Raw genomic sequence first — 229335 nt, 5'->3', positions numbered from 1 at the left:
GGGTCCGAGCACAATTCAGTTGGCGGTGAACCTCGTCGGCAGGGCCTCCAGGCCACGAATGACCACATTCGGCTTATAGGGCGGTTGGTCCGAAAGCAGTTCGATATCACGCACTTTGCGCAACAGCACGTCCAGCAGTACCTCCATCTCCAGCAATGCCAGGGGTGCGCCGAGGCAGTAGTGGATGCCGAGACTGAACCCGAGGTGCTTCTTGGCCGGATACATCGGATCGGAATACCTGGCCACGTCGACCCGGTCGGGATCCGGGAACACCGTATCGTCGCGATTGGCCGAATTGATCAGCACCACAACTCCTTCCCCGGTGTCGAACTCATGGCCCGCGACGGTGATCGGCCGCGTCGCGGCGCGGGTGGTGATCTGCACCGACGGCTCCAGCCGCAGCAGTTCGTCCGGCGCGGACGCGGTCAGCTCGGGACGTGCGCGCAGGGCGGCGATTTCACCCGGATTGCGCATCAGCTGCAGCATGCCGGTACCGATCAGATTGGCGGTGGTCTCGTGTCCAGCGACGAAGGTGGTGATGCACGTGGCCAGCAGTTCCTGTTCGGTGAGCACGTCGCCGCGGTCCTCGACCTGCGACAGCACACTCAGCAGGTCGTCCTTCGGATCGTGGCGCCGCTCGTTCAGCAACTCACGGAAATAGCCCATGAAGCCGCGCGAACCGGCGCTGCGAGCCTTCAGCGCCTGCTCGGGCAGCGTGTAGTCGTGATCGAAGCCGCGGGCCAGGTCCTGGGACCACCGGTGCACCTGCTCGTATGCCTCCGGCGGTACACCGATCAATTCGCAGGCAATGATCAACGGAAGCGGATAGGCGATCATCTCGACAAGATCGAATTCGCCTGCGGCCAGAGCATTGTCGACGAGCTCCTCGGTCAGCTCCTCGATGCGCGGGCGCAGCCTGGTCACCATGCGCGGGGTGAACCCCTTGGTCACAAGATTGCGCAGCCGCGTGTGGTCCGGCGGCTCCATCCAGAGAAATGAGGTGGGCAGTTCCTCGGGTGCGTCCTCCGGTGACACGGTGGGGTGCATCATCGCGGCTTCTTCCGCATGACTCCACGCGGTGGTCGACAGCACTGCCGTGCAGTCCTCATAGCGGGTCAGCAGATGGTGGCCGAGTGGAGTCTGATGCAGCGGGCCCGCTTCGCGCAGGACCCGTGCCGGCGTGTACGGGTCGGGTCTGCCTTCCGGGCCGAATAGCTGAGCGATGGCGGTCTGGATGGCGGAATCCTGGCCCGCCACCGCCGTATTCGCATGCGACATATCAGGGTGGTCCCTTCTGTGCGGTGCACCGCCGAACTGGCGGCGCGGCCGGTCGGAATGTGGCGGTGCGGGGCGCGGCATTGCGGACCCGTCACCTCGTCGGTTCGATAGGGATCGGTGTACGGTCGGGGACCGCGGCGGACTGCGCGTTGCCGCGCAGCAGGATTCGGGCCGCCATCAACGGTCGCACCAGCGCCGCGGGCGGTTCGACGAGATTGGCGACCCGCAGAAAGGTTCGCGCGACCTGCGGATCGACATGTGCGGCACGGTGTGCTCTGGCGACATAGGCATTGGTGAGGTGCGTACGGGTCGTGCGCGGGCCGATGACGCCGGTATGGCTGAGGTCGGCACCCGCAGCGAGCTGCCACGCGACATCGATCACTTTGCCAGCGGCGCAGTAGTATCGGGCAGGCAGTTTGGCCTGGTCGGATTCCGCGCGCAGACATTCGCGTAAGGCAAGAGCCTGCTGTGCGGCCACGGCCATGCCCTGCGCGTACAGCGGATTGAAGCTGCACAGCGCGTCACCGAGAACCACAAAGCCTTGCGGCACGGCGGAAGGCCGCTCGAAGCGGCGGCGCACGGGCGATCGGAACCGGTGCGGCACAGCGTCGTCGAGCGATTCGGAGGTGGTGATGAGTTCGTGGATATCCGGTGCGGCAATGGTGGCGGCGAATTCGGCGAAGCCGTCCGGATCGGTCGGTGGATGATCGCCGAGCATTCCGGCCAGTGTTATGTGCCAGCGTTCGCCCTCGACCCGAATCGCACCGCCGCCACGGCCATTCGGCCCGGTTGAGATGATCACCGATGAGTGGCCGCCCAATTGGCCCGGCCGCCAACGGAAGAGCCTGGAGGTGTAGCCGAGATCGACCTCGAGGCGTTCCTCCCGCGGTATCCGCGCTCCGAGAGCGGCCAGCCAGACGCTCGCGCGGGAGCCGCGGCCGGTCGCGTCGACGACGAGGTCCGTGGCATGCGCCTCTGCCCCGTATCCGCCGGAGACCGACACCGCCCGGACCCGTGTGGCGTCGCCGATGAGGCCGCGCGCCGTGCCCTCGCACAGGCGCACACCCGGTACCGCGAGTGTTCGCTGTCGCAGTACCTCTTCCAGTAGCGGTCTGGTCGCCATTACCGAGGTGAGGCCGGTTGATGTGGGTGCGACCCGCAAACCGCCTACATACCAGCGGGTTCCGACCAATGGCTCCGCCGTGGTCGCGCCCCGGTCGGCCATTTCGGAGGTGAAACCCGGATACAGCTGTTCGATGATGGTCCGGCCGCGATCCAGCAGTCCGTGCAGGTGCCGTGCCTGTGGTACGCCGCGTCGCATGGCGGTGCCAGCGACCATGTCGCGCTCGAAAATGGTGACCCTGGCGTAGTGCTCGGAAAGCACCCGAGCGGCGAGCAATCCGGCGATGCCCGCGCCGAGCACCACCGCGTGCCGCCGCTCATTCATGCCTGCGCCTGCCCGGCGCTCAGCTCCGACACGACCGAGAAGATCGGAGATTCTCGGTACATCGTCGAGTCGACTCGGCACCGGTGCCGCCGAATCCGGTGGCCGAATCGCTTGCGGCACATCCCAGCGCGGTCGGCTGTGTTGATTGTTCGCTCGTTCACAGCGCCACCGGCAGCGACACAATGCCGCGGTGAATCAGACTCGGCCGATATTCCACGGTGTCGGTGGCGAGTTCGAGTTCGGAGGCCCGGTCCAGCAGGGTGCCGAGCGCGGCCTCCGCCTCGATTCGCGCGAGCGGCGCACCGACGCAGTAATGAATGCCGAGGCTGAAGCCGAGATGCTTGCGTGCCGGCCGGTTTCCGGCGTAGCGGGTGACATCGAAGGTGTCCGCCTCCGGGTATACCCGGTCGTCCCGGCTGGCCGAGGCGGTGAGTACGACCACGCCGTCGCCGCGACGGAATTCGTGCTCGCCGACGGTGGTGTCGGCCAGAGCGACTCGGATGGTGAACTGGGTCGGGGCGTCGTAGCGCAGCATCTCGTCCAGCGACGGACCGATCAGCTCCGGATTGTCCCGCAACAGTTGCAGCTGAACCGGATTGCGCAGCAGTGCGAGCATGCCGTTGCCGATCAGGTTGATCGAGGTTTCCATGCCCGCGACCAGCGTCAGCAGCGCAATCCCGATCACCTCGGGCTCGGTCAGCTGCGCACGGCTCACGGACACCAGCGCGCTCAGCAGATCCGGTGTCGGATGCGCCTTCTTCTGCTGGATCAGCCGGGCGAAGTAGCCCATGCACTCCATTGCCGCGGTTCCGCGGGCGGCCACGTCGTCGGGGCCGAGCAGCGAATCCGGATCGCTGCCGCGTGCGATCGCCAGCTGCCACTCGCGAAACAGCGCACCATCGGCCGGATCGGCGCCGAGCAGCCGGACCGGCACCATCGCCACCGCAAGGGGTACCGCGAGATCATTGAGCACATCGAGTTCGCCACGCCGCACCGCCGCGTCGACCAGATCGCGGACAACCTGACCGGCGACCGGAACCATCTCCGCCATCAACCGTGGCGTGAACGCTTTCGCCACCAGCTTGCGATAACGGCCGTGTTCGGGCGGATCCATTCGGACGAACGAACCGGGAATCGCCGCGGTGGTGTCCCGGAACGGGCTGATGCCGGCGGCATAGCCGTGCCCCCAGTCCGATCCGGTGAGGATGGCGGCGCATTCCTCGTACCGGGTGATCAAAGTGACCGGGACATCGCCGAATTCGTACGGAAAAAGCGCGGCGGCATCGCGCACCCGACGGTATGCCGGATACGGGTCCGCTCGCGCACTCGGATCGAAGGCGTCGAAGGCGTCGAAGGTGATCGGATCGGCTGTATGCCCACCCGTCGCCCGACCGCCGCCCCTCATCGAATCGCTCCGCGATACTGCGTTCATTTTCCCTCCAGCCGCACATGAAGTTCGGACATGCCGCGCACGACCACATTCGGTCGATACGGCGGCTCCTCGAGCAAGGTCATGGACGCGACGCGATCGGCAATGGCACGCAGCACGACCTGCATCTCCAGCCGGGCCAGCGGTGCACCGAGGCAGTAGTGCAGGCCGAGGCCGAAGGACAAGTGCCGCTCGGCCTTTCGGCCCCTGGCATACCGCGCGATATCGAACCTGTCGGCGTCCGGGAAGGCGCGTGAGTCGCGATTGGCCGAGGCCAGCAGGACGATCACCGCATCACCGGGTGCGAAGGTCCGGCCGGAGACGGTGATCACGTCGTGCGCGGTGCGCGTGGTGAGGTGCACCGGCGCGTCGTAGCGCAGCACCTCGTCGACGGCCGATTCGCACAGCTCCGGGAATTCGCGCAGCCGCTCGAACTCCTCGGGATTGCGGATCAGCGCGAGCACGCCGTTGCCGATCAGATTGACGGTCGTCTCGTGCCCGGCGACGATGAGAATCAACAATGTGCCGAGCAATTCGGTGCGGGTCAGCCGAGCGCCCGCGTCATCGGCCTGCACGAGCGCCGTGATCAGGTCCTCGCGCGGAGATTTGCGCCGCTGCTCGACCAGATCGCCGAAGAACTCCAGGAAAGCGTGTACCGCAGCGGTGCGCGCGGCCAATTCCTCTGGCGAGAGCAGCAGATCCGGGTCGAGGCCGCGAGCGATGCCGGTCGAGATCTGGCGCACGTGCTCATATGCCTCGACCGGAACGCCCAGCAGCTCACAGACCATGGTGAGCGGCAGCGGGTAGGCCAGCGCATCCAGCAGATCGACCTCCCCCGCGGCGAGCATCTTCGCGAGCAGACCCTCGACCAACTGTTCGGCCCTGCCCCGCATGCCGCTGACGGTGCGCGCGGTGAATGCCTTGCTGACCAGTCCGCGCAACCGGGTGTGCTCCGGCGGCTCCATCCAAAGGAACGATCCCGGTAGCTCGACATCGCTATCGCCGTGCAGCAGTTGCGGTTCCTCGGCGTGGCTCCAGCGCGGATCCTGCATGATGGTCTGCGCCTCGTGGTGGCGGGTCACCACATGCATATCGTGCGGTCCGGGCACAAACGGCCCCGCATCACGCAGCACCCCATAACTGTCATACGGATTGTGCCGCATATGCGGTGCGACGCTCTCGACGACCGCCACCTGAACCGGGGTCAATTCCTCGACCGCGGAATGGTCGGAATTCACCGGCAACTCCTGAATGAAAAGCGAAATGGACACCGGGCGAAAACAATTCCGGTCCATCGTGGTACCGGCGCACCCGGCGGTACAGCGACGATCACTCGTTCCTATCGCGCTATAGCCGGAATACCTCATCGCGCAACACGATTGAATGATCGCGGATGTTTATCGCAGACCGCAATTCACAATGCGTTCAAGGCGCTGTCACAATTCGCTGTTGTCGTGGCAGACATGAATTCTGCGGAATCGGTCGAGACGCTGCCGGGTCGACTGGCCCGGATCGCGATCGAGCACCCCGAGGTGGCCGCCACGTTCTGGTCGGTTTCGGAAACACTGAGCTACGCCGAGCTCGACCGGCTCTCCCGTTGCGCTGCCGCGGCGCTGGTCCGCCGTGGCATACGACGGGGCGAGCCGGTGGGCATACTGTGCCCGAACGCGCCCGAATTCCTGATCGGTCTGTTCGGAGTCGCGGCGGCGGGCGGTGCCGCGACTCCCCTTCCCCTGCCCGTCGGTTCCGCGCAGCTGAGCCGATACCCGCACAAACTCGCGACCATCGCGGCGGCCGCCGGGATGCGCACCGTCTTGGTATCGCACCGATTCGCCGATTTGGCCGCTCTACTCGAAACCACGACGGACGTCGAATTGGTGGAAACCGCAACGCTATTCACCGAGGACAGTATCGCGCTGCCTGCGATCGATGCCGACGACCTTGCCATCGTGCAGTTCACCTCCGGCAGCACCGCCACCCCTAAAGGCGTTCGGCTGACCCACCACAACACCCTCAGCGGCCTGGCCTCGATCCGAACCGGCATCGCGCTCGACCTGACCGATCAGGGCGGTTTCTGGCTGCCGCTGTTCCACGATATGGGCCTGTTCGGCACGTTGTCCGCGATCCTGCGCGGAATTCCCGCGCACATCTGGTCGCCGCTGGCATTCGTCAAGGATCCGGCCCGCTGGCTGGCCGAATTCGCGACCAGCGGCAGCACGATCACCGCCATGCCGAATTTCGGCTACGAGGCACTTCTCAACGCCATCCCCGCGGACGAGGTCACCGACTACGACCTGCGGCATTGGCGCATCGCCTTCAATGGCTCCGAACCGATTTCCCGCGATGTGGTCGATTCGTTCTGCCAGCATTTCGCGCCCGCCGGTTTCGCGCGCTCGACCATGTTCGGGGTCTACGGCATGGCTGAGGCGACCCTCGCCGTCGCCTTCCCGCCGCTGGGCCGGGAACCGCTGTTCGAATGGGTGGACCGCGCGGCACTCGCGGATGACGCTCGGGCACAGCTCGTTTCGCCGGACACCCTGGGCGCGCGTGCCGTGGCAGGTGTCGGCTCCGCCGTGGCCGATCTGCGGCTGCGCGTCGTGGATCTCGGTACCGGCGAGACACTGCCGGATGGCGCTGTCGGCGAAATCCATATCCAGGGCCCCTCGGTCACCGACGGCTACCTGACAGCCGACCCGTCCAGCGTGGCCGGACTGCACACCGAAGGTTGGCTGCGCACAGGCGATCTCGGCTACCAGCGCGAGAGTGAACTCTTCGTCACGGGCCGGTGCAAGGACATGATCACCGTGCGCGGCGTCAACTACTACGCCCAGGATGTCGAGGCCGCCGTGCGTGACCTCGATGGCATCTACAAGGGCCGCTGCACCGCCGCGACCGATCCCAACGGCGCCGATGTCATCGCGCTCATAGCCGAATCCGACTGCACCGGCGCGGCAGCAGACGCGCTCGCCGATCAGATCCGCGGCCGCATCCGCACCGAGCTCGGACTGGCGGCCGTAGCGGTGCATCTCGTTGCGCCACGCAGCATTCCACGCACCAGCAGCGGCAAACTGCAGCGCCTTGCCGCCCTCGACCTCATCTCCCCACGGCAATGATCTTCGACCGAACTGGAGCCTCCTGTGCACAGCTATGAAGTCTTCCGTCACTACGAGCGCCTGCATTGGCGGCTGGCCGATCTGGACCTCGACGCCGTCGACCACGCACTGGTCCGCCCCGAATACGTGACGCTGGCCAAGAGCGCGACGATGGGCGAATCCAATGTCATCGCCGCGGTCCACGGCTTCATGAACGAATTCGTCGACGACTACGACTTCTCCACCTTCGCCGTGGTGTGGGGCTACCAGGAAGTGCAGCACCACTATGCCTTTCGCTCCTGGCTCGGTGCGGTCGGCGAGAGTGTGGACGAGAAGGCCGTCGATTCCATGCGCGAGCCGTACGCACCCGGAACCACCCCCTCGGCCACCCTGGCCACCAATATCATCTCCGAACTCACGGTGAACCACATCTACCGCGCCGTCGCGAGCTGGGTGCAGGAGCCGGTGCTGAAGGGCCTGCTGCTCAACGCGAGTCGCGATGAGGCCGGACACGCCCGCGAGTTCATCCACTACGCCACCAAGCGGCTGGAGCGGCGCCCCGAGGAGTTGCCCTCGGTGCTGGAAACCCTGTACGTCTACAGCTCCGAGGCCAAAATCAAGCATCCGGTGAGCACCTTCAAGGCCGGTATCAGCGAACTCGGCGACCACGAGACCATCGACACCGGATTCGATCTGTTCCTCGAACAGGTAGCCGCCGAGGGTGAACTGGATGTGCTGCACGACAAGGTGCGTCGCACCTTCGCCACTATGACGGGCCTCGACCTGTCCTCCAACGCGAAGGTCCGCCGCGCCCTCGCCGACGCGATCGCCTAGCTCATGGAGCGATCTAGCTCGGTTCAGGTGCCGTGGTCGGTGCTTCCGGATTATCACTGCTTCGGCTGTTCCCCGCACAACGCATCCGGGCTGCGGCTCGAGTTCGAACCGCATCCGGACGGCCTGCAGGCCCGGTTCCGGCTCGGACGCGGCTTCGAGTCCTACCCGGGCGTGGTGCACGGCGGACTCATCGGCGTTATCTGCGATGAGGTGATGGGCAATCTCGTCGTGCTGGCCCGCCACCATCCCGCATTCACGGTCTCCCAACGCACCCGATTCATCTCGCCGCTGCTGATCGACCACGAATACCACTGTGTGGCAACGCTATCCGAGTCGCACCACCCCATTCAGGCGGCTGCCGAGATCCTGGACGCCGACGGCACCGTCTGCGCCACCTCCAGCGCGGCCTATCAGCCGTTCGAACTCGACGCGGTCCGCCATCAACTCACCCTCCGCGACGACGAGGTCGCCCTGCTCTCGCACGCATTGACCACCGCGAATGCCCTCTCTTCGAATGGAGTTCAGCAATGACCAACACCGCCGACGACATCCTGCGCACCGTCACCGATATCGCCGCCACCGAGACCGGCATCGCCGAGGCCGAACTACGACCAGACGTCGACCTGCGCGGTATGGCGGGCGTCGATTCGGTGCGCGTGCTGCGCATGGTCGCCAAGATCGAACGCACCTACGACATCGAGCTGGAGGACCAGGACGTCTTCGGTCTCTCCACGCTCGCCGATGTCGTCAAGGTGGTCGATCGAGCCCTGCACGAGGCCGCGGCATGACCGTCACGGCCGATACCAACCAGCACTATGACCTGAATCCGGATATCTTCGGCCAGTTCCTCGACCCGCTGCGCAAATACAGCTCGGCGCTGTACAACTCGCCGACCGACACCCTCGAGCAGGCACAGCGGCAGAAGCTGCACTTCGTCGCCGATCGGCTCGGCCTGCGCGGCGAGGAGCGACTGCTCGATGTGGGATGCGGCTGGGGTTCGCTGATCCTGTTCATGGCCGAGGAATTCGGTTGCGACACAATGGGAGTCAGTCCGGCACCGCGCCAGCACGAGTACATCGCCGAACAGGCCATCGCGCGTGGTATCACCGAACGGGTGCGCACCGAGGTCGGACACTTCGAAGAGCTCGATCTGCCGGTGCGCAGCTTCGATGCGGTGACTCTGCTCGGCTCGATCGTGCATATGCCCGACCTCGGCGCGGTTTTCCGGCGCGCACGGTCGGTGCTGCGACGTGGTGGCGCACTCTATGTTTCGGAGAGCTGTTTTCGAAACGCCTCCGCTCGCACGGCGTTCGACACTCGCGTCGGCACCGAATTCGTCCGCGAGGACATTTTCGGCTGGGGTGATCTGCGCCCACTGTCGGAGTTGCTGACCGCCGCCGAGGACGCCGGATTCTCGATCATCGCGGTGGACGATCTCACCGAGCACTACCGCCGCACCATCGATGACTGGATCGTCAATGTCGACGCGGCCGCCGGACGCATCGATGCGCACGGCCCGGGGCTGGCCGCGAAGCTGCGGCACTATCTGGAGATCGCCAATGCCGGATGGGGTTATACGACCAAGCATTATGCGCTGACCTGTCGCAATGCCCGGTAGGAGAGGCAGATGAATATGGAGTCGGCACTGATTCCGGTCGATGAGGTGGCGGCCGCGGTCGACGGCTTCCTCGCCGCCTCCCCGGCCGCGCGGGCCTGGGATGTGGAGACCGCCTTCGACTGGTCGCTCGCCGATGCGGGTCGGCTCACCGATGGGCAGCGTTCGGCGGTGCAGTTCGTCACTCTCATCGAGGATCATCTGCCCGGCTATTTCGATGTATACCACCGGCATTTCCCGGTGGACGACACCGTGGATCGTGCCACCTTCATGCACAATCGCGAGCTCTACCACTTCACCGTGCGGTGGGCGCTGGAAGAGGATACCCACGCACGGGCTCTCACTCGATACCAGCAAGCATCTGGAATCGCCGAACGTGACTCGCTGCGTGCGGAATTGGCGATCGAAGGACAGCAGCCATTCGACCTGCCCTACGACCATCCGGTGCAGTTCTTCGCCTACGCGCTGGTACAGGAGAAGGCGACGCAGATGTACTACCAGCACCTGCGCGAGGTGGTCGACGAGCCCGTTCTAGCAGCGGTTCTGGGGCGGTTATCTCGTGATGAGGCAAGGCATTTCAGCTTCATGGCCGACGTAGTCGGGCGGTATCTGCGGGTGCAGGGCGATGCGACCGTGGAACCGATCCGCGATGTCATCGCCAACTTCCGGATGCCACTGGCCGACACCATGCGCGGCTACTGGCGGTGGGCGCTGAAGATCGCCGATGTCGCCTCCTACGACCACACCGAGGCCTATGAGCATCTGGTGAAGGTGATCGACCGGACGGTGGATGCCAGATCCGACCGGCTCGATGAGTTGGTTCGCTTCATCGGCGAGTGCAACACGCTGACCTGACGAATAGCCCTGCCTCCCCATGCTCGGAGGCAGGGCTATTTGTTTCACTACTCCGGATTCAGCACCAGAATCGTGGTCGAACCATGCGCGATCAACTTGCCGTTCGCATCCACGATCCGCCCCTCCGCCGTCGCGGTGCGGCGCCCGACGTGAATCGCAGTGGCCTCACAGGTGAGTCGCGATCCGTCCAATGTCACCGACCGAATGAAATTCACCTTCAACTCCAACGTCGTATAGGCCACGCCGTCATCGAGTTTCGTGAATACCGCACTGCCCATCGCGGTATCCATCAGTGTCGCGATCACTCCGCCGTGCACCGTGAACATGGCGTTGATGGTGGCCGGATTCGGATCCAGGTAATACCGCGTGTACCCGTCCCCCGCGGACTCCAGCCGAATCCCCAGCGACGCGCCGACCCCCAGATTCTCCTGCAGCCCCCGCTCGAATACGGTCGTCAATTCCTCGACGCGGTTGGCGACGGTGTGAGTATCGATGCTGGTCATGGCCTCTTCCTCCCTGGCGAACAATGCCAGCCCATTCGACCAGCGCCCGGTGAACTCCACCTGGCCACCACCCGCTGCATACCGAGCTTCGATCGGCTGATCGAAATCAGAGGTCGGCGACCGCGTCCACCAATTCGGAGATCCGCTCGAAGTCCTCGTCGATGAAAGGGCCGGGACGGCCGAGTACGACGTGCTGAATGCCGACCTCGGCGAAGCGAGCGAATGAATCCGCCTGCTCGGCGACCGATTTATCCGGATACCAGAAGGCGACCATGGTCTTTTCGATGTCCTCGTATGGACGACCTATGGCTTCGCAATGTCGGTGCAGGACTTGGAGTTTGGCTGCGACGGTGTCGACCGATTCGCCGAAGAGGTTGCAGGCATCGGCGTATTGGGCGACCAGGCGCAGTGTCTTTCGTTCGCCTTGGCCGCCGATCATGATGGGCGGGTGCGGGCGGGTCAGCGCGTTGGGGACGTTGAGCGGGCGTTCGAGGGTGTAATGCTTTCCGTGGAAAGGCTTTTCGGAGCCCGCCCACATCTGCTTCGCGATCCGCAGGGTTTCCTCCAAACGTTCGTATCGCTCGGAGGTCGGCGGAAAGAACAGACCCAGCCCCGTGGCTTCATCGCCATTCCAGGCCGCACCGATGCCGAGCCAGGCGCGGCCACCGGAGAGCACGTCGAGGGTAGTGACGCTCTTGATCAGCAGCCCCGGATCCCGGTAGCTGACAGCGGTAACCAAAGCACCGAACCGGACGCGCTCGGTCCGCGCCGCGATATATCCCAGCGCGGCGTAGGCCTCGAGCATGTCGTTTTCCGGCGGGCCGTTCGAACCGATCTGGAATAGGTGATCCATGACGAATACCGAGTCGAGCCCGGATTGATCGGCGGCGCGCACAATCCGGTCGACCCGCGCACCGATCGCGTCCGGTGAATCCGGCCAGGTGAAGTCGGCGAGGCAAATACTCAGTCGCATGCGTCGAGCGTGGCACGATCAGGGCGCGCCGGGCAGGCACGGCCGATCCTAGGACAGCAATGGAGGTGACGGCGGGAAGGTGATCGGGAGTGCGGTGAGCGCGCGGTGGAATGGTCCCGGCCGCCACGTCAGCTGATCGGGCGGCACCGCGAGTCGGATCTCGGGCAGTGCATCGAGTAGTTGGTCGATGGCGTCCTGCGCGATCAGGTAGGCCATCGAATTCGCCGGGCACACGTGTGGTCCGGCGCCCCAGGACAGATGGGAGCGATTGCCCGCGTACTGATTCGCGACGATCGCCGGGTCGGTATTGCAGGCGGCGATGCTGATGACGACCGGCTGATGGGCGGGTAGCCAGACATCGTCGATCAGGATCGGCTGGCGCGGAAAGCTGAAGCAGAAATTCGCCATCGGCGGATCGTTGAACAACACCTCGTCGAGCGCGTCGCGGGTGGACAACGTTCCGCCGAGCACACTCCCGCCGAACCGCTCGTCGGTGAGGATCAGCAGCAGGGTATTGATGATCAGATTCTGTTGCGGCTCAATACCCGCGCCGTACAGCGTGCCGAGCTGATGCACCATTTCGATATCGCTGAGTAGCGCCGGGTGCCGCAGCATCCGCGTGGTGATGTCGTCGCGGGGCTCGGCACGCTTGAGCTGGGTCAACTCCAGCATTGCCCCGGCCAGTAACTGATTGCCGTGCTCGGCATCGATGCCCTCGAAGATCGCGGCCATACCGGTGGCGGCCTGCTGTGCGATATCGGCCGGACAGCCGAGCATGGCGTTGAGTACCGCGAAGGCGAGCGGAAACGCGTACTGGCGCACCAGGTCCGCCGACCCGTCGGCGCAGAACGAATTGATCAGCGGAATAGCGAGTTTCGCCACCGTCTCGTGCAGTCGGTACTGATCGACCTTCTCCAGGCCCGCGACGTTGGCCTGCCGATACCTGGCATGCGCTTCACCGGCATTGCGTAAGGCATTCGGTCGCCACTGCATCATCGGCAGCACCGGGCAGTCGGCGGCCACACTCCGCTGCCAGGTGCGCGGATCGGCCGGAAAATGATCCGGGTCGTTGAGGATCCGCAGTGCGGAGTAGTAGCTGACCACCAGTGTGGCGGGCACCCCCGGCGCCAGATCCACCGGCACCAGCGCCCCATACCGCTCCCGCATCTCCCGATACGCCCGATGCGGATCCGTCGCGAACTCCGGCGTATACAACGCCACCCGCGGCCCATCGGTGTCGATCGGCGAAGTGAACGGTGCACGGCCGTGCGCCGAAGACGGCATCGTCATCGAGAAACTCCAGGCATTCGAACATACAAACTCCGTGAGCCTATGCACCCACCCCGCCCCACCGCACCTCGAACGCAAATAAATGGCCATGCGCTGGTGGTGGCATCATCCGAGAGACCACCTACACCACCGCATGGTGGTCATAGGTCCAGATCAGCCCTGGTTCGCATGGCGGCGACGATGGTGTGGCCCAAGGGGGTGAGGGATGCGGCGGCCTCCAACTGGGTAATCCCTTCGACGGTGAGCGTGTGGGCCTCGACGTAGCGACGCTCGGCGTCCTCCGCGGCGGCTCCGGTCGCGATGGTGCGCTGGACGCGCCGGAAGTCGGTGATGGCGAGGTGAGCGTAGGTGCTGTGCAGCAGGCCTTCGATCGGTCGTGGATGCGAAAAGCACGGTGGGTGGTAGCGCGGGTCGATATCGGCGCGGTCGTACAGTTCGAAGGCATCCATCATCGCGCCGAGCTTCACGTGCTGGAATTCGTGTACCAGCAGTTCGGCGAGTGATTGCGGATCCAGATGTCGGGCCGCGATACCTACCGCACCGAATGCCAGTCTGGCCGAGGCGCTTCGGTCGGTCGGGCCATCCGGTTGCAGCGGCAATATCGTGCACAGACCCACCCGCAAGCCGGGCATATAGGCAGGCAGATGCGCTTCGAGGAATTCGACAGCGCCCCCGAATGCCTGCTGCCAGCGCTCGGCCTCCGCATCGCTCAACCGCCCGGTCGGGTGAATTTCGCTGTCGAGATACGGCAGCGCCCGATAGGGATCCGTGTCCTCCAATGTCACGGTCAGCTCGCCGTAGGTCAGTGTGCGCACCGCCTCGGCCAACTCGAGCTCCCGACCGGTATCTATCCACACCCGCTCGGAGGCCCGCAACGCACCGAACATCGGCAATGGCGCCATACCGTCGCGCACCGGCACCGGAAGTCGCAGATCCGCACCGGCCAGCAGCGCGGCGCTGGCCGCAATCGACTCCAGGTGATAGACATCCGCGGCGACGAACTCCCCGCGACTGATATTTTCGAGCAGTGCCGTCGCCCACACCCGGGTGTAGGGGTGTGCGAGCACGGCCGCCACCGCATCCGGTGCCGATGCGTCCAAGCCCACCAACACATCCCACGCGGCAGCGAAGCGCGGATCGTCGTGCGGGCCGAACCCGCCTACCGCCGCCAACAATTCACGTTGCACCGACGCTTGGGCCTGCACCAGCCAACTGACCGTTGCTGTATCACCGAAACCCGATGCCAACTGCGCGAATTGATCCTCCGATAGACTATGCGCCTCAATCGCGGTCACGGCTGACCTTCATGCGCTCATCGAATGCGGCGCGGTGCGCTCGGGCGGCACGCACGGCAGTAGTTTCCGCGGCTGGATCGACCGATTCGGCGAGCCATGGCTGCACCGTCGCACTCATACCCGCGACGAACCGCTCCCCCAGCGGGGTCAGTGATCCGGATTCCTGAAGTTGGCGAATGGCTTCCGCGGTCATCATGCGCCACCGCACGAATTCCCGCTCCGACTCCTGGCGCTGCGTTCCCTCGGCCTGTGCACGATGCACCCGCCAGAAGTCGGTCACGCCGATATGCGCATAGGTGCCCTGCAACAGCCCCTCGATCGGACGCGGATCCGGCCGCCACGGTGCGTAATACCGCAGCGCCGTATCGGAGCGGTCGAACAATTCGAACATGTCGAGGATGGCGCCCATCTTCACGTGCTGGAATTCGTGGATCAACGGCAGTGCCGCGGATACCAGCGCCCGTCGCAACCCGATGCCCACAGCGCCGAAAGCCAGTCGCATGGAAGCACTTCGGTCGTATTTCTCGTCCGGCTCCATCGGCATGACCGCGCGTAAGCCGACGCGCAGGCCGGGCGCGTATATGGGCAGATGTGCGTCGATGAAGTCGATGCCCTCGGCGAAGGCGAGCTGCCACCGGTGCGCCTCGGCATCGCTGAGCCGATCGGCGGCGTAGCTGTGGCCGACGCGGTAAGGGTCGGTGTCCTCCAGCGGGACGGTCAGGTCGGTGGCCGTCAGCCTACGCAATGGGTGTAGCAGATCCAGTTCCTCGACCGAACTGGAGTCGATCCAAACCTCTTTGTCGGCACCAGCTTTCAGTGCGCCGAAGGTCGGTAGGGGTGCGACGCCGTCGCGCACCGGCACCGGCAGCCGCAAGTCCCTACCCGCGTGCAGCGCCGCACTCGCGGCAATCGCTTGCAGGTGATGGACATCCTCGGCCACCGTCTCGCCCTTGCTCACCCCCTCCAGCAGGGCGATGGCCCACACCCGGGTGTACGGATGGGCGAGCACCGCGGCCACCGCGTCGGGAGCCGAAGCGTCCAGCGAGACGAGCACATCCCAAGCGGCCGTGAATCTTTCGTCATCCTGTGGTCCGAATCGGCCCACCGCGGCCAACAATTCGCGTTGCAGCGAAGATTGCGCCTGCGCCAGCCAGCGCACCGTGGCCGCATCACCGAAACCGGCTGCCAGTTGGTCGAATTCGTCATCGGACAAGCTGTGCGCCGCGGCAACGGCGTCATGTGCGGAGGTTTGCGCGCCGCCTCTACCCGCTGCGGCTTCGGACTCGGCCACGTGATCGATCATCTCCTTCAGATCGGCGCAATAGACCGACGGGTTGTCGAAGTCCGTGCCCGGGCGGTATCGATGCGGATAGAAGCCACCACCGCAGACCTGAACCACGTCACAGGACCGACACGTGGCGCTGACGCCATCGATGCCGTCGCGACGCACGGTGATTCCAGGGAGTAGGGCGGCCTCGTCGAGGCTGTTGTCCCATACGTTCAGTCCGGTCGCCGCGGCGCCTTCGAAGGCGGTTTTGAGCGAATCGACCTGCTCTAGCGTGCCATCGGTTTCGATCACCAGCAGATCCACCGGATCCAGTCCGATGGCCTCGGCGGTACTCGGACGGCCGTACATGGCCGCCACCACCGATTCGAAGGTGCGCAGCGGCACCGGTCGCCCGTCGGCATTCCATGCGTCGAACATGGCGATGAGCCATTGCGCGTACTCGCCACCACCCCGCTTCGGATTGTCCGCGTCGCGTGGTATCCGCAAGCCCGGCGGCTGATGCTCCCAATTCGAATGCGGCAGGAGGAGATCCATGCGTGGCGGCTCCTGCTCCAGCAGCCCGCGATAAACGGCGATCGGATCGTTGGCGATATCCACCGTGCACAGCAGACCGGAATACAGCGGGCGGTACTGCGGCTTACGCAACAGCTCGAGGCTCGCGATCACCTGGTCATAACTACTGCGTCCGTTGCGATACAGCCGATGCCGGTCGTTGGCGGCGCGATCGCCGTCCAGCGAAACACCAACCCGCACATGGTATTCGGTGAACAGGTCGAGGTATGCCTCGCTGAGCAGGATCGCGTTGGTATGGATATGCAGATTCAGGCGGGCCACCGGAGCGATGGCCGCGTGCAACTCAGCCAGGAATTGCGTGGTCCGGTCCACACCGAGCAACAGCGGTTCGCCGCCGTGCAGCACGATGGCGACCTCGGGCAGCCCATGGGCCGCCGCATGTTCGGCGATACGGAACGCAATCCTGGCGGCCGTCTCCGGGGCGAGCCCCATCGGCCGGCCACGCCAGGATTGGTCGACGTGCTCATACATATAGCAGTGATCGCACGCCAAATCGCACCGGCTGTGCACCTTGATCACAAACTGACGAAAGGGAAGCGGTTTACGGTTCACGGGCCAGCCGGTATCGACGGTGAATTCCTGATCAGATCAGATCAGAGCGGAGCTGAACGAAATGCCGGTGGTCGAGGAGTTGGCCAGATTCGCCAGCAGGTCCGTCAGGCTCTGCCCCGAAAGCTGCCCGAGCGGAGTGCCCCGCAGATCGGACACAGCGGACACCACGGTGCGGTTGGTTGACTTCATCAGTAATTCTCCTAACGAGCGAAATCGTTTGTCGCTCACGGCAAATGATACGAAATAGCTGTTGCGGCCCTTCCCAGTTCTGAGAGTCCAGTCAGGCGCTGGTGGCGTCGCCCGAGATAGCAACGCCACCAGCGCATGCGGTCCGAGCGCGGCCGTACCGACCGATGTTCACCCGCCTTCAGCGGAACGGGCGAACCGAAGAGTGACGAGTTGGAAAGGCCGCAGCCGCAAGCGAACTCCCGCCCCGTCGGGCACAGCGGCGGCATCCGTTCGCAGCGGGCGTTCCAGTAGATCGCAGGTGTGGAACCCAGCGACACCGAAACCTGCGGTGACCAGCGCTGAGGCCCGGCCGCCGTGCGCCTCGTAGACGCGGAGCACGACATCGCCACTGCCGTCGTCGGCGAGTTTGACAGCGCTGGTCACCACCGCGTCATTGTCGATAATGAATAGTGGCTCAACAGGTTCGGCGACGCCGGGGCGCGAGGTCGCTAGATTGATGCGATAGCCAGCACGCACCGCATCCGCGATCGAAGCGCCGGGGAGCAGTGCGTGCCGGAAGTGGTGCGTACCGTGGTCGGTCTCCGGATCCGGAAATCGCGGTGCCCGCAGCAGTGAAAACCGGAACATTGTCGTCGTTGCGCCATCGGCTCGAACGGTGCGGGTGACGTCGTGGCCGTAGGTCGAGTCATTGACGAGCGCTACGCCCCAGCCGGGCTCGGCGAAGTGGACGAAGCGGTGATTGCAGGCCTCGAACTTGGCGAACTCCCAACTGGTGTTGGTATGGGTGGGCCGGAAAGTGTGCCCGAACTGGGTCTCGGACGCATAGCGGTCGGCGTGAATATCCAGCGGGAAGGCAAGTTTGAGGAATTTTTCGGTCTCGTGCCAGTCGACGGTGGTGTCGATATCCAGTTCGCGCGTGCCCGCCCGCAGTGTCAGGGTCTGCTCGACCTCGGAAGACCCGAATGAGCGGCCGATCCGCACCACGGCCGCACCCGTCGAATCCTTGTCTACTGCAACGAATTCAGCTTCGGTCAGGTCCGTGACTCGGTTCCGATAGAACAGATCGACATCCCAAGCATCCCAAGAATTCGGGAAATCCGGGTGCAGTTGCAATAGATTCGCGGCCGAACCCGATGGCAGCGTCTCGCGCTGATGTTCGAGCTCGAACACCGATACGACGAGCCCGCGCACATCCACTTCGACCCGCAGCAGACCGTTGTCGAGGACGAAGCCGCCACCCGCACGCTGGACCACCGAGCACGGGTCACCCGAATCCATCGCACCCGCCGCACCGGCCGGAACCGATCGCCACGTGTGCGGCGTCGGGTTGAACACATTCGCCCCCACCCGCTCACCGCCGAGCACCCATTGCGCCCGCTCGATGATCGTCGTCAATTCCTCGGCCACCGCCGCATACGTCTGCTCCGCCTCATGGTGCACCCATGCGATCGACGAGCCCGGCAGAATATCGTGAAACTGATTGAGCAGCACGGCTTTCCAGATCCGGTCCAATGCCGCATACGGATACTCGAAATTTTTCCGCACCACCGCGGTGGCGGCCCATAGCTCGGCCTCCCGCAGCAGATGCTCGCTGCGGCGGTTGCCCTGCTTGGTCTTCGCCTGACTTGTCAACGTGCCGCGGTGCAACTCGAGATACAGCTCCCCCACCCACACCGGCGGGTTCTCGTATTCGGCCTCGGCCTTGGCGAAGAAGCCGGATGGCGAGTCCCACAGCACTTTCGGCGAACCCTCGAGGTCGGCCATCCTGGCGGCCTTCGCGATCATCTCCCGTGTCGTACCGCCACCGCCGTCACCCCAGCCGGTCGGGGCGAGTGATCTCGATGCATGGCCCTTTTCCTTGAAATTTCTTGCAGCATGGGCGATCTCGCGCCCGTGCATCGAACAGTTGTAGGTATCGACCGGGGGAAAATGGGTGAAGATACGGGTGCCGTCGATCCCCTCCCACAGGAATGTATGGTGCGGAAACTGATTGATCTGACTCCACGCAATCTTTTGTGTCAGTAGCCATTTCGATCCAGCCGCCTTGATGATCTGCGGTAGCCCCGCGGCGAATCCGAAGGTGTCGGGCAGCCAGACCTCTTCGTTCTCGACATCGAATTCCGCCAGGAAGAACCGCTTACCGTGCACGAACTGCCGCGCCATCGCCTCCGAACCCGGCATATTCGTATCCGCCTCGACCCACATCCCGCCGGTCGGCACGAACCGTCCCTCCGATACCGCCTGCTCGACCCGCTCGTAGACCTCGGGACGGTGCCGTTTGATGAAGTCGTACTGCGCGGCTTGAGACATCGCATAGATGAAGTCGGGCTCATCAGCCAGCAATGCGGTCATATTCGCGGTCGTACGCGCGACCTTGCGTACCGTCTCGCGCAGCGGCCACAGCCACGCCGTGTCGATATGCGCGTGCCCGACCGCGGAAATCGTATGCGCGGACGGTGCCGCAGGCGTGGCCAGCACATCGACCAGGCATTCGCGCGCCGCGGCGGCGGTGGCGTTCACGTCCTGCAGATCGATGGCATCGAGTGCGCGCTCGATCGCCCGCACGATGTCATAGCGGCGAGCAGGCTCTTCGGGCATCTCGTGCATCAGCTCGCCGAGGACCTCCAAATCCTGTACCAGCTGCCAGACCTCGTTGTCGAAAATCGCGAGATCCATTCGGCCCAGCCGGTATTGCGGCTCGTTACCAGCGGTGGACTTGTCACCGAGCCCCATCGGCGGAAAGAAGGGGATGATCGGGTTCGAAGCCGCCTCGACGTGCAACAGCACCTGCTCACCACCGACCGCCGGGGACGCCACGCGCACCCACTGGTTCCGCGGATGCAACCCCTTCACCGGTGATCCGTCCGCGCGATAGACCAAGCCCTCGCACTGGAATCCCGTCATATTTCGGTCGAAACCGAGATCGATGATCGCCTCGACGGTTTTGCCCGCCCACTCGGCAGGAACCGTGCCTTCGACCGTCAACCAACTCGTCCCCCAGGGTGCGCCCCACCTCGCGCCGGATTCGACAGGCGCCCGTGGCGCCGCCAAGCCCTCCGCGACCGGCACCGGCTCATCCGGCGCGACCCAGATCGATGTCCGCAGCGGCACCGACTCCGGATAGATCGCCGGGACGATCCGCTCGTCGAGAATCCGCCCGAGGCGGCCTTCGATCAACCGACGGTCATCGTGCACGGCGCTGGCTCCCATCGGACCGGAGGAATGATCACCAACCGCCCTATTGTCCGCCAGCACAGTGAATTCTGGGCGATAACCACACGTCCCAGCAGCGCGGCTTCGCCCGAGATGAGCAAGACTCGAACCCATGGCCACCATCCGCACCGAAATCGTCATAGACGCTTCTCCACAACATATCTGGGATGTCGTCCGTGATGTCGGCGCCGTGCACACACGCCTGCTGCCTGGCCGAGTCGCCAACACCCGCATCCATGGCGTCGAACGCTTCCTCACCTTCCCCGACGGCCACGTCATCCAGGAACTGATCGTCTCCATCGACGACCGAATCCACCGACTGGCCTACTCCGTCGTAGCCGGGGCCAGACCCTCGCTGGACTATCACCACGCATCCTTCGAGGTTCACAGTGAGGGTGAGCGCGGCCGCCTGATCTGGACAACCGACGTCCTGCCCGACACCATCGCCCCCGATATCCGAATCCGCACCGAATACGGCATCAAGGAAATGAAACAGGCGATAGAAGCATCGGCACCGGACGGCATCGCTGGAACATGATCTCGTCGGCCGCCTGGACGAGGCAGCGGAATCTTCCGAGAACCATCGCTCGCGACGCCCTCTTCGTGGATCCGGCGATATTCGCGTCGGCATAAGCACTGCCACTCAGCGCACAGTGACACACGTCACATAGACGTGGGTGTTACGGGACCGCGGTCACGAGCGTCTTGTGCTCGTACGGCGCGCCGACTTCGCCGGACGCACCGCGGTCGCGCTCGAGGAATTGGCCACCCACAGCGCGTTCGCTTCCGCCCGCGCGGGCGTTTCCAGTTTCTGGTCAAAGGAGAATCATGAGAATCGGCATCATCATCGGCAGCACCCGCCCCGGCCGCAACGGCGACCGTGTGGCCCGATGGGTCCGGGACCGGACAGTCGAATACGCAGGCGACACCGCGGAATTCGATCTCGTAGACCTGCAGGACTACCAGCTGCCCCTGCTCGACGAGCCCGTCCCCGCGCTCCGGGCGCCGGGCCAACAGCCGCACACCCGGCGATGGGCCGAGTGCATCGGTTCCTATGACGCCTTCATCTTCGTGACGCCCGAGTACAACACCGCCCCGCCCGCTTCCCTGACCAACGCCATCAATTTCCTGCACAGGGAATGGGGTGGCAAGCCGGTCGCCTACGTCGGCTACGGCATCTACGGCGCGGTCATGGCGGTGCAGAAGCTGCGCGCGCAGGCGGGCGTGCTGCGGATGGCCGATATCGGGCCGCAGGTGGCGCTGACACTGAGCGAGGACTTCGTGAATTTCACTGACTTCCAACCACGTGAACCGCACACTGCGGCGGTACACGGGCTGGTCGACGAGCTGCTGGCGTGGGCGCGGGCGCTGGCCCCGCTGCGCCCGGCTCTGGTGTCGTGAGTCTTCATGCGCATCACAGTCTTCGGAGCGAACGGTCCCACCGGCCGCCTGCTCACCGGCCAGGCGCTCGCCGCCGGGCATGAGGTCGCCGCGGTCACTCGGCAGCCGGATTCGTTTCCGCTGCACGACGATCGGCTCGAGGTGGTCGGTGCCGACGTGCTCGATCCAGGTGCCGTCGACGCTGTCGTGGCGGGACGGGATGCGGTGCTCTCCACGCTCGGGGTTCCCGCCGGGAAGGAACCGATCACCACCTATTCGCGCGGTGTGGCCAATATCGTCGCCGCCATGGAACGGCATCGGGTGCGTCGGCTCGCCGTCGTCAGCTCGACCGGGGTCGACCCGCACCCGTACAGCGACGGCGGGTTCCTCTTCAACCGTGTACTACTGCCATACGTGACGCGGGTGCTCGGTAAGACCCTGTACGACGATATGCGGCGAATGGAATCCCTGATCCAATCCACCGATCTGGACTGGACGATCGTGCGCCCGAGCGGGCTCTACCATCTGCCGTCGGTCACCGACTACACCGTCGTCGAGGGCCACGCCGATGGCAGGTTCACCGCCCGCGAGGATTTGGCCGCGAGCATGTTGGCCCTGCTGGATGACGACCGCTATGTCCGCACCACGATCGCCGTCATCACTACGACCGACAACCCGACCTTGTTCGAGTGGATCCGTGGCGAAGCACTAGCGAAGAGTTGAGCCGACCAGGTTCGGCGTCGAAAGCCGCTGCTGCGACGCCGAACCAGCCCGCACATGGCACCGCGCGGAGGCCCACGTCATCGACACCACCAGTTTGCGGCCAGGTGAAGTCGCGACCCGCATCGCCGCCGACGCAGGCTCAACGGTGGTTTCGATCCGGTCTTAGGGCTCGGAAGCACCGTCATCGACGGCCGGGTCCTCCGCACCGTTGTCCTCATCCGCGGCGCAACCGCCGTCCACGGCGCATGTGCTGCCTGTTGCGACTTCCGGTTCCGGGTCGCAAATCGTCGGTCGGTACACCTCTTGGCGGCGGGTCCACGCCGCAGCGGCGGCGTGCTCCGCCACATGTTTGCTCCACTCCCACATAGCCAATCCCCCTCAGAATCGAATCACTTGCGCACATCGGTTTACAGATTTCCGCCCCGCCCTGATGCGTCGTGATCACGATATGAGCGCGCTCCTTCTCGATCGAGAAGCCGCACCGGCCCGCACGCCGAACCCCCTGGTCCACCCGCCGGACAGGAATTCCGGACCGGACCCCGGAGATTCCGGACCGGAACGCAAAGATCGGCTGACCTGGGACTACGATCGCAGGACCGTCATCACACGCGGACAACGCCAAGCCAGGAGTCCCATGTGTCGTTTGTTCGGTTTGTCGGCCGCGCCGCAGCGGGTGCGGGCCACATTCTGGTTGCTGGATGCGCCGGACAGTCTGTCGATACAGAGCAGACGTGAACCCGACGGCGTCGGCCTCGGCACCTTCCCCGCCGACAAGGCCCCACTGGTGGAAAAACAACCCATCGCCGCATACGAGGACGTCCAATTCGCCCGGGAGGCGCGCGAACGAGAATCGATGACGTTCGTCGCACACATCCGCTACGCCACCACAGGCGACCTGCAACCCCGCAACACCCACCCGTTCGAACAACGAGGCCGCCTGTTCGCCCACAACGGCGTCCTGCACGGCCTCGACGAACTCGACTCCGAACTCGGCGACTACCTCGACCTGGTACACGGTGACACCGATTCCGAACGATTCTTCGCCCTGATCACCAAGCGCACCGACAAACACGACGGCGACGTCACCGCAGGAATCACCGACGCGGTCAGGTGGATCGCGGACCGCCTACCGGTCTACGCCCTCAACCTGGTGCTCACCACCGCGACGAACCTGTGGGCACTCCGATACCCCGATACGCACGACCTGTTCGTCCTGGAACGCGCCGCCGGCGGCCCCCGGGGCGATCGGCACCTGGACCAGGCCGGACGAGCCGGAATCCGAACCCGCAGTGGACACCTGCGCGACTTCCCAGCGGTCGTCGTCGCCAGCGAGCGCACCGACGAAGACCCACGCTGGCGAGCACTCTCCCCCGGCGAACTACTTCATGTCGACGACCATCTCCGCGTCCGCTCGACCACCATCCTGGACTATGGACCGCGCCATCAACTGTCGCTGGCACAGCTCGACACTCGTGCGGCGGCAGCACAATCCGGGCGGTGACCAGGCGGCGCGCGGGCAGCTTCCGCACCAACACCGTCATCCCGCTCGACGACGGAATCACCGGATGCGCCTAGATCCCCGACGGCCGACTCCGCTACCGCGGGGATGTCTGTGCTCGGTGCGAGACTCAGCGACGTGAGATGGGCAGTGGCGGAAACGGGCGACGGAGGTGCGCGTCTGTGTCCACTCGATCAGGACGGTCGGCCCGCGGGACCAGTGGTACACGAACCCTCACTCGCCGAGGCGGTGCGCGCACGTCCTGAGGTCGAGCGGTGGGTGTGGCGGTCCACGGCCGAGATCTACCGGTCGTTGTCGGCGGCGGGGGTGCGGGTCGAGCGGTGCTATGACGTGCAGGCCGCGGAGGCGCTGCTGATCGGACATGAGCAGGGACAGTCGGGGCAGGCTCGGTCGTTGGCGGCCGCTTGGGCGCGACTGCATAACCTGCCTGTCCCCCCGGATGCGCCCGCACGTGCCGCCGAGACTCAGCCGTCGCTGTTCGAATCGGGTCCGGTACCGCTACCGCCGGGCACGGATGAGTTCGACGCTCTGTTGGAGGTCTACGCCGGTCAGTTGGCCCGTACGGCGAAGACCGAACATCCGGACCGGATGCGGCTGCTTCTTGCCGCTGAATCGGCGGGCATGCTGGTTGCCACGGAGTTGTCCCGGAACGGGATCCCCTGGCGCGCCGACGTCCACCGCGAGTTGCTGGACAAGCTGCTGGGCGAGCGGTTTCCCGGCGGGATGGAACCGCGCCGGATGGCGGAGCTGGCCGACGAAGTGTCGCGGGCCTTCGGGGAAGGTGTGCGGGTTCGGCCAGACCTGCCCAACGACATCATCAGAGCCTTCGCCCGCGTCGGAATCTTATTGTCCTCCACTCGAAAATGGGAGCTCCAGCGCATCGATCACCCGGCGGTAGCGCCACTGCTGGCCTATAAATCGCTGTACCGCTTGTACACCGCGCACGGCTGGTCCTGGCTCGACCAGTGGGTGCACGGCGGCCGCTTTCATCCCGAGTACCTGCCCGGCGGCACGGTTTCGGGCCGATGGACCACCAATGGCGGCGGCGCCCTGCAGATCCCCAAGGTGATCCGGCAAGCGATACGGGCGGACCCGGGATGGCGTCTGGTGGTCGCCGACGCCGACCAAATGGAGCCACGAGTACTGGCGGCGATCTCACGCGACCCGGGATTGATGGAGGTGGCCGGTCGCGGCGAAGACTTATACGCCGGTGTCTTCGGCGGCGACCGCGCCCAGGCCAAAATCGCCCTGCTCGGCGCCATGTACGGCCAGACCTCCGGCGATGCCCTGACCCACATGGCCGAACTGCGTCGACGTTATCCGGCCGCGGTGGCGTATGTCGACGACGCGGCCCGCGCCGGTGAAGAGGGCCGCTTGGTGCGCACGTGGTTGGGTCGCACCTGTCCGCCAGCGTCGGTCGGATCCCCCGAGGCGCAGGGATATGGCAACACCTCCGCGGCGCGCGCTCGCGGCCGCTTCACGCGCAACTTCGTCGTGCAGGGCAGCGCCGCCGACTGGGCGCTGCTGGTGCTGGCGGGTGTGCGTCATGCGATGACGCACGCCGGACTTCGCGCCGAACTGGTCTTCTTCCAACACGACGAGGTAATCGTGCACTGCCCGGCCGAGGAAGCCTCGACGGTCGCCGAAATGATCGCGACCGCGGCCGAGGCCGCGGGCCGGATCGCCTTCGGGTCGACACCGGTGCGGTTCCCGTTCACGACAGCGGTGGTGGAGTGCTACTGGGACGCCAAGTGAGATTCCCACGCGAACCCGTCCGGATCGGTGAAGACTCCCGCACTGCCACCGATGACGATCCGATGCGACCCGGTTCCCTCCTGGGGCACGCCCGCATCCTTGGCCGCGGCACGTCGCCCGTAGAGCGCCAGCTTGATCGAGGACGCCGGGGTGTCGAACTCGACATACTTGCTGCCGAAGCTCTTTGCCACGGAAAAGCCGTGATCGACGTAGAACTGCTTGGTCGCCTTGACATCGTCGACCCCGAGCAGAACCACGAAATCGTCGACCGCGCGGGTAGCCGGACCGGTGTCCTTCTTCGACGACGTCGCGATCTTCCAAATCGCCCCATCAGGAGCCTGGACGACGCCGCCGTAGCCCCAGAAGCTCTTCTTGGCAGGCTTCAATATCGTCGCGCCGGCGTCGACAGCGGTGCCGATGAGACTGTCGACGGTGCTCGGCTGCGACACCACGAGCGAGAGGATGAAGCCACGGAAACCTGTCGTCGGCGCCTCCGAAGCGCGGACGCGCAGCTTGTCGCCGAGACCGAACGCGGCGGTGTAGAAGGCCTCTGCGGCCGCGGTGTCGGGCACCTCGAGGATGACGGATTCGATAGCGGCTTGGTTAACGGTGATGTTCATGTCAGCAACGCTATTTTCTACCCCCCAACCGGCGCTTCTCGATTCCTGATCGCTTCCGGCCCGCGGTCTGGATCAGATCGTCGTGGATGTGCCAACTCCGCGTCCAACTCGGAAATCCAGCCGTCTTCGTCAACCTGGCTCAGCCAGCCATCGGACAAGCCCTCATAGATCGGAGTGCTGTCAGTAGGCGCGAGCGCGAGCTTGTGGTGAGTGTCCTCATGGAAGACGGCGAGCAATGCCCGCACGGATGGCGCGATTTCGCTTCGATGGGACGGATCTATCTCCACCATCTGACCTACGCCTCCAACGGGTTCGGCAGATCCGTCAGGTTGATCAGCGCTGTCCAGTAGTCGTCACGAAGCGCGTCCCACAGGTCGCCGTGCTTGGGAAGCAACTCTCGAGCAGCGGCCAGATCCGGGTACGGCTCGAATATGACTGTTCCCGGTTGCACGTCCGGAAGCGGTGTGCGCGAAGGCAAGCGGTACGCGGTGAAAGATTCGGAAACGAATTGCACGCGCACGATGCGCGCGGCTTTCCCCGCCAACTGCCACACCGCAACCTTGCGACCATCGCGAGTTCGACTGGTGCGCATCCTATCTCGGCGCATCAGGCCCCTTTCTGGTTGGTGCGCCCGATGCCGGAGGAATCGACACCCCGGCACCGAGACGACTGTGCGGACGCAGACCGCTCGGCCCACTCACGAACCGCATCCGCGAACATCTCGACCACATCCGCAGCCGCGCCGCTATACCCCGCTACCGGCCCGATTAACGGAACACGTTGCGGCAGATTTGCATTCGTCATGGTTTCCTCCCGCCGATGTTGTGATCGCGGTACCCAACGTCGAGAGATGTACGCCATGATCGCGGGCTCGGATCAGCCGATGACATCGGAGAGACGGCCGAGTGACGCGCGGAACGGCTGGCACTGCGGTCCACCTCCGGTATGAGTAGTGACGATGGACGGGGCTTGCTCCCGGTCGATGTCCTCGGTGAGAGCTGCGCACCACAGTCGCGAGTCGTCAGTTCTGCGATGTCCAATCGCGTCGGCATCCTGTCCCCTCTTGGCAAATCGATGCAGCCCCGGCAGTAGCGTCCAACCGCGTGCCTAGAACTTGGACATCTCGCGCATTGGATGGAAAAGCCTGCGACCTGCGTCAGGTGTTGAAATGAGCCTGCAGCAAAGGAATCGGTCCATAACAGTGCGGAACCGGCGCGAGAATGGTTAAGAACGGGTAATTTGCTGTTCGGCACTGGTCTACGCAGGGGGAGCGAACCGTACGGTGAATATCGAGTGGACGCCCGCAGAGATCCGCGCCCTCCGCGAAGCGATGCGGCGCAGCCCATTGGAGTTCGCGCGCATCGTCGGCGTCACCAAACGGACCCTCAGCCTCTGGGAGTCCGGGCAGACGTCGAACATGCACGAGTCGAGTAAGCGCTTGCTGTACCAGGTTCTGGAGGATGCCACCGACGATGCGCAACAACGGTTTCGGACCTTCGCCGCAAACAATTCCCGCTCCGAGACCGCGCATGCGCCGAGCGACGGGGACCTTCTACTCGCGACGGCCGATGAATCAGCGTCATTACTGGCATGGGCGGAAGCGACAAACGTGGGTCCGCTGACGATCAAAGACCTGCGGGACAACCTGCGCTGGGTGACACGTGAATACCTGAAATCACCGACGCTGCCGCTGTTTCGGCGGGTGGTCCAGACTCGAGATCGGGCGATCGAATTGCTCCAGGGACGGCAACGCCCCAGACAGAGCGCCGAACTCTACGGAATCGCCGGATGGTCCATGACGATCCTGGGCTGGATCACTACCGACCTCGGGAATCCGGAGATCGCAGAGCGACATCTGCGCGCCGCGTGGGCCCTTGCCGAGAACACCGAAGACAACGAGCTGCGCGCCTGGATCCGGGCCGCGCAGAACACCGCGGCGGCGTGGCGCGGGCAATACGATGAGGCCGCCAGTGCCGCAGCAGACGGTCTCACCTATGCCAACGCTGGAACAGCACCGCTTATCCTGGCAAGCGCCAGGGCGATCGACCTGGCCCACCTCGACCGCAGGCAGGAATCAGCAGCTGCGATTCAACAAGCGCTCGATATCGCAGTGCAGCTGCAAGACGAACCACAGAGCGACCAATTTGCTGGCCCCTTCTCATGCCCCGTCGAACGCGCTGGTGGCTACTGGTCTGATGCCGCGCTCGTCAACGATGACCCAGCGAAATCGATCGAGTTCGCTACCAGTGCTCTCGAGCAGTTCCGCAGCGCCGCACCGGCATTGCGCAACCTCGGCTCCGAACGCATGGTGCGCTGCCAGCAGATCAAGGGATACATCGTGCTCGGCGACCTCGATGTCGCGGCTACCGAACTGGCCGAGGTTGCGGCGACAACACCGGTAGAACACCGTGTCGGGCCGTTGATCCAACGGATCGATGAAATCGCCCAACTGGCCTGCGGGACAACGGGATGCGCAAGCCGTACCACCGAAATCATTGATGTCGCGTCGGCATTTCGACAACTCGCCGATCTCGGGCCCTTGCCAGCGCTTGCAGCCGGGACGAACGGAAACTGACTCACATGGCTGAAGATTCAACGCATGATCATTGGTGGTGGCGTCCAGGTTGGAGAGTAGGCCGGTCGTTCTACACCTGGCACGTGACCTTCACCGACAACTCCCCGGTTCGACGTCTCGTCGACCTGTTCGAACCAATGCTGGCGCAAATTCCGACGATGGACCCTGTTGGCAAAGAGGGTCTGCACATCACGATCCAGGGCATCGGGTTCACCGATGAGGTCTTGGCGCGAGACGCCGAGCGAATCGCTGATGGCGCCGCCGAACACCTTTCCCGGCGTCAACCATTCGACGCGCGGATCGGGCCGCCCACCGTGGATGCAGAAACCGTCGGGATGCCGATTTCGAACACCGAAAGCTTCCAGCAAGTGCGCCACGCATTACAACAAGCCATCGCGGACGTGTGGGGCATCGATAACGTGCCCGAACGCCACGACCGGTTTCAACCCCACCTCACCCTCGCCTACTCCACCGGCGTGGCACCGATGGCCGTCATGCGTGACCTACTGACCCGAAATCAGTTGAGCGACATCGAGGTTGTCGAGCAGGTGAAAGCCGTATCACTGATCGAGCTGAATCGGGACAACCACCGATATGAATGGCGCGAGATCGCCGAGGTGCCGCTGGGCACTGCCAACTCAGCCGGAATCCAGTAACAGTTCGACGCTGTCGACTATCACTGGTACTCCAAGAACACACCGAGATCGAACGGACGACTAGTACCGATACGCTCGAACCGACGGTCACTGCGGGGGGGCGATTGCGATGTCAGAACACCGCGAGGCGCAGGTCAGGTTGCGGCTCGCGGACGCTCGCGCTCGTCTGCTGTCGACCAGCGAGACGTTCGCACGCGCCGAGGGCGGTCGCGAACCAGAGCGCTCGGAAGTATTCCGAGCCGCTCAGAACGAGATCCACGCGGCAGAGCAAGCCCGCAACCGTCTGCTCGTCGAGCTGGTCGGCGACGCTGAAACAGTGCCGATCGAGCTGGCAAAGCGACTCGGGCTGACCGGGCGCGAGGCCGCGCACATCATCGACACCGCGCGAGCGGGTTCGCAGCGGATGAAGGCTCACGTGTTGGGAGAAGCATCAAACTCCGAGACCCGGCCCGTCTGGACTAGCGAGACGGACTCGAAGCAGTAGGCGCTTCTCCCTTTTCGCTTCCCAAGCCGTGGGCACCGCGCCCGGTCCGATCTCTGACACGATGGGCAACCGATGAACGCCACCACCGAAATCATCGCCCGCGCTGTCATCGGTGACGACGTCGGATACTCGTGGCACGCGAACGCGGCAAAACCTGGTTCTTCCTCCCCGGCGGGCATGTCGAGCCCGGCGAACCGGTCGAATCCGCACTGATTCGCGAACTCACCGAAGAACTCGGAGCCGCCAGCAGGATTGTCGGCTTCGCCGGTGTAGTCGAGCACGGGTACAGAGACCGTGGCACTGCACACCACGAAGTCGATCTCATCTTCGATACGGAACTCGACGGCACACCGGTCAGCCAGGAAGACCATCTCGAATTCGATTGGCTACCAATCGATCAGATCGACAGGACCGACCTGCGCCCAGCAGCTGTGAAAACCGTTATCGCACGGGGCACGCAGTCGTTCTCGCACGGCTGGAAGGCTGACGAATAGCACGGCTGCAAATGCGGCAAATCAGGCCAGCATTCGTGATTCGTCCAGCGCTGGCGGCGACCGAGCTACCCTGAATTGATGCGATCCCGGTTCCGTCGGTACGTCCTGGCCGCGCTCGCCGCCGCCGCGTCGACCTTGTTGCTCTGCACGAACTCCTCCGCCGTCCCGCCGATCCGCTCGAACGCCCTACCGGTACTCGACTCGGACTTCCTCTGGGGTGTCGCCTCCTCCGGATTCCAGTCCGAAGGCCATGCGCCGGATAGCAATTGGACGCGTTACAGCGCGAATTCCGGTGCCGACGCACTGCAGGATTCGGTCGACTTCTACGACCGATATGCCTCCGATATCGACCTGGCAGCCGCGCTGGGTGTGAAGGTGTTCCGGATCGGAATCGAATGGGCTCGTGTGCAACCCACGCCGGGCACCTGGGATGCGGGCGCGTTCGGTTTCTACGACGCGGTGATCGCGAAGATCGTGGCTTCCGGGATGCGACCGATGATCACCCTGGACCACTGGGTCTACCCCGGCTGGGCCGCCGACCGCGGCGGCTGGCGTAACCCGGGCATGGTCGGGGATTGGCTGGCCAATATGCGTACGGTCGTCGACCGCTACGCATCGCGAAATCCATTGTGGGTCACCGTGAACGAGCCGGTCGCCTACATCGTGCACGAGACCAGTCGAGGCGCGGCGAGCGGGCCCGAGATGCTCGACCGCCTCGCGCAGGCCCACAACGCCATCTACGACTACATCCACGAGGTCCAGCCCGGTGCTCAGGTGACCAGCAACGTCGGTTACGTCGCGGGATCGGAGGCGCAGGTCAACGGCGAGTTCGTCGATCGCATCGCGAACCGGCTCGACTACGTGGGCGTCGACTACTACTTCGCCTACGATCCGGTGCAGTCGCTGCTGAGTTCCATCACCAGGGCCATCGGATCGGCGATGCCGCAGCTGCCCGGACAACGCATCTGGGAGCTGCCCGTGCGCACCGAGGGCATTTACTATGCGCTGCAATACTATTCGCGCCGCTTCCCGAACAAACCGCTCTACATCGTGGAGAACGGCATGCCCACCGAAAACGGCATCCCCCGCGGCGACGGCTATACCCGCAGCGATCACCTCCGCGACACCGTCTACTGGATCCAACGCGCCAAAGCCGACGGCATGAACGTCATCGGATACAACTACTGGAGCCTCACCGACAACTACGAATGGGGCAGCTACACACCACGTTTCGGCCTCTACACCGTCGACGTGCGCACCGACCCTTCCCTCACCCGCCGCCCCACCGACGGCGTCGGCACCTACACCCAGCTCATCGCAGCAGGCGGCCTCCCCGCCGACTACCGCCCCACCCGTCCCCCATCGTTCTGCGTCCTCGTCGACCCACCGGCCAGCTGCCTGAGCCCGGTCGCAAACCCATAGCGTGCGGCACCGGCTGCATATAGAAACCGCCGCACGCGGTCGCTGTCAGGCGCCGAATCGCCGCTCGGTTCGTCGAACGCGCCCACGGCGACACCGCTGTCACTGGGTAGCGACGAGTCGGAATGCTTGTGCTGACAATCGGGGTTGTACGGGTAGGTGCGAGTTCCGCGGAGATTGCCGATGACTTTCATAGATTTGCCGAGTGTCGCGTCGTGGCGGCACGTAGGAGCTCGGACGGGTTTCGAGGTCGCTTACTTCACCGCTGACCAGGGCGGACAGCGGGTCGAGGGCGTCACAACGGCCACCGAGGGCAGTCAATCCTGGATTGTGGACTATGTGATCGAGGTGGACCGGTCGTGGTTGACCAGGTCCGCGCGGATCACCGGCCGGAGTGCGGACCTGGCCCGCACCATCGTTATCGAGGCAGATGGCATGGGCCACTGGCAGATCGATGGCGTCCCGGCACCGCATCTGCGTGGGTGCCTGGATCTGGACCTGGAAGCGTCAGCGGTGACCAACACCTTTCCCCTGCACCGGCTGAGTCTGCCGATCGGACGAAAAGCGGCCGCACCGGCCGCATACGTTCGAGCGGTCGGACTTGCGGTGGACCGCTTGGAGCAGACGTATTCGCTTGTCAGCGAACAGGTTTACGACTATGCCGCTCCCGCATTCGACTTCGCCTGCAGCCTCACCTACGACCGACACGGCCTGATCCTCGACTATCCAGGCATCGCGACGCGAGTCCAATGACGACATATTTCGATTGCGTGCTGCGTGATCACGGGTTCGAACCGCTGTAGGTGGAGGTCCTTCAGCTGGCGGGTGTCTGCACGGCTATTTCGCCACCCAGTTCATAGCCACCACTGAGCTCCAGTCCGTCGCCACTCCAAAACCGGCCGGGGTCATACCAATTGGGGCTGCGCTGTTGCGATAACAGTCCCATCGACTGGTAGGTCGCGGCCACGATCTCCGCGCAGTACGCGCTTTCCAACTCCCGCGCGACTGCTCGGCTCGACCGGCGGCGCGGGAGCCGCACCCGACCGCGTAACCAGCGTCCGGCGAGACCGGCAGTGGAGGGAAAAGGAGTTCCATCGAGTCGAGCGATGGTACGCAGCACGCTGTCTTCCATCTCTTTGGTTGCCGGACGGTTCAATTGGCGCAACCACGCCTGCTGACCGTAGCGGTGTGTCCACACCGAAACCGCATCACGCAGGTTGTGCAGCTGCACGCCACGATGCGCGACACCCGACCACATATCGGTCAGTGATCGACCGAGCTCCGCATGCCAGATCAACGCGGGCAGGTCATCGAGCACAACCGACATTCCCACATGGTTCACCGGACTGTTCGTGGTCATCCGAATCGCACGGTCGGCCGCCGAATGCCCACGGAACAACCAGATATCGCCAGTTCTGGTGAGCTCGAGCGCCCGATCGAGACTGATGCTCGTCCCCGTCATGGACGTAGCCTATGCGGTATGAGGTGGTGGAAGGCAGTGGGATTGGCAGGTGCCGCCGGTGTAGTCGCAACCGGCGTAGTGATCGTGCGGGCTGAACGCCGCCGCCGCGCCTACACTCCGGACCAGGTCCGCGAACAACTACATGTGCGATTCGCCCAAGCAACCTCCGCCGAGCAACCCGCTCCCCTCGCTGAGGACATCCCGGGCATCCGAAGCCGAATTCGCCGCCTGTTTCACCGCCGACAAGCCGGTCGGCAAGGGTGAAAAAGAAATTTCGGCGGCGCGTCGATCTTCGGCCTTCCCCGTTCGACTAAGGGGTGAGAGGGTCCGAGAGGGGCCCGAGGAGTCGAGGAGATAAACATGAAGTACATGCTGATCTGGCGCGCCACCGACGAGGCCTATGCGGGGATGGCGAATAGCGACTTCGACAAGTTGCTCGAGACCGTCGGTCGGTACAACGAGGAGATGATCCGAGCGGGCGTGCTGCTCGCCGCGGAAGGTCTCGCGGATGCCGCCGACAGCGTGGTCGTCGACTATTCCACGGAAACGCCGGTGGTCACGGACGGACCGTACGGCGAGACCAAGGAGCTGTTCGGCGGGTTCTACATTCTCAACGTGGCATCGAAGGAGGAAGCGGTGGAGTGGGCCAAGCGGTCGCCGATCACCGGCCCCGGTTTCAAGACCGAGATCCGCCGGGTTACCACGATCGATGAGTTCCCACAGGACAACGAGTGGATCCAGAAAGAGCGGAAGTGGCGGGAAGCGACCGGTCAGCTCTGAGCGGATCGAACGGCGATGGCTGATCACACCGGCCGTGCGGCCGTCGCCGCCATCTGGCGGATCGAGTCGGCGCGGATCGTCGGTGCGCTCGCACGGTACACCGGCGATTTCGCGCTGGCCGAGGACCTCGCCCAGGAAGCGTTGGCCGAGGCGCTGGTGACTTGGCCACGTGACGGCGCGCCCCGTAACCCCGCGGGGTGGTTGCTCACCGTCGGGCGGCGTCGTGCGATCGACGCGTTCCGTCGGCGCGCCGCTCTCGATGAGAGATATGCCGCCCTCGGCCGTGAACTGAGCGAAGGCGGCGTGGCCTCCGGGGGCGAACCCACTCGCGAGGCCGAGGACCTGCTCTGGGATCCGGACCGGATCGATGACGATGTGCTCGCGTTGATGTTCATCTCCTGTCATCCGGTGCTGTCGCGGGAGGCGAGGGGGGCGCTCACCCTGCGGGTGGTCGGCGGTCTTACCAGCGATGAGATCGCGAAGGCGTTCCTCGTGCCGACCGCCACCGTGCAGGCCAGGATCACCCGCGCGAAGAAGACCTTGACGGCGGCGCGGACGCGGTTCGAGGTGCCCTCGGCCCGGGAGCGGGCCGAGCGCCTCGGCTCGGTGCTCAGCGTGATCTATCTGATCTTCACCGAAGGTTCCTCGGCCAGCTCCGGCGGCGAGCTGATCCGATTCGAGCTAGCAAGCGAGGCACAGCGTCTCGCGCGGGTGTTGGCCAGGCTGGTGCCGAACGAACCCGAGGTCCACGGTCTGCTCGGACTGCTCGAACTGACCGCCGCGCGTTTCCCGGCGCGTACCGGGCCGGACGGCGAGCCGGTTTTATTGGAACAGCAGGACCGTCGCCGCTGGGACCGCGCCGCGATCCGCCGGGGACGGGCCGCCCTAGCCCGCGCGGAGCAAGTCGGTCGCGGCCTCGGGGCCTACGGCTTGCAGGCGGCGATCGCCGAATGTCATGCCGTCGCAGCCTCGGTCGAGACTACGAACTGGGAGCGCATCGTGGTTCTTTACGAGGCGCTCGGCAGACTGGCTCCGTCGCCGGTGGTCGACCTCAACCGAGCGGTGGCAGTCTCCATGGCGCAGGGACCGGCCGCGGCGCTGCCGATCGTCGACAGGTTGGCGGGGGCGCTGTCGAATTCGCATCTGCTGTGGAGCGTTCGCGGTGAGCTGCTCACCCGCCTGGGACGCACCGATGAGGCGCGCGCCGAACTCGAGCGCGCGGCAAAGCTGTGCGGCAACGAGCGCGAGCGGACGGTGCTGCGGCGCAAACTCGCCGAGCTCGGCTGAACCGCATACCACCGCCTATTTCTGCATTTTTGCAGACCGTACCTGCGCATTTCTCTCTTGCTGGACGCAAGGGAGGACATCGATACTCGCCAAGCGAGCCTTGTGTGGTGCGTCACATGCATCGCACAGCCTCGTGCGGAGAGAAAGGTGAGGACCACGAGATGACGTCCACCAGTACGGAAACCGGGGCCGAAAAGGCTGAAGCAACCAGCCGTGAGAAGGGTCTTGCGCGGGTTGCGCAGTCGCTCGCCAGGTGGACAGAGAAGTGGTTCCCGGACGCATACGTTGTCGCGCTGGCGGGTGTGTTCATCGTGGCCGTCGCCGCGCTGGCCAATGGCTCGTCGCCGCGAACAGTCGCGAACGCGTTCGGCGACGGCTTCTGGGATCTGACCGCATTCACCCTCCAGATGGCCATGGTGGTGCTCACCGGATACGTCATCGCCACCTCCCCTCCCGTCGCCCGGCTGATCGACCGACTGGCCACCGTGCCGCAAACTGCCAGCAGCGCAGTGAGTTTCGTGGCCTTCCTGTCTATGTCGATATCATTTCTGAACTGGGGACTCAGCCTGGTTTTCGGCGGTCTGCTGGCCCGTGCGATTGCCCGTCGGACCGATCTGCGTGTGGACTATCGCGCGCTGGGCGCGGCGGCATTCATGGGGTTGGGCGCGGTGTGGGCGCTGGGAATATCCTCCTCGGCCGCGCAGCTTCAGGCCACGGCCACCTCGCTGCCTCCGGCCCTGCTGAAAATCACCGGTGTCCTGGACTTCGGGCACACGATCTTCACGTGGCAGTCCCTGCTCATGTGCGCCATCATCATGGCGCTGACGGTGCTGATCGCGCACTTCTCGGCGCCGAAGGACGCGGCGATCAAGACCGCACAGGACCTCGACGTCGATCTGGACGACCAGCCCGACGAAGTGGCACCACGCTCGCGTCCCGGGGAATGGCTCGAGTACAGCCGTGTCCTGCCGATCCTCGCCGGGGTGATGACGGTGGGCTGGTTGATTTCCCAGCTCACCAGCAAACCGGTACTCACCGTGGTCAGCAGCTTGAATGGTTATCTGCTCGTATTCCTCATGCTCGGCTTGGCGCTGCACGGGACCCCGCGCAAATTCCTGCAGGCCATCTCCCTCGCCGTACCCGCGACGGCCGGAATTCTCGTCCAATTCCCGCTGTACGCCGCCATGGCCGCGATCCTCACCAAAGCCAAAGGCAGGGGCGGACTCACCATCTCCGAACACCTCGCGCACTTCTTCACCAGCATCGGCGGTGGGGGAAGCTTCGCCATCGTCATCGCCGTCTATACCGTGATACTCGGCATCTTCGTCCCGTCCGGCGGCGGAAAATGGCTGGTCGAAGCCCCTTACGTCATGCAGGCATCGACCGATGTCCACATGAACCTGGGCTGGACGGTGCAGATCTACAACGTGGCCGAGGCACTGCCGAACCTGATCAACCCGTTCTTCATGCTGCCGCTACTGGCAGTGCTCAAATTGCGGGCACGCGACCTCGTCGGATTCACGTTCTTGCAGTTCTTATTCCACTTGCCGGTGGTACTGCTTCTCGTATGGTTGCTCGGAATGACATTCGAGTACGTCCCCCCGATCCTGCCCGCCGCGCCGTGATCCCATCGGCATCGCGGAGCCAGGTCCAGCGGGCACTTTCGCGAGCATGGACCTCGAGCCCTCCTACCGCGCGAGAAAGTGCCACCCGACCCATGCCCATATGAGCACAGCGGCAATCCTCGCCACCCGAGTGCGCGTCAGGTATGCAATCGTTTCCCCAACGGGCGCGACCAGATCCCGGCGCATATGGGTAAACACGACCACGCCGAGCGTGACCACCAGCACCAGCACGAACCCGACGATGACGATCACCCGATCACTCATCTCGACACCAGCCACCAGCCGACACCCAGCCACACCAGCCATCCGGCGAATCGCAGCGGTCCCTGCTCGAGTGCCGGATCCAGCAGGGTCGACAAAGTCGGGTACAGCTCGCTCGGATGCATCCAATCCGGTTGCCGCACAAAGGCATACATCTCCCATGCCGACGCAACGACCAACAACGTCGACCAAACAGCCACGCCGCGCCGCAGCCGGGGGGTGCGTGGAATCTGCTCGGGTCGCGCGCGGAACGCCAGCACCAACACCACGACCACCGGCACCACGATCAGGACGGTCGCCGACCAACTGAACGTTCGGGTAGCTGCCCCACTCGCCGCCAGCACAGCACCGACGGCCAGCAGCAGCATCGACTGCCGAAGTGGTCGCACTGAGCGCGCCGGATCCCCTGTCACGTGCGCAGAATAAGCCCCTGAGCACCGGATTCGGGCGTATATCGGTGGCATCTCGGCATCGAGTCGATGACGAGAAATGCAGCCGCGTCTGCCCCAGACACCGCATGCATCGAATACGCATCGATTGGTGAGTGTCGTACAACAGGCTGACGCCGAGGATTCGGGGCAGGGGCTGATGGATCGGTCCAGGTGGACCCGACACGGAAATCAGGTGAATTGCACGACGGCGGCGTCGAGACTGTCGAGTGTGCGAACCCGCGCCGGCAGCCGCACCGCTTCCCACCCCGGGCCACCGACGAATACGTCCGCGCCGGCATCGACACAGGTGCGGACGGCGGAGACGAGCGCAGTCGATTCCTGGTGGGACCACAGCAGTACGGGGGTCGGTCGCGGCCGCCGGGTCAATGTGTCCGCCAGAGCGCCGGCCGGTACGTCGGCGCCCAGCATCAGTGCGCCGACACCGCGTTCGGCCAGGGCGGCGCGCAACGCCTCCAGCGGCAGCGTGTGCGCTTCACCGCTGGTGCAAGCGAGCACCGCCGCGGCCGGTTCCGGCGGCACCAGCGGCGGATAGTTGCGCTGCAGCACCGCGGTGACGCACCAGGACAGCAGGTGTTCGACGTCGATACAGCCGACGCCGCGCTGCTGTTCGGCGACGATCTCGGCGAATGCGGGGCGACACAGTTCGTTCCAGGTTTCGAGCACGCCGTAGTCGCGGAAATGCGTGGCCAGCTGCCCGGACACCGCGGCCGAGTCGAGGGCGAAGGCCGCTGCCAGCAAGGTTTTCCGGTCGCCCGCCGCGACGGCCGGACCCCGCACCGCGGCGGCGGCACCGGCCGGGCTGGCACCGGAGCGCATGAGCGCGATCATGCGTTCCAGCGCCGCGATGTCCGCCTCGGTGTAAAGCCGGTGCTGCCCCGGGCGACGGCGAGTCGGTCCGATGTCATACCGCTGGTTCCAGCTGCGCAGGGTAGCGATCGGGACGCCGAGCCGGTCGGCGACCGCACGCACGGTGTACCCCGCCACGGAATCAGGGGTGGCACCGGCACTCATGGGCTCATTCTGCCTGCCCGCCACCGGATGTCGTGGTGCGGCACCACGTGTCCAGGCGGTTCGCGTCGGGTTCTCCTGCGATTCCTGGGCATGGGGCCGGAGTCCAGCCGGTTCAGACATGCATCGATTATGCATCGATAGATGGTAGGGTGGGAATTCCATAGACCCCGAGGAGAACAGTGATCGCGACTCGTCTACGTCCGCTCCGTCGGCTCGCCGCCGTTGCCGCGCCGATAGCCGCGGCACTATCCCTTGCCGCGCCGGCGGCCTTGGCCGGCCCGGCGCCGGTACCCCACCTGGATCTGAACCGCTATCTCGGCACCTGGTATCAGCTCGCGGCGGTGCCTCAGTTCTTCAATCTCAACTGTGCCCGCGACACGCACGCCGAGTACGCGCTGGACCCGCAGGGCAACGTTTCGGTACACAACAGCTGCACCACCTGGGCCGGCGCCCCGAACGGGATCACCGGCACCGCCACCGTCTCCGATCCCGCCACCGACGCCCAACTGCACGTGAGTTTTCCGGGCGTGCCAACGCAGGACGGGCTCTACGGCCAGCCGAACTACATCGTGACCGCACTCGGACCGGACTATTCCTGGGCGCTGGTCACCGACCCGTACCGGATCTCCGGGTTCGTCCTGGCGCGGACACGGGCGCTCGATGCCGACCAATGGCGCAGCGTACGCGCGGCGATCGGCACGGCCGGGGAAAACGACTGCCTCTACCTGACCTCGCCCACGACGGGCGGAATCGAGACGATCGCGCCACTGTGCACGGTCCGAGCGAGGTTGTAGCAAGGGAGATCCGATGACCGTGACCATCGCACTGTTCACCCGCGACCTGCGGGTGCGCGACAATCCGATGCTCACCGCCGCGGTCCGGGAAGGCGCCGCGGTAGTGCCGCTGTTCGTCGTCGACGAGCAGATCGTCGCCGGTCGCTCGTCGCCGAATCAGGCCCGATTCCTGGCGGCTGCGCTGGCCGAACTGGACACCGCGTTGCACGCTGCCGGCGGCTGGCTGGTGGTGCGGTACGGCGACGTTGTCGATGCAGTGGATCGGGTCGCGCGGGAGGTGCACGCCGACAGCGTGCACGTCGCCCGCGATGTCAGCTGGTACAGCCGCAAACGCGAGGCCGCGCTGCGTGAGCGACTGGCCCGACGCAGTTGCCTGCTGCACGCCCATCCCGCCTCGATCACCGCTGTCGATCCAGCGGAGCTGTCCCCATCCACCGGCCGGGATCATTTCGCTGTGTTCGCCCCGTACTACCGCCGGTGGCTGGACACGCCGCTGCGCCGCCCGCTGCATGCGCCACGGGAACTCATCGTTCCGGTGCCGGTGACCGGCGAGCCGCTGCCGGACTACGCCGCCCACGGCCGTACCGGGTCGCCGCGGCTCGCGGTCGGCGGCGCGATCACCGGCCGAAAGTTGTTGGCCGAGTGGCTGTCCGGGGCGGTGCTCGACTACGCGAACCACAGCGATGATCTTGCCGCCGACGCCACCTCACGGTTGTCCCCGTACCTGCATTTCGGCTGTCTGTCGCCGACCGAGGTGCGCACTCGGACGGATCTGTCGAGCGCGGGCGGTCAGGCGTTCGCCCGCCAGCTAGCGTGGCGGGACTTCAACCACCAATTGCTGGCCGCTCGGCCCGATGCCGGATGGCACGACTACCGGACGCGGCGGACGGCCTGGCGGGAGGATCCGGCGGCGGTCGCGGCCTGGCGCGGCGGCCGAACCGGCTATCCCGTCGTCGATGCCGGGCTCCGCCAGCTACTGGAGGAGGGTTGGATGCCCGGACGAGCCCGGTTGATCGCCGCCAGCTTCCTGACCAAGACACTCGGAATCGACTGGCGCATCGGCGCCGACCACTTCCGGGAGTGGTTGGTCGACGCCGATGTCGCCAACAACCAGCTCAACTGGCAGTGGGTGGCCGGCACTGGCACCGATACCCGGCCGAATCGGGTGCTGAACCCGCTTCGGCAGGCCGAGCGGCATGACCCGGATGGCGAGTACGTCCGGCGCTGGATTCCGGAGCTGGCTCATCTGCCGGGCGCGGCGGTGCACCGGCCATGGCGGGCCGCAGTGTCGCCGGATATCTATCCCGCGCCGTTGGTGGAATTTCCCGGAATGTGATCGGGGTCGTCGCTCTTGCTCTTCGGCCGCACTCGCCAGGTCTGATCGAGCAGGGCGAGGTAGACGTCGAGCTGAGCCGCGCCCGCGAGCAGGTTGCGGCTGCGCGTCGTGATCCGGTCCTGCCAGGAGTCGAGGAAGGCACTCAACGCTTCCGTACCGCCTGCCTCGCGCAGCGAGTCGAGGAACTGCGCGACCTGGCGCAGGCGGTACCCGCCTCGGCGCAGCTGCCGTACGATCTCGGCGTCACGCACGCAGTCCGGTCCGTATTCGCGATAGCCCGTTGCCCGGTCGCGTTCGGGGCGCAGGATGCCCTCGGTCTCCCAGGTGCGCAGCGTTGCCGGGTGCACGCCGAGCCTGCGCGCGAGTTCGCCCACGGTCAGGGGGCGACCGCTGATCCGGGTGGGAGCAGACAGGGCGGTGAGAGCGGTGGCGACCTCGGTGCGGGTATCGCGCTCGGCCAGTATCGCGACGTGGGCGGCATCGATGAGACGGTAGGCGGACTCGATGTCGCCTCCATTGATCGCGCACATGATCGCCATTGCCCGCTGGTGCCCATGGCCGCAACGCAACGCGAGGAAGGTACGTAGGGCCTGTGCGTGCAGGGGCGTGTAGCGCCGGTAGCCGGTCTCGCTGCGCTCGGTGGCCGGAAGGATGCCCGCGGCGTCGTAATTGCGGATCGCCTGGGCCGACAATCCGTGTTCTCGGGCGAGGTCGATGGGTCGCAGTTCGGACCTCCGATTGAGGCTTTGACCTATGGATTCCAGGTAGAAGTCATCGAAGTCTCACCCGATTCTTCAACGATAGCGTTGAGGGTAGATCCTTCGGAAAGGGGTGTTCATGTCTACTGCCGCGTCACTACATGGCATCGGCCGCCAACTCGACGATGAGGCCAGCCTCGGCCGCGCCCTCGACGAACTGCTTGCCGCACGCAGCGAGCCACCGGCGCTGCTCGCCTTGGGCGAGCCAACACACGGGATCGAGGCATTCCCGTTGCTGCGCAACGAAATCCTCCCTCACCTCGTCGAACGGGGATACCGGTCGATCGTGCTGGAGAGCGATTTCTTCGCCGCATCGGTCGTCGACGACTACGTGGACGGGTCCACAACCGAGATCGACGAGGTGCTCGCGACCGGGTTCAGCCACGGATTCGGCTCCGTGCCGGGCAACCGCGAACTCCTCGAATGGCTCCGCACGCACAACGCTGGGCGCGCGCCGTCGGACCGGGTTCGCTTCTACGGCTTCGAAGCGCCGGTGGAGTACGCCGGTGCGCAGGGGCCGAGACGCGCACTGTCCACGGTGAACGACTACCTGCCCGCGGCGCTGCGGCCCGAATCGGCCCGCGACCTCGATGCCCTGTTCGGCGAGGACACGGACTGGACGAACCCGGCAGCCATGTTCGACCCGGCAGCGTCCATCGGCGACTCCGACCGCGCCCGCGCCCTGCGCATCATCGCCGATGACCTCGCGAGCGCGCTGCGCCGCGCGGCACCCGATCTGCACGCCGCCGACCCGTCCGGTTTCGCCCACGCCGTCGCGCACGCGCGCACCGCCCAGGGGCTGCTGCGCTATCACGCGGCCATGGCCAGCAGCGCGACCGATCGCATCGCGCTATTGCTCAGCGTGCGCGCCGAGATGATGGCCGAGAACCTGCTCGCGATCGTCACCCAGGAGCGGCAACGCGGGCCGAGCCTGGTGTTCGCGCACAACTCCCACCTGCAACGCACGCATGGCGAGGGCGAGATGAGCTGGGGAAGCGCCGGAGCGCTCGTCGGACTCGCCCTCGGCGAGCGCTACGCAGTCCTCGCAACCGACGCCAACCCCGACAGCGATCCGGACACCCTCCAGGGCGTGCTGTCCGAGGCGACGGCCCATCGTGCCCTGTTCCCGACACCGGCTCTGCGTGCCGCGCTTCCGCCAGCGATCGGCACAGGCAAACCGATTGTGCGCGGCCACATCCCACTGAACCCGGCGGAGTTGGACGGCTCCGACGCGGTCATCTTCATCGCCGACACCGACGGAAAGCAACACCAGTACTGGTAACGCCCACGTCCCGACTCCTCCCCGACCACGGAATGTCCACTCAGCTCGAACGGGAACGGCGGCCCCGCGTGCGGATGCCGGTCAGGATCAGGTCGATGCCGTCAAGGAACTGCTCGCGATCATCATGTTCACGTAGCTGCCCGGCAACGTCGCGACATCCATGACCACAACGGGCAGTTCGCCCTGAAGGACGCTATACCGAGCGACCACCGGTGGGACCGATTCTCTGGCGTCACCCTGCTCGGCGACGCCGCCCACCTGACGGCCCCCTCCGGCAAAGGCCCCAACCTCGCCATGTTCGACGGCGCCGAACTCGACAAGGCCATCGCCGCGCACCCCGACGACATCGAGGCCGCGCTCACCGAATTACGAGAGTGCCCTGTTCTCCCGCAGCGCCGAAGCCGCCGCCGATGCCGCGCAACTCCCCCCGCTCTACCTCGACAGCAACGCCCCACACAGCCTATCGACATGTTCACCGGCTCCGAGCCTGTCGAGCGCTGACCGCACGCCGGCAACCCTCCCATCGCCGAAGATGATCATTACCGGTGCTCGCGACAGCCCTTCAACAACGCGGGACGACCGCCATCGAACCGTCATCGCCCGCGTTGGCCCCATCCCGGCACCTGGGGCGCGGCGGCCCATCGGGCTTCGGACAGATGAGCCGTGGCCCGGCGAACGGCGTCGCGTCGCCGTTGAAGGTGAGGGTCTGTCGACGATGCCAACCAGACCGACGACGGAGTATCGATGACACCATCAGTCCGTCATCCACTCACCCTGAGGAGAACCATGCTCGCTGTAACTGCCGACGTGACCATCAAGCCCGGGGCTGGCCCGGAGTTCGAATCCGTCGTCGCCGATCTCGTCGCCCAGGTCCGGGCCAACGAGCCCGGCAATCACACCTACCAGCTGACCCGCTCCCAGGCCGATCCCCACAATTACCGCTTCTTCGAAATCTATGCCGACAGGGCAGCTTTCGAGGCACACGCCGGATCCGATCACTTCCGCGCCGCAGGCAAGCTCATGACTCCGCTGCTGGCCTCACCCCCGAGGCTCGAGTTCTTCGACACGCTCTGAACCCGACCCTCTGCGGGCCGAACAGTCCGCAGAGGGAAATCCAGCGGGCGCGCCCCGGCCTCATGGCCGCGTCGTCGTAACTGGGCGTATCACGCCGGGTAGGTGTGGACTTCGGTGGCCTTGACCGCGGCCCATAAGGACGCACCGGTCCGCAGACGCAAATCGGCGACGGTCGCGGGAGTGACATCGGCGAGCACGGACGGGCTGCCATCGAGACGAACCCGAGTGGTATTGGCGTGCTGTTCGAGACCGACCACGGTGACCGGCCAGGTGTTTCGCGGGCTGCCCGTCGGTTGCGCAGGGTGCAGGCTCACCGCGCTGGGCGCGAAAGCGACATGCACAGCACCCTCGGCAGGTTCGGCCACCGTGAGAGTGCCGCCGTCGTCGAGGTCGATGGCATTGCCGTGGGCCGTGCCGCGATAGAGGTTGAGACCCACGAGGTTTGCGACATAGTCCGAACGTGGTCTGCGGGCGACTTCGCTGGGCGGCCCTTCCTGGATGATGCTGCCGTTTTCGACGATGACGAGGCGGTCGGCCAGCACCATGGCATCGAGCGGGTCATGGGTCACCAGCACGGTGTGTCCGCTGTAGTCGGCGAGATGGTGGGCCAGATCCGAGCGGACCTGCAAACGGGTGCTGGCGTCGAGCGCCGCCAACGGTTCATCCAGCAGCAGCAGCCGCGGATCGGTGGCCAGCGCGCGGGCCAGCGCGACACGTTGAGCTTGACCACCGGACAGCGCACGCGGTTTGGCATCCAAATACTCGGCGAGGCCGACTCGATCGAGCCAATACTTCGCCCGATCGCGCGCGGCCCGGCGTTGGTGCCCGCGAGCGCGCAGCCCGAAGGCGACGTTGTCCTGGGCGGACATGTGCGCGAACAGCAGGTAGTCCTGGAATACGACGCCGATCGCGCGCCGATCGGCCGGGATGAACAGCTTCGGCGGTGCGTCCCAGGTGTTGTCGTCGAGACGAATGCTGCCTTCCGTGAGCGGGGTGAGTCCGGCCAGTGCCCGTAGCGCGGTCGTCTTGCCCGCACCGTTGGGGCCCAGCAGTGCGACGACTTCACCCGGTGCCACGCTCACGGCGATATCGAGTTCGAATTCGTCTCGGGTGATGCGTATTTCGGCGTCCAGTGTCATATCGCCCCCCGCGTCCACCGATCCCGCAACGCCGCCAGTACGACCACCGACACCGTGAGCAGCACCAGGCTGAGCACGATCGCGTCCTCGGGATCTGTTTCCAATGCCAGATAGACCGCCAACGGCATTGTCGTCGTCTTACCCGGAAAGTTGCCCGCGAAGGTGATCGTGGCGCCGAACTCACCGAGCGCACGCGCCCAGCACAGCACCGCACCCGCGATCACCCCCGGCATCACCGACGGCAACGTGACCCGCCGGAAAGTCAGCCAACGCGACGCACCCAAGGTGGCCGCGGCTTCTTCATAGCGGGGGTCGACTCCCCGCAGCGCACCCTCGACCGAAATCACCAGAAACGGCATCGCCACGAATGCCTCGGCGACGACAACCCCGGCGGTGGTGAAAGGCAGTGAGACATCGAACCACTCGTACAGATAGCGGCCGACAATCCCGCGCCTGCCCAATACCAACAGCAGTGCGACACCACCGACCACCGGCGGCAGCACCAGCGGCACCGTCACCAGCGCCCGCAGGAACCCGATTCCCGGGACCTCACCGCGAGCGAGCAGCCACGCCAGCGGAATCCCGAAAACAAGGCAGACGACTGTCGCCGAGCTCGCACACACCAGTGAAAGACGTAGCGCCTGGCCGACTTCGGCACTGAACAACCGGTCGGGCAGACCGCGCCACGGCGCGCGCAGCAGCAATCCGGCCAGCGGCAACAGCAGAAACGCCAAACCGCAGATGGCGGGCAGCACGAGAACGAGCGGTCGCCGCCCGCGCGCTGCCCGCCGCCGCGCCGACATTCGGATCACGGGTGATCGAATCCCGCCCTGGTGAACACCTCGCGTACTCGATTGGATCGAACGAAATCGACGTACGCCCTGGCCGCCACCGAGTTGGGCGACTTGGCCAGCGGCGCGATGGGATAGTCGTTGATCGCCTTGTCCGCCTCGGGGAAGTCGATACCCTCCACTTTGTCACCGGCAGCCCTGACATCGGTGCGGTAAACGAGCGCCGCATCGACCTCACCGAGGGTGACCTTCGTTAGCACTGCCTTGACGTCGGCCTCCCGGGTGTCCGGCCGCGGGTGCACTCCGGCGACCTCGAATACGGTCTTCGCTGCGGCACCACAGGGCACCTGCTCGGCGCACAGCGCGATCTTGGGTTCGGTCTTGCCGAAGTCCGCGAGTCCGGCGATATGACCGGGATTGCCCTTGGGGACGGCGATTTCGAGACGATTGCGCACGAACGTCACCGGTGTGGCCGTGATATCGCCCGCGTCGAGGACCTGTTGCATATTCTTCGGCGCCGCCGAGGCGAATACATCGACCGGGGCGCCCTGTTCGATCTGCTCGGCCAACGCCGAACTCGCACCGAAGCTGTAAACAATCTTGACGCCGGGGTGGGCGGCCTCGAACTGCTTGCCCAACTCGGTGAACGTCTCGGTCAACGATGCCGCCGCGAATACCGTCACCGTTCCGGAGATCTTGTCGGTCGGGGCCGGATCGGAGGACTCCTCCGCTCCACAGCCGACCAATGTCGATGCGACTGCTCCGGTCAGAGCAACGGTACTCAGCGAACGAATCATCCTCGTCAACTTTCCGGGATTTCTACAACAACATGGGTGGACTTGACCGACGCGACCGCGACGCTGCCGACCTCGAGGCCGAGTTCGTCGACCGAGTCCCGACTCAGCAGCGACACCAACTTGAACGGCCCGGCCTGCATCTCGACCTGAGCCATCACCGTGTCCTTCACGATGCGTGTCACGATCCCGCGCATCCGATTACGCGCCGAGATCGCGACAGCGGCACCCGGCTCCGGTGCCTCCGAGTTGGCCCGCAGAAATTCCGCCAACTCGCGGCCGCTCACACCCATGCGCCCGTTATCCAGCTGAATAGCGTCGAGTCGGCCCTGATCGATATACCGCCGCACGGTGTCATCGCTGACACCCATCAACGCGGCAACCTCACTGATCCGCAGATTCGACACGATTGGCAGCATATTGCCGTATCCACGGAATGCCTAGTCGAATACACACGCACATTCGCTTCGGCCGCGCTGGCGACCCGAGCAAACTGTCCTCGACGCAAGCGGCAAATCCCGTGGGCTCACTCGACGGAGCTGCGGATCTGGCGTGCCACGACATCGGCCCAGCCGAGGTGAAGCAGCCGTCTTCAATCCCGCAACAGCGTCCGTGGCATGCGGCAACCGACTGATGCGACGCAAGCGGGCAGCACGGCCAGCAGCACCGCCGCGACCTGGAGCGTTCGACTCCCTCGTCCTCAGTCGAGGAAGCGCTGGAGTTCCTCCGTGACGAACTGGAGATTCTCCTCGACGAGCCAGTGTCCCGCGCGTGGCACGTCCGCGGCCAGCGATGCCACCGCGGCCGCTACCAGGCTCACCCGTACCGCCGGGCTGAACGGCCGGCATGAGGTCACCAGCCCAGCCGCCGCCGGCGCCTCGGCTGCGGGTTCCGGATCAGCGTTGTGTTGCGGCCACCCTGATCAGTCAGACCGTGAGGACCATGCGGTATCGGGCCCGGCCCTGTTCCATTGCGGTGTAGGCCTCGGCGGCTTGATCCAACGGCCGTTGCTCGATTCGTGTGCGCACGCCCGATTGGACCGCGAATCGCATTGTTTCCTCGATATCGCGGGCGGTGCCCGAAGCATGGCCGGTGACGCTGAGTCCGCGGGTGATCAGCTGCATCGGGCTGATCGGCAGTGGTTCGGCGGAAACGCCGATGGTGATGAGTTCGCCGCGCGGTAGTAGCCCATCGACGGTTTCGGCCATGGCTTTGGCGTTGCCCACCGTTCCAAGCACAACCGACACACCGCCGAGTCCCCGCAGCGCTCGGCTGACCTCGCCAGCGGTCGAGTCGATGTAGTGATGGGCGCCGAGCGCGCGGGCATCTTCGGCTTTGTCCGCGCCGCGTGCGATCGCGACCGTTTCGAAGCCCATCGCATGGGCGAATTGCACGCCGAGGTGGCCTAGTCCGCCGACACCCAGAATGGCGACGCGGTCGCCTGGTACCGCCCGGGTTTCGCGCAGCGCATGGTAGGTGGTGACTCCGGCACAACCCATCGGGGCCGCCTCGGCCAGGGAAAGTGCATCGGGGATGCGGGCCAGCGCATTGGCCGGTACGGTCACCGACTCGGCGTATCCGCCCGGGTACTGCCAGCTGGGGACCTGCATGTTCCGGCAGTGGATGAAGTCGCCGCCGCGGCATGGCACGCATTTGCCGCAATGTCCACCGAACCAGCCCACGGCAACACGGTCACCGACGGCGTAGTTATCGACGCCGGGGCCGAGTTCGGCAACGGTGCCGGCGATCTCATGCCCCGGTGTCAGCGGCCACGACATATCCGGAAATGCGCCACCGACGAACGCACGATCGGTGCCGCAGATCCCGCATGCCGAGACCGCGAGGCGCACATGGTCGCGAGGCGGTGCATCTGTTTCGACATCGACCAGTTTCAACGCCGCACCGGCGGACTCCACGTGAACAGCCTGATGAGTAGACACTCGGTATCCTCGCTTTCCCTGGGGGGCGGCGGCGCGGACCTCACCACATCGACCGAGCCAGCGGCGCCAGCAATTATCGAACTATCGCCTGCAACGACGGTGCCAGCAGCACCGTGTCGGCCTCGTCGCACTACCTGGCCGCACCGATGTGCAATCGACGAGTCGTCATCCATCCCGCGCGGCATCGCACTCCACCGCAAAGGCCACCGGCCTATAACGACGCCGTGGAAATCATACGTCCGCAGGTCTTGCGCCGACGGGACAATCGTTCTGAGCTGGTAGAGCGCTTGGTAACCCATCGACGGTCTGGCCGCAGGCCGGACTCGATGTCCTAGCGGAGGGCCGACCGTCACAACTGCAGCAGTCACCCGAAAGCAAAGGAGCGACGATGTCCACCATCCACTTCAAGGAGACCACGAGCTCGACACCGGAGCAGTTCGTTGCGGCGCTGACCGATTTCGGGCCAGGCCGCTCGCAACTGTTCGGCAACAGCACCGACCAATACCTTCGGGTGCACCGCCAGGGCCGACGTGATGCTGATGTCACGGAGGGTTCGCACGGCATCTGGGAACGCCTGCACTACGACTGGTCGAACCCCGACCGCGTCGTCATGACGACCACCGACTCGAACCTATGGGGCGGACACTCTGGTCATACCTATACCTTCACGCGCCGGCCTGACGGGAAAACCGATGTCGATGTCGTCGTGGTGCGCGAGGGCAAGAATCTCACGGGCCGGGTCCTCGGAGTCGTGGTCGGGACCGTCGGCAAACGCGTCCTGAAACAGGCCCTCGACAAGACCGTCAAGGCCATCGAATCCCGCGACGACGCTTCGCCTCGATGAGTTAGGAGCCTTACTGGCGTAATAGCCCTTCAGGTTGGTGAGCTGGGTTCTGAGCATGTGGTCGACGCTGAGCCAGCGCCGCGCAGCTTGATCAATTCCGTTTCATACCAGTCGTTCACGGTCTCGGCGACACATCAACCACCAACGTGACGAACACCGAGCACAGGTCTGAGCGACTGCCATGACCGTCCGAATTATCGACAGGCCGGATACGTAACGCCGCGCATGAGATCAGTTGTCCCGTCGATACGGTAGGGTCTGCCGACAGGTTCGAGTACTGGTCCCGTATCGAACCTACTGCGCGGGTAGGCACTTTCGAGTCCCAGTGTCGCGAGCGATCTTTTTTGCGGAACAGTCTGTGTCGGTAATCAGTCGACTGGAGTGCTATGACCAGGAAATATCTGAGGAGTATTGCAATGCTCACCGCGATAGTCGGTGCGGCGACTTGTATTGCCAACACACCCGCCGATGCGGCATCTGGAGAAGTCGATGCCGGTGGCATGCACGTCGTCGCATCGGTGGATGTGAACAATGTCGTCCCGGCCGGAGGCGATATGGCACAAGGAATCCCGTTCGTACACGCAGTGAAAGTGTCCGGAGATTACTCGGTGTCCCTCGACGGCGTTTCATCCGTTCGCAGCGGAGAAATCGCGATCGGATACATTATCGGTTGCGCCGTGGATGTCTCCCAAGGCATCTCGATCGGGATTGCGCCGTCCATCGGCGTCAGTGCGGGCATCGCACCCTCGCTCGCATTGACCTTTGGCGATTCGACCAGCGTCAGTGTCGCAATCTCACCGAATGTCGGCGTCAATGCCAGTCTCACCGGAGCAATTACGGTAAGCCTCGCACCCGGGAACGTCACGGCAGTGGTTATCGGTGCGGCCAGCCTGGATCCGGACGCAACGTTCCCCTACACATTCAGTCACACCAACACGCCACTGAACATCAGCGGCTGCTTAACGCCAGTATCAGCGATGCCCTTCGTCACCGTGCGCGCCGACGGTACCAGCGGAAGTGCCCAGACAACCGGCTACGGAACAGAATTCACGTTCTAGGGGATACCGGATTTCTGGACGTAGCGAACCACAAGAAACGGATCGCGGGCTGGCGCCGCCGAGGTCGACCCAGCAGACTCGATAACCGATCGCACGCGGTGAGCGGCCCGTCGTGACGGGGCCGCTCACCGCGTTCAGCGGTGGTCTTCGCCACGAATCGGATAATCAAATTTCGACAGCTGCGGCGCGCTAGCTCAGGAAATCTCCCGCAGCGCCGCGACCGGGCAGGAGCCCACGGCCATACGGGCGACGGTCACGAGATCACCGGGCACCTCGCCGCCGTCGAATCGGTATACGAGTTCGGCGTTGTCATTGAGGTCGAACACCTCGGGGGCCTGCGCGGCGCACAAACCGTGTCCCTCACACCGAGGGTAGTCGACGGAGATCTTCATGATGGCTTCCTTCTATCGAGCTGGAATGAGTTGCAGCGGAAGACGTTCGAAGCGGTGGATGATGTTATTGATCGCCCATTCGGGTGCACCGGCGATTTCGATGCGCTCGACGCGCTCGACCAAGGCGGCGAGCATGGCCTGCGTTTCCAGCCGCGCGAGACCTTGACCGGCGCAACCGTGTATGCCGTGACCGAAGCCGAGTTGGCGGGTGGCGTCACGCCGGATATCGAACGTATCCGGGTCATCCCATTCCAGTGGGTCGCGGTTGGCCGAGGAGTAGAGCACCACCACCCTCGACCCCGCCGGGATGCTGGTTCCGGCGATGTCCACATCACGAATTACCTTGCGGGAGAACGCACGCAGCGGTGATTCGAAACGCACGACCTCGTTCACCGCGTTCGGTATGTGGGCGGGATCGTCCTCGAGCAGCCGCCACTGCTCGGGATGGCGTGCGAAAAGGTACATGGCGCTGGCGATCGCGCTGATCGTGGTGTCCAACGACGGGGCAAGGTAATCGATCAGCAGGGCGGGGCATTCAGCTCGGGAGAGCTTGCCGTCGTCGGTAGCCCGCAGCACATCCTGCCCCACACTGCCCGGCAGCAGGTCCCGCCCGCGAGCCAGCCGCCGCGTGAACTGCAACATCCCGACCCCCGACGGTGCCGTGCGAATGGACTGTCGGTTGAGTGGACCGAGCGCGTCGAATGTTGCTCCCGCCCAGCGCAATAAATTTTCCCGGCCGTGCTGCGGCCAGCCGATCAGATCCGGTACGACCGACATCGGCAGGGCGGCCGCCAATTCGACCCCGTCGATACGTCCCCGTGCGAGCGCCTGCTCAACGGCTGCGGCCGCCCGCTGGTCTATCGATTCGCGCATCGCTCGCAGCGCGCGCGGGGCCAGCCGCCGGGCGAGCAATGCGCGGCGGCGACTGTGCTCCTCACCGTCACTATTGAGCGTGGTGCCCTTCGAGAGCCGGTTGGCCACCGGGTTCAAACCGACACCGGCTCCGGAGACAAATGTCCGATCGTCGAGTAAGACGGCTTTGCATTCGGCATAGCGCGGCAGCGCATAGGCGCGTTGCTTGGCCAGCCACACCACAGGCCCGAGCTCGCGCAACCGTGCATAGTGCGGATAAGGGTCGAGAATGCCCTGGCGCGAATAGATGTCGGCGCGGTAGACCGGAACGTCGGCTCGAGTACGCATCAGAACTCCTGAAGGGTCAAAGGTGTGCCGAATACAGTCACGACATAGGCGAGGGCAAGCACACCGACGCCGATCGACGGCGCGTACTCGCTCACACCGTCACCGACTTTCACATGGGTGAAGACAGCCCCGATCATCAACAGCGCCAACCCGATTCCAGCAGCCGCGCCGAGCGGCGACCACACGATGCCGCCCAGTACGCCCAGTGCCCCAGCGATCTCGAGCGCGCCGATGCCGCGAAAGGCGGGCACCGAGTAGCCGAAATGCTCGGCACGCCGACTCATAGCCGCCACGGCCAGCGCCTTCAGTACGCCGAGCGGCAGAAACCCGAGCGCCAACAGCACGGCCAACACGATCGATGCGACTGTCATCGGCGCACACCTACTTTCCTTCGATTGCACAGCCGGCACGTCAGCCACCGGCCTTGTCGATGCCAGGGCAAGCTCGATGATTGCGATGACGACACGTCCTCGACTGCGGTGGCATCGCCCACACTTGCCCAATTATCTGACGATATCGTCACTCACGAAGATACGGTCAGTCAAGAGTTTCTGAATATTTCGTCAGTACAGGATTCAGTCCACAGGCATGGACCGATGCCAGGTACCGGCATGGTTCCGTCAGCGAGAGGCCTACCGATCGAGCGAAGCTGGGTCGTCTCGTCGGTGCTGAGCCGCGCTTTTCAACGAACCGCAGGCCGCGCGCATGCGGGTGCCTCGCATGACACCCGCAAAGTTGCCGACCGCCCCATCTGGATCTGCTACGGGAGGTCGGCTAGAGGCGTTGCCGATGGACACGCTTGCGGCGCGGGCGCATGTCGGTCAGGCGACGCTCTATCGGATGTAGCCGAACAAAACCAGCTTCTCGCCGCCGCCCCGCGCGCCACCGGATCCACCGACGAGTTCGGTGCACGTCGGCCGCGGCACGAGGTCGAGTGGGCAAATCTGGGATGTTGATCTACTCGTTCGGATCTTTCAGCGCGCGACATCGCTCGTCTCGGCACGCGCGCTCATACGAGAACGGTGAGGCGAGATTGATCGGCTCGGAGAGCCCGAATCACTGGATCGACTGGCCGGGGGTGTTCTGGTCGGGCGGAGGCTCCTCGGGCTGAGTCTGCTCTGGATACGGCCGCTGCGGGTGAGGCTCGAGCAGAGGCTCATCGGGCGAGGGCACGTGCGGCGGAGGCGGCGCGGGCAGTGCGTAGACAGACTGAAGGTAGCCGGACCGGGCCGAGGTGGTGCCGACGTTCGCGATCGCGGTTCCTCCGAGCACGAGGGCCAGTGGAACCGCCGCCGCCGCAATAATCGAGACCATCTTCTGTCGACGCGGGTCGGCGGCCCTGTATTTGCTTGTGCCCATAGACACATCCCTTTCAGACGAAAAGAGATTTTGGACTCAATATTTCTCGCCGCCAGCCCTACGAATTATCGAAGACTTCGGAATATCTCCGAGCATAGGTGACGGTTTGCCGCATGTCTACGACACCTGTTCGATCCGAATGGACGATGAATTCGGTAACCAGCGGCTCTGAGTAAATGTCCGCGCATCGGTATTTTCTGGGTGCTCGATAGGCCCAGATGATCTGCACCGCTTGACCTTGGCCGCCTGCGGTTGCCCGTGCGTACAGCGCGCCAACGTGCAATACCGCGCGTTCGCTGATGATCTGCGCCAATTTCTGGACCACAGTCCTCGGCTCTGCTTACGCCGCTCCGATTGCCACGCCTACACCTATCGGTGGCCTCGGATTCTGGAGCAATACACGTTATTCGTCAGCCGGGGAGGTGGTAGCCCCTCCTGGAGTGTCATCGGGGTCAGGTGCTTTGAACTTCGAGTCGGCCACCGGATGTGTAGCGCCTGCAGCATTCGCGCCGGTCCCTTCACCCGGACTGCTGCCGGTAATTTCTTCGGCGCTCGTTCGGCGGCCTGCGTAGGGCGGCACGGCCGGTTCCGCGCCTCCCGGAGGGCGGGTACCGCTCGTGGCGATCTGATCTTCGGTCGGGTTGTGGTCGCGTGCCGAGGTGACTTCTTCTTGCTCCAAGGTGCCAGCCGGGCGATCTGCCGATCCGCCGCCCGGCGTATCCGATCCGGTATCTCGCGAGCCCTTGGCCCCTCGTTCCGATTGGGGTTCTTCGGGCAGATGTTCGCTAGCCATAGCTGCATCGTCTCCTCGAATAGAGCGCTGCATTATATACTCTGCACTTCAAGCGTGATGCCCGATCGAACCGCAGTCAAGCCATCATGATGACGACGCGGCAGACGTTCACAGATCGTGTTGATACACCCAGGTCGCAGTTCGCCCATCTCGCCTTCTAGTCACATTCTTTCGAATTCATCCGCAGGGGCGTCCGCCGGCGTTGAAACCTGCTCCGGCGGGTCCGGCCACCGGTATTCGGTTCTGTCGAACTTGCCATTGTCAGATGTGATCTCTTCCTTGCCGACCCGAACCTCCTCGAGTGTGGGCGTTTTGGCTCGAAACCGCATGCGCGATGACGCCTTTCGGTGACACAACGCAATCGCGTCACGCAATGCCGAGACCGCCAGCGCCGAGGTCATGCGCAAGCAGTCTTCAGAGATCTCGCCTTCCTTCGCGAACCGCTTCAGCGGCCCGTGGCCTTCGCAGGCCCCAGTGACCAAGTAGCGGTCCGCCTCGAGCTCAACCGCTCGGGTGCCGATCCACCAAGGAGCACGAAATCTGCTCGGCCGCAGGAGGAATACGGTCTTGACCCTCGAATGACACGCCATTAAGGTTCTATCGATTATTCGTCACATTATATCGAATAGTCGATACATTTCAGAGGTCCGCTTTGGTGGCGCTGGCGTACACGCGGAGTGCGCCACATAGAGAGGTACGTAGTTGCTGATAGGTAGGTGCTTCGGGCGCATCGGCCTGTGGGCAAGGGCTTGGATCGCTGTCGCGATGCTTATGGTCCTCGCGCTGGTGGTTCAGGTTCCTGCGGTGGCGGTGCGCCACATGTCCGAGGTGACGGCGGGGACTATTTGCCCGGATGACGAGCTCGCCGCTGCGCCGGAGTGGGCACCGTCGAGTGGCGAGGTCGATGCCGCCTACGATCGGCATCCCTTCGTGGGCAATGGCTATCTCGGGTTGCGGGTGCCTCCGCGTGGTATGGGCTACGCGGGGACGGACCAATTGAGTGGTTGGCCGCTGTACACGCCGCGCTTTGACGGCGCGTTCGTTGCCGGACTGTACGGTCACGCACCGACCGTCGCCGCGGACCGCGAGGTGGCGGCGGCCATTCCGAACTGGTCGGGCCTCACCGTCGGTGTCGGCGACGAGAAGTACTCCGGCGCAACACCGTCGGCGCAGATCACGAATCTCGCGCAGACGGTGCACCAGCGGTGCGGGCTGGTGCGCACGTCTCTCACCTGGACCACACGGGACGGCAAGACCACCGATCTGGTGTACGAGGTGCTCACCGATCGCGTCGATCAGCATGTCGGGGCGGTGCGGCTGACGATGGTGCCGCACTGGTCCGGTCAGGTCACCGTCGGCGATGTGCTCGACGGTGCCGGTGCGCGGCGAATGACGCAGATCGACGGTGGTGCGCGCGGCGAGGACGGTATCGGTGTCGGCTTCCGAACCGATGGCACCGCGGTCACCGGTGCGGTCGCTTCGGTGTTACGCACGGCAGCATCGACGGCACAGCAGGTTTCGCCAGCACTCGGATTGAGTGTCGGCCGGGAGGCGCGGGCGGACGAGACCTACGAGGTGACGAAGTTCGTCGGTGTCGACACAACGCTCACCGCCCCGGATTCCGCGACTGCGGCGTTCGACGCCGCGCGTCGAGCCGCGGACAAGGGCTGGTCGCGGCTGCTCGCCGACACCGCGGCGGCGTGGCGAGAGCTGTGGCGTGGCGAGATTGTCATACCGGATGCTCCCGAGGTCCAGGCTTGGGTGCGTGGCTCGCTGTATTCGCTGTATTCGAGCACGAATTCCGGGCAGGACAATAGTATTTCACCGGTTGGGCTCAGTAGCGACAACTATGCGGGCGCGGTGTTCTGGGATGCCGATACCTGGATGTTTCCGACGCTGTTGCAGTTCGCGCCCGAGCTGGCGAAATCGGTTGTCGAGTACCGGTACAAGACGCTGCCTGCAGCGCAGGCCAATGCGCGGCTGCTCGGCTTCCGTGGCGGGTTCTATCCGTGGACCAGCGCCAGCCGCGGCGATCTGGCCGAATGTCTCAGCTGGCTGCCGCCGCACTGCCTGAACCAGGTTCATCTGCAGGGTGATATCTCGCTGGCGGCCTGGCAGTACTATCTCGCCACCGGCGACGATGATTATCTACGCACCCATATTTGGCCGGTCATGCGCAATGTGGCCGAATTCTGGGCCTCGCGTGTCACGCCGAATCCGGACGGTAGCTACTCCATCGACAATGTCGCAGGCCCCGACGAATACAGCAACGGCGTACGAGACGGGGTTTACACCAATGCTGTGGCCGCGCTTGCCCTGCGCGATGCCGCGCACGCCGCCGATCTCCTGCGCGAACCGAGCCCACCGGAGTGGACCACCATCGCCGACCGGCTGCGCATACCGTTCGACCCCGCACGGCAGACCTTCCTGCAGTACGACGGCTATCCGGGCACACCGATCAAACAAGCCGACGCCGCGCTTCTGATCTATCCCCTGGAATGGCCCATGTCCCAAGAGGTTTCCGAGCATACGCTCGAGTTCTATGCCGAACGCACCGATCCCGACGGCCCAGCGATGACCGACTCCATCCACGCCATCGCCGCCGCAGTGGTCGGGCGCCCCGGCTGCGCGACCAAAACCTATCTCGAACGCGCGGTGCGCTCATTCATGCGCGCACCGTTCGGGCAATTCTCGGAGTCGCGCGGTATCGGGGGCATCGCGGAAATCCTGAGCGCACCGGCGTTCACGTTCGTTACCGCGGCTGGCGGATTCCTGCAGTCTTTTACCAACGGACTGCTGGGGCTGCGCCTGCGCGAAGACAGGATCCGTATCGACCCCCTGGTATCGCCGGAACTGAAATCCGGCGTGTCCGTCCACGGAATGCACTGGCAGGGGAGAACTTTCGACGCCGAACTCGGACCCGACCGCACAACCATCACCCTCACCGACGGTGCGCCGATGCAGGTCGAAACCTCGACCGGCATCGACCTCGTCAGTGCGGACCAGCCGTTGACCGTCACGACTCGGCGACCGGATCTGGACCACAGCGAAAACCTCGCCCGATGCACATCTGTTACCGCCTCATCCGAGGAACCTGGCCGATACGCCGCTGCGGCAGTCGATGGCAGCCTCGCCACGGGTTGGGCGCCCAAGGGCACCCGAGCAAACCTCACCGTCGATCTCGGCACCGATCACCCCATCAGCAGAATCCTCCCGCGCTGGGCCGAGCTCGCTCCGACGTACACAATCACCGCATCTACCGACAACCACACCTGGACACCAGTCATCACCGACCCCGCAACCGGCACAGTACAAAACTCACTCACCGCCCGCTACGTACGCCTCCAGGTGACCAGCGTCAACCCCACAACCCGCCCCACTGTCCAAGAACTGGAAATATCCGGCCCACCGCGCTGACATGGACTATCGCTAAGGTCTTCAGGCCTGTTCCGCCCTCATCCCGCATTGTCCGCGGATTCACATCACTGGTTTGCGATACCGAATTCAGGCAGCCGGTAGTTGATACGCCTTCGAATTACCGTAGAAGTTCGACCAGGAATTCAATTGACCTTTTTTGGTAAAGACCTCGAGAACGCGTCGCGAAGTCCGATGCGGTCATCGGTTCGCCTCGACCAGAAAAGCGGGAGCCCACATACGTGGACTCCCGCCTTGCCGTGATTACCAGGGACCGATGATATCCTTGACTTTCTGGACTATCTCCTCGATTGGAACGTCTGCCTGGATTATCGTGCCGTCGTCAGGGTTGATCAGATCCAGGCGGGTGCGGGTGAGTTTGGAGTATTTTATGACCCAGTTACCGTTGCTGTTTACATAGCGATCGTGGTAGTTGCCATAGCCGTGCACCCCGAGTGTTCCGCCCCAGATGAGTATGTCCTCCAACCTCCAGTCGCCTTCGGCAGTCGTCGCGGACGTCACCTGGATCGCGGGATCGAAGCCCTGATGGTGCGTTTTGGCGGCACCGAGCGTGAGCTCGAGGAAGGCGATGAACGGGTCCCGGCCGACAAGGATGGGGCCACCGCTGCCCGTGGTGTCCACCACGATGTCCGGAGCGAGGAGTTCGCGCAGCGCGTCCCAGTTTTTCGCATCGATATCAGCGAAGTAGCTGGTCTTGAGCTGCTTGATCGCTTCGATGTCGGCAGTCGCGTCGGTCGCCGAAAAGACGCCGGGGAAAGCGGGCGGCGACGGCTCGGCGTTGGCGACCGAGATGCCGACAGCACCGAGCATTGTGGCCACGCTCAGCGCGACAGCGGTGCGCAGTACACGTCGTTCGCCCGGCCTGGGAAAGAACCGACGACGATGGATTTCTACAGACATATCTCTTCTCCTCTTCGAGTGGATAATTTGGTCATTTGCGGATGATCGGGAGGACCGAGCAGCTCAGCTGCTTCGGTCCGCGCCGAATCCGATCGGTGGTGTCTTTTTGAATCCGGAAGCATTTCCTCCACTCGGCGTGCAGCACCCGCGGTTCATTTCGTGCATTGCTCTATTTCTGCGCCGAAGAAGCCCGAGGAGATTTACCCCGAGTAATAGGTGGTATACATGATTGATGCCGCACGTTGGGGACATTTTTAGCACCGAGAAATGAAAAGTTGAAGAAACAAAACTTCTGCGGAACAGGGAATTTGCATCCGCACCGGGAGAGCGGGTCGGCGCGCTTTCATCCCGCTCACCGGGAGGCGGATTTGACAGCGCGGACCACGAGATCCCAACCGGCGCGGTGGTAAACCAGCGGCAGTACCACATGCTGCCAATCGCCCCTATGTCGATCGGGCAAATACGAGAGGCTATCAATGCGCCGGTTACTAAATATGCAGCATACGATTCCGGTTTAAGAACTTCAGCCATCGGAAATTTCCGTTAACCGAGATGCGTATCGGAACTTTCGAACCTCGTTCAGCGCATCGGGTCGAAACCACCGTTGGATCCACTGCCCCCCTTTTGCTGGGACTCGTCGATCACCCAGGCGGCGATCTGGGTGCGGGAGGTGAAGCCGAGTTTGGTCAGGATGTGTTCGACATGGTGTTGTGCGGTGCGTTGGGAGAGCACGAGTTTCGCGGCGATCTGTTTGTTGGTGAGTCCTTGCGCGACGAGGTGCGCGACCTCCAGTTCGCGCTTGGTCAATGACGTGCCGGAATCGTGTGGGGTGGTACTCGCCGGTTCCCCCAGGGCGTAGGCCACTGCGGCGTCCATCCCCATGGCTTGTCCGCGCCGGAAGGCGACGTCGAATCTGCGGTCACCGAGTGCGCGGCGCACGATGTCCTCGCATTCGTCGTGATAGTGGGATAGCTCCGTGAAAAAGGTGGTGACACCTGGGGCGGAGCGCAGCAGGTGTTCGGCGGCGCCCATCAGGGTGGCCGCCCGTTCACCATGGCCGTCGGCGCCGGTCCAGGCCAGTCCCTCGATGGCCAGCGCCGCGACGACAGGGCTGCGCACGCGCCGGTTGGCTCGTAGCGATTCCAGCAGTAACTCTTGTGCGCGGGACCGTTCGCTTCGCTGCCACACGGCGATGGCGATGCCCCACAGCGTGGTCGATCGAAACAGCGATTCGCCGCACGCTTGGGTGATGGAAAGTATCTGCTCGTGATACTCGATCGCACGTTCGGTATCTCCCCGAAGTGCGTGTGCCCAACCGAGGTCGGACAACGTGGAGATATAGAGATGTCCTCGAGGAGTGGATTCGAATACCGCGAGGGTGGGTTCGAGTGCGGATACCGCCCGATCGAGTTCGCCGCGGAAAAGTGCCAGGGCTCCCTCGGCGGACGCGGCCAGCGCTTTGGTGATGGGTGCGGGGTCCTGTTGGGCGAGGATGCGTGCCTGCTCGACGAGGGTGGCCGCGTATTCCAGATCTCCCTGCACCGCAGCCATGTACGTGCTCGTATGCAGTGCTTTGACGCGATCGAGTATCGAGTGCGCGGCCGGGTGGGCCAGGAGTCGGTCCAGCCAGCGTCGGCCTTCACCGAATCGCCCTCGGAAGCTCCAGAACACGAATAGCGCGGCAGCGGTGCGCAGCCCCGCCTCGGCCGAGCCCGCGGTCGCGTCCGACACGCAGAATTCGAGGGCTTCCCGCAGATTCGGCTGTTCGCGGTCGAGGCGAGCTAGCCAGTCGAGTTGGCGGTCGCTGATCCACCCGGCCTCGGCATCCAACGCCAACCGCAGGCACCAGTCACGGTGTCGTCGGCGCAGATCCTGGTTTTCGCCGGTCTCCTGCAGCTTTTCCCACCCGTAGTCGCGCATCGTCTCGAGCATTCGGAAGCGAACGACGCCTTCGGGTTCCTCCCGGTTCACGATCGACTTGTCAACCAGGGAGGACAATGCGTCGAGCAGAGTCTCCGGCGCCAACTCGGCACCACATACGTATTCGGCGGCGTCGAGTTCGAAGCCCCCGGCGAATACCGTCAGCCGAGCCCACAACCGCTGCTCGACCGGTGTGCACAGCTGGTAGCTCCAGTCGATGCACTCTCGTAGCGTCTGTTGCCGGGTCGGCGCGGTGCGACTACTTCGGGTGAGCAGCGCGTATCGATCGGTGAGCCGCTGCAGGATCTGATGCGGCGACATGGCGCGCATCCGTGCCGCGGCGAGTTCGATCGCCAGCGGCAACCCGTCCAGCCAGGAACATATACCCGCTACCGCCGTCTTATTGTCGTCGGAGAGTTCGAAACCCGGCACTACCGCAGCGGCGCGGTCGGCGAACAATGTCACGGCGTCGTATTTGGGCAGCCCGCGCAGCGCCGGTTCACTATCGGGGCCCGGAACGGTGAGCGGCAATACTCGCAGTACCGCTTCTCCGGCGATGTCGAGCGGCTCGCGGCTGGTGACGAGAATCCGCTGATTCGGACAAGCCATCAACAATGTCTCGACCAGCTCCGCTGCGGCCGCCAACACTTGCTCACAGTTGTCCAGAACGAGCAGGGCGTCCTGGGACTGCAGGAACTGGACCAGCACTTCCCGCGTCGATCGAATCGAATCGTCGCGTATGCCAAGCGAAGCCGCCACGACGTCGATCAGCAGCGACGGGTCGCGCACATCGGCCAGTTCGACAACCCGGACGCCATCGGTGAAATCGCGTCGAGCGTTCGCCGCCGCGCGCAGCGCCAGCCGGGTCTTGCCGACGCCACCGATCCCGGCCAGCGTCACGAGCCGGTAGGTGGCCAACAGATTCTTCACCTCGGCCGTCTCGGCGCGGCGGTCCACGAAACTGGTCAGCTCCAGCGGCAGCTCGCCGACGCTACCGCGACCTGTAGCCGTCACCGGCGGGCCCCATTCCCGCATCGCCGAGGTGTAGTCCAGCGGCTCTGGGGCTGGGTTCGCGTGCAGCGCCATCTCACCGACCTGGTATCCGTGGTGGCGCTGAACCTGCCGGATCGCCGCACCCATCTCAGCCGCTGACGGCCGCTGCCGCGGATCCCGGCTCATCGCCGATTCCACCACCGCCGACAAGTCGTCGGGAATACCACCCTCGCGCAGGTCCGGCACTGGCTCACTGGTGATCCGCACGAACTGGGCCACTACTTGCTCACCGCGGCGGCGTTCGAAGGCGGCATGTCCGGTGAGCGCGCAGAACAGGGTCGAACCGAGCCCGTAGATATCAGCGGCCGACGTCGGGTCGTCGCCACCGAGTACCTCGGGCGCGGTGAACGCCGGCGACGCGGTCAAGACCCCTGTCGCCGTCTCGAACCCGCCCGCGATGCGCGCGATACCGAAATCTGTCAACGCGGGTTCGCCGTAATCGGTGAGCAGAATATTTCCCGGCTTCACATCGCGATGCACGATGCCGAGCCGATGCGCACTCTCGAGCGCACCAGCGATCTTCACCCCGATCCACAACGCGGTCTGCACCGCCAAGGGGCCCTGCCGACGGATCCACGCATCCAGCGAATCCAATGGGTAATACGGCATTACCAAATAGGGACGCCCGCTCGCGGTGACACCTACCTCGAGCACAGTGACGATATTCGGATGTCCGGTCAGCCGCCCCATTGCTCGCTGCTCACGAAAGAACCTTGCCTGGTTGTCCTCGTCGAGCTCGGCGGTCAGCACCTTCACCGCTACCGTGCGGTCCAGGGCCACCTGCCTGCAGCGATAGACCTCGCCGAAACCACCGCGCCCGACCTCTTCGGCGTCCTCGAACCCGGACGCGCTCAAATCGGCCGCGACGGATGTGACCGCGTCGCGGCGGGTCCGGAGTGGATCACCGTCTGTCATCAGCGGCGGGTAACCCACTCGGCGGATACGCGAATACCGAGCGCCATGCACTCACCTTTCGACAATGCCCAGCGTATCGCCAGCAAAGGTGAACAGTCCGCACGTCCGCATCACAACGATCGAATTAGGTTCCTCGCAACGCACTCACCACAGTGCCGCGGCAATCGGGGGCAGATCCTGAGCGGTGCGGATGCCCGGTGGTGCGGCGCATAGGTAGGGGATGGTGTTGACCGCGCGGTTGGCCGCGTAGGTCGGCGAGGCCGCATTCGCCTGGGGCGACGCATCTCCGGGCCGCAGGTCGACCTGGAGGGGCGCATCGCCCTCGACCGAGATACGCCATCCGGTCGGGCGCAGTGACCAGTCGGAGTCGGTGTCGGTGCTGCAGTAGCGGGTCGAGCGGAACTGCAGCAGCGGCTGGCCGCGGCGCATGCCGGAGACGGTGATCCGTTGTGCGACAACGGTTCCCTTACGGAAGACGGCGGCGCCGACCTGGACGTCTCGATTCGCGGTGGCGAGTTCGCCGTGGACGTCGATCGCGTCGAGTGGCGGACCGAATGCGTCGGCGGCCAGGCGCAGGGACGGGCCGATTGCGCGGCTGGCCTGCAGTAGCAGGTGGGGCTCGAATGCCGCTTGGCTTATGCCGAAGCCCATACCGAGCAGCGTCCATGGGGTCTCGGAGTGGGTGAGGTCGGTGTATTCGTCGATCATCATGCGGTCCAGGCGTCGTTGGATCGAGCCGAGTGCGATGGACATGGTTTCGGTGATGAAGCCGGGACTGTGGCCGGTGCTGTGGATCGAGGCTCCGCCGGACCAGCATGCCGCCTCCACGCGTGCATACAAGGCTTCATCCACGCTGACCGGATGATGGAAGATGCCGTGGGTAGTCACGATATTCGTGCCCGTGGCCAATACTCGGCAGACGGTGTCGATGTCGAAGATACGCGGGGTGTAGAGCACGCAATCGGCACCCAACTCGATGATTTCGTCGATATCGCCGGTGGCGGTGATCCCGGTCTGTGTCGGCACTTGGCACAGCCGGCCCGCATCGGTGCCGACCTTTTCCTGGGTGTGGGTATAGACCCCGACGAGCGTGAGGGTCGGATGCTCGATGAGGGCGCGCAGAGCGGGTCGACCAACATTCCCGGTGGCCCACTGGACCACCCGGCATCGTCGCACCGCTCGCTCGATTTTGTTGTGCGGCAAGGGATTCGTCCCATCTCGGTGGCTGGACAAGAGGCGTGCGGCCGACGTCTCGATCGGCCCGCCTTCACATACCGAAGAGCTTCTGTTCCCCGGCGAGATCGATCAGGAAGTTCGACCGCGTGTGTGCCAATCCCCAGCCATGGTCGATGCGAGCACCACGGCGGGCAATGCCTCCTGCCGTGCGCCCGGCTCCGTCGCCTGATCCGGCGCCGTCGAGACTGATCCAGTTGCAGGCGAGTCGATTTCGTGGGCATCGTCTGCCAGCGTCTCCTGCCGATGCGGCTCGTAACTGCGGTAATAACGCGGCTTGTGTGACTCGATCGCATTGATCGCCTGCAATGTTTGCGGATCCACCGCTGTTCCCACTCGCTTCCTGAATTGATCGTCGGGTTATCGCGTCCTGCGGCGCCAGCATGAAGGAGAAGCGGGCGCTTATCGAATAGTTGATAGTGTTTATCTAATAATTGATAGAACCTTAGTGCTGGCGGCGAAAAGGCGTCAAGCTTGCGGCCGAATGACCTGGAACTCCACGCCGCCGCCATCGGTTCCACCGCAGAAGACCGCAGGCGCGTCGGTGATCGAATTCGACTATGCGCAGTGGTTCTCGAATCCGCCGGTGCGACTGGAGAAGGCCCCCGTACGACACATATGCGGGATGTAATTGGCAGCGGGACAGTATGATTCGCGTTAACGGTGGCGTGAGCTAGCACCCGGCCATCGGCCGAGAGCATCGCCGCGACTCGGGAGCCCACGGTCCGTCGGAGGATTCGCCCCCGAGCTCTGGCGAAATGTTGGCGGGCAGGTCTTTGTCCATGGTCGAGGTTCGGCACGAGCCATTCACGAGTGCGCCTGTCTGTGCGGCGCGGAATTGCTGGGAGATCCCCACTTTCGCTGCGGCGAGGTCGAAGCGGTCGAAGGCACCGTCGATCGCGAGTTGTGCGCAGGTGCCTATGTCAGGCGGTTCTCGTCGTAGAACAGGTCCAGCGCGCCGGAGGCGATCCGGGCTGGCGGCAGTCCGGACCGATCCTCCGACCGTGTGGGTGCGGCGAGCGCGCGCTGATGCCGGTGTCGTATCGAAACGCATCGATCGGCGATCGGATTCAGTTCTGGACTGTTCGCGCATGAGCAGTCAAGGCCGTTCTCGTTGATGCTCCGGTTGGAGATTGCGCACTGCCGGCGCGACCCAAGTGGTGAGGTACGCGCGGAGTTCGGCACCGCGGCGCGGAGGTCGTCCGGGGTCGAGGACGAAGGACTGGACGATGCGAAGCATGTGTTCGACAAGCTCATCGAGACGGACGCTGTCGATGCCCGCCTGTTCCCAGTCGACGGCAAAGCGCTCGAGGATGGAACGACCGAAAGCGAGCGCGGTATCGGAGGTGACGCCTGCGGAGAAGGTGCCGGAGCGGGCGGGGGTGAGCAACAGGCCGAGGTAGCGGTCCCCGGGGAGGCATTCGAGGGTGTAGGCGATGCCTTCGACCACAGCGTCGGCCGGATCGGGGATCCGGCCGAGGTGGGCGGCGAGAATGTCGAGGAACTGTCCCGATTCGGCCAGGGCGGTGGCGACGAGAAGGGCTTCGGCGTTGGCGAAGTACCGGTAGACAGTCTGGCGGGTGACGCCGAGGTCGCGCGCGATCTCGGCCATGGTGAATTCCCCGCCGGAGCGTTGTATGGCAGTCCGGGCGGCAGCAAGGATGCGCGCGATGGCCTCGGCGTCATCGGCCGGGGCGGTCCCCGACCATCCGTGCGTGCGCATCGACTCTCCTTTGATCGGACGATTGCCCTCGGGCGACCCTATCGAGCACTGTGACCAACACCTCCACGCACGACACCTTCGATCGCCACCATCGCATGGGCTTTCCGTTCAACCGGATCAGCAATCTCGACACCGACCCGGGTGGCACCAGGGATCCTCTGATGAACATGGGCGTCAGCCAACACGACCACATGCTCATCGGCCGCAACGAGATCGGCGTCCAGCACATGATCAAGACCTTCGCCGCCGAACTCGGCGTCGCCCTGGACTGAACGGCCCGAAATTACCGCCCACTGAAAAGCCGCCGTCGCGCTGAGCCCGATCGCGCGGCCCGAGCGGCGACTTCGAAAGCGAAGAACGGGAACACAAACGGATGCGGCGGATGCTGGTGCCCGCGTTCTCCGCGCCGCCCCGCATGCGTGCCCTCGGCGACCGCATCGCCGAACTGACCGACCGCTGCCTCGATGACATGCAAGCACCGCTGCGCAGCGGCCGCAATCGCCCAACGACTCCGGCGCTAGCCGAGGCTGAAAGGCTTCCCCCACAACGTGATCCACGAGGAGACAGTGTCGCTCCTGACTTCGACGCTGACGAAGGCGCGAGCTTGCGCGTATCCACCGCAGCCGCTCAGACCGAGCGTTTCGTCGGTCCAGGTGACCGAGCCACTGGTGCCCGAGAAGCGGTTGTACATTTTGTGGGACTCGTTTCCGAAGGCGTCGGCCTTTTCCCGATCGATAAGGTAGAACGACTTCGCTTGCCCAGGTCCGAGGGTCAGGTTGGCGCCGGAGGTCGCGCCGACGTGCGGCGTCACCTCTTGGCCGTCACTCCGGAGCCCACCTTCGACACCACCGTTGGCGCCCCCGCCTGCGATATCGACCTGGCATCCCACGGTATAGCCCGGAAAGACAATGCCTCCCGCGCTACTTCCCGAGCCCGACAGGACGACTTGCGCACTGCCGGACACCCACGCGTTGCGGTGTGCCGGGGTCGAGCCCATCGAGGGGTTGATCTCTGCCGACTCGCCGACCAACCGGACCGTGACGACGGTGCCGTCGGACAGGGTCTTGGTGATTTCGCCGCCGGGAAGTGCAATAACGGTGTCCGCACCGGCAATTGCAGCGACACAGAGGGTAAGGGCGGCAGCAGCACCGGCACCACGGAAGAACATCGAACTCCTCGCGCAACAGCATTTTGCATGTAACTGCAATTTGTCTCCTCGGCGAGATTAGCACACCAAGCATTAGGTTCTGGATACCGTCGGCGCCCGAGCGGCCCCGACCGCACCGAGGACCGCACGCACGCAGTTCGGCCTGGCCATGGGGGCGATGCCGACGTTGCTCAACAGCGGGGTAACGCCGGAGCAGACCAGCGCGGCCAACAGCATCAACCAGACGCTTCGTTCGGTCGGCCGGGTCGATCGGCACCGCCGTCGCCACCGCGGTCCTCGCGGCCAACACGATGACCGGCGCCCACTGCCCACCATCGGTGGCTACGCCGATCATTCGCCGTCTCCGGCGGCATCTGCGTGCTCGCCATCACCGCCGCGCTGATCGTTCCCTACTGGCAAGGAGCGGAGACCACGGACGCAGCGCGAGAGCTGCCGGGACCAACACCCGTACCAGTCGACGCCCGCCCGTCACAGTGACCAGTCGGGCAATTCCTTCCCTGCGCATGATGGTTGACCATACATACATGCATAAATGTATGGTCTACTCATGACAGCCACACCGCCCCCACGCCCGAAACAACTCGACTCGCCCGTGCTGCCCAAGATCTTCAAATACCTTGGCAAAACCCAAGTTTGGGTCTACAAACACACCGGCGGACGCATCGGCGGAAAGTGGCGGGTCGGTGCCGGGTTCCGCAAACCCGTGCCGACGCTGCTGCTCGAACATCGTGGGCGCAAATCCGGGACCACCTACACCACACCCCTGCTCTATATCACCGATGGCGACGACACGGTCATCGTCGCATCGCAGGGCGGGCTGCCCAAACATCCGCAGTGGTACCACAATCTGCGCGCCGACCCCGGGGCCCACATCCAGATCGGCCGCAACAGGTACGCAGTGCACGCCAGCACGGCAGACGCCCAGCAACGCGCGCACCTCTGGCCACTGCTGGTCGACGCTTACGCCGACTTCGACACCTACCAAGCATGGACCGAACGCGAAATTCCGGTCGTCATCCTGCGGCCCAGCACCACCGGCGACTGATCGTCCGGCACGACAGCGAGCGAAGCACGCGAGCCAGGCCACGGCATCTCAGTTTCCGCATCCACAAGCTCTCGCAGCCAACTACTGCGGACAGGCCGAGCGCGGCAAATGCGGGCATCCGAGAGTGTTCCGCATCGTCCACCACCTGAGCATGCGGGAGAGCGCAAGGCCCAAGTCAGCCGCATCCTGACGGCATTGGAAGTCACCGACCGAGTCCAAGCCGCCCTGGTGGCGCGCTACGCGAACATCGCATGACTTGTTGCGCAGACGCCGGCGGCGCGCTAAACCGAGATCAGTACCGGTCCCAGTTGTAGACCCGCAGCGCGGTCCCACCGAGGAACTTCTCCTTGTCGGCCTCGGACATGGGCCAGTGGTCGCGGAACGCGCTGAGGCCCTGCTCGTAGGTGAGGAACATGGTGGCGCGAGTCCAGTCGGTGCCCCACATACACCGGTCGACGCCGAAGGCACTGATTACCCGGCCGATGGGCTCCCAGAGGTCCTCGTAGGGGTACGGCTCATGGGACACGGTGCACACGCCAGTCACCTTGATATTGACGTTGCGGTACTTCGCCAAGGCGAGGACCGTCTCGATTTCGGCGAACGGATCCTTGGGCGCGGACGGCTCGACGCTCTGCGCCATACCGAGGTGGTCGAGGGCGAAACGGGCCTCGGGGAACTTCTTAACCATCGTGTCCATGATCCCGAGCCGGCCCCAGCACGAGATGTTGATGGTGAGATCGGCATCGATCGCCGCGTGGACGGCGGCAGCGACGGCAGGGTCGTCAGGCGACATCTGCATCAACTCGAACAGCAGTCGGATGCCAACGGCGCCAGGGGTTTCCGCCCACTGCTTGATGCGCGCCACGGCGGTCGGGGCCAGCGCGTGAACCGGGGTGACCAGCCGGAATCGGTCCGGGTGATCGCGGTAGACCTCTTCGGCGTAGCCGGCGTCGAAGTCGTAAACACGCACCGGCGAGACAGCGATGGCGCGGTCGACGCCGGCCTCTTTCATCGCCGCGACCATCTGGTCGCCGTTGACCTCGGGTAGGTGCACCGCCTCCGGCATTTCGCGCGCCCACGGACGCTCGGGTGTGTTGGCGGCGAACGGATGAACCTGGGCATCAACGGCGATCATGGGGCTCTCCTTGATGGAGGGGTGCGGTGCGAGACCGGAGCCTCACTCGGATCTGCGCGCGACTGGCGCCGGAATCGGTGACGACTTGTCGGCCTCGACGCTCACCTTCATCGGATCTCCGCCTCTCACAACTTTTTACAGTCGAATGCAAATTCGCCGATTGCCAAAAATGTAACACAACTTACATATGACTGCATGTTGCTACGATGGCGCGATGGACAACGACACCGCGCCCCGGGTACGCGCCGACGCGGTACGCAACGCCGAGCGCATCGTGCGGATGGCGCGCGCGGTCTTCGCCGAGTTCGGCCCGGATGCGCCGCTAGAGGAGATCGCCCGCCGCGCCGACGTGCGGATCCGGACGCTCTACAACCACTTCCCCAGCAAGTCGGACCTGGTGCGGGCAGCCATCGACCAGAGCATCACCGAAGAACTCGCTCCCGCCACCGAACGAGCACTCGCCGAAGACGATCCGCTGGCCGGCCTCCTCAGCGTGATGGACGCCGCGATGAGCCTGGTCGCACGCGAATTCAACACCGTGGCAGCCGCGCGCAACGCCGGCATCCTGGATGCGGCGGCCTACACCCCGTTCCTCGATTCGCTGGTCCTGCTCGCCCGGCGCGCACAGGACGAAGGCACGCTGCGCGCCGACCTCGTTCCCGACGACCTGCCCAGAATCATGGCCATGCTGACCAACACGCTATGGACCATGGACCCCAGCAGCGACGGGTGGCGGCGTTACCTCACCCTCCTGTTCGAAGGCCTGGCACCCACCGGCGGAAACCCCCTGCCTCCAGCGGCACCCCTTTGCACGGGAGCCCGACCCGCGAACTGGGCGGGCTGATTCCCCATTTAATCCGGTTGATTCCACTAAAGTGTCACGTTTTTCGTGTCGTTGGTCGAGTGCTCCGAGGAGCCCGGAGCTCGACCTCCACTCAACTGCACCCCGCCGCGAGGGCCCGGTGTCCCCACGAGGCCGCGCCGACGCGGCATACCCACATGCGTTGACGCCCATCGGTGTTGCGGTTTCTCAACACCCCACAGGTTTAGCGTTTGACATCGGCATAGCAAACGACTATCGAGGAGCCTCGCTGGCTGGCTAGCGACTACCGCTTGTCATGATCCGGACTCGAGTTCCTACTCGTCCACAGCGCGGGGATTGGCCTCAGCCGGATTGCGAACCAGCGCAGCAAGTTCCGTGCGCAGGCGTTCAATCTCCGCACTACCAGTGATAGGAAAGCGGAGTGTAGGCGTCGCAGATGGCATTCTTCAATGCGTCACGGGTGGGCTGATCCAGGTGGTTCCCGTGAACTCGAAGCTATTCAGCCACCCACAACTCCACACAATGTAGATTGCATCTATGTAGATTGCATCTATGTAGATTTTGACTACATTAGGAGTGACAGTGACGTCGGGATTCGTCGGCCGGAGTGTCGAGCTGGAACTCCTGCGGACTCGCTTGGACCGAGTCGCGGAGTCCCACAGGGGCGTCGCCGTTGCGATCAGAGGGCGCCGGCAGGTCGGAAAGTCGCGGCTGGTCCAGGAGTTCTGCGACGCGGCGCAAGTGCCGTATCTCTACTTCACCGCAACCAAGGGAATGCCGGTCTCCGAATCGCTCGCGATATTTCTGGCGGAGTTGAAGAGATCGGGGATCGCGCCTGATCCCGAAACCCTCCCCGAGAGCATCGGCGGCGGCTGGACCGACGCATTCCGACTGTTAGCGGGCGCACTCGGGGACATGCCGACCATCGTCGTAATCGACGAATTGCCTTGGCTGGCAGAACAAGACGCCGTCTTCGACGGCGCGCTACAAACTGCGTGGGACAGGTTGCTCCAGCAACGCCCGGTCTTGCTGCTACTCCTGGGCAGCGACATCCACATGATGGAGCGACTCACTGCCTACGACCGCCCGTTCTACGGGCGAGCCGACAACCTCCTCCTCGATCCGCTCAACCCGGCCGAAGTCGGTCGCGCTCTCGGACTCGACGCAGCCGAGAGCATCGACGCACATTTGATCACTGGCGGGCTGCCAGGCATCTTGCGTAGCTGGCCGCATGGGCTGTCGCCACTCCGGTTCGTGCGACGAGAATGCGGCGACCCCGCCGCGCCGCTATTCGGAGTGCCCGAATCCACACTCCTCGCCGAGTTCCCCGCACCCGACCAAGCGCGACGCGTACTCGAAGCGATCGGCAGCGGGGAACGCACCCACGCCACCATCGCGGCGGCAGCGGGCAGCCGCGCGGGAGCGTTGCCTTCCGGCTCGTTATCGCCTCTACTGCACCGACTTTCGGCGGACAAGCAGGTATTGTCCGCAGACCAGCCACTGTCGGTCAAACCTGGCAAACCAACTCTATACCGGGTCGCTGACAGCAACCTGCGGCTCTACCTCGCGGCCCTGCGCTCGGTTCAGGACCTGGTTCGGCGGGGGCGAGGCGACGCGGCCTATGAGTTGTTCACTTTGCGCTGGACCTCGTGGCGCGGCAAAGCTGTCGAACCGCTCGTGCGAGATGCACTCGAACTGACCGCGCTCGCTGGAGCGCTGCCCTGGAAAGACGTCACTGCGGTCGGCGGCTGGTGGAATCGCGCATTCAATCCCGAGATAGGCCTCATCGGCGCCGACCGCTCCCCCGTCGCCAATCGGGTGATCTTCGCCGGATCGATCAAATGGCTCGGCACCCCGTTCGACCGCCACGATCTAGCCGAACTCACTCGCGGCGTCGCCAGCGTTCCAGGCTGCATCCCGCACGAAACGGCATTGGTCGTAGTGTCCCTGGCCGATATCGAGCCGACTCTTGCAGACACCGTCGACCTGGTGTGGAATGCCTCTGACGTGCTCTCTGCATGGAATTGAGGAAGGTCCGAACCCCGCTCGAAGAAGTCGCGCTCGTTGCGGCACAGCCGTTTTGGATGCTACCCAGAAGACGCCCCTTCAGCAGCTGGGGACGGAATCCCTGAACCGTTCGGATGGTCCATCATCAAGGACGCCGTCGGGTTCGCCTGGCCCAACGGTCATCAAGACCAATCGAACGCCGCCAAGATTGCCTGGCACACTGCGGCGGCCGACTACCGCACCGTCGCCGGTCTAGCCCCGCAGGCGGTCGAGCTCCTCAACAATCAACAGTCACCCGAGATCGAGATCGCCGCCAGCACCTGCCAGACCCGGCAAACGGATTTCACCGCGTTGGCCGATGCATGCCAGACACTCGGCGATGCCTGCGGTGAGTACGCCCACCACCTCGACGAGGCGCACCACAAGGTCCTGGAGGAACTACGCGGAATCGCCATCGAAACCGCTGCCGGCGAGGTCGCTTTCGCCGCACTGGCGCCGTTCACGGCAACCCTGTCCGAATGGGTTGGCAACGCGGCCTTGGCCGGACGTGTCGCGATCCGCGCGCGCCGGATCACGACATTCATCGGCGAGCTCGCGACGAAGCTGACAAAGCTCGTCACCGACGTCGTGAAACCACTTGCTGAACGACTCAAGCCGTTGTTCGAGCGAGTCCGCAACTGGGTCAGCGCCGCCAAGATAAAAATGACTCCGTTCGCACGACGCGACGCCGTCTTAACCGATGGGCAACTGTTCTCCCGGATGGGACCGCGCACGAACCAGGAGGTTCTCGAAAGCGGAAACCATCTGCCGATGACCCAAGAAACCATCGAGGAATACGCCCGCCGAGCCGGTGTCGACCTCACGGGCATCCGCGTGGACGTAGCCAGCTCCGCCGATGATGTGCGCTACTTCGACTACATGGAGGCCAGCGCCAGCACCGCCCCGGGACATATCGCGTTGGTCCCCAGCGCATTTGCCGATGAACAGACATTGCTGCGGAACTTGGTGCACGAGCGCGTCCACATCGACCAGTACGCGCAAGGCAGAGTGGGAACAGGAGTGACCAGAGAGCTGGAAGACGAGGCATACGCCGCCGATGAAGCGTTCTGGCAACGCTATCTCGCTGGGAAGAAAGGAGAATGAGCAGTGAGCGAATTCTATGTTGAAGACATCTTCCCGGTCAGTTTCCGACCGAACCCGTTCGTCGTCGGCCGGGCCGTCGGAGACTTCACAGTGGGCCAACAGGTCGAGCTGCACAAGAAAGACGGAACGACCTACCGGGGAGTTCTGGAAGCGCTCGACTTCCACCAGCCCGCGCCGGGCAAGTTCTCGCTCGTCTTCTCCACCGAGGTGTCGTCTCGAATCGAACCCGGCGACGTTGTCTACTCGGTTCCCGCTGAGAAAGGTCTGCGCTCACCGTGACTACAGACATCCAGGAATGGGAGCGGCAACTTCAACGAGAACTCGCCGAGATCCGTAGCAACAGCCAGCAACTCGCCGCAGCGATCGCTGTGGTACGCGGCCGCAGCGAAGCACGAGGAGTACTCGTCGAAGTCGACGCCGACGGCGACATCACCGACCTGCAGATCGCCCCAGGCGCTATGCACTCACCCGGCAGCCAACTCGCTGCAGTGCTGCGAGACTGCCACCGCAAGGCACGAGCTGACGCAAAAGCCAAGGTCAAGCATCTGGTCAACAAAGCCGACCCGCGGATCCGCGACCAACTCCAACATCTGAGCAGTGGCGAACAGAAAACCCTCGACGAGCAGCGTGAGCCGAAATCAGAAGCCGCGATACAAGCCGCCGACGACGCCTACTTCGAACGCATGAACCAACAAGGCTGGCGGACCTAACTCACCAGCAACTACACAATCGAAACCTCGGTGCAATCGCTACTGAGGTTGATCTGGGGCAGAGCCGCGCCGACCCTGCTCAGCCCGAGCGGCGAGGTCTGCGAATCTGCTCCGCTGCCCCGCCAGCGGGGCCAAGTACCCCTTACTCTCGCCGTAGTAGTCAAACAGGCAGGAGTCGCAGACGATCGTGTTGCTCGCACCGGCACCGTAAAGGGCGCCGCCGTCGCGCGCTACACCGCCTCGGCATTCGGAGCAGAATCCCGGGTATTGGTTACGTTGCATAGTGTTCCCCATGAATGACATTGGTAGGCCAGGACATTCGCCCAGGATTTTCTTTGAATGATGCCAGCGAGCACCGACAAGTCACGCAAACTCCGCCTGTCCGTACGGCAGCGATCCGCCCGCTTGCCCGGTTGGTTTACCTGAACAGAGCGGCAAACGGAGACTCCGGTGCCAGCGCTCGCTCCTTCTCCCAGCATCACGGGCCGAGCAACCAATGCTCGGTCTCCCGCAACCCATCTGCCCGTCGCTGGGCAAGGTCGATCGCGGCGCGGTCATCGCCGAGCACCACGACCTCGAGGCCCGGGATGCCGGTCCAGGTCACAATCTCCTCGGCGACATGATCTACACACCCCGGCGGCATCTCCACCACGCGCCCGCCCTCACCGTCGTCAGCACCTGCAATCGCAGATCGCGAGTACCGGCCGCGCAAGAGTCACCAAGCATGTAGATACAGCGGAAGCGCCCTTGCCCGGCTCCAGGTTCGGGGCTCGTCAATAATCGGCTGACGCACAATATCCTAAAATGCGTACGCTACCTGCATGAACGTAGGCAAATCGATCCGCTACGCACTGGAATGCCTGGACCGTCACGAAGACGAGCCCGCGATGATGCACGCTTGCGCAGCCGTTCACGCCACCGCGAAGAAATGGGCCACCCGCAAGACTACCGATCGGATGGCGTTCACCAGCTTCCTCCGGGACAACTATGACATCCTCGGTCCGATGGGCGCGCGCGGCCTCAACGTCCAGGGCACTCGGTTCCCGCTGGCGATCACGTCCTCGCTGGGCGAGGGTGAACAACCCGATCTCGCCGACATCATCCTGACGATCCATCGAAACGCCCACGCGCACGGCGACGAAGTGAAAGTCGGTTTCGAGCTGACCGGACGGCAGGGACTCGTCAGCACAATTCACATCGACATCGAAAACAAGTCAATCCGACTGCCCTGGAACCTCATTCCCGGACTGTGTGCGGTTGCCGTGGTCAGCGATCTGAACACCGACCAGTACGTTCCCGACGGATGCCATCTCACCTACGGATATCCGATCATGCGGTTCGAGATCAACGAGTGGTGGGGACGCAAGCACGACTTCCTCGCCCAAATCGCCACACAGCCATACCCCGTGGTGAAGCTCGACTTCAGCAACGTCGCCACCTAATGACTAGCCAAAATTGGGTGAGGGCAGGCGCATACCCGCCCCACCGGTGTCGGAGCCATCGGTTGATGGCAGTGATGCGGACGGTGGCCTGGTAGCGGACAGCGAGTTCGTCGTATCTGGTTGCCACGGCGCGGTGTTCCTTCAACTGTCCGATCCCGTGCCCGATAAGCGTGACGGTCCTTGTATTGCTCGGAGTCCAGCGTTAGACAATTGGCGAGATTCTAAATCGCCACCAGCGTCACGGCACCGTCCACTCTGGGACGGGCTACGACCAATCCCACTGTCGACAGCAATCACCTGGATAATCCTTTGGCCCTCTGGCACCGAGAAGACCACATCTCCCGAGTACATCTGGCCTACCTGCAAGTAGCCGGAGTCTTTGTATTGGACGGGGCCGATACCGGTGTAGGGGAGTTGATGGACGATCTGGCCGGTGTTGGTTTGGATGTCGAAGGTGAATACGTCGATCCTTCCCGATTCACTCATCGTTGTCGCCATCGTCCGGCGAGATCGCCTCACTGTTCCGCGGGGCCTCAATCCGACGGATTCCACTCAGATCGAACGCTGCGTCGGACTCGGAACCCTGATCGCGAGCGGCGCGTTCCTCTTCGATCATCTGGTCGTGTGAAACCTTCGGCGGAACTGAACTCGATGTTGGCGAACGGCCGAGGGTTCCGACGATTGTCAGCTAATTTCATTGGTCAAAACGGACAAAACCAGGGTCGAACTGATACGTTCGCCCTGGTCAAAGCTCCCCCATCTGGACTCGAACCAGAAACCTGCCGATTAACAGTCGGCTGCTCTGCCAATTGAGCTATAGGGGACTATCCTTTGGCTCGTCCGTACTGGGCGGGCCGAGGTGAAACTCTAGCGTATCGGCGCTCGCCTTCCCAAATCGCGTCTCTAGCTGGAGACATGCGGGCGCTTCGGCGTGTCTGGGAGTGGCGCGCGGCGGGGGTGGATCCGGATCGACAGGTGTACCCGGCGTCGGGCAGGATGGTAGCCGCGCACAGGCACTTTGGGAGGAGCTCTACGAGATGCTGCGGTTGATCATCGGCATTGCGGCCGGTTACGTGCTCGGGACGAAGGCCGGGCGGGGTCGCTATGAACAGATCAGTGCGGCGACCCGCGCGGTCACTGGGAGTCCGGTGACTCGCAAGCTGGTTCTCTTCGGGCGACAGAAGCTGTCGGACAAGCTCAGCACCCAGGCGAAGTTGGAGCCGATGGTGCCGCTGGATGAGCGGACCACGATTCTGGTGCCGCAGGATCAGCTGCGCCGCTGAATTCGAAGCCAGAAATGTGCCGGTTAGCAGTCGAAGGTGGTGCACCTAGTCGTCCTCGGGTGCACCGCTAACTGCAGTGGCTGCCGTCAGCGTGGCTATTCCCGCGACATGCGCGGTACGAGCTACCCGGACTCCAGAGCTGGTCAGCCCGCTGCGAAATCGTCGTGATTGCCCATCGCCTGGGTGAGCAAACTCTTGCGGTACTGCTCCAGCGCCACGAGATCACCGAACAGCGCCAAATACGCCTCGGCCTGCTCGGTCGACGACACCCGCTGCAGCTTCGACTTCAACTCCGCGATCTGACGGCCGACCCAGGCTTCCTGAACCCGAGCCAGCACCCCGGTGACGAACCGGGGAATGTCATTGGCCGACTTCACCGGCATCTGCTCACCCGACAGCTCGGACACCAGCGCCCGCATGGTCAGATCATCGGTCCCGTCCGACACCGCGTTGACCCATTCCGCGCCGCTGAGACCGGATGCCGTACCACCGGCCTCGACGATCATGCCGCGAACGGCCGCGTATGCCGGATGGGTAAATGCCTCGGCTTCGATCGAATCGAAAACCGCACCGGCCAGCGCCGGATACTGCAGTGCCGCACCGAGCGCCTGCCGTTGCGGCAGCAGCGTCGGGTCGTTCGGGTTGGGGCGAGCGGCGGGATGTTCGGCGACGACCGCGCTGGGCTGCGGTGCACCCGCCACCGCGCCACGAACGCTCGGACGCCCACCATTGCGATTGCGCTTGGCTTCCTCACCGACGCGCCGCACGACGGTCTGGATATCGTCCCAGCCGACCCAGCCAGCCAGCTTGGTCGCGTACGCCTTGCGCAGCGCATTGTCCTTGATCTGCGCCACCACCGGCACGGCACGGCGCAGCGCCTCCACCTGTCCCTCTGCGGTATCCAGGTTGTGGTCGGCGAGCAGACCGCGAATCACGAACTCGTACAACGGGGTTCGCCGGGCCACCAGGTCGCGCACGGCGCCGTCGCCGGAGCGCTGGCGCAGTTCGCACGGGTCCTGGCCGTCGGGGGCAATGGCGATATAGGTCTGTCCGGCCAACTTCTGGTCGCCTGCGAAGGCCTTCAGCGCTGCCGCTTGTCCGGCCGCGTCACCGTCGAAGGTGTAGATGATTTCGCCGCGCCAGAAGTTGTCGTCCATGAGCAGTCGGCGCAGTAGGGCGAGATGCTCGTCACCGAAGGCGGTGCCGCAGGAGGCGACGGCGGTTTTCACCCCGGCCAGATGCATGGCCATCACATCGGTATAACCCTCGACCACTACCGCCTGGTGGCCCTTGGCGATCTCGCGCTTGGCGTGATCCAGGCCGAAGAGCACCTGAGACTTCTTGTACAGCAAGGTTTCCGGCGTATTGATATATTTGCCGGGCATGGTGTCGTCGTCGAAGAGCTTGCGCGCACCGAAGCCGATGACATCACCGCCGAGATTGCGGATCGGCCACAGCAGCCGCCGGTGGAAGCGGTCGATCGGGCCGCGCTGGCCCTGCCGCGACAGCCCGGCCGCCTCGAGCTCCTTGAAGTCGAAACCCTTGCGCAGCAGGTGTTTCGTGAGCGTATCCCAGCCCGCCGGGGCATAGCCGCAGCCGAATTGCTGGGCGGCATTGCCGTCGAAGTTGCGATCGATCAAGAATTTGCGCGCCACCTCGGCATCGGGCTCGCGCAATTTGGCCATGTAGAACTCGTGCGCGGCGGCATTGGCGGCAACCAACCTGGCCCTGGTGCCGCGGTCACGCTGCACCGAGGTGCCGCCGCCTTCGTAGTTGATCTGGTAGCCGATCCGATCGGCGAGCTGCTCCACCGCCTCGACGAAACCGGTGTGCTCGACCTTCTGCAGGAAGGCGAAGACGTCACCACCCTCACCGCAGCCGAAGCAATGGTACAGGCCGTGGTTGGGCCGCACATGGAATGACGGCGACTTCTCATCGTGGAATGGGCACAGGCCCTTCATGGAGTCCGCGCCCGCCCGCTTCAGCGCGACGTACTCCCCCACCACATCCTCGATCCGGACGCGTTCGCGTATTGCCGCGATATCGCGATCTGGGAGTCGTCCGGCCACGGCGGTCAGTCTAGGCTAGTCCGGCCTCGACACGCCCAGCGGCTGGTCACGCGTCTACTCGCTCCAGCCGACTCTCGGTGTAGGACGCGATCTGGTCGACGATTACCCGGACCCGGGCGGTGTCGTCGGTCGCGGCGTGCCACCACGGGAGCAGCAGCGGATCGAGCCCGTGCGGTGCCGTGGCCAGCAGATGGGTCGCGACGGCCTGAATCCGCTCGCGCTGCACGGCTTGGCGCTGCTTGTGCACGAGATCGGACATGACGTAGCGCAGGGCGACGGTTTTCAGCATCGCGACCTCGGCGGCGACGATCGGCGGAACCTCTAGATCCGCGGCATAACGGGACAGCGGCCCTACCCTGGCAACTTCCCGCGTGGCCATGATCGCGGCCGTGGCGAAGCGGCCGACCAGTTCACTGGTGAGGCGCTTCAGCGCAACTGAACTGGCGAGGGTGCCGTCGTAGCAGGCGGCTTCAGCCACCACGGGCAGTTCCGAGAGCCGCTGGGCGGCACCGATCAGGTCGTCCACCGAGAGTGTCGGATGCTGGCCGTGCCCGAGTTCGGCTAGTGCCGCTTGTTCGGACGGATCGGCGAGCGCCCGCAATTCGATGCGCCCCGCGATTACGCCGTCTTCCACATCGTGCACCGAGTACGCGACATCATCGGACCAGTCCATGATCTGGCATTCGAGGCTCTTGCGACGGTCAGGCGCATCCTTGCGCACCCATTCCAGCCGATCCAGATCGATATCGTAAGCACCGAATTTGGTGCCGGAACCTGTTCTGCCCCAAGGATATTTGATGGCGGCATCGAGGGCGGCGCGCGTCAGATTCAAACCCGCGCTCGTGCCGTCCGCATCCAGAACCTTTGGTTCCAGCCGGGTGAGGATGCGCAGATTCTGCGCATTGCCCTCGAATCCGCCGTACGCGTCGGCGAAGAGGTCGAGCGCCTTCTCCCCATTGTGGCCGTAGGGCGGATGGCCGATATCGTGCGCCAATCCGGCCAGGTCGACCAGATCCGGATCACAGCCGATGCCGTCGGCGATGCTGCGTCCGATCTGGGCCACTTCGATCGAATGGGTGAGCCGCGTGCGCGGGGTGTCACCGTCACGCGGCCCCATCACCTGGGTTTTGTCGGCGAGTCTGCGCAGGGCCGCGGAGTGCAGTACGCGGGCACGGTCGCGGGCGAATTCGGTGCGGTGGCCGGTTTCGAATTCACTGCGCGGCGGGCCCAGTCCGGCGGTCTTGGCTCCCTCCACCACCATGCGCTCGCGATCGTGCTCGGTATACATCGAATCTCACTGTCCCGCTGAGTACTTGAAGTCCGACGAGAAGTGCGTGAGCTGATACCAGAGCAAAGCGCCGGTCTCCCTTGCGATTCCGTGCGCCTGCGATTCTCTGGTGTACACGGCGGGGCCGGTTCGGGTCGGGGCGGTCCAAGCCTCCAGACCAGCGTCGCGGGCCATCGTTCTGGTGCGTAGCGAATGCCATGGATCGCTGACCAGCACCGCCGAGGACAGATCGTGGGCGCTCATGGCGGTCGCGACGGCCTCGATGCTGCGCAAAGTATCCGAACCCGTTTCCACCGCGATGATCCGGTCGCCGGGTATGCCGCGATCCTCCAGATAGTTCTTGCCCGAGGCCGCCTCGGTGTACAGATCACCCTCTTGCTTACCGCCGACAGTGATCACCTCCGGTGCGACACCGGCCTTGAAGAGTTTGTACGCCTGATCCAGTCGCGCCTCGAACACCGTCGACGGCGTGCCGGAGTACTGCGCGGCACCGAGGACGACGATCGCATCCGCCTTGGTGTAGTCGTCGATTCGCGCCACCTGCCAGACCCGGAATGCCGTGCCGCCGACCAGCACCGCGCCCATCAAGATCGCGCCGAGCACCAGCCGTCGCGCCCAGCGCACCAGCCCGCCTCCGACGCCGCGGGACGGGTCGGATCCGGTAGCCGAGACCAGGGTCGCCGAATTCACCTCATCAAGTTTGCCAGGTCACCCGCGACGAGAACGTAACCGGCGGATATCGATCGGCCGATACTTACATTTTGGTAAGTACTGAACTTATTAGTCAGTACTTGTCGACAGTGCAGTGGCCATCGAGAATGTATTCCGGCGCCGAACCAGCATTTCGATACTTTGAGGAGTGGATACATGACGACATCCGTGACGGTCCTCGGGCTCGGCGCGATGGGACAGGCACTGGCCGCGGCCTTCGTACGCGCCGGATATCCGACAACGGTCTGGAATCGCAGTGCCGGCCGGGACACCGAACTCGTTGCGGCAGGGGCGAAGTCGGCGCAAAGTGTGACCGAAGCGATCACGGCGAGCGATCTCGTGGTGGCCTGCCTACTGGACTATCGGTCCGTGCACGAGGTACTGGACCCGGTGACCGATAACTTGGCCGGTCGCGCGCTGGTCAACCTGACCAGCACCGAGCCGCGCGGCTCGCGTGAGCTGGCCGAATGGGCCGCGGACCACGGCATCGACTTCCTCGACGGCGGCATTATGGCCGTCCCGCCGATGATCGGACAGCCCGGTTCGTCCGTGCTCTACAGCGGCTCCCGTCAGCTCTTCGAGGACCATCGCGCGACTCTCGAAAAGCTGGGCAGCGCAGAGTATTTCGGTGCGGACGCCGGAGAGGCCGCACTGGTCGACTTCGCCCTGCTCGGCGGGATGTACGCCATGTTCGCGGGCTTCTATCATGGGGCGGCCATGGTTCGCACGATCGGCATGTCGGCAGAGCAGTTCGGACAACGCGCGTCGGGCTGGATCGCGGCGATGACCGAATCGCTCCCGAGGGCCGGAGCCACCATCGACTCCGGCGATTACTCGAAACCGTTCCAACCCTTGGATTTCACCAAGGCCGCCGTGGATGCCATCGTGTCGGCGAGCCGCGATGCGGGCGTGGACCTGGACATCATCGGTGCGATCAAGAACCTCGTCGATCGCCAGGTCGCCGACGGCTACGGTGCGGACAGCAGCGAGCGGATGTTCGAAAGTCTCAACCCGCGCGCCGCATAAGACCTACCAGCCGCGTTCGCGCCATTCGCCGAGGTGCGGACGTTCGGCGCCGAGCGTGGTGTCGTCGCCGTGACCGGGATAGACAACCGCGTCGTCTGGATAGCGGTCGAAGATCTTGGTGGTCACATCGGTGTAGAGGGAGTTGAAATCTTCCGGGTTGGTGGTGCGGCCGACTCCGCCCGGGAAAAGGGAGTCGCCGGTGAACAGGTGCACGCCCGGGCCGTCCACCAACGCGAGGGCAACCGAACCGGGTGTATGTCCGCGCAGGTGGACAACCTCGAACGCCAGATCGCCGATCTCGATGAGCTCGCCGTCGGCGAGTAATCGGTCGGGGCGCACCGGCAGCGGTTCGGCATCGAGTGGATGCGCGGCAGTCGGTGCGCCGGTGGCCGCGGCGACCTTTTCCAAGGCCCACCAATGGTCCCGATGCTGATGGGTGGTGACGACCAGGGCGATGCGTCCCGGCGTCTCCTGGTTGACGAGTTCGATAATGCGGTCGGGCTCATTGGCCGCGTCGATGAGCAGTGCCGCGCCGGTGGCGGTGCACTGCACTAGGTAGCAGTTATTGTCCATGCCACCGACGGACATTTTGATAATGCGGGCACCGGGGACGTCCCGCTGTTGCGGATTCGATCCAGGGGACACGTGACCGGTGTACGGCAGGTCGATCGTGATCACACCTCGATGCTAAAGCGCGTCCATGAACACGGATCAGCCGAGGCGGCCGGTTCTGAGAATCGCCGCGGCCGGACTCGGCCCATCTACGAACCTACTGCCGCTCATTCCCGCAGCGCCTCGGTGAACCGGGCCAACAAATCTCGCAACAGTTCGCGCTCCTTCGCACTGAACGCGGCGGCCACCCGGCGCTCGATCGCGGCGGCCTTCGCATCGGCCTTGGTGAAGGCCTTACGCCCCGCGGGGGTGAGCCGGGTTTCGAGCACACCGCGGTGCCAGGGATGCGGTGTGCGCTCTACGAAACCGCGCTCCTGCAGATTCTTGAGGACCACCGTCATCGCCTGCGGCGTCACCAGACATTCGCGGGCGAGGGCGGCCGCGGAGATGCCCTGGTTCTGCGACAGCGCATAGAGCGCCGCGTACTGCGGCACCGTAAGCGGTTTGACCGCCTCGTGTTTGACGGCCATCAGCTCCTGCTCGGCGCGCTTGAGGTCCAGACCGAGCCGCTGGTCCGCAGGCAATTTCATAAGTGTCAAAGATAGCTGAACTATCAAAGTCTTGATAGTCTTCGAAGTATGGATAACCCGGTAATCCCCGAGAGCCACGCCGATTTGCTATCCCGGCCGCTATTCGCCCATCTCGCCACGCTCAACCCGGACGGCACTCCGCAGGTGACGCCGGTATGGCAGGTCTGGGATGGCGGGCGCCTGCGCTTCACCACCACGATCGATCGCCGCAAAGCCGTCAATACCAAACAGAATCCCGAAGTGGCGGTGAGCATCAACGACCCGGACAAGCCCTACCGCTACCTCGAGGTCCGCGGCGTCATCGAGGCCATCGAGCCGGATCCGGACGGCGAATTCTTCGATGTGCTCGCGCGCCGCTACGACCTGCCGTATCAGCGTCCGGTCGCCGACCATCCGCGCCGGGTCGTGCTCGTCATGCGCCCGACGCACGCCACCTATCAATAGTGGCTCGAGAGTTGACGGCCTCCCCGGCGAGAGCCGTCAATTCATCGCGCACCGCGGACACGAGCCGGTCGGCATCGCCGCCGAGCACCCCGACCGTCAGTCGGCCTTCGAAGGTGTAGACCAGGAAGGTGATTGCCGCCGAGGCACCCGCCGAGGGACGCGGATGGGCGGAGACGTACACGATCTCGTAGTCGGTGAGCGCGATATTCCCCGGGATGCGGAAGGCGGGCACGGCACCGGTATTCGTCACCGCGATATGTCCGGCCAGGGAGTGGATCCGGTTGGCGCCGAAGTAATCCGGGAAGTGCAGTACCGATTGCGCAACGATGCCCTCGGCCAAATCATGTCGCAATCGGGCTGAAATGTACTGGGCCAGTTCGAGAATTTCCGCGGAGAGATCGACGGCCGCGGCGAAAGAGGCCAGACCCGCCATATTCGTGCCTTCGGCGCGCGCCACCGGCGGGTCGAGGCGGGTGCGCATATCCACCGGATACAGGCAGCCGAGTGGCACTGGATCGCCTGTCGCCCTGGCCTTTTCCGAGGCGAAGGCGCGTAGCAGGGCAGCGGTGACCAGCCCGTTGACGGTCACTCCCGGATGGCGCCCGAGGCCGATAATGCGGGCGCTGTCCTCCTCGTCCACAATGATGCGCCGCGGCCGATCCAGCGCGGCGGGGGCGGGGATCGCGGGGGCGGGCGGAATGACCACCGGTTGCAGCGGCTTGGTGACGTCCTCGAAGCCGGAGACCGAAGAGCGGGCTATCCCGCGCGCGGATACATGCCATTCCAGCGACTGCGGATAGTCATGCGGCACAATAGTTGTCGTCCCGAATTCGACGTAATCGGTATAGAAGTCCCATAGGCGCGACAGCAGCTCGACGCAGTGGCCCGCGTCGGCGATGCTGTGGTGGACGAAAAGTGTGACGCGCGAGCGGCCCCGCTCGGAGTGCACGACATCCAGGTAGGCCAGCTGTCCGGCCGGATCGATGGGCTCCGGAATCCGGACGGGATCCGGATCACCCAGACTCGATGTCATACCGATCTCCGGGGTTTCGCCGCGTCGGAGCAGATAGCCGCGGCCGGTGGCGTCCTCGCCGATCCGGCAGGTCACCACCGGATAGGCATGCTGTAGGGCGGTAAATGCCGCCCCCAATGCATTCGTATCGAGATCACCGACGACCGTCACGGATCGTCCGGTGTAGGTCCCCGCCCGCACGAAACGTTGTTCCGAGGCACCCAACACCCGCACCAAAGCCTCCTCATCCCACAACACATGGCCCAGGTTGCGGCAACCGCAAGCAGGGCGCAATCCCGAAGCCGCTCCGACTGAGAGAGACTGCCCACATGAGTCCCGCGGCACACATCAGTCTCTCGGCGCATCTCGAGGAGCTCGGTTTTCCGCTGGTGGTGAGCCAGCTGGGGCATCCGACGGTGGCGGGCATCGCCAATGGCGATTTACCCGCATCGGTATTCCGGTCCTGGCTCGAACAGGACTATCTGTTCCTGCTGGACTATGTGCGGGTATTCGCCCGGCTGGCCTGGCAGGCGCCCGCAGCACATCTGGGCGATCTGGTGGACCTCGCGCACGCGACATATCACGACGAGCTGTCCCTGCATCGGTCGCTGGCCGCGGAATTCGGCGCGGATCTCGACGGTGCGACGAAGGGTGCGCCGTGCGCCGCCTACACCGCATTTCTGCTGGAGTCGGCCACGTCCTACGCCGACGGACTTGCGGCGCTGTACCCGTGCATGTGGGGCTATTCCACCCTCGGGGCAATCCTCGCCGAGAATCCGCCGTCGGAACCGCGGTATCGGCGCTGGGTCGACACCTACGCCGATCCCGGATTCGCCGCGCTCACCCGCCGCTGCGGGCAGATGCTCGATGAGGCGGGTGGCGACCTGGCGCGTGCGCAAGAGCTATTCCTGCAAGGCATGCGCTACGAATACGAATTCTGGGAGGTGTCGAGCTAAGGGCGCAGCACGATCTTGCCGCGCGTGTGGCGCTGCTCCAGTTCGCGATATGCCTCTTGGACCTTGTCGAGCGGATAAGCCGCCGCGATGGGGACCTCGATGGTGCCAGCGGCGGCCAGATCAGCCAGTTCGGCAAGCACATCGATGGTGCCCGCAGCGGCGTTGCCGTCAGTCTTCACGCCGTACCTCTCGGCGGCCGCGAAGTTGATGATGGTGTTGATGCGATCCACCGCGATGCCGAGTTCGATTGCGAGATCGACATATTCGGCGCCGAAGGTGTCGATGAACGCATCGACGCCACCAGGGGCGGCCGCACGGATCCGGTCGATCAGTCCCTCCCCATAGGCCACCGGAATCACGCCGACCTTGCGCAGCCAATCGTGGTTTACCTCGCTCGCGATGCCGAGAACCGTTGCGCCCCTGGCCCGCAGCAGCTGTACGACGATCGAGCCGACGCCGCCCGCGGCACCCGAAACCGCGACGGTATCGCCCGCTTGTGGGTCCACTGCCCGCACGGCGGCGAAAGCCGTTGTCCCAGTGACATACAACGATCCCGCGACATCCCAATCGAGCTTCCCTGGCTTCAGCGTCACGTGTTCGGCGGGCACGACCACGTGCGTGGCATGACTGGCCCGCTCATCGGTGAATCCGAGCACCTCGGCACCGACCTCGATCCCACCGACGCCGGATCCGAGCTCGGTGATACGACCCGCGAAATCGGTCCCCTCACCCGACGGAAATGTCGCGGGCCAGCGCTCGTGCATCGCGCCCGAACGGATATACCCCTCCCCCGGATTGATACCGGCCGCCACAACCTCGACGACAACCCTCCCGGGGCCCGCCTTCGGCGTCGGAACCTCGACCACCTTCAGCTCTTCGATTCCTCCATAACGATCGAACTTCACAGCTCTTGCCATATCCGGCTCCCGCCTACTCGGTGACATGCGCCGTCAACCGAGTAACCGCGCGGGAAATTTCCATGCATCGGCGATCGTCGAGGCGCACCGCCACCGACGGCGCCGGTCCGTCGAGCCGACACCCGTGGGGCTGCTGGCCTCGGACGCAGATCGTGAGAATTCGCTGAATAAATTGCGGGTCGCGCTGAACAACGGCTTCACGAATACGACGATCGCCTCGAACAGGTGTGTATGCCACCAGGAACTATGGCGAGCAGACTACGAAAAACGCCCTGCCGCGCGCGACAGGGCGTTGATCGCGATCGAATTCAGGCGCCGATGAGATGCTGCGCCAGGTAGCCCTCGACCTTGTCCAGCGCGATCCGCTCCTGCGCCATGGAATCGCGCTCACGGACGGTGACCGCCTGGTCTTCGAGGGTGTCGAAGTCAACGGTGATGCAGAACGGCGTGCCGATTTCGTCCTGGCGCCGGTAGCGGCGGCCGATCGCGCCGGCATCGTCGAACTCGACATTCCAGCTCTTACGCAGCTGTGCGGCAAGGTCTTTCGCCTTCGGCGTCAGATCCGCATTGCGCGACAACGGCAGCACCGCCGCCTTGACCGGCGCGAGCCTGCGGTCCAACCGCAGACTGATGCGCTCCTCCATGACGCCCTTGGCATTGGGTGCCTGGTCGACGGTGTACGCATCGACCAGGAACGCCATCAGCGAGCGGGTCAGACCGGCCGCGGGCTCGATGACATACGGGGTGTAGCGCTCATTGGTGGTCTGGTCGAAGTAGCTCAGGTCATTGCCGGAATGCTCCGAATGGGTCTTCAGATCGAAGTCGGTGCGGTTGGCGATGCCCTCCAGCTCACCCCATTCATTGCCCTGGAAGCCGAAGCGGTACTCGATATCGGTGGTGCCCGCCGAGTAGTGCGACAGCTTGTCCTTCGGGTGCTCGAACAGCCGCAGGTTCTCCGGGTCGATGCCGAGATCGGTGTACCAGGCGAACCGGGTGTCGATCCAGTACTTGTGCCACTCCGCGTCCTCACCGGGCTTGACGAAGAACTCCATCTCCATCTGCTCGAACTCACGGGTGCGGAAGATGAAGTTGCCAGGGGTGATTTCGTTGCGGAAGCTCTTGCCGATCTGCGCGATGCCGAACGGCGGCTTCTTGCGCGCGGTGGTCATCACGTTGGCGAAGTTGATGAAGATGCCCTGTGCGGTCTCCGGGCGCAGATAGTGCAGACCCTCTTCGGACTCGACCGGGCCGAGGTAGGTCTTGAGCATCATGTTGAAGTCACGCGGTTCGGTCCAGCGACCGACTGTGCCGCAGTCCGGGCACACCACCAACTCCATCGAGACCGAGTCCGGATCCTCGATCTTGTGCTTGAGCGCGTAGGCCTCCTGCAGGTGGTCCTGCCGGTGCCGGTGGTGACAGTTCAGGCATTCGACCAATGGATCGTTGAACACGCCGACGTGGCCGGAGGCGACCCAGACCTGACGCGGCAGAATTACCGACGAATCGAGGCCGACCACATCCTCGCGGCTGGTGACCATGGAACGCCACCACTGCTTCTTGATGTTCTCCTTGAACTCGACACCCAGCGGACCGTAGTCCCACGCCGATTTGGTGCCGCCGTAGATCTCACCACACGGGTACACCAGACCCCGGCGCTTGGCGAGGTTGGCAACGGTGTCCACCTTCGACTTGGGTGCCACGCGAGAATTCTCCATCCAGTACGAGTCGGATTCAGATCGGCCGGATCGGGCGAGGCCCGATGCGGTATGCCCCGACGCCACAGAGTTGACCACAACCTATAGCGTTGACTACAGACTATCGCCCAGGTCCCAGCCGTCTTCCACCGCACGGGCCAATCGGATTTCGCGCCGCATTCACCGACGTTTGGTCGACACTCCGAGGCACGCCTCGTTTGACATGCGCACCTGTGCATATCAAAATGGTAATGCTTTCCAATAAGGAGTTGGTTCGATGACCGCCGAGACCGCCACCGCCCATCCGCACAATCCGTACCGATCACCCGCGCCGGTGCCGGTGCCGACGCGGAGCGTCCTGGAGGACGCGGGCGAGCTACTGCGCGCACTGGCCGCGCCGGTACGCATCGCCATTGTGCTGCAATTGCGTGAATCACCGCGTTGCGTACACGAATTGGTCGATGTTCTCGGCGTCACCCAGCCGCTGGTAAGCCAGCATCTGCGGATTCTGAAGTCCGCGGGCGTGGTGCACGGGGAACGCTCGGGCCGCGAAGTGCTGTACGAACTCGTCGACGACCACTTGGCGCATATCGTGGTCGATGCCGTGGCCCACGCCGAGGAAGGGTGATCGTGCCAGATAAGACGGCCTTACCGGAGAAGCCGGTTGGCATTCGCAGTACCCGCCAACGCAGCGCCATCGCCGCGCTGCTCGGCGATATAGAAGAGTTCCGCTCCGCGCAGGAGTTGCACGACGAGTTGCGCCGCCGCGGCGAGGGCATCGGACTGACCACCGTCTACCGCACCCTGCAGTCGCTGGCCGATGCCGGACTCGTCGACGTACTGCGCACCGATACCGGCGAATCCGTCTACCGCCAGTGCTCCACCGGACACCATCACCATCTGGTCTGCCGACACTGCGGCCGTACCGTCGAGGTCGAGGGCCCGACGGTTGAGGCTTGGGCCGAATCCATCGCGGGCCAACACGGATTCACCGAGGTCAGCCACACCATGGAGATCTTCGGAACCTGCTGCGAATGCGCGAAAGTGGACCGCCACAAGTTGTGACTGCGGTCACATAGTTAACGGCGCTTGTGCCGAGGAAGATTTCACTGCGAATCACATAACGTCCGGGGTTCCGGGCGTCGCGCACTGAGATCGAAATCTTCTGGGAGGCAGCGTGCGATCGACCATTTCCACGGCGGAAAGACGCCGCAAATTCACCACAATTGGAACGGCCGTACTCATCTCCAGTTCCGCTCTGCTCATGACGGCGTGCAATGACAAGGACACCGAGTCGGGACCAACCACGACGGCGTCCGCGCAGAGCACCATCGGCCAGGGCCAGCCGGGGGCGAATAACGGTCAGTCGACCGTCCGCACCATCGGCAAGACCGGATGGTACGAGGGCTTCGACATCACGGTGGACAAAGCGACCGTGGTGCCCGACGAATACGGCGGCGCCAAAGTACTGATCAATATCACCTACAAGAACACCACCCCCGACAACAAGACGATCAGCAATAACACCTACCTGCAGGTCGACAAGGAGGTCGACGCCGGGGCGAGTTTCGACTCGCCGACCGTGCCAGGAAAGGGTTCGGCCACCGGCAAAGTCACCACTTCGGTCAAAACGCTGCACGATACCGAGCACCTGCTCGACACAATTACCGTGATCTACGGACAGGCATCGGACAATCAGACCAGAATTCCTCTGAAGGCTTCGGCTCAGGTCGACGGCGTCGCGCCGAAGACGCTGAATGTCACGGGCAAACTGGTGCAGGATCAGACGACGATCGAAATCACCGGCGGCACACTGAGTCCGAGCTATACCAAGAATGAGCGTGACAAGATGGATCTCTCGTTGCGCATCAAGATCGTTGGTGGACCCGGGATCGCGGCGGGCGGACTGAATGTCTTCTACGACTACTTCACCGTGAAAACCCCCGACGGCCAAACGATTTCAGCCGATATCCGGGGGCCGATCAACGAACTGCTGAACACCAACGAAACCATCGACAACGCGAAGAACTACGTTGTTTTCGTGGTTCCGTCCCCGGCCATCGGTACCTACGTGGTGACCTACGACGCGAACAAGGGTGAGGGCAGCGCCCCGAACTTCTCCTTCACCATCTCCTGACAACCCGACGATGCAGGCCACCACTGTCGAGCAGTGGTGGCCTGCAGTCTATTTCAGGATTCAGACGGCGACCGGATCGCCGGAGCGGACCGGAGTGGATTCCGCATTCGGATGCCGTCCGCGAAGTGCGCCGACACCCAGTAGCACCAGCGCTGCGGCCGCCCAGATGGCCAGGACCACAAGGGGTTTGGTGGCGGCGGCACCGTCGAAGAAGGCGACCGAGCGCAGCAGTGACGCCGCGGCACCCGGTGGCAGCAGTTGGCCGATGGTGCCCCACGGCTGCGGCAGCAGTTCCGGAGCCGAGGTCGCGGCCGAGAACGGGTTGCCGACCAGGAGCATGGTCAACGCGGCGATGCCGATGCCCGCACGGCCGATCGCGGTGGACAGGCCGACGACCGTACCGGACACCGCGAAGGACACCAGACCGGCGACAGCGGCCAATGTCATATAGGGACCGGGAACCACCGACATCCAGGCCTGAATGATCACGATGCTCAACAGCCCACCCGCGATACCGAAGGTAATAAGCCCGATCGCCTTACCGCCGACCGACGGAATCAACAGGCTGAGCAGGACACCCGCCGCGATACCGGACATCACCAGCGGCAACACCATCGCGCCGAACGCGGACCCGCGCGGATCGTCCGGATCGGCGGGCACGACATCCTCGACCGATGTCATCGGCGCGCCGGACAGCTGCTGGGCTATCGCGGTGAGCTGTTGTGCCACAACTGGACTCGCGCCGGAGGCAATCAATACGCGCGGGGCGCCGCCACCAGTGATGACGGCACCGTAGACGTCCCGGTTCTCGATCGCGGCACGCGCCGCCGCTTCGTCGGTCGGATTGCTGATATCGAAGGCATCCGGATCGTGCTGGATCAGTTTGTCGGCGACCATGGCGGCCTGCGGGCCGCTGACGGCGATGGGTAAATCACGCGGGGCGATATGGGCTGCGGGCCAGGCGAAGGCGATCAACATCAATGCCTGGAGCAAGGCCGCGGCGACGCCGACACCGACCGACCGCTGGATCGTATTCATGACGTTCTCCCGAAAATCGAATGATCGTTCTCTTTCGATGCGGATACCGTCGCACGGCCCAGCGAGGTTGTCAAGAACGAGCATTCGTTTTACTTTGGAGCCATGCCCCGAGTCAGTGAAGAACACCTGGAACGTCGCAGGCAGCAGATACTCGGCGCGGCGCAGCTCTGTTTTGCCCGCAAGGGTTTCTTCGAGACCTCGATGCAGGACATCTTCACCGAATCAGGGCTCTCGGCCGGCGCGGTCTATCGGTATTTCAAGGGCAAAAACGACATCATCGCCGCCCTGGCCACCGATACCACCGTCGAGCTGCGCGCCACTCTGACCAGGGCGATCCGGTCCGACCCGCTGCCGACCCCGGCGCAGGTCCTTCGGATCGTCGCCGACTACATGGTCGCGCACAGTGGTCCGGACGGTCATGTTCGGCTGGCGCCACAGGCGTGGGCGCTGGCGCTGGTGGACGCGGAGGCGGCCGAATACGTCAAGTCCGCGGTGCTCGCGATGCGCGAACGGTGGATCGAATACACCCAGCGCATGGTGGAGGTCGGATGGTTGCCGCCCGATACCGATGTCCACGCGGCCGCGACTGCGCTTATCGGCCTGGTGCCTGGATTCATGTTGCAGCACTTGATCGTCGGCGATGTGGATCCGGAAACCTTGGCGCGCGGTGTGGCGGTCCTACTGCCCTATGGCGAGCCCGCCGCCCAGCCAGTCGACTCATAGAGGTCGCATACCCGGTGACTGCCTCGCAAAAGGTGTGCCTTCTGCGAGGCGGTCACTGATTGTGCGGGAGCGATGTTCAGAGCCAGCCGAGGCGTTCGGCGGCGCGGACGGCTTCGGCGCGGGTGGTGGTTCCGGTTTTGCCGATGGCGGATGAAAGGTGGTTGCGGACGGTGCCTTCCGACAGGTGCAGTTGTTTGGCGATGGCGCCAGCGGTGGCACCGTCGGCCGCGGCGGCGAGGACCTCGCGTTCGCGGGCGGTCAGTGGCGAGGTACCGACGGTCAGGGTTTCGGTGGCGAGGGCGGGATCGACGACACGCAGGCCCATGTGGACTCGACGCACCGCATCGGCAAGCTCGCGAGCAGGCGTGTCCTTCACGACGAATCCGCTCGCGCCAGCATCGATCGCACGCCGCAGATAGCCGGGACGGCCGAAGGTCGTAACCATGAGGATGCGGAGATCGGGATGAGCGGTATGCAGTTGCGCCGCGACCGCGATTCCGTCCATACCTGGCATTTCCACATCCAGCAGCACCACATCGGGTGTGGTGCGCGCGACCGCGGCCAAGACTTCGTCACCGCGACCGACCTCCGCGACAACCTCCAGATCGGACTCCAGACCGAGCAGTGCGGCGAGCGCGCCGCGGACGAGTGCCTGGTCATCGGCGAGGAGAAGGCGGATCATGCGATGTGGTCCTTCGACGGGAATGGGCGTGCACTGTCGGCCGAATCGTGGCAGAAGCGCACGCCCAGCACCGTTTCCGGGTCACTCGGGCACCGTTGCGCGCACACGTACACCTCCCTCGGACGATGACAGCGTCAATGTCCCCCCCGCGGCCCGTACCCGTTCGCGTAGGCCGGACAGCCCGGACCCGGAATCGACGGTCCCCAGCCCGCGACCATCGTCGACCACCTCGATGCTCGTAGCGGTCACCGTGACCGTGCAGTGTCGTGCGGCGCTATGCCGAATCACATTGGTGACCGCCTCGCGCAGAACCCAACCGAACAATTCGCTGTGGCGCGTATCGGGCACCGAATCCGGCAGCCGGGCGTCGATATCGGCGGCCGCCAATGCGGTGCGCGCAGTGGCCAATTCACCGCGCAGCGATACCTCCCGCAGACCGCCGACGGTATCGCGCACCCCGGCCAGCGCCTCCCGCGCCAACCGCTCGACATCGGCCATCTCGGCCTTCGCCCGGGTCAGATCGACATCGATAAGACGTTGTGCGAGTTCGGTTTTCACGGTGATCACGGTAAGCGAATGGCCGAGGATATCGTGCACGTCGCGCGCGACCCGGTTGCGTTCCTCGACGATCGCGAGCTCGGCCTGCTGCCGCCGGGCCAGTTCGGCCAACCGCTCGCCGCGCAGGCCGAACTGTCTGGCCACCCAGATCAAGGCGGGTACGAACGACACGTAAAACGGCACCCCGGACAGGCTCGGCAGCGCGACCGGCATGAGCAGCATCGCGAGCGTCACCGTGCAGGCCACATAGCCGGATTCACGCGAGGGCATATGGAAGATGGCGATCACGCTGACAAAGATCAATGTCGGCAGCGCGACCGCACCGAGCAATGTCATCAACCCCGCGCTGCACGTTGTCATAGCCGCGAGCACCGGCCATATGCGCCGGTCGACCGGACGCTCTATCAACGGGCCGGTGCGGTCGTTCCGCTGGAAAACGATGAAGGAACCGACGATCAGCGCCGCATATACGAGCAGTGCCGCCGTCGCCAGACTCGCCTTCGGCTGATCCGTGTCCCGCCAGCTCTGGATGATCGGTCCGACCAGGTACGACAGCCAGATGACCGACATGAAACCGCCGAACCACCCGCGCCGCTTCACCGCAGCCCCGATTCCGCCATCGCGGACCATCCGATCGAGTAGTTCGGATGCGACACCACCCCGCAGCACCGACTTCACACCCAACACCCGGACACCGCACACACCGAACCTCGACCCCGATGGCGCGCACAGTGCTCGATCACAAGGCTCGACGCTACCGAACATGCACCCGCCGATACCGCAGGTACAGCCGGCACAACCCGAATCACGACGTCACCCGCATCCACCCCGCACACCCGCCCGCCCTCGCGTGCCAGCCCCAGGCACGGCCGACCCCTGCAGCATGGTCGCCACCGCCCCGCACGCTGTGGTGGCCGGTTCGCGCCGGACTTCCCCACCGTTGGTCGCCCGGCACGGCATAGTCGCCCGGCATCGCATGGCCAGCCCGCCCAGCACAGCCGATTTCTGCCGATGACGGCTCCGGCAGCGCTGCCCCCAGCTCCGCGCCACGTGGCTCCTCCTACTGGCGGCCGCCTGGCACGCCAGGGTCGCCCAGGCATCGCAGGCCCGCCTGCACGACACAGGCCCGCCTGCACTACACAGCCGACCTCTCCCCGATGAAGTTCCCGGTGGCATCGCCGACACCTGCCCCGCGCCGGGCGGTCGATTCGCGCCGGACCGTGCCACCGGCGCTCGCCAAACGACGTGGCCACCCGGTACCGCGCGGCCAACTCGGGAACGGCCGACCGTCGCCCGCCGACCGCCCCGTGCGGCATCGTCGCTAGCCGAGCGCACCACCTGGGATTTGCACCGGGTCTGAGGCTCCGCGCGGCCTTGCCGCCCACCCATGAGGGGCGGGCGGCCGGTGCCGGGTGGTTCAGCGAGCGGTGTCACGACGGAACAGGATGGCGGCGCCGCCGACGAAGAACGTGGCCCAGACGACGACGTTGAGGATGGCCAGGGCGATCGATCCGGCACTGGTGTCGCCGAAGGGCATGCGGGACAAGGTGGCGACGCCGTTGGTCGGGAAGATCTTGGAGACCGTCTCGAACCAGCCGTGCAGCGGCATGAACAGCCCGCCCGCGAAGGACAGGCCAGCCAGGGCCGGACCGAGCAGCTGCATGACGTTCTCCGAGGGCAGCAGGTAGCCGACGAACAGGCCGAAGGCGGCGAAGACCAGTGAGCAGATCCACGCGAGCAGGAAGCAGCTCACCCAAGCGGTGACCGTGAGGTGGGCGCCGAAGATTCCGCCGATGATGAAGACCGCGGTGACCGAGACCAAGCCGAGCACCATCGCGACGGCGACCTTGGTGGCGATGTAGGCGACGGGACGCAGTGGAGTGAGCCGCAATTGGCGACTCCAACCCTGTGCGCGTTCGATCGCGACCATCGCGCCGCCGCTGGTAGTGGCCAGCATCGCGCCGTACACCGCCATCGATACCATCACATAGCCGGTCACGTTCCCTGAGCCGAAAGACTCTGTCTTGTCATCGGATTGCAGGCCGAAGATGACGAAGAACAGCGGCGGCACGACCAGCGTGAAGATCATGGTGCGCCGATTGCGCAGCATGCGGCGCAGTTCCAGGCGCAGGAAACCGCGGCTGAACCCGCCGAGCGGTACACGCGTCGAAATAGGGTGCGGTGCAATGGTTGTCATATCAGTTGTCTCCGGTGGTGAGCGCCAGGAATGCGGATTCGAGATTGTGCGAGGTGATTTCGAGGTCGACCGCAGTCGTCTCCGTGAGCAGGTAGCGGGCTATCGCATCGGAATCCTTGGTGTGCACGATGATTCGGTCACCGCGCAGCTCGACATCGTCGATGCCAGCGACGGCCAGCAACCGGGCCGGATCGGCACCGGGCAATGTCGCGCTCACGGCGCGTCCCGCGGCCAGGTTCTTGATCTCGGCGGCACTGCCGTCCGCGACCACTCGGCCCGCGCGCACCAGCACGATCCGGTCGGCGTACGCGTCGGCCTCATCGAGGTAGTGGGTGGCGAACAGGACGGTCCGGCCGCGATCGGAGTCCTCGCGCATCGCATTCCAGAACTCACGGCGCCCTTCCACATCCATGCCGGTAGTCGGCTCGTCTAGCACGATGAGGTCCGGATTCGGCAGCAGGGCGAGCGCGAAGCGCAGGCGCTGCTTCTGCCCACCCGAGCATTTGCCGACCAGCCGCCCGCCGATATCGGCGATACCGGCGCGCGCGAGCACCTCACTGACTGAACGCGGATGCGCGTGCAGTGTGGCCACCAGTTGCACGGTCTCGGCTACGGTCAGATCGGGCAGCAGCCCCCCGGATTGCATTACGGCCGAAATGCGGCCCACTGCAAGCGCTTCCGCCGGTGCGCCGCCGAAAACCTGGACGCTGCCGGAGTCCGGTGTCGCCAGACCGAGCAGCATATCGATGGTGGTTGTCTTGCCCGCGCCATTGGGACCGAGGAAGGCGACGATCTCCCCCGGCGCGACCACCAGGTCGAGCCCGTCGACGGCATGCACCTCGCCGCCGCCGGGGAGTCGGAAGCTCTTGTGCAGGTCGCGCAATTCGATCGCGGAGGACGCCCGGTGCCCGCCCGAGCCGCTCGCCGCGGCGAAGATGGCCGCGGATGTCAGTGCCGATGTCATGACTCAACGGTCGCCCGAACCAGGGACCGATACTTCGCCCGAGTGTCACGAACCTGCCATGACATCTGTCATGCGGTCAGCGGCTCAGGGCAGCAGACCCTGCCGCGCCTTACCCGCACCGGAGAGCACCAGCAGCAGCATGGTGGCCAGCGCCTGATCGTCGAGCCCGGCGGCCGGGAAGGTGTAGCGCAACATGACATCGGCCTGGTTACCGCGGGTGATCAGGGTGATCGAACCGAACTGAATCGCGCTGTTGCGCTCGGCGACTCGCTTGTGCAGCTGCGGCTTGAGCGGGCGATCCCAGGCCAGCACGCAGGTCAGCGTCAGCACATCCAGGCCGGGCGCCAACGTCACCGCGCGCAACGAGCACAGTGCGCCCTCGTATTCGAAGCCGAGCGAACCCTCCGGGTCGACGCGCACATCGACGTCATAGAGCGATAGGCAGGCGCCGGCGCGGGCCTGTAGCTCTCGTTCGGGGGTGACTGCTGCGTCCATATCGGTGCCGCCGTTCATTTGCTGCCGCCGTTCACTTGGTCCCCCCGAAGCGGCGGTCACGCGAAGCGTACTGGAGACACGCCTCCCATAAGTTGCGCCGGTCGAAATCCGGAAACAGCGTGTCCTGGTAGACGAATTCGGCGTAGGCGGACTGCCAGATGAGGAAGTTCGAACTGCGGAATTCGCCGGACGGGCGCAGGAACAGATCGACGTCCGGCATATCCGGCTCGTCCAGGTATTTGGCGACCGTCGCCTCGGTCACCCGTTCCGGATCGATCTCGCCCGCAGCCACGCGACGCGCGATTTCCCTTGCCGCGTCGGCGATTTCGGCGCGGCCGCCGTAGTTGACGCACATGGTGAGGGTCATCACCGTGTTGTCCTTGGTCAGCTCCTGCGCGGTCTCGAGTTCGTTGATCACGCTGCGCCACAGGCGCGGTCGCCGCCCCGCCCAACGCACCCGCACACCCATTTCGTGCATCTCGTCGCGGCGGCGGCGGATGACATCACGGTTGAACCCCATGAGGAAGCGCACCTCCTCCGGGCTGCGCCGCCAGTTCTCGGTGGAGAAGGCATAGGCCGAGAGCCACTTCACACCGATCTCGATGCAGCCCTCGACGGTGTCCATCAGGACTGCCTCGCCGCGCTCGTGCCCCGCGGTGCGCGGCAGACCGCGCTCCTGCGCCCAACGACCATTGCCGTCCATCACCAGCGCCACATGTTTGGGCACCAACTCCGGCGGCAATTCCGGTGGCGTCGCCCCCGACGGATGCGGCGACGGCGGACGGACGGTGCGTTCGGCACCCGACCGAGCGCTGGTCGACCTGGTCGGCGCGGCAGAGTCTCGACGGAGGATCACGGCAACCATCCTGCCTGATGGTTGTGGAGAGATTGTGCCGAGGTCAGCCCAACTGTGTGGTGTTCGGGGCCGATGTCGTCAGCCCACCCGCCCAGCGGCCACCGACTCCGCAGTGGTCGCTGCTTCGGTCGAACGCGACCGCTCGATCAGCGGCAGGGTGCGCAGCTGACGTTCCAGATGCCACTGCAGATGGGCGGCGACCAGGCCGCTGGCCTGTTTGCGGACCTGCTCGGGGACCTGCTCGACGTAACCCCAGTCGCCCTTGAGCAGGGCGATCAACAGGTCGAGTACGCCCGGGGCAGGGGTAGCCGAACCAGGTGGGCGACAGTGCACACAGACCGCGCCACCGGCGGCGACATGGAAGGCACGATGCGGGCCGGGTGTCGCGCAGCGCGCACATTCGTCCAGCGCGGGCGCCCAACCGGCAAAGCCCATGGCGCGCAAGAGATATGCGTCGAGGATCAGCTCATGCGGGCGCTGTTTGGCGGCGATCGCCCGTAGCGCGCTCGCGGTCAATGCGTGCAACTTCGGCGCGGGCGCGCGCTCCTCACCGGCCAGCCGCTCGGCGGTCTCCAGTACCGCGCAGGCCGTGGTGTAGCGCCCGTAATCGTCGACGATGTCGGCGGCGAATGCCTCCATGGTGTGCACCTGGGTGACCGTGTCGAGATTGCGCCCCGGATACAGTTGCACATCCACATACGCGAACGGCTCCAACCGCGCCCCGAACCGCGACTTGGTCCGCCGCACCCCCTTGGCCACCGCCCGCACCAACCCGTGCTGCCGCGTCAACAACGTGACAATGCGATCCGCCTCCCCCAGCTTATGCTGGCGAACCACAACCGCCTCGTCTCTGTACAACCGCACACCGTCATCCTCCCACGGACCCCTGACCCCCAACCCACAGGCGCGGCCGAGCAGCATTGACTTGCGCGACTGTGGCATGTCCCGCTCAACGCACGTAACATGTAACGCATGGCGACAAAGGATCGCGTGCAGGCTCACCGTGACCGGATGCGAGAGCAGGGGCTGCGGCCGATACAAATTTGGGTTCCCGATACCCGCAGCCCACAGTTCCTGGCTGAAGCACATCGGCAATCCGCAGTGCTCGCCGACAACCCGCATGAGGACGAGGACCAGGCATTCGTGGACGCCATCAGCTACCCACTGGATGACGAGTGAAGCGAGGCGAACTCTGGACCATCGCCACGGGCAGCGGCTATACAGGTAAACCCCGACCAGTCATTATCGTCCAGAGCGATGCTTTCGACAGCACCGCCTCGGTGACGATCTGTCCGATCACCTCCCACGACGTCGACGCACCGCTGGCGCGCGTGATGCTCGAACCGACCGAAGACAATGGCTTGCGCCAGCCCAGCTACGTCATGGTCGACAAGGTCACGACCGCGCCGCGCGAGAAACTGGGGCAGCGAATCGGGCAGGCGTCGAAACAAGACATGCTGCGAATAGACCGCTACCTCGTCGTATTCCTCGGCATCGCGGATTGAACCACTCGCGCCAGAATCCGCGACTACGATCTGCGAATGCGCGGAATTCGGCTCTGCTCAGCGGTTTTGGCTGCGATCACGACTGTCGGTGTCGCGAGTTGCGCGGACAACCCGAGTTCGCCCGCGGCCGATGAGACGGCATTCGTTTCGGTGACGGAGTTGGATCCGACGATTGTTGTCGATGCGCGGTACTTCGGGGAGCACAACTTCATCGGTGGGCGGATCAATGGGTACGAAGCGCCCAAGTGCCTGTTGACAAAGGAGGCCGCCGGGGCGCTCGCGCAAGTGCAGCGGGAGTTGCAGCCGATGGGGCTCGGTCTGAAGACCTACGACTGCTATCGGCCGCAGCGGGCGGTGGACCAATTCGTCAGTTGGGCAAAGGATCTCGGAGATACCAAGATGCGCGCGGAGTTCTATCCGACGGTGGACAAGGCCAATTTGTTCCGGGACGGGTACATCGCGGAAAAGTCCGGGCACAGCCGAGGCAGCACCTTGGATCTCACGATCGTCGCCTTACCGCCCGCCGACCAGGAGCAGTATCACGGCGGTGATCCGCTGCGCGCCTGCACACTGCCCGCCGACCAGCGCTTCCGGGACAACAGCCTCGACTTCGGCACCGGCTACGACTGCTTCGATCCACTCGCGCATACGGCCAACCCGGCACCGAGCGGTAACCAGCGCGCACTGCGGGAGTTGCTGGTGAACCTCATGGACGAGCACGGTTTCAAGAACCTCGCCGAGGAATGGTGGCACTTCACCTTGAAGAACGAGCCGTTCCCCACCACGTACTTCGACTTCCCCATCCAATAACCGACTCGACCCAACCTCACATAACCCGTGCCCTCCTCACATAAGTCGCAACCTCTGTGTGGAGACCACTAGTTGTGCGATACCGCGCCAATGTCAGGTGCGGAGAATCCCGCCGATGAGCAGCATCAGCGACTGCTGCGCCTGCGCTTGGGCGGCCGCCTTATCCGTGGCGTGGGCAACGATCAGCCCCGCTTCGGAGACCGCACTGAAGATCAGCTGAGCCAGGACCGGAATCGGCGCATCGGCGATCAGTCCCGCGTCGCGGGCGCGTTCCAATTCGGCGATGACCAATCCCAGTCCATGGCGCGCCTCGAACTCGCGAAACGCCTGCCAGCCGAGGACGGCGGGACCGTCGTAGAGGGTGATGCGGATCATCTCCGGACGCTGACAGATTTCCAGAAAGACATTCAGGCCGATGGCCATCGAGGTGAGAATGTCATCGGGATTCCCCGCGCCGATGGCCTTTTCGATTTCCTGCGTGGTCTCGACCTCGATCTGTTCGAGCACGGCCAGGAACAGACCGCGCTTATCGCCGTAATGGTGGTGCAGGGCACCGCGGGTGACTCCCGCCTCGGTTACGAGTTCCTCGGCCGAGGTTGCCGCGAAACCGCGCTCGGCGAACAACCGGCGACCGGCGTGTTCGAGCGCGGCTCGGGTGGCACGGGAGCGATCCTCCTGACTACGGCGTTGCATGCGCCCGAGTGAACTCCAGAATCGTTTCGGAGAGCAACTCGGGCTGATCTTCGGGCAGGAAGGTGTAGGAGTCGTCGATGAACTTCAAGGTCGCGTTCGGCAGGTCCGCCGCCAAGCGTTCGGCGAATTTCACCGGAAAGATCTTGTCCTCGCGAGCCCAGACGATCAGCACCGGAATCCGCACGGACGGGAACCGAGTGGCGGCGTCAAGCGTGTAGCGCCGATGCACGGTCTTCAGAAACCGGCGCAGATCCTTGCGTATCGACGCCGAATTTCGGCTCGGCCGCAAGTAGGAGTCGGCGATTTCCGGCGGGATCGGGCGCTTTGCCACCCAGCCGAAGGCGATCGGCAGACGATGCAGCGCACGAATCCGCATCAACTCGGTCAGCGGCCGTAGCGAGCCGGGCACCCGCGCCAGCACGGGCAGCGCCGCGAAGGCAGGCGGGAAGAACGCCTCGTAGGCGTCGCACGAAGTCAGCACCACGCGGCCGATCCGCTCGGGTCGGCGGGTCAGCAACAGTTGGGTGATCGCGCCGCCGGTGTCGTTGGCGACCACGGTGACGTCGGTGAGGTCGAGTCGCTCCAGAAAGTCGGCGATCAGTTCGGCGACACCGGTGGGCGTGAGATCCGCTGCGGGGACCGGGAGTTCGTGTGAGCCGAGCGGCAGGTCCGGACTGAGACAGCGATGACCCGCCGCCGCGATGCTGGGGACGACATCGCGCCAGAGATCGGAGTTGACGAGCAGACCGTGCACGAAAACGACCGGCACGCCCTCGCCCGTGTCGTGATACCGAATGCGGCCGACGGGGAGATCCACCTCATGCGTGCGGCCGAGTGACGTACTGATTCCCATGGTTCCTCCATGTGTTGGCAGTTCCTCTCCACCCTTACATACATACGGTATGTATGTCTACGGTTACGCCTCCTACCAGGGGTGGAGATTCGCGAGCTGACATGGACGCTTGACCAGTTCCGCGCTACGGTGCAACGAAAGAACGAAGGAGACAGAACTCACATGACGCTGCCCGACGCCCCCATGCGCCCATTCGAGACCGCCGAACTCGGCCTCGCGGAGTTCGCGCTCGCCCTCGCGCAGGGCAGGATCAGCTCCGTGGCCGCGGTCGGCGCCGCACTGGACCGGATCGAAGCGAGCCAGCCGACCCTCAACGCCTTCCGCATCGTCCGGCGCGAAAAGGCACTCGCCGAGGCCGCCGCGGCCGATCAGCGCTTGGCCGCGGGTGAACAACTCCCCCTGCTCGGGGTGCCTATCGCGATCAAGGACGATACCGATATCGACGGTGAGCCAACGGCATTCGGCTGCGGCGGCGACCTTGCGCCGAAAACCGAAGATGCGCAAGCGGTTCGACGGCTGCGTGCGGCCGGTGCGGTGATTGTCGGCAAGACCAATATCTGCGAACTCGGCCAACTACCGTTCACCAGCGGCGCCGCCTTCGGTCACACCCGCAACCCATGGGGTGCCGAATACACGCCGGGCGGCTCATCCGGCGGTTCCGCTGCCGCCGTCGCGGCCGGATTGGTACCCGCCGCACTGGGCTCCGACGGTGCGGGCTCGGTCCGCATCCCGACCGCTTGGACCAATCTCGTCGGCATCAAACCGCAGCGCGGCCGCATCTCCACCTGGCCAGCCGCCGAGGCATTCCATGGCCTCACCGTGCACGGACCGCTGGCGCGCACCGTCGCCGATGCCGCACTGCTGCTCGATACCGCCGCCGGACCGCATCCCGGCGATCTGCACACACCCGAAACCCTCACCGTGTCCGATGCCGTCGGTCGCGATCCGGGACGATTGCGGATCGCCCTCTCACTGCGAATCCCGTTCACCGCCACCAGAACAGCGCTGCATCCGCAGGTCGAAGTCGCGGTGCGGCGCATCGCAACCACACTGCGTCGCCTCGGTCATTCGGTAACCGTGGCGGACCTGCACTACGGCATCATGATCGGCGCATCCTTCCTACCGCGCTCGCTGGCAGGGGTCAGCCACGTCTATGACAAAATGCCTGGTATACAAGTGGATCCACGCACCACCGCGAATGCCTGGTTCGGCCGTGCGCTCAGCGGACCCGCACTATTCGCGGCGCGCAAGGCGGAAACGTTGCTACACAAGCGAATCGGCGGCTTCTTCCGCGACTACGATCTGGTGCTTGCACCCACCACCGCGACTCCCCCACCCCGCGCCGAAGAGATCGACGGCATCGGCGTCAATGCCACCAACGACCTCATCACAGCCGCATGCCCGTACACCTGGCCCTGGAATGTACTCGGCTGGCCCGCGGTGAATGTTCCCGCCGGTTTCACGGATAATGGCCTGCCGGTAGGCGCGCAACTCATGGGCACCGCGAACACCGAGCCGCTCCTGGTTTCCGTTGCGGCACAACTGGAATCGGAACTCCACTGGGAGCGCGAGCGGCCCGCACCATGGTGGTGAGTTCAGCGATCGAGGGGTCCAGACCTCCGTATCGTTCTTGGTGCCCGCCGGACACCCGTCCGGCCCCGGGCCGTCGAGGACAACCTGCGGATATATCAGCAAGCACTGCTGCGGCTGGGCGGGCGTCCCAAGGCCGGTAGCGACGAGGATGCCGGTGGTCGAGTCGTCGGCAACTCGACCTCGGGAGAAGTACCGCGTCCCGGTCACTCCCAGATAGTTGGTCCCGCGCAGTTGCAGTGCGATGGCGGCACGATTGATATCGCGGGCGCGCTCGGGCCAGGCACGATTGGCACGGACAGCCGTCAACGGGCCGACTATAACAGTGCGGGCGCATTGCCACAGCGGGCTCGAATGCCCCCATTCCTGGGGTGTCCCTGCCGTCAGAACCCGAGCTTGCCGAGCTGTTTCGGGTCGCGCTGCCAATCCTTGGCAATCTTGACGTGCAGGTGCAGGTAGATACGGACGCCGAGGATGTGTTCGATTTGTTTGCGGGCGTTGGTGCCGACCTCTTTGAGTCGCGCGCCGCCCTTGCCGATGATGATGGCCTTCTGCGAGGAGCGTTCGACGTAGAGCAGGGCGTGCACGTCGAGCAGGTCTTCGTTCCCTTCGCGCGGGAGGACCTCTTCGATGACCACTGCGAGCGAATGCGGGAGCTCATCGCGCACGCCCTCGAGGGCGGCCTCGCGGATGAGCTCGGCCATGAGGGTTTCCTCGGGCTCGTCGGTGAGCTCACCGTCGGGGTAGAAGGCCGGGCCCTCCGGCATTTTCGAGGCGATAACGTCGACGAGAACCTCGACCTGTTCGCCCTTCACGGCGGAGACCGGTACGACGTCGTGATCGGGGCCGAGCAGTCGCGACAACGCCATCAGCTGTTCGGCGACCTGGTCGCGGCTCACCTTGTCGATCTTGGTGACCACACCGAGCAGGGTCGTCTTCGGCGCCATCTGCTTGATCTGCTGCAGGATCCACTTATCGCCTGGCCCGATTTTCTCATCGGCCGGAATGCACAGGGCGATCACGTCGACTTCGGAATAGGTATCGCGGACGAGATCGTTCAGCCGCTGGCCGAGCAGGGTGCGCGGCCGGTGCAGACCAGGGGTGTCGACCAGGATGAGCTGGGCGTGATCGCGGTGCACGATGCCGCGGATGGTGTGGCGGGTCGTCTGCGGGCGCGAGGAGGTGATCGCGATCTTCTGCCCGACCAGCGCATTGGTCAGCGTCGACTTGCCGGTATTCGGGCGGCCGACGAAACAGACGAAGCCGGAACGGAATTCGGTGGTCGTATCAGCCACCCCGCACCTCCGCGCCCGCGGCGTCGTCGACGATCTCGAAGACCGCACCCGAGCGATCGGTGAAGACGATACGTGCCTCGGGCGAAACCTCGCGAACCGCGAAGACGCCCGCATCCGAGAGCCTGCCGCCGACGACCACGGCCGCCTCGAATCCCTCTGCGCCACTGGAGATCGCGGCCGCGACCGCAGCCTGCAGCGCGGTCAGCCGAAGGGACTCCAGCGCGACATCACCGGCCACGTAGGTGCGGCCATCGGTATCGCGGATGGCCGCGCCCGAGCTGCCGCCGGTGCGACCGAGCGCGCTCTTGGCCAGCACCACGAGTTTGGTGTCCTCGGCATCCAATTCGGTCATTCGCTATCTCCGTTCTCATCACGATCGAACGGGATCTCCCGCTCGGATCCGTTACTTTTGCGCTTGCCGTTGGAGTTGTCGGCCTGCGATTTCTCCGTCGCCTTACGCACCACGACGGTGTGTACCCGCACCCGTCCCCGCGCGTCCGCGCCGCCTTCACCGCGCAGCACCAGGCCGTGCACGACGGCTTTGGAGCCCGGCAGCGGCACCCGGCCGAGTGCGTGCGCGAGTAGGCCGCCGACGGTATCGACGTCCTCCTCCTCGATTTCCAGGCCGTACAGTTCGGCCAGATCGTCGACCGACAGCCGCGCCGAAACCCGGTAGCGCCCATCGCCCAGGTCTTCGATGGGCGGGGTTTCGTCGGTGTCGTACTCGTCGGCGATCTCACCGACGATCTCCTCGAGCACATCCTCGATGGTCACCAGCCCGGCGATGCCGCCGTATTCGTCCACCAGCAGCGCCATATGGTTTCTGCGGCGCTGCATTTCGTCGAGCAGACTGTCCAAAGGTTTGGAGTCGGGCATGAACACCGCCGGGCGCATGGCATCGCGCACCTGCACCTTACGACTTCTATCCGCATAGGGCACAAGGTCTTTCAGGTACACCACCCCGAGGATATCGTCGACGTTCTCGCCGACCACCGGAATGCGGGAGTGACCACTGCGCACCGCGAGCGATATCGCCTGTGCCGCAGTCTTATCGGCCTCGATCCAGACCATTTCGGTACGCGGCACCATCACCGCGCGGGCCGTGGTGTCGCCGAGTTCGAACACCGACTGGATCATCCGTCGTTCATCGTCGGCCACCACACCGCGTTCACTGGCCATCTCGACCACTTCGCGCAGTTCGATCTCGGATGCGAAGGGACCGTTGCGAAATCCCTTACCCGGGGTGATCGCATTACCGATGAGAATCAGCAGCCTGCTGACCGGACCGAGCACCGTGCCGATGAACTGCAGCGGTAGCGCCGAGGCCAAGGCGATCGAGTAGGCGTGCTGACGACCGAGTGTGCGCGGACCGACCCCGATCACCACATAGTCCACCAGCACCATGACGGCGGCGGTGCACAGCAGTGCCCAATTGTCGTCCCACAGCGGGATCAAAGCCGCCGCCAACAGCACCGTCGCGCAGATCTCACACAGAATACGAAGCAGCACAAGCAGATTCACATATCGCGGCCGGTCGGCCACGATTCTGGTCAGCCGCACCGCGCCGGACCGCTCCGCCCGGACCATATCGTCCAGACGCGCCGGTGAGATCGTGTTCAGCGCCGAATCGACACCGGCGAACACCCCACCGACCGGGACGAGCAGAATCGCCAGCAGAATCAGGGTCAGCGAATTCACGCGGGACCTAGCGCCTCACCGGGCGTTGTGAAACCGGCCTTCCCCAGCAGCCGGGCGTCGCGTTCGGCCAATTCGGCTCGCCGCCGTGCTTCGCGAAGGCTCTCATACCACTCCTCGAGCAGCCGCGCCTGCAACGCGAACATCTCCTTCTCCTCCTCCGGCTCGGCATGGTCGTAGCCGAGCAGGTGGAGCACGCCGTGCACGGTAAGCAGCGCGAGTTCGCGATCGAGCGAGTGACCGGCCTTGCGGGCCTGGCCAGCGGCGAATTCGGGGCACAGCACGATATCGCCGAGCATGGACGGCCCTGGTTCGGCGCTGTCGGGGCGACCGCCGGGCTCCAGTTCGTCCATCGGGAAGGACATGACATCGGTCGGGCCGGGTAGGTCCATCCAGCGCATGTGCAGATCCGCCATGGTGTCGAGATCGACGAGCACCATCGACAGCTCGGCCGCCGGATGCACATCCATCCGGCCGATCACGAATCGCGCGACACTGACCAGGTCTTCTTCGGGTACGTCGATACCCGATTCGTTGGCGATCTCGATGCTCACCTGAACAGGGTATTCGGTGTGCCCGGGCCCGCACCGCGCGGCTGGCCCGGACACGTCCGTCGCACTAGCGCCGATCTGCCCGGTTAGCGGCGCGACGCTGTGCGCGATTGCCCGGATAGTGCGGTCCGACCTGGGTGACCCGCTCCGCCTCGGCCCGCTCGTAGGCGTCGACAATATCGGAGACCAACCGGTGCCGAACCACATCGCTGCTGGTGAGCTCGGCGAAATGGATATCTTCGATGCCGGTCAGGATCTCATTCGCCGCGCGCAGACCCGAGCGCGCGCCATTGGGCAGGTCGACCTGCGTGACGTCACCTGTCACCACGATCTTCGAGCCGAATCCGAGTCGGGTGAGGAACATCTTCATCTGCTCGGCCGTGGTGTTCTGCGCCTCGTCGAGAATGATGAACGAGTCGTTAAGCGTGCGACCGCGCATGTACGCCAGTGGCGCGACCTCGATGACACCGGCCGCCATCAGCTTCGGAATCGCCTCCGGATCCATCATGTCGTGCAGCGCGTCGTAGAGCGGACGCAGATACGGGTCGATTTTCTCGTTGAGTGTGCCGGGCAGGAAGCCGAGCCGCTCGCCCGCCTCGACGGCCGGACGGGTGAGGATGATCCGGTTGACCTGCTTGGTCTGCAATGCCTGCACGGCCTTGGCCATCGCCAGATACGTCTTGCCGGTGCCCGCGGGGCCGATGCCGAACACGATGGTGTTGGCGTCGATCGCGTCGACGTAGCGCTTCTGATTGAGGGTCTTGGGACGGATGGTTTTACCGCGTCGGGACAGAATGTCCAGGCTCAGCACCTCGGCCGGGGATTCCGATGAACCCTCGGTGAGCATGGATACGGTGTGGCGCACCGCCTCCGGGGTCACCACCCGATTGCGACCGGTCAGCGCGACGAGCTGTTCGATCACCCGCTCGGCCAGCGCGACATCTGCCGCCTTGCCGGTGAGGGTGACGGAATTGCCGCGCACATGGATATCCGCATCCAGCAACTGCTCGAGTTCACGCAGGTTCTGGTCGGCCGAACCAAGGAAGGGGAACACGGATTCGGGAGCGAGTTCGATGCTGGAACGCACGGTGCGCGCTGCCGGGCCCGATCCGTTGTCTGCACCCCGGGCGATGGAAGATGGGGTGGGTAAGCTCCCGCCTGCAGGAGGTGTAGTCGGGTCGCCGATCTCGCCTTGTGTTCTCAAAAGTGGCTATAGCCTGCTTTCCGGTCTCGAATTGCTCGTTGATGAAAGTTTAACGCGCACCACTGACAACACGCATTGAATAAACGGCTACCTTGGGGGCCACCCGGGCTGGCGATTGCCTGCTGATCGCTGCCTACCGCCGCCGCAACTGGATTCCCCCGCGCCGGCGTGCCCAATCCTCGGTGAAGTCACGAAATCGACGCACCGCCTCCGATGGCGGGGCGGTCGCCGACCAGATCAGTCCCACATCGCGGGCCGCCGCCGCATCGGCGAGCGGGACGGTCACGATGCCCGATAGCGAACCGGCTGCCGGGGTGGGATCTTCCAGCGGCAGCAGCGCGACGCCGAGTCCGGCCACGACCAGCCCCGCGGCGGTGAGCAGATCGCTCGACTCGAAGGCGATGCGGGGCCGGATATTCGCGGCGGCGCAGAGTTCGTCCAGAATGCGGCGCATACCGAAACCCGGATGCATGGTGATGAATTCGGCGTCGCCCAGTTCGGCGAGACGGATCTGTCGGCGGGCGGCGAGCCGATGTTCCGAGGGCACGGCCAGCACAAGTGGCTGCGCGAGCAGTTTGCGCCAGCCGAGACCCGCGGCCGAAGGACGGGGCGAGACGATCGCCAAATCCGCTGTACCGTCGACTATTTGATCGATAACCGCGTCGAACGCGCCCTGCCAAAGGGTGAACGAGATGCGGGGCGAACCGCGCCGGAAACCGCCGATCAGTTGCGGGATGAGCCAACTGCCGAAGGAATGCTGGAATGACAGGCGCACAACGCCTTTCGCCGGATCTGCGAGGTCGGCGACGGCCTGGGCCGCGGCATCGAGTTCGGACTGGGCGCGGCGAGCATGTTCGTAATAGGTCCGGCCGAACTCGTTCAGCACGATGCGCTTTCCGTGGCGGTCGAAGAGTTCGACGCCGAGGCGGCGCTCGAGGCGGGCCAGCATGCGCGAGAGCGTCGGCTGGGCGATATGCAGCCGCTCGGCAGCCGCGCCGACCCGCTCCAGTTCGGCGAGTGTTGTGAACCACAGTAGGTCCTCACCCAGCACGTACGGACCTTTCCTTATGCGTCTGCTGCATTAGAAACTAGATTACTATTCATTTCCATACTTAAGGGCGTGCGCGGATTCTGATGCCATGACCAGCACATCAGACGAACGTCGGATCACAACGGCACTGTTCGCGGCCGGGCTGACCACCTTCGCGTCGATGTACAGCGCGCAGGCGTTGCTGCCGAGTCTGTCGGCGGCATTCGGGGTCGCCCCGGCGCAGGCCGCCTTGGCCGTGTCGTTGACCACCGGATTTCTCGCGGTGGCGATCGTGCCGGTGAGTGCGTTGTCCGCGCGGATCGGGCGGACAACGGTGATGACCTGGTCGGCGGTGGTGTCGGCGGTCATCGGTTTACTGCTGCCGCTGAGCCCGTCGCTGGAGGTGCTGCTTGCGGGGCGGGCGCTACAAGGGGTGGCATTGGCCGGGGTTCCCGCGGTCGCAATGGCGTATCTAGCGGAGGAGATCGGCGGGGATGGGCTGGGCGCGGCGATGGGTGTCTACGTGGCGGGCACGTCGATCGGCGGGTTGTCCGGGCGTTTGATTCCGGCATTCGCATTGGATCTGACCTCATGGCGCTGGGCCGAGGCCGCGATCGGGATGGCGGCGGCAGGTTGTACCGTCTGGTTCGTGCGCGGGTTGCCTCCATCGCGTGGGTTCGTCGCTCGGCCTGCCGGAATGCGTACCGTGCTGAGTGATATCGGTGCGCCGTTGCGGCACGGCGGGCTGTCGGCGCTGTTCGGACTGGCCTTCGTACTGGTGGGCGGGTTCGTATCGATCTACAACTTCTTGGGCTATCGACTGACCAGACCGCCGTTCGAATTGCCTGCGGCCGTTGCGGGTTCGGTGTTCCTGCTGTATCTGGCGGGCACCCTCGCCTCGGCCGCCGCCGGGCGGTGGGCCGATCGCATCGGCAAACATCGCGCGCTCGCGGCTTCGGTCGCACTGATGGGCGTCGGCGTCCTGGTCAGCATCCCGGACCAGTTGATCGCGGTCATCCTAGGGATAACCCTCTGCACCGCAGGGTTTTTCGGCGCCCACGCGGTGGCGAGCACCTGGGTTGGCACGATAGCTCCCGGTGGCGCCGCATCGTCGCTGTATCTGTTCACCTATTACCTCGGCAGCGCCATCATCGGTGGTACGGCTGGTATCGCATATGCGAAGGGAGGATGGGTCGGTCTGGCGGCCTGCGTCGGGGCGTTGCTGGCCGTGGCCGCAGTTCTGGTGTGGTACTTGGCGATTCACGCTCGCCGCGGGTTCGAAACCGCTTCCCTGGTATGTGCAGCACCGACGGCGTGATATCCGGCGCTCATGACCGTGGTCGCAGACCAGCGATCTGGAGGCCGAGGATGAACCGCCCGAGCGCGGACGTTTCCAGCAATCGAAGGGCAATGTCGCTGGATATCGCTACACGCGATAACACCACAACATTTGGGTCATATACGCCAATCGCAGAGGTGGCCGACCGTTAACTACAGCGGCTGCCTGGCCGATTCACTACTGTGACCGACATCAGATTCTCATCCTTTGGGGGTTTCACATGCTGATCTTCGGCTGGCAGAGGCGTCTGCACACGCTCGCGATGATCACTTTGGTCTGTGGCCGATGCGGCAACCCCGCCGCACACGCGCTCCGCAGACTCGCCACCACGTTCACCGTCTTCTTCATCCCGATCCTCCCACTCGGCAACAAGCACTACATGGAATGCACCTGGTGTGGCGCATCGACACCCCTCGCCGTACCCCAAGTCACCGGCCTGATCGCCCGCGCCAACGCCGAAAGAATGGGCTCCACCCAGTACCAGCAGCCTCCCCAAGGCGCGCCCAACGGCCAGTGGCCCACCCCCGACGCACACAACGCTCATCCGCTGCAGGCCGCCCTCGCCGCGCCTAACTCCCGCCCGCAGCAGCCAGCCCTCGCCGCCCCCCACACCAGCTGGCAGCAGCAGCCCGCTCCCAGCGCACCGAACGCCCATCAGCAGCAACCAGCGCCCAACACCAACTGGCAGCAGCCCGCGTTCAGTAGACCCGACGCCAACTGGCAACAGCAGTCTGCTCTCCGCGCACCGAACGCCGACTGGCGGCGCTGACCCGAGCACCAATGGGCCGCGCCGACCGTAATCGAATGGCGGCGCGCCCCAACGCGCCCGCTGCCCTAGGGCAGCGACCCGCCGACCAGTAGCAATGACCCGAGCGACACACGCAGCGCCGGTTCAGCTCCCCCGATGAGTATCCGACTTCGGTTGGGCGATGATCGCGGCTCCCATCCAGCGTCGTAGATACCGACGCAGCTCACCGTCGCTTCGCGGCGGATTGCCCGGCGAAATGAAGAACGACTGCATTGTTCGCAGGATGTATTCGACGAGTTCGTGCAGCGACGCGTCGTCGTAGCCGTATCGCGCCCAATCAACGTCGAAGCGTTTGATCATCGTCATGCCGAAGGTTTGCGCCGCTTCGGATGTCATGCCTTCGGGGTGCACATTCGAATATGTGCTCGACAGCAGAATGCCCAGATGGGGGGTCCGACGCACGTCGGCCAGTGTGAAGACCACGCCCTCGGTCATGGCTTCGACCGGGTCCTCGATACCGCCGACCTGCTTTGTCAGCCGATCCAGAAAGTCATCGACCGATGCGATCGCCGCGGCCTGCATCAGCGTGTCCGCGCTGGGGAAGTATCGGTACACCGTCTGACGGATGACACCGAGCGATTCCGCGACGTCGGCAATGCTGATCTCCGAACCTGTCCGTCCGATGAGATCGACGGCGGCGGCGACTATTCGACGGGACGCTTCTTCATCGCTGTCCGGCGGGCTCCCGCCCCATCCACGCCTTCCTGCCACTGCTCGCTTCCTCGGCTCGAACCAATGTCCGTCGCGTGCGAAATCGGCAGCGGGACAACCCCGCCGACCGGTCCTGATCAGGGGCTCGACGCTACCACAGGCCTCGTCGCGCCATTATCATCATACACTCTATCCAATCTGTGTATGATGACCCGCGTCCGAAGCTTCGACGCGTCCGAACACGGCTATAGCCCCCTTTCGAAACACGAGGTACAGCCAAGTGACTGATCTACAGGTCCGAAAGATGCGATTCGCATTCGCGGACTACGACGTACCGTTCCTGTGGAACGAAAAGAACCCGGCCTTCTCGTCGATGGCCAATGCGGTGTCCTTCCTGGCGATCGGCTTCGAGAAGATGATCGTCAATATGATTCGCGAGGCCATGCCGCGGATAACAGATCCCGAGGTCGCGGAGGAAGCCGACGCGTTCGTGCGCCAGGAGGGTCAACACTCGACCGCGCACCGCCAGCACGCCAACGGTCTGATCAGGCGATACCCAGGCCTCCAGGAAACCCTCAACGAAGTGATCGCGGAATTCGACCGCCTGACCACGCACACCTCCCTGGAATATCGACTGGCCTATACCGCCGACCTGGAGGCCACCTTCACCCCGGTGTTCAAACTGATGCTCGACAACGATTCGACCCTGTTCCGGCCGGGAGACGATCGCGTCGCATCGCTGTTCATCTGGCATTTCGTCGAGGAAGTCGAACATCGCAGCTCGGCGCTGATCATCTTCGATTCCATTGTCGGCAGTGACGCCTACCGAATGCGCATGGCGCCGTCGATCTTCCGGCACGTTATGAAGGTCATCAAGGTTGCCTGCGCGGGCTTCAATAAGCATGTGCCGCAGGAGGATCGGCACATCGATGCACTGGCGATGTTCGCGACGCACCGGACTGCGCAGAAGCTGCGGAAATTGTTGCGACTGCCCGTCGAGGACAACGGTCCGATGTCGCGCGCATTCGACGATCTACGACTCGGCGAACAACTGACCGCACTGGTGGGCGTCGTCCGTAGTCAATTGCCCAGACACAACCCGGATCACGAGAAATTGCCCGCACTCGCCGACGTTTGGTTCGAACGCTATAACGCCGGTTACGACGTATCGCACTGGTACACCGCCGATACCATTGCGGCACAGGGGGACTGATGTCCGATCATTGCGCACCCACATTCGACGAACTCGCGAAGGCGCTCGGCTTTTCCTGTCAGGAGGCCGGTGGACTCGTCGAAGTGCGAAACCCGTTCGCATTGGAGAACTGGACGCTGCCGGTTCTGGAGTTCACCATCGTGCTGGGCGCGATCCTCGCGCTGATCTATGCGATCGTGCGGTTGCGTCGGCACGCCGACCCCACCAATCTCGTGGTCTGGTTCGGCGCGACGGCGTATCTGTTCATTATCGAACCGCCGCTGTATTTCCCCGCGGCCTTCGGCATCGATGAACACGTCGACACCATGTTCGCGCACAACGTCTTCACTGTGGATTTCCTCTGGGGTCGACTCCCCCTCTATATCGTGGCGATCTACCCATTCATGGCCACACTGGCCTTCGAAATCGTCCGAATGCTCGGCGTCTTCCGTCGGTACGGTGTTCTCGTCGGCGCGGTCTGCGTGGGTTTCGTGCACCACGGCTTCTATGAGATCTTCGACCATCTCGGACCGCAGCTGCGCTGGTGGGAATGGTCGATCGAAAACTCGCTCAATCAACCGATGTTCGATTCGGTACCGCTACCGAGTGTGGTGGTGTTCGCCGCGCTGTGGCCGATGTCGCTTGCGTTCTTCGTCCAGTTGTTCGTCGGCCGCTACGTCGACCAGGGGCGCGGCTTCTCCGGACCGCAGTTGGTGTGGCGCACGGTCGTCATCGGCCTTCTCGGGTCTTTGGGGACCGGTGTATTGCCGATCCCGGCAACAGTTTTCGGTGCCGGGAGCACCTCGGTGCGTGGATTCCTCTATGCGGCCGAATTGGTTATCGTCAGCATCGTCGCCCTTCCGGTTCTCACTCGGCAGTGGCTGCGGCTACGGCGAGAACACTCGGATTACACGAACGGCTTCGTGCGGGTTTACAGCGTCGTCTATCTGGCCGTCATGGCATTGCTCTGGGTGACCGCGCTGCCCGATTACTTCGCCGCCGTCGACGGTTCGACGAGCAATGGCGACCCCATCGGGAATCTCTGGTATGCGCTGGGGTGCTTCACGGTGGCACTACTTTGTGTGTTCGCGATCTTTACGGTGCCGTACCGACCCGACCCGCTACCAGCGGGAGGTCAACGCGCCCAAAGCGCCGAGGGCGACGGCGGCAGCGGTGGAGGTGCGCAAGACGGTGGGTCCGAGCAGGGCGACGTCGGCGCCCGCACCAGTGAAGGCGGTGAGCTCGGAGTCGTCTAGCCCGCCTTCAGGGCCGACGACGAGCAGGATTTCGGTGGCCTCGGCGAAAGGCAACTCGACGAAGCGCGCGGTGCCGGATTCGTGTAGTGCCACCGCGATTCCACCCGCGGCGACGACCGCGCGGATTTTATCGAGTAGCTCGCGGGTGCGGTGCAGCTCGGCGACCTCGGGAATATAGGCGCGACGGGATTGCCGGGCGGCCGTGCGGGCGGCGGCGCGCCATTTCTCGACCGCCTTGCCTGCCTTGGCTTCCCAATTGGCGATGCAGCGCGCGGCCTGCCACGGGATGATGACATCGGCGCCCGCCTCGGTCATCAGCTCGACGGCCAGCTCCGATCGGTCGGATTTCGGCAGCGCCTGCACCACGGTCACCCGCGGCGTCGCGGGCGCGGCCAGCATCCGGTCGAGCACCTTGAGCTCGAGCCGATCCTTCTGCGCCGCAACGACCTCCGATGCCGCGAGCAGACCGGAGCCATCGGACAGCGTGATCGGCTCGCCGACCCGGATGCGGCGAACGGTCGCGGCATGGCGTCCCTCCGGACCGTCCAGCACCGCGATGGCACCCGGCTGCGGAATATCGGAAAGATAGAAGACCGTGTCGGCCACGGACTATCGCCCGCTGAACGACGCTCGCAGCCGGGCGAACAGACCGCTGTTGTGCTCGGACTGCGCCGACATCACCTCGGCGCGGTCACCTGTGCGCATGCCCTTGTACTTGCGCAGCAGATCGGTCGTCTTGGCGTCGAGTTTGGTCGGTACCACGATGTCCAGATGCGCTAGTAGATCACCGCGCGCACCCGAGCGCAGGCGCGGCATGCCGTGACCGCGCAGCACCGAGATCTCACCCGGTTGAGTGCCCGGCGGAATGGTCAGCTCGGTCGGCCCATCCAGGATGGTGTCGATGACGACGGTGGTACCGAGTGCGGCATCGACCATCGGCACCCGGATGGTGCAGTGCAGGTCGTCGCCGTCGCGCACGAAGACATCGTGCGGCTGCTCGACGATCTCCACATATAGATCGCCAGCATGCCCACCGCCGGGGCCGACCTCGCCCTGCGCGGCCAGCCGCACCCGCATGCCATTGGCCACACCGGCCGGAATCGGCGCGGCGATCTCACGACGCGCCCGCACCCGGCCGTCGCCACCACACTTGTGGCACGGATCCGGAATGGTCTCACCAGCACCGCGACAGGTCGGACACGGACGTGAGGTCAGCACCTGCCCGAGGAACGAACGCTGCACGGACTGGACCTCACCCGCACCACCGCAGGTTTCACAGCGCACCGCCTTGGACTTGCCGTTGGTACCGGCTCCGTGGCAGATATCGCAGAGGATGGCGGTGTCGACGGTCAGGTGCTTGGTCACACCGACCGCGCATTCGGCCAGACTGAGCCGGGTCCGCAGCAGCGAATCAGCACCGGGCTGCACCCGGCCGCGCGGCTTGCGCGTCCCGCCGGAGCTGCCGCTCATACCGCCGAAGAATGCCTCGAAGACGTCGCCGAGCCCACCGAAACCGGCACCGGAGAAGCCCGCGCCGCCACCACCGGCTTCCAGCGGGTCGCCGCCCATATCGACGACGCGCCGCTTCTCCGGGTCCGACAGCACCTCGTAGGCGGTCGACACGTCCTTGAACCTGGCCTGCGCCGCCTCGTCGGGGTTGACGTCGGGGTGGAGCTCCCGCGCAAGCTTGCGGTAGGCGCGCTTGATCTCCTGGTCGGTCGCGTTCTTCGCGACGCCGAGCAGTCCGTAGTAGTCCCGTGCCACTTGAGTTCTCTAGTCCTTGGTTTGCAACAGCATTAGTCGGATGCACTCAACTTTATCCGCCGGAGGATCGAGCGTATCAGCGACGGGGCCTATCAGCGCTCCGCGAGCACCTCACCGATATATCGGGCAACGGCCGCGACCGATGCGATGGTCCCCGGATAGTCCATCCGAGTCGGACCGAGCACGCCCATACCGCCGAGCACCGCACCCGCAGCACCGTAGCCGGTCGATACGACCGAGGTGCCCCGCATCTGCTCGACCTGCGTTTCCTCGCCGATGCGCACCGTGACGGTACCCGGATGCTGTGCGGCGGCGAGCAGCTTCAGCACGATCACCTGTTCCTCCAATGCCTCGAGCACATCGCGCAGCGAACCGGGAAAGACGAAGTCGCCAGCATTGCGGGTCAGGTTGGCGGTGCCGCCGAGCACCAAGCGCTCCTCCGGATGCTCGACCAGAGTCTCGACGAGCACGGTCGAGACGCGCACCAACACATCCCTCAGTCGCACCGGCGCCCGCTCGGGCAGTTCGGCGACGGCCGCGGAGGCGTCGGCGAGGCGCTTGCCGTCCATCGCGCCACCGAGCATGCCCCGCAGTGCGGCGAGGTCCTGGTCATCGATGAGCGCGCCGAGTTCCACAAGACGCTGGTCGACACGACCGGTATCTGTGATCACGACCAGCAGCAACCGAGCCGGATTCAGCGCGACCACCTCGATGTGGCGGACCGTGGAGGCCGACACCGTCGGATACTGAACGACCGCGACCTGGCGGGTCAGCTGAGCAAGCAGCCGGACACCGCGGCGCAGCACATCGTCGAGATCGACGCCGGACTCCAGGAATTCCATGATCGCCCGGCGCTCGGCCGGTGAGAGCGGCTTCACCTCGGAGATGCGGTCGACGAACTGCCGATAGCCCTTATCGGTCGGAATGCGACCGGAACTGGTGTGCGGCTGGGTGATGTAGCCCTCGGCCTCCAACACCGCCATATCGTTGCGAACCGTCGCGCTGGATACCCCGAGGTTGTGCCGCTCCACCAGGGTCTTCGACCCGATCGGCTCCTTGGTCGCGACATAGTCCGCGACGATCGCACGCAGGACCTCGAAGCGCCGATCCTCGGTGCTCGACATGGGCCCCACCTCCTCGCTCGCCCTCGGGTACGTCGTAACGGTCACGTGCGCACCGTCCGCATCGACCCGAATTCGATGCAGGTTACTTGGTACGTCTATTTATCCAGTCTAATTGCCTACTCGACAATTGCCCGTTCGCATACCTTGCACACTTGTGACCCAGGCCTCCTCGGGACCGACGGACGTTGCGCCGGAGCGAGATCCGACCGCTACTCCCGCCACAGCCAGCCTCACAGGAAGATTCGAAAGCCGCGAACAACCTCGCGAATCACCACATGGATCGGCGGCGCCCGCCAAAGCCCCGAGGAAAAGCGCAGCAACACCTGGCAGCGCGCACGCGTGTGCACCGAGTCGAGTGATCGTTGTCGAGGCCGGGGCGAACCACCGTACGACTCACCCCGATGGCGGCGGTCAGGAGCGCGCGGCGGTGCCGAGCAATCTGCGGACGCTTCTCGAGCGGTCAGCGGGCCGCACTCTCTACCACAGCGGCGACCTCGGTGGGATGGGAGACCAAGGAGGCGTGGGATGCGGCGATTTCTGATGTATGGGCACCCATGCGATCGGCCATGAAGCGTTGGGAGGCAGGGGGAATTACGCGGTCGTTGGCTGAGACCAGATACCAGCTCGGAGTCGAGGACCAGGAGGGGGTGCCGGAGGGTTCGAGGTTGGCGGATACGGCCAGGGAGCGTTGGTGGGCGATCATATCGGCGGCTACTTCGGGGGAGACGTCTTGGGCGAAGACGGAGTTGAAGTAGTCGGGGGCCACATAGCCGTCGAGGTTCTTGCCTGCCACGCCATTCGGATCGTCGACCAGACGCACCTGGAGTGCCGGGGGCAGTAACTGGCTGCCGGGGAAGCTGATCGGGTTGATTTCGAGAAGTGCGGATTCGCCTTGTACCGGGGCGAAGGCCGCAATGTATACCAGCGCTCGGACTTTCGGGTCGTGGATGTTGCTGATGACGAAACCGCCATACGAATGCCCCACCAGGACAACGGGTCCGGAGATGGTGTCGAGAGTGCGCTGGATGGCCGCGGCGTCGAAGGCGGGGCCGCGCAGCGGATTGTCTGGAACAACCACCTGATAACCCTGATCGCGCAGTGTCGCGGCCACACCGTTCCAACTCGTGGTGTCGGCGAAGGCGCCGTGTACGAGCACGATCGTCGGAGAGGGTTCGGCGGCTGCGGGGGCGGCCGCGAGGACGGGCGTGAAAGCAAGGGTGAGCGCCGCGATGCAGGCGCGAAGACTACGGGTGATTTTCATCGGAGTCCTGCCTGTCGTCGTTGATGCTGTCGGCAAATGATGTTGTCACCTTTTGCCGAGCACCAATAGCTAGACGGACTGATCGGTCGGCTACGCCGCCCAGAGCGAGCACCGACCAAAACCACTCATACCTATTCCACGCTGTCGCGAAGGCTCGAGCACCTCGCATAGCGGGTGACTACCTCGCACACCGCCGACGTTGCGCGAGGTAGTGACAGCTTGTGCGGGAGCGCCGCTGCCGCAGGCAGCACCTGGGAGGCTGCGGCACGCAGCGAGTAGACGAGCCCGCAGTTACAGCTTGGACACGGTTTTCGCCATCTTTCCCGCCAGCGCATCGAGGCCGAGCATCGCGAGTAAAGACTCGCAATCCGCCGCGTTCTCGGCGTGGCTGGCGACCGTCCTGGCGGCTACAGCGCACTGTCGTGCAGTTTCGGCCTTCTCCGCGGCCCGCGCCTCGGCGAACTCGCTCTGCTCGGAGATAAGGGTGATGTGTCGTGCCGGTGGCATAGGACTCCTTGGGTTGGTCCGCAGCCTACGCGTCTTTACCGATCTGTGACAGTGCAACGGACCGCATTCGATGAAACCAGTCGTGAAATGGGGATGAGTCACAATTGCGCGCTATGCGGGCTCGCCATCGTCGGCCAGTTCGATGATGTCCTTGCCACACGCACCCGCCGCGAGGGCGCCCGAGCTCGGCGACGAACGGTATCGCCCAAGCGAAGTCAGGTCAGCAGGTCTCGGATGACGCCGTCGGCGAGTAGGCGACCGCGGTCGGTCAGAATCAGGCGGTCAGCGGAGCGAATTGCCAAGCCGTCGGCAATGATTCGGGTTGCGGCGGCGAATTCTGTTGGATCCAATTCGTGCAGTGGTAGACCGGTGCGTAGGCGGATGGCGAGCATGACGCGTTCGGTGTGCTGCTCGTCGGCGGTGAGGACTTCCCAGCCTGCGGCCGGGAAACCGCCGCGCGCGACGGTATCGGCATAGCGCGCAGGGTGTTTGACGTTCCACCAGCGGACCCCGCCGACGTGGCTGTGCGCGCCGGGGCCCGCGCCGAGCCAGTCACCGCCGTCCCAGTAGCCGAGGTTGTGCCGACAGCGCGCGGAATCGCCTGCGGCCCAATTGGATACCTCGTACCAAGTAAGACCGGCGGCGTTGAGGCGTGCGTCGATGCGCTCGTAGCGGGCGGCCAGCACATCGTCGTCGGGGGCGGGAAGTTCGCCGCGACGCACGCGGCGGGCCAGGGCGGTGCCGTCCTCGACGATGAGCGAGTAGGCCGAGACATGGTCGACGCCCGCGTTCAGCACCGCATCCAAGCTCGCGTCCAGATCACTGTCGCGTTCACCGGGAGTGCCGTAGATCAGATCGAGATTCACATGCTCGAATCCGGCCGCGCGTGCCTCTTCGGCAGCGGCCACTGCCCGGCCCGGCGTGTGAGTGCGGTCCAGCACCTTCAGCACATGCTGGGCCGCGGATTGCATGCCGAGCGAGACCCGGGTGAATCCGGCCGCGCGAATGCGTTCGAAGAACTGCGGTGAGGTCGACTCCGGATTGGATTCGGTCGTCACCTCGGCATCGGCGGCCAGGGTGAAGTTCACGCGCACCGAGTCCAGCACGTCCGCCAAGCCGTCACCGCCGAGCAGGGATGGTGTGCCACCGCCGACGAAGATCGTCGCCACCTCGGGTGTGGCCGTCGGCAGGGCAGCAAACCGTTCGGCCGCGGTCGCCAACTCAGCGCGCAACGCTTCGAGCCAGGACTGCGGCGACGCCGAGGTGCCCAGTTCACCAGCGGTATAGGTGTTGAAATCGCAATATCCGCAGCGTGTGGCGCAGAACGGCACATGGATGTAGATCCCGAACGGCCCGCCGCCGAAGTCGCGCAGCACCAGGGCAGGCGTCTCGGTCTCGATGGGGGCGGCGGCGGAACTCACCACTCCAGTGTGACCGTCGCTCTGCCGGCCCCGGTCACCAGGCACCCTGCTCCCGTAGGCGGGGCCCCTTGGCCGCAGTCCGCGAACCAGATCCACATGTCTCGAGGTCCGCAGGATTGCGGACGGTCGCCGGGGACCGTCAGCACAATCCGAGCAAACGCGACGAACCGCAGCGGATATCAGTCGGCGACCAGCGTGTTCTGGTTGGCCGTCAAGAGCCATCGGCCGTCCTCCTTGGCCATGACGTACATCGGCGAACCCTGACCGGTCAGCTGACCGTTCCCGTCGAAGTACCGCTGGACCACCTTGACCGCGGCCACGTCAGGCCGGATGAACAGCACGTGCTCGACCTCGTAGGTCGCGGTAGCGTCCCGCATCGCACCCGGCAGGACCTGGGCGGTGAACTCGGCGATGGCAGTGCGACCGAACAGGCGCTTGCCGCTGCCGGTGGTCCAGATGGCGTCCGCGCGAAACAGTCCGACGAATTCGGCGACCAGCTCGTTCTGCTGCGAGTGTTGAACGGTGGCGACGACCGCGCGGATGGCGTCGAGATCGGTTTCGGTGCTCATGCCAGCGAGCTTGCTACCTCGACCTAACTCGAGGTCAACCCGAGTGACTCGCTTCACCGGCGGCGATCTCGACGAATCATGCGACGCATTCGGACCACTAACTATGACGGCCATCACAATCGGCTCGCGTAGTCCAGGGAATTTCCCTAGATTTCGCGGGAAATATGGCCACCCGGTCGGAAGGGCCATTCTGACGTGGCAGAATAGCCGCATGCGCGGATCTGGAGTACGACTTGTGGCACGTCGCCACGTCGACTACAAGCGCGTCTGCAGTGCCTGCTGTCTGCCCGGTTCCCACCGGTAGCTCAGCGGCGCGCATTCCCGGGATTGCCCGGTGATCACCCGATTTCGACGGACATCGGCCCGCTGACACCGCGGGCGTGAGTTCAGCCCCCTCACGCCTTCAGCACGGATGTACCCTCACCCAGCAGGAGCGACCCCCATGACGTCGAGCACCGACGCCGGTCCAACGGATCAGCCCCAGCCGGAATCCCGGCCCGGGCAGCATGCGCGCCCGGTCCGCCCGGCCTCCGAACGACGCGTCCGTCCGGACCGTCCCCGGACCGAGGCACCGACGGGCCCGCGGGTCCGCACAGGTAAGCCGGTGCGCCGCAAGGCCGAGGGCCAGTGGGCGCTCGGCTACCGCGAGCCGCTGAACCCGAACGAGCAGTCCAAGAAGGACGACAACCCGCTCAATGTCCGGGCCCGGATCGAGAACATCTATTCCAAACAGGGCTTCGACAGCATCGACAAGGGCGATCTGCGCGGCCGGTTCCGCTGGTGGGGTCTCTACACCCAGCGCGAACAGGGCTACGACGGCACCTGGACCGGTGACGAGAACATCGACATTCTCGAGGCCAGGTACTTCATGATGCGCATCCGCTGTGATGGCGGCGCATTGAATGTCGCGCAACTGAAGACCCTCGGCGGGATCTCCACCGAATTCGCCCGCGACACCGCGGACCTTTCCGATCGCGAGAACGTCCAGTACCACTGGATCGAAGTCGAGAACGTCCCCGAGATCTGGAAGCGGATCGAAGGTGTCGGCCTGAAGACCACCGAGGCATGCGGCGACTGCCCGCGTGTCGTGCTCGGCTCACCGCTGGCCGGTGAATCGCTGAACGAGATCATCGACCCGACGCCCGCGATCGAGGAGATCGTTCGCCGCTACATCGGCAAGAAGGAGTACTCCAACCTGCCGCGCAAGTTCAAGACCGCGATCTCGGGCCAGCAGGATGTGGTGCACGAGATCAACGATGTCGCGTTCGTCGGGGTGAATCACCCGGAACACGGCCCTGGCTTGGATCTCTGGGTCGGCGGCGGCCTTTCGACGAATCCGATGCTGGCCCAGCGCGTCGGCGTGTGGGTACCGCTGGATGAGGTCCCCGATGTGTGGGAGGCCGTCGTCTCGGTCTTCCGCGATTACGGCTACCGCCGCCTGCGCACCAAGGCCCGGTTGAAGTTCCTGATCAAGGACTGGGGCATCGAGAAATTCCGTCAGGTGCTCGAGGACGAGTACCTGAAGCGCAAGCTGATCGACGGTCCCGCCCCGGAACAGCCGACGAAGCCGATCGATCACGTCGGCGTGCAGCGGCTGCGCAACGGGCTCAATGCGGTCGGCTTCTCCCCCATCGCGGGCCGAGTGTCGGGCACCGTGTTGACCAAGGTCGCCGAGGCGGCGGAGAAGTACGGCTCGGACCGGATCCGGTTCACCCCGTACCAGAAGCTGATCATTCTCGATATCGCCGACGATCAGGTCGATGCGTTGATCGACGAGCTGGAACCCCTTGGCCTGCAGGCACGTCCGTCGCTGTGGCGTCGGAACCTGATGGCCTGCTCCGGAATCGAATTCTGCAAGCTCTCCTTCGCCGAGACCCGCAAGCGTTCCCAGGCGCTGGTGCCGGAGTTGGAGGAACGGCTCGCGGATCTCAATGCGCAGCTCGATGTTCCAGTGACCATCAATATCAACGGTTGCCCGAACTCTTGCGCGCGTTCACAGATCGCCGATATCGGCTTCAAGGGTCAGCTGATCGACGACGGCGCCGGGAATCATGTCGAGGGTTTCCAGGTTCATCTCGGTGGCAGCCTGGGCTTCGACAGCGCCTTCGGTCGGAAATTGCGTCAGCACAAGGTGACCACCAATGAACTCGGTGACTACATCGAACGGGTGGTGCGCAACTTCATCAAGCACCGCGAGGACGGCGAACGGTTCGCTCAGTGGGCGGTTCGTGCCGACGAAGCCGACCTTCGGTAAATGGGAGAACTAGCGTGACAACGGATCAAGTACAGGTGGACCTGCCCGCGAAGCTGTCGGAAGAAGAGTTGCGGGCGATCGCCGAAAAAGGCGCGGCCGAACTCGGTCCCGATGCCACGGCAATGGATTTGCTGCGCTGGACCGAGGACACCTTCGGCACCGGCTACATCGTCGCCTCGAATATGCAGGACGGTGTGCTGGTTCACCTTGCCGCCCAAGTGCATTCGGGTGTCGACGTACTCTTCCTCGACACCGGTTACCACTTCGCCGAGACCATCGGCACCCGGGATGCCGTGGAAGCCGTGTACGGCGTGAATGTGATCAATGTGCGGCCGGAAAACACTGTGGCCGAACAGGATCAGTTGCTCGGCAAGGATTTGTTCGCGCGTGATGCCGGTGAATGCTGCCGGTTGCGCAAGGTTGTACCGCTGAAGCGCTCGCTCGGCGGCTACAACGCCTGGGTCACCGGCATCCGCCGCGTGGAGGCTCCGACCCGGGCCAACGCCCCGCTCATCTCGTTCGACGAGGCGTTCGGACTGGTGAAGATCAACCCGATCGCCGCCTGGTCCGACGACGAGATGCAGGCCTATATCGAACAGCACGGCATCCTCGTCAATCCCCTGGTGGAAGAGGGATATCCGTCCATCGGCTGCGCTCCGTGCACACGGAAGCCGGAGCCGGGTTCCGATCCGCGAAGCGGCCGTTGGGCCGGCCTCGCCAAGACTGAATGCGGGTTGCACACAGCATGACCGAGTCAGGGCCCGGAGGAGGCAGCCTGCGTAACCACGTAGGGCCCCTCGGGCATGCAGAAATGGGACACAGCATGACCGAGTCAGGGCCCGGAGGAGGCAGCCTGCGTAACCACGTAGGGCCCCTCGGGCATGCAGAAAGCGACACAGCATGACCGAAACCATCAGCGCACGATCCTTGGGCATCACCGATTTCGACACCCTTGCGGCGTTGGAGTCGGAGTCGATCCACATCTTCCGTGAGGTGGCGGGCGAATTCGAGCGGCCGGTGATCCTGTTCTCCGGCGGTAAGGATTCCACGGTGCTGCTGCACCTGGCGCTCAAGGCCTTCTGGCCCGCGCCGCTGCCGTTCGCGCTGCTGCACGTCGATACCGGGCACAACCTGCCCGAGGTGCTCGAATTCCGCGACAAGATCGTCGAAAAGTATGGCCTGCGACTGCATGTCGCGAAGGTCGAGGACTACCTGGCCGACGGTCGGCTCACCGAGCGCCCGGACGGTATCCGCAATCCGCTGCAGACGGTGCCACTGCTGGATGCCATCACCGAGCACCGCTTCGACGCGGTCTTCGGCGGCGGCCGCCGCGATGAGGAGCGTTCGCGCGCCAAGGAGCGAATCTTCTCGCTGCGCAACGCCTTCGGGCAGTGGGATCCGAAGCGGCAGCGGCCCGAGCTGTGGAATCTGTACAACGGCAAGCATGCTCCCGGCGAGCACGTCCGGGTGTTCCCGCTGAGCAACTGGACCGAACTCGATATCTGGCGCTACATCGCGCGTGAGGATATCGATCTGGCGAGCATCTACTACTCGCACGAGCGTCCGGTGTACCAGCGCGATGGCATGTGGATGACGCCCGGCGTCTGGGGCGGCCCACGCGACGGCGAGGTGCTCGAGACCCGTTCGGTGCGCTACCGCACCGTCGGCGACGGATCCTCCACCGGCGCAATTCTTTCCGACGCTGCCGATAACGAGGCGATCCTCGCCGAGGTGGCCGCGTCCCGTTTGACCGAGCGCGGTGCGACTCGTGGCGACGACCGAGTGTCGGAGGCCGCGATGGAAGACCGCAAACGAGAAGGATATTTCTGATATGTCCGACCTATTGAGGCTGGCCACCGCCGGTTCTGTCGACGACGGTAAGTCCACCCTGGTCGGACGCCTGCTCTACGATACGAAATCCGTACTGGCCGACCAGATCGACGCCGTCACCCGCGCGTCGGTGGACAAGGGTCTTGCCACGCCAGATCTTTCGCTGCTCGTGGACGGGCTGCGCGCGGAACGCGAGCAGGGCATCACCATCGATGTCGCCTACCGTTACTTCGCAACGCCCAAGCGGTCTTTCGTGCTCGCGGATACGCCCGGGCATGTGCAGTACACGCGCAATACCGTCTCCGGTGCGTCCACCGCGCAGCTGGTGATCCTGCTCGTGGACGCGCGCAAGGGCGTCATCGAGCAGACCCGTCGCCATGCCGCGGTACTCGCGCTGCTCGGCGTGCCGAAGCTGGTGCTCGCGGTGAACAAGATCGACCTGGTCGATGATCCGGCGACCGTATTCGCCGCGATCTCGGCCGAATTCAACACCCTCACCAGCACACTCGGCTGGGCCGCCGAGGATGTGCTCGAGATTCCGGTCTCCGCACTGCACGGTGACAATATCGCCTCGCGCTCGGCGAACACCCCGTACTACGACGGACCTTCGCTGATCGAGCACCTCGAATCGGTGCCGGTAGATGCCGACAGTTCGGGCGCACACTCCATCGGCCTGCGCTTCCCGGTGCAGTACGTAATCCGCCCACGCACCGCCGAATACCCGGACTACCGGGGCTACGCGGGCCAGATCGCGGCGGGCTCGGTCTCGCCCGGCGACGAAATCGTAGTGCTGCCCTCGGGTATTCGCTCCACCGTCGAGCGCGTCGATACGCCCGATGGTGAGCTCGCCGTCGCACAGGTCGGCCGCAGCGTCACGCTGATCCTGACCGACGATGTGGACATCTCGCGCGGTGACATCATCGCCTCCCCCGCCGATGCGCCGGAACCGATCGACACCTTCGACGCGACCGTCTGCTGGCTCGGCGATAAGCCGCTGCGTCCCGGCGCCCGCCTGCTGCTCAAGCACGGCACCCGGACCACGCAGGCGATCGTCGGGGCTATCGTCGAACGGTTCGACGAGCAGAACCTGACCGCCGAGCCGAGCCCGGAGGCGTTGGCGCTCAACGATATCGGTCGCATCTCGGTGCGCGTCGCCGAGCCGATCGCGGCCGACGACTACCGCGTCAACCGGCACACCGGCAGCTTCCTACTCATCGATCCGGCGGGTGGCAATACTCTCGCCGCTGGTCTGGTCGGTGACGTGCTGACCGCGGTCGAGGTCGGAGTCTGAGGTGAATTCGCCCGGTGGTATCGGCTCGGTGGCGCGGCTGCCGGGTGGATCCATGTGGGCGGAACTGGCACGGTTAGCGGATCAGGGGCGCGGGCCGAATAGACCGATGTTCGGCCCTGTTCGCGTTACGCCGATCAGCGGATATGCGCAACCGAGACCGGCACTCATCGCGGTGGCGCACGGCAGTCGTGATCCGCGCTCGGCCGCGACCATGTCGGCGGTCGTCGCCGATATCGCCGCCGCGCGACCGAATATCGATGTGCGACTCGCATTCCTCGATCTGAATGCGCCATCGGTAGAGCAGGTCGTGCATGCCGTTGCCGCGCAGGGACATAGGCATGCCGTCGTAGCACCGCTGCTGCTCGGCAGCGCATACCACGCGCGAGTCGATCTCCCCGGATTACTCGCCGCCGCCCGCACCGCGCACCCGCAACTCGGGCTGACCCAAGCCGATGTTCTCGGATCGGACCCGCGACTCATCACTACCGTGCGCGACCGCACACTGGCCGCGCTAGGACCCGCGGGTGACAGGGTGCCGCTGGGACCCGCGGGTGACAGGGTGCCGCTGGGAGTCGTCGTGGCGGCGGTTGGGGCGGCATCGGCGGCGGCGAATGCGCGGACCGGCGAGGTTGCGCGACAGCTCGCTGGGATGACCGGCTGGCTTACCGAGATATGCTTCGCGACCACCGAACCTTCTGTCACCCAGGCGATTTCGCGTCTACGCGCTCAGGGTGCCGAAGAGGTGCTCGTCGCGCCGTGGTTCCTCGCGCCCGGGCTGCTCACCGACCGTCTGCTGGCCGCCGCGCCCGATGTGGTGCACGCGCAAGTCATCGGGCCGGATACGGCGTTGCCCGAAATAGTTTGGGACCGTTACGACACCGCGCTCACCGCTGCATCGAGGGTCTCTGCCTGATCTTCCCCCGAACGGTCTACGAGTAGTTCCGTTCGGACGAGCGACTATCGAACGACTCAGCGCCTCAGGTACGCCTATCGATGGCGGCCAGCGCGAACTCCGCCCAGCGAATGTTCTCCGCCTCGAAGGAGATTCCGCGCAGCAACGTCAGGTAGGGGCCGATGCGCTCAGCCTCGGCCAGGTACGCATGCTCGCTGCGTCCGTCGAGTAGGCGGGCGCGCAGGCGTTCGTAGCGCGCCAGTTTCGCCTTGCACCATTCCAGCTTCTCGGCCACCGCGGCACGCACGGTCGGCGCATCGTCGGTGTCCATGCCCTGCACCTTGACCATCAACTCGTCGCGAACAGCGGTCGGCTTGGCGGGCTCGGCGATGAACGTATGCAATGCGGCCCGCCCTGCCGCAGTGATGGCGTGTAACCGCTTGTTCGGTCGACGCTCCTGCTGCACAACTCGGGTCTCGATAAGACCGTCGGCGGCCATCCGTTCGAGTTCCTTGTACAGCTGCTGGGGCGTGGCCATCCAGAAGTTGGCCACCGAGGCGTCGAAGCCTTTGGCCAGGTCATAACCGGACGCCTCCCCTTCCAGCAGAGCCGCGAGCACCGCGTCACGTAACGCCATCCGCTCAGGCTAGCACTCTCACTGAATATTCAAATTCTTGTCTAGCCACCTATGGACATCGACGGACGTGCGCGGATATTGTTCGAACTTTATAGGCAAATAATTGACTACGAGAGGCGGAACGATGCACCCCTTCCGAGCAGCCGTGGAGACCCGGGACGAAGCCGCTATCGAGGCACTGCTGGCCGACGATGTGGTGTTCACGAGCCCGGTCGCGTTCAAGCCGTATCCGGGCAAGGCGATAACCGCGGCCATTCTGCGCGCGGTCATCGGTGTCTTCGAGGACTTCCACTATGTCCGCGAGATCGCCGACGCGAACGGCCGCGACCACGCCTTCGTCTTCGAGGCCACGGTCGACGGCAAGCAGCTCACCGGCTGCGATTTCCTGCATTTCGACGAGCACGGCAAGATCGACGACTTCATGGTGATGGTGCGTCCACTCTCGGCCGCGCAGGCGTTGGCCGCGCGGATGGGCGAGCAGTTCGAGCGAATCAAGGCCGAGGCCACCGAGCAGTTGCAGCGTGCGGCGACGCAGGCGTAACTGATTACGACGCTATCGTCCTCGGCGCGGGCAATGCCGGGCACCTTGCCGCGCGCGGCCTATTGCTGGAGCGCCACAATGTGCGCGGCGGCTGCGGAACCTCTTTCCGACGTGGACGTTCGAATTCGAGGTCGCGCTGCACCAGCTTTCGGGCGTGGGTGTCAATGGGCAGCCGATGTCATTGCGGGAGGGGCTTGCCTGGCGCAATGGGCGCGGCTTCGAGGCTTCAGGCCGCTGTGTCCGGCAACACATCGATCGACGGCAAGGGCCGTGCGCAGATCTCGCGCGCCTCGTCCGCGGAAATGCCGAACATGCGCAGCAGATCCTCGGTGACCTCGTCCGCGGCCGCGGCATCGTCGCGGTCCGGATTGTCGTGCAGGAGTTGCCCCAGGCATAGCGAGGCACCGGCGACGATGGTCATGGCGAGTTCCACATCGCGAACCTGGAACCGTCCCGCGCGAACCGCGGCCTCGATATCGCGGCGCGCGCGAGGCGCGAGGCCCTTGGTGGAACTAACCAGGGCCAGACCATGATTGAGCAGCACCTTGCTCAACGTGGGACTTCTCCGGTGCAGACGCCCGGTCAACCGGAAGCTTTGCGCGAAGATATGCGCGGGATCTTCCATTCCCTCGGTCAGCACGTCGAGGGTTGAGCCGTGCCGATCGAGCGCCTCCTCGATCGCGGCGCGGAACAGATCCTCGCGACTTTCGAAGTGGTTGTAGAACGACCCCATACCGACATCGGCGGCCTGGGTGATCTCCAGGATCGGCACGTTCGGCTTCCCGGCGGCGAGGAAGGACTGGGCGGCGCTGACCAGCGCTGCCCGAGTGCGCGCCTTGCGCCGCTCCAAGCGATTGGGTTCGGTACCGGATTGCTCGCTCATCACCTCTCCCTGGTCCATCCGACCATCCTAACCCGCGAGTCAGTAATGACGAATTCCTCAAAACTTCTTGACTGAATACTTGCTCGTAAGTGACGATATATTCAGTCAGTGAAGGGAGAGGCCGATGATCGACCAGCACGACCCGCATACGGGTCTGCACAGCGAGTTCGGCGCCGAAACAGGAGAGCATCCGGGGCGGGCCAGGAATCCGATCATCAAGGTGCACGACCTGGCATGGCTGGAGTTCGAGAAGCCCGACTTGGCCGCCGCCGAAATCTTCGCTTGCGCGTTCGGTTTCACGACCGTGCTGCGCACCGCGGACGAACTGCAGTTGCGTGGCACGGACCCGGGTGCGCCGTGTGTGGTGATCCGGCGGGGCAGCCGATCGAGGTTCATCGGCCCCGCATTCCAAGCGGCAGGCTCGACGGACCTGCTCCGGCTCGCGCAAGCCACCGGATCCGAGGCGGTGCCACTGCCGGAGAGCATCGGTGGCGTCGCCGTCGACCTATCCGACCCGAGCGGATCGCGGGTGCGAGTGGTCGCCGATACCCCTGCGCTCGCCGCCCTGCCCGCCCAGCAGCCGCACACTTTCAATTTCGGCCACGAAACGCCGCGCATGAACCTGACCCAACGCCCACCACGGGAACCGGCGAAGGTGCAGCGGCTCGGGCATGTGGTGGTGCAGACGACCCGCTACCGGCAGACGCTCGACTGGTATCTGAAACACCTGGGCCTGATTGTCAGCGATTTCCTCTACTACCCGAAACAACGCGATCGCGGCCCGATCATGAGCTTCATCCGTTGCGACCGCGGCCGCACCCCCGCCGACCATCACACGCTCGCGCTGGTGCTCGGCCCGGTCAACCGGTACGTGCACTCCGCCTATCAGGTCGCCGACCTCGATGTCCTGGCCGCAGGCGGGGAATACCTGCTCGACCACGGTTACCAGCGGTCCTGGGGCATCGGCAGACATATCCAGGGCAGCCAGATCTTCGACTACTGGCGCGATCCGGACGGATTCACGGTCGAGCACTTCAGCGATGGTGACATGTTCGACTCCACGCTGGAGCCCGGTTGGGCGCCGATGACGGCGTCCGGGCTGGCCCAATGGGGACCGCCCGCCACCAAGGACTTCCTCGGCCTCAAACCTGGCCGGGAATCGATTCGCGAACTGCGCGGCATAGTCGACGCGCTGCGCGCGGACAACGAATTCGACCTACACCGCCTGCGCGGTCTACTGAAAGTTGCCAATTCATGAGTATTTCCGTTCTCCGAACCGCCGACGCCTGGTGGGTGTCGACGCCGACGGGGGCCGCGCGGGTGGATACCGCGGCGACCACCACCGGTCAGTTGCTCGCCGACCGGCGGGCGCTGACGGCGGCCGCATCGAATACCGAGAGCGTCCCTGTTGAAAGCCTCGCGCTGGTGTCACCGGTGACCGCGCCGTGCCGGGTGGTCGCACAGATGACGAATTTCGCGTCCCACGTGCGGGATTCGGGCGGGGATCCGGAAACCGTGCCGTTGACGTTCTTCCGCAAATCCTCCGGTTCGATCAGCGGCCCGCTCGACGATGTCATCCGACCCGCGCATGTGCGGCTGCTGGATTACGAAGTCGAGATCGGACTGGTCTTCGCTAAGGAGATGTCGGTCGGGACCACCATCACCGCCGACAATATCGGCGAGTACGTCGCCGGACTCGTTGTGACCAATGATGTTTCGGCACGCGATGTCCAGTTACCGAAAACCCAGTTCTACGAGGCGAAGTCGTATCCGACCTTCACTCCTGTCGGTCCGACGCTGGTGCTGCTGGATGCCGACGAGCTGAGGCGATTCGTCGATCTGCGGTTGCGGCTGTGGGTCAATGGCGAAGTGCGCCAAGACATGACGGTCGCCGATATGATCTACACCCCCGTCGAGACGCTGCGGGCGCTCACCCGATTCCAGCGGCTCGATGCCGGTGATCTGCTGCTCACCGGTACCCCCATCGGCACCGCCATCAGCGCCCCGCCGAAACCGGTCGAAATCATTGCCTCGCTGCTCCCGGCAGCGACGAAGTGGAAGCTGTTCTTCAAGGGTCAGGCCAAGAATCCGAAGTATCTGCGCGACGGCGATGTCGTCGAGGCTACCGTGGCCACCGATGACGGCGCGATCGATCTGGGTCGCCAGCGCACGGTTGTGCGGTACGCGCGGTGAAGATGACGACAATGGACCTGCTGTGGCCGCGCTACTCCGGACCTAGCGACCTGGCCGACATCGAATCCGTGCCACTGGCCGAACGCGGCCTGCCGGAGTCGACCTACGCACTGCTGGTCCGGGCCAGCGAACTCTGGCCCGACCGAAACGCGCTCACCATACTTCCGGAGGCGGCTCGGTGGCGAGAGCCAGTGCGGCGCAGTTACTCCGAGCTCCTAGCCGACGTGCACCGCTATGCGAATCTGTTGCACCGGCTCGGTATCCGGCGCGCGGACGTGGTCGCATTGATGTCGCCCAACTGCGCGGAGTTGATTCCCGCGACGCTCGCCGCGCAGCTGGCCGGTATCGCCGCACCGATCAATGGTGCGATGTCCGGTCGGCACATCGCGGAGCTGCTGCGGCGCTCCGGCGCTAGCGTGCTGATCGCGGCGGGCCCCGAACTCGCCACCGACACCTGGGAATCCGCGCTCGAGCTGGCATCTGACGGACTACTCGAAGCCGTACTTGTGCTGCGTCCCACTGGTGCCACCGAGCCGCACCCGCTGCCGGTGATCCGCGGGGTGCACATCGGCTATCTGGATGAGCTTGCAGCCAAGGACGATTCGTACACATTCGCCGGGCCGCTCCCGGTATCCGACGATCTGGCCGCACTGTTCCACACCGGCGGCACCACCGGCGTACCGAAACTGGCCGCACACACCCACTCCGGCGAGATCGCCAATGCGTGGATGATCGCCGCCAACTCCCTGCTCGACGCGGATGCGACGATCTTCGCCGCGCTCCCACTGTTCCATGTCAATGCCCTGGTGGTGACGCTGCTCGCGCCGCTGTTCAAGGGTCAGCCGGTGGTGTGGGCCGGACCACTCGGCTACCGTGATCTCGCGCTGTACGGCGAATTCTGGAAGATCGTGGCGCACTATCGCATTGCCGCGATGAGTGCGGTGCCCACCGTTTATGCCGTGCTCACGCAATGCCCCGTCGACGCCGATATCAGCAGTCTGCGTTATGCGATGGTCGGCGCGTCACCGCTGCCGTCCGCGGTGCGGGCGAACTTCCAGTCGCACACCGGTGTCACCCTGGTCGAAGGCTACGGACTCACCGAGGCTACTTGCGCGACCGCCCGCAGCTATCCGGATGTTCCGCGCCCGGGTGCGATCGGGCAGCGGATGCCCTATCAGCAGGTGCGTGTCGTTCGTGCGGGTGACCGGCAGCCGCTGCCCGCCGGCGTGATCGGAGTGCTGGAGATCAGTGGCCCAACGATTTTCGCCGGTTATGTGACCGGCCGCAATGAGCACGGCCACATCCTCGACGGACTCGGCACCACGGTCGAGGGCTGGCTCGATACCGGCGACCTAGCGCACATCGATGCGGACGGTTTCATCCACCTGCACGGCCGCGCCAAGGATCTCATCATCCGTGGCGGGCACAATATCGACCCGGCGCTGATCGAGGACGCACTACTGACACATCCGCAGGTGACCGCCGCCGGTGCGGTCGGACGCCCCGATGTCCACGCCGGTGAAGTACCTGTCGCCTATGTGACGCTCGGAGCTGGTGCCGATGTCGCCGAATCCGAACTACTCGCCTGGGCGAGTGAGCGGGTGCCCGAACGAGCCGCACTGCCGAAATCCGTTGTGATCCTCGACGCCTTGCCCATTACCGATGTCGGTAAGCCGAACAAGCTCGGGCTGCGCGCCGATGCGACTCGACGCGAACTGCAGGACGCATTAGAGCAAGTCGCCGGAGTGCGGGCCGTCACGGCGGCAGTAGAAGACGGCGCGATCGTCGCGACCGTCGACGTGGACCCCGCCGTCGAGAGTGGCGTAGCCGAGGTGCTCGGCCGGTATGCCATCCGCTGGAAAGTCGTGGTCCAGCAGTGAATCTCGTGAGTGGAGCGAGCTGGTGAACTCGGTTCCTGTGGTCGTCGTCGGTGCGGGCCCCACGGGCCTCACCGCGGCGACACTACTGGCCCAGTACGGCATCGAAACCCTGGTGCTGGAACGCTGGGACGGCATATACCCGCAGCCACGGGCGGTCCATCTCGACGGCGAAATCCGACGGATCCTGGCACGTCTCGGCGTCGGCGCAGACTTCGACGCGATCTCGCGGCCCGCGCTCGGCCTGCGATTGATCGATCCGGACATGCGCGTACTCGCTCAATTCGATCGCGATCCGGCGGGCGGAGCCAACGGCTACCCGGAGGCGAACCTCTTCGACCAACCGGAGTTCGAAGCAATACTGCGCGCGAATATGCGCCGGTATCCCGGCATCAGCCTTCGCGGCAATGTCGAGGTCGTCGGCGTGACGCAGGAAAACGACGGCGTGCGTGTCGATTTCACCGACCGTGTCACCGGTGCCGCCGAGTCGGTCCTGGCCGATTATGCGCTCGGCTGTGACGGCGCCAACAGCGTGGTCCGCTCCGCGATCGGTGCCACGCTGCGCGACCTGAACTTCGCGCAGCGCTGGCTCGTCGTCGATGTGGATACAACTGCCGATTTCGGAGAATGGGAAGGCGTACACCAGGTTTGCGACCCTGTTCGGGCCGCGACCTATATGCGGATCGGAACGACTCGTTACCGCTGGGAATTCCGACTCGGTCCTGGTGAAACCGCGGCGGATTACGGCGATTCGACGAGCCTGCGCCCACTGATCGCGCCGTGGACCGGCAACGCTGCGTCCGAGGAGCTGCGGCTCGTGCGAGTCGCGGAGTACACCTTCCGCGCCCAGCTCGCCGACCGCTGGCTGCGCGGCCGAATCTTCCTGCTCGGCGACGCCGCCCACCTGACCCCACCGTTCATCGGCCAGGGCATGGGCGCTGGGCTACGCGATGCGGTCAACCTCGCCTGGAAGCTCGCGGGTGTCCTCACCGCGGACCTGCCCGCGACCGTACTCGACACCTACGAAATCGAACGAAAACCGCACGCGCACGCGATGATTCGGCTCGCCAAGTTCACCGGACGGGCCATGACCGACGGTGGCGAATTCGGCAATCTGCTGCGCCGACTCATCGCGCCGCGGTTGCACCGGCTGCCAGGCTTCGCCGAACTGGTCACCAATGGGCAGACGCCGCCGCTGCACCGATCCGAACTTGTGGTGGCGCATCGCTTTTCCCGAGGTCTGGCGGGCAAACTCGTCCCGAACGCACTTAGCGACGGACGTCGTTTCGACGATATCGCGGCAGGCCGTTTCGCGATCATCACCACTGTCCAACCGACACCGGCACAGCGCTGCGAAATCGAACAGCGCGGCGGTGTCGTCGTTATCGCTCGGACCGATCTGCGACGCTGGCTCGGGCGCTGGCACTGTGCCCTGGTCCGTCCCGACGGCACAGTATTGCGAACAAGACCTCAGCTTTCCGAGCTCATCACCGACTTGCCGCGATTCAAGGCACCCGCTTCGGCTGATCCAGCACAGGTGCTGAACACCGACACCTAAGCACCACTGAAACGATTGCACCGCAGGGGATCTCAGCCCAGCAGCAGCCCGTTCACGATGGCATACGCGGTGGCGACACCGCGCTCATCACCCATCTGCCGGGCGGTATTGGCCGCGCTGATCACCGCGTCGAATTCGAAGGCCACGGCGTCGGCATCGCGGCCGGTGAGATCGCCCTGCTCCTGAGCGTGCCGAATCTGCTTGGCCAAGAAGTCGAGCCATTCGCTGTGATCCTCGGCGATGGCATCGCGGACGGGGCCGGGTTTGCTGTCGAATTCGGCGATGGTGGCCACGCGGAAGCAGCCACCAGGGAATGTCGGCTCGGTGATGTGGTCGAACCAGCGGTCCATGATCGCGCGCAGGCGTGGTAGGCCGCGCGGTTCGGTCATGCTGGGCGCGATCACACGTTCGACAAAGGCCTCACGGGCCACCTTCACCGCGGCGACCTGCAGTGCTTCCTTGGTGCCGAAGAGGGTGGCTATGCCGCTTTTGCTGATACCGAGATCGGTCGCGAGACGGCCGATGCTCAAGCCCGTCAGCCCCTCGATAGAGGCCACGTCGGCGGCATGTCTGGCAATCGCGGCCCGGGAGCGAGCCCCCTTGGCTAGGCGCTGATCGGTGTCCTGCGCGGTGCTTGTCGACTCTGCCATGGCGCCATTCTTCCACTTCCGGGTTGCAAATACGAACGTACGGTCGTACTTTTGTTGCACGAACGGTCGTACGTTTAGATTCGCCCCACCCGAAGGATTGCCCTCATGACCGAAGTGTCCGTGCGGACCGATAGTCCGCCGACCTCGAAGGCCGCCGTGCGCACGCTCGTCATCGCCTGTGGCGCCGCGTTCATCGCCTTCCTGGACCTGTCCGTCGTCAATATCGCCTTCCCCTCGATCGCCCGCGACTTCCCCGGTACCGCGACGACCACGCTGACCTGGGTAGTAAGCGGATATGCCATCGCCTTCGCCGCGCTGCTCACCCCGGCGGGCCGCTTCGCCGACACCCTCGGACGACGCCGGCTGTTCCTCATCGCACTGGTCGGTTTCGCCATGACATCCCTGCTGTGCGGCCTCGCCCCCACCGCGGGTTGGCTCATTGCCGGACGCCTGCTGCAAGGTGCGACGGCAGCGCTGATGGTGCCGTCCGCGCTCGGCCTCGTCCTCACCGTTACGCCGCGGGAGAAGATCGGCGCCGCCATCGGAGCCTGGTCTGCGGCAGGCGGTTTCGCGGCCGTGGTCGGACCGGCTATCGGCGGCGCGCTGGTCGAGACATTCGGCTGGCGGGCGGTATTCGTCATCAATATCCCGGTGGCGATCGTGCTGATCGCGCCTGGATTGCGCATTCCGGTGCCGGACACCCGCCAACCCGGCAGTGCGCTACCCGACCCGATCGGGACCATCGCCATCGCTCTGGGACTCGGCGGTGTCGTCGCCGGAGTCACCGAGGGGCAGGAGTGGGGCTGGACCGCGCCGGGCACACTCGCCGCGCTCGGCGTCGGCGCGCTGCTGATCCTGGCCGCGTTGGTTCGCTCCGCACGGCACCACAATCCGGCCATCGCCGTCGAGTTGTGGCAGAGCAGGCCATATGCACTGGCCAATGCCGCCTCGTTCGTATTCGGTGCGACCATGTTCGCCTGGCTGCTCGCCGGACCGTTGTTCCTCGATGCGATCTGGCAGTACTCGGTGCTCGGTTCGGCGGCCGCACTGACGGTGGGCGCGGTGTCTTCGATGGTGACCGCCACGATCGCCGGTCGCGTCACGGCGGCGAGCACTCGGCGCTGGCTCGGTGTCCTCGGGGCGCTGATGTACACCGGCACCAATGTGTGGATGAGCACCGACGCCTTCGGGCCGACACCGGCGCTGTGGTCGGCGTGGATACCGGCCGGGCTATTCGGCGGCGGTGGTGTCGGGATTGTCGTGACGCTGCTCGGCACCGCGGCGGCGAGTTCGCTTCCGCCGCAACGCTTTGCGGCCGGAATCGGCATGAATCTGACGGCCAGGCAGGTGGGCGGTGCGCTCGGCGTCGCGGTGCTCGCCGCGGTATTCGCCGCCAATGCCGATGACGCACTGGCCGCTTTCCACACGCTGTTCGCCGTTTGTGCGGGCGTCGGTGTCGCGTCCGCATTGGTGATCGCGATTCCGGCGCGCGTCCCTTCCGCCCAGAGCTAGGAGTCACCGTGATACCCAACGATATTCGCACCGAAGCCAACGACCCGATGCTGCTGTCGAGCAGCGCCGCACTCGAATTGCTCGCCGACGCCCCCTGGCAGCGCTATGCGGTACTCGGCGATTCGATCGCCCAGGGCGTCGGCGATCCGAGTCCCGGATACGACACCGTAGGGTGGGCCGATCGCGTGGCCACGGTATTGACGGCGGCGAATCCCGCTCTGGCGTATCTGAATACCGGCCGGATCGGCGCGACATCCGCGCAGGTGCGCGCCGACCAGCTGCCACAGGTGCTCGATTTCACGCCGGACCTGGTGTACATCAGCTGCGGCGGAAACGATCTGTTCGCTCCCGGCGGCAATCTCGAGGAGTTGCGCGCGAATCTCGACGCGATCTTCGGCGCGCTGGCCCGCAGCGGCGCACAGGTGGGCACCTTCACTCTCGCCGATGTGTGGGAGGTGGACCGGATGGCGGCGATGCGCCCGATGCGGGAACGGATGGCGGCGCTCAACGACATCACCCGGGAACTGGCCGCGCGATACGACGCCGTGCTGGTGGAGTTATGGGACCATCCGCTGCGGCTGCGACCGGATCTGATGAGCGCCGATCTCATCCACTTCACGATGAGCGGGCATGCGGTGCTGGCCACCGAAATAGTGCGCGTGCTGCACGGGCTGCTTCTCGAACCCGCGCACTGATCGAAACCGGCACTGGGCCGCGTCTGCTCGGACGCGGCCCAGTGGTCTTCTCCGAAGCACACAGCATGATCAGTCGCGGTGCACGAATCGAGCCGTCGGATTCGATTTGCGGGGCGGTCACTCGCCGTATCGATCGACCAGTTCGGCGCCGAGCACGGCCAACTCCGACTGCACGGATTGCGGTGCCAGCACCTCGATTTCGGCACCCCAGCCCGCCAATTGTTGGGCGATCATGCGCGGCGTCGGTGCGGTAATGCGGACCTGAACGCGTCCATCGGCGACCGGTCCGTCCACCACGCAGTGTCGTCCCTGCTGCTCGCACAGAATCGGAAGTAGTTGCGATGCAATGAGTGCGGTGGCCGATGTCGCGGCACGACGTTGTTCGACCTCGTCGACGACCTCCTCCCAGGCCGTAGATAGATCGAAATCGGCTGGGCGGTGCCCGATTTCGTCTGTAATCGCGGCATCGACAATGCGGTCGACGCGGAAGGTGCGCCTGCCGCGGTCGGTGTCTGCGATGAGATACCAAATGGCGTCCTTGTCGACCAGACCCCACGGGTCGACGACGCGCCGGGTGCGCTCTCCCACCCGTGCATATGTCAGCCGCACCTTGCGGCGCTCGACCACCGCGCGCTGCAACAATTCGACGAGCTTCGGCCGCGCTTGATCGCGCTCACCCCAGCGCGCGGGATCTATCACGATCGCGTCGGCCGCGGCCTGCGCATCGGTGCGGAACGTCTGCGGGAGGGCGCGCACCAGTTTGCGCAGCGCCGATTTGACCTCGGGTACCGCGCTCGCGGACGGTCCTGCCAGTAGGAACAGCGCCCGCGCCTCGGGTTCGGTGAGGCCACTGAGATCCGTGCGCGCACCGCCGACCAGCGACCAGCCGCCACCACGGCCGGGCTGCGGATAGACCGGAACTCCCGCGGCCGAGAGGGCCTCCAGGTCGCGACGCGCGGTCGCGACCGAAACCTCGAGTTCGCCGGCGATCTCGGCAGCCGTCACGCGTCCGCGGGACTGCATCAGCAAAAGGGTCGCCACCAATCGGTCTGCTCGCATGAGCACAATTCTGTCGAAAAAAGTGCTCATTCGGTGAGCACTTTGAACGCAATGATGGATTACACCAACCCCGATCAGAGGAGACCAAGATGTTGCGAGGAATGGCCACCGTTTCGTTCTATGCCGATGATCTCGAGGCCGCGAAGGACTGGTACACCGACCTGCTCGGCTACGCCCCGTACTACACGGTGCCCGGCGGCTACTACGAATTCCGCATCGGCGACTACCAGCACGAACTCGGAATCATCAACCGCGAATTCGCCCCCGCTGGTGCACAGAACGCACCCGGCGGGTCCATCCTGCACTGGCATGTCGATGATGTGCAGACAAGCTTCGACCGCCTGCTCGCCCTCGGAGCCAAGGAATACGAACCGATCACCCCACGCGGCGACGGCTTCATCACCGCATCAGTGGTCGATCCCTTCGGCAATATCCTCGGCATCATGCAGAACCCCCACTACCTGGAGATCCTCAGCCGCCCCTGACGCAGTGTCCTCGCGTTACCCGAGATGCGATGGCGGAGTGTTCGCGGGTGCGATGCTCTCGAGGTTTGCCGCACATACCGACGCCTCCCGAGGCCCGCTTTGCGCTGACGCAGGCAATGGTGGCGGAAGTGCTCGCCGCCCTCCACGACGCCACCCAAGGCTTCCTTGCCAGAGAATGCGTTGGTTGAGGTGTCCGCTCGTGACCTTCCCCCATCGCGATGCCTGCCGAGGTTGCCCCGAGCATGCTTCGGTTGAGGGGTCTCTCGATGTTTGCCACTACCAACGCATGGTGATCATCGGTCCGGGTCAGTGGACGAACCAACGTTCCAGGATTTTGGCGACGCCGTCTTCGGCGACATCATCGGCGACTTCGTCGGCCCAGGTATGGACCTCGTTCGGGGCATTCGCCATCGCTACGGAATGTCCTGCCCACTGCAGCATTTCGCGGTCGTTGTAGCCGTCGCCGATGGCGAGGGTGGCGGCGCGGGGGATGCGGAGTGCGGTGCGTAGACGCTCTAATGCCCAACCCTTGGAGACGCCGCGGCGCGAAACAGTAAGCCACGGGCCGAATTCGCCGTGCACCCAGCTCGCATCGGGTACCCGCAATCGGGCGAGCAGGCGCCTCATCTCTTCCAGGGAACCGTCGGGCAACCAGCCGTTGAGTCGCGGGGTCGGCTCGCTGCTCAAGGCGCCGTGATCGACGAGAACGTATTCGCCGATCGAGAATTCACTCGGACTCGCCCCCGTCGCCCAGGTACCGATGCCGACCTTCTCCACCGCGAAGATCATCTCCGGAAACAGCGCGCGCAAGGCGGCGACCGCGGGGCCGGGATCGAAGCTCTGCACCGCCACCGGCTCCCCCTTCGCCACATCGATATGCACCGCGCCGTTGGAACACAACGCATGCCCCTCGACCAGGCCGAGCTCCCGCAGTACAGGCCGTGTCGTCATCAATGTCCGCCCGGTCGTCACGACCACATGCGCCCCCGCTCCCACTGCCGCACGCACCGCATCGATCACCCGTTCACTGACCGGCGATCCCGTCTGCAGCAACGTTCCATCGACATCCAGCGCAATAAGCTGAGGTCCCCCGTGTACCACCAACTCATTGTGCATCGCTATGGCACTCAGCGTCACCGAAATTCGACCGGTCCGAATGTGCCCACCCCTCATCGATACCCCGGCACGTCAACATCCGGACATCGTCACCGAACTCACGCCCCGCACGAGTGCCTCGAGAAGTGCGGACCCGACAAATCGGGCCGGATCCACACGGCACGTGGCAGTCCGCCGCAGGCCCAATAACTCAGCCGACCAGCGGCTTTCACTCAGCGCCGAAGCTGCCCAGTGATCATTCGCAGACGCTGCCCCACCGCTCGAGCTCGCAGACCACCGACAGGCCCGGCCCACCGCAGCCGCCACACACTGATCCACCAAAGGGCCTCGGCACGAAATGCCATATCGGCCTCCTAGGCCCGCGCTCAGTGGACGATCGCAGTTCGCAGCGCACCTCCGTGCTGGGGAGGCGCTGCGGGTCGCCCGAAGAGCCCTACCGCGGACTACCTGCGGGCACCGCCGCCGCCGAAGCCGCCGGAACCGTGTGAGGAGATACCGCCGGATGAGGTGCCACCGAAACCACTGCCGCCGGAAGTGGTTCCGCCGGAGGGCTTTCCGATACCGGAGGTCCCTCCGGTCGAACCTGCGCTGGTCCCACCTGAGGTGACGCCACCGATCGAACCGCCTGATGTACCACCACCAGTCGAACCAACTGAGGCACCACCGCTCGCCGCGCCTCCCAAGGCACCGCCATTCGTGGAGCCAACCGACGCACCACCACCAGTCGAACCCGAAGCACCCGAGCCGTGACCGCCGGGCGAACCCGAACCACCACCACTCACCGAACCACCACCGGTCGAACCCGAGCCACCATTCGTGGAACCACCCGAACCACCATCAGTCGAACCCGAACCGCCACCCGAACCACCACCATCATTCATGCCCGAGCCACCACCATTCACCGAACCACCCGAGGTACCGCCACCGGTAGCACCACCTGAAGTGCCAGTGCTTGTCGAACCACCAGAGGTACTGTCCGACGAGCCGCCACTCGTGGAATCCCCAGCCGTCGAACCGCTGGTGCCCGAAGCCGAACCACCGGATGCATTACCCGCGCCGCCGGACCCGCTGCCGCCCGAGGTGGGACCGCCCGTCCCGGTGGATGTTTCGCCCGTCGTCGTACCTGCTGCACCGTCACCAGTCGCGGTACCGCCGGTTGCCGGAGTTGTGGTACCCGGGCTCGTCCCGGCGCCCGGGGGCGCCGAATTACCCGGGGCGGGAACCGAACCCGGAAGGCTGACGCTCGGAATAGGCGTGCCAACGACGAGCGCGGTGCGGGGCACCTGCGGAGTTCGGATGAAGGGCAATGGATTCAGGAACTGCGCGGGGTTGGCATAGGTGGCACCACCGGAATGTCCTGTCCGACCGGGTGATTCGTTGTGGCGGCCACCATGCGCCTCGGCGATGGACGGACCGATCGATGGCCCGAGAGGCGTTGTATGGACTACGGGCGCGATCCCGTATGCCGGGCGCCCGGAAGAGCCGAAGCCCGCCGCCGTGGTAGCCCAGCCGACAGCCGCGGAACCGGCCTCGGCGAGCGCCTCGACATCAGGCTCGAACAGAAAATTGTCCATCGGGAAGATGCCCGGTGAGGCATCCACCAGGGAAGGCATCGGCGAAATATTCGGTCCGCCGAATACCGTAACGGCGGATACCGCGACCGCGGAAGCCACAGCGGCACTGGAGAATACGGCGACCTTCGGCGCTCGATGCCGTCCGCCGGTCGCGAGCGGGGCAAAGGTGCGGGCCGCATAGCTGGCGGCGCCGACGGCGACGGTCTGTCCCGGCTCGGTCGACATCACCACCGGTCGACCGAGTTCAGCGAGGGTACGCGCGACCTCGACCGGACGGGTGGCGCCGCCGACCAGCAGGATGCAGCTGATATCGGATAGGCACCGCCCTGTCGACTCCACACATTCGTGCACCACATCGAGCGAATCCCGGATGTGCTGGTCGCGCATAGTCGTGATATCGACGATCGAGGTCATCTGCAGCATCGACCCGTTGTCGCCGGGTTCGGCGACCCGGGCATAGCGCGCGATCATCGAACCGAGCGGCCGACCGCCGAAATCATAGGAGCGCACCGACTTTCCGACGATCGGATGATCGTCCCAGTCGGACCCGACCCGGACCATCGACACATCGAGGCTTGACCCACCGAGGTCGTACACCAGCACGAATCCCGACTCCAGCGGTCCGCGTTCCCGTTCGAGCCACTCCGCGGCGGCGACGGGTTCGGGTACGAGCAGCACATCGGCGGCACCGGCCAGATTCAATGCCTGTCGCAGCAGAGACAGCTGCTTATCGGAATAACATGCGGGATAGGTGGCCACGGCTCCCGCGGTCGCTGGGAAGGATTCGAGCAGGCCGTTCACCACGGCGGCGACCAGGTTCGCGGGCGACCAGAGCCGTCCGCCCACGACGACCGACTCCGGGTCGCGCGCCAGATCAGCGAAATCCGTTACCGCCATATCGAATTGGGGGATTCCCCCGATTCGGATACCGCCAGCACTGTCGAAGGTCACCGCCGTACGGCGCGTCCGCACCGACGACAACGGTCGCTCGCCGGTCACCATGGCGGAAACGGAGTTCACTGAACCGATGCTGAAACCCAGACCTGTAGTCATTCGCTATCCCGTCAACGCACCGAGACCACGTCCATCACACAGGAGATCCGTGTGGCCGCGGTCGCTTCCCAAACAGCACCCACAGGTTAGCTGCTGCCGGATCGATTCGGATGTCGAATTGATATGAAACGTTTGGCTTCCGTTGACCATGCGCCAAATTCCCAGCTAGATCGCATGGGAAAGATTCATCCAGACCCCTGGACGATCGGCGTTTCGCGACCGAAGGCCCGATTCCACTGCGATAAGCCAGATTCCGCTACCTTGCGGTAACTCGATTCAATCCCCTGATCCACCCCACGGAAGAGAATCGCCCAGAACCGACAACCCACACCGACTGGTCGGTAACCGAATCATTGCCATAGCTACAAATTTCATAGTACGCGCATGCCGACACAGGAAGGTGACACATCAAATGCTACGGCTGATTTCCGCTAGCGCTACGACTTCCCAACCGCTTCACTGGATTCGGCGATGAGCGAGCGCACGGACGAGCCAGCGTCCCGTGCCATCGCATCGGACCATGAAATCGCCAGAACGAGAAGGGAATTCGGCAACGATGTCTACACGTTTCGCGGACAAGGTCGTGCTCATCACCGGGGCCAGCTCGGGTGTCGGCAAGGCGGTGGCCGTACGAGCGGCAGGCGAAGGCGCGGCAGTGGTGCTCGGCGCTCGGGGCAAAGACGCGGGCGAGCAGGTCGCCGCCGATATCCGCGCGGCGGGCGGCCGGGCGATCTTCATACCGACCGATGTCACCATCGAGGACGAGGTGGCCCGACTGACGCAGGCGGCACTCACCGAATACGGACGTCTGGACGCGGCATTCAACAATGCGGGCGCCGTCAACGCCTTCGGCCCGGTCGAGCAGATCGACGAGGCGGGGTGGCGCGCCGATCTCGAACTCAATCTGACCAGCGTGTTCTACGGTCTGCGCCACCAGGTTCCTGCCCTTGTCGCCTCGGGCGGCGGCGCGATCCTCAACAACGCCTCGAACCTCGGTGTGGTCGGCATGGGTTCGGTGGCACCGTATGTGGCGGCCAAACACGGTGTCGTCGGGCTGACTCGTGCGGTAGCGCTGGAGGCCGCCGAACAGGGCGTTCGCGTCAACGCGCTGGTCTCAGGCGCGGTCGACACGCCAGCTTTCCGCAACTCGATGGGCGCGACCCCCGAGGGTGAAGCGGCCATCGCCGCACTGCATCCGCTCGGCCGGATCAGCACCCCGCAGGAGATCGCCTCGTTCTGCGCCTATCTGCTGAGCGATGAGGCCAGCTTCATCACCGGCGCGGCACTCGCGATCGACGGTGGGTTCACCGCCAAATAATCGCCAATCGGCACCTCGGTCCGGCATTCGCCCTCATCGCGTCGCCGTGCGCCGAGGTGCCGACCGTCGTCACGGACCCTACCGCGCAACCACCATGTCGGTGGGGGGCGAAATCCGTTACACGGCCCGAATGAGACATGGGCGCGCATGCGCCGCTCAGGCGCGGGCGAGCAGACGGCGCACGATACCAGTTCGCGCCGAGGTCAGCCGAGCCACGACCGAGGGTCGCCGACGGTGCACCAGATGGTCGAAATCTGTTGCACTACCGGTGGGTTCACGCAACCGACCGGCATTGAAATCATCGGCCAACTGCCGAACCGTCTCCTGCGCACAGGATTTGTTGGTGCCGATGAAACCGGTGGGACCGCGCTTGATCCAGCCGGTGACATACGTCCCGGGCAGCACCGCGCCACCGGATTGTTCCAGCACCCGGCCGTTCAGGTTCGGGATGACGGCGGCCTGCTCGTCGAATGGCAAGCCGGGCAGAGCAACACCGCGATAACCCACCGATGTGAGCACCAACCCGGCATCCAACCGCTCGGTCTCCCCCGTCGTCACCGCACGAACGCGACCATCCGAATCGGTGACGAGTTCGTTGCGGCTCACCTCGATACCGGTGACCTCGTCCGTGCCGAGAATCGCGGTCGGTGCGGACAGATACCGGAAGACGATCCGCTTGCGCGCGCCGAACGGCCGCTCGGCAACGCTGTGCAGCAGCCGTAGCTTCTGCTCGACCTGATACGGCAGTTTCTCGGTCACCGCAGGTAGTGCACCTTCCACGGCGATATCGACATCCGCGCCGAGCAGGCCGACGAATTCAGGTACGGTGAAAGCGGATTCGAGCGGACCGCGCCGACCGAGCACGACCACTTCCTCGATCTTGCTCTCCCGCAGCGCCTGCAGCGCACGGGGCGCGATATCGGTGCCCGCCAACGCTTCCGGATCACTCGCAAGAATGCGCGCCACATCCAGCGCCACATTGCCATTGCCGACTATTACGGCCCGACGCTGCGACAGATCGAAGGCTCGCTCGGCGTGATCCGGATGCCCGTTGTACCAGGCGACGAAGTCGGTGGCGGATACATTGCCCGCCAATCCCTCCCCGGGAATATCCAGCTTACGATCCGAGGACGCACCGACCGCGTAGATCACCGCATGGAAGTGCATGAGCAGCTCGGCATGCGAAATATGCTTGCCTACTTCGACATTCAGGTACGAGTCGAAACCGGTCTGCGCCGAGATGATATCGAAGAGCTTATTCACCTGGCGGGTTTTGGCATGGTCCGGCGCGACACCGTATCTGGCGAGCCCGTGGGGTAACGAAAGTCGGTCGAAGACCGTCACAGTGACGTCGGGTTGGGTCAATAATTCATCGGCCGCGTACATCGCCGAGGGGCCGGATCCGACGATGGCCACCCGCAGCGGCTGACGCTCGGTGTGGATCTCGGCCGCTGGCACCGGCTTCGCCAGCAACGGCCGCGGGCGCGCCTGCCGATAGAAGTCGGCATTGATCTCGATGAACGGCTTCTGCTCGTCGGTCAGCTTCTTCGACGATGTGATGGCATCGACCGGGCACGCACTCGCGCACGCGCCGCAGTCCACGCACGCCTGCGGGTCGACATACAGCATCTCCGCCGTCAGAAAATCCGGTTCGTCGGGCGTGGGATGGATGCAGTTGACCGGGCAGGCGTAGACGCAGGACGCATCGCTGCAGCAGGACTGCGTGACGACGTACGGCACGTTAGCCGGCCTTGGCCGAGCGCAGTGGCTCGGAACGGTAGCGGGTGGTGTGGCCGTCGATATTCAGCAGCTTCCAGACCGCCTTGCCGATGGGATTCATCAGTCCGATATCTTTGGCCAGGGTGCGCACATCGCCGAAGAAGTCGCTGAACTCCTGCTTGGCCTGCTTCGAGCCGTAGAACAGCTCCTTGCGCACCTCGTCCGGAATATCGAACTCCTTGAAGAACGACCGGGGCGGAGTGTAGATGGAGCGGCCGAGAATGAACATCACGATCGGCATGACGATCGAGAGCACCAACTTATTGGCCGCATTCTTCTCGGGCACATGCCGCTGGAGGAATTCGTGCGCGAAGGAAATGTGGCGCGCCTCCTCGGCGACGTGAATCGCCATCACACCGCGCATGATCGGATGCACGTCCTCACCCGAGCGCAGAATCGCCTTCTGAATATGGTCGATCGGCTCCTCACCCGCGAGCACGGCCATGAAGAACAGGTTCGGGAACAGCGCGGCCACCGGCGCGCCGATGTACTTGAATTTGCGCACGAGCGGGCCCATACCGGGAACGTCGATGCCGATCCGGTTCACCATCTCCTGGAACATCAGGGTGTGGTTGTGCTCCTCGATCATTTCGTGGGAGCAGTAGCGGAATTCGGGCGAACCGTTGGGCAGGCCGAAGCTGTGCGTCACCATGCCGCTGATCAGGATGGATTCGAACTGCAGACCGACCTTGGCGACATTGGCTTGGCGGTACTTGCCGATCGCGATCTTCCGCTCCAGCGGCAGCGCCTGGTACCAGGGGTGGCGACCCAGCGCATCACCCGATACCGGCAGCACCCAGCGCTCCGCACCGGCATCGGCGGCGAAATCCGGATTGTCCCAGTCGATGTCTTCGAAGGGGTCGAAGTGCTTGTTCACCGAACCTTCGGAGAGCAGCAGCAGCTTGGCGGCATACTCCTGCGCCTTCGCGAGTTCGGGATCGACTGCGGGCGTCACGGCTGTAGACATCGTCGTCACTGCCTCTCCTCGTAAGACACATTTACTGTATCCCATAGTTACACCTACGAGGAGTCACGTCAACCTGGCGCATATTCGGCAGCCCCGGCGGCGCTGCGGTACGCCGCCGGGTCTGCCTCTCTACCGCAACCCGAGTTGCGACAATCCCGCGACCACCGTGTCGGCGGGCAGCGCCAGCGCGAGCGCTACACCAGCGGCCGACATCCCTGCCGCGATCGCCACCCGGGTCAAGCGGCGCCTGGTACGCCGGGAAAGCATGAGGGCGCGCGTCGCCGCTGCGCGCTGTACTCCGCGCGGTTTGCGCCGATGGTGATGTCCGGCCGCCTCCTCGTCCGCGGCGGCGGCGTGACGCGCCATGATGGCGGCACCGTCGGCGATCGTGCGCTCCGGATCCGGGGCCGTGATGACCGGACGCGCCAGTTCACCGGCCAACACCTGGGCCACTTCGACCGGCCGGGCCGCCCCGCCGACCACCAGCACACAGTCCACATCGGCCATGGTCACATCCGCCATCCGCAGACAGCTATAGACCAACTTCAGCGAGGACCGAATATGGTTGGCCCGCAATTCATCTGCGGTGCTACCAGTGACCGCACCGGAGACGGAGGCGGGCATGGTCCCGTTCCCAGCCCGTGCGGCGAGCAACGCACCGAAGGCTCGGCCGCCGAATTCCGACGACCGGATCGGTTCGCCGACAATCGGATTGGGCGGACAGCCCGCGCCTACTCGTACCAGGGAGATATCCAGGCTGGCTCCACCTAGGTCGTAGACCAGCGCGAGGCCCGGCATCAGCGGCCCGCGCTCGACCTCGAGCCAGGCGGCCGCCGCGACGGGTTCGGCCACCAGCGCGACATGACTCAGCCCGATCGCGTCCAGCGCCGCACGCAACTCGCCCACTTGGCCCTCGGTATAGCCCACCGGATGCGTCAGCACGACCTCTGCGCCGACCGCTTGCCGATCCCGCCGCGCCTCGGCGATCAGACAGTCCGCGACGACCGCGATCAGATCGGCCGCGGTCAGTGCGCGGTGCCCGACCCTGGCCTGTTTGGTGTTGCGTTGACCAAGATCGGCGAATTCGGTGATGGCACGTCCATGCCGCGGAATCATGCCGACCCTTGCCATTCCGTTGCTGTCGAAGGTGAGGGTCGTACGACGGGTAACAGCGGGCGAGCGGTGGACGGCGGAGCGGCGACCAGGTGGAGCCTTGGCCGAACCCTCCTCCGCCAGAGCGGAAACCGTGTTCACCGTGCCTATGCTCAAACCAAGACCAATCGCCATCGCAATCCTCTGATCGCCGAGCCGATTTGCTTCGAACGCTATTCACGCAACCACTCCGCGACCTGCTTGCCAACTACCGGACATACGATTGTCCGGATACCGCCGCCGCCGACATGGGTTGCGTAGCAATGCCCCTATACCCCCTCACCAGGCACATCACGCCACGCGTCGCCGCCGACGCCAGATCCCCTACGGCGTGCCGGAATTCAACGATGACCTGTTGATGTTTGCCAGCTAGTGGCCACTATGCCGTCCAGGTGATAGATACCCGTTCTCACATGGGAAAACAGCCGCCTTACGCGGTTGCCGGACTCGCCGCGCCGAACCGATCGACAACCGTTTCGATACCGACCAGTCCACGATCCGAGGGGCGTATCCCTCCAGCAACGAGTTCGGATTGCCCGCACCGGAATTCGCAAGTGATTCCGGTGCGGGCTATCAAAACCATTGCGGCCGTGCGCAACTATTCAGCAACACCCCAGCACCGCTTGGGCACTCGCCGCCCGCGGCATCGGTCCCTGCCGCGGCCCGAGCACTCGCGACACCATCTGCGCGGCCTGCTCCTGCCACCGCGCGTACGCCGTCGGAAAGCCCGAGCGCTGCGCTGCCTGCGCCGCCTGCCACAGTGGCATCGCCTGGTAGTCCGGCGCGTGGACCAGTAGTGCGTCCAGGAATCGGTCGGTCGCGTAGTGCGGATCGGTGAGTTGCTCGGGCGAACCCCAGCCCGCGGACGGCCGCTGCTGGAACATCCCGAGCGAGTCGTGATCGACCGCCTCGGTCAGATTGCGCAGCAACGATTCCTGCAGTGCGGTGGCCAGCGCGACCACCGCCGCATAGGCGGGCATATCGCGACGCAGGACCACTTCGACAATCGTTCGCGCGTTATCCCATTGCTCCGGATTCGGCGTGAAATGCCGTTGCTCACCCGCGATTCCGTGCGGTATCAACTGCGCCGAAGTCAGACCGAAATATGAGTTCGGGATCGGCTTCCCCACCGATTCCGGATCGATCGTGGCCACTTCGGGCGAGTCCGCGGGAATCTCGGTGATAACCAGGCCATCCGGTGCGCGCACGACCGGCGTTCCGGGTGGTGGTGCGGCGATTGCCGGAACGGATTGGATTATCACCGCCGCGCCGGCGGCGGCCAGCGCGAGAACCATCTGTCTTCGAATTGACATGGTGATCGATCAACTTCCCGCCGCCCGCATACGGGCCGCGTTCGACGACCATTGCGAATGCTCACATCGAATTACGTTCCGATTACTCACCGGAACCCACTAGCGTGTGTTTCGCATTCAGCACAATATGAGACATGGAAACCGGAGTTCGGTTTCGACACGCCAATAATGGCCACGGATTTCATGTATACGGAATCCGCAGCCATAAAGCGAGTCGAATTCGCGGCGTGAGCGGCGGACCCGAGCGTCACCGCGCAAGGCGCGGCGAACCGAACAGTGCCCTTATCCCGCAGGCAGTTCCGGAATACGGGTGGCACGCGCGTAGACGGTTTCCCCGTCACTGAGCTGCAATGCCTCGGCGTCACCGCGGGTCACCTGGGCGGCGAACAGATCGCCGGTCGCCGCATTGCGCAACTCGACGCGCACCTCGAAACCCAGGTGCACAACGCGTTCCACGGTGGCACGGGTGACGCCCGCCGATTCCGCGGTGCCCTCGTTCTTGGCCAGCGCCATGCTGGCATCGCGGCCGACGCGAATATCGTGCGGACGCACCAGGTGTCCGTTGAGCCGGGCCACCGCGCCGAGGAAGGACATGACGAATTCGTTAGCGGGCCGGTCGTAGACGTCCTCCGGGCTGCCGACCTGTTCGATGCGGCCCTTGTTCATCACCGCGATCCGGTCGGCGACGTCGAGTGCCTCTTCCTGGTCGTGGGTGACCAGCACGGTGGTCACGTGGACCTCCTCGTGCAGCCGGCGCAGCCAGGTGCGCAGATCGGCGCGCACTTTGGCATCGAGCGCGCCGAACGGCTCGTCCAGCAGCAGCACCTGCGGGTCGACCGCGAGCGCGCGTGCCAGTGCCATGCGCTGACGCTGACCACCGGAGAGCTGAGCCGGGTAGCGGTGCTGGAAGCCGTCGAGGCCGACGATGCCGAGCAATTCGTCGACGCGCTTGGCGATTTCGCCCTTGGGGCGCTTGCGGATCTTGAGTCCGAAGGCGACGTTATCGCGCACGGTCATATGCTTGAACGCGGCGTAATGCTGGAATACGAAGCCGATATCGCGCTTCTGCGGCGACACGTGCGTGACATCGTTGCCCGCGATGGTGACGATGCCCGCGTCCAGCGACTCCAGGCCCGCGATCGAGCGCAGCAGGGTCGACTTGCCCGAACCCGAAGGGCCGAGCAGCGCGGTCAGCTCCCCCGATGGGATCTCGATGCTGACATCGTTCAGGGCGGCGAAGGAACCATAGTTCTTCTTCGCATTGGTCACGGTAATCACTTGGTGCCCCGCTTACGTTCGAGGAGGGTCATCAACAGAAGGACTACGAGGGCAAGGCCCATCAGCAGTGTCGCGGCGGAGTAGGCGCCGAAGGTGTTGTGGTCGTTGATGTATCGACCGTGGACGAGCAGGGTCAGCGTCTGCGACTTACCCGGTAGCGCGGAGGACACCATGATCACCGCGCCGAATTCGCCGAGCGCACGCGCGACGGTCAACACGACACCGTAGGTGAGACCCCAGCGGATCGCGGGCAGGGTGATCCGCCAGAACGTCTGCCAGCGAGACGCACCGAGGGTCGCCGCGGCCTGCTCCTGATCGTCGCCGATCTCGTGCAGGACCGGCTCGACCTCGCGCACCACGAACGGCAGCGTGACGAAGATCGTCGCGATCACCATGCCGGGCAGATTGAAGATCACCTTGAAGCCGATGTCTTCGAGTCCGCCGAACCAGCCATCCGCACCCCAGAGCAGGATCAGCGCGACACCGACCACGACCGGCGAGACCGCGAAGGGCAGATCCACGATGCCCTGCACCAGCGTGCGACCCGGGAACTTGCCGCGCACCAGGGCTATCGCGGTGACAATGCCGAAGATGACATTCAGCGGGACCACGATCGCCACGATGAGCACCGACAGCTGGAATGCCGAGATCGCCGCGGGCGTGGAGATCGAGTCGATGAACGCGCCGATCCCCTTCTCGAAGGTGCGCCACAGAATGATGATCAGCGGCACCACCAGCAGGATGAACAGATAGCCGAGTGCGACTACGCGCAGCGAAATGCGGGTGGGCCAGGACAGTCTCATACCGCCTCCTGCTCTTTGCGGGCCGTACGCTCGGCCCACAGCCGCAGCACAAGCAGGGTCGCGAACGAGATCACCAGCAGTGCGACCGAGACGGCCGCCGCGTTCACCGGCCGGTCGATCTCGATCTGCTTCTGGATGTACTGCGAGGCCATCTCGGTCTTGCGTGGGATGGCCCCACCGATCAGCACCACCGAACCGTATTCGCCGATAGCGCGGGCGAAGGCCAAGCCGCCGCCGCTGATGATGGCGGGGGCCAGCGTCGGCAAAACGATGCGGCGGAAGGTGGTCCAGTTGTCCGCGCCGAGGGACAGCGCGGCCTGCTCGACCTCCCGGTCGGCCTCGATGAGCACCGGCTGCACCGAGCGCACCACGAACGGCAGCGTGACGAATGCCAGCGCCACCACGAGACCGGGCTGGGTGGCATTGAGGTGGATATCGATCGGACTCTGTGGACCGTAGAGCGACAGCAGCACGATGCTCGCGACGATCGTCGGTAGCGCGAACGGTAGGTCGATGAGCGCGTTGACGATGCTCTTGCCCGGGAACTGGTCGCGGACCAGCACCCATGCGATCAGCGTGCCCATCACCACATTGATGATCGCCACCACGACGGAGACGAGCACCGTGATGCGCAGCGAGTCGATGGCCGCGGGTGCGGTGATGGCATCCCAGAACCCGGACCAGCCATCATCGAATGAGGTGACCGTTAGTGCCGCCAGCGGTAGCAGCACGATGATGCTGAGCCATAACACCGCGGTGGCGATGCCGAGCGGACCCACCGAACCGGTTACCCGCAGCCACGACCAGTCCCGGCTTGTCGCTTTTGATGTGGCGTCTTCGGAGCCGCCCGGAGCGGGCGCATGCCCGATCCCGGCGCTGCTGCTGTCAGTCACGATCGTCCAGTATCCTGCTTCGATTTGCGGCGTGCGCGGGGCCTTTCGTGGTTACGCGAGCTGCCCCCTCCGGGCCCGTCGCACACACCGCGGGGTGTTTCCTCACCGATTACTTGGTGGCCTTGTCGTAGATGACCGCGACCGAGCCGGTGTTGGGGGTGAACAGTTCCTTGTCCACGGTCTTCCAGCCACCGAGATCGGCGATGGTCCACAGCTTCTGCGGAGTCGGGAAGTCCTTGGCGTAGTCGGCGGCCACCTTCGGATCGACCGGCCGGAATCCGGCCGAGGCCCAAGCCTTTTGGCCGTCGGCAGTGAACAGGAAGTCGCGGAAGGCGTTCGCGGTGTCCAGATGCTTGCTGTTCTTCAGTACCGCGACCGGGTTCTCGATCTTGAACGTGGTCGGCGGCACGAAGTGCTCGATGGGGTCGCCGTTGCGCTCGGAGAAGATCGCCTCGTTCTCGTAGCTCAGCAGTACGTCACCGGTGCCCTGTAGGAAGGTCTCGGTGGCTTCGCGACCCGACTTCGGCTGCACCTGCACATGCTCCTTGGAGATGAGCTGGCTCAGGTAATCCAGACCCGCCTGCGGGTTCTTCCCGCCCTCGCTCTTGGCCGCGTACGGCGCGAGCAGATTCCACTTGGCCGAGCCCGAACTGAACGGGTTCGGGGTCACGACCTGGACGCCCGGCTTGAGCAGATCGTCCCAATCCTTGATGTTCTTCGGATTGCCCTTGCGCACCACGATCGCGACGACCGAGCCGAACGGAATTCCCTTGGTGGCGTCGGCATTCCAGCTCGGATCGACCAGGCCGGCGTCGACCAGGCGGGTGATATCGGGCTCGACCGAGAAGTTGACGATATCGGCCTCGGCGCCGTCCTTGACCTTGCGGGATTGATCGCCCGACGCTCCGTAGGAGCCGTTGATCGTGACGCCCTTACCCTTGTCGGTGTTGTTGAACGCGGGCACGACCTTGTCGAAACCGGGCTTCGGGACGGCGTAGGCGTACAGGTTCAGGGTGCCGCCACTACCGTCGGCCCCACCACCGCCCACCGTGTCGCTCGCTCCACCACCGCACGCGCTGAGCACGACGGCTGCCACGGCCGTCAGCGCGGCGATCACCGGGCGACGGTGCGATCGGGACGATCCGAGGAGCAAGGATCTGGGTGACATGGGTGGAACCTTTCCTTGTGCTCCGCCGCGACATGGACTAGTTGTCGCGGCGGTAGAACTGCGGCGCGACTTGTCGACCGGAGGTCGGGGATACGGACACTGCTGCGAAAAGTTTGCGCGCCAGTCTAGAGAAAGATGGGTGCGCAGCAGCGCCCGGCGCCGATCAGCGACAGAGAATGTCCGCGACCGCGAGATTGCCGACAGCGATCAACGCCAATTCATGGCGGACCTGCGGGACGGCAATCGAAGACACGGGCAGACTGTAGCAGAGGAAGTATCACCGGCTCGAATCAATGCCAGCTATCCGCTTGCAGGCGGCAAACACCGACAAAGTTCCTGGAAGAGGGGGGTTTCATCCCATGACTACCAGCCCGGACCGCGTGCGCACGAAATTCCCTGATATCAGCACTCGCGCGTGGGAACATCCCGCCGATCGCACCGCGCTGGTGACGCTGCGCTCACTCGCCGGGTTCGATACCGTTTTGCGAACCTTGTCCGGATTGCTGCAGGAACGCCAGCACCGATTGCTGTATCTGGCGACCGCGGTTCGGGTGGACGAGCGGCAGTTCCGTTCGCTGCACCAGTTGCGTCAGGACTGTATGGAAATCCTGGACGCGCGTATCACCCCCGAGATGTTCGTGTTGCAGAGTCCGCAGGTGAACGCCTTCACCATCGGCATGGACCAGCCGTTCATCGTGCTGACGACCGGACTGATCGATCTGATGGATACCGAGGAGCTGCGCTTCGTCGTCGGTCACGAAATTGGGCACGCGCTATCCGGACATGCGGTGTACCGCACCATGCTCATGCATCTGCTGCGCATTTCGGCCAATCTGGGCTGGATGCCGGTGGGCGGCTGGGCATTGCGCGCGATCGTGGCCGCGCTGATGGAGTGGAGCCGCAAGTCCGAACTGTCCGGCGACCGGGCCGGGCTGCTGTGCGGGCAGGATGTCGAGGCATCGGTGCGGGTGCATATGAAGACCGCGGGCGGCACCTGGATCAAGGAGATGAACCACGGCGCATTCCTGCAGCAGGCCGACGACTACGAGCGCTCCGGCGATCTGCGCGACGGCGTGCTGAAGCTGCTCAATCTCGAACTGCAGAGTCATCCGTTCTCGGTGCTGCGGGCCGCGGAACTGCGCCGCTGGATCCAATCCGGTGAATACAACCGCATGCTCGGCGGGGATTACCCACGCCGCGAACACGATAAAAACACCAAGATCAGCGAGGAGATCAAGGGAGCCGCGCGCACCTACCGGCAGAACTTCGACCAGTCGGAAGATCCGCTGATCCGCACCGTGCGGAATCTCGGGCACGATGTCGGATCGGCGGTGAGCACGGTCGGTCAGGAGGTCGGCGAGACCGTCTCCAAGATCGGCAAGCGGTTCAACGACTGGCGCACTGGGACCGATCGGAAACCCGACGAGTAACAACCCGCCGATCGAACGACAGCGGCCGTGCGCCGACTATGCGCAAACAGTACTTAACCGCGCGTCTTTCGAAAGTCGCAAATCACTTCCTCGCACCTGTCTGGAGGACGTGCGGCGGTCGGCAAGTCGTCGCCTACAGCCCCCGGCTCTTCGCAACCACGTCCGTATACAGCTCGGTGGTCAATTCGTCAGGTGAGACGCCCAATTCCGCTAGAACGGACCTCAGATCCCGCAGTGCATCCAAGACGTCATCATCCTCGACCTGAGTCTCGAGCTCCAGGAAAGTACCGTCGACCTCCGGGACTGTCACCACAGTCGCAACAATGTCTCGGCCAGCGGATTTGAATCGGAAGTTCTCGCACTGCTTGGTGAATGCTATGAACGGCCTGTACCCGAGCCGAGCCACGATGTCCGCCATGGCCTTCCGGTCACTCACGTGAGTCTCATACTCCGGCTTCGACCTCGTCGACTCCTCGACGGCCGCGTCTTTGAAAGTGAGCAAGTGCTGCTGCCCGCCGCCGACTGCTGTGATCGTGCGAAGGCGAAGCTCGCGATCGGCCTCGTTCAGCGACCTTTCGGCAGTGTCGAAATACGCATCTTCATAACGGACTTCATCGGCAGCTCCGAACGAGCGCAGCCGCTCTCGGACGGCTTCCGGGTCGGACAGTCGCGCTTTGTATTCGGCTTCGATCACGAATGATTCCTCCGGGAAGTCACATGATGCGGCGCGACGTAACCGCGGCTTGTTCGAGCGTGCGAGCAAAAGCGTGATGCAGAACGCCGCGTGCGTTCGGCTCGATGCGGTGTGTTGGACACGAGTGAGCCTCCTGCTGAACCGTGAAGGCAGAAACGAAGAAGATGCTGTCCAGCTTGATAATCCGCCACACGGGAACTTGATCATAGGTGTAGAGCTCGATAGTTCGACCGGCTGACGCCAATTCCCGCAGACGCGCGATGGACAGCCGTATGCCAGCGGCGAACGATTCCGACGACTCACCGATTTCGCTCGCTCGGTACGCTGCGGCGTCCGAGTCGGGGTCCAACAGCAAGACTCGTAGTCGAGCCTCGGGTGGTATGAGTTCACGCAACAGTGAATCGTTCAGTCCGAGCAGCCCGAGACCACGAACAGCCATGACATCTACGGTCGCTGCCGCCTTTGCGAGCGCACGGATTTCCTCCGCCGCATCGGCTTGCGACGGGTAGGTGGTAGTGATCTCAGCGAGATCGGTCAGCATCACACGGTTGCACTCGATCGGAGCCAACCCCAATGCTATTCGCGCATTGTCGGGCATCCTCAGCCCGTCCGCGAGCCTCTCGAACGAACCGAGGCTCGTCACCCGCCGACGCCGGTTGATCAGCTCGTTGACGCGACCTTGGGACATCTCCAATACGGTTGCAAGCCGCTGCTGACTGGCTCCTGTGTGCTGCTGAACGAACCGCAGAAGGCTGGCAACATCTCGATTGCGCAAAACTTGCAGCATGTCTTGGCGTTCCCAGACAGGGGCCGGAATCACAATTGGCGCAAAGGACTCTCCGAGCATCGGCACACCCCTCCAGCGCCTCGGTAAAGTTGCATGGCCTATCTCACCGTGAGATTAGCAGACTGCCTGGTGAGATCACCACGATGTGATCGAAACCGCGCTGCCTCTTTGGCTTACTTGACTGGTGTTGGTGACACAGACATCAGAAATGAACGCCATTATGCCGAAACATCGACTGCCACAAAGGATTCCGTTCAATGGCGCACCCGCGAAATACCCCGGTGCGCCAGCCGATGTGGTCGAACTCTTCGCCGCCGCAATCGGCGTATGGAGAGACCAAACCGGCCCGTCGAATCCTCCCGGTGCCGGGGTGCAGGGTCCCCCGGCACCGGGAGCACCACCCGCGAGGAGCAATGATGCGCCGCGATAGAGTGCGAACCACCGAATCGCCGGATGGCCGGAAAGTTGCCGTCTGGCGGCTGGTCGGTAATGAGGCCCGAATTCTGCGTATCCAGAATCGTGCCGACGCCTCCACTGCCGCTCGGTGGCCCAGTAAGGAACGGCTTCCAGCCGCTGCGCCCGGCACGGTGCTATTCGACAACGAGGCACCACCGGATCTCGCAGCTGCACGCGAGGCATTTCCCGGACATCTCGATCTGTGGGATGCGGTTCGCGACGACTACTGGGCCGCGCTGCTGAATGCGTCGGATCTCTCGGCCCCGTCGGAAGCGTGAGATGTCCGAAGTCAGGCCGCCCCGGCGCGACGACGTCACCCCGTCGGTTCGAGCGCTGCTCGCGATCTTCAATGAAGACAACTCGCGCAAGCTTGCGCTGGCTCCCGTGGATAGTCAGCCGATAGTCCACTTGGCCGATGGAACATTGGGTGAGGTCGACGAGAACGGTTGGATCGACGCATTCGTTGACAGGGTTTGATCGCCCAAAAGCTGGAGTCGACATCGCTCGGCCCCCCCACGGCCTAAGAGGGTCGGCTCACCGGTGTATGCGCTGGCTGGAAGGCGCCAGAGGTGTGTGACTGCTCTGCCCTGATCACGTGCGTCACCGCGTTGATCAGGGCCAGATGGGTGAATGCCTGCGGGAAGTTGCCGAGATGACGTCCACTGCGCGAATCGATTTCCTCGGCATAGAGCCGCAGTGGACTCGCGTAGCCGAGCAGTCGCTCGCACAGATGCCGGGCCCGCTGCAACTCGCCGATCTCCACCAGCGCGGAGACCAGCCAGAACGAGCATATGGTGAAGGTGCCCTCGGCACCGGTCAGTCCGTCATCGGTGGTTTCGGTCCGGTAGCGCAGCACCAGACCGTTCTCGGTGAGCCGGTCGGCGATCGAGAGCACGGTGGCGCGGACCCGATGATCGGTGGGCGGCAGGAAGCGGTTCAGCACCACTAGCAGCAGTGAGGCGTCGAGGGTGTCGCCGCCGTAAGTCTGGGTGAAGACTCCGTCGGCATTCACGCCGTTGGTGAGGATATCGGCCTTGATCTGGTCGGCGATGGTGTACCACTCGGTGGCCCGCTCGTACGCACCGTGCAGTTCGGCCAGTTTCGCACCGCGGTCCAGCGCCACCCAGCACATTACCTTCGATGAGGTGAAATGCCGTGGCTCACCGCGTACTTCCCAAATGCCGCGATCGGGCTCCTGCCAGTGCGCGATGGTCGCCTGGACCTGGCGCTCCAGCAGCGGCCACAGCGACTCCGGCACCTGTTGCCGGGATTTCACGTGCAGGTACACCGCGTCGAGCATGGTGCCCCAGATATCGTGCTGGTCCTGGTTGTAGGCGCCGTTGCCGATACGCACCGGTTTGGCGCCGTCGTAGCCGGTCAGATTGTCGAGCGTGCTCTCGGTGAGGTCGCGTTCGCCGCCGATACCGTAGAGCACCTGCAGCGGAACGGGTTCACCGTTGTCGCCAGTGGTGGCGTCCCTGAGGAAGGCGAAGAAGTCATTGGCCTCGCGGTCGAGGCCGAGGGTGTACAGACCCCACAGCGCGAAGCTGGAATCGCGTACCCAGGTATAGCGGTAGTCCCAATTGCGTTGGCCGCCAGGAGTTTCCGGAAGCGAGGTGGTGGCCGCGGCCATCAGCGCACCGGTCGGCGCGTAGGTGAGCCCCTTGAGCGTGAGCGCGCTGCGCTGTAAGTAATTGCGCCACGGATGATCCGGGAAATCGCCGAGGGTGATCCATTGCCGCCAGCATTCGGTGGTCTGCCACATCTTCTGCGCCGCCTCTTCGAAGGTGCGCGGTGCGGGCAGTTCCGACCAGGTCAGCGCGACGAACACTTCGTCACCCTCCTTCATCCTGGTCCTTGCCCGAGCCTCGCGGCCCTCGAGTCCGAGCCGCAGGTCGGTGGTCAGCACCAGCGTCGGGCCCGCGGTCGGATCGGTGGTGCGCACGGCGGTGGCCTCCTCGTACACCTTGCCGGTGTACTCCCAGCGGGCCGGGGCGCGGTGGTAGTCGAAGGCCGGTTCGCAGCTCATCTCCAGCTCGACCGTGCCGTTCACACACTTCACCGTGCGCAGCAGGACGTGCTCGGCATCCCAGTCCATCGGCGTGCGGCGATGAGTCTTGCTGCGCTGATCGTTGTTGTGCCATGGACCGAGCACCAGTGCGTCGCGCACGATCAGCCAGCCGGTCTCGGTCTGCCAGGTGGTTTCCAGGATCATGCCGCCTGGCAGATACCGCCGTGCCGCGGGCACATTGACCCCGTACGGGCCGATCCGGAAATGTCCGGCGCTGCGATCGAGCATCGCACCGAAGATGCTCGGCGAATCGGGTCGTGGCACACACATCCACTCGACGCCGCCATTGCTGGCGATCAGACAGCTGGTCTCGCAGTCGGACAGGAATGCGTAATCGTCGATCGGCGGATAGGTGGCGTGCTGGTGCACCTGGGTCAGCTGACTGAGCACAGGCAGGTCGGCAGGTTCGTCGACGGTCAGATCATCAGAAGACGCCATACCTCATCTTCGGCCCGCCCGCCCGTGTCGTCCACCTAGCGCGCCGAAACCCGACCAGCGCGCCTGACCACCACGAGACTTGCCACGCGACCTCAGCCACCACGGAGCGAGCCGACAACTGCGACGCCGGGAGCAGGGTTGTGTGTCATGGTGGAACGAGCGCGTCCTGTCTTGCCTGGAGTGCGGGCAGGGCGGCACGCACCAGACAGAGACAGGTCTGCTGCAGCAGGCTCCTATGAAGTCACAGGCGCCGCGTCCGGTGGGTGCACGAGAACCCCGCGGTAGACCGACCGACAGATCTCACCCAAGACACCGAGGTCAGTCTTACGAAGAGTCAGGACGACCGCTGCGGGGCTCCCACACATACTCTCTGTCTTACTCGCGCCCGAGCCGTCCAAACGCATGCGCCCGCAGGCGCGAGTCTCGACCTTCCGGTACGCGTGCATCAGGTGCCGAACGCCCCCGCCATCACCAACCACAACGGAGCGAATCTTACGAGCGAGGAGTTCGCGGCCCGTCTCGCGGCGGAGCTGTCGTAGCGCATGCGCCCGCAGGCGCGGCACTTGACCTTCGGGGACGCGTGCATCAGGTGCTGAACGCCCCCCGCCATCCCCAGCCCCAACGGAGCGAGTCTTACGAGCGACTGTTCGCGGCCCGTCTCGCGTCCGAGCCGTCGAAGCGCATGCGCCGCAGGCGCGAGTCTCGACGGCTCGGACGCGAGACACCAGGGGGCCGCGAACACGCAGCGCCGGAGGCGCTGCCAAAGACACAGCGCTAGGCTGGTGCCGTGCATCAGATCGCAGGGTGGTGGGACGGCTTCGAGCTGTGGGTCGCGGGATTGCCGTTTATCCCACAGTTCATCGTGGTGTTGGTCGGCATGGTTCCGGTCAGCTTCGCCATCGCGTACCTGCTGGACCGGCTGCTGCGGATCTCGCTGCAACTGCTCGGCCGTAATCGTGCGACCTCGACGGCACTTACCGCGGAGGATGTCGTAGGCCCCGAGCCTGTCCTGATGCCCGAGCCGATCGCGCCGCGGGTGGCGGTGCGCGAGACCGCGCAGAGCGGGGCGCGTTGATGCCGCGTTCCCGCGTTCAGCTCGCCTTGATCGCCCTGCTCGTGCTCGTGGTCATCGCCTGGCTCATAACCCGCTAGCGGAGTCGTTCCGTCCGCCGGTCGTTGACTTCTCTACCGACGTCAGGGACGCGCTCGCCGACCTCGGCTCAGCGTTGTCGCCTGCCATGAGTCGGTGCAGGCTCGAGCGTGAAACGCGGGCAGCACCGCCTCCGACCTACGCGGCCGCGCTGATCCCATCGGCCTCGGCGCGCAGTCCGCGCAACCTGCCGAGTTGCACATCCAGGTCGGCGATGCGTTCTTCGCGGTGGTCGCCGTATTTGCCGTAGGCCACCTCCGCGACGCGTAAACGTTCGTCGGCGGTGTGGAGTACGTCGGTGGCGATATCAGTGAAGTGATCGCGCAGGGTGCGTTGCACGGCTCGCAACCGGTTTCGGGATTCCTTACCGACCTGGAAGATCACATCGTCCATCAGCCTGGCCACGGAAACCTTGGCCTCGGCCTGACGGCGCTGCTTGCGAGCCTTGCGGTCGTCCCACAGCGCATTGGCGCCGAGCAGGAGGGCGGCGGCGGCCGAGTACCAGTTCACCAGTGGCATTTTCAGCAGGCTGGTGAGCACACCGACCATGAGCAGACCACCGTAGGACCCGCGCATGACGGTAAGGAATTGGCCGAGGAAACCGGCTTTCCCGCTGATCAGCGGTTCCAACCGCGCCACATGGTCGAGCACTTCACCGGGATTTTCCAGGCGTAGATCCGGTAGCGGCGGAGCGCGGTGATCGGCGGGGAATTTGGCGGCCACCTGTTCGGACAGTTCCACCGCCCGGTAGTGCGCCACCACGAAATTCTCTTCGACCGCCTCGCAGATGCGCGCGTCCAGATCCGCGCCGAAATCCTGCCAGCGGCGGGCCGGATCGGTCCGGACGATCTCGGCCTCGGCATCGCGCACCAGGCTGCGTAGCCGGTGCCGCAGATCGTGTTCGATATCGGCCATCAGCTCCGTGCTGCCGTCACCGAGGGTGACCTGCCAGTTGGCCGAGCGCTGTCGCAGCTGATCGGCCTGGTCGCGGGCGGCTACCAATTGTTCGGTGATCTCCACCCGGCGCCGCGGATCGCGCAGCGCCTCGGCCTCGGTCCGCAGGGTCACGGCCAAATGGTCGGCGACCAGCCGGATGTCGTTGGCCGCGGCTTCCAGCACCAGGCTGTCGGCCCGTGCCAGCACGTAGTCGCGCAGGTGGTCGACCAGTTGGGGCACGCCGGATTCGATATCGCGCTGATAATTGCCCGCCTGCAAGTGCAGCAGCGCGGAGACCGGTGCCACCGCGAAGCCGAGACCGGCCGCGTCCAATAGCTCGCGATTGCGCTGTTGGGTGTGCTGCCAGTGCGGGTGCAGGTCGATCTTGTTCAGCGCGCAGATGACCGTCGGACACAGCTGTTGGATGCGCACGAGATAGTCGATCTGTTCCGCGCTGAACTCGGTTCCGGCGTCACCGACGTAGAGCACGGCATCCGCTGCGGCGATCATCGACCAGGTGGTGTGATCGTCGCCGTTCGAGCCGGGTGCGTCCATCAGGACGAGGCCCTCGGCGAGCAGCGGACTCGGCTCGGTGAATTCGGCGCGGATCACCCCGTCGGCAGCCAGCGCGGGCCCGGGATCCAGCGGATCGACTGGCTGACGTTCGATCCGGCCCGCGCCCAGCGATTTCACCAGCACGGCGGTCGGTTCCGGTCCGAACTCCGCGATCACCGGCACACTCAGCGCACTCTCGGTGGCGCTCACCCGCGCCCCGATCAGGCCATTGACCAGGGTGCTCATACCGTTCTTCGCGGCACCTACGACCACCAGGCGCAGCCGCGGATCACTGACCCTGGCCCGAACCATACTCAGTCGGCCACCCAGGTCTTGCCGGCCCGCGGAGCGAGTCATCTCCTGCAGTCGATCGAGGATTCCGATGACCGGCGCCATCGCCTCCGGATGTTTCACCGTGGCGGCCTCCAGCCCGGCTGCGGCAGACAACCGCTCCTCCTAACTGTCTTGCGGATATCGCGTTCGACGATGACATGCGCGAGCGCGACGGGTGCGCGCGACCCCCATCCGGCTTCCTAGATCAAGGTGATATCCAGGCCCGGCATGAGGTGGTGGCCGTCGTGCATACCCGGATCGGGCAGCAGCGGGGTGGACAGCCCAGCGGCCATGAGGCTCATCGACGCATGGTCGGGCTCGTATACCGGGTGCCCGAAATCGGCCGGGTCGCTGATTTCGGCGGCGATCGGGTGCGTCGGCGGCTTCACCGGCGTGACCGGTGCCGGCATCGTCGGCGCGGGGACGTGCGGCTGCTGAGTCGGGATCGGCGCCGGGGAGTTCGCGGTCGGGATATCGATATCCGGGGTCGGCACGACCGTCGGTGCGGAGTGGGTGACCGTCGGCACCGAGACGGTCGGGACGTCCACGGTCGGGTCGTCGACGTCCGGCTGAGTGGTGTGGGTATTCGGGATGGAATTGCCGCCGTTGACGGTACTCGGGGTGGTCCCGCCGGTGTGGCCGGTACTGGTGCCGCCGTTGCCGGTGCTCGGAAGCGTCACATCGTCGTCGTCCGGTGTCGTCGTGTGCGTCGGCGCGTGCGTGGTGGGAGCCTGGGTGGTCGGCGCTTGGGTCGCCGTCGGGATCTTCGTCGTCCCAGTGGCATCGGTGTCCGGAACCGTGGTGTGGCCGGGCTTGGTGGCTCCCGTATCGGGCGTCTTGGTCGGATGCCCGGTGGTGTTGTCGGCGGGGATCGGCACCGTCTTGGTGACGGTGGTCGGGGTGCTGGTCACCGGTGTGGTGGTCGGATGCGAATCGTCGACCGCGACCGGATGCTTCGCCGGAACCGGTCTCGGCTCGAACAGGGCGGGCACCGTCGCGGCGGGCGCGGTCAGCGGCGACGGACCCGGCGGCGCGACAAGGACATTGGCGACCGGGGTGCTCGCCACATCCGGCTGAATCGTGGTTTGCAGCGGGGTGGCGGCGACCGGCGCGGCAACCGCGGCGGGCGCGACGACGGCGGGGGCCACCGCCGCGGGCGCGACGGCCGGTGCGATCGGAGCGGGCAGCGGCGCCGCGAACGGCTGCACGGGCTGCACCGCGACGGGCTGCACGGCCGAGTACGGGGATCCGCCGACGGGCTGGGTGCCGACCGGGTTGACCGTGCCATGTGCACCGGAACTGTCGAGGCCGGAACGTCCGGCGCTGCCGGGGGTTTGGCCGAGCCAATCGGAGAACCTGTCGATATTGTCACCGACCCGACCTGCGCCGACCTCGACCTTCAGTGCGCCGTCGACCTCGACCTTGGACTGTGTGGCCAGGTACATCCCGTGCGGACCGACACTCAAGTCGACTTCGAGTTCGGTGTGCAGGCTGAAAGCGGCCGCTGCATCGATGAAGACGCCGACCGCCTCCGGGTTACCGACACCGTGGAACATATCGGCGCCGTGGAATGCATCGCTCCCGTCGAACGCGTGGTTGCCGTAATACGCGTCGTCACCATGGAACAGCGCACCATTACCCCCGGTGGCGCCGCTGTGAAACATGTTTCCGCCGTAATACGGAAGGTGACTCGCGTCCGCATCGCCGTCGTCGGTGCTTTCGGCATCACTGCTCACCGACTCGCTGATCGCCGTGTTGTGGGCTGACGCCGGAACACGGGGCAGAGTAAAAGGATTCGCACCCGGAGCGAGGAAGCCGTTCGGGTCGGGGAGGTTGAAACCGTGATCGCCGTGACCGAAGTCTAATCCGGGCAGTTTGCCGAGGCCGCCCGGCACGTGTCCAGTACCGAGATCGAGCCCGGACTGCGGTGCATCGCTGTGCAGATCGAGTCCGGACCGTTCGCTCTCGGTTCCGAGACCGAGCCCGGGCTGATAACTGTTGCCGTACCCGGTGTTCTGCCACGGCTGCACTGAATGCTGCTGCGGCACAGGCCCGATGTACACGCCGGAATTGGGCACATTCGGGATGGTGAACGGCGCGTTGACGCTGACATCGCGCGGGGTGGGTGTCGACGAATGCACTGGTGCGGGCGGAGTCGAATCCGGGTCCGGATCCGGAAAGGTGACCACGGGACTCGGCGCGCCCGGTTCGGGGTCACGGGTGTAGGCCGAAGTCCAGCTGTCGAGCCGTTGCCCGCCGCCGGGATGGACGGGGGCGGGACCACCATTGGTGGCGACCAGCGCGCCGCCGGTGACGTACGCGCCCGCTCGCGCTACCCGCGCGACGCCGGTGGCAACGCGATAGGCGGTATCGCCCGCACGATCGTCAGCTTCGGTGGCATCGCTGTCGAAGGGCAGGTCACTCGTCATGCAAGCTCCACTCTCAGGTTTCCAGCATCCTCACCACGCCGGGCAGACCGAGTGAAGATCATTCAACGATATTCCGGAAAACCCAACTGTCACATTCTGCAGGTCCGCAGAGCATACGACTGTGACGAGCAACATAACCTTGCCATTGGAAAAACCAGAACGGAAGCCCTGTTTCTGCGGGCACCCCGAACTGGGGCCGGTGTTGCCATCGGACCTGCTCGAGCGCTCCGAACCCGCGGCCCGAAACCGTGTCGACGAGACTAACTCGTCGGCGACCACGCGTACAGCCCGAGTTGGCTGCGCCGCAAGAGATTTCTAATGATTGCTCAAGAGATGGTGAAGTTGCGCTGCTTAGCGTCGTTCTCGCCGGAACAGCCCCGGCACCGACGCGAAGGAGATCGCATCATGACCGCACCCCTCGGACGCGGCCGAGCCCGCATTGCCACGATCGTCACGGGTACCGCATTCGCCGTCACCGCGACCGCGCTGGTCGCAGGAGCCGCCTGGGCCCATCCGCCGCTGCCGGACGACGGGGACCTGACGGTGACGTGCGTCGTGCAGGGCCCAGGCGAGCCCCACGTGGTGATCCTGGAGCGTCGAGGCCTCGGCGCTCCGGGCGCACCGCTACCGCCGCTCGTCGAACCGCCCGGCTGCCCGGATATCGATCCGTCCGGACCGGTCATCGTGGCGCCTGGCCGGCCCGGCGAACCGGCTCGCCCCGGCGTCGTATACATCCAGCCCGCCCGTCCTGCGCCGAGCGGCAGTAGCGGCAGCTGACCGAGGGGCGGCTCTATGGTGGCGCCATGACCGGACAACGCATCTTGGTCGTGGACGACGAGGTTCGAGTTCTCGCCTCGCTGCGGCGGGGGCTCGAACTGTCGGACTTCGACGTGGTCACTGCGGGGGACGGCGCCGAGGCGCTGTCGATGGTCCGCAGCGCCGAGCCGGACGCCATGGTGCTCGATGTGAATATGCCGAATCTGGATGGGGCGGGCGTGGTTACGGCATTGCGTGCGATGGGCAACGACATTCCGATCTGTGTGCTGAGCGCGCGCACCGCGGTCAGCGATCGCATCGCGGCCCTGGAGCGCGGGGCCGACGATTACCTGACCAAACCCTTCGACCTCGGCGAACTCGTCGCGCGCCTGCATGCGTTGCTGCGCCGTCGACCCGCGCTGATCCGGCCGTCCGGTGACGACCAACGCCAAGTCGGCCGGGTGCGCATCGATCGGGCCGGGCATCGGGTTTTCGCGAGCGGACAGCAAGTGGAGCTGACCAAACGGGAATTCGAGGTGCTCGCACTGCTGGCCGAGAACATCGGCATCGTGCTCAGCCGCGAGCAGATCCTTTCCGCGGTCTGGGGTTACGACTTCAGCACCGACACCAATGTGGTGGATGTGTTCGTCTCCTATCTGCGGCGGAAGTTGGAGGCGCACGGTGCGTCTCGGGTTATCCATACGGTGCGTGGGGTCGGATTCGTACTGCGGGAGGAATCATGAGCGCTATGGAGGAATCGTGAGCGAGCAGCGGAATCGTGAGCGAGCAGCGCCGTCGGTTCCAGCACAACGACCCGAGCGCCGACGAGTCGGCGGGGCCGGACAGTGAAGTCTGCGAAAGGCAAAGTGTCCCTGTCGTTGCGCGCTCGTGTGGCGCTGGTGTCGGGCGTGGTCGCGGCGCTTGTCGCGGTCACGCTCGGCATCGTCTACACGGCACTTCTCGACGCCACCGGTTCCCGTCAGTTCGACGACACGGTCTCGACCATGGGCGTCGCCATCGCGCCACCACTGGATACGCCACCGCACGTAGTGATTCGAACCCTCCCCGATCCACAGACCCGCCCCACACCGCAACTAGATCCCACCATCGTCGCCCCCCAACCGGGTCCCGCAATCGCCGCCCCGCAACTAGGGCCCGACATCCCCCTGCCCCCACTAGATCCTGCCGTACCCGGGCGCGTGATCGTGGGCCCCGGTGACGTCCGCACCGTTGTCGCAGGCGCGCCCGGTTTAGTGGTCCGGCTCGAACCCGATCGCGCACTGGTGGATTCGGCCATCCGCCGCAGCCAGTTGATCGGCGTCGGGATCGGCATCGCGGGCGTGCTGCTCGCCGCGGTGCTCGGCTGGTTCCTGGCCGGTTACGCCGCCAGTCCACTGCGCAGACTGGCCGCCGCTACGCACGGCATCGATACCCTCGAACAGCTCCCCCCACTGAGCGGTCGCGGAGCCCGTGAGGCGGAGGAACTTTCCGATGCCATCACCCGCATGCTCACCCGACTGGAGGCGGCACACGGCGCCACCAATCGCGCACTTGCCAGCGCCAGAGACTTCGCCGCGGTCTGCGCCCATGAGTTGCGCACACCGCTCACCGCTATGCGTACCGACCTGGAAGTCCTGGCCACCAAGGAATTACCCGCCGACCAGCACCGCGCGGTACTCGCCGATGTTCTGCTCGCTGAGCGCCAGATCGAGAACACCCTGACCGATCTGGAACAACTCGCGGTCGGCGAACTAACCGAATCCGACGCCTTCGAACCCTTCGAACTGTGCGAAATCCTCGACCGCGCGGTACAAGACGCCCGTCGCCGACACCCCGAGGTCAGCATCGATCTCACCGAATGCACCCCGACCACAGTGAACGGGCTACCGGGTGGACTCATGCTCATCGTCACCAATGCAGTCGCCAACGCCGTCCAGCACGGTCAGGCGGACACCGTCACGATCGCCGCCCACCGCGCCGACTCCGGCACAATCGACATCACGATCGACGACGACGGCACCGGCATCCCCGAAACCCTGCGCCCCGCCGCCTTCGACCGCTTCGTCAAAGGCCCGGGCTCCCCCGGCTCCGGCCTGGGCCTCGCTCTCGTGCGCCAACAAGCCGAACTCCATTCCGGCACAGCTGAACTCGACCGCAGCCCACTGGGGGGCGTCCGCCTGCGCGTCCGAATTGCCGCCCTGGACGATGGCTGAGGCTCAGTCGGCCATATCTTTGAGCGATTCGGTATCGAACGTGAGGCCGACCGGCTCCGGCAGGCTCACCGCGCGCCCGAATGCGTAGCTGTGCACGTCCTGGTAGCCATCTTCATCGGGCTGGCTGTGAACGACTACCTTGCCGGCCTCGCGATCGATGAGCAGGTAGAGCGGAATCCCAGCTCGCGCATAGGCGATCGGCTTGTCAATTCGATCGCGCCGGTTGGTGTCGGAATCATGAGAGGTGACTTCCACCGTCATCACCACGGCATCCGGTGCGGCCCACTCACCCGCGCCAGCGAACGCATCAGGTGGCGCCAGAATGCCGTCAGGACGAGCTCGTCCCTTACGGTACGACCCGACGGCCAAGCCCTGCCCGATGACATGGAGAAATAGTCCCGGGTTCAACGGCATCAGCAGCAGGAGCAGCCAGTTGAGTATCCGGCCATGGTCGCCATCGGGCGCACGTTTGACCCCCAGTCGTCCGCCGATGAGTTCAACCTGCACGCCTTCGGTCTCACGCTCGACGGCACGAGCGATCGACTCGAACTCAGTCGCGAGGATGGGCCCCTCCTCCGATACAAGAGTCGGGTCGTCGTGCACCACAGTCACAGCCCGCCTCCTCGGTTTCTGCCCACCTGACAACGGATCCTGCCTCATGGTCGTTCCCCGAGAGGCACTATCCCGCGGTGTGCCGACCGCCGCCGGAGTGGCGAACCTATTTCTGCCCCTTCGGTTTATCGGAGGCGGCGTCGGAGGAGAGGGCGGCTACGAAAGCTTCCTGGGGGACGTCCACGCGGCCGATGGTCTTCATGCGCTTCTTGCCCTCCTTCTGCTTCTCGAGCAGTTTGCGCTTACGGCTGATGTCACCGCCGTAGCACTTGGCGAGCACGTCCTTGCGGATAGCGCGGATGTTCTCGCGGGCAATGATCTTCGAGCCGATGGCGGCCTGGATGGGCACCTCGAACTGCTGGCGCGGAATGAGTTCGCGCAGTTTGGTGGTCATCTTGTTGCCATAGGCCTGGGCGGCGTCGCGGTGCACGATCGCGCTGAACGCGTCCACCGCCTCGCCCTGCAGCAGAATGTCGACCTTGACCAGATGCGACTCCTGCACGCCCGACTCCTCGTAGTCGAGGCTGGCATAGCCGCGGGTGCGTGACTTCAGCGAGTCGAAGAAGTCGAAGATGATCTCCGCCATCGGCATGGTGTAGCGCAGCTCGACCCGGGTCTCGGACAGATAGTCCATGCCACCGAGTTCGCCGCGGCGACCCTGGCACAGCTCCATGATCGAACCGATGAATTCGCTCGGCGAGATGACGGTGCACTTCACCACCGGCTCGTACACATGGCGCACCTTGCCCTCCGGCCAGTAGGACGGGTTGGTGACAACGTGCTCGCTGCCGTCTTCCATCTCCACCTTGTAGACCACATTGGGTGCGGTCGAGATCAGGTCCAGATCGAATTCGCGCTGCAGGCGTTCGCGGGTGATCTCCATATGCAGCAGGCCGAGGAAGCCGCAGCGGAAACCGAAGCCGAGCGCCACCGAGGTCTCCGGCTCGTAGGTCAGCGCGGCGTCGTTGAGCTGGAGCTTGTCGAGCGCGTCGCGCAGGTCCGGATAGTCCGAGCCGTCGACCGGGTACAAACCCGAGTACACCATCGGCCGCGGCTCGCGATAGCCGGTGAGCGGTTCGCTGGCACCGCCGCGCGCGGACGTGACGGTATCGCCGACCTTCGACTGGCGCACATCCTTCACGCCGGTGATGAGATAACCGACCTCGCCGACGCCGAGGCCCTGGGTGGGCTTGGGCTCCGGGGACACGATGCCGACTTCGAGCAACTCGTGTGTCGCACCGGTGGACATCATCTTGATCTTCTCGCGCGGAACGATCTTGCCGTCCACCACACGGACGTAGGTGACCACGCCGCGATAGGTGTCATAGACGGAGTCGAAGATCATGGCCCGCGCGGGGGCGTCCGGATCGCCGACCGGCGGGGGCACCTGCTTGATGACCTCGTTCAGCAGCTCCGCCACACCGACACCGGTTTTACCGGAGACCCGCAGCACGTCATCGGGTTCGCAGCCGACGATATGGGCGATCTCGGCGGCGTAGCGGTCCGGATCGGCGGCGGGCAGGTCGATCTTGTTCAGCACCGGGATGATCGTCAGATCCTTGTCCAGCGCCAGGTACAGATTCGCCAGTGTCTGCGCCTCGATGCCCTGCGCCGCGTCGACCAGCAGCACCGCACCTTCGCACGCCTCGAGCGCCCGCGACACTTCGTAGGTGAAGTCGACGTGGCCGGGTGTATCGATCAGATGCAGTACATAGTCGGTGCCGTCGACCTGCCACGGCAGCCGCACATTCTGGGCTTTGATGGTGATGCCGCGTTCGCGCTCGATATCCATCCGGTCCAGGTATTGGGCGCGCATCGCCCGCTCCTCGACCACACCGGTGAGCTGCAGCATGCGGTCGGCCAGCGTCGACTTGCCGTGGTCGATGTGCGCGATGATGCAGAAGTTCCGGATCCGGGCGGGATCGGTGAACGTCGTGTCGGCGAAGCTGGCGGGCACTCCACTCCTCATGGGTATCGGCAAACTGCCGTCTATCGTCCCATGCGCGAGGTAGCGGCACTGTCAGCGGTTCACCGTTGCGGGTTCCGTACCACTGTTCAGCCGCGATAGCCGGTGCCCGGAATGCGGTGCGTGTAGTCGGCGCACAGGTAGGTCTCGGGCACCTGTTCGGTCACCGGCACCTCGAAATAGTCGTCCTTGGTGCGGACCGTGAGGTACTGGTCCTTGGCATCGCGGTGACACCACATGCCGGTGAGGCCGTGGCCGTACGGCGAGTAGTCGGAGAACAGGCAGGTAATGCAGGAGAGCAGACGGACATCGTCCGGGAACTGCTGTCCGAGTCGGAACAGCGCGTCCTCGAAATATCTGTCGGTGCCCTGGTAGGTCAGCCCGTCGATGTCGATGGCGAGTTCGAGCGACTCCCCTACCCCGCCTGGCGGCAGTGTCAGCCGGAAATGGATCACACCGGGTTGCCGCTGGTCGTGCGCCTGCACCGAGCAGGGCAGTTCGCCGGAGAGGGCACAGCCCGAGATGGCATCCCACTCGTCGACGGGAAGTCCGACCCGAAGCGCTGCGGTCTTGTCATAGGGACCCAGCGCGTCGAAGTCCGGACCCGCCACCGGAACGCCACGGATGACTGTGCGGATATCGAACCGGTTCGGACCCCAGTGCCGAGATGGCCCGATCCGCCACATGATGTGCTCGGTACCGTGCTCGTCGGTGTAGGTCCCCGGAAAAACCTGCGGTTGCACAGCTGGATCCTTCTCCCGCGACGAATTGCCCGACTCTAACCAAGAATTCGCCGTATTTTCGGTGGGTGGAGAAATTGGTTTTCGTCCTGCGTCGATCCGATGCCGAGGCGACCGAGTCGTGGTGCGAATCGCTGCGCACCACGGTGGCCGCGCAACTGGTCGACCTCGGGGTCGCGGGTGTCACCGTCTATGTCCGCGATGCGGAAGTCCAGGCCGCACTGATGCGCATGGTGACGCTGGACCCGCCGATCGCGGCGGCGGTCACGGTCTGGGTCGAACGGAGCTACGGTCCCGAGGCCGCGGCCGCGGCCGACCTTCTCGCCGAATTCGCCACCGCGACACACGGCTACCTGGTGACCGAGTCGGTGCCGCTGCGGCTCGATGATTCGGTCCCCACCCGCACCGAGGGCTTCGGCAACCTCGCCTTCCTGCGCAAGCCCGCCGAACTCACCTGGGAACACTGGCTGGGCGACTGGCAGGGACGGCATACCACGGTGGCCATCGAGACGCAATCGACATTCGGCTATACCCAGAACGTGGTGGTCCGGGCGATCACACCGGACGCGCCCGCCATCGATGCCATTGTCGAGGAACAGTTTCCAGCGGCGGCACTCACCGATCCACTGGTCTGGTACGGCGCGCGCGACGCGGACGAGTTCCAGGAGCGGGTGCGACGCATGCTCGACTCGGTCACCCGGATCGGCGCGGATCGCAACCTCGATACCGTCTCGACCAGCAGATATCCTGTGCTGCAACCATTTTCGACACGGACGCGGCAGCGGACCGGCGCCTGAGGCGCGAACACGTGCTACCGGGCGGTAGACAGCGCTGATGAGAACTCGAGATCGCGCCGTTACCATCCAAGGATGGCCCGAACTTGGAACACGCTCGGCAAGCAGCTAGGCCTCATCGCGAAGGAGCAGGGGCCCAAGATCGTCAAGCAGCAGGGACCGAAGTTGGTCGACAAGCTGCAGCGCTCATCGCTGCTCGAGCGCGCGGTCGGGTCGCTGGCGACGCGTAAGGCGCCGGCGGTCGCGATCCGACCGACCGCATCGACCCCGGTACCGACCGCCGAGCGGGCCAGGCAGATCGTCTACTGCCCGCAGTTGGACGGCCGCGCCGATCCGGGCGAGATCGTGTGGACCTGGGTGCCCTTCGAGGAGGATCCGAACAACGGCAAGGATCGCCCGGTGCTCGTCGTCGGCCGCGACCGCAGGACCCTGCTCGGGCTGATGCTGTCGTCGAATCCGGAGCGCGCCCACGATCGCGACTGGGTCGGAATCGGCAGCGGCAGTTGGGATCACGAAGGCAGGCCGAGCTGGGTCCGCCTCGATCGGGTACTCGACGTCCCGGAAGACGGCATCCGCCGCGAAGGCGCGATCCTGGCCCGCAAGACCTTCGACCTGGTCGCCCACCGGCTATGCGCCGAATACGCTTGGCATTGATCGGAATTCAAGACACCATTTCCCGGGAGCGGCCGAACAGTAGGCCGTAGATCAACGCACCGAGCACGCCACCGATGAGCGGGAACACTACGAAGACCCAGACCTGGGGTCCGGCGCCGTCCTGGTAGAAGGCGACGGCGAGGCTGCGGGCCGGATTCACCGAGGTGTTGTCCACCGGGATCGAGATCAGGTGGATGACCGCGAGCGTGACGCCGATCGACAGTCCGGCCAGCGGAATATCGGAGATCTGGTCGGTGGAGGCCAGCACCACGAATACCAGCAGCGCGGTCAGCATGACCTCGATGATGATCGTCGCGGACAGGCCGTAGCCGTTCTCGATCACCACCTGTCCGAGCGGACCGCGCACCGCGGACGGACTGTGCTTACCCCAGCCGTTCGCACCGAGCCCGTTGACCGCACGGTCGTAGGAGGGCAGATTCTTGGCGATCGCGAACAGCACGAGTCCGGCCAGGAACCCACCGATCAGTTGCGCGATCACATAACCGACCGCGGAGATCACCGAAAGCCTGCCGAGCAGCAACTGCCCGACGGTCACGGCGGGATTCACGTGGCAGCCGGAGATCGGCCCGATCGCGTAGACCAGAAACAGCAGGGATAAGCCGAAGGCCAGTGCTATGCCAAGCGCACCGACGCGCTCACCGGCCAGTACCGCGGTGCCGACACCGCTCATGACCAGCACGAATGTGCCGAGCGTTTCGGCGGCCCACTTCTTGGCCTCCGGCGTCGGCTCCAGTTCGGTGACTTCCTCGACGACTTCCTGAGCAGTGGGAGACATACGCGCCACCTTCCGAGAGGGTCTTCCCCTTATGAACGGGGCTTGGGACCTGCTACGAAAATCACGGCTGATATGAAACTGGACGTTACGCGAGACGGGTGAGCACTACAACGCTGACCCTTTCGACCGACCCGCAAGCGATCGCTACGGCGGTGCGGCGCTAGGCGAGCCTGGTGATCTCCACTACGACCTCCAGATCGGTCGAACCGCTGCCGGAGAAAATGCCCTTGAGCGGCGGCACATCGGCATAGTCGCGGCCGACGCCAACGGAAATGTGCTGTTCGTTGATGGCGATATTATTGGTCGGGTCGTAGCCCCACCACGCACCGGTCCACGCCTCGATCCAGGCGTGCGATTGCCCCGCGACGGTCGTATTGATCTCGGCGGCCGGATCGGGATGCAGATATCCGGAGACGTAGCGGCTCGGAATCCCCATACTGCGCAATAGAACCAGGGTCAGATGCGCGTAATCCTGGCATACGCCTCGACGTTCGGCGAAGGCCTGTACGGCCGAGGTGTGCACCGAGGTCGTACCCGCGATGTAATTCATTTCGTCGTGCACCCATTCGGCCGCACGCACAACGGCTTTCGCGGGCGGCACACCGCGCGCGAGCTGTTTCGCGGTCGTGGCCAGTTTCTTGCTCTGCGGCACATAGGCGGTGGGCGAGAGCATTTCGTCGAAACGGTCACCGATGTGTGCGGAGTGCAATTCCTCCCAGGAGAACTCCTCGGCCGGACCGGCGAACGGTTCGGTCTCCACCACCGATGACCCGGTGACCTCCAATTCGGTATGCGGGGCGTGCAGATCGAAGGACGTGACCGCGGTGCCCCAGTAGTCGGTATAACGATAGGACCGGGTGGAGGGCACCGTCTCGACCCGATTCAGGATGACGTTCTGCCTACTGTCCGCGCGCGGAGTGAGCCGAGCCTCGTTGAACGACCGGGTGACCGGGGCGTCGTAAACATAACCGGTGGTGTGCACCACCCTGATTCGCCAGCTCACAGCTCTCCCTCCACCTGCGCATGGTTATCGTGACTCCCGCGCTGATCGGTCCAGGCCACCCATGGCGCGGCGTGGAAGTACTGGAGCGCGATCGCCTCGCTGACCTCGCGACAGGTCTTCTGCAGCGAAAGCAGGCGATTCTGCAGATCCTCCAGCAGCGCACCGGGCGGCAGGAATTCGAGCTCGCTGCGGGCCCTACCGAGCAGCCGCTGCGCCTCGTGGCGCGCACCGACCCGGCTGGTCGGGCGCTGATCGAGTTCGGCGAGGCAGGCCTCGGCCACCCGCACCGAATGGAAGACCGAACGCGGGAAAAGCCGGTCGAGCAGGATGAATTCGGCGACCAGATGGGCGTCCAGTGCGCCGCGGTGGGTGCGTAAATAGGTGTCGTGCGCACCGGCCGAGCGCAATACGGTCACCCAGGCCGGTGACGAGGTGCGGTCGCCCGCGCGCGAAAGCAGCAGGCGCACGGTCATATCCACGCGTTCGATGGAGCGACCGAGCAGCAGGAAGCGGTAACCGTCGTCGCGGCTGAGCGTGGAGTCGGAGAGTCCGGCGAACATCGCCGCCCGACCCCTGATGTAGTGGAAGAATTCGTGCGGGCCCAGGCTGCGGGCGGCCTTCTCGGTGGCCGTCAGCCCGATATAGGTGGCGTTCAGGCACTCCCACATCTCGCTGGAGGTGACTTCCCGTGCGCCCCTGGCATTTTCGCGTGCGTTGGCGATCGAGTCGACAATGGAATTGCCGTGGTCGTGGCTGAAGGCCACCAGGTCGGTGACCGACCAGACATCTAGTTCGACCGCGGGCGGCTCGATTCCCAACACCCGCAAAAGAAGTCGCGAGGTGCGGTCCGGATCCACCGTGGCATCCTCGAGCAACTGATGCACCGCGACGTCGAGGATGCGCGCGGTGTCGTCGGCACGCTCGACGTATCGTCCTATCCAATAGAGGGATTCGGCGTTGCGGGCCAGCATCAGCGTATTCCCCCGCCTTGTCGCTGGTCTGGCCCGGACACGGACTGCTGCCGGATTCGGCGCGGCGCGGCGAGCTGCTGGATTTGCGCGGGCACACCGAGCTGTTGTCGGTCGGATCCGGGCCCACCGAACTTCCGCTGACTCTGCCGCATCGATCCCAGCCGCTGCTCCTGTTGTTGCTGCTGCTGTTGCTGATTCGACTGCGTCGGGGTCAATTCGGGGCCGACCTCACGTTGACCGGACTGCGGCGGGTCGCTCACCAACTCCTCGCCCGCGAGCTCACGGTCGGCGGGCGAGGCGCGCCCGGCCAGCACCCAGGTGTCCTTACTGCCGCCGCCCTGACTGGAATTGACGACCAGCGACCCCTCCGGCAGTGCCACCCGCGTCAAACCGCCCGGCAGCACCCAGATGTCGTCACCATCGTTGACCGCGAATGGCCGCAGGTCGACGTGGCGCGGAACGAGTTCGTTGCCGATCTTGGTCGGCACGGTGGACAGCTGTACCAGCGGCTGGGCGATCCAGCCCCGCGGATCCGACTTGATCTTGCGCCGGATCGCCGCCAATTCCCGTGGCGCCGCCACCGGACCGATCACGATGCCGTAACCGCCGGACCCTTCGACAGGTTTGATCACCAATTCGTCGATGCGGTCGAGCACCTCTTCGCGCTCGTCGTTCAGCCAGCAGCGATAGGTATCGACATTGGGCAGTACCGGTTTCTCGGCGAGGTAGTACTCGATGATCGTCGGCACATACGCATAGGTCAGCTTGTCGTCGCCGACGCCGTTGCCGATCGCGCTGGAGATGACCACATTGCCCGCCCGGGCCGCATTCACCAGTCCGGCGACGCCGAGCACCGAATCGGGCCGGAAGTGCATGGGGTCGAGGAAGGTGTCATCGATGCGGCGATAGATCACATCCACCTGACGCTCCCCGGCTGTCGTCCGCATATAGACGACATTGTCGCGGCAGAACAGGTCGCGGCCCTCGACCAGTTCCACCCCCATCTGCCTGGCCAGCAGCGAATGTTCGAAGTAGGCCGAGTTGTAGACGCCGGGCGTGAGTACGACGACCGTCGGATCCGCCTCATTCGGCGCGGCCGAGGCGCGCAGCGCGGCCAGTAGATGGGTCGGATAGTCGCCGACCGCACGGACCCGGTGCGAGGAGAACAGATCCGGGAAGACCCGCGCCATGGTGCGCCGGTTCTCCATGACATAGGAAACCCCGGACGGTGCGCGCAGATTGTCCTCGAGCACCCGGAAATCGCCGCGCTCGTCCCGGATCAGATCGATACCCGCCACATGGATGCGCACCCCGTTCGGCGGCACCAGACCGGCGGCCTCGCGGTGGAAGTGCTGACATGAGGTGACCAGCCGCTTGGGGATGACCGCGTCGCGCAGGATGTTCTGCTCGCCGTAGACATCGGCGAGGAACAGCTCCAGCGCCGTGACCCGCTGCTTGATCCCGCGCTCCAGCTTGGCCCATTCGGCGGCCGCGATCACTCGAGGCACCAGATCGAGTGGGAAGGGCCGCTCCTGTCCGGATAGCGAGAAGGTGATGCCCTGATCGATGAAGGCGCGATCGAGTGCGTCCGAACGGGCCGCGAGGTCGGCCACGTCGATGGGCGCAAGGGCGGAGAAGATTCCCTTATATGGCTGACGCACCCGGCCCTGGCTATCGAACATCTCGTCGAAGGCGTCCGCGTACCGACCGGGTCGGTAGCCCTCGAATAGTCCGGATGTGGTTGCTGTGCCGTTGCCGTTCGCATGCCCGTTCGACCGGCCACGGGGCGGGGCGGGGGATCGTGCCGAACGTAGCGGCGAGGCGGGAGTCATGCGAAAATCGTGCAACACGCAGCATCGATGCCATGTGAGACGCAAGTAAATTTCTTGCATCATCACTCCGGGTTACGCCCGCTTACCGCGGTCGGTAGCGTTGCCGGTCGAGGCGTTCGCGCGGTGGCGATTTCGCGTGCCGGGGCCGTGGTGATTTCGCCTGCGACGCGGCGACTGGTACCCTCGATCTTCGGCGTCGCGTTACCTGATTACTCCGGTTGTCAACGCGCGCTCGCGAACTTTTCAGCACAGTCCACCAGCGACAGGAACACGAGGAAACAGGCGTGGCCAACATCAAGTCCCAGATGAAGCGGATCCGCACCAACGAGGCGGCGCGCTTGCGTAACCAGTCGGTCAAGTCCGAGCTGCGCACCGAGATCCGCAAGGTCCGGGAGGCCTTCGCGGCCGGTGACAAGGAGAAGGCCACCGGTCTGGTCGTCAGCGCCAGCCGCAAGCTGGACAAGGCCGCTTCCAAGGGCGTCATCCACGCCAACCAGGCCGCCAACAAGAAGTCGGCTCTCGCGCTGGCTCTGAACAAGCTCTGATCGCACCGCTACCGTCCATACGTTGACGCAGCCGCCGTGGCCACGATGACCACGGCGGCTTTTGTCGTCCCGATCGGCTATTGCGAGGATCACTTTTCGGTTCGACGGGCTGGATTCGGATATTTCTTCAGCAATAGTTCAGCAATCTTCTGCCGCGGTGGCGTTGCCGCTCCCTGGGCGCTGAGCGGAACCGTCCCGGCAGGTGCCGTGTCATCGAGACTGTCCTGGCAAATCGGCAGGAAAGTGCCGGTCATGCCAGCATCCGCAGGTCATCGCCGCATCCCACTCCTCGAGCCGAATGCGGATCGGGCAGCGACATGTCGGAGGTTCCCGCTACGATTCGGCGCATGGTTACCGTGTACGCCAATCAGACGCCGGTTCGCTCCGAAGATCTGCCGGACATCATCCGCGCAGCCGAGGTCCTAGGCATCGGACTGAAGATCGAGAACGTCATGGTCCCCGATGAGGAAGGCGGCTACTCGCTGGAGTGGATCGTCACCCGGGACGAGGAAATTCCGGTCTACGAGGAGTGGGAGGGCCGGTACGAGGAGTCCGAAGACGACATCGAGCTGGTTCTCAGCTCGGTCGAATAGAACCCCGCGAATCCGCACCCGCACCGAGCGGGTGCGGATCGCTGAGTACTCAATCCATGTCGCCGTTCAGCCGGTCCAGGGCGGCCTGGGAGTCCGCATCGGCCGCGCGGTAGATGATGATGCGCTGATCCGGATCCTGTAGCGGCATGAGTACTTCGAAATTGACCACCAGCGGCCCGACCTCCGGGTGGCGCAGCGGCTTCTCCCCGCGCCCCTGCACCCGGACGTCGTGCCTGGCCCACCCCTGCGCGAACTCTTCGCTGCGTGCGGTGAACTCGGCGATCAGATCGGCCAGTTCCTGATCGTCCGGATGGGCCGCCCACGCGGCGCGCAGATCGGCCACGCCCGCGCGAATGACCCGATCCCGATCGCAGTAGAAATCCCCCATCGCGGGATCCAAAAGGCACAGCCACATGGAGTTGCGCTGCCGGGGCGGGAGGGCGCCGAAGTCGACGACCAACCGCGCCATTTCCGGATTCCACGCCAGGATGTCGTAGCGGTGGTTGATCAGCATCGCCGGCAGCGGCGACAGATCGTGCACCAGCAGCTCCAGCGCGGGCGCGGGGACGGTGCTCGGTTTTCCGGCATTGGGCTGGCGCTGCTGGGCCAGGTCGAAGAGGTAGGCGCGCTCGTCGGTGTCCAGGCGCAGGGCACGTGCTAGTGCTTCCAGGACGTCCGCGGATGGGCGTAATCCGCGCCCCTGTTCCAGCCGCACGATGTAGTCGGTGCTCACACCCGCCAACTCGGCGACCTCTTCACGGCGCAGGCCCGGGGTGCGCCGAGCCTGTTTGCGCGGGGGCAGACCCAGATCGACGGGATTCAAGCGCTCACGCCGAGCGCGCAGGAAGTCCGCGAGTGCTTGTGCCCAATTCGTGGAGCTCCCCGGCCCTGCGTGGTCACGCAAGCTACCGCTTGCGTGCCTGAGCTCGCTCCGCTGTGTCGCATTCACCGTGCTCGTCATTGCCCTCGATCTTACGGCTGACTAGGACTGGCCTTCCCAGGAAAGACCTTCCCTTACCCGAGCTCTCGAACCGTTCCAGACTCGAAGGCACCGGAAACGAAGTACGAACGACAGGAGCACGACATGTCCGGAGCCCGCACCCTCGATACCTACCGGTTGCTCGGCCGCTCGGGTCTTCGGGTGTCTCCGCTATCCCTCGGGACCATGACGTTCGGCGCCGATTGGGGTTGGGGCGCCGATAAGGACGAGGCCCGCAAGATCTTCGACACCTATGTCGAGCGCGGCGGCAACTTCATCGATACCGCGAGCCAGTACACCAACGGCACCTCCGAGCAGTTGCTCGGCGAGTTCAGTGCCGCTAATCGCGAAAGTCTGGTGCTGGCAACGAAATACACGATGCTGCGCCGCCCCACCGATCCCAACTCCGGCGGTAATCACCGCAAGAGCATGGTCGGTTCGGTGGAGGCCAGTCTGCGTCGGCTGAATACCGACTACATCGATCTGCTGTACCTGCACGCCTGGGACTTCCTGACCCCGGTCGAGGAAATCCTGCGCGCGATGGACGATCTGGTCCGCGCCGGCAAGGTGCTCTATGTCGGCATATCCGACGCACCGGCCTGGCAGGTCGCACGCATGCAGACCATCGCAGACCTGCGCGGCTGGTCCCCGCTGATCGCGTTGCAGATCGAATACAGCCTGATCGAGCGGACCGTCGAACGCGAACTGGTTCCGATGGCGCAAGAACTCGGCCTCGGTGTGGTGCCGTGGTCGCCGCTCGGCAGCGGCGTGCTCACTGGCAAGTACAGCCGCGCCGATTTGGATCATGACGCGGACAGCTCACCCGAGGGCACCCGCAAGAACGTGGCCGCCGCCAACGGATCGCTCAGCGAACGCGGCCTGGTGATCGCCGACGTAGTGAAAGATGTCGCGGCACAACTAGGTAAGACACCGTCACAGGTAGCGCTCGCCTGGACACTGCAGAACCCGGGCGTCACGGCACCGATCATCGGCGCGCGCACGGCGGCACAGTTGGAGGACAACCTCGGAGCACTCGAGGTCGAATTCGATGCCGCCCAGCTGGACCGGCTCGAACAAGCCAGCGCGATCGAACTGGGCTTCCCCCACGACATGCTGGCCCGTCCGATGACCCGCGGCGTCACCTTCGGCGACCTGAAAATCGAAGGCCGCGACTGAGATTCAATCCGATGGGGTGGGCGAGCCAGTTCGCCCACCCCATCAGCGTGTCAGGCACCAATCAGCCGGAATCCATTGCACTCGCCTCTTTGGCGATATCACGGGTAATATCATCGGCGGGTGCCTTCGGTCGAGAAGTTGCTCCAGAAGATGGCGGAAAGTCCGACCAACATCCGTTACGACGAGCTACGTAAGGTGTGCAGCGATCGCTTCGGGCCGCCGCGCCAGAAGGCACCAGCCATGCGCTGTTCAAAACACCGTGCGCGGGCGATCCACGGGTGAATATCCAGCGAGGAGTCGGTGGTAAAGCCAAGCCCTATCAGGTCAAACAGGTGCTTGCAGCGATCGAGAGGCTGGTGCAGACACAATGATGGAAATGACGATGAAGCACTCTCCCGATCTGCATTATTCGTTTCGGGTGGAATGGTCGCCAGACGACGAGGAGTTCGTTGGCCGATGCCTCGAATTTCCCTCCTTGTCCTGGCTGGCGGAGTCGATGGCAGAAGCATTCGAGGGGATCGTTCAACTGGTGGCCGACGTGGTGACTGATCTTCGCCGATCGGAGGAGCCGGTTCCCGAGCCGCTGGCGGATCGGAAGTTCAGCGGTCACTTCGCATTGCGTATGTCTCCGGCGCTGCATCGGCGACTGGCCATGGAGGCGGCTGAGCACGGTGTGAGCATCAATAAATGGGTCAACGAGAAGCTGGCGGCAACGGAGCGGTAGTTCCGGGATTACGGTGCAGCTCGGCTGTCTATTGCGCCCACGCTGAGCCTTCGACGCACGTCGACGGTGGACTATCGCCTTTCCCCTGCGTTCGGCGACACGGCCCTGCGCGATCGCATTCGCGGCACCCACTCAGCTTGCGGAGTGCAGGTCCAGGATTTGTGTGAGGGCGTGTTCCAAGGCGTAGGTGGCGTCGGCGGCGCCGCCCTTGACGTCGGCATTCAGCGTGGCGACTACCTGCATGGCCGTGCCGATGCTGGCCTGGTTCCAACCCCGTGCTTGGGCCTGAGCTTTCTTCACTTTCCAGGGCGGCATGCCCAATTGCTGGGCCAACTTGAACGGGTCACCGCGGCCCGCGGAGCCAACGCGGGCGATGGTGTGGACAGAGTCGGCGAGTGCGTCGGCGAGCAGCACATGCGGTACGCCGCGGTCGGTTGCCCAGCGCAACGCCTCCATGGCGCCGGGTCGATCCCCCGCGACCGCGAGTTCGGCGACATCGAAACCGGAGATCTCGGCCTTGCCCGAGTAGTAGCGGCGCACGGCGGCGATATCAATCTTGCCGCCGGTATCGGCGACCAATTGCGAACAGGCCGCTGACAATTCCCGCAGATCCGAGCCGACCGCCTCCAGCATCGCCTGCACGACCTCGCTCGAAACCCGCACCCCGGCAGTACGAAATTCGCCGCGCACGAACTCGACCCGCTCGGCCGCCTTGGTCAGCTTGGCGCAATCGTGCACCTGCGCACCCGACTTCTGCAGCGCGGGAGCCAGGGCCTTGGCCCGACCGCCCCCGGAGTGCAGCACCACGAGCACCACGCCTTCTGGCGGGTCGCCAGCGGCGGCCGTGATAACCGCGACCGCCTCCTTACCGGCCTCCGCCGCCGACTCGAGCACGAGCACCCGATCCTCGGCGAACAGAGACGGACTCAGCAACTCCGCTAATTCAGCGGTGCTGGCATCTCCGGCCCGCAGCCGATCGACAGGCACCGCATCGGGATCCGGCGCATCCGCCCGCACCTGCGCCGTAATCCCGGCGATCGCCCGTTCCACCAACAACTCTTCATCACCGAGCACCAGGTGCACTGCCGCAGTCCGCTCGCTCACGACTGCACCTCGTCGGTGCTCGGCTCCGTAGTACCCGACGGTGGTATGTCTTTGGTTCGCTCGCCACGCTCGCTCACGCGAGCATCCTACGGTTCGTCACCGACACGTCCGCACGACCAGCATGCGGACCTCGAGGGTCGTCGACGAGGTCGCCGCCCCTCACGGCACCTCCCACATCAGCCTTGTCCACCGCCCGGAACTTCTCCTGCCTGCCACCGGCGCGTATGCCGACGTCAACGGCCTGCACATGCTCAGCGGACCGTCGGCGGCGAGGTAGGCCAGTCCGATCCGCAGCTGCCGTCGAAGACGATGTCGCTGCAAAGCAGTTGGCGCAGGGTTGGCGAGATGCGGCACCGCCCGCATTTCCGCTGACCAGAAACTCTGATCCGCCGTCTCAGCGCGCGGTCGGCCGACGGACGCCGAGGTTGGAGGGCGACACATCCTCCCGCACGACCGCACCGGTCACCGCCCGGACGCGGCGCAGGGGTCCAGCTTGTCCGTGTCGGCGCGCGGATTATCGGGACGGCGTTCTGGCTCATCTGGTGGTCAGGGTTCGCAGCTGACGGCCCTCTCCCAGGACCAGTACGTCGCCCTGTCGATCGGTTCGCGCGACGGCGATACCCAGGTCGGCCAGATCAGCGAGCACACTCGGGTTCGGGTGGCCGAAGGTATTGTCGGCACCTACGCTGACCAGGGCGAGTCGGGGATGGACGGCGGCGATGAATCCTTTTGTCGTCGTTCGGGATCCGTGGTGCGGCAGCTTCAGAACATCGGCCTGTACGGGAGCGCCCGAGTGGAGCAGTCGTTGTTGCGCCGGGGCCTCGATATCGCCGGTGAGCAGGATCCGGCCCGCGGGTGTGGTGGCGGCGATCACGATCGAGCGGTCGTTGGCATCGTCGGCGCTTGGCGGGCCGGTCGGGCGGTGTGCGAGTGGTGCCGGGGCGAGTACGTTCAATTCGACATCGCCGAAACGCAATACCTCTCCGGAGGACAGCTCCAGCACCGGGATGTGAGCGTGCGATGCGAGACTGGCGACTTGCTCCGGTCCGCTGACCGATGCGTGCCGTTCCTCGGCAAGTCGCTCACGGGAAGCTCCCGTTGGCTCCACTGAATCCGCCTCGTATCTGGTCGAATTCGATATTCGACGGTCGCTGCTGCTTGCCGATTCGAGGTCGGCTGCGGTTCCGGAGAGTTCGCCGGGCCCGACCGCCAAGGCATCGACCGCGCGACCTTGTAAGGCGCCGGCCAGTCCGGCGATGTGGTCGGCGTGCGGATGGGTGAGCACGAGGAGCGAGATTCGGTTGATCCGCAGGCGATTCAGACAGTTGCGCATGATGCGCGGGTCCGGTCCGACATCGATGACCACCGCCGTGCGGTTACCGACGTATAATGCGAGTCCATCACCCTGACCGACATCACAGACGGCCAACACCCAGCCAGCGGGCGGCCAGCCCGGATGCCAGACCCGCACCGGAATCAGCACGACCGCGACACCGAGCAGTACAGCAGCGGCGAGGCGGCGCAGCATCGCCGACCGCAATGCCAGCAGAACGAAAACTACTGCAACACAGGCGATGGCCCCGCCGGTGAAACCACCGCGCATTGAGACCTCCGCGCCCGGCACGTTCGCCGCATGTTCGGCCACGAACAGCAACCACCACAGGGGCGGTTGCGCGCAGCGCAGTATCAGTTCGGCCAGCGGCGGCCAGGCCCCAGCAAGTACGGTGCCGATCGCACCAAGCACCGTGACCGGTGCGATTACGGGTTCGACCAGGATATTCGCAAGAATCGCGACCACACTGAGCCGCCCGGTCAGCGCGACCACGAGCGGTGTCGTAACTAGGAATGCGGCGGCCGATACGGCGACGATCTCGGCTGGCACCCGCCACCAGCCGCGAGAGCGCAACCAGTCCGCCCAACTGGGTGCCAACAGGATCAGTCCGGCCGTCGCCAGTGCCGACAGTCCGAATCCGGCGCGCACGGCCAGTTCCGGCCACAGCGCGAGCAGACCGATGACCGCAGTGCAGAGCGCGGGCAATGCCTGCTTGCGGCGACCGGTTACCAAGGCGAGCAAAGTAATCGCGCCCATTGCTCCCGCCCGCAGCACACTCGGATCCGGACGTGCCACAACGATGAACATCAGCAACGCCGCGGCCGCGACCGCGGCACCGACGCGCGGCCCAAGGGTGAGCAACCGCAACGCACCGAGTACGACCGCCAACAAGATCGTGAAATTGGCCCCGCTGACCACGCAAATATGTTCCAGTCCAGCAATTTCGAACTCCTCGCGGACTTCGTCGGACAGCGCGGAAGTGTCGCCGACTACCAGCGCGGGCAGCAGCCCTGCTTGCTGTTCGGGCAGTACGCGTGTCGCCGACGCGAGGTCGGTGCGCACCGCCGCGGCGACCCGTTGCCACCAGGGCAACGCCCCGACCACCACCGGCGGCCCCTGAGCACGCAGCGTGACGACGGTGAGATCACGATGCCACGGCTGCTCCGGCTTGGCACGGAACTCCACCGCCTGTCCGGGCAAGAGCTCGCCCCAGTCAGCGCCGGACCCGAGGATCATTACGGTGCCGCCCACCCGCACCGTCGCACCGCCCTGCCGATACTCGCGCAGTTGCGCCCGAACCGTCCACCGCTGCTCGCCTCCGAATGCACTGGACCGCATCGGTTTCGGATCATCATTGGGTATCACGACCACACGCACCGACGTGGCGGTGTTCCGCAACGGATGCGTCGCCACCCGATGCTCGCGCCACGCCCCAGCCACCGCGAACCCGGCACCCAGCAGCAGCGCGGCAAGTGCGGCGACGGCGACCACCCGCCACCGCTCACTGGGATGGGATACCGCGCGCAGCAGCACCACCCAGAGCCCGATCGCCAGCAGTACCAGCGCCGACGCCAGCAACAAACCGGCCACCCATCCCACCGTCAGCGCGACAATCGTTGCGCCCCAACAACTCAATGCCGCGGGCAGCAACCGCGCGTCGAGCACCGCCGCCGCTACCGACGGCCCACCATCCTCGGCAGCCCGTCGATCGATATCGCCCTGCCCATCCGCCACTCCCTCGAATGCCGTCATACCGTCACCAGATCGCGCAGCCGGGCCAGGCGTGCCGGGCCGATGCCGTCGACCTCGCCGAGTTGGGAGACATCGGTGAATCGTCCATTCGTGGTGCGCCAGGTGACGATTGCACGAGCAGTGACCGGACCGAGGCCCGGGAGGGCATCGAGTTCGGCTTCGGTTGCGGTATTGAGGTCGATTTTGCTCGATGGGCGGTGTGCCGCAGAGGAATTCGACGCCGAGCCGCTCGGTGGCCGTCCGCTTGCACTCATCGTGGTGCTGCCGACCTTCGGCCCTGGGTTCGGACCGCTCGGACCAACGAGCACCTGGTCGCCGTCCTGGAGACGCTGTGCGAGGTTGAGTCCGCTCAGATCCGCGCCGTCCCTCGCGCCGCCCGCGGCGGTGAGCGCATCGGCGACCCGCGATCCGGCGGGCAATCGCACCAGCCCGCCGCGATGGACGAGACCGACCACGCTGATCACCAATTCTGCTGCGGGACTGGTAGTTACCGTCAGGGCCGACGCAGCCGCACCGGATGATGCCGCCATGCTTGCGGCGGACAGCCCAGCCGGTACCGTGCCGGTGCTGACACGCACCGCGGACGGCAGCGGCACCATCTGCGCGACCGGTCGCTCACGCAACACCACGACAGCTGCGACGACCACCGCTGCCAGTCCGACCGCGACCAGCGTCACCAGTCCCCGCCACCCCGGATCCAGGCGAGTGCCCCGAAACCGTTCCGGCACAAGATGATCTCGCCACGCCGACCGCCGCCGCGGCTCATCCAGCCAACCTGGTGCCCGTACCTCGCCGACCCCGCCCGCCCAGTCCTCCTCATCATCGAGATCGGACCTGGTCGCCTCGGTAGACGAAAAATCGGTATCGGACTGCGCCGCCTCGGATAACTCCTCGTCATCCCAGCGTCCACCGCGAACCAGCGGCTTACTTCGCCCCGACCGTTTTCGGGATTTCGACGACCGCGGCGAACTTCGGCACAGGTCAGCACTTGCACGGTCGATACGCGCCGGACTCCCGGCACCGATCGTTCGGCTGGCACCGACTCGCTCGGTCAGCACGGTCAGTCGTCGGCGAATCCGCTCGCGCTCGTCATGTCGGGACATGGCGGCGACGCTAGTCCCGCCGCGAGGCCGAGAATCAGTGCCGACCAGGCGAAATAAAAAGTCTGTTGATAACTCCGCGCCTGTGGATAACCCCGCCAATCCTTTTGAACGTTCGTCAGGTCTGCCGCCGAAGGTCGGTCTGGTCAGCGTGACCGCAGCCAGTCGCGGAAGTGGGTGGTGGCGAGGTGGGCGCCTTCGGGCGCGGTGAGCACGTCGCCTTTGACCGGTGCGAATAGGCCGGCGGTCTCGTCGGTGACGACGTGGCGGTTATCGCCGGTCATCTCCAGTGTGATTCGGCCCAGTTCGTCGAGGGGGAAGACTTCGGGGCCGCCGATATTGCGGGTGCCGTGCAGCGGGGCGCCTGCGGCCACCTCGGCGACGGCGGCCGCGACTTCGGCGGAGCTGATGGGCTGAATCGGGGTGGAAGGCAAGCGGACGACGTCACCGTCGGTTGTCCAGTCCAGCGCCGCCACAACGAATTCCATGAACTGAGTCGCGCGCACAATCGAGTACGGGATCGTTCCGGCCTCGACCAGGTCCTCCTGCAGGGTCTTGGCTCGGTAGTAGACGAGGTCGGGCACTTGGTCGACGCCGACGATCGACAGCGTCACGATGTGCCGCACGCCCGCCGCCTGCGCGGCGGCCAAAAGGTGGGGCACCGAGGTGCGGAAGAAGTCGAGCGAGGCCTCGTCGAAGGTCGGCGAGTTGGCCACATCGACGACGACCTCGGCGCCGTGCACCGCCTCGTCCAGTCCGTCGCCGGTGACGAGATCGATGCCGGTCGAGCGCGAGCGCCCGGTCGCATCGTGTCCGGCCGCTGTGAGCTTCTGAACCACCTGGGAGCCGATGAGTCCGGTACCGATGACTGCGATCTTCATGAGCTTGCCTCCTGTTCGCTATCGGGGCCGGATCGCCCCGTGGAGCATCTTGTCGACGGTCGTTCGCAGCAGAACTGCGAATTCAGCAGCGATCCACTGGTCTTCTTGCTCACCCTGGGCTCCGGGGCGCGCGTCCATGCTCACCCGCCCGGATCCGGCGCGAGGTGCAGGCGGGTGGCCGCGTCGGCGATCACCTCGGCACGCCGTCCGATAATGGCGCTTTCACTTCCGCAGGGGATTTGTCAGGACGCAGGCCACGCCAGGACGGGTGGCGGAGGCGGCCGTCGCTGGTCCATTCGGTGAAAGTCACTTCGCCGACGAGGGCGGGACTTGTCCAGATGGCGTCAGGGACAGCGGCGGTGACGGTGGGGGTATTGCGTTGTAGGGGTTGGAGTTTGGATTGGAGGTCGGCAAGGGCGGATTGGGTGAAGCCGGTGCCGACATTGCCGATGTAGACGAGCTTTCCGGAGTCATCGTGCACTGCCATCAGGAGCGAGCCGATGGTGCGTGCGCGTCTACCGGTTCCCGGTCGCCAACCGACGATGATGACCTCCTGGTCCCGCATGTTTTTGACCTTGGTCCACAGTGGGCTGCGCCGCCCGGGCAGGTAGGGGCTGTCGAGACGTTTGCAGAGAACGCCCTCGAGACCGAGCCGTTTCGATTCGGCGAGCACGTCGGCGCCGGTGCCGTGCAATCGCGGGGGAACCTGCCAATGCGGGCCGCGTAGGCCCAGCTGTTCCAACAGTTGGCGACGCTGCTGGTAAGGCAGGTCGATCAGGGATCGGTCGCCGATGTGGAGTAGATCGAAGATCAGGTATGTCGCCGGAATGGACCTCCGCAAAGCGCGGATCATGGCGGGATTGCGCTGGTGCATGCGTGGCTGTAGTGCCTCGAAGGAGGTCCGGCCGTCGGCCGTGAAGGTGACGACCTCCCCGTCGACGACGAATCGCGGACTCCCGGGTGCGATATCCGCGAGTTCCGGCCAGGCCGCGGAGATGTCCTTATCGTTGCGCGAGATCAGCCGCAGGTCGTTGTCGACGTATCCGAGAGCGCGAATGCCGTCGAATTTGACCTCGTAGCCCCAGCGGTCATCGTCGCCGGGGAGAGCACCCGCCAGCGCCAGCATCGCCGCATAGCGCGGCAGCCTCGTCACACCCGCCTCGTCGCCATCGCCGGTCCCCTTGCGAACTCGAACGCTGCTGACAATTAGCCTGAATAATACCGACTGGTCTGGCAGGCGAGGGTTATCGAAAGATTCCTCTCCGGATGAGCGGGTCCGGACCGATTCCGGGCCTGCTCAACCGGAGAGGAATCCTGGGCATCCGGGGTTCTGTTGAGTGTCGGCACATGGCATCTACCTCCATTTCATTGCTGGGACCGAATCGACGGATCTAGGTGAACAGCCTCGTGACGAAGGCATTCATGTTGTCGCGGACCCGCTCGATCTTGGTCTCCTCGGTGATCAGATCTTCGCGGTACCGGTTGCCGAGCGCGGGCGTTCGCTTACCCCGCGCGTAGAGCGAACAAGCCAGATCGGTGCACATATAGGTACCGATCGAGTTGCCGCGGCGTCCGGATGCGCCCGCCTTGTGCGCGGTCATCAGCGACACGCCCTGACCGGTATGCGAGGTCAGGCAGATCGCGCACATCTGGGTCCGCCCGGATCCGCCGGTTTCGTAGCGCAGCGCGACGCCGACGATGCGATCATCCTGCGGCACAACGAGGTAGCCGCGGCCGGGCAGCGACGGATCGCTCCAGCCGAGGAAATCCAGGTCATCCCACGGTTGTGCGTCCAGGTCCCGGGGCACCGGCAACTTCTTGGCGGTCGTCTTGGAACAGTTGATGAACGACGACCTGATGTCGCGTTCGGTGACGGCTTTCATGACGGCATCGACTCCTTCGATCGATCGGTGGACAAACCGAAGGAACGCTACAGCTGGTCATTAGCCCGGGCAACGGAATTTCGAGTTCACACGCGGCGCATCACCGACACGACCTTTCCGAGCACTACCGCCTCGTCACCGTCTATCACGTCGTAGGCCGGATTGCGCGGTTCCAGATAGACATGCCCGTTGCGACGTCGATACACCTTGACCGTCGCCTCCCCATCGATCATCGCGGCGACGATGTCACCGGAATGCGCCTCGTGCTGTTTGCGGATCACCACCAGGTCGCCGTCGCAGATAGCCGCATCAATCATGGAATCGCCGCGTACGCGCAGTCCGAAAACCGTTCCGCGACCGACGAGTTCACGCGGCAGGGTCATCATGTCGTCGGCGTGCTCCTCGGCGAGGATGGGCGTGCCCGCGGCGATATCACCGACGACCGGAACCGCGACCGAATCCTCGGCCTGCTTCGCAACCACCGATGCCTGCAGGAACATGCGCACATCGATCGGCCGCGACATGGTCTCGCTGCGACGCAGAAATCCCCTGTCCTCCAAGGACTTCAGATGCTTGGAGACCGAGGACGAGGACCGCAGTCCGACGGCGTCGCCGATCTGCCTGGTATTCGGCGCGTATCCGTACCGCTGCACCCAGTCCCGGATCGTGGCGAGGATCCGCTGCTGGCGCGGCGGCAGGGTCGAGGTGTCGAGATGTTCGAAGGCATCGTGGTCGTATCCGGTCACCCGGGAATCGTAGAGGTGCGCTCGGACAATTCCCGCTTTGTCACACTCGGCCCGGCTGCGTCGTCATCCCGGTAGCGACCAGCACATGCGAACTTCGGAGGAACCATGACGACCATCCTGCTGACCGGCGGCACCGGCACATTGGGCCGCCACGTGACACCGCTGCTGGTAGAAGCCGGTTTCAAGATTCGCATGCTCAGCCGCAATGGCCACGAATCGACCGAAGGCATCGAATTCGTGACCGCAGACCTGCTCGAGGGCACCGGCGTCGAGCAGGCGGTCGACGGCGCGGAGATCATCCTGCACCTCGCGGGCGGCCCTAAGGGCGACGACGTCGCGACCCGACACCTGGTCGATGCCGCCGCCAAGGCCGGGGTGCGGCACATCGTCTACATCGGTGTGGTCGGCGCCGAAAAGCTGCCGATTGGTTACTTCAGGGCCAAGTTCGGCGCTGAACAGGCAATTATCGAATCGGGCGTCCCGTACACCATCCTGCGCGCGGCTCAGTTCCACGACCTCGCCCTGAAGACCGCACAAGCCATGGCGAAGAGCCCGATCGTCCCCGCGCCCGGCGCGGTGCTGTGGCAGCCGGTCGATTCGCGGGAGGTCGCCGCGCGACTCGTGGAGCTGGCGAGTGGCGCACCAGCCGGGCGGGTACCCGATCTGGTCGGCCCGACGGTGTACACGATGGCCGAGTTGATCCGCGGCTACCTGAAAGCCGCAGGTAAGCGACGGTTGTTCCTGCCGGTTCCGGTGCCGGGCAAGGTTGGGCGCGCGTATCGCGCGAAGGAGAATCTGACCCTCGATGGCGCGATGGTCGGCAAGCTCACCTGGGAGGACTTCCTCGCCGAGCTGGTGTGAATCCCCTTGCACGACCGCGGAAGCAATGACGTGTCAGCCCCATGACCGTTCTGCTACCGTGGCACACATGAAGCGCGCTGCTGTGACGACGACGCCGGAGAACGTCCCGGCGCGCTGATTCCTGTCCTGATCGAAAGCCCCGGGCGAGTGCCCGGGGCTTCGTCTTGTGGTCACTCGCCCGCCGTCCGCGAGGAGATCCATGCACGACCATCGCAAGCTCGGCCGCGAACTCGGCCTGTTCGACACCGACCCGCTCATCGGATCCGGCCTGCCCTACTGGCTGCCCGACGGCGCCACAGTGCGCCACGAACTAGAGGAATTCATCCGCACTGCCGAACGCCGGGCAGGGTACCGGCACGTGTACTCACCGGTGCTCGGAAAGCGGGAGCTCTACGAAATATCAGGGCACTGGGCACATTACCGCGACGACATGTTCCCGCCGATGCAGTTGGGCGGCGAACAAGTAGTGCTGCGCCCGAGCCTGTGCCCACATCACGCGGTGATGTATCGTTCCCGCTCGCACAGCGACCGCGAATTGCCTTTGCGGATGGCCGAATTGGGCGGGATGTATCGGTCCGAACTCTCCGGCGTACTCGGCGGACTCACCCGTGTCCGCGCGATCCAGCTCAATGACGCGCACATCTTCTGCACCGAGGATCAGGTCGCCGAGGAGGTCTCGGGCGCGCTGGAACTGATCCGATCTGCCCACACGGCCATGGGCATCCGTCCCACTCGATACCGGCTGTCATTGCCCGGACCCGGCGGGAAATACGTTGCGGCCCGGCGTCTCTGGGAGCGATCGATCACCATGCTCACCGATGTACTCGACCGCACCGGGCTGTCGTATGAAGCGGCCGAGGGCGAGGCTGCGTTCTATGGCCCCAAAATCGATATCCAGTTCACCGACAGCGCGGGCCGCGAATTCACCCTCTCCACCGTGCAGGTCGACTTCCATCAACCGGAGCAATTCGACCTGCACTACATCGGTGCGGACAGTGCCAAGCACCGCCCGGTCATGGTGCATCGCAGCATTATCGGCAGTGTCGAGCGGGCCGTCGCGCACCTGATCGAGGTGCACGGCGGTGCGTTCCCGGCCTGGCTGGCCCCGACCCAGGTGATCGTCCTGCCGGTGTCGGCGGCCGAGGCGGTGCACGCCGAAGCGCTCGTCGAACGCTGTCTCGAACTGGGACTGCGCGCCGAAATCGCGGATCAGGGCAGTCTCGGCGCGCGCATTCGTGAATCTCGCCTGATTCCCTATCACGTTGTGATTGGTCCGAAGGAGGTCGCGAATGACCTTGTCGCGGTGCGGCTTCGGGACGGACAACGCCTCGATCCACTACCCGCCGGCGAATTGCTGTCCCGCATAACCGAACTCATCGCCGCACGCAGCACCGAGCTGTGACCTTCAGTGATCGGTGACGAAGTGGATCGCCAAGCGGTCGCACAGTTCACCGAGTGCGCACGCATCGATGTGTGGCGCATCGGGCCACACATCGGCGTTCGTCCACGGCACCGAGGCGGGGGTGCCGTGCGGACGAGCGAATACGTGCTGATGGAAGTGGGCGACACTCAGCCCGGTGATCGCGGAGAAGACGAATTCCGGTGCCAGCTCGACATATAACGCGTGCGCGGCGCGGCGGGCTGCCCAGCCAACGGCCCGCGCCTCGGCGTCGGTCAAGGTCGATAATGTCGGTGCGTGCCGCCGGGTTTCCACGAAGAGGTAGCCCGGTACCGGTGTGCCCTCGGTGAGCGGTCGATGCGTCACCAATACCAGCTCGTCCGCGTAGATTACAGGACCGACCAGCGCGCCGATCCCCCGATGCTTAGCACAGATCGGACATTCGTTGCCATCCGCACCGGAGTTTCCGTGCGCTGCCTCGATATCGAAGCTCCGCCAAGCCATTCGATATCGCCGAGCACCGTTGCGGCACTTGGTGTTATCCCGCTGACGAGGTCGGGTCGGGCGGTGCCGCCTGGCGCCGCCGCACATTGTGGATCGTGGCATCGGCGGTCAGTTCAGAGCCTCGGTGGCCATCTCGTCGCGCGGGATCACCGCGTCCGGATGTTTCCGACGGTCAGCGGCGGATTGATCGGAGTTGTGGAACTCGTCATGCCGCGACGTTAGTCACCTGCGGTGCCGACCGAAGGGGTTGCGATCACGCAGAAATTATTACGCCAACCACGCCATTCGACCGGAGAGGCGGCACACCCGCGAGTGCTGGACCGTAGCCGATCAGGCGCAGCCGCCCGGGACGACCAACGCACCGACCGCACCGACGCCGAGGTGAACGCCAAGGGTCGGCCCGAATTCCGCGATGATCAGTTCACGAATACCGGGTACCAATTCACGCAGTTGGGTGGCGACGGCATTCGCGGCGTCCTCGGCACCCAGGTGTTGTACGGCGAAGGCGGCGCCATCGTCACCGGCCGCATCCACCACTGCCGCAACGAGTTTGGCGTAGGCCTTGGAGCGAGTGCGCACCTTTTCGCGCAGTTCCAGACGGCCCTCGACGATCTGCAGCAGCGGTTTGCTGACCAGTTCGCTGCCGAAAAATGCTGCGGCGCTGCTCAATCGGCCGCCGCGGCGCAATTGTTCGGTGCGATTCACCAGGACGAAGGTTCGTGATCGGCTGGCCGCCGCGACAGCGGTGTCGTAGACGACATTCAATGTCGCGCCACCGCGGGCGCGGCGCGCGGCGGCGAGCACCGGCAGACCGGTGGCAAGACCAGCGCCGAGTGAATCGACCAGCCGGACCTGATCAGCGGCGTCCATATCGCGGATCGCCTGCCGTCCCGCCTCCCAGGTACCGGAGAGTTGGCGCGAAAGATGTACCGCGACAACGCCGTCCCCATTGCTGCGCGCCAGCGCCTGCTCGTAGACCGCGCGCAACTCACCGGGTGAGGCCGCCGAGGTCGTCACGGTATCCGAGCCGTAGTCGATATCGATGGCGTCGACGCCTTCGCGAATGGTGCGGTCGCCGACCAGAACATGCAGCGGGACAACGGCAATGTCCAACTCACCGACGAGTTCAGCGGGGATGCTGGCGGACGAATCGGTGACCACCACGACGGCCACGGACTACCGAACCTCCTGCAAGGTCTTCACCATCGCATTCGCCACCGCGGTATGTCCGGCCCAGCCCCAATGGATGCCATCGGGATTCGCGTCTCCAGAGAAGATGTCCTCGCGCACCGCGTCACCGAGATCGACGAGCGGGACGGAGGTCTCGGCCGACCATGCGCGCAGCGCCTTGACGGCACGCTCGCGGCCGCTGTGCACATGCCCGTAGGCGGCACAGTTGTGCACCGACGGCAGCACCGCCACGACCGGCAGATCCGGACGCAGCTGAGCCAGCGCCTCGCGCGACTGCTCCAGGTAGTCCACACTCACCTTCGGCGGCAATGCCACGGGGCGACCGAGTTTCGACAACTTCGGCTGCAGCCAGTTGTAGGTGCCGCGGACCCCGCGACGCAGCACGGGCGGGCGCACATAGCGGATCAATTCGCGCAGCGCGGTCGGCAGCGGCGAGGGCAGGGTGTCCATGCCACCGACCGCGAAGACGACCGCAGCCGCGCGCGGCACCGCGGCCCAGACCCGGGGATCGCCGATCAGCGCCCAGTAGGCGTCGCGGCAGGTCCAGCCGATCCGTCCGATGAGCTCCACATCCCAATCGAGTTCGGCGCCGACCAGGTTCGGCCAGATCTTCGGATGGTCCGCGGGCAGGCCGCCTTTGGGACCGAAGTAGGACAGCGAGTCCGCGATCACCAGCAGCACCGGCCGATCCGATACCTCGGTCGAGGCCGGTTCCGCCGCGGCGGCCGAAACCGCGTCACCGATAACCGATTCGAGCGCGGATTCGGAATCGTCGACCACCGAATCCACTGTGGCAGTGGACTCGTCACCGCTCGCCGAAACCGCGACCGTGTCATCGAGCATGGATTCCATTGCTATGGACTCGTTTGTGGGAACAACGCCGATCACCGACTCATCGGTCGACGCTGCGATATCCCCATCGGATACTGCCGCCACACCTTCCGGTGGCTCACTCGCTGGTTCCGCTGGCTCCACACCGGTTCCGAATTCGGGCGCGGATGCGGCGGGCTCCTCGTTACCTTCTCCGGACTCGGCGACCGATTCATCACTGTCGGATTCGGACGTCTGCGCGTCGGACGGTTCCTCCGCCTCGGCGTTCTTCACCGGGGGAGGTCCGAATAGCGCGTCCGGGATAGCCCGTTCGGGTTTCGCCGAAACCCGACGGAACAATTCATCCGGTACCTGCCGAACCGGTTCTTCAGAGGACATCCGGGGCCACCTTCGCCGCTGCGTTCCACACATCCAGGCGCCAACCGGGCTGATCAATGCTCGGACCGTGACTGCTCAGCTGCACCCAGCTGGTATTGGCCAGCCCTCCCAGGGCAGGCCAGTTCCGCGGCGGCAGGTCGAGCAGCGCGGCCGTGAGGGCGGCGATCAGCCCGCCGTGCGCCACCAGGATGATAGTCCGGCCCGGCCAATCCTGCCGCTCGGCGAATAATTCCCGAACAACCGGTAGTGACCGTGCGCCCACCTCGAGTTTGCTCTCACCGCTGGGCGGGGTATAGGCCGCATCCAAACGCCACGCCACCCGCGCGCCTGGGTAGTCGGCGTCGACCTCGAGATGGGTCAACCCCTCCCAGTCGCCGAGGTTGGTCTCACGCAGCCGCGGATCGGGGACGACCGGAAGACCGGTGTGGTCGGCCAGTGCCGTGGCGGTATCGAAGGCGCGCCGCAGATCGGAGGAGACGATGGCGATCGCATTGCGCGAAACCAGTTCGCGCGCGGCCTCTTTCGCCTGACGACGACCCAGCTCGGTGAGATCGGTGTCGATCTGCCCCTGCATTCGATCGACGGCATTCCATTCGGTCTGCCCGTGCCGCAGCAGGATCAGCGTGCGGACGCCGGCATACTTACTCACTCGCGTTCTTCCCCCGCTTCACCACGCACCGCGACACCCTCGGACTCCGTGTGCTTGAACACCTCGGTCCCGGCTTCGATCCCTTCCACCGGAACCACCGGGCAATCCTTCCAGAGCCGTTCCAGCGCATAGAAATTGCGCTCATCATTGTGCTGGATGTGCACGACGACGTCGACGTAATCCAGCAGTGCCCACCGACCCTCGCGGGTGCCCTCGCGCCGAACCGGCTTGTGCCCGGCGGCGCGCAGTTTCTCCTCGACATTGTCGACGATGGCATTGACCTGACGCTCGTTCGGCGCGGAGGCGATCACGAAGCAGTCGGTGATCACCAACTGTTCGGATACGTCGAGCACCACGACGTCGGTGGCCAGCTTCTCGTCCGCCGCGCGCGCGGCGACCTGCGCCATCTCCACCGACTCGACCGATGCGCTCATGCCTGCGCCTCGCTGGCGCTCAGCTCCGGTATGACCGCAAAGGCGACTGTGTCCTCGGCTCCCTCGCTCCGCTCCCTCGCGACCTGCGCCTCGCTGGCGCTCAGCTCCGGCATGACCGCAAAGGCGACTGTGTCCTCGGCTCCCTCGCTCCGCTCCCTCGCGGCCCGCGCCTCGCTGCCGCTCAGCTCCGGCATGACCGCATCAGCGGCTCCGTTATTGGTTCGCTCGCTGCGCTCGCTCACGCCTCAACTACCTTCCACTCCTACGGGCACATATAAATGCCGCTTCGATATGTACTGCACGACGCCGTCGGGCACGAGGTACCACACCGGCCGATTCTCGGCGGCGCGGCGACGGCATTCACTCGACGAGATCGCCAACGCCGGGATTTCGATCATGGTCACCGCATCGACCGGCAGGTCACGCAGATGCTCCTCGAGATGATCGGTGTTCAGCTCATACCCCGGTCGACTCACCCCGACGAATTTCGCCAGTTCGAACAACTCCGCCCAATCCTGCCACGTCAGGATGTTGGCGAGCGCGTCAGCTCCGGTGATGAAGTACAGCTCGGCATCGGGATGCTTGGTGCGCATCTCGCGCAGGGTGTCGACGGTGTAGGTGACCTTGCCCCGGTCGATATCGGCCCGGCTGACCGAGAATCGGGGGTTGGAGGCGGTCGCGATCACGGTCATGAGGTAGCGATCCTCGGCCGCGCTGACCTGCCTGTCGGCCTTCTGCCACGGCTGTCCGGTCGGGACGAAGATCACCTCGTCCAGTTCGAATCGGTTCGCGACCTCGCTGGCGGCGACGAGGTGGCCGTGGTGGATGGGGTCGAATGTGCCACCCATCACCCCCAGCTTGCGTCGACGCCGCCCGTTCTCCTGCATGAGAGCCGAGCTTAACCGGTCGGTTCGGTCCGAGCCGGGGCTGGACGGTCAACTGCTGACGACTGCCCGCAGACCCGGCTTCAGCATTGCGTCCAGTTCGGACCACGGGATCGTGATGTCGATATAGCCCAGCGCATGCGAGGCGATCTCCCCGAGGTAGACGCGCAGACCGTCGGGCGTGGCCAGCCAGTCCTTGAAGTTCTCCACCGCCGGTGCGATGCGCTGCTTGTCGTAGGGGTTGGTGCCGACGCGGGACTTGGGTACCTGCACCGCCGCCTGCTCCGACAGCCGCTCGAGCCCCCGCTGCAGATCGGTGAACAGATCCGGCAGCGTGAGCGCCTTACCGTCGTCGATATCGGTCACATGAGTGCGCTTGAAGGTGGTCGGATGCAGCTTGCCGCCGTCGACCTCGACCTCGATGCCGAGCACACCGCTGAGCACATGGCGGCCGATATGGGCGACCTCGCTGTTGAACCCTTTGACCGCCCGGTCCTGCGCTGCGCTCCGGAGGAACGGATCCAACTCGGCGCGCAAGCCTTCGTTGAAGTCGGTACGCGCAGCGTCGGTTCCGCCTTCGACCTGCGGCAGGTCGAAGGAGTACCAGGGACCCTCGAGCTTGACAATGGTCGCGGTGAAGGCCGGTACCGCGGACGTGGCGGCCCGATCGGCGGACCCGCAGGCCGTGAGCACGGCCAACAGGACGCTGACCAGGACAGCGGCAGCGGTCTTCCTCATTTCGCCTCCCCGAATAGCTCGCATGCGTGCCCGAGAAGGTACCACCGCGTCAACTGCTGACGATCGCGCGCATCCCCGGCTTCAGCACGCCGTCCAGCGCGGACCACGACACGGTGACATCGATATTGCCCGCGGCGTGCGAGGCGATTTCGCCGAGATAGATCCGCATGCCCTCGGGCGTGGCCACCCAGGTGTGGAAATGCTCGGCGACCGGGTTGAGCAGACTCTTGCTATACCCGGTCGCCCTCGGGTTCTGCTGTACCTGGGCCTCGGCCTGGGTCGAGAGCGTGTTCAGGCCCTGCTGCAGATCGGTGAACAGGTCGGGCAGGGTGATGGCCTTGCCGGTAGCGATATTGGTGACGTGCGCGAAGTCGTTGCTGTTCGGGTGCGCTGCCCCTTCGGAGTACATAACGACAACCAGATGTCCGCTGAGCACCAGCGAACCGATGCGGACGACCTGGCTGTCACCGCCGGTGACCGAATCGCCCGGCCGGTTGATCCGATCGAGCCACTCCTGCGCTCCGGCCCGCATCGCATCGTTGAATTCGGTTCTGGGATCAGTCTTTCCACCGCTCACCTGAGGCACGTCGATCTTGTAGCCCGCGCCCTCGAGATGAAGCGTTGTCGCGGTGAATGTTTCGGCCCGAGGCGATCCGGCAACGGTCGTCGACGCGGCCGCCGTGGACGAGGTCGCTCCCCCGGTCGTCGGCGACCCGTCCGACCCACAGGCCGTGAGTACTGCGGCGCTGGCCAGCGCACCGATAACAGCAGCGGTCTTCTTCATTCGGAACTCCGAATCGACAACGCACCGAGCCGTTCTCGGTGTCCTGCCCAACAATGCCGATGCCGCCTAACAGATTTCTTATCGTCCGCAAATGCCCGAGGCAGCAGCGTCGGACAAACGGGGCGTTCACCCCGTATATTAAACGGGCGAATCGCCCCGGTTAGTTGTCGAATAGGAGTATGCCATGTCCACCACCCCTCGTGAGACCATCGAACGCCTGCTGGCGTTGACTGCTGGCGGCCCGACGCCGGAGATGGCCGATGTGTATGCCGTCGATGCGGTGTTCGAATTGCCGTTTCTGCCGCCGGGCGCAGAGCATCCCGAAGGCGGACGCGAGGCGTTTCGAGCTCACCTGGTGGAGGGCGCTCGCGTTCAGCGCTTCGATTCCGTCGACGATGTCCGCATTCACGAGACGGCCGATCCCGAGGTCGTCATCGCCGAGTATCGGATCAACGGAACGGTGTTGGCCACCGGCAAGCGGTTCGACCTGCTGATCATCAACGTCTCCCAGGTGCGTGACGGGTTGATCGTCTCGACTCGCAGCTACTCGAATCCGCTCGCCGGTGCCATTGCTTTCGACCAGGTCGAGGCTTTGCTCGGGGGGCTCGTTGGGTGATCAGTCCTCGTCGCGTTGCATGTCGGCGAGTTGGGTGCGGGTATTGAGTAGTTCGGTGGTTACCTCCGGTGATCGGGACGTTTCGGCCAGGCTTTCCAATTCCGTGAGCAGATCACGCATGGTCGTGAGCCAGGGGCGGTCGGATTCCATACCGGCGCCATAGAGCTGTAGCCAGGCCGCGGAGCGCAGGCATTTGGCTCGGGGACCGATGCGGTCGAGGGTCCCCCAGAGGTGGGCGGCGCGAAGGAAGGCGACCACCGCTTGTTCGTCTTCGCCGCAGTAGTCCAACACCGCGGCCGCCGACCAAGCGAGTTCGGCTTCGAGTTCGACGCGGTCGGGATCGTTGTGGACCAGACGCGCCGCTTCGACGAATTGCTTTGCCGCGTCACGGAATCGGTTGAGCTTGCGCAGGGATTCACCGTATTGGCGGCGCACGATCGCCATTTCGGCGGGCGGGTACGGCTGTTCTCCGGCCGCGAGCGGCTGTTCGAACAGGGCGGCCGCCTCCCCATGCCGTCCGGCCCGATGGCAGGCGCGAGCGGCGACGAAGGTGAGATGTATGGCGTCCGCGGGCGAGATCGGTTCCCAGCGTGCGGCGGCGGTGAGTGCCGCATCGGCCAGTTCGTATTCGCGGCCGGGCTGGCCGGATAGCACCATGACGAGCTGGGAACTCAGGCGGGCGAGATGTTCGGCGGGCAGCGCGCTCGCACCGATCGAAAGCGCTTGGCGCAAATATTGTTCGGCATCCTTCGGATAGTCGACCAGACGTACCGCGGCCAGTTCGGCCAGCTGCAGCGCGTCCTCGGCTTGTTCCTGGGCGGTGGCGGTAGTTGCCGGAATTGTGGCGGTAGCCTTGCGCGGCATAGTGTTTCGCATACCGAGCGGGAGCTGGTCGACAAGCGGCTGTTGCGCGAGCCGGGCCGCGACCCGCTGGCTGACCACCGCATTTCCATTGCGTACGTCGTAGCGTGCGGTGAGCTCGCCGATTTCTACACTCAGCTCGGCACGAACCGAATCCACCGTCCCCGCACCGACCGCCAGTGCACCGAGATCCAACTCGCCCAGCCGCCGCAACAGCACGCACACTCCCGATATGAAGGCCAACCGAATGGCGGCATCCGCGCCGGGATCGGTCAGCCACGTCGCATGCTCGGCCACCATCTCCAGACCACGCGCCTCATTCCCGGTCAGTGCGCAAAATTCGATGTGCTCGCCGACCGCACGCCGCAGATCCGGAAGATGGCGCACCAGTGGATAACCCATAAAGTGCGCACTTCGGGCCTCGGCGGTGCGCCCGGTACGCAACATCGGCAGCAGGGCGTGCCCGAGCACCCGATGCGGCTCCTCGGTACAGCTGCGCGCACCGTCGATAACCGGACGCCAGCTCTCCAGAGCGGACTCGTCGTCACCGGCCAGCGCATAGTTCGCACCCCATTGGTTGCGTTCACAGGCGTCGCAATCGGACATGCTGTCGCGCGGTGCCGCACGCGCCGCGTCCAGCAGTTCGGCCGCCACATCGTGCTGACCCAGATCCCGCGCCAGTTCGGAGCGCAGTGCGAGCACTGGGCGTGCGCTGTATCCCCGCTGCCGGTAGCGACTTTCGAGCTCGTCGAGCCAACGGTAGGTGGTCCGCAGTGGCACTGCGGGATTCTCGATCAGACCCCAGGTCAACCATTTCAGATACCAATGCACCGAATGCGTCATCGGACCGAGTTCGGCCGGATGGTCGTCGTAGATCCGCAGCAGCCTGCCGTAGGCGACCGGTGCCAGATCGCGTTCGCCCGCATAGGTGTACGCCTGGGCCAGCTCCAGCAGGACACTGCCCTCGAGTGCCCGGTCCGAACCCGACTTCGCCGCGGCGGCGAGCATTTCCAGGCGTTCGGTGCGGCCGCGTCCGTGCGGCAGCGAACGACTCTGCGCCAGCGCCGACTCGATCTCGGAGGTTTCCATTTCAGGCCTCCTGCGCGGTCTCGCCCGCCGCGCGTCGGGTCGCCCAGCTGAGGAATTCGCCGAATGCGCGATTGAGCAACGCGGTATCGGCCGGTCGCAGTGGCCGGTGTGTCATCAATAACGCTTGGCCGTACAGCGATTCGACCGCGGTTCGTAGGAAGGCTGGCTCGTCGATCCGGCTCAATCGTCGGACAATCGGACTGTTGTGGTTCAACACCAGTTGCGCACGGGGTGCGCTCGCCTCGAGCGCGCCGAGGATTTCGGTCCAGAGCTCGTCCGCGCCGACGGTGGTCTCGACGCGTGCTCGTTCATTGCGCGCGCCGCGACTGTCCAGATGCAGTGCGGGCACCGAAACCGGGTGGAACGCACGCAGAATCACATCGCAGGACAGCGGATCGAGTGCGGTGCGCGCTGCGGCGAGCACCGGAGCCAACAACAGCTCTTCGGCCGGATCCACCAGGTCGAGGGCGGCGGTGACAGCAGCCGCGTCCAGCTCGGTCACGGTGAGGCCGGGCAGGGTCGTTGGCAGCAGCGCGACGAGTTCCGCATCGTAGGTATAGCCACCGTTGACGACACCGATGCCCTGCGCGGCCGCAGTGGCGGCGACCTGACGGAACTCCTCCACCGTCGCCGTCACCCGCATGCTCGGATGGTTGCGTGCGAATTCGGTCAACGGAACCCGGCCATCGGTGGTCTCGAACAGCAAGTGCGGCAGCATGATCCGCAACATGTCCGGCGAATGCCGCGCCATGGCCTTGACACCGAGTGTGTGCACGGACAGGAATGCGGCCAGCCGTTCGGGCTGTTCGGCGGCGATTTCGGTGAGCCAGTCGCGGATTCGGTCACCGAGGCTGTCGCGGACGATGGCGAGGCGTTCGTCTTCGTAGAGGCCCTCACGCGAGGCGGTCGGGCGCAGACTATCCGTGTCGATGACGCAGCGTACGAAAAAGGCCCAGTCCGGCAGCAGTCCGCGCACCGCATCACCGAGCAGCATGCCCTTGAGATACACCCGGTGCGCACTGCTTTCGGCGGGATTCCCCGGTTGCGACAGCACGAAGGCGACCCCGCTGACACCCGCTAATTCGGCATCGAGATCGATCACATCCAGCGGTGTGAAACCAAGGACGCGCTCACCGTATTCGAATAGCGCCGCGCGCCGCTGCGCCGCAGATGCATAGCTGCGCCGCCATACCGCAGGACCATCGGTGGCGCGCAGCCCGGCACCATTCGCCTCGACCGTCACTTCGTAGGGCAGCAGCGATCCATAATCGCGAACCAGATCCAATACCCGCCCCGGCGTGAACCACTCGCGCGCACCCGCTCGCGGCGTGAGATGCACCGTGGTGCCGGGCTCTTGCTGTACTGCCGGATCGAGCAGACGTAGCGAGTATGTGCCATCGGCGGCGGCCAGCCATTCGACGGGCGGGGCGTCCGGGTCGATGGCCGAACGGGTGACCACACGGATCGTCTCGGCCACGGTGAAACACGCCAGCAGCCCGATACCGAACTGCCCGAGGAACTCTCGCCGCGCACCCTCGATATCGTCACGCTTCGACGAATGCCCGATGGTGGCGAGGAAGCGGTGCACGTCGGCCTCGGTGAGACCGATACCGTGATCGGTTATCCGCAACCCCGATTCGTCGACAACCAGCCGAATAGCTGTGGGCGCCAACGCATCATGCTGCCTGTGCGCGGTGACGGCGTCGACCGCGTTCTGCAGTAGCTCACGAATATAGACCCGCGGACTGGAATACAAGTGATGCGAGAGCAGATCGACGATTCCGCGCAGATCGACCTGGAACGAATAATCCCCACTACCGCTGCGGCCGGACCCGACCGGCGCGTTGTTCACCATGGAGCGAATCCTGGTGCGCAGCGCCAATAGTTCCCTTAACGAATGCTGATGGTGTTAACGGCGACCGATAATGAGTTCGGTCACAATCGCGTCACACCGGCAGCAGCCGCGACACCACCGCGGTCAACTGTTTGGCCGAGCGGCACTCGTGCATCTCGATCACTTCGCGATACTTGTCGGCGGCGGAATCGCCTGTGCCCCAGTTGTTTTCCTTCTCCGGATTGAGCCAATGCGCGTGCTTGGCGGTGTGCACCAGCTCGCGCAGCGTAGTCAGTTCCGGATCGCGGTAATTGGTGCGGGCATCGCCGAGGATCAGCAGCGAACTGCGGGAGGTCACCGCATCGGGCCACTGCTCGACGAAGGTCGACAGCGCGTGCCCGTAGTCGGAGTGCCCGTCGAGGCCGACCACCTTGCCCTCGGTGAAGATGCGAGCCATGGACTGGTCCAGCTGGGTGTGCGGATCGAAGAATCGGGTCACCTCATCGGTCCGATCCACGAAGGCGAATATCCGCACCCGGGAAAACTGTTCGCGCAGCGAATTGACCAGCAAGAGCGTGAAGTTGCTGAATCCGGCCACCGAGCCGGACACATCGCAGAGCAGCACCAGCTCGGGGCGGCCCGGTCGCGGTTTGCGATTGACCAGGTCGATGGGCACGCCACCGGTCGACATGGATTTGCGCAGCGTCTTGCGCAGATCGATCTCACCGCGACGAGCGTGCCTGCGCCGCACGGCAAGTCGGGACGCCAGGATTCGGGCCAATCGCTGCGTGCCGCGCCGCATCTCCGCGAGTTCGGTTTCCGAAGCGCGCAGGAAATCGACGTCCTCCACCTGCCGGGAGACGGCATAGCTCGCGACGCGCTCCCTGCCGATATTCTCGGCGACCCGCCGATGCGTTTCCGCTTCCACAATGGCGCGGAATCCGGCGATGCGCTGGCGACCGATGCGGCGGGCGATCTCGGCATCGAATTCGCTGGTATCGGGTCCGACAGCCAAACCCTGGAGAATCCTGGCCAGCAGCGTCTCCGGCTGTACCTCGCGCAACGTTCGGTATGCCGAGAAGGACGGACCGCGCGAGGATTCGTACTGCCCGAGTTGTTCGACCAGCTGCGCGGCGATCATCTCCTGCTGCTGTGTCGAATCCTCCTTGGCCAGCAGGGCGGCGAGCAGTCCACGCAGCGCGGGAACGTCGATCTCGCCGGACGGCGTGCGCGGAATCTCCAGATCATCCGCGGTACTGCTGCGCGCGCCGACGGCGGCCGGGAACCACAGGTCGAACAGGCCGTCGAAGGTGCTGCGATGGGCGGTGCGGCGCAGTAGCGAGCAGGCCAGACCTTCGCGCACGACCTCGCGATCCAGCAGATCCAATACCGACACCACACGGCCCGCGTCCACCGTCTCCGAAGGACCGACCGGGATGCCGTGCGCCCGCAATGCATCGACGAAACCGACGAGGTGTCCCGAAATCCCGTGCGGCGCATCCAGTGTGGGCTGCGATCCGGCCGCCATGGCTCAGGCCAGCTTCAGCTCGGCCAGCGCGCGCTGGTGGTCGGCCCGATGTTTGAGCACGACGCCGAGAGTAGCGCGCACGGTGGTGTCGTCGAGGTCCTGCAGACCCAGTGCGAGCAGAGTGCGTCCCCAGTCGATCGACTCCGCGACGCTCGGCAGCTTCTTCAGCTGCATGCCGCGCAGCACGTGCACGATCCGCACCAGCTGCGCGGCGACCGAGGCGGACAGCTCCGGCACTCGACTGGCCAGGATGCGGCGCTCGAGTTCCTCATCCGGGAAGTCCAGGTGCAGATAGAGGCAGCGGCGCTTGAGCGCTTCGGACAGTTCGCGGGTGGCATTGGAGGTCAGCACCACGAACGGCTTGCGGCTGGCGGTAATGGTGCCGAGTTCCGGCACCGTGACCGCGAAATCGCTGAGCACCTCGAGTAGCAGACCCTCGATCTCGACATCGGCCTTATCGGTCTCATCGATGAGCAGCACGGTCGGATCGGCCCGGCGGATCGCGGTCAACAGTGGGCGCGACAGCAGGAATTCCTCGGTGAAGACGTCGGCCTTGGTCTCTTCCCAGTCGTTCTCGCTGGAGGCCTGGATCCGCAGAATCTGCTTGGCGTGATTCCACTCGTAGAGTGCGCGGGCCTCGTCGACGCCCTCGTAGCACTGCAGACGCACCAGCTCGGCATCCGCGGTCTGCGCGACCGCCCTGGCCAGTTCGGTCTTGCCGACACCGGCCGGGCCCTCGATCAACAGCGGCTTACCGAGCCGATCGGCCAGGAATACCGAGGTCGCCGTCGCCTTATCGGCCAGGTACCCGGTCGTGGCCAGCCGTTCGATCACATCGTCGACCGAAGTGAAGATCGGCTCCTGCACTGCGCTTTCGGTACCCACGTAGCGTCCTTCCATCGAAACCCATCCCTCACGCTACGGGAGCGCCCAGAGCAGGCGCTCGGCGGTTCTTACACCGAACGAAATCTAGACCGGCCGGATCTGGCCGTCACCCCAGACGATCCACTTGGTGGAGGTCAGTTCCGGCAGCGCCATCGGGCCGCGGGCGTGCAACTTCTGGGTGGAGATGCCGATCTCCGCGCCGAAGCCGAACTGCTCACCGTCGGTGAAGGCGGTCGACGCGTTCACCATGACGGCGGCGGCATCGACGCGGTTGGTGAATTCGCGGGCCGCGGCCAGCTCACCGGTGACGATGGCCTCGGTGTGGCCGGTACCCCAGGTGTTGATGTGCTCGACGGCCTCGTCGAGATTCTTGACGATCTTGAGCGCGATATCGAGGGTGAGGTACTCCTCGCCCCAGTCCTGATCGTTGGCGGGCACCAGGCCGGGCAGGTCGCCGTGCACGGTGACACCGTTGCGTTCCAGCGCCTCGATCAGCCGGGGCACCGCGGTGGTGGCGATCGCGTCATCGATGAGCACTGTCTCGGCGGCATTGCACACGCTCGGGCGACGGGTCTTGGCATTGATCAGGATCTGCTCGGCCATCTCGAGATCGGCGGCTTCGTGCACGTAGACGTGGCAGTTGCCGGTGCCGGTCTCGATGGTGGGCACCTGAGCATCGCGGACCACCGCATTGATCAGCCCCGCCCCGCCGCGCGGGATGACCACGTCCACCAAGCCGCGAGCCTGGATCAGATGGGTCACGCTGGAGCGATCGTGGCTGGGCAGCAGCTGCACCGCATCCGCCGGAATGTCCAGTGCGACAAGGGCTTCCCGCAGCACAGTGACGAGTGCGGCATTGGAGTGCGCGGCCGAGGAGGAGCCACGCAGCAGCGCCGCATTGCCGGACTTGAGCGTGAGGCCGAATGCGTCGACGGTGACATTCGGGCGGGCCTCGTACACCATGCCCACCACGCCGAGCGGCACCCGGACCTGACGTATCTCCAGCCCATTCGGCAGCGTCGACCCGCGCACGACCACCCCGACCGGATCGGGCAATCCAGCCACCTGGCGCAGCCCGGACGCGATGCCGTCGATGCGCGCCTTCGTCAGCCGCAGCCGGTCCAGCAGGGACTCCTCGGTCCCCGCCGCCTGCGCGGTCGCGATGTCCTCGGCATTGGCGGCGAGCACGGTATCGGCCGCCGCGAGCAACGCATCGGCGGCCGCATGCAGCGCCTCGTTCTTCTGCGCGGTGGTCAACTGTGCGAGCACCCGCGAAGCCACCCGAGCCTTGCGCGCGGCATCGTGCACCGTCTCGCGGATATCCTGCTCGGTCGTGGTTCCAGCCGTCATGGGTAACAGCCTACTGACCGGTGCGAGAGCGGTTCCAGCCACGGCCCGGCGGCCCCTCCAATGCTTGCCGCATGGCGCTCTTGATCGTGGCACTGGTGGTCGTCGGAGTGGGCGTCGGCCTCGTCCTGCTCATCGTGCAGTCCGGATCTCGCAGACCGAGCCACCCAGCGCAATTGATGACACCGGAGTGGTATCCGGATCCGGCGAATCCCGGCGTTGTGCGCTGGTTCGACGGACAGCACCGGCGAGAGTGCCTACGACCGAACGACAGGACGAGTCCTCTGGACCAATGCGCAGATCGGCATCGACGAATACAGCGGCCGCCAGAGCGCGATAGAAGCGGTAGTGGATAAGACTGTGATCGTCCGATCCCTCGATGGATCACAGCTGTCGGGCCTCGATCTCACCGACGGACACCGAATGTGGCAGCAGCCGACGCCGTTCGCGAACACCTCACGCTATTCACGCTTCGACGGCGTAACCGACGCACGCCACCTCATCCTGACCGACGGCACCACCGTGCACGCGATCGACGCTGGAGACGGTTCGAGCGCTTGGTCGATGCCGTTACCGCCCAGTGGTAGGCCCAACTTTCGCACGGCGGTGAAGGCAATGTGTGGCCGCATGGTCACGGTGACCGCGCAGGAATTCACCGGATACGCTGCGGCATAAGGTCTTCGACATTCATCCGCAGCCTCATCGGTGAATTCAGTTGGCGAGCGCACGGGCAGCATGGTTCCGGTGCGGGCCATCCACATGATCGGTACCGGTCAGTCAGATCGTGCGCCGTTGCTCCCGGGGCCAAGGGATTCAACCCAATATTCGTGCCGTACCGCATCCCACAACCGCGACAGTTCCGGGAACCGCTCGCGGACCTGCACCAGATCCGGCGCGACGACTACGCTCGGTATGGATACCAGCGTTTTCGATTCGGATAGATTGCGCACCAACATCATTCGAATGCCACAACGGTCGATCCGCCAGATCGCCTGCCAGCCGTCCACCTCGGTGCGATGCTCGCTCATCCCGGACCGACTACCCGTGGCCACCGCCATCCGCGCCCGGCAGCGTTAGTTCGGTGAGTTTGTCCAGCACCTCCCGCAGGGTTCGCAACCTCGGCCCACCGCCCACATGCACCTGGCTATCGAGCGGTGGGAACTCGAGCCCACGAGCGGCAGCACGCTCACGCGGCGTCAACGACTGCGGCACAAGGCGACCAGCGTCAACCAGCGTGTAATACGCCGCCGCCTTCCACACACACCGCCCGATCCGACACCCGCGATGCGTGCGCATCTGCTCGTGCGCCAACTCGACATCGGCATACCCGCAAACACTCGGCGGTGCCAGGATCGTGTCCTCCCCCATCACGCCGCTCCCGTCTCAACGGTCGGGTGCGCAACCCTCGCCCATGTGGTTGCGGGACAAACTGTTTCGAGATCGAAGTCCTCACAGACCCGCGCCGGTTGATCATCGACCTGCGCCAGGTCGTAGACCACTATCGCTGCCACACCGAGCCCGGATGCGATGCCGAGGGCGTACCCGATCGGATCGAGGGTGTCCTGCGGCGGCCGTATCGTGTACACGTATTGATAGCCCAGTAGCTGGGCGTGCCGCATTACTGCGCTCGCGTGCCGGGGTGCGGCGAGCCCGGACACGTCACCGCGCACGAATCCGACAGCCTTCGGCGTGTCGAATCGCCTGGTATCCGGTTCTGCCACTTGATTGTTCGTCATCGCTCCGCCCCTTCGGTCGATGGATTACGGTGGGTGGCGGCCGAGCAGTTCTCGTGCCTCATCAGTTCTCATCTCGAACGCCGTCCACAGCACAGCATCAGCAACTGCTCGCGGCCAGCAGAAACGAGAACTCGATTGCGATTGCTCCAAAGCGCCAGAACGAGACTCGGTTCCGCGATGAAAACAGGCTCAGTTTCCGATCCGACATGACTCGATTCCATGAGACCCCCGTGACCAGCATCGAAGAGGATGGCCCATCGTCAACCCTGCCGCGCCGCCAGCTCGGACGATTCCTTCGCGAGCGTCGCGAAGCAACCGGATTCACCATCGCCGAAGCCGCGAAATTGGTCGACCTATCGCGAGCCGTGCTGCAACGCATCGAGACCGGACAGATTCAGAAGGTCCAGAGGCAGGATGTGCAGGCGCTATGCGAGGTGTACGACGTTGGACGCGAAGACACCCGCGCCGCAGTCGATCTCGCGACCCAGGCCCGAGCCAAGAGTTGGTATCACGTATACGGCGGTCTGTTCAGCACCGCCTTCAGCATGTACGTCGGGCTCGAAGCGGCTGCGCGGCGACTGACCACCTACCACGAACAACACGTCCCTGGCCTACTCCAGACGGCCGAGTACGCGCGCGCAATTATCAGCGCGTTCCCCAAATTCACCAGCCCCGAGGACGTCGACCGGCGCGTGGAGCACCGGATGAAGCGCCAAGCTCTCATCAAGCGCAAAACGAACCCGATCCAGTTGGAGGTGATACTGCACGAGTCGGTGCTTCACCGCGTAATCGGCACCCCTGGCATTATGGCCGCACAATTGAAGCATCTCGCCGAGATGTCCAAGCGACCCAACATCACGCTGCGGATACATCCATTCAGTGCAGGATTGACCTGGGGGACGCCCCACAGTTCGTTCATCATCCTGGAGTTCGAGCGCACCACCAAAGGGGAACCAGTCGAGCCTCCAGTGGTGTTCATCGACGGCGGCGCAGCACAGGACGTCTATCTCGAGAAGCCCGCCGACGTACGGTTCTATAGTGAGCTTGCTACGGCCATCCAGGATGCATGTCTGGGTGAGGTGGAAAGCAGAAACCTGTTGCGGCAGGTAGCGAAGGAGCACGAGCGTCGTGAGCGTTGACCTATCCGGGGTGAACTGGTTCAAAAGCAGCTACAGCGAAGGCAGCGCCCAATGCGTCGAGGTGGCCTGGCTCGACGAAGGCCGGGTCGGCGTCCGAGACTCAAAGAATTCGACCGGCCCAGCATTGATCTTCACCCCCGGCGAGTGGGATGCCTTCACCCGGGTAGTGAAGGGACACAGCAGTGGTCAACGTTGATCTATCCGGGGTGAACTGGTTCAAGAGCAGCTACAGCGAGGGCAGCGGGCAATGCGTCGAGGTGGCGTGGCTCGACGGAGGCAGCATCGGCGTGCGAGATTCGAAGGATCAGACCGGCCCCGCATTGATCTTCACGCCCAGCGATTGGGACGCCTTCACCGCAGGCGTCAAAGACGGTGAGTTCACCCGGCCCACCACCTGACGATTATTCTCATCGACCACGAATAACTGCCCCAATCTCACACGTAACGGATTGGGGCCCTTATCGTTTCAGCCCTAGACACGAAGGCTGGTGATTCAATAGGTCCAGTTCTTGCCAGTGGCACGGTATTTCTCGACGGGTATTGGTTCGACTCCTGGGCGCATATGGTCGAGGTAGAGGTGGCCGACTTCGTGGGCGATCCGGCGTGCGACGCCTCGTTCGAATTCGGTTATCCGGGTCATGCCGTCGATGTCGGTGTGCTCGACGGTGATCGATAGTGCACGTGGTACGCGTCCGCGCAGGTCGAAGAAGCGCAGGCCTCCTCCGTACTGTTCGTCTTCGGCTGCACAGGATTCGACGATGCGCGGGTTGAACAGGGTGATGGTGTCTCCGTCGAGGGTGCGCACGATGGCGGCGGCTCGCTGATTGAGCAGACGACGCGTGCCGATGTCGCGGTCCTCGACGCTGGACCGGATGAACACAGCTTGACCATGCGGGGTCCCGATCGCGGAACCGTGTTCAATCGCGCTGGCGCGCGCCCAATGCGGCAACGAAGCACCCTTGCCCACGAGTCGGCGCGCGCAACGCTTCGATCGTCAGGGGCGGGTTCTCCGCTGCGCGTCGACTCGAATTCGGGGAGTCAGGTCGATCAGCGAGGGTTTCGGAATGTGTATGTTCGTATGCGCTCGCAATTTCATTGTGAGGCAGCAATTCCTGGTTCCGTTCGTTCGGTGTGCGGCTGCGGTCGACACTGGGCAGGCACACGTCAGCCCTGTCCGTGTGACGAACGCACCATTGGGAGACAACATGACCGAGCCCGTCGCTCAGCTGCCTACCGCTGGAGAGTTGATTGTCGATACCTTCGACAGGATCGGCCGGCGTGGTCCAATCGTTCCGATCGAACTGCCCGGCAATGTCGTGGCCTGGGTCGCGGTGAGCCACAAAGCGGTGAGCGAAGTCCTCGCCGGTGACGGCACCGTGTTCAGCAAGAATCCGCGCAACTGTCCTGCGCTGCAGGACGGTACGATTCCAGCCGACTGGCCCTTGCGCGCACTCACCGATATCGACCACATGATCAGCAAGGACGGCGACGATCATCGACGGCTGCGGAAAACGATCAGCCAGGCGTTCACCCCCCGCAGAGTCGCCGCGCTCGAGCCCAGAATCCAGCAGATGGCCACCGAGCTCATCGACGATCTTCCCGACCGCAACGCCGAGATCGATATCGTCTCCAATTACACCACCCCCCTGCCGGTTCGGGTGATCGGCGAACTGTTCGGTGTACCGGCATCGGAACAACCACAATTCCGGATCTGGGCGTCCACAGTCATGTCGCATCTGAGCACCGGCGATGAGATTCAGGCCGCAATGGCAGGCATGCTCGGCTACCTCGCCGAACTCCTCGACCGCAAACGGCGCACACCCAGCGACGACCTCACCTCCGCCCTGCTGGAGGCCAATATAGAGAACGGTTTGACCGACGACGAACTGGTCAACATGTTGTGGTTGGTCCTCATGGCCGGACACGAAACCACCGTGCACCTGCTCGGCAACGCGGTCGTCACGCTGTGCACCCATCCCGAGCAACTCGCCAAAGCCCAGGCCGAAGACCGGTGGAAGGAAGTCGTGGAGGAGATGCTGCGCTTCCGCTCTCCGGTGGCCGTTGTTATTCCCACTCGGTATGCGCTGCAAGACGTCACCATCGCCGGCGTAGGAATTCCCGCGGGATCCATGGTGGGGTGGTATGGCGGCGTCGGGCGGGATCCGGAGCACTATCCGGACGCCGGTACCTTCGACATCGACCGCGATCACCGAGACCAGCTGGCGTTCGGTCGAGGACCACATATCTGCCTCGGCGCTCATCTAGCCCGGCTGGAAAGCCACATCGCCTTGTCCACGCTGTTCAACCGATTCCCGCGATTGCGCCTGGCTTGTGACCCCACCCAAATCTACAGTCCGAATTTCATCACCTTCGGGCCCCTCGAACTTCCCGTGCTGCTCGAACCCAGCGCCTAGTGCAGAAAACCGGGCACAGCGGGAGGTCGGCGCTCGTCGGGGCCCGATGCATCCGTTTCCGCCGCAGTCGCCGGGTGACTCCCGCGGCTGCGGCGAACTAATCCAGCGCCAACCACACAGATCGTTCGCGGGTCCCCGCTGGTCCCCTCCAGTGGCGGGAATCTGCCAGACGGGCAACGCGCCACCGAAAAGATGTTGAATAGTAAAGTTCCAAATGACCCATCTGCCAAGGCATCATCATGATGTATTCCGATCTTGTTATGGAAGACGCTGACGAGTGGGAGGCGGTCAGCAACGGCTTTCTACGGTCTACTGCCCGGATTCGTGATCCGCGCAGCTGGTGGGTCCGTGTCACCGTTCAGGACACGGCTGCTCACACCCTCCTGCGCCTCGACCAACGCGGTGAGCGTCTAGCATGGCGGACTCCATCGCACACCCGGCAGGGCGGCAACGACTATTGGTTCGTTCTGCCACAGCGTGGTGTGGGGGGAGTGCATACCTTCGAAACGAATGACACGGTGACACGTGTTATGCCTGGTGGCGCGCTGCTGATAAACCCAGACCAGCCGTTTCGGTACTACATGCCACGCATGGTGGTGAACGCAGTTCGCATGCCACGTATGGATGTCGATAATCGCCTGTCGTCCACCGGACTACCGCGAACGGCGCCCGACATGGAATCCGGCCTGGGCCGCATCATGCAAAGCTTGATCCGAGAGACGCATGCCGAGCAATCCAACCTCACGGACTGGGAATTCAACGCCGTCTGCGATCGGATCATCGAGCTGCTGTGCATGATGTTGCTCGGCGATATGGGCCCGCAACAAAGCCACCTTACCGAAACCGCTGCAGCCGTCCGCCAGTACGTGCGAGAGCACATCGGTGTCGCGGACTTGCATCTGCCTGCGGTGGCATCGGCTCTCGGCTGGTCACCTCGACAGTTGCGGTTCGCCCTCCAGCAGACCGGCACCACCTATCGGCAGGTGCGGCAGGACGAGGCACTGCGCGCCGCGCGTGACCTGCTCTCCCAACCGGGGAAGACCACGACTATCGGCGAGGTGGCGGCACGTTGTGGTTTCACCCAGACCTGGTTCTCCCAGGTATTCAAGGCCCGATACGGCGAAACACCTCGAGACTTCCAGAAACGCCGGTCGAGGGAATTCACCGATCGACTGGCATCAGGCATTGAGGAACCGCATCCAGCCTAACCGGACCTGGATAATCCAAATGGCCAGCGAAACTGAGGCAATTCACCGCCACCACGTCGGCGTCGGGCTCCCACTCGACGTACTCAGCCAACGCCAGCGTCACGACCTGAACACGCTGCTCCGGCTGATCACCTCGTCCGCTCGCTGATTCCTTCGATCTCGTTCAGGATCTGTCGCAGGAAAGGCCGCGGTGGCTGATCGGGTGCCTCCGGGGTGGCGAGGACGGTTTCCACGACGGGTGCGATCGCGGGGGCGCTGTCCACGGCCATTCGGACGAGACCGAGTGCGGCGCACCGAGAAAGCGCCGGAGTCAGGCAGGCAATCGCCTGATCGGTGCGTCCGGCGACGGAAAGGCAACCGCCGTATAGCAACTGAGCCTGCAGCAGCGCGCGGGGCCGACGTTGGGTACGGATTTCGGCGAGCATCTGTTCGGCGGCGGCGACGCAGCGCTCGGCGGCGCCCGGCGACTGTTGGGCGAGCAGAAGACGAATGGCCGACTCGTGGGTGAGTTCGGCGGTGACCGCGAGCGGGTGGTTCGGTTGCCGTTGGTAGGCGGGCAGGTGCTCGAGCCTCTGCCGATCTTCGTCGGTGATCGGAAGACCCAGTCGTACCCGCTCGTTCACAATGCGGGCGGTCAGTCGTGGCAGAGCGATGTGCTCCGCGACCGTTTGCCCCTCGTCCAACCATCGTCGTGCGGCATCGAGGTCACCACGCATTGCCACCAGCCGGGCGCCGGTCCCGTAGGTGGCGATCAGGAATTCCACGGCGCCGGCCGCGACGCCGGAACCGGTTACCAACAGCTCGGCGGCTTCGGCGTATTGCCCTTTCTGGTAGAGCAATTCGCCGAGCAGGCCGCTGGCCATCCGGGTCGCGTAGGATTGACTGCCGGTATTCCGGGCCCGGGTGAGCGCGGAGCGGAAGAGCGCCTCGGCCCCCTCGATGTCGAGTTGTTCGGCGGTGGCTTGGCCGGCGATGCAGGTGCCGTACACTACGCCGGCTGGGCCGTTGACGCGGGTCCGGTAGGGCTCGGCCCATGCGTGCCAGCGGCGTACGTCGGCGAAGTCGAAACGATAGAAAGCGGCCGCTTCCGCCGTGGTGGCCGCGACACTGGCGAGGAACGGTGGCACCGGCTGTTGCAGCCAAGCCTCGGCGGCAGGCGGGAAATCCTTGAACCGATCCGTCACAAGGTATTCCGCGGCTCGCGTCACATCGGCCTGGATGCGCAGGTCCGCGGTCCCTGGATCGTCCGGTGTGGCGGTTGCCAGTGCCGCGTCAACGCGATCCAGCGCGGTGCTGGTGGCGGCGGGGCGCTGGAGCGAGATGTTGGCCCAGGCCACCGACAGTTGCAGCCGGGGATCGGCAACCGTGATCTCGGCGGGTAGTTTCTTCACCAGCCCGAGGAAGGTGGCCATGCGGGAATCTTCGATCAGCGTGTCGGCGTGCTCTTGCACCAACTTTTTCGCCTGCTCGGCGGCGCCGGCCGCGAGCGCGTGATCCACGGCTTCGGTGAGCATTTCGTGCTCGGCGAACCAGTTCGACGCGATCAGATGCAGCTCTTCGAGCAAGCCGGGATGCTGCCGGATCAGTCGGCGGCGCAAGAAGTCCGCGAAGAGCGCATGATAGCGGAACCACCGCAGCTCGTCATCGATGCTGCGCAGGAACAGGTCTCGGCGCCGGACCTCCTCGAGCTGTTGCTGCCCGGACAGCACGCCGGTCAGCGCCTCCGCGAGATCTCCGCAGATGGTGTCGGTGACCGCGGTCCGAATGACGAAATCGAGCATCGCCGGTTCGAGCGCGCCGACAACGTTTTCCATCAAGTATTCGCCGATGGCGTAGTGCTGCCCGGTGATCTGGTCCAGGTAGCCCCCGGGATCCTCCTTGCCGCGCAGCGATAGTGAAGCGAGTTGTAACGCCGCGACCCAGCCCTCCGTCGAATCGCGCAGCCGGTCGACGTCGGCATCGGAAAGGTGCAATTTCTTCGCGCCGACCAGAAAGTCTGTAGTTTCCCCGGAATCGAAACGCAGTGCGCTCTGGTCTATTTCCACCAGCTCGTCCTGAACGCTCATGCGCCCCAACGGAAGACCGGTGCGAGTGCGACTGGTCACGATCAATCGCAGATGGTCGGAGCCGTTGTCGAGCAGGAACTCCATCGCAGCCAGGGTCGCCGGACTGGTCACTTGGTGCCAATCGTCGATCACGACGGCAACGGGCTCCGCGCTGTCGTGGATCTCGTTGATCAGGGCCGCCATCACCTGCTGCGCCGCGCCGGCGGAACCCTCCTCGAGAATCTGGGTCAGTTCGCTGGCCAGCGTGGGACGAACCTGCCGAATCGCCTCCACCAAGTGGCTCAGGAACCACACGACATTGTTGTCGTCCTCCGCGATCACCAACCAGGCCACCCGGACGCCTTCCGCGTCGAGGGCGTGCGCCCACTGTGCGGCCAGGCTGCTCTTGCCGAAACCGGCCGGGCCATGAATGAGGACCAGTCGCCTGGATTGCCCCTCCCGTAAGGTCTCCAGCAACCGCGGTCGGTCGATCAGCCGACGCAGCGTCGTCGGTGGGCGGAACCGGGTCTTCGGGGCCGATTCCAGCGGCAATACGGCGCTCGAGGTGGTCTGCGAGAGCGGCCGAACGCCCGCGACCGATCCCGTTGCGCCGAATCCGTCGTGCGCCGGGGCGGCCATCGTGTCCACCGGCAGCCCGCAGGAGAACTGCGCGGTACGCAACCGCTCACCGAAGTCCCTGGCCGATGCCGGGCGGTCGGCCGGATCGGTGGCCATCGCGGCTTCCAGGGCGGCGCACACCATTGCCGGTACACCGGCGGATCGCAGGTCCGGGACGGGTTCTGAGGTGATGCGCACGAACTGCGCCACCATCGACTCCCCTGCTTGGCGCTCGAACGCGGCGTGGCCGGTGAGACCGGTGAACAGCGTCGCGCCGAGCCCGTAGATATCGGAGAGAACCGTCGGAGGTTCGCCGCGGATCACCTCCGGAGCCGTGTAGGCCGGAGTACCCGCGACCATGCCTGGCGCCGTCTCGAACGCGCCGCCTACCCGCGCAATACCGAAGTCCGCCAACTGCGGTTCACCGTAGTCGCTGATCAGCACGTTGCCGGGATTGACATCGCGATGAATGACGCCGGAGGCGTGAGCGGTCGCCAGTGCGCCCGCCAGCTTCACGCCCACACCCAATACCTCCTGCCACGGCAAGGGCCCGTCCGCGCGAATCCGGGTGGCCAGCGAGCCCCTGGGGTGCAGGGGCATCACGATGAACGGCCGTCCGGTCGCGGTGACATCGGTCGTCAGCACCTGGACGATGTTCGGGTGATTCGAGAACTTCCCCAGCGCACGCTGTTCGCGCAGGAAGCGGGTCCGGTCCTCATCGTCGACCGTGGAGCCGAGAACCTTGACCGCCACCTCCCGCTCGATCGCGGACTCGGTGCACCGGTACACGATGCCGAATGTGCCTCGGCCGATCTCTTGGGCGTCGGCGAACCCGGCCGCAGCCAGTTCCGCTGCGATACCGAAAGTCAGGTCGCGTTGCGTCCCCTCGGCATTGCCCTCGGACACCGACCGCTCACCCGATCACAGGCGCAGACTTCCCGGAAATTCACGCGTTTGCGACGGCCTGCCACTCCGACCGCACCGCGAGCGAGTCATGTACTTACCTCTCGAGGGGAAAACCAGCTGGTCCCGACAGGTCGATCATAAGCCGCGACGACGGCAGCGGTGTGGCGACCAACGAACTGGCCGCGGCGCGACGAGGTAGCCCGACTCCGTCCCGAAGCGGGCGAGGGCGGATTATCTTGGGACTCATGCCCACCATGCCGGATCGGATACCGGCCGAGGGTGCCCATGATGCGTTGATCGGGCACCTCGAGGCCCATATGGTTGCTCTGACCTTTGTCGATAATGCCGGGATAACGAGGGTGAAGACGGTACCGAAGGGACGGTTGGCGCAGGCCGCCAGGTTCGGGATCGGGGTATCGCCCTGTTTCGAGACATTCACCTTCGATGATCTGATGTCTGTCGGGCGGTATCTCGGCGGGCCCGATGGTGATCTGCGGCTGATTCCCGATCTGTCGCGATTGACCGAACTCGCCTGTCAGCCGGGGTGGGCGTGGGCGCCCGCCGATAAGTTCAGCCAGGACGGCACTCGCTTCGTCGGATGTCAGCGCGCGTTCGCGACTCGGCAGGCGCAGGCGGCGGAGAATGCCGGGCTACGGCTTTCGATGGCATTCGAGACGGAGTGGTCGGTCGGGCGCGGAGATATCGAAAACGATTTCGTCCCAGTGATATACGGGCCCGCGTACAGCATGATCCGGTTGAGCCAGGTGGGCGAATACGCAAGCGAGCTCATCGCGGCGTTGGAGCGCCAGGAGGTCGCCGTCGATCAGTTCCATCCCGAATACGGACTGTCGCAGCTGGAATTGTCGGTCGCACCCAATGAACCGGTCGCGGCCGCCGATGACGCGATCCTGGTCCGGCACACCATTCGGCAGGTGAGCGCGCAGTACGGTTGGCGCGCGCTGCTCGCGCCGTGTATCGAGCCGGGTGGTGCGGGTTCCGGTGCGCACCTGCATTTTTCGCTGCACGATGATGAAGGACCGCTGTTGGCCCAGGGCGAGGGCCCCTATGGCATGCGCCGCGCAGGGGAGGCCTTCCTGGCTGGTGTGCTGCGGGAGTTGCCCGCACTGGTCGCGGTCGGCGCGGGCAATCCGGCGAGTTTCCTGCGTCTGCAACCATCGCGATGGGCCGGGGTCTGGCAGTGCTGGGGTCGCGAGACGCGAGAGGCGGCACTGCGCTTCATCACCGGCGTGCGTGGCACCGAGGACTGGGCGGCCAATGCCGAGGTCAAGTGTTTCGACGCGACCGGTAATCCATATCTGATCGTCGGTACGGTCATTGCCGCCGGGCTGGCCGGTATCGCCGATGAACTACGGTTGCCAGCCGAAATCACCGGCGACCCCATGGGATTCGATGCCGAACAACTCATGCTCTCGGGTGTGCGGCGGTTGCCGACCAGTTCGATGGAGGCCGCCGACGCACTGGCGGACTCCAAGGTGCTCAGCGAGGCGCTCGGCGTCGAATTGCACGATGCGCTGCTCACCGTCCGCCGTGCCGAGGCCGAACGCTATCGGGATATCAGCCCGGCCAAGGTGATCGAGATGACCCGATGGCGGTTCTAGCGTGCTCACCGATGGTGTCGCGCTAACCGATCACCATTGTCACGGCGTCGTCGCCGCGGATCTGGACCGACCCGGCTTCGAGCGACTGCTCGGTGAAGGGCAGCACGGTACCTTCGATTCGGCGATCGGTCTTGCGGTAAGGCGTTGGTGCGCACCGGTTCTCGACCTCGAGCCGCATGTCGATCCGGAGCGTTACCTGTCCCGCAGGGCCGAGCTCGGTTGGCGGGCAGCGACCACCCGACTGCTGCGCGCCTCCGGCACCACCCGATGGTTTCTCGATACCGGATTCGGTGGTGGCCGAGCGGAATTCGCCGCCCTCGCCCCTGGTAAGGTGCGCGAGATCATCCGGATCGAACAGATAGCCGAACAGGTGATCACCGAAGTCAGCACCGTGACAATGCCTTTCGAGGATATCGAAACCACATTGCGCAGTCGGGCCCGAAATGCCGTGGGCTTCAAGACAATCGTGGCCTACCGTTATGGACTGAACTTTCCCGTCACCGATACCCTGCCATCGACGGTCATCCACGAACTCCGCCTCACCGATCCGGCGACGCTCGGCTGGCTGGTCGGACTCGGCGCGCGCATCGGCGCGGAGCTCGGCCTCCCGCTGCAGTTCCACACCGGATTCGGCGATACCGATCTGCGTCTCCAGCACGCCGATCCGCTGCTGCTCACCGACTTCCTGCACGCCACCGCGGGCTCCGGACTATCGGTCATGCTGCTGCACTGCTGGCCGTTCCACCGCAACGCCGCCTACCTCGCGCACGCCTTCGACCATGTGCACCTCGACCTCGGCCTGACAATTCCCTACGTGGGACAACGCGGCGCGGCGGTACTCGGCGAAGCGCTCGAACTCGCACCGTTCCGGTCGATGCTCTACTCCTCCGATGGCTACGGACTCCCCGAGTTGCACTACCTGGGAGCATTGCTGTGGCGGCGCGGCCTCGGCCGCCTGCTGGACGAATGGATCGCTGACGACGCCATCACCCTCGCTGATGCCGAAGGGCTGGTCATAGCGATCGCCCACGGCAACGCCGCGCGCACCTACCCCTAGCGCGCGGCGGCGATGGCGGCCTCGAGTCCGTTGGACAGCTGGCTGGAATCGAGCTTCTTATCGTTGACGAAGACGGTCGGGGTGGCATTGACATCGCCGTTGAGAACCCGCTCGGTCTTGTCACGGACATAGCTGTCGTATTTGCGATCGGCAATGCACTGAGCGACCGACGGGTCGGTGTAGCCGGCGTTCTTGGCGATCTCGACGAGTTTGCTGTCGGGCAGGCCACTGCCGCCCTCGGCGGGCTGCTGTTCGAACATCGCGGCGAACCAGCCCTGATACTTCGAACGGTCTTGTCCGGCAACACAAAACGATGCGTTCGCGGCGCGCGAGGAGTACTTGGTGCTCGACGCCCGGTCCAAGAATGCGATGACGTCGTATTCGACGATCGCCGTTCCGTTCTCGGTGGCGTCTTCGAGGGTCTTGGCGTTGCGTTTCTCGAATTGTTTACATGCGGGGCACTGCAGGTCCGCGACCACGCGAACGACGACCTTCGCATTCGAATCGCCGACGCGCACGGTGCCGGCGGCGGTCACGCCCGCCGGGGTACTCCCGGAGGTGGCGGCTGTCGCAACACCGGCAATGACGCCGCTCTTCTGCACCGCAACCACGCCGACCACGCCAACGACGACGAACAGCAATGCGGCGACCACCACCAGAATGACGACAGTGCGGTTGCCGGACCGCGACGCCGGGGGTGGACCCGACCATCCACCCTGAGGGATGCTCACCGTGCTTCACCACGCTTTCACTCGCCGAACTTTCCGCCCCGCACGATAGCGGTTGTGGAGCACGGCGTCCTCGTCCGGTAATGGCCCACCGATAATGAAGTGCGCATGGACCTGCGGGAATCTAGCGTTGATGGGGAAGAGCCCGAAACCAGAAAGACATCCCAGGAGGCTTGAATGTCAAGCAGTAGCCTTCTCGCCCAGGTGAGGCCAGGCGGTGGCCTCGTTGTAGTGGGTGCCGGTTTTGAGGCAGCCGTGCAGGATGCCGACGAGTCGGTTGGCGAGCTGGCGCAGGGCGGGGTTGTGGCCGACGCCGCGGGCTCGCTGCCGGTCGTAGTAGGCGCGGGCACCCGGGGACCACAACAACGCGGAGAATGCCTGTGTTGTGAGGGCGTCGATGAGCCGGTCGTTGTGCACGAACCGGGCCAGAGCGACTTTCTTCTTGCCCGACGCCCGGGTGATCGGGGAGGTGCCCGCGTAGTTCTTGCGGGCCTTGGCGCTGGCGTAGCGGTCGGGGTCATCACCGAACTCTGCGAGCACCCGGGCACCGAGGACCGGCCCCAAACCTGGTTGGGACAAGATGATCTCAGCGGCCGGGTGCTTGGAAAAATGGGCCTCGACCTGCCCTTGCAGAGTCTTGATCTGGGTGTTGAGGACGGTCAGAACCGCCAGCAGCGCCTGCACCGAGGCAGCGTAGGCATCGGTGACGACCTCGGGTTGGCCGAGCTGGTCGGAGCGCAACGCGGTCTGGATCGCGGCGGCTTTGTCCGCGACGTTGCGGCGGCGCGCCCGCTTCAACGCGGTGCTGATCTGGGCGATCGTCAGCCGGGCTGCCTGGGTCGGGGTGGGTGCCTTGGCGAGCAGCTCAAGGGTGTCAGCGGCGTCGAGGTCGTCGAAGGCGGCCAGCGCCGCGGGGAAATAGTCACCCAGCGCGTGCCGCAGCCGCTGGGTGTGGCGAGTGCGTTCCCAGATCATCGTCTTATGGATGCGGGCCACCACCTTCACCGCCTCCGCACGCGCGGAATCCCCAGCGACAGACCGCAGTTCATGCGAGTGGGTGCGGACCATATCCGCCAGCACGTGCGCGTCGCCGGCGTCGCTCTTGGCGCCGGAGACCCCCAATCGGTCACGGAATCGGGCCGCCTGCAACGGATTCACCGCCAGCACCGTGTATCCCGCGGCGACCAGCGCCCCAACCCAGGGACCCCGGTCGGTCTCGATGCCGATCAGCACTTCGGCCTCATCGACGTCGTCGCCGACCAGATCCCCGATGATCGCGTGCAACCTGCCCATCCCGGCCACCCCCGCAGGAAGGCGCGCCTTGGCCAGACGGCGACCGGAGCCATCCATCACCTCCACATCGTGATGATCCTGAGCCCAGTCGTCTCCTACGAACAGTCGCAATGGTCCTCCCATTCTCGATGCCGATCACCGTCGAGCAGCCAGCGAGAGAACCATCAGCGACCTAATCAAGCAGTGCTCACATCACCACGAACGGGCACGACATCCCAGCAGCGATCAACTCTCCCGACCTACCGGCAGGGGCACAGTCTTTCTTCAGGACTCAACGTCCAGGACGCACGAGTGCTCACCTACCGGTCGGCTACCACCAAGGAGTTTGCCGGATGGCTCACTCCCCGAACTGATTAGGACGCTTCCCATGTTTCCCGTCGAGCTGCGCGGCACCAGGGCGCAGACGCTCATGTGGGCCAACGAGCACGAAATCGAGCAGGCCGCCCTGCGGCAGCTGCGGAATATCGCGCAACTGCCATGGGTCCACGGCGTCCGTGTCATGCCCGACGTGCACCTCGGCAAGGGCGCGACGGTCGGCTCGGTGATCGCTATGCGCGATGCGGTCGCGCCCGCGGCCGTCGGGGTGGATATCGGCTGCGGCATGGAGAGCGTCAAGACCGATCTCACCGCCGCCGACCTGCCGGACAATCTGCATTCGCTGCGCTCACGCATCGAGGCTGCGGTGCCGGTGGGCTTCCAGGCGCATAAGGATGCGGTCGATGTCGCGAAGCTGGGCGCGCAGTTCGCCGCCTCACATGGCGAACTGGCCAAGCATGTCAGCGGCTGGGGGCGTTTCTGGTCCGAGTTCGGCTCACTGAATCCGGGCGTGCAGGCGCTCGAGTCCAAGGCGCACAAGCAGATCGGCTCACTGGGCTCCGGCAACCATTTCATCGAGGTCTGCCTGGACGAGCACGACTCGGTGTGGATCCTCCTGCACTCCGGTAGCCGCAATATCGGCAAGGAACTCGCCGAACGGCATATAACCGTCGGGCGCGCACTGCCGCACAACAAGGACCTGCCCGATCGCGATCTGGCCGTATTTCTTTCCGGGACACCGGAAATGGAAGCCTACCGGCATGATCTGACCTGGGCGCAGGAATACGCCGCACGCAACCGCGCGGTCATGCTGTCGCTGGTATGCGGTGCCGTGCGCGCGGAATTCGCCGGACGCGAGGTGCGTTTCGACGAGCCGATCTCTTGCCACCACAACTATGTGGCAGAGGAGGAGATCGACGGCGTACCGATGCTGGTGACCCGTAAGGGCGCGGTGCGGGCGGGCGCAGGTGATCTGGCGTTGATTCCGGGTTCGATGGGCACGCGCTCATATGTGGTGCGCGGCAAGGGAAATCCGGCCTCGTTCCAGTCCGCATCGCACGGTGCCGGTCGGCGGATGAGCCGGAATGCGGCGAAGCGGCAGTTCACCGTCGCGGATCTGATCGCGCAGACCGAGGGCGTGGAATCGCGCAAGGATGCGGGTGTGGTCGACGAGATCCCGGCCGCGTACAAGGACATCGACGAGGTCATCGCCGCGCAGAGTGATCTGGTGGATATCGTCGCGACCTTGCGTCAGGTGCTGTGTGTGAAAGGGTGAGACGCGGCCGAATTGCGGTGAGCACCACCGTAATTCGGCATGTACGTAGTCAGCGCCGCCGCATCGTGCCCGCGACGCCCGCACCGAGTAGCAGTACGCCGAGGATGAAGGGGAAACCGCTGGTCACCCAGGTGATCAGCGCTTGTCGCATCTCATCGGACAACAGCGGTAGGTCGTCGTGAATGAATCGCCAGGTGTCATCCGGGAACAGGAAATACACGAACCCCGGAACCACACCCCAGACCAGTCCGGCCAGCACCGTGCCGGCCGGTGAGTACGCGGCGAGGGCCGCCACCAGGAGTAGCAACAGCGCTCCGCCGACGATCTGGAATGTCGATCCGGCCCGATTCGCCGCGGACCCGAGGATGACCCACTGCCGGGTATCCAGCGCCGCGTGCGCGGCGAGTCCGATCCCGACCGGCGTCACCACCAGGCCGACCAGAATGCCGAAAACGGTGCGCCCGAATCCACCGGTACTGCGGAATTGGGCGCCGGGCGGAGACCAACCCGGCGGCGGATCGTAGTTGGTCATCGCTACCTCCTGCGGGGTCCCACGGTGCGGAGCAATCGTCTCACCCGATTGCCCGTTGCCCAGCGATATTTCGCCTTTTCGGCCGCGTTGCCCGCAGGTGTCACCGGTGAGCTGTATGCCCACGGCTATCACGGGCGTTTCGCCGCGACGTCGGAACGGTTTCGTCGCGCATCCGTGCGGTGCGCCGATTTGGCGGCGCTGGAGGTCTACCGGGAGAGCCTTTCGTCGAACGGATGCCGCGCGGCACGGCCGTTGCTGTCGATGTCGGTGGCATCAGGCACGATGGAGCCCATGACCACCGCGGCCGGTACTTCAGCGATCGACCTCACCGCACCCGACCTGCGGGAACGGGCCGAGGAGCTGCTGCGCGACCTGGCCGGACCGCAGTCGAAACTGCGTGAGGACCAGTGGACGGCGATCGAGGCGCTGATCGTGCAGCGCCGCCGGGCGCTGGTGGTGCAGCGCACCGGTTGGGGTAAGTCGGCGGTGTATTTCATCGCGGCCAAGTTGCTGCGGCGGGCGGGGCGCGGGCCGACGGTCATCGTGTCGCCGCTGCTGGCGCTCATGCGTAACCAGGTCGCGGCCGCAGAACGGGCGGGGGTCATCGCGGCGACCATCAACTCCGGCAATGTCACCGAGTGGGATGAGATCCACGATCGGGTGGCCGCGGGGGCGGTGGATGTGCTGCTGGTCAGTCCGGAGCGGCTGAACAATCCCGACTTCCGCGATCAGGTATTGCCCAAACTCGCTGCCGACGCCGGACTGGTCGTGATCGACGAGGCGCACTGCGTCTCGGATTGGGGTCATGACTTCCGGCCCGATTACCGCCGCATCCGCACCCTGATCGCTGATCTCGGCTCCGATGTGCCGGTGCTGGCCACTACCGCGACCGCCAACGATCGAGTGGTCACCGATGTCGCCACCCAGATCGGGACGGATACTGCGTCCACCCACCCCGCCGACTCCGTCGGCCTGCCGCCCCCGCTAGTGCTGCGCGGCACGCTGGATCGCGAATCACTGCACCTGTCGGTGGTGCGCTTCGACGACGCGGTCGAGCGCACCGCCTGGCTCAGCGGACACCTCGACAAGCTGACCGGTTCCGGCATCGTCTACACCCTCACCGTCGCCGCCGCGCACGATCTCGCCGATGTGCTGAACTCGCACGGGCACAATGTCGCCGCCTATACGGGACAGACCGATACCGCCGAACGCGAGGCGCTGGAGGCGGCGCTGCTGAACAACGAGGTGAAGGCGCTCATCGCGACCTCGGCGCTCGGCATGGGGTTCGACAAACCCGATCTTGGTTTCGTCGTGCACGTCGGCGCACCGTCCTCCCCCATCGCCTACTACCAGCAGGTGGGTCGCGCCGGGCGCGGCACCGAGCGTGCCGAAGTGGTGCTGCTGCCGGGGCCGGAGGACACCAGGATCTGGAGTTACTTCGCCTCCGTGGCTTTTCCGCGCGAGCACATCGTGCGCTCGGTGCTCGACGCACTGGATTTCGACCGGGCCATATCCACCGTCGCGCTGGAGCCCTTGGTGGAGCTGAACCGCTCGCGACTGGAAATGGTGCTCAAGGTGCTCGATGTGGACGGTGCGGTGCGGCGGGTCCGCGGCGGCTGGATCGCCACCGGACAGCCGTGGGTCTATGACACCGAACGCTATGAACGTCTCGCCGCGGCCCGCGAGGTCGAACAGCAGGCGATGATCGACTATCAGCGCACCACCGGTTGCCGGATGCAGTTCCTGCGCCGCCAACTCGATGATCCCGGCTTGCCCGCGCTCGAGGCCAACGCCCCCGGCTGCGGCCGCTGCGACAACTGCACCGGCACCTATCTCGATACCACCATCGATTCCTCGGCCATTGCCGCGACTCGCGCCCGACTAGACCGTCCAGGCCTCGATCTCACCCCGCGCAAGCAGTGGCCAACCGGAATGGCCAAACTCGGAATTCCGTTGTCCGGCAAGATCACCAACGGTGCCGAGACCGGACGTGCGCTCGGTCGCCTCACCGATCTCGGCTGGGGTCAGCGCCTGCGCGCGCTGCTGGACGCCCCCGATGATCCGGTTGCGGATGCGGTCTTCGACGCCTGTATCGCGGTGCTGCGCGAATGGAATTGGACGACCCGCCCGACCGCGGTGATGGCCCTGGAATCGCAGCGATACCCGGTGCTCACCGCCAGCCTCGCCGCCCGCCTCGCCGAGGTCGGCCGACTGCGTGACCTCGGTACCCTGCAACTGCGTCCGGATCGGCCGCCGGTCTCCGCGGCGAACTCGGCCCATCGCGTGGCCGGATTGTTCGACTCCTGGCTGATTCCGGATCTCGGTTCGCTGGACGGTCCGATCCTGCTCGTCGACGCGCTCGCCGATACCGGCTGGACGTTGACTGTGGCCGCTCATGCGCTGCGCAACGCGGGCGCCCCAGCGGTGCTGCCGTTCGCACTGGCCACGCAGACCTAGACTCACGTCCGATATTTTCCGCTCTGTGGTTGGTGTTGAAAGCACCGGATTACCAGCGGTGTGTGATCTCGCGCGGATCTGCCCCGCGCCCTCGGTCACTGAAGACCTTGGCGAAGCCGCTGCCGTTTACCGCTCCACAATTAACAAAATGGCAAATATATAGCTAACTCACGTTTCGGACCGGAATCGTCGGTCACGATATGTCCATGTACTCGAACCTGCCCGCAAAAAGGCTGCTAGAAGAGGTCAAAGCGCGGTACGGCTCCGCCGAGGCATTCTTCGAATCCTTGGACAACCAGCGCATCGACCCGATGGCCGACACCATCGAGCTACCACCTATGCCGGAACTGCGCCGGCCCGACTGAGCCTGCGTCGGTGCTCACCGGACGCGCCCTATTGACGCGCGTCCGGCAGCCGAAGCGTCGGCGGGTCCGGCTCGATGCGCTTGGTGTCGCTCAGTCGGTCGTCCGGCGGTATCGGCCTGCGCGGCTCGCGGACGCCCGCGGCGCCGCCGCCGGGCTCCCCCGGACCCGGGCCACCACCCGCGGGCACCGCACCCCGACCGAATAGTCGACGAATCGCCTGCATCAGCTTGGTCATCATCTCGCCAGTGTGCGCCCCCTCGCCCCGGATGGCATCGGTGTTCACAACCGGCGAAGCCGCGAAGCCGCGGGTCAGCGAGTCGCGGCGAGCAATTCGATGATCTCGGCGGTGCTGCCGGTTTCGCCGAGGCGCGGGAAGATCTTGCTGATGCTGTGCTGGTGAGCCTCGGCATCGGAGTCGGTCATGGCGTCGGTGGCCAGGGTGACGTGATAGCCGTGTTCGTGGGCGGCGCGGGCGGTGGATTCGACGCCGATGCTGGTGGCGATTCCGGCGAGCACGATCTGAGTTATGCCGCGTCGGCGCAGTTGCAGATCGAGGTCGGTGCCGTAGAACGCGCCCCAATTGCGCTTGGTGACGTGGATATCCTCCGGATGGCCGGTGATCTCGTCCACGATCCGGTCCCAGCCTTCGGGCGGACGTGCGCCAGGAAACGGAAATTCGTTTCGCCCCTTCGCTTGATCAGCACCATCGGGCGCGAACGAAACGCGAACGAGTACGACCGACAAATCGTGCTCTCGGAACGCGTGAGCGAGTGCGGCGGAATTCTCGACCACCGCGGCGGCCGAATGCGGTTGGCGCGGTGCGGAAACGATGCCGTGCTGAAGGTCGATGACGACCAGGGCCGTGCGTTCGTCGAGCGTGGTAACCGGCATGGGCAACCCTTCTGAGCTGAATTACGTTGAGGATGGTGCGCCGCTACGCCTCGGTATACCGCCCGCAAGCGTGCCACGTGCGATCCGCTACGGCCAGCCTCGATTTACCCGCGAATCTCGGGATACCCGCGCCGGAACCACCGAGCCGTTATCGTCGGACAGGTGGCCAGTAAGTCCGCGTCACCCGCTGTCGAACTCGATGTCGGCGATCGCACCGTCCGCATCTCCAACCCGGACCGGATCTATTTCCCGGAGTCCGGTGCGACCAAGCTCGACCTGGTGCAGTACTACCTGAGTGTCGGAGACGGCATCGTCCGCGCGCTGCGGGACCGGCCGTGCATGTTGCATCGGTTCCCCAAGGGGCTCGCGGGTGACAAGGTGCATCAGAAGCGGCTGCCCGCCGGCGCGCCGGACTGGATTCCCACGGTGCGCGTCTTCTTTCCGCGCTACGGCCGACATGCGGACGAACTCTGCGTGGCCGAGTTGGCCGATGTCATCTGGGCGGTGCAGATGTCCACGGTCGAGTTCCATCCGTGGAACTCGCGCCGCGATGACACCGAGCGACCCGACGAATGGCGCATCGATCTGGATCCGATGCCGGATTGCCCGTGGTCACGGGTGCAGCGAGTCGCGGGCGTCGCGCATGAGGTGCTCGACGAGTTGGGCGCGGTCGGCTGGCCGAAAACCTCCGGCGGCAAGGGTTTACACATGTATGTACGCATCGCCCCGGAGTGGGGTTTCACCGACGTGCGCCGGGCGGCACTGGCCTTCGCACAGGAGGTCGAGCGCCGCGCACCCGACGATGTGACCACCACCTGGTGGCGCAAGGACCGCGATCCGAAAATGCTGTTCGTCGACTACAACCAGAACGCCCGCGACCACACCATCGCCGCCGCCTATTCGGTCCGCGGTGTCCCGGAGGCGACGGTCTCCACGCCCATCGGCTGGGATGAAATACCCGACGTCGACCCGCGCGACTTCACCATGAAAACGGTCCCCGCCCGCTTCGCCGAATTCGGCGATCTGCACGAGGGCATCGACGAGGCGGTGTTTCGCATCGACCAACTGCTGGAGTGGGCCGATCGCGACAATCTGGACGTCGACCTCGACGAGGACTGACACAGACATATCCCTGCGCGAGATCGGGGTGCGCGGGACGGACGGGCACCGGGTGTTACGGTTCGCTAAGGAGTCAGCCGCAGGCGCCGTGCCAGTGGTTTTGCCCGCGACAGGAGGTCGTTATGTGCGCCGCGGAGGTTCCAGTTCCGGTCGCGATCGGGCCGACGACGCCCGTCCCGACGCTGCTGCGCAAAGCCGTCGTCGAGGGTGGCGCGACCGTCGCGGATCTGACCCAGGCCAGAGCATTGATCTGGGCGGGCGGGCCCGGTGAATTCCCGGACGAGTTGCCAGCGTCCATCGAATGGGTGCAGCTGCCCGCGGCCGGCGTCGAGGACTGGTTCACCGCGGGCATTCTCGCTCGGCATCCGGAGGTTCGATTCACTTCCGCCGCAGGCGCTTTCGCGGCGAGCGTGGCCGAGCACGCGCTGATGCTGCTGCTCGCCGGGGTCCGATATCTGCCGGAACATCTGCGGGCTGGCAGTTGGCGACAGCACGATTTCTTCCCACACGTCGGCACACTGCATGGCAAGACGGTGACCATTGTCGGTGCGGGCGGGATCGGGCGCGCCCTGATTCCCATGCTCGTTCCGCTCGGCGCGCACATCATCGCCATCAACCGCTCCGGCCGCCCGGTAACCGGCCCAGGGATTCCGGACACCGTCGAGACTCTTCCGGCCGACCAGCTCGCCCGCATCTGGCCGCGCACTGATCACGTAGTGATCGCCGCACCCGCGACGCCCGAGACGAAACACCTGGTCGGCGCCGAGGAACTGGCCCGGTTGAAGCCGTCGTCGTGGGTGATCAATGTGGCGCGCGGTAGTCTCATCGATACCGACGCGCTGGTGGGCGCACTTGCCTCCGGTGCGATCGGCGGCGCGGGTCTCGATGTCACCGATCCCGAACCGCTGCCGGACGGCCACCCGCTCTGGGTACTGCCGAATGCCATTGTCACACCGCATGATTCGAATCCGCCGCAGCTGCGGCTCGCGGCTTTCGCGGACCATGTGGGGGCGAATGTGCAGCGCTTCACCGCCGGACGCGCTCTGCTCGCGCCGATCGATACCGAGCGGGGTTACTGACCACTCGGGACCGGAGC

At 64.9% G+C, this 229335-nt stretch carries 223 protein-coding genes, 1 tRNA gene and 6 pseudogenes; 99 read left to right on the top strand and 131 right to left on the bottom strand.

Translation table 11 applies throughout. The features are described from left to right. Positions 1-15: 15 nt before the first annotated feature. The 4 genes from ACQP2U_RS09980 to ACQP2U_RS09965 form a co-directional block, all read right to left on the bottom strand. Complete coding sequence (locus tag ACQP2U_RS09980; protein ID WP_433714401.1) at positions 16-1278, bottom strand: cytochrome P450; 1263 nt, start codon at positions 1276-1278, stop codon at positions 16-18. 91 nt (positions 1279-1369) lie between these two features. Then, a complete protein-coding gene (locus tag ACQP2U_RS09975) occupies positions 1370-2725 on the bottom strand; it encodes an FAD-dependent oxidoreductase (RefSeq protein ID WP_433714400.1) in 1356 nt (451 codons plus the stop codon). A 157-nt stretch (positions 2726-2882) separates the two neighbouring features. Then, positions 2883-4157, bottom strand: a complete 1275-nt coding sequence (locus ACQP2U_RS09970) for a cytochrome P450 (RefSeq protein WP_433714399.1) — start codon at positions 4155-4157, stop codon at positions 2883-2885. Beyond that, positions 4154-5392 (bottom strand): cytochrome P450, encoded by a 1239-nt coding sequence (locus ACQP2U_RS09965; RefSeq protein ID WP_433714398.1) that lies wholly within the window; start codon positions 5390-5392, stop codon positions 4154-4156. Before ACQP2U_RS09965 ends, ACQP2U_RS09970 begins: the two co-directional genes overlap by 4 nt. Before the next feature lie 141 nt (positions 5393-5533). Between ACQP2U_RS09965 and ACQP2U_RS09960 the strand changes: the two genes are divergently transcribed. From ACQP2U_RS09960 to ACQP2U_RS09935, 6 genes are read left to right on the top strand one after another with little or no spacing between them, the layout of a single operon-like run. Then, on the top strand, positions 5534-7267 hold the full coding sequence (locus ACQP2U_RS09960; RefSeq protein ID WP_433714397.1) for an AMP-binding protein: 1734 nt from the start codon (positions 5534-5536) through the stop codon (positions 7265-7267). Between the two features lie 24 nt (positions 7268-7291). Beyond that, entirely contained in the window at positions 7292-8080 is a 789-nt protein-coding gene (locus tag ACQP2U_RS09955; protein WP_433714396.1) for a ferritin-like domain-containing protein, read from the top strand. Positions 8081-8083: 3 nt separating this feature from the next. Next, positions 8084-8611 (top strand): PaaI family thioesterase, encoded by a 528-nt coding sequence (locus ACQP2U_RS09950; protein WP_433714395.1) that lies wholly within the window; start codon positions 8084-8086, stop codon positions 8609-8611. After that, positions 8608-8868 carry an acyl carrier protein gene (locus tag ACQP2U_RS09945; RefSeq protein WP_397033068.1) on the top strand — a complete coding sequence of 87 codons (261 nt, stop codon included), beginning with the start codon at positions 8608-8610 and terminating at the stop codon, positions 8866-8868. The genes ACQP2U_RS09950 and ACQP2U_RS09945 overlap by 4 nt, the downstream gene beginning before the upstream one ends. Then, positions 8865-9698, top strand: coding sequence for an SAM-dependent methyltransferase (locus ACQP2U_RS09940; RefSeq protein WP_433714394.1), 834 nt, complete (start codon positions 8865-8867; stop codon positions 9696-9698). Before ACQP2U_RS09945 ends, ACQP2U_RS09940 begins: the two co-directional genes overlap by 4 nt. Before the next feature lie 9 nt (positions 9699-9707). Next, positions 9708-10550 (top strand): acyl-ACP desaturase, encoded by an 843-nt coding sequence (locus ACQP2U_RS09935; RefSeq protein WP_433714393.1) that lies wholly within the window; start codon positions 9708-9710, stop codon positions 10548-10550. A 47-nt stretch (positions 10551-10597) separates the two neighbouring features. On the opposite strand, the gene ACQP2U_RS09930 is transcribed toward ACQP2U_RS09935, so the two are convergent. The 7 genes from ACQP2U_RS09930 to ACQP2U_RS09900 all read right to left on the bottom strand — a co-directional run bounded on the left by ACQP2U_RS09930 (position 10598) and on the right by ACQP2U_RS09900 (position 20408). After that, entirely contained in the window at positions 10598-11113 is a 516-nt protein-coding gene (locus ACQP2U_RS09930) for a PaaI family thioesterase (RefSeq protein WP_433714392.1), read from the bottom strand. A gap of 46 nt (positions 11114-11159) precedes the next feature. After that, positions 11160-12026 (bottom strand): LLM class F420-dependent oxidoreductase, encoded by an 867-nt coding sequence (locus ACQP2U_RS09925; RefSeq protein ID WP_433714391.1) that lies wholly within the window; start codon positions 12024-12026, stop codon positions 11160-11162. 48 nt (positions 12027-12074) lie between these two features. Next, positions 12075-13316, bottom strand: a complete 1242-nt coding sequence (locus tag ACQP2U_RS09920; protein WP_433714390.1) for a cytochrome P450 — start codon at positions 13314-13316, stop codon at positions 12075-12077. A gap of 140 nt (positions 13317-13456) precedes the next feature. After that, on the bottom strand, positions 13457-14611 hold the full coding sequence (locus ACQP2U_RS09915; RefSeq protein ID WP_433714389.1) for an aKG-HExxH-type peptide beta-hydroxylase: 1155 nt from the start codon (positions 14609-14611) through the stop codon (positions 13457-13459). Further along, positions 14598-16991 (bottom strand): FxsB family cyclophane-forming radical SAM/SPASM peptide maturase, encoded by a 2394-nt coding sequence (locus tag ACQP2U_RS09910; RefSeq protein WP_433714388.1) that lies wholly within the window; start codon positions 16989-16991, stop codon positions 14598-14600. Before ACQP2U_RS09910 ends, ACQP2U_RS09915 begins: the two co-directional genes overlap by 14 nt. A 69-nt stretch (positions 16992-17060) precedes the next feature. After that, the gene (locus ACQP2U_RS09905; RefSeq protein WP_364339458.1) at positions 17061-17213 is read right to left on the bottom strand and encodes a hypothetical protein; all 153 of its coding nucleotides are present in this window, start codon (positions 17211-17213) and stop codon (positions 17061-17063) included. 168 nt (positions 17214-17381) lie between these two features. After that, the gene (locus ACQP2U_RS09900) at positions 17382-20408 is read right to left on the bottom strand and encodes an alpha-mannosidase (RefSeq protein WP_433714387.1); all 3027 of its coding nucleotides are present in this window, start codon (positions 20406-20408) and stop codon (positions 17382-17384) included. Between the two features lie 130 nt (positions 20409-20538). Here ACQP2U_RS09900 and ACQP2U_RS09895 point away from each other — a divergent pair, with 130 nt between their 5' ends. The 3 genes from ACQP2U_RS09895 to ACQP2U_RS09885 all read left to right on the top strand — a co-directional run bounded on the left by ACQP2U_RS09895 (position 20539) and on the right by ACQP2U_RS09885 (position 22529). Further along, positions 20539-20964, top strand: coding sequence for an SRPBCC family protein (locus ACQP2U_RS09895; protein ID WP_433714386.1), 426 nt, complete (start codon positions 20539-20541; stop codon positions 20962-20964). A 290-nt stretch (positions 20965-21254) separates the two neighbouring features. After that, positions 21255-21827, top strand: a complete 573-nt coding sequence (locus ACQP2U_RS09890; RefSeq protein ID WP_433714385.1) for an NADPH-dependent FMN reductase — start codon at positions 21255-21257, stop codon at positions 21825-21827. A 6-nt stretch (positions 21828-21833) separates the two neighbouring features. Continuing rightward, positions 21834-22529, top strand: coding sequence for an NAD(P)-dependent oxidoreductase (locus ACQP2U_RS09885; RefSeq protein WP_433714384.1), 696 nt, complete (start codon positions 21834-21836; stop codon positions 22527-22529). Between the two features lie 162 nt (positions 22530-22691). On the opposite strand, the gene ACQP2U_RS09880 is transcribed toward ACQP2U_RS09885, so the two are convergent. Continuing rightward, positions 22692-22874: a hypothetical protein gene (locus ACQP2U_RS09880; RefSeq protein WP_433714383.1), complete on the bottom strand. Its 183-nt coding sequence runs from the start codon at positions 22872-22874 to the stop codon at positions 22692-22694. A gap of 289 nt (positions 22875-23163) precedes the next feature. Here ACQP2U_RS09880 and ACQP2U_RS09875 point away from each other — a divergent pair, with 289 nt between their 5' ends. Both ACQP2U_RS09875 and ACQP2U_RS09870 read left to right on the top strand, forming a co-directional pair. Then, a complete protein-coding gene (locus tag ACQP2U_RS09875; protein WP_433714382.1) occupies positions 23164-24030 on the top strand; it encodes a class II glutamine amidotransferase in 867 nt (288 codons plus the stop codon). 135 nt (positions 24031-24165) lie between these two features. Beyond that, positions 24166-25803 carry a bifunctional 3'-5' exonuclease/DNA polymerase gene (locus ACQP2U_RS09870; RefSeq protein ID WP_433714381.1) on the top strand — a complete coding sequence of 546 codons (1638 nt, stop codon included), beginning with the start codon at positions 24166-24168 and terminating at the stop codon, positions 25801-25803. On the opposite strand, the gene ACQP2U_RS09865 is transcribed toward ACQP2U_RS09870, so the two are convergent. Next, positions 25785-26423, bottom strand: coding sequence for a glyoxalase (locus tag ACQP2U_RS09865; protein WP_433714380.1), 639 nt, complete (start codon positions 26421-26423; stop codon positions 25785-25787). The two genes, ACQP2U_RS09870 and ACQP2U_RS09865, sit on opposite strands and share 19 nt — an antisense overlap. Before the next feature lie 295 nt (positions 26424-26718). Continuing rightward, positions 26719-27015 (bottom strand): hypothetical protein, encoded by a 297-nt coding sequence (locus tag ACQP2U_RS09860; RefSeq protein WP_433714379.1) that lies wholly within the window; start codon positions 27013-27015, stop codon positions 26719-26721. Between the two features lie 690 nt (positions 27016-27705). Here ACQP2U_RS09860 and ACQP2U_RS09855 point away from each other — a divergent pair. The 6 genes from ACQP2U_RS09855 to ACQP2U_RS09830 all read left to right on the top strand — a co-directional run bounded on the left by ACQP2U_RS09855 (position 27706) and on the right by ACQP2U_RS09830 (position 32804). Further along, positions 27706-28998 (top strand): helix-turn-helix domain-containing protein, encoded by a 1293-nt coding sequence (locus tag ACQP2U_RS09855; RefSeq protein ID WP_433714378.1) that lies wholly within the window; start codon positions 27706-27708, stop codon positions 28996-28998. 83 nt (positions 28999-29081) lie between these two features. Continuing rightward, a complete protein-coding gene (locus tag ACQP2U_RS09850) occupies positions 29082-29654 on the top strand; it encodes a 2'-5' RNA ligase family protein (RefSeq protein WP_433714377.1) in 573 nt (190 codons plus the stop codon). A 109-nt stretch (positions 29655-29763) separates the two neighbouring features. Then, positions 29764-30138: a hypothetical protein gene (locus tag ACQP2U_RS09845; RefSeq protein ID WP_433714376.1), complete on the top strand. Its 375-nt coding sequence runs from the start codon at positions 29764-29766 to the stop codon at positions 30136-30138. Between the two features lie 131 nt (positions 30139-30269). Continuing rightward, a complete protein-coding gene (locus ACQP2U_RS09840) occupies positions 30270-30632 on the top strand; it encodes an NUDIX domain-containing protein (RefSeq protein ID WP_433714375.1) in 363 nt (120 codons plus the stop codon). Positions 30633-30710: 78 nt separating this feature from the next. Then, positions 30711-32054 carry a family 1 glycosylhydrolase gene (locus ACQP2U_RS09835; protein ID WP_433714374.1) on the top strand — a complete coding sequence of 448 codons (1344 nt, stop codon included), beginning with the start codon at positions 30711-30713 and terminating at the stop codon, positions 32052-32054. A 180-nt stretch (positions 32055-32234) separates the two neighbouring features. Then, the gene (locus ACQP2U_RS09830) at positions 32235-32804 is read left to right on the top strand and encodes a putative glycolipid-binding domain-containing protein (protein ID WP_433714373.1); all 570 of its coding nucleotides are present in this window, start codon (positions 32235-32237) and stop codon (positions 32802-32804) included. A 61-nt stretch (positions 32805-32865) separates the two neighbouring features. Here ACQP2U_RS09830 and ACQP2U_RS09825 read toward each other — a convergent pair whose 3' ends face one another. Next, a complete protein-coding gene (locus ACQP2U_RS09825; protein WP_433714372.1) occupies positions 32866-33513 on the bottom strand; it encodes a hypothetical protein in 648 nt (215 codons plus the stop codon). A 360-nt stretch (positions 33514-33873) separates the two neighbouring features. Between ACQP2U_RS09825 and ACQP2U_RS09820 the strand changes: the two genes are divergently transcribed. The 3 genes from ACQP2U_RS09820 (at position 33874) to ACQP2U_RS09810 (ending at position 37205) form a co-directional block, all read left to right on the top strand. Next, positions 33874-34293 (top strand): YciI family protein, encoded by a 420-nt coding sequence (locus ACQP2U_RS09820; protein ID WP_433714371.1) that lies wholly within the window; start codon positions 33874-33876, stop codon positions 34291-34293. 15 nt (positions 34294-34308) lie between these two features. Continuing rightward, positions 34309-35580: an RNA polymerase sigma factor gene (locus tag ACQP2U_RS09815; protein WP_433714370.1), complete on the top strand. Its 1272-nt coding sequence runs from the start codon at positions 34309-34311 to the stop codon at positions 35578-35580. Positions 35581-35741: 161 nt separating this feature from the next. Next, positions 35742-37205 carry a short-chain fatty acid transporter gene (locus ACQP2U_RS09810; RefSeq protein ID WP_433714369.1) on the top strand — a complete coding sequence of 488 codons (1464 nt, stop codon included), beginning with the start codon at positions 35742-35744 and terminating at the stop codon, positions 37203-37205. Positions 37206-37268: 63 nt separating this feature from the next. Here ACQP2U_RS09810 and ACQP2U_RS09805 read toward each other — a convergent pair whose 3' ends face one another. The 3 genes from ACQP2U_RS09805 to ACQP2U_RS09795 form a co-directional block, all read right to left on the bottom strand. Further along, positions 37269-37469: a DUF6186 family protein gene (locus ACQP2U_RS09805; RefSeq protein ID WP_433714368.1), complete on the bottom strand. Its 201-nt coding sequence runs from the start codon at positions 37467-37469 to the stop codon at positions 37269-37271. Next, on the bottom strand, positions 37466-37879 hold the full coding sequence (locus ACQP2U_RS09800; protein WP_433714367.1) for a hypothetical protein: 414 nt from the start codon (positions 37877-37879) through the stop codon (positions 37466-37468). Before ACQP2U_RS09800 ends, ACQP2U_RS09805 begins: the two co-directional genes overlap by 4 nt. A 207-nt stretch (positions 37880-38086) precedes the next feature. After that, positions 38087-38929: a MerR family transcriptional regulator gene (locus tag ACQP2U_RS09795; RefSeq protein WP_433714366.1), complete on the bottom strand. Its 843-nt coding sequence runs from the start codon at positions 38927-38929 to the stop codon at positions 38087-38089. 179 nt (positions 38930-39108) lie between these two features. Here ACQP2U_RS09795 and ACQP2U_RS09790 point away from each other — a divergent pair, with 179 nt between their 5' ends. Together ACQP2U_RS09790 and ACQP2U_RS09785 are read left to right on the top strand one after the other, a co-directional pair. Beyond that, positions 39109-39723, top strand: a complete 615-nt coding sequence (locus ACQP2U_RS09790; protein ID WP_433714365.1) for a lipocalin family protein — start codon at positions 39109-39111, stop codon at positions 39721-39723. A gap of 13 nt (positions 39724-39736) precedes the next feature. Then, positions 39737-41059, top strand: a complete 1323-nt coding sequence (locus ACQP2U_RS09785; RefSeq protein WP_433714364.1) for a cryptochrome/photolyase family protein — start codon at positions 39737-39739, stop codon at positions 41057-41059. On the opposite strand, the gene ACQP2U_RS09780 is transcribed toward ACQP2U_RS09785, so the two are convergent. Next, positions 41023-41784 (bottom strand): TioE family transcriptional regulator, encoded by a 762-nt coding sequence (locus tag ACQP2U_RS09780; protein WP_433716415.1) that lies wholly within the window; start codon positions 41782-41784, stop codon positions 41023-41025. The two genes, ACQP2U_RS09785 and ACQP2U_RS09780, sit on opposite strands and share 37 nt — an antisense overlap. A gap of 112 nt (positions 41785-41896) precedes the next feature. Here ACQP2U_RS09780 and ACQP2U_RS09775 point away from each other — a divergent pair, with 112 nt between their 5' ends. After that, positions 41897-43099, top strand: coding sequence for an erythromycin esterase family protein (locus tag ACQP2U_RS09775; protein WP_433714363.1), 1203 nt, complete (start codon positions 41897-41899; stop codon positions 43097-43099). Between the two features lie 87 nt (positions 43100-43186). Here the strand turns inward: ACQP2U_RS09775 and ACQP2U_RS09770 are convergent, their stop codons facing one another. Continuing rightward, positions 43187-43435, bottom strand: coding sequence for a hypothetical protein (locus ACQP2U_RS09770; protein ID WP_433714362.1), 249 nt, complete (start codon positions 43433-43435; stop codon positions 43187-43189). A 450-nt stretch (positions 43436-43885) separates the two neighbouring features. On the opposite strand from ACQP2U_RS09770, the gene ACQP2U_RS09765 reads away from it, so the two are divergent. Then, a complete protein-coding gene (locus tag ACQP2U_RS09765) occupies positions 43886-44173 on the top strand; it encodes a putative quinol monooxygenase (RefSeq protein WP_433714361.1) in 288 nt (95 codons plus the stop codon). A gap of 89 nt (positions 44174-44262) precedes the next feature. On the opposite strand, the gene ACQP2U_RS09760 is transcribed toward ACQP2U_RS09765, so the two are convergent. From ACQP2U_RS09760 to ACQP2U_RS09740, 5 genes are all read right to left on the bottom strand, one after another. Continuing rightward, entirely contained in the window at positions 44263-45312 is a 1050-nt protein-coding gene (locus ACQP2U_RS09760) for an ABC transporter ATP-binding protein (RefSeq protein WP_433714360.1), read from the bottom strand. After that, a complete protein-coding gene (gene modB / locus ACQP2U_RS09755; protein ID WP_433716414.1) occupies positions 45309-46115 on the bottom strand; it encodes a molybdate ABC transporter permease subunit in 807 nt (268 codons plus the stop codon). Before modB ends, ACQP2U_RS09760 begins: the two co-directional genes overlap by 4 nt. Positions 46116-46120: 5 nt before the next feature. After that, complete coding sequence (gene modA / locus ACQP2U_RS09750) at positions 46121-46900, bottom strand: molybdate ABC transporter substrate-binding protein (RefSeq protein WP_433714359.1); 780 nt, start codon at positions 46898-46900, stop codon at positions 46121-46123. Positions 46901-46905: 5 nt separating this feature from the next. Beyond that, a complete protein-coding gene (locus ACQP2U_RS09745) occupies positions 46906-47304 on the bottom strand; it encodes a molybdopterin-binding protein (protein ID WP_397033125.1) in 399 nt (132 codons plus the stop codon). Positions 47305-47823: 519 nt separating this feature from the next. Then, entirely contained in the window at positions 47824-48837 is a 1014-nt protein-coding gene (locus tag ACQP2U_RS09740) for an alcohol dehydrogenase catalytic domain-containing protein (RefSeq protein WP_433714358.1), read from the bottom strand. Positions 48838-49225: 388 nt separating this feature from the next. Between ACQP2U_RS09740 and ACQP2U_RS09735 the strand changes: the two genes are divergently transcribed. Further along, positions 49226-49681 (top strand): hypothetical protein, encoded by a 456-nt coding sequence (locus ACQP2U_RS09735; protein ID WP_433714357.1) that lies wholly within the window; start codon positions 49226-49228, stop codon positions 49679-49681. A gap of 416 nt (positions 49682-50097) precedes the next feature. Then, complete coding sequence (locus ACQP2U_RS09730; RefSeq protein WP_433714356.1) at positions 50098-50739, top strand: MspA family porin; 642 nt, start codon at positions 50098-50100, stop codon at positions 50737-50739. 194 nt (positions 50740-50933) lie between these two features. Here the strand turns inward: ACQP2U_RS09730 and ACQP2U_RS09725 are convergent, their stop codons facing one another. From ACQP2U_RS09725 to ACQP2U_RS09705, 5 genes are all read right to left on the bottom strand, one after another. Continuing rightward, entirely contained in the window at positions 50934-51131 is a 198-nt protein-coding gene (locus ACQP2U_RS09725; RefSeq protein WP_433714355.1) for a ferredoxin, read from the bottom strand. 12 nt (positions 51132-51143) lie between these two features. After that, positions 51144-52331, bottom strand: coding sequence for a cytochrome P450 (locus ACQP2U_RS09720; protein ID WP_433714354.1), 1188 nt, complete (start codon positions 52329-52331; stop codon positions 51144-51146). Further along, positions 52331-52702, bottom strand: coding sequence for a DoxX family protein (locus tag ACQP2U_RS09715; RefSeq protein WP_433714353.1), 372 nt, complete (start codon positions 52700-52702; stop codon positions 52331-52333). Before ACQP2U_RS09715 ends, ACQP2U_RS09720 begins: the two co-directional genes overlap by 1 nt. A gap of 685 nt (positions 52703-53387) precedes the next feature. Further along, entirely contained in the window at positions 53388-53690 is a 303-nt protein-coding gene (locus ACQP2U_RS09710) for a hypothetical protein (RefSeq protein ID WP_433714352.1), read from the bottom strand. A gap of 954 nt (positions 53691-54644) precedes the next feature. After that, positions 54645-54884: a hypothetical protein gene (locus ACQP2U_RS09705; RefSeq protein ID WP_433714351.1), complete on the bottom strand. Its 240-nt coding sequence runs from the start codon at positions 54882-54884 to the stop codon at positions 54645-54647. A 385-nt stretch (positions 54885-55269) separates the two neighbouring features. Here ACQP2U_RS09705 and ACQP2U_RS09700 point away from each other — a divergent pair, with 385 nt between their 5' ends. Then, positions 55270-57900 (top strand): discoidin domain-containing protein, encoded by a 2631-nt coding sequence (locus ACQP2U_RS09700; protein ID WP_433714350.1) that lies wholly within the window; start codon positions 55270-55272, stop codon positions 57898-57900. Between the two features lie 261 nt (positions 57901-58161). On the opposite strand, the gene ACQP2U_RS09695 is transcribed toward ACQP2U_RS09700, so the two are convergent. The 4 genes from ACQP2U_RS09695 to ACQP2U_RS09680 form a co-directional block, all read right to left on the bottom strand. Continuing rightward, entirely contained in the window at positions 58162-58728 is a 567-nt protein-coding gene (locus tag ACQP2U_RS09695; RefSeq protein ID WP_433714349.1) for a nuclear transport factor 2 family protein, read from the bottom strand. A gap of 669 nt (positions 58729-59397) precedes the next feature. Beyond that, positions 59398-62706 carry a protein kinase domain-containing protein gene (locus ACQP2U_RS09690; protein ID WP_433714348.1) on the bottom strand — a complete coding sequence of 1103 codons (3309 nt, stop codon included), beginning with the start codon at positions 62704-62706 and terminating at the stop codon, positions 59398-59400. A 144-nt stretch (positions 62707-62850) separates the two neighbouring features. Beyond that, positions 62851-63867, bottom strand: a complete 1017-nt coding sequence (locus ACQP2U_RS09685; protein ID WP_433714347.1) for an NAD(P)H-dependent amine dehydrogenase family protein — start codon at positions 63865-63867, stop codon at positions 62851-62853. Positions 63868-65038: 1171 nt separating this feature from the next. Then, on the bottom strand, positions 65039-65662 hold the full coding sequence (locus tag ACQP2U_RS09680; RefSeq protein WP_433714346.1) for a TetR/AcrR family transcriptional regulator: 624 nt from the start codon (positions 65660-65662) through the stop codon (positions 65039-65041). Between the two features lie 44 nt (positions 65663-65706). Here ACQP2U_RS09680 and ACQP2U_RS09675 point away from each other — a divergent pair. Next, positions 65707-65934 (top strand): annotated as a pseudogene (locus ACQP2U_RS09675) (hypothetical protein); the annotation flags it as partial. Positions 65935-66179: 245 nt separating this feature from the next. On the opposite strand, the gene ACQP2U_RS09670 reads toward ACQP2U_RS09675, so the two are convergent. Both ACQP2U_RS09670 and ACQP2U_RS09665 read right to left on the bottom strand, forming a co-directional pair. Then, the gene (locus ACQP2U_RS09670; RefSeq protein ID WP_433714345.1) at positions 66180-66830 is read right to left on the bottom strand and encodes an MspA family porin; all 651 of its coding nucleotides are present in this window, start codon (positions 66828-66830) and stop codon (positions 66180-66182) included. A gap of 72 nt (positions 66831-66902) precedes the next feature. Beyond that, positions 66903-67046, bottom strand: coding sequence for a hypothetical protein (locus tag ACQP2U_RS09665; RefSeq protein ID WP_433714344.1), 144 nt, complete (start codon positions 67044-67046; stop codon positions 66903-66905). A gap of 331 nt (positions 67047-67377) precedes the next feature. On the opposite strand from ACQP2U_RS09665, the gene ACQP2U_RS09660 reads away from it, so the two are divergent. Further along, positions 67378-67875 carry a nitroreductase family deazaflavin-dependent oxidoreductase gene (locus ACQP2U_RS09660; protein WP_433714343.1) on the top strand — a complete coding sequence of 166 codons (498 nt, stop codon included), beginning with the start codon at positions 67378-67380 and terminating at the stop codon, positions 67873-67875. Between the two features lie 292 nt (positions 67876-68167). Here ACQP2U_RS09660 and ACQP2U_RS09655 read toward each other — a convergent pair whose 3' ends face one another. After that, complete coding sequence (locus tag ACQP2U_RS09655) at positions 68168-69010, bottom strand: amidohydrolase family protein (RefSeq protein ID WP_433714342.1); 843 nt, start codon at positions 69008-69010, stop codon at positions 68168-68170. Between the two features lie 214 nt (positions 69011-69224). Between ACQP2U_RS09655 and ACQP2U_RS09650 the strand changes: the two genes are divergently transcribed. The 5 genes from ACQP2U_RS09650 (at position 69225) to ACQP2U_RS09630 (ending at position 73693) form a co-directional block, all read left to right on the top strand. After that, the gene (locus ACQP2U_RS09650) at positions 69225-69854 is read left to right on the top strand and encodes a TetR/AcrR family transcriptional regulator (RefSeq protein ID WP_433714341.1); all 630 of its coding nucleotides are present in this window, start codon (positions 69225-69227) and stop codon (positions 69852-69854) included. A gap of 561 nt (positions 69855-70415) precedes the next feature. Further along, complete coding sequence (locus ACQP2U_RS09645) at positions 70416-71861, top strand: ATP-binding protein (protein WP_433714340.1); 1446 nt, start codon at positions 70416-70418, stop codon at positions 71859-71861. A gap of 36 nt (positions 71862-71897) precedes the next feature. Continuing rightward, complete coding sequence (locus ACQP2U_RS09640) at positions 71898-72983, top strand: hypothetical protein (protein WP_433714339.1); 1086 nt, start codon at positions 71898-71900, stop codon at positions 72981-72983. A gap of 3 nt (positions 72984-72986) precedes the next feature. Next, positions 72987-73262, top strand: a complete 276-nt coding sequence (locus ACQP2U_RS09635; protein ID WP_433714338.1) for a hypothetical protein — start codon at positions 72987-72989, stop codon at positions 73260-73262. Then, complete coding sequence (locus ACQP2U_RS09630) at positions 73259-73693, top strand: YbaB/EbfC family nucleoid-associated protein (protein WP_433714337.1); 435 nt, start codon at positions 73259-73261, stop codon at positions 73691-73693. Before ACQP2U_RS09635 ends, ACQP2U_RS09630 begins: the two co-directional genes overlap by 4 nt. Positions 73694-74171: 478 nt before the next feature. Here ACQP2U_RS09630 and ACQP2U_RS09625 read toward each other — a convergent pair whose 3' ends face one another. Further along, positions 74172-74345, bottom strand: a complete 174-nt coding sequence (locus tag ACQP2U_RS09625; RefSeq protein ID WP_433714336.1) for a hypothetical protein — start codon at positions 74343-74345, stop codon at positions 74172-74174. Positions 74346-74514: 169 nt separating this feature from the next. On the opposite strand from ACQP2U_RS09625, the gene ACQP2U_RS09620 reads away from it, so the two are divergent. Together ACQP2U_RS09620 and ACQP2U_RS09615 are read left to right on the top strand one after the other, a co-directional pair. After that, entirely contained in the window at positions 74515-75135 is a 621-nt protein-coding gene (locus ACQP2U_RS09620; protein ID WP_433714335.1) for a hypothetical protein, read from the top strand. Between the two features lie 454 nt (positions 75136-75589). Further along, positions 75590-75763, top strand: a complete 174-nt coding sequence (locus ACQP2U_RS09615; protein WP_433714334.1) for a hypothetical protein — start codon at positions 75590-75592, stop codon at positions 75761-75763. Between the two features lie 123 nt (positions 75764-75886). Here the strand turns inward: ACQP2U_RS09615 and ACQP2U_RS09610 are convergent. Continuing rightward, positions 75887-75959: transfer RNA gene (locus tag ACQP2U_RS09610), tRNA-Asn, on the bottom strand. 213 nt (positions 75960-76172) lie between these two features. Between ACQP2U_RS09610 and ACQP2U_RS09605 the strand changes: the two genes are divergently transcribed. Next, entirely contained in the window at positions 76173-76418 is a 246-nt protein-coding gene (locus ACQP2U_RS09605) for a hypothetical protein (RefSeq protein ID WP_063040910.1), read from the top strand. Between the two features lie 143 nt (positions 76419-76561). On the opposite strand, the gene dnaG is transcribed toward ACQP2U_RS09605, so the two are convergent. The 3 genes from dnaG to ACQP2U_RS09590 are packed head-to-tail and all read right to left on the bottom strand — an operon-like array spanning position 76562 to position 80465. After that, positions 76562-78487: a DNA primase gene (dnaG, locus tag ACQP2U_RS09600; RefSeq protein ID WP_433714333.1), complete on the bottom strand. Its 1926-nt coding sequence runs from the start codon at positions 78485-78487 to the stop codon at positions 76562-76564. A gap of 46 nt (positions 78488-78533) precedes the next feature. Then, the gene (locus ACQP2U_RS09595; protein WP_433714332.1) at positions 78534-79775 is read right to left on the bottom strand and encodes a deoxyguanosinetriphosphate triphosphohydrolase; all 1242 of its coding nucleotides are present in this window, start codon (positions 79773-79775) and stop codon (positions 78534-78536) included. 6 nt (positions 79776-79781) lie between these two features. Continuing rightward, positions 79782-80465 (bottom strand): YdcF family protein, encoded by a 684-nt coding sequence (locus ACQP2U_RS09590; protein ID WP_433714331.1) that lies wholly within the window; start codon positions 80463-80465, stop codon positions 79782-79784. Between the two features lie 177 nt (positions 80466-80642). Here ACQP2U_RS09590 and ACQP2U_RS09585 point away from each other — a divergent pair, with 177 nt between their 5' ends. Continuing rightward, the gene (locus ACQP2U_RS09585) at positions 80643-81512 is read left to right on the top strand and encodes an NAD(P)-dependent oxidoreductase (protein WP_433714330.1); all 870 of its coding nucleotides are present in this window, start codon (positions 80643-80645) and stop codon (positions 81510-81512) included. Positions 81513-81515: 3 nt separating this feature from the next. Here ACQP2U_RS09585 and ACQP2U_RS09580 read toward each other — a convergent pair whose 3' ends face one another. Further along, positions 81516-82190, bottom strand: a complete 675-nt coding sequence (locus tag ACQP2U_RS09580) for an MBL fold metallo-hydrolase (protein ID WP_433714329.1) — start codon at positions 82188-82190, stop codon at positions 81516-81518. Positions 82191-82291: 101 nt separating this feature from the next. Next, entirely contained in the window at positions 82292-82714 is a 423-nt protein-coding gene (locus tag ACQP2U_RS09575; RefSeq protein WP_433714328.1) for a MarR family winged helix-turn-helix transcriptional regulator, read from the bottom strand. A gap of 48 nt (positions 82715-82762) precedes the next feature. On the opposite strand from ACQP2U_RS09575, the gene ACQP2U_RS09570 reads away from it, so the two are divergent. Further along, positions 82763-83158, top strand: a complete 396-nt coding sequence (locus ACQP2U_RS09570; protein ID WP_364339329.1) for a PPOX class F420-dependent oxidoreductase — start codon at positions 82763-82765, stop codon at positions 83156-83158. On the opposite strand, the gene ACQP2U_RS09565 is transcribed toward ACQP2U_RS09570, so the two are convergent. Continuing rightward, entirely contained in the window at positions 83127-84428 is a 1302-nt protein-coding gene (locus tag ACQP2U_RS09565) for a phthiocerol/phthiodiolone dimycocerosyl transferase family protein (RefSeq protein WP_433714327.1), read from the bottom strand. The two genes, ACQP2U_RS09570 and ACQP2U_RS09565, sit on opposite strands and share 32 nt — an antisense overlap. A 71-nt stretch (positions 84429-84499) precedes the next feature. Between ACQP2U_RS09565 and ACQP2U_RS09560 the strand changes: the two genes are divergently transcribed. Continuing rightward, entirely contained in the window at positions 84500-85126 is a 627-nt protein-coding gene (locus tag ACQP2U_RS09560; RefSeq protein WP_433714326.1) for a TenA family protein, read from the top strand. Here ACQP2U_RS09560 and ACQP2U_RS09555 read toward each other — a convergent pair. Continuing rightward, positions 85123-86043 carry an NADP-dependent oxidoreductase gene (locus ACQP2U_RS09555; protein WP_433714325.1) on the bottom strand — a complete coding sequence of 307 codons (921 nt, stop codon included), beginning with the start codon at positions 86041-86043 and terminating at the stop codon, positions 85123-85125. The genes ACQP2U_RS09560 and ACQP2U_RS09555 overlap by 4 nt on opposite strands. A 308-nt stretch (positions 86044-86351) precedes the next feature. Further along, positions 86352-87743, bottom strand: coding sequence for a glycine--tRNA ligase (locus tag ACQP2U_RS09550; protein ID WP_397033183.1), 1392 nt, complete (start codon positions 87741-87743; stop codon positions 86352-86354). A gap of 271 nt (positions 87744-88014) precedes the next feature. Between ACQP2U_RS09550 and ACQP2U_RS09545 the strand changes: the two genes are divergently transcribed. The 3 genes from ACQP2U_RS09545 (at position 88015) to ACQP2U_RS09535 (ending at position 89874) form a co-directional block, all read left to right on the top strand. Then, a complete protein-coding gene (locus tag ACQP2U_RS09545) occupies positions 88015-88365 on the top strand; it encodes an ArsR/SmtB family transcription factor (RefSeq protein WP_062991218.1) in 351 nt (116 codons plus the stop codon). A gap of 2 nt (positions 88366-88367) precedes the next feature. Continuing rightward, positions 88368-88802 (top strand): Fur family transcriptional regulator, encoded by a 435-nt coding sequence (locus ACQP2U_RS09540; protein ID WP_433714324.1) that lies wholly within the window; start codon positions 88368-88370, stop codon positions 88800-88802. Between the two features lie 199 nt (positions 88803-89001). Continuing rightward, a complete protein-coding gene (locus ACQP2U_RS09535; protein ID WP_433714323.1) occupies positions 89002-89874 on the top strand; it encodes a hypothetical protein in 873 nt (290 codons plus the stop codon). A gap of 60 nt (positions 89875-89934) precedes the next feature. Here the strand turns inward: ACQP2U_RS09535 and ACQP2U_RS09530 are convergent, their stop codons facing one another. Beyond that, positions 89935-90912: a hypothetical protein gene (locus ACQP2U_RS09530; RefSeq protein WP_433714322.1), complete on the bottom strand. Its 978-nt coding sequence runs from the start codon at positions 90910-90912 to the stop codon at positions 89935-89937. 102 nt (positions 90913-91014) lie between these two features. On the opposite strand from ACQP2U_RS09530, the gene ACQP2U_RS09525 reads away from it, so the two are divergent. Then, positions 91015-91635, top strand: a complete 621-nt coding sequence (locus ACQP2U_RS09525) for a TetR/AcrR family transcriptional regulator (protein WP_433714321.1) — start codon at positions 91015-91017, stop codon at positions 91633-91635. Positions 91636-91711: 76 nt separating this feature from the next. Here ACQP2U_RS09525 and ACQP2U_RS09520 read toward each other — a convergent pair whose 3' ends face one another. From ACQP2U_RS09520 to recO, 7 genes are all read right to left on the bottom strand, one after another. Then, positions 91712-92317 carry a response regulator gene (locus tag ACQP2U_RS09520; protein ID WP_433714320.1) on the bottom strand — a complete coding sequence of 202 codons (606 nt, stop codon included), beginning with the start codon at positions 92315-92317 and terminating at the stop codon, positions 91712-91714. An 81-nt stretch (positions 92318-92398) separates the two neighbouring features. After that, on the bottom strand, positions 92399-93562 hold the full coding sequence (locus ACQP2U_RS09515; protein WP_433714319.1) for a sensor histidine kinase: 1164 nt from the start codon (positions 93560-93562) through the stop codon (positions 92399-92401). 730 nt (positions 93563-94292) lie between these two features. Beyond that, on the bottom strand, positions 94293-95072 hold the full coding sequence (locus tag ACQP2U_RS09510; RefSeq protein WP_433714318.1) for an ABC transporter permease: 780 nt from the start codon (positions 95070-95072) through the stop codon (positions 94293-94295). Between the two features lies 1 nt (position 95073). Then, entirely contained in the window at positions 95074-96036 is a 963-nt protein-coding gene (locus ACQP2U_RS09505; RefSeq protein ID WP_433714317.1) for an ABC transporter ATP-binding protein, read from the bottom strand. Between the two features lie 84 nt (positions 96037-96120). Beyond that, the gene (locus ACQP2U_RS09500) at positions 96121-96549 is read right to left on the bottom strand and encodes a hypothetical protein (protein WP_397033199.1); all 429 of its coding nucleotides are present in this window, start codon (positions 96547-96549) and stop codon (positions 96121-96123) included. A 13-nt stretch (positions 96550-96562) separates the two neighbouring features. Further along, positions 96563-97396, bottom strand: coding sequence for an isoprenyl transferase (locus tag ACQP2U_RS09495; protein WP_433714316.1), 834 nt, complete (start codon positions 97394-97396; stop codon positions 96563-96565). Positions 97397-97465: 69 nt separating this feature from the next. Next, a complete protein-coding gene (gene recO, locus ACQP2U_RS09490) occupies positions 97466-98251 on the bottom strand; it encodes a DNA repair protein RecO (RefSeq protein WP_397033201.1) in 786 nt (261 codons plus the stop codon). Between the two features lie 108 nt (positions 98252-98359). On the opposite strand from recO, the gene ACQP2U_RS09485 reads away from it, so the two are divergent. The 4 genes and pseudogenes from ACQP2U_RS09485 to ACQP2U_RS09470 form a co-directional block, all read left to right on the top strand. Then, a complete protein-coding gene (locus tag ACQP2U_RS09485) occupies positions 98360-98566 on the top strand; it encodes an antitoxin MazE family protein (protein WP_397033202.1) in 207 nt (68 codons plus the stop codon). Continuing rightward, a complete protein-coding gene (locus tag ACQP2U_RS09480) occupies positions 98563-98892 on the top strand; it encodes a type II toxin-antitoxin system PemK/MazF family toxin (RefSeq protein WP_433714315.1) in 330 nt (109 codons plus the stop codon). The genes ACQP2U_RS09485 and ACQP2U_RS09480 overlap by 4 nt, the downstream gene beginning before the upstream one ends. Before the next feature lie 36 nt (positions 98893-98928). Continuing rightward, positions 98929-99633, top strand: a pseudogene (locus ACQP2U_RS09475) (M15 family metallopeptidase); the annotation flags it as partial. Beyond that, a pseudogene (locus ACQP2U_RS09470) lies at positions 99631-99724 on the top strand (M15 family metallopeptidase); the annotation flags it as partial. The pseudogenes ACQP2U_RS09475 and ACQP2U_RS09470, both read left to right, overlap by 3 nt. Before the next feature lie 71 nt (positions 99725-99795). Here ACQP2U_RS09470 and ACQP2U_RS09465 read toward each other — a convergent pair. Next, positions 99796-100395 (bottom strand): TetR/AcrR family transcriptional regulator, encoded by a 600-nt coding sequence (locus ACQP2U_RS09465; protein ID WP_433714314.1) that lies wholly within the window; start codon positions 100393-100395, stop codon positions 99796-99798. Beyond that, positions 100382-101248 carry an alpha/beta fold hydrolase gene (locus tag ACQP2U_RS09460; RefSeq protein WP_433714313.1) on the bottom strand — a complete coding sequence of 289 codons (867 nt, stop codon included), beginning with the start codon at positions 101246-101248 and terminating at the stop codon, positions 100382-100384. The genes ACQP2U_RS09465 and ACQP2U_RS09460 overlap by 14 nt, the downstream gene beginning before the upstream one ends. Positions 101249-101410: 162 nt before the next feature. Between ACQP2U_RS09460 and ACQP2U_RS09455 the strand changes: the two genes are divergently transcribed. Next, positions 101411-102841, top strand: a complete 1431-nt coding sequence (locus ACQP2U_RS09455; protein WP_433714312.1) for an amidase — start codon at positions 101411-101413, stop codon at positions 102839-102841. A gap of 380 nt (positions 102842-103221) precedes the next feature. Here ACQP2U_RS09455 and era read toward each other — a convergent pair whose 3' ends face one another. The 6 genes from era to ACQP2U_RS09425 form a co-directional block, all read right to left on the bottom strand. After that, complete coding sequence (era, locus tag ACQP2U_RS09450; protein ID WP_433714311.1) at positions 103222-104133, bottom strand: GTPase Era; 912 nt, start codon at positions 104131-104133, stop codon at positions 103222-103224. Next, positions 104126-104485 carry a cytidine deaminase gene (locus ACQP2U_RS09445; protein ID WP_433714310.1) on the bottom strand — a complete coding sequence of 120 codons (360 nt, stop codon included), beginning with the start codon at positions 104483-104485 and terminating at the stop codon, positions 104126-104128. Before ACQP2U_RS09445 ends, era begins: the two co-directional genes overlap by 8 nt. Beyond that, the gene (locus tag ACQP2U_RS09440; protein ID WP_433714309.1) at positions 104482-105831 is read right to left on the bottom strand and encodes a hemolysin family protein; all 1350 of its coding nucleotides are present in this window, start codon (positions 105829-105831) and stop codon (positions 104482-104484) included. The genes ACQP2U_RS09445 and ACQP2U_RS09440 overlap by 4 nt, the downstream gene beginning before the upstream one ends. After that, positions 105828-106382: an rRNA maturation RNase YbeY gene (gene ybeY / locus ACQP2U_RS09435; RefSeq protein WP_433714308.1), complete on the bottom strand. Its 555-nt coding sequence runs from the start codon at positions 106380-106382 to the stop codon at positions 105828-105830. Before ybeY ends, ACQP2U_RS09440 begins: the two co-directional genes overlap by 4 nt. 64 nt (positions 106383-106446) lie before the next feature. Further along, on the bottom strand, positions 106447-107511 hold the full coding sequence (locus ACQP2U_RS09430) for a PhoH family protein (protein ID WP_433716413.1): 1065 nt from the start codon (positions 107509-107511) through the stop codon (positions 106447-106449). A 205-nt stretch (positions 107512-107716) separates the two neighbouring features. Further along, entirely contained in the window at positions 107717-108634 is a 918-nt protein-coding gene (locus ACQP2U_RS09425; RefSeq protein ID WP_433714307.1) for a LysR family transcriptional regulator, read from the bottom strand. Between the two features lie 88 nt (positions 108635-108722). On the opposite strand from ACQP2U_RS09425, the gene ACQP2U_RS09420 reads away from it, so the two are divergent. Beyond that, positions 108723-109931 (top strand): MFS transporter, encoded by a 1209-nt coding sequence (locus ACQP2U_RS09420; protein WP_433714306.1) that lies wholly within the window; start codon positions 108723-108725, stop codon positions 109929-109931. A 283-nt stretch (positions 109932-110214) separates the two neighbouring features. Then, positions 110215-110721: a zinc-ribbon domain-containing protein gene (locus tag ACQP2U_RS09415; RefSeq protein ID WP_433714305.1), complete on the top strand. Its 507-nt coding sequence runs from the start codon at positions 110215-110217 to the stop codon at positions 110719-110721. 123 nt (positions 110722-110844) lie between these two features. Here ACQP2U_RS09415 and ACQP2U_RS09410 read toward each other — a convergent pair whose 3' ends face one another. Continuing rightward, on the bottom strand, positions 110845-111471 hold the full coding sequence (locus ACQP2U_RS09410; RefSeq protein WP_433714304.1) for a TetR/AcrR family transcriptional regulator: 627 nt from the start codon (positions 111469-111471) through the stop codon (positions 110845-110847). Positions 111472-111691: 220 nt separating this feature from the next. Between ACQP2U_RS09410 and ACQP2U_RS09405 the strand changes: the two genes are divergently transcribed. Next, a complete protein-coding gene (locus ACQP2U_RS09405; protein ID WP_433714303.1) occupies positions 111692-112624 on the top strand; it encodes a metal-dependent hydrolase in 933 nt (310 codons plus the stop codon). Further along, positions 112624-113763, top strand: a pseudogene (locus ACQP2U_RS09400) (hypothetical protein); the annotation flags it as partial. The gene ACQP2U_RS09405 and the pseudogene ACQP2U_RS09400, both read left to right, overlap by 1 nt. Here the strand turns inward: ACQP2U_RS09400 and ACQP2U_RS09395 are convergent. From ACQP2U_RS09395 to ACQP2U_RS09365, 7 genes are all read right to left on the bottom strand, one after another. Next, complete coding sequence (locus tag ACQP2U_RS09395) at positions 113725-114465, bottom strand: 16S rRNA (uracil(1498)-N(3))-methyltransferase (RefSeq protein ID WP_433714302.1); 741 nt, start codon at positions 114463-114465, stop codon at positions 113725-113727. The pseudogene ACQP2U_RS09400 and the gene ACQP2U_RS09395 overlap by 39 nt on opposite strands. 3 nt (positions 114466-114468) lie before the next feature. Then, on the bottom strand, positions 114469-115623 hold the full coding sequence (dnaJ, locus tag ACQP2U_RS09390) for a molecular chaperone DnaJ (RefSeq protein WP_433714301.1): 1155 nt from the start codon (positions 115621-115623) through the stop codon (positions 114469-114471). A 92-nt stretch (positions 115624-115715) separates the two neighbouring features. Beyond that, positions 115716-116747 (bottom strand): heat-inducible transcriptional repressor HrcA, encoded by a 1032-nt coding sequence (gene hrcA, locus ACQP2U_RS09385; protein WP_397033243.1) that lies wholly within the window; start codon positions 116745-116747, stop codon positions 115716-115718. A 460-nt stretch (positions 116748-117207) separates the two neighbouring features. Further along, positions 117208-118008 (bottom strand): alpha/beta fold hydrolase, encoded by an 801-nt coding sequence (locus ACQP2U_RS09380; protein ID WP_433714300.1) that lies wholly within the window; start codon positions 118006-118008, stop codon positions 117208-117210. Positions 118009-118299: 291 nt separating this feature from the next. After that, positions 118300-118515, bottom strand: a complete 216-nt coding sequence (locus ACQP2U_RS09375; protein WP_397033247.1) for a hypothetical protein — start codon at positions 118513-118515, stop codon at positions 118300-118302. Positions 118516-118730: 215 nt separating this feature from the next. Further along, positions 118731-119936 (bottom strand): radical SAM family heme chaperone HemW, encoded by a 1206-nt coding sequence (hemW, locus tag ACQP2U_RS09370; protein WP_433714299.1) that lies wholly within the window; start codon positions 119934-119936, stop codon positions 118731-118733. A 179-nt stretch (positions 119937-120115) separates the two neighbouring features. Next, complete coding sequence (locus tag ACQP2U_RS09365) at positions 120116-120505, bottom strand: SgcJ/EcaC family oxidoreductase (protein ID WP_433714298.1); 390 nt, start codon at positions 120503-120505, stop codon at positions 120116-120118. Between ACQP2U_RS09365 and ACQP2U_RS09360 the strand changes: the two genes are divergently transcribed. From ACQP2U_RS09360 to ACQP2U_RS09335, 6 genes are all read left to right on the top strand, one after another. Then, positions 120477-120809, top strand: a complete 333-nt coding sequence (locus ACQP2U_RS09360; RefSeq protein ID WP_433714297.1) for an Ms4527A family Cys-rich leader peptide — start codon at positions 120477-120479, stop codon at positions 120807-120809. The genes ACQP2U_RS09365 and ACQP2U_RS09360 overlap by 29 nt on opposite strands. Positions 120810-120947: 138 nt before the next feature. Beyond that, positions 120948-122759, top strand: coding sequence for a nitrite/sulfite reductase (locus ACQP2U_RS09355; protein WP_433714296.1), 1812 nt, complete (start codon positions 120948-120950; stop codon positions 122757-122759). 14 nt (positions 122760-122773) lie between these two features. After that, positions 122774-123508 carry a phosphoadenylyl-sulfate reductase gene (locus ACQP2U_RS09350; protein ID WP_397033254.1) on the top strand — a complete coding sequence of 245 codons (735 nt, stop codon included), beginning with the start codon at positions 122774-122776 and terminating at the stop codon, positions 123506-123508. Between the two features lie 151 nt (positions 123509-123659). Then, positions 123660-124589, top strand: a complete 930-nt coding sequence (cysD, locus tag ACQP2U_RS09345; protein WP_397033255.1) for a sulfate adenylyltransferase subunit CysD — start codon at positions 123660-123662, stop codon at positions 124587-124589. A 1-nt stretch (position 124590) separates the two neighbouring features. Then, positions 124591-125880 (top strand): sulfate adenylyltransferase subunit 1, encoded by a 1290-nt coding sequence (locus ACQP2U_RS09340; RefSeq protein ID WP_433714295.1) that lies wholly within the window; start codon positions 124591-124593, stop codon positions 125878-125880. Positions 125881-125986: 106 nt separating this feature from the next. Beyond that, positions 125987-126793, top strand: a complete 807-nt coding sequence (locus tag ACQP2U_RS09335) for a sirohydrochlorin chelatase (RefSeq protein WP_433716412.1) — start codon at positions 125987-125989, stop codon at positions 126791-126793. Between the two features lie 64 nt (positions 126794-126857). On the opposite strand, the gene ACQP2U_RS09330 is transcribed toward ACQP2U_RS09335, so the two are convergent. After that, the gene (locus tag ACQP2U_RS09330) at positions 126858-127409 is read right to left on the bottom strand and encodes a PadR family transcriptional regulator (protein WP_433714294.1); all 552 of its coding nucleotides are present in this window, start codon (positions 127407-127409) and stop codon (positions 126858-126860) included. A gap of 124 nt (positions 127410-127533) precedes the next feature. Between ACQP2U_RS09330 and ACQP2U_RS09325 the strand changes: the two genes are divergently transcribed. Then, positions 127534-127950 (top strand): nuclear transport factor 2 family protein, encoded by a 417-nt coding sequence (locus ACQP2U_RS09325; protein WP_433714293.1) that lies wholly within the window; start codon positions 127534-127536, stop codon positions 127948-127950. A 226-nt stretch (positions 127951-128176) separates the two neighbouring features. Here the strand turns inward: ACQP2U_RS09325 and ACQP2U_RS09320 are convergent, their stop codons facing one another. Then, the gene (locus ACQP2U_RS09320) at positions 128177-128851 is read right to left on the bottom strand and encodes a TetR/AcrR family transcriptional regulator (RefSeq protein WP_433714292.1); all 675 of its coding nucleotides are present in this window, start codon (positions 128849-128851) and stop codon (positions 128177-128179) included. A gap of 106 nt (positions 128852-128957) precedes the next feature. Here ACQP2U_RS09320 and ACQP2U_RS09315 point away from each other — a divergent pair, with 106 nt between their 5' ends. From ACQP2U_RS09315 to ACQP2U_RS09300, 4 genes are read left to right on the top strand one after another with little or no spacing between them, the layout of a single operon-like run. After that, positions 128958-130091: a VOC family protein gene (locus ACQP2U_RS09315; RefSeq protein ID WP_433714291.1), complete on the top strand. Its 1134-nt coding sequence runs from the start codon at positions 128958-128960 to the stop codon at positions 130089-130091. Further along, positions 130088-131026: a fumarylacetoacetate hydrolase family protein gene (locus ACQP2U_RS09310; RefSeq protein ID WP_433714290.1), complete on the top strand. Its 939-nt coding sequence runs from the start codon at positions 130088-130090 to the stop codon at positions 131024-131026. Before ACQP2U_RS09315 ends, ACQP2U_RS09310 begins: the two co-directional genes overlap by 4 nt. Before the next feature lie 2 nt (positions 131027-131028). After that, entirely contained in the window at positions 131029-132906 is a 1878-nt protein-coding gene (locus ACQP2U_RS09305) for an acyl-CoA synthetase (RefSeq protein WP_433716411.1), read from the top strand. Next, positions 132872-134461 (top strand): bifunctional 3-(3-hydroxy-phenyl)propionate/3-hydroxycinnamic acid hydroxylase, encoded by a 1590-nt coding sequence (locus ACQP2U_RS09300; RefSeq protein WP_433714289.1) that lies wholly within the window; start codon positions 132872-132874, stop codon positions 134459-134461. The genes ACQP2U_RS09305 and ACQP2U_RS09300 overlap by 35 nt, the downstream gene beginning before the upstream one ends. 32 nt (positions 134462-134493) lie before the next feature. Here ACQP2U_RS09300 and ACQP2U_RS09295 read toward each other — a convergent pair whose 3' ends face one another. After that, positions 134494-135111, bottom strand: coding sequence for a TetR/AcrR family transcriptional regulator (locus tag ACQP2U_RS09295; RefSeq protein ID WP_397033274.1), 618 nt, complete (start codon positions 135109-135111; stop codon positions 134494-134496). 105 nt (positions 135112-135216) lie between these two features. On the opposite strand from ACQP2U_RS09295, the gene ACQP2U_RS09290 reads away from it, so the two are divergent. Then, on the top strand, positions 135217-136623 hold the full coding sequence (locus ACQP2U_RS09290) for an MFS transporter (protein WP_433714288.1): 1407 nt from the start codon (positions 135217-135219) through the stop codon (positions 136621-136623). Between the two features lie 8 nt (positions 136624-136631). Next, the gene (locus tag ACQP2U_RS09285) at positions 136632-137318 is read left to right on the top strand and encodes an SGNH/GDSL hydrolase family protein (RefSeq protein WP_433714287.1); all 687 of its coding nucleotides are present in this window, start codon (positions 136632-136634) and stop codon (positions 137316-137318) included. A 117-nt stretch (positions 137319-137435) separates the two neighbouring features. Here the strand turns inward: ACQP2U_RS09285 and ACQP2U_RS09280 are convergent, their stop codons facing one another. Then, positions 137436-138377: a helix-turn-helix transcriptional regulator gene (locus tag ACQP2U_RS09280; RefSeq protein WP_433714286.1), complete on the bottom strand. Its 942-nt coding sequence runs from the start codon at positions 138375-138377 to the stop codon at positions 137436-137438. Positions 138378-138466: 89 nt separating this feature from the next. Here ACQP2U_RS09280 and ACQP2U_RS09275 point away from each other — a divergent pair, with 89 nt between their 5' ends. Beyond that, positions 138467-138862 carry a VOC family protein gene (locus tag ACQP2U_RS09275; protein ID WP_433714285.1) on the top strand — a complete coding sequence of 132 codons (396 nt, stop codon included), beginning with the start codon at positions 138467-138469 and terminating at the stop codon, positions 138860-138862. Between the two features lie 306 nt (positions 138863-139168). Here the strand turns inward: ACQP2U_RS09275 and ACQP2U_RS09270 are convergent, their stop codons facing one another. Beyond that, on the bottom strand, positions 139169-139963 hold the full coding sequence (locus ACQP2U_RS09270; RefSeq protein ID WP_433714284.1) for an HAD family hydrolase: 795 nt from the start codon (positions 139961-139963) through the stop codon (positions 139169-139171). A 458-nt stretch (positions 139964-140421) separates the two neighbouring features. Then, positions 140422-142572 (bottom strand): Hsp70 family protein, encoded by a 2151-nt coding sequence (locus tag ACQP2U_RS09265; protein ID WP_433714283.1) that lies wholly within the window; start codon positions 142570-142572, stop codon positions 140422-140424. Between the two features lie 589 nt (positions 142573-143161). Between ACQP2U_RS09265 and ACQP2U_RS09260 the strand changes: the two genes are divergently transcribed. Beyond that, a complete protein-coding gene (locus tag ACQP2U_RS09260) occupies positions 143162-143923 on the top strand; it encodes an SDR family NAD(P)-dependent oxidoreductase (RefSeq protein WP_433714282.1) in 762 nt (253 codons plus the stop codon). 156 nt (positions 143924-144079) lie between these two features. On the opposite strand, the gene ACQP2U_RS09255 is transcribed toward ACQP2U_RS09260, so the two are convergent. The 9 genes from ACQP2U_RS09255 to ACQP2U_RS09215 form a co-directional block, all read right to left on the bottom strand. Beyond that, positions 144080-145663, bottom strand: coding sequence for an FAD-dependent oxidoreductase (locus ACQP2U_RS09255; RefSeq protein ID WP_433714281.1), 1584 nt, complete (start codon positions 145661-145663; stop codon positions 144080-144082). 1 nt (position 145664) lies between these two features. Continuing rightward, positions 145665-146669 carry a diiron oxygenase gene (locus ACQP2U_RS09250; protein ID WP_397033288.1) on the bottom strand — a complete coding sequence of 335 codons (1005 nt, stop codon included), beginning with the start codon at positions 146667-146669 and terminating at the stop codon, positions 145665-145667. Between the two features lie 129 nt (positions 146670-146798). Beyond that, positions 146799-147923 carry an Hsp70 family protein gene (locus ACQP2U_RS09245; RefSeq protein WP_433714280.1) on the bottom strand — a complete coding sequence of 375 codons (1125 nt, stop codon included), beginning with the start codon at positions 147921-147923 and terminating at the stop codon, positions 146799-146801. Between the two features lie 500 nt (positions 147924-148423). Next, the gene (locus ACQP2U_RS09240; protein ID WP_433714279.1) at positions 148424-149134 is read right to left on the bottom strand and encodes a hypothetical protein; all 711 of its coding nucleotides are present in this window, start codon (positions 149132-149134) and stop codon (positions 148424-148426) included. Positions 149135-149416: 282 nt separating this feature from the next. Beyond that, complete coding sequence (locus tag ACQP2U_RS09235) at positions 149417-150412, bottom strand: sulfate/molybdate ABC transporter ATP-binding protein (RefSeq protein WP_433714278.1); 996 nt, start codon at positions 150410-150412, stop codon at positions 149417-149419. Further along, a complete protein-coding gene (gene cysW / locus ACQP2U_RS09230; protein WP_397033296.1) occupies positions 150409-151215 on the bottom strand; it encodes a sulfate ABC transporter permease subunit CysW in 807 nt (268 codons plus the stop codon). Before cysW ends, ACQP2U_RS09235 begins: the two co-directional genes overlap by 4 nt. Continuing rightward, positions 151212-152012, bottom strand: a complete 801-nt coding sequence (cysT, locus tag ACQP2U_RS09225; RefSeq protein WP_397033419.1) for a sulfate ABC transporter permease subunit CysT — start codon at positions 152010-152012, stop codon at positions 151212-151214. The genes cysW and cysT overlap by 4 nt, the downstream gene beginning before the upstream one ends. 205 nt (positions 152013-152217) lie before the next feature. Then, complete coding sequence (locus ACQP2U_RS09220) at positions 152218-153276, bottom strand: sulfate ABC transporter substrate-binding protein (protein ID WP_433714277.1); 1059 nt, start codon at positions 153274-153276, stop codon at positions 152218-152220. A 163-nt stretch (positions 153277-153439) separates the two neighbouring features. Beyond that, positions 153440-153529: an Ms4533A family Cys-rich leader peptide gene (locus ACQP2U_RS09215; RefSeq protein ID WP_373864843.1), complete on the bottom strand. Its 90-nt coding sequence runs from the start codon at positions 153527-153529 to the stop codon at positions 153440-153442. 106 nt (positions 153530-153635) lie between these two features. Between ACQP2U_RS09215 and ACQP2U_RS09210 the strand changes: the two genes are divergently transcribed. Further along, positions 153636-154706, top strand: a complete 1071-nt coding sequence (locus tag ACQP2U_RS09210) for a M48 family metallopeptidase (RefSeq protein ID WP_433714276.1) — start codon at positions 153636-153638, stop codon at positions 154704-154706. 133 nt (positions 154707-154839) lie between these two features. On the opposite strand, the gene cyaB is transcribed toward ACQP2U_RS09210, so the two are convergent. Next, positions 154840-155400, bottom strand: coding sequence for a class IV adenylate cyclase (gene cyaB, locus ACQP2U_RS09205; RefSeq protein WP_433714275.1), 561 nt, complete (start codon positions 155398-155400; stop codon positions 154840-154842). Between the two features lie 19 nt (positions 155401-155419). Then, positions 155420-156247, bottom strand: coding sequence for a hypothetical protein (locus ACQP2U_RS09200; protein ID WP_433714274.1), 828 nt, complete (start codon positions 156245-156247; stop codon positions 155420-155422). Between the two features lie 353 nt (positions 156248-156600). Here ACQP2U_RS09200 and ACQP2U_RS09195 point away from each other — a divergent pair, with 353 nt between their 5' ends. Both ACQP2U_RS09195 and ACQP2U_RS09190 read left to right on the top strand, forming a co-directional pair. Then, positions 156601-156921: a hypothetical protein gene (locus ACQP2U_RS09195; protein WP_433714273.1), complete on the top strand. Its 321-nt coding sequence runs from the start codon at positions 156601-156603 to the stop codon at positions 156919-156921. Position 156922: 1 nt separating this feature from the next. Then, a complete protein-coding gene (locus ACQP2U_RS09190; protein ID WP_433714272.1) occupies positions 156923-157120 on the top strand; it encodes a hypothetical protein in 198 nt (65 codons plus the stop codon). Positions 157121-157163: 43 nt separating this feature from the next. On the opposite strand, the gene ACQP2U_RS09185 is transcribed toward ACQP2U_RS09190, so the two are convergent. Then, on the bottom strand, positions 157164-159152 hold the full coding sequence (locus tag ACQP2U_RS09185; RefSeq protein WP_433714271.1) for a glycoside hydrolase family 15 protein: 1989 nt from the start codon (positions 159150-159152) through the stop codon (positions 157164-157166). A gap of 787 nt (positions 159153-159939) precedes the next feature. On the opposite strand from ACQP2U_RS09185, the gene ACQP2U_RS09180 reads away from it, so the two are divergent. Next, positions 159940-160227, top strand: coding sequence for a hypothetical protein (locus ACQP2U_RS09180; protein WP_433714270.1), 288 nt, complete (start codon positions 159940-159942; stop codon positions 160225-160227). A 213-nt stretch (positions 160228-160440) separates the two neighbouring features. Here ACQP2U_RS09180 and ACQP2U_RS09175 read toward each other — a convergent pair whose 3' ends face one another. Then, a complete protein-coding gene (locus ACQP2U_RS09175) occupies positions 160441-162240 on the bottom strand; it encodes a hypothetical protein (protein ID WP_433714269.1) in 1800 nt (599 codons plus the stop codon). Between the two features lie 86 nt (positions 162241-162326). After that, positions 162327-164555 carry a hypothetical protein gene (locus ACQP2U_RS09170; RefSeq protein WP_433714268.1) on the bottom strand — a complete coding sequence of 743 codons (2229 nt, stop codon included), beginning with the start codon at positions 164553-164555 and terminating at the stop codon, positions 162327-162329. A gap of 405 nt (positions 164556-164960) precedes the next feature. On the opposite strand from ACQP2U_RS09170, the gene ACQP2U_RS09165 reads away from it, so the two are divergent. From ACQP2U_RS09165 to ACQP2U_RS09155, 3 genes are all read left to right on the top strand, one after another. Continuing rightward, positions 164961-165332 (top strand): hypothetical protein, encoded by a 372-nt coding sequence (locus tag ACQP2U_RS09165; RefSeq protein ID WP_433714267.1) that lies wholly within the window; start codon positions 164961-164963, stop codon positions 165330-165332. A gap of 41 nt (positions 165333-165373) precedes the next feature. Continuing rightward, positions 165374-166054 carry a response regulator transcription factor gene (locus ACQP2U_RS09160; protein ID WP_433716410.1) on the top strand — a complete coding sequence of 227 codons (681 nt, stop codon included), beginning with the start codon at positions 165374-165376 and terminating at the stop codon, positions 166052-166054. A gap of 102 nt (positions 166055-166156) precedes the next feature. Beyond that, a complete protein-coding gene (locus tag ACQP2U_RS09155; RefSeq protein ID WP_433714266.1) occupies positions 166157-167524 on the top strand; it encodes a sensor histidine kinase in 1368 nt (455 codons plus the stop codon). Positions 167525-167527: 3 nt separating this feature from the next. On the opposite strand, the gene ACQP2U_RS09150 is transcribed toward ACQP2U_RS09155, so the two are convergent. From ACQP2U_RS09150 to ACQP2U_RS09140, 3 genes are all read right to left on the bottom strand, one after another. Further along, on the bottom strand, positions 167528-168136 hold the full coding sequence (locus ACQP2U_RS09150; RefSeq protein WP_433714265.1) for a Uma2 family endonuclease: 609 nt from the start codon (positions 168134-168136) through the stop codon (positions 167528-167530). 106 nt (positions 168137-168242) lie between these two features. Continuing rightward, a complete protein-coding gene (lepA, locus tag ACQP2U_RS09145) occupies positions 168243-170105 on the bottom strand; it encodes a translation elongation factor 4 (RefSeq protein WP_433714264.1) in 1863 nt (620 codons plus the stop codon). A gap of 86 nt (positions 170106-170191) precedes the next feature. After that, positions 170192-170845 carry a DUF6304 family protein gene (locus ACQP2U_RS09140; protein ID WP_433714263.1) on the bottom strand — a complete coding sequence of 218 codons (654 nt, stop codon included), beginning with the start codon at positions 170843-170845 and terminating at the stop codon, positions 170192-170194. Positions 170846-170910: 65 nt separating this feature from the next. Here ACQP2U_RS09140 and ACQP2U_RS09135 point away from each other — a divergent pair, with 65 nt between their 5' ends. Then, complete coding sequence (locus ACQP2U_RS09135) at positions 170911-171639, top strand: hypothetical protein (RefSeq protein WP_433714262.1); 729 nt, start codon at positions 170911-170913, stop codon at positions 171637-171639. A gap of 72 nt (positions 171640-171711) precedes the next feature. Further along, entirely contained in the window at positions 171712-172290 is a 579-nt protein-coding gene (locus tag ACQP2U_RS09130) for a type II toxin-antitoxin system PemK/MazF family toxin (RefSeq protein ID WP_397033326.1), read from the top strand. Between the two features lie 7 nt (positions 172291-172297). Here ACQP2U_RS09130 and ACQP2U_RS09125 read toward each other — a convergent pair whose 3' ends face one another. The 4 genes and pseudogenes from ACQP2U_RS09125 to ACQP2U_RS09110 all read right to left on the bottom strand — a co-directional run. Beyond that, positions 172298-173086 carry an aquaporin gene (locus tag ACQP2U_RS09125; RefSeq protein ID WP_397033328.1) on the bottom strand — a complete coding sequence of 263 codons (789 nt, stop codon included), beginning with the start codon at positions 173084-173086 and terminating at the stop codon, positions 172298-172300. 160 nt (positions 173087-173246) lie between these two features. After that, positions 173247-174089: a transglutaminase family protein gene (locus ACQP2U_RS09120; protein ID WP_433714261.1), complete on the bottom strand. Its 843-nt coding sequence runs from the start codon at positions 174087-174089 to the stop codon at positions 173247-173249. Then, positions 174086-175060 (bottom strand): alpha-E domain-containing protein, encoded by a 975-nt coding sequence (locus ACQP2U_RS09115; RefSeq protein WP_433714260.1) that lies wholly within the window; start codon positions 175058-175060, stop codon positions 174086-174088. Before ACQP2U_RS09115 ends, ACQP2U_RS09120 begins: the two co-directional genes overlap by 4 nt. A 146-nt stretch (positions 175061-175206) precedes the next feature. Beyond that, a pseudogene (locus ACQP2U_RS09110) lies at positions 175207-176892 on the bottom strand (circularly permuted type 2 ATP-grasp protein); the annotation flags it as partial. Between the two features lie 284 nt (positions 176893-177176). Here ACQP2U_RS09110 and rpsT point away from each other — a divergent pair. Further along, positions 177177-177437, top strand: a complete 261-nt coding sequence (gene rpsT, locus ACQP2U_RS09105) for a 30S ribosomal protein S20 (RefSeq protein WP_433714259.1) — start codon at positions 177177-177179, stop codon at positions 177435-177437. 89 nt (positions 177438-177526) lie between these two features. Here the strand turns inward: rpsT and ACQP2U_RS09100 are convergent, their stop codons facing one another. Then, on the bottom strand, positions 177527-177691 hold the full coding sequence (locus ACQP2U_RS09100; protein WP_433714258.1) for a hypothetical protein: 165 nt from the start codon (positions 177689-177691) through the stop codon (positions 177527-177529). A 93-nt stretch (positions 177692-177784) separates the two neighbouring features. Here ACQP2U_RS09100 and ACQP2U_RS09095 point away from each other — a divergent pair, with 93 nt between their 5' ends. Beyond that, positions 177785-178030, top strand: coding sequence for a hypothetical protein (locus ACQP2U_RS09095; protein ID WP_397033336.1), 246 nt, complete (start codon positions 177785-177787; stop codon positions 178028-178030). Positions 178031-178079: 49 nt separating this feature from the next. Here ACQP2U_RS09095 and ACQP2U_RS09090 read toward each other — a convergent pair whose 3' ends face one another. Next, positions 178080-178991 (bottom strand): helix-turn-helix domain-containing protein, encoded by a 912-nt coding sequence (locus ACQP2U_RS09090; protein ID WP_433714257.1) that lies wholly within the window; start codon positions 178989-178991, stop codon positions 178080-178082. A gap of 123 nt (positions 178992-179114) precedes the next feature. Here ACQP2U_RS09090 and ACQP2U_RS09085 point away from each other — a divergent pair, with 123 nt between their 5' ends. Further along, positions 179115-180185 (top strand): aldo/keto reductase, encoded by a 1071-nt coding sequence (locus tag ACQP2U_RS09085; RefSeq protein WP_433714256.1) that lies wholly within the window; start codon positions 179115-179117, stop codon positions 180183-180185. Positions 180186-180561: 376 nt separating this feature from the next. Further along, positions 180562-180909, top strand: a complete 348-nt coding sequence (locus tag ACQP2U_RS09080) for a type II toxin-antitoxin system HicB family antitoxin (protein WP_433714255.1) — start codon at positions 180562-180564, stop codon at positions 180907-180909. Between the two features lie 132 nt (positions 180910-181041). Here the strand turns inward: ACQP2U_RS09080 and holA are convergent, their stop codons facing one another. Beyond that, on the bottom strand, positions 181042-182013 hold the full coding sequence (gene holA, locus ACQP2U_RS09075) for a DNA polymerase III subunit delta (RefSeq protein WP_397033341.1): 972 nt from the start codon (positions 182011-182013) through the stop codon (positions 181042-181044). Positions 182014-182134: 121 nt separating this feature from the next. Here holA and ACQP2U_RS09070 point away from each other — a divergent pair, with 121 nt between their 5' ends. After that, positions 182135-182290, top strand: coding sequence for a hypothetical protein (locus ACQP2U_RS09070; RefSeq protein ID WP_433714254.1), 156 nt, complete (start codon positions 182135-182137; stop codon positions 182288-182290). Positions 182291-182548: 258 nt separating this feature from the next. On the opposite strand, the gene ACQP2U_RS09065 is transcribed toward ACQP2U_RS09070, so the two are convergent. From ACQP2U_RS09065 to lexA, 6 genes are all read right to left on the bottom strand, one after another. Next, positions 182549-185098, bottom strand: coding sequence for a ComEC/Rec2 family competence protein (locus tag ACQP2U_RS09065; protein WP_433714253.1), 2550 nt, complete (start codon positions 185096-185098; stop codon positions 182549-182551). Further along, complete coding sequence (locus tag ACQP2U_RS09060; RefSeq protein WP_433714252.1) at positions 185095-186201, bottom strand: helix-hairpin-helix domain-containing protein; 1107 nt, start codon at positions 186199-186201, stop codon at positions 185095-185097. Before ACQP2U_RS09060 ends, ACQP2U_RS09065 begins: the two co-directional genes overlap by 4 nt. A 143-nt stretch (positions 186202-186344) precedes the next feature. After that, entirely contained in the window at positions 186345-187079 is a 735-nt protein-coding gene (locus ACQP2U_RS09055) for an SDR family oxidoreductase (protein ID WP_433714251.1), read from the bottom strand. 190 nt (positions 187080-187269) lie between these two features. Further along, entirely contained in the window at positions 187270-188232 is a 963-nt protein-coding gene (gene ligD, locus ACQP2U_RS09050) for a non-homologous end-joining DNA ligase (RefSeq protein ID WP_433714250.1), read from the bottom strand. 238 nt (positions 188233-188470) lie between these two features. After that, on the bottom strand, positions 188471-188962 hold the full coding sequence (locus tag ACQP2U_RS09045) for an FBP domain-containing protein (protein WP_433714249.1): 492 nt from the start codon (positions 188960-188962) through the stop codon (positions 188471-188473). Between the two features lie 86 nt (positions 188963-189048). Beyond that, positions 189049-189708: a transcriptional repressor LexA gene (lexA, locus tag ACQP2U_RS09040; RefSeq protein ID WP_433714248.1), complete on the bottom strand. Its 660-nt coding sequence runs from the start codon at positions 189706-189708 to the stop codon at positions 189049-189051. 105 nt (positions 189709-189813) lie between these two features. Between lexA and ACQP2U_RS09035 the strand changes: the two genes are divergently transcribed. Further along, on the top strand, positions 189814-190569 hold the full coding sequence (locus tag ACQP2U_RS09035; RefSeq protein WP_433714247.1) for an SDR family oxidoreductase: 756 nt from the start codon (positions 189814-189816) through the stop codon (positions 190567-190569). Between the two features lie 199 nt (positions 190570-190768). Continuing rightward, a complete protein-coding gene (thrS, locus tag ACQP2U_RS09030; protein WP_433714246.1) occupies positions 190769-191971 on the top strand; it encodes a threonine--tRNA ligase in 1203 nt (400 codons plus the stop codon). A gap of 3 nt (positions 191972-191974) precedes the next feature. Here the strand turns inward: thrS and ACQP2U_RS09025 are convergent, their stop codons facing one another. From ACQP2U_RS09025 to ACQP2U_RS08985, 9 genes are all read right to left on the bottom strand, one after another. Beyond that, positions 191975-192472, bottom strand: a complete 498-nt coding sequence (locus ACQP2U_RS09025; RefSeq protein WP_433714245.1) for an HIT family protein — start codon at positions 192470-192472, stop codon at positions 191975-191977. A 330-nt stretch (positions 192473-192802) separates the two neighbouring features. After that, complete coding sequence (locus ACQP2U_RS09020) at positions 192803-193645, bottom strand: DegV family protein (protein WP_433714244.1); 843 nt, start codon at positions 193643-193645, stop codon at positions 192803-192805. A 3-nt stretch (positions 193646-193648) separates the two neighbouring features. Next, a complete protein-coding gene (gene octT, locus ACQP2U_RS09015) occupies positions 193649-194407 on the bottom strand; it encodes a diglucosylglycerate octanoyltransferase (RefSeq protein WP_433716409.1) in 759 nt (252 codons plus the stop codon). A 454-nt stretch (positions 194408-194861) separates the two neighbouring features. After that, a complete protein-coding gene (locus tag ACQP2U_RS09010) occupies positions 194862-195521 on the bottom strand; it encodes a histidine phosphatase family protein (protein ID WP_397033359.1) in 660 nt (219 codons plus the stop codon). Then, positions 195518-195955 (bottom strand): ribosome silencing factor, encoded by a 438-nt coding sequence (gene rsfS / locus ACQP2U_RS09005; protein ID WP_397033361.1) that lies wholly within the window; start codon positions 195953-195955, stop codon positions 195518-195520. The genes ACQP2U_RS09010 and rsfS overlap by 4 nt, the downstream gene beginning before the upstream one ends. After that, a complete protein-coding gene (locus tag ACQP2U_RS09000; RefSeq protein ID WP_433714243.1) occupies positions 195952-196197 on the bottom strand; it encodes a hypothetical protein in 246 nt (81 codons plus the stop codon). Before ACQP2U_RS09000 ends, rsfS begins: the two co-directional genes overlap by 4 nt. Positions 196198-196200: 3 nt before the next feature. Continuing rightward, positions 196201-196842: a nicotinate-nucleotide adenylyltransferase gene (gene nadD, locus ACQP2U_RS08995; RefSeq protein ID WP_397033364.1), complete on the bottom strand. Its 642-nt coding sequence runs from the start codon at positions 196840-196842 to the stop codon at positions 196201-196203. A 48-nt stretch (positions 196843-196890) separates the two neighbouring features. Beyond that, positions 196891-197577 (bottom strand): RsiV family protein, encoded by a 687-nt coding sequence (locus tag ACQP2U_RS08990; RefSeq protein ID WP_433714242.1) that lies wholly within the window; start codon positions 197575-197577, stop codon positions 196891-196893. A 49-nt stretch (positions 197578-197626) separates the two neighbouring features. Next, the gene (locus ACQP2U_RS08985) at positions 197627-198361 is read right to left on the bottom strand and encodes an RsiV family protein (protein WP_433714241.1); all 735 of its coding nucleotides are present in this window, start codon (positions 198359-198361) and stop codon (positions 197627-197629) included. Between the two features lie 184 nt (positions 198362-198545). Here ACQP2U_RS08985 and ACQP2U_RS08980 point away from each other — a divergent pair, with 184 nt between their 5' ends. After that, positions 198546-198977, top strand: a complete 432-nt coding sequence (locus ACQP2U_RS08980) for a nuclear transport factor 2 family protein (RefSeq protein WP_433714240.1) — start codon at positions 198546-198548, stop codon at positions 198975-198977. Here ACQP2U_RS08980 and ACQP2U_RS08975 read toward each other — a convergent pair whose 3' ends face one another. The 5 genes from ACQP2U_RS08975 to ACQP2U_RS08955 all read right to left on the bottom strand — a co-directional run bounded on the left by ACQP2U_RS08975 (position 198978) and on the right by ACQP2U_RS08955 (position 206524). Next, positions 198978-200927: a hypothetical protein gene (locus tag ACQP2U_RS08975; protein WP_433714239.1), complete on the bottom strand. Its 1950-nt coding sequence runs from the start codon at positions 200925-200927 to the stop codon at positions 198978-198980. 1 nt (position 200928) lies between these two features. Next, positions 200929-202782 (bottom strand): HSP90 family protein, encoded by a 1854-nt coding sequence (locus ACQP2U_RS08970; protein WP_433714238.1) that lies wholly within the window; start codon positions 202780-202782, stop codon positions 200929-200931. A gap of 91 nt (positions 202783-202873) precedes the next feature. Next, entirely contained in the window at positions 202874-204289 is a 1416-nt protein-coding gene (locus ACQP2U_RS08965) for a vWA domain-containing protein (RefSeq protein ID WP_433714237.1), read from the bottom strand. Positions 204290-204292: 3 nt separating this feature from the next. Next, a complete protein-coding gene (locus ACQP2U_RS08960; protein WP_433714236.1) occupies positions 204293-205189 on the bottom strand; it encodes an AAA family ATPase in 897 nt (298 codons plus the stop codon). A gap of 69 nt (positions 205190-205258) precedes the next feature. Beyond that, positions 205259-206524 (bottom strand): glutamate-5-semialdehyde dehydrogenase, encoded by a 1266-nt coding sequence (locus ACQP2U_RS08955; protein ID WP_433714235.1) that lies wholly within the window; start codon positions 206522-206524, stop codon positions 205259-205261. Between the two features lie 71 nt (positions 206525-206595). On the opposite strand from ACQP2U_RS08955, the pseudogene ACQP2U_RS08950 reads away from it, so the two are divergent. Both ACQP2U_RS08950 and ACQP2U_RS08945 read left to right on the top strand, forming a co-directional pair. Next, a pseudogene (locus ACQP2U_RS08950) lies at positions 206596-206742 on the top strand (hypothetical protein); the annotation flags it as partial. Continuing rightward, a complete protein-coding gene (locus ACQP2U_RS08945) occupies positions 206741-207196 on the top strand; it encodes a PQQ-binding-like beta-propeller repeat protein (protein ID WP_433714234.1) in 456 nt (151 codons plus the stop codon). The pseudogene ACQP2U_RS08950 and the gene ACQP2U_RS08945, both read left to right, overlap by 2 nt. Before the next feature lie 98 nt (positions 207197-207294). Here the strand turns inward: ACQP2U_RS08945 and ACQP2U_RS08940 are convergent, their stop codons facing one another. From ACQP2U_RS08940 to ACQP2U_RS08930, 3 genes are read right to left on the bottom strand one after another with little or no spacing between them, the layout of a single operon-like run. Then, positions 207295-207549 (bottom strand): hypothetical protein, encoded by a 255-nt coding sequence (locus ACQP2U_RS08940; protein WP_433714233.1) that lies wholly within the window; start codon positions 207547-207549, stop codon positions 207295-207297. A gap of 10 nt (positions 207550-207559) precedes the next feature. After that, positions 207560-207889 (bottom strand): hypothetical protein, encoded by a 330-nt coding sequence (locus ACQP2U_RS08935; protein ID WP_397033382.1) that lies wholly within the window; start codon positions 207887-207889, stop codon positions 207560-207562. After that, a complete protein-coding gene (locus tag ACQP2U_RS08930) occupies positions 207889-208257 on the bottom strand; it encodes a hypothetical protein (RefSeq protein WP_433714232.1) in 369 nt (122 codons plus the stop codon). Before ACQP2U_RS08930 ends, ACQP2U_RS08935 begins: the two co-directional genes overlap by 1 nt. A gap of 29 nt (positions 208258-208286) precedes the next feature. Here ACQP2U_RS08930 and ACQP2U_RS08925 point away from each other — a divergent pair, with 29 nt between their 5' ends. The 3 genes from ACQP2U_RS08925 to ACQP2U_RS08915 are packed head-to-tail and all read left to right on the top strand — an operon-like array spanning position 208287 to position 209794. Further along, the gene (locus ACQP2U_RS08925) at positions 208287-209396 is read left to right on the top strand and encodes a helix-turn-helix domain-containing protein (RefSeq protein WP_433714231.1); all 1110 of its coding nucleotides are present in this window, start codon (positions 208287-208289) and stop codon (positions 209394-209396) included. Further along, positions 209386-209592 carry a DUF397 domain-containing protein gene (locus ACQP2U_RS08920; protein WP_433714230.1) on the top strand — a complete coding sequence of 69 codons (207 nt, stop codon included), beginning with the start codon at positions 209386-209388 and terminating at the stop codon, positions 209590-209592. The genes ACQP2U_RS08925 and ACQP2U_RS08920 overlap by 11 nt, the downstream gene beginning before the upstream one ends. Next, positions 209579-209794 (top strand): DUF397 domain-containing protein, encoded by a 216-nt coding sequence (locus ACQP2U_RS08915; RefSeq protein ID WP_433714229.1) that lies wholly within the window; start codon positions 209579-209581, stop codon positions 209792-209794. The genes ACQP2U_RS08920 and ACQP2U_RS08915 overlap by 14 nt, the downstream gene beginning before the upstream one ends. A gap of 95 nt (positions 209795-209889) precedes the next feature. Here the strand turns inward: ACQP2U_RS08915 and ACQP2U_RS08910 are convergent, their stop codons facing one another. Continuing rightward, positions 209890-210276 (bottom strand): peptide deformylase, encoded by a 387-nt coding sequence (locus tag ACQP2U_RS08910; RefSeq protein WP_433714228.1) that lies wholly within the window; start codon positions 210274-210276, stop codon positions 209890-209892. 325 nt (positions 210277-210601) lie between these two features. On the opposite strand from ACQP2U_RS08910, the gene ACQP2U_RS08905 reads away from it, so the two are divergent. Next, positions 210602-211810: a cytochrome P450 family protein gene (locus tag ACQP2U_RS08905; RefSeq protein WP_433714227.1), complete on the top strand. Its 1209-nt coding sequence runs from the start codon at positions 210602-210604 to the stop codon at positions 211808-211810. Between the two features lie 620 nt (positions 211811-212430). Then, complete coding sequence (locus tag ACQP2U_RS08900; protein WP_433714226.1) at positions 212431-213018, top strand: helix-turn-helix transcriptional regulator; 588 nt, start codon at positions 212431-212433, stop codon at positions 213016-213018. A 128-nt stretch (positions 213019-213146) separates the two neighbouring features. On the opposite strand, the gene ACQP2U_RS08895 is transcribed toward ACQP2U_RS08900, so the two are convergent. After that, positions 213147-216587 carry a protein kinase domain-containing protein gene (locus ACQP2U_RS08895; RefSeq protein ID WP_433714225.1) on the bottom strand — a complete coding sequence of 1147 codons (3441 nt, stop codon included), beginning with the start codon at positions 216585-216587 and terminating at the stop codon, positions 213147-213149. 245 nt (positions 216588-216832) lie between these two features. Between ACQP2U_RS08895 and ACQP2U_RS08890 the strand changes: the two genes are divergently transcribed. Together ACQP2U_RS08890 and ACQP2U_RS08885 are read left to right on the top strand one after the other, a co-directional pair. Continuing rightward, positions 216833-218206: a glutamine synthetase gene (locus tag ACQP2U_RS08890; RefSeq protein WP_433714224.1), complete on the top strand. Its 1374-nt coding sequence runs from the start codon at positions 216833-216835 to the stop codon at positions 218204-218206. Between the two features lies 1 nt (position 218207). Next, entirely contained in the window at positions 218208-219263 is a 1056-nt protein-coding gene (locus tag ACQP2U_RS08885) for an amidohydrolase family protein (RefSeq protein ID WP_433714223.1), read from the top strand. On the opposite strand, the gene ACQP2U_RS08880 is transcribed toward ACQP2U_RS08885, so the two are convergent. Together ACQP2U_RS08880 and ACQP2U_RS08875 are read right to left on the bottom strand one after the other, a co-directional pair. Then, positions 219260-219994 (bottom strand): DsbA family protein, encoded by a 735-nt coding sequence (locus tag ACQP2U_RS08880; protein ID WP_433714222.1) that lies wholly within the window; start codon positions 219992-219994, stop codon positions 219260-219262. The genes ACQP2U_RS08885 and ACQP2U_RS08880 overlap by 4 nt on opposite strands. A 177-nt stretch (positions 219995-220171) precedes the next feature. Continuing rightward, positions 220172-221407: an IS110 family transposase gene (locus ACQP2U_RS08875; protein ID WP_433714221.1), complete on the bottom strand. Its 1236-nt coding sequence runs from the start codon at positions 221405-221407 to the stop codon at positions 220172-220174. 244 nt (positions 221408-221651) lie between these two features. On the opposite strand from ACQP2U_RS08875, the gene ACQP2U_RS08870 reads away from it, so the two are divergent. After that, on the top strand, positions 221652-222875 hold the full coding sequence (locus tag ACQP2U_RS08870; protein WP_433714220.1) for an RtcB family protein: 1224 nt from the start codon (positions 221652-221654) through the stop codon (positions 222873-222875). Positions 222876-222924: 49 nt separating this feature from the next. On the opposite strand, the gene ACQP2U_RS08865 is transcribed toward ACQP2U_RS08870, so the two are convergent. Then, positions 222925-223407 (bottom strand): hypothetical protein, encoded by a 483-nt coding sequence (locus tag ACQP2U_RS08865; protein WP_433714219.1) that lies wholly within the window; start codon positions 223405-223407, stop codon positions 222925-222927. A gap of 282 nt (positions 223408-223689) precedes the next feature. Between ACQP2U_RS08865 and ACQP2U_RS08860 the strand changes: the two genes are divergently transcribed. Then, positions 223690-225864 (top strand): RecQ family ATP-dependent DNA helicase, encoded by a 2175-nt coding sequence (locus ACQP2U_RS08860; RefSeq protein WP_433716408.1) that lies wholly within the window; start codon positions 223690-223692, stop codon positions 225862-225864. Between the two features lie 206 nt (positions 225865-226070). Then, complete coding sequence (locus ACQP2U_RS08855) at positions 226071-226229, top strand: hypothetical protein (protein WP_433714218.1); 159 nt, start codon at positions 226071-226073, stop codon at positions 226227-226229. A gap of 28 nt (positions 226230-226257) precedes the next feature. Here the strand turns inward: ACQP2U_RS08855 and ACQP2U_RS08850 are convergent, their stop codons facing one another. Together ACQP2U_RS08850 and ACQP2U_RS08845 are read right to left on the bottom strand one after the other, a co-directional pair. Next, on the bottom strand, positions 226258-226467 hold the full coding sequence (locus ACQP2U_RS08850) for a hypothetical protein (RefSeq protein WP_397039242.1): 210 nt from the start codon (positions 226465-226467) through the stop codon (positions 226258-226260). A 71-nt stretch (positions 226468-226538) separates the two neighbouring features. Beyond that, the gene (locus ACQP2U_RS08845; RefSeq protein ID WP_433714217.1) at positions 226539-227120 is read right to left on the bottom strand and encodes a hydrolase; all 582 of its coding nucleotides are present in this window, start codon (positions 227118-227120) and stop codon (positions 226539-226541) included. A 162-nt stretch (positions 227121-227282) separates the two neighbouring features. Here ACQP2U_RS08845 and ligD (ACQP2U_RS08840) point away from each other — a divergent pair, with 162 nt between their 5' ends. Together ligD (ACQP2U_RS08840) and ACQP2U_RS08835 are read left to right on the top strand one after the other, a co-directional pair. After that, complete coding sequence (gene ligD, locus ACQP2U_RS08840) at positions 227283-228239, top strand: non-homologous end-joining DNA ligase (protein WP_433714216.1); 957 nt, start codon at positions 227283-227285, stop codon at positions 228237-228239. 122 nt (positions 228240-228361) lie between these two features. Beyond that, positions 228362-229318: a D-isomer specific 2-hydroxyacid dehydrogenase family protein gene (locus ACQP2U_RS08835; RefSeq protein ID WP_433714215.1), complete on the top strand. Its 957-nt coding sequence runs from the start codon at positions 228362-228364 to the stop codon at positions 229316-229318. The last annotated feature ends 17 nt before the right edge of the window (positions 229319-229335 follow it).

The sequence above is a fragment of the Nocardia sp. CA-084685 genome, assembly GCF_050955785.1.
Taxonomy (GTDB): Bacteria; Actinomycetota; Actinomycetes; order Mycobacteriales; family Mycobacteriaceae; genus Nocardia.
The sequence above is the reverse complement of the archived record's forward strand: the minus strand, read 5'-3'. Positions and strand labels throughout refer to the sequence as shown.

Bases quoted from the DNA above. Each gene is read 5' to 3' on its own strand.
- ACQP2U_RS09460 (WP_433714313.1), bottom strand. From the start codon at position 101,248: ATGGGAATCAGTACGTCACTCGGCCGCACGCATGAGGTGGATCTCCCC.
- ACQP2U_RS08850 (WP_397039242.1), bottom strand. From the start codon at position 226,467: ATGATGACCAAGCTGATGCAGGCGATTCGTCGACTATTCGGTCGGGGT.
- ACQP2U_RS09445 (WP_433714310.1), bottom strand. From the start codon at position 104,485: ATGACCGAATTGGATGCCGAGGACACCAAACTCGTGGTGCTGGCCAAG.
- ACQP2U_RS09885 (WP_433714384.1), top strand. From the start codon at position 21,834: ATGCGCATCACAGTCTTCGGAGCGAACGGTCCCACCGGCCGCCTGCTC.
- ACQP2U_RS09890 (WP_433714385.1), top strand. From the start codon at position 21,255: ATGAGAATCGGCATCATCATCGGCAGCACCCGCCCCGGCCGCAACGGC.
- ACQP2U_RS09305 (WP_433716411.1), top strand. From the start codon at position 131,029: ATGACGACAATGGACCTGCTGTGGCCGCGCTACTCCGGACCTAGCGAC.
- ACQP2U_RS09260 (WP_433714282.1), top strand. From the start codon at position 143,162: ATGTCTACACGTTTCGCGGACAAGGTCGTGCTCATCACCGGGGCCAGC.
- ACQP2U_RS09535 (WP_433714323.1), top strand. From the start codon at position 89,002: ATGACGGCGTGCAATGACAAGGACACCGAGTCGGGACCAACCACGACG.
- ACQP2U_RS09125 (WP_397033328.1), bottom strand. From the start codon at position 173,086: ATGTCTCCCACTGCTCAGGAAGTCGTCGAGGAAGTCACCGAACTGGAG.
- ACQP2U_RS09190 (WP_433714272.1), top strand. From the start codon at position 156,923: ATGTCCGAAGTCAGGCCGCCCCGGCGCGACGACGTCACCCCGTCGGTT.
- ACQP2U_RS09980 (WP_433714401.1), bottom strand. From the start codon at position 1,278: ATGTCGCATGCGAATACGGCGGTGGCGGGCCAGGATTCCGCCATCCAG.
- ACQP2U_RS09895 (WP_433714386.1), top strand. From the start codon at position 20,539: ATGGCCACCATCCGCACCGAAATCGTCATAGACGCTTCTCCACAACAT.
- ACQP2U_RS09810 (WP_433714369.1), top strand. From the start codon at position 35,742: ATGACGTCCACCAGTACGGAAACCGGGGCCGAAAAGGCTGAAGCAACC.
- ACQP2U_RS09275 (WP_433714285.1), top strand. From the start codon at position 138,467: ATGTTGCGAGGAATGGCCACCGTTTCGTTCTATGCCGATGATCTCGAG.
- ACQP2U_RS09710 (WP_433714352.1), bottom strand. From the start codon at position 53,690: ATGGGCACAAGCAAATACAGGGCCGCCGACCCGCGTCGACAGAAGATG.
- ACQP2U_RS09725 (WP_433714355.1), bottom strand. From the start codon at position 51,131: ATGAAGATCTCCGTCGACTACCCTCGGTGTGAGGGACACGGTTTGTGC.
- ACQP2U_RS09950 (WP_433714395.1), top strand. From the start codon at position 8,084: ATGGAGCGATCTAGCTCGGTTCAGGTGCCGTGGTCGGTGCTTCCGGAT.
- ACQP2U_RS09695 (WP_433714349.1), bottom strand. From the start codon at position 58,728: ATGCTCGGTGCTGTCGGCATCTCGGTCGCCAACGCCGAGCCGTCGCCG.
- hrcA (WP_397033243.1), bottom strand. From the start codon at position 116,747: ATGTCGAGCACCGAGGATCGGCGCTTCGAGGTCCTGCGTGCGATCGTC.
- ACQP2U_RS09605 (WP_063040910.1), top strand. From the start codon at position 76,173: ATGCTGCGGTTGATCATCGGCATTGCGGCCGGTTACGTGCTCGGGACG.
- ACQP2U_RS09975 (WP_433714400.1), bottom strand. From the start codon at position 2,725: ATGAATGAGCGGCGGCACGCGGTGGTGCTCGGCGCGGGCATCGCCGGA.
- ACQP2U_RS09250 (WP_397033288.1), bottom strand. From the start codon at position 146,669: ATGTCTACAGCCGTGACGCCCGCAGTCGATCCCGAACTCGCGAAGGCG.
- ACQP2U_RS09830 (WP_433714373.1), top strand. From the start codon at position 32,235: ATGACTTTCATAGATTTGCCGAGTGTCGCGTCGTGGCGGCACGTAGGA.
- ACQP2U_RS08985 (WP_433714241.1), bottom strand. From the start codon at position 198,361: ATGAAGAAGACCGCTGCTGTTATCGGTGCGCTGGCCAGCGCCGCAGTA.
- ACQP2U_RS09325 (WP_433714293.1), top strand. From the start codon at position 127,534: ATGCACCCCTTCCGAGCAGCCGTGGAGACCCGGGACGAAGCCGCTATC.
- ACQP2U_RS09595 (WP_433714332.1), bottom strand. From the start codon at position 79,775: ATGTATACCGAGCACGATCGCGAGCGCATGGTGGTGGAGGGAGCCAAG.
- ACQP2U_RS09815 (WP_433714370.1), top strand. From the start codon at position 34,309: ATGGCTGATCACACCGGCCGTGCGGCCGTCGCCGCCATCTGGCGGATC.
- ACQP2U_RS09620 (WP_433714335.1), top strand. From the start codon at position 74,515: ATGAACGTAGGCAAATCGATCCGCTACGCACTGGAATGCCTGGACCGT.
- ACQP2U_RS08940 (WP_433714233.1), bottom strand. From the start codon at position 207,549: ATGAGCGAGCATCGCACCGAGGTGGACGGCTGGCAGGCGATCTGGCGG.
- ACQP2U_RS09100 (WP_433714258.1), bottom strand. From the start codon at position 177,691: ATGACCGGCACTTTCCTGCCGATTTGCCAGGACAGTCTCGATGACACG.
- ACQP2U_RS08875 (WP_433714221.1), bottom strand. From the start codon at position 221,407: ATGGGAGGACCATTGCGACTGTTCGTAGGAGACGACTGGGCTCAGGAT.
- ACQP2U_RS09170 (WP_433714268.1), bottom strand. From the start codon at position 164,555: ATGACGAGTGACCTGCCCTTCGACAGCGATGCCACCGAAGCTGACGAT.
- ACQP2U_RS09095 (WP_397033336.1), top strand. From the start codon at position 177,785: ATGGTTACCGTGTACGCCAATCAGACGCCGGTTCGCTCCGAAGATCTG.
- modB (WP_433716414.1), bottom strand. From the start codon at position 46,115: ATGTCGGCGCGGCGGCGGGCAGCGCGCGGGCGGCGACCGCTCGTTCTC.
- ACQP2U_RS09670 (WP_433714345.1), bottom strand. From the start codon at position 66,830: ATGTTCTTCCGTGGTGCCGGTGCTGCTGCCGCCCTTACCCTCTGTGTC.
- ACQP2U_RS09320 (WP_433714292.1), bottom strand. From the start codon at position 128,851: ATGGACCAGGGAGAGGTGATGAGCGAGCAATCCGGTACCGAACCCAAT.
- ACQP2U_RS09340 (WP_433714295.1), top strand. From the start codon at position 124,591: ATGTCCGACCTATTGAGGCTGGCCACCGCCGGTTCTGTCGACGACGGT.
- ACQP2U_RS08980 (WP_433714240.1), top strand. From the start codon at position 198,546: ATGTCCACCACCCCTCGTGAGACCATCGAACGCCTGCTGGCGTTGACT.
- ACQP2U_RS09330 (WP_433714294.1), bottom strand. From the start codon at position 127,409: ATGGCGTTACGTGACGCGGTGCTCGCGGCTCTGCTGGAAGGGGAGGCG.
- ACQP2U_RS08900 (WP_433714226.1), top strand. From the start codon at position 212,431: ATGGATGTCGATAATCGCCTGTCGTCCACCGGACTACCGCGAACGGCG.
- ACQP2U_RS09485 (WP_397033202.1), top strand. From the start codon at position 98,360: ATGGCGACAAAGGATCGCGTGCAGGCTCACCGTGACCGGATGCGAGAG.
- cysW (WP_397033296.1), bottom strand. From the start codon at position 151,215: ATGAGACTGTCCTGGCCCACCCGCATTTCGCTGCGCGTAGTCGCACTC.
- ACQP2U_RS09195 (WP_433714273.1), top strand. From the start codon at position 156,601: ATGATGCGCCGCGATAGAGTGCGAACCACCGAATCGCCGGATGGCCGG.
- ACQP2U_RS09465 (WP_433714314.1), bottom strand. From the start codon at position 100,395: ATGCAACGCCGTAGTCAGGAGGATCGCTCCCGTGCCACCCGAGCCGCG.
- ACQP2U_RS08970 (WP_433714238.1), bottom strand. From the start codon at position 202,782: ATGGTGAACAACGCGCCGGTCGGGTCCGGCCGCAGCGGTAGTGGGGAT.
- ACQP2U_RS09375 (WP_397033247.1), bottom strand. From the start codon at position 118,515: ATGCCACCGGCACGACACATCACCCTTATCTCCGAGCAGAGCGAGTTC.
- ACQP2U_RS09355 (WP_433714296.1), top strand. From the start codon at position 120,948: ATGACGTCGAGCACCGACGCCGGTCCAACGGATCAGCCCCAGCCGGAA.
- ACQP2U_RS09835 (WP_433714374.1), top strand. From the start codon at position 30,711: ATGCGATCCCGGTTCCGTCGGTACGTCCTGGCCGCGCTCGCCGCCGCC.
- ACQP2U_RS09875 (WP_433714382.1), top strand. From the start codon at position 23,164: ATGTGTCGTTTGTTCGGTTTGTCGGCCGCGCCGCAGCGGGTGCGGGCC.
- ACQP2U_RS09860 (WP_433714379.1), bottom strand. From the start codon at position 27,015: ATGCGCACCAGTCGAACTCGCGATGGTCGCAAGGTTGCGGTGTGGCAG.
- ACQP2U_RS09295 (WP_397033274.1), bottom strand. From the start codon at position 135,111: ATGGCAGAGTCGACAAGCACCGCGCAGGACACCGATCAGCGCCTAGCC.
- ACQP2U_RS09380 (WP_433714300.1), bottom strand. From the start codon at position 118,008: ATGAAAATCACCCGTAGTCTTCGCGCCTGCATCGCGGCGCTCACCCTT.
- ACQP2U_RS09300 (WP_433714289.1), top strand. From the start codon at position 132,872: ATGCCATCCGCTGGAAAGTCGTGGTCCAGCAGTGAATCTCGTGAGTGG.
- ACQP2U_RS09420 (WP_433714306.1), top strand. From the start codon at position 108,723: ATGACCAGCACATCAGACGAACGTCGGATCACAACGGCACTGTTCGCG.
- ACQP2U_RS09240 (WP_433714279.1), bottom strand. From the start codon at position 149,134: ATGTCAATTCGAAGACAGATGGTTCTCGCGCTGGCCGCCGCCGGCGCG.
- ACQP2U_RS08990 (WP_433714242.1), bottom strand. From the start codon at position 197,577: ATGAGGAAGACCGCTGCCGCTGTCCTGGTCAGCGTCCTGTTGGCCGTG.
- ACQP2U_RS09650 (WP_433714341.1), top strand. From the start codon at position 69,225: ATGGACAACGACACCGCGCCCCGGGTACGCGCCGACGCGGTACGCAAC.
- ACQP2U_RS09715 (WP_433714353.1), bottom strand. From the start codon at position 52,702: ATGACAGTCGCATCGATCGTGTTGGCCGTGCTGTTGGCGCTCGGGTTT.
- ACQP2U_RS09735 (WP_433714357.1), top strand. From the start codon at position 49,226: ATGTCCACCATCCACTTCAAGGAGACCACGAGCTCGACACCGGAGCAG.
- ACQP2U_RS09570 (WP_364339329.1), top strand. From the start codon at position 82,763: ATGGATAACCCGGTAATCCCCGAGAGCCACGCCGATTTGCTATCCCGG.
- ACQP2U_RS09065 (WP_433714253.1), bottom strand. From the start codon at position 185,098: ATGACGGCATTCGAGGGAGTGGCGGATGGGCAGGGCGATATCGATCGA.
- ACQP2U_RS09495 (WP_433714316.1), bottom strand. From the start codon at position 97,396: ATGGTTGCCGTGATCCTCCGTCGAGACTCTGCCGCGCCGACCAGGTCG.
- ACQP2U_RS09690 (WP_433714348.1), bottom strand. From the start codon at position 62,706: ATGACAGACGGTGATCCACTCCGGACCCGCCGCGACGCGGTCACATCC.
- ACQP2U_RS09575 (WP_433714328.1), bottom strand. From the start codon at position 82,714: ATGAAATTGCCTGCGGACCAGCGGCTCGGTCTGGACCTCAAGCGCGCC.
- ACQP2U_RS09545 (WP_062991218.1), top strand. From the start codon at position 88,015: ATGACCGCCGAGACCGCCACCGCCCATCCGCACAATCCGTACCGATCA.
- ACQP2U_RS09925 (WP_433714391.1), bottom strand. From the start codon at position 12,026: ATGCGACTGAGTATTTGCCTCGCCGACTTCACCTGGCCGGATTCACCG.
- ACQP2U_RS09665 (WP_433714344.1), bottom strand. From the start codon at position 67,046: ATGCTGTTGGCCGCGCTGGTCTGCTCCGGCGTTACCCCGCTGTTGAGC.
- ACQP2U_RS08905 (WP_433714227.1), top strand. From the start codon at position 210,602: ATGACCGAGCCCGTCGCTCAGCTGCCTACCGCTGGAGAGTTGATTGTC.
- ACQP2U_RS09805 (WP_433714368.1), bottom strand. From the start codon at position 37,469: ATGAGTGATCGGGTGATCGTCATCGTCGGGTTCGTGCTGGTGCTGGTG.
- ACQP2U_RS09865 (WP_433714380.1), bottom strand. From the start codon at position 26,423: ATGAACATCACCGTTAACCAAGCCGCTATCGAATCCGTCATCCTCGAG.
- ACQP2U_RS09200 (WP_433714274.1), bottom strand. From the start codon at position 156,247: ATGCTCGGAGAGTCCTTTGCGCCAATTGTGATTCCGGCCCCTGTCTGG.
- ACQP2U_RS09560 (WP_433714326.1), top strand. From the start codon at position 84,500: ATGAGTCCCGCGGCACACATCAGTCTCTCGGCGCATCTCGAGGAGCTC.
- ACQP2U_RS09660 (WP_433714343.1), top strand. From the start codon at position 67,378: ATGACAGCCACACCGCCCCCACGCCCGAAACAACTCGACTCGCCCGTG.
- modA (WP_433714359.1), bottom strand. From the start codon at position 46,900: ATGATTCGTTCGCTGAGTACCGTTGCTCTGACCGGAGCAGTCGCATCG.
- ACQP2U_RS09785 (WP_433714364.1), top strand. From the start codon at position 39,737: ATGACCGTGACCATCGCACTGTTCACCCGCGACCTGCGGGTGCGCGAC.
- ACQP2U_RS09655 (WP_433714342.1), bottom strand. From the start codon at position 69,010: ATGATCGCCGTTGATGCCCAGGTTCATCCGTTCGCCGCCAACACACCC.
- ACQP2U_RS09025 (WP_433714245.1), bottom strand. From the start codon at position 192,472: ATGGCTTGGCGGAGCTTCGATATCGAGGCAGCGCACGGAAACTCCGGT.
- ACQP2U_RS09795 (WP_433714366.1), bottom strand. From the start codon at position 38,929: ATGAGTGCCGGTGCCACCCCTGATTCCGTGGCGGGGTACACCGTGCGT.
- ACQP2U_RS09510 (WP_433714318.1), bottom strand. From the start codon at position 95,072: ATGACAACCATTGCACCGCACCCTATTTCGACGCGTGTACCGCTCGGC.
- ACQP2U_RS08860 (WP_433716408.1), top strand. From the start codon at position 223,690: ATGGAGCCCATGACCACCGCGGCCGGTACTTCAGCGATCGACCTCACC.
- ACQP2U_RS09080 (WP_433714255.1), top strand. From the start codon at position 180,562: ATGACGATGAAGCACTCTCCCGATCTGCATTATTCGTTTCGGGTGGAA.
- ACQP2U_RS09365 (WP_433714298.1), bottom strand. From the start codon at position 120,505: ATGAGCACCGAAACCGATCTCGACGCCATCCGCGCGGTCGTCGCCACC.
- ACQP2U_RS09525 (WP_433714321.1), top strand. From the start codon at position 91,015: ATGCCCCGAGTCAGTGAAGAACACCTGGAACGTCGCAGGCAGCAGATA.
- ACQP2U_RS09970 (WP_433714399.1), bottom strand. From the start codon at position 4,157: ATGAACGCAGTATCGCGGAGCGATTCGATGAGGGGCGGCGGTCGGGCG.
- ACQP2U_RS09210 (WP_433714276.1), top strand. From the start codon at position 153,636: ATGACTACCAGCCCGGACCGCGTGCGCACGAAATTCCCTGATATCAGC.
- ACQP2U_RS09935 (WP_433714393.1), top strand. From the start codon at position 9,708: ATGAATATGGAGTCGGCACTGATTCCGGTCGATGAGGTGGCGGCCGCG.
- ACQP2U_RS09310 (WP_433714290.1), top strand. From the start codon at position 130,088: ATGAGTATTTCCGTTCTCCGAACCGCCGACGCCTGGTGGGTGTCGACG.
- rsfS (WP_397033361.1), bottom strand. From the start codon at position 195,955: ATGAGCGCATCGGTCGAGTCGGTGGAGATGGCGCAGGTCGCCGCGCGC.
- ACQP2U_RS09115 (WP_433714260.1), bottom strand. From the start codon at position 175,060: ATGCTGGCCCGCAACGCCGAATCCCTCTATTGGATAGGACGATACGTC.
- ACQP2U_RS09415 (WP_433714305.1), top strand. From the start codon at position 110,215: ATGATCACTTTGGTCTGTGGCCGATGCGGCAACCCCGCCGCACACGCG.
- ACQP2U_RS09130 (WP_397033326.1), top strand. From the start codon at position 171,712: ATGGCCCGAACTTGGAACACGCTCGGCAAGCAGCTAGGCCTCATCGCG.
- ACQP2U_RS08930 (WP_433714232.1), bottom strand. From the start codon at position 208,257: ATGACGAACAATCAAGTGGCAGAACCGGATACCAGGCGATTCGACACG.
- ACQP2U_RS09360 (WP_433714297.1), top strand. From the start codon at position 120,477: ATGGCGTCGAGATCGGTTTCGGTGCTCATGCCAGCGAGCTTGCTACCT.
- ACQP2U_RS08935 (WP_397033382.1), bottom strand. From the start codon at position 207,889: ATGGGGGAGGACACGATCCTGGCACCGCCGAGTGTTTGCGGGTATGCC.
- ACQP2U_RS08975 (WP_433714239.1), bottom strand. From the start codon at position 200,927: ATGGAAACCTCCGAGATCGAGTCGGCGCTGGCGCAGAGTCGTTCGCTG.
- ACQP2U_RS09060 (WP_433714252.1), bottom strand. From the start codon at position 186,201: ATGTCCCGACATGACGAGCGCGAGCGGATTCGCCGACGACTGACCGTG.
- ACQP2U_RS08870 (WP_433714220.1), top strand. From the start codon at position 221,652: ATGTTTCCCGTCGAGCTGCGCGGCACCAGGGCGCAGACGCTCATGTGG.
- ACQP2U_RS09455 (WP_433714312.1), top strand. From the start codon at position 101,411: ATGACGCTGCCCGACGCCCCCATGCGCCCATTCGAGACCGCCGAACTC.
- nadD (WP_397033364.1), bottom strand. From the start codon at position 196,842: ATGCAGGAGAACGGGCGGCGTCGACGCAAGCTGGGGGTGATGGGTGGC.
- ACQP2U_RS09035 (WP_433714247.1), top strand. From the start codon at position 189,814: ATGACGACCATCCTGCTGACCGGCGGCACCGGCACATTGGGCCGCCAC.
- ACQP2U_RS09500 (WP_397033199.1), bottom strand. From the start codon at position 96,549: ATGAACGGCGGCACCGATATGGACGCAGCAGTCACCCCCGAACGAGAG.
- ACQP2U_RS08865 (WP_433714219.1), bottom strand. From the start codon at position 223,407: ATGACCAACTACGATCCGCCGCCGGGTTGGTCTCCGCCCGGCGCCCAA.
- ACQP2U_RS09280 (WP_433714286.1), bottom strand. From the start codon at position 138,377: ATGCGAGCAGACCGATTGGTGGCGACCCTTTTGCTGATGCAGTCCCGC.
- ACQP2U_RS08855 (WP_433714218.1), top strand. From the start codon at position 226,071: ATGTACTCGAACCTGCCCGCAAAAAGGCTGCTAGAAGAGGTCAAAGCG.
- ACQP2U_RS09920 (WP_433714390.1), bottom strand. From the start codon at position 13,316: ATGACGATGCCGTCTTCGGCGCACGGCCGTGCACCGTTCACTTCGCCG.
- thrS (WP_433714246.1), top strand. From the start codon at position 190,769: ATGCACGACCATCGCAAGCTCGGCCGCGAACTCGGCCTGTTCGACACC.
- ACQP2U_RS09760 (WP_433714360.1), bottom strand. From the start codon at position 45,312: ATGACACTGGACGCCGAAATACGCATCACCCGAGACGAATTCGAACTC.
- ACQP2U_RS09905 (WP_364339458.1), bottom strand. From the start codon at position 17,213: ATGAAGTCAACCAACCGCACCGTGGTGTCCGCTGTGTCCGATCTGCGG.
- ACQP2U_RS09220 (WP_433714277.1), bottom strand. From the start codon at position 153,276: ATGTCACCCAGATCCTTGCTCCTCGGATCGTCCCGATCGCACCGTCGC.
- ACQP2U_RS08845 (WP_433714217.1), bottom strand. From the start codon at position 227,120: ATGCCGGTTACCACGCTCGACGAACGCACGGCCCTGGTCGTCATCGAC.
- ACQP2U_RS09505 (WP_433714317.1), bottom strand. From the start codon at position 96,036: ATGACATCGGCACTGACATCCGCGGCCATCTTCGCCGCGGCGAGCGGC.
- ACQP2U_RS08955 (WP_433714235.1), bottom strand. From the start codon at position 206,524: ATGACGGCTGGAACCACGACCGAGCAGGATATCCGCGAGACGGTGCAC.
- ACQP2U_RS09045 (WP_433714249.1), bottom strand. From the start codon at position 188,962: ATGAAAGCCGTCACCGAACGCGACATCAGGTCGTCGTTCATCAACTGT.
- ACQP2U_RS09940 (WP_433714394.1), top strand. From the start codon at position 8,865: ATGACCGTCACGGCCGATACCAACCAGCACTATGACCTGAATCCGGAT.
- ACQP2U_RS09825 (WP_433714372.1), bottom strand. From the start codon at position 33,513: ATGACGGGGACGAGCATCAGTCTCGATCGGGCGCTCGAGCTCACCAGA.
- ACQP2U_RS08965 (WP_433714237.1), bottom strand. From the start codon at position 204,289: ATGGCGGCCGGATCGCAGCCCACACTGGATGCGCCGCACGGGATTTCG.
- ACQP2U_RS08960 (WP_433714236.1), bottom strand. From the start codon at position 205,189: ATGGAAGGACGCTACGTGGGTACCGAAAGCGCAGTGCAGGAGCCGATC.
- ACQP2U_RS09085 (WP_433714256.1), top strand. From the start codon at position 179,115: ATGTCCGGAGCCCGCACCCTCGATACCTACCGGTTGCTCGGCCGCTCG.
- ACQP2U_RS09705 (WP_433714351.1), bottom strand. From the start codon at position 54,884: ATGACCTCGGCGCTGGCGGTCTCGGCATTGCGTGACGCGATTGCGTTG.
- ACQP2U_RS09820 (WP_433714371.1), top strand. From the start codon at position 33,874: ATGAAGTACATGCTGATCTGGCGCGCCACCGACGAGGCCTATGCGGGG.
- ACQP2U_RS09055 (WP_433714251.1), bottom strand. From the start codon at position 187,079: ATGAAGATCGCAGTCATCGGTACCGGACTCATCGGCTCCCAGGTGGTT.
- ACQP2U_RS09185 (WP_433714271.1), bottom strand. From the start codon at position 159,152: ATGGCGTCTTCTGATGATCTGACCGTCGACGAACCTGCCGACCTGCCT.
- ACQP2U_RS09585 (WP_433714330.1), top strand. From the start codon at position 80,643: ATGACGACATCCGTGACGGTCCTCGGGCTCGGCGCGATGGGACAGGCA.
- ACQP2U_RS09730 (WP_433714356.1), top strand. From the start codon at position 50,098: ATGCTCACCGCGATAGTCGGTGCGGCGACTTGTATTGCCAACACACCC.
- ACQP2U_RS09335 (WP_433716412.1), top strand. From the start codon at position 125,987: ATGTTCGGCCCTGTTCGCGTTACGCCGATCAGCGGATATGCGCAACCG.
- ACQP2U_RS09090 (WP_433714257.1), bottom strand. From the start codon at position 178,991: ATGACGAGCACGGTGAATGCGACACAGCGGAGCGAGCTCAGGCACGCA.
- ACQP2U_RS09290 (WP_433714288.1), top strand. From the start codon at position 135,217: ATGACCGAAGTGTCCGTGCGGACCGATAGTCCGCCGACCTCGAAGGCC.
- lepA (WP_433714264.1), bottom strand. From the start codon at position 170,105: ATGAGGAGTGGAGTGCCCGCCAGCTTCGCCGACACGACGTTCACCGAT.
- ACQP2U_RS09845 (WP_433714376.1), top strand. From the start codon at position 29,764: ATGTCAGAACACCGCGAGGCGCAGGTCAGGTTGCGGCTCGCGGACGCT.
- ACQP2U_RS08835 (WP_433714215.1), top strand. From the start codon at position 228,362: ATGTGCGCCGCGGAGGTTCCAGTTCCGGTCGCGATCGGGCCGACGACG.
- ACQP2U_RS09720 (WP_433714354.1), bottom strand. From the start codon at position 52,331: ATGCGTACTCGAGCCGACGTTCCGGTCTACCGCGCCGACATCTATTCG.
- ACQP2U_RS09530 (WP_433714322.1), bottom strand. From the start codon at position 90,912: ATGAATACGATCCAGCGGTCGGTCGGTGTCGGCGTCGCCGCGGCCTTG.
- ACQP2U_RS09680 (WP_433714346.1), bottom strand. From the start codon at position 65,662: ATGCGCACGCACGGATGGTCGGGGACCGCCCCGGCCGATGACGCCGAG.
- ACQP2U_RS09070 (WP_433714254.1), top strand. From the start codon at position 182,135: ATGCGGACCTCGAGGGTCGTCGACGAGGTCGCCGCCCCTCACGGCACC.
- ACQP2U_RS09520 (WP_433714320.1), bottom strand. From the start codon at position 92,317: ATGATCCGCCTTCTCCTCGCCGATGACCAGGCACTCGTCCGCGGCGCG.
- ACQP2U_RS09315 (WP_433714291.1), top strand. From the start codon at position 128,958: ATGATCGACCAGCACGACCCGCATACGGGTCTGCACAGCGAGTTCGGC.
- ACQP2U_RS09775 (WP_433714363.1), top strand. From the start codon at position 41,897: ATGTCTACTGCCGCGTCACTACATGGCATCGGCCGCCAACTCGACGAT.
- ACQP2U_RS09555 (WP_433714325.1), bottom strand. From the start codon at position 86,043: ATGGCAAGAGCTGTGAAGTTCGATCGTTATGGAGGAATCGAAGAGCTG.
- ACQP2U_RS09165 (WP_433714267.1), top strand. From the start codon at position 164,961: ATGACCGCACCCCTCGGACGCGGCCGAGCCCGCATTGCCACGATCGTC.
- ACQP2U_RS09945 (WP_397033068.1), top strand. From the start codon at position 8,608: ATGACCAACACCGCCGACGACATCCTGCGCACCGTCACCGATATCGCC.
- ACQP2U_RS08890 (WP_433714224.1), top strand. From the start codon at position 216,833: ATGCCCACCATGCCGGATCGGATACCGGCCGAGGGTGCCCATGATGCG.
- cysD (WP_397033255.1), top strand. From the start codon at position 123,660: ATGACCGAAACCATCAGCGCACGATCCTTGGGCATCACCGATTTCGAC.
- ACQP2U_RS09765 (WP_433714361.1), top strand. From the start codon at position 43,886: ATGCTCGCTGTAACTGCCGACGTGACCATCAAGCCCGGGGCTGGCCCG.